The organism is Bacillus atrophaeus (assembly GCF_001584335.1).
GTDB lineage: Bacteria > Bacillota > Bacilli > Bacillales > Bacillaceae > Bacillus > Bacillus atrophaeus.
Map to the genome: position 1 here is coordinate 517,305 of NZ_LSBB01000001.1, position 230,686 is coordinate 747,990.

218 protein-coding genes, 1 tRNA gene, 1 other RNA gene, 6 pseudogenes and 1 other annotated feature (2 of these 227 only partly in view) are annotated in these 230,686 nt (G+C 43.4%); of the genes and pseudogenes, 173 read left to right on the plus strand and 53 right to left on the minus strand.

Features of this window, described 5'->3' with window-relative positions; all coding sequences use genetic code 11:
- Nucleotides 1-495 carry the 5' portion of a spore germination protein GerBA gene (locus AXI57_RS02580; protein WP_061669159.1) on the minus strand. The gene continues 957 nt to the left of window position 1, outside the view, so the window shows 495 of its 1,452 coding nt (coding positions 1-495); the start codon lies at nt 493-495; its stop codon lies beyond the left edge, outside the window.
- A 292-nt stretch (nt 496-787) separates the two neighbouring features.
- Between AXI57_RS02580 and manA the strand changes: the two genes are divergently transcribed.
- Both manA and AXI57_RS02590 read left to right on the plus strand, forming a co-directional pair.
- Nucleotides 788-1,738 carry a mannose-6-phosphate isomerase, class I gene (manA, locus tag AXI57_RS02585; protein WP_061669160.1) on the plus strand — a complete coding sequence of 317 codons (951 nt, stop codon included), beginning with the start codon at nt 788-790 and terminating at the stop codon, nt 1,736-1,738.
- Between the two features lie 145 nt (nt 1,739-1,883).
- On the plus strand, nt 1,884-4,526 hold the full coding sequence (locus tag AXI57_RS02590; protein WP_061669161.1) for a glucosaminidase domain-containing protein: 2,643 nt from the start codon (nt 1,884-1,886) through the stop codon (nt 4,524-4,526).
- 185 nt (nt 4,527-4,711) lie between these two features.
- Here the strand turns inward: AXI57_RS02590 and AXI57_RS02595 are convergent, their stop codons facing one another.
- A complete protein-coding gene (locus AXI57_RS02595; RefSeq protein ID WP_061669162.1) occupies nt 4,712-5,869 on the minus strand; it encodes a CDP-glycerol glycerophosphotransferase family protein in 1,158 nt (385 codons plus the stop codon).
- 33 nt (nt 5,870-5,902) lie between these two features.
- Nucleotides 5,903-6,673, minus strand: a complete 771-nt coding sequence (locus tag AXI57_RS02600) for a WecB/TagA/CpsF family glycosyltransferase (RefSeq protein WP_061669163.1) — start codon at nt 6,671-6,673, stop codon at nt 5,903-5,905.
- A gap of 391 nt (nt 6,674-7,064) precedes the next feature.
- Here AXI57_RS02600 and tagD point away from each other — a divergent pair, with 391 nt between their 5' ends.
- The 5 genes from tagD to tagH all read left to right on the plus strand — a co-directional run bounded on the left by tagD (nt 7,065) and on the right by tagH (nt 14,126).
- Complete coding sequence (gene tagD / locus AXI57_RS02605) at nt 7,065-7,454, plus strand: glycerol-3-phosphate cytidylyltransferase (protein WP_010790104.1); 390 nt, start codon at nt 7,065-7,067, stop codon at nt 7,452-7,454.
- Nucleotides 7,455-7,592: 138 nt separating this feature from the next.
- Nucleotides 7,593-9,131, plus strand: coding sequence for a glycosyltransferase family 2 protein (locus tag AXI57_RS02610; RefSeq protein WP_061669164.1), 1,539 nt, complete (start codon nt 7,593-7,595; stop codon nt 9,129-9,131).
- Nucleotides 9,132-9,183: 52 nt separating this feature from the next.
- On the plus strand, nt 9,184-11,361 hold the full coding sequence (locus tag AXI57_RS02615) for a CDP-glycerol glycerophosphotransferase family protein (protein ID WP_061669165.1): 2,178 nt from the start codon (nt 9,184-9,186) through the stop codon (nt 11,359-11,361).
- A 306-nt stretch (nt 11,362-11,667) separates the two neighbouring features.
- The gene (locus tag AXI57_RS02620) at nt 11,668-12,495 is read left to right on the plus strand and encodes an ABC transporter permease (RefSeq protein ID WP_010790101.1); all 828 of its coding nucleotides are present in this window, start codon (nt 11,668-11,670) and stop codon (nt 12,493-12,495) included.
- A gap of 20 nt (nt 12,496-12,515) precedes the next feature.
- Nucleotides 12,516-14,126 (plus strand): teichoic acids export ABC transporter ATP-binding subunit TagH, encoded by a 1,611-nt coding sequence (gene tagH / locus AXI57_RS02625; protein ID WP_061669166.1) that lies wholly within the window; start codon nt 12,516-12,518, stop codon nt 14,124-14,126.
- A 131-nt stretch (nt 14,127-14,257) separates the two neighbouring features.
- Here tagH and galU read toward each other — a convergent pair whose 3' ends face one another.
- Complete coding sequence (gene galU, locus AXI57_RS02630) at nt 14,258-15,139, minus strand: UTP--glucose-1-phosphate uridylyltransferase GalU (RefSeq protein ID WP_010790099.1); 882 nt, start codon at nt 15,137-15,139, stop codon at nt 14,258-14,260.
- Between the two features lie 244 nt (nt 15,140-15,383).
- On the opposite strand from galU, the gene wecB reads away from it, so the two are divergent.
- Nucleotides 15,384-16,523: a non-hydrolyzing UDP-N-acetylglucosamine 2-epimerase gene (wecB, locus tag AXI57_RS02635; protein ID WP_061570960.1), complete on the plus strand. Its 1,140-nt coding sequence runs from the start codon at nt 15,384-15,386 to the stop codon at nt 16,521-16,523.
- A 39-nt stretch (nt 16,524-16,562) separates the two neighbouring features.
- On the opposite strand, the gene tagU is transcribed toward wecB, so the two are convergent.
- On the minus strand, nt 16,563-17,480 hold the full coding sequence (gene tagU / locus AXI57_RS02640) for a polyisoprenyl-teichoic acid--peptidoglycan teichoic acid transferase TagU (protein ID WP_010790097.1): 918 nt from the start codon (nt 17,478-17,480) through the stop codon (nt 16,563-16,565).
- A 180-nt stretch (nt 17,481-17,660) separates the two neighbouring features.
- Between tagU and AXI57_RS02645 the strand changes: the two genes are divergently transcribed.
- The 13 genes from AXI57_RS02645 (at nt 17,661) to AXI57_RS02705 (ending at nt 32,751) form a co-directional block, all read left to right on the plus strand.
- Entirely contained in the window at nt 17,661-17,978 is a 318-nt protein-coding gene (locus AXI57_RS02645) for a hypothetical protein (RefSeq protein ID WP_003326698.1), read from the plus strand.
- Between the two features lie 20 nt (nt 17,979-17,998).
- Nucleotides 17,999-20,119, plus strand: a complete 2,121-nt coding sequence (locus AXI57_RS02650; protein ID WP_061669167.1) for a SpoIID/LytB domain-containing protein — start codon at nt 17,999-18,001, stop codon at nt 20,117-20,119.
- 20 nt (nt 20,120-20,139) lie between these two features.
- Entirely contained in the window at nt 20,140-21,630 is a 1,491-nt protein-coding gene (locus AXI57_RS02655; protein WP_061669168.1) for an N-acetylmuramoyl-L-alanine amidase, read from the plus strand.
- Nucleotides 21,631-21,792: 162 nt separating this feature from the next.
- Nucleotides 21,793-22,245 (plus strand): hypothetical protein, encoded by a 453-nt coding sequence (locus AXI57_RS02660; protein WP_003326701.1) that lies wholly within the window; start codon nt 21,793-21,795, stop codon nt 22,243-22,245.
- A gap of 229 nt (nt 22,246-22,474) precedes the next feature.
- Entirely contained in the window at nt 22,475-23,134 is a 660-nt protein-coding gene (locus AXI57_RS02665) for a sugar transferase (RefSeq protein ID WP_061669169.1), read from the plus strand.
- Nucleotides 23,135-23,185: 51 nt separating this feature from the next.
- Nucleotides 23,186-24,634 carry a teichuronic acid biosynthesis protein TuaB gene (gene tuaB / locus AXI57_RS02670; RefSeq protein WP_061669423.1) on the plus strand — a complete coding sequence of 483 codons (1,449 nt, stop codon included), beginning with the start codon at nt 23,186-23,188 and terminating at the stop codon, nt 24,632-24,634.
- Complete coding sequence (gene tuaC / locus AXI57_RS02675) at nt 24,631-25,836, plus strand: teichuronic acid biosynthesis protein TuaC (RefSeq protein ID WP_003326704.1); 1,206 nt, start codon at nt 24,631-24,633, stop codon at nt 25,834-25,836. Before tuaB ends, tuaC begins: the two co-directional genes overlap by 4 nt.
- 44 nt (nt 25,837-25,880) lie before the next feature.
- Nucleotides 25,881-27,266 (plus strand): UDP-glucose 6-dehydrogenase TuaD, encoded by a 1,386-nt coding sequence (tuaD, locus tag AXI57_RS02680; protein WP_061669424.1) that lies wholly within the window; start codon nt 25,881-25,883, stop codon nt 27,264-27,266.
- Nucleotides 27,267-27,353: 87 nt separating this feature from the next.
- Nucleotides 27,354-28,823: a teichuronic acid biosynthesis protein TuaE gene (tuaE, locus tag AXI57_RS02685; RefSeq protein ID WP_061669170.1), complete on the plus strand. Its 1,470-nt coding sequence runs from the start codon at nt 27,354-27,356 to the stop codon at nt 28,821-28,823.
- A 30-nt stretch (nt 28,824-28,853) separates the two neighbouring features.
- Nucleotides 28,854-29,534 (plus strand): teichuronic acid biosynthesis protein TuaF, encoded by a 681-nt coding sequence (tuaF, locus tag AXI57_RS02690; protein WP_003326708.1) that lies wholly within the window; start codon nt 28,854-28,856, stop codon nt 29,532-29,534.
- A gap of 23 nt (nt 29,535-29,557) precedes the next feature.
- Nucleotides 29,558-30,316: a teichuronic acid biosynthesis protein TuaG gene (gene tuaG, locus AXI57_RS02695; RefSeq protein ID WP_003326709.1), complete on the plus strand. Its 759-nt coding sequence runs from the start codon at nt 29,558-29,560 to the stop codon at nt 30,314-30,316.
- Between the two features lie 27 nt (nt 30,317-30,343).
- Complete coding sequence (tuaH, locus tag AXI57_RS02700) at nt 30,344-31,534, plus strand: teichuronic acid biosynthesis protein TuaH (RefSeq protein WP_141292179.1); 1,191 nt, start codon at nt 30,344-30,346, stop codon at nt 31,532-31,534.
- Between the two features lie 140 nt (nt 31,535-31,674).
- The gene (locus AXI57_RS02705) at nt 31,675-32,751 is read left to right on the plus strand and encodes an MraY family glycosyltransferase (protein WP_003326711.1); all 1,077 of its coding nucleotides are present in this window, start codon (nt 31,675-31,677) and stop codon (nt 32,749-32,751) included.
- 89 nt (nt 32,752-32,840) lie between these two features.
- On the opposite strand, the gene AXI57_RS02710 is transcribed toward AXI57_RS02705, so the two are convergent.
- Nucleotides 32,841-34,097: an LCP family protein gene (locus AXI57_RS02710; RefSeq protein ID WP_061669172.1), complete on the minus strand. Its 1,257-nt coding sequence runs from the start codon at nt 34,095-34,097 to the stop codon at nt 32,841-32,843.
- The gene (locus AXI57_RS02715) at nt 34,097-34,750 is read right to left on the minus strand and encodes a YigZ family protein (RefSeq protein ID WP_003326713.1); all 654 of its coding nucleotides are present in this window, start codon (nt 34,748-34,750) and stop codon (nt 34,097-34,099) included. The genes AXI57_RS02710 and AXI57_RS02715 overlap by 1 nt, the downstream gene beginning before the upstream one ends.
- Before the next feature lie 217 nt (nt 34,751-34,967).
- Between AXI57_RS02715 and degS the strand changes: the two genes are divergently transcribed.
- The 30 genes from degS to minJ all read left to right on the plus strand — a co-directional run bounded on the left by degS (nt 34,968) and on the right by minJ (nt 61,383).
- The gene (gene degS / locus AXI57_RS02720; RefSeq protein WP_003326714.1) at nt 34,968-36,131 is read left to right on the plus strand and encodes a two-component sensor histidine kinase DegS; all 1,164 of its coding nucleotides are present in this window, start codon (nt 34,968-34,970) and stop codon (nt 36,129-36,131) included.
- 76 nt (nt 36,132-36,207) lie between these two features.
- Nucleotides 36,208-36,897 carry a two-component system response regulator DegU gene (degU, locus tag AXI57_RS02725; RefSeq protein WP_003219701.1) on the plus strand — a complete coding sequence of 230 codons (690 nt, stop codon included), beginning with the start codon at nt 36,208-36,210 and terminating at the stop codon, nt 36,895-36,897.
- A gap of 106 nt (nt 36,898-37,003) precedes the next feature.
- Nucleotides 37,004-37,846, plus strand: coding sequence for a DegV family protein (locus AXI57_RS02730; RefSeq protein WP_061669173.1), 843 nt, complete (start codon nt 37,004-37,006; stop codon nt 37,844-37,846).
- Between the two features lie 106 nt (nt 37,847-37,952).
- The gene (gene comFA, locus AXI57_RS02735) at nt 37,953-39,350 is read left to right on the plus strand and encodes an ATP-dependent helicase ComFA (RefSeq protein WP_061669174.1); all 1,398 of its coding nucleotides are present in this window, start codon (nt 37,953-37,955) and stop codon (nt 39,348-39,350) included.
- A gap of 56 nt (nt 39,351-39,406) precedes the next feature.
- Nucleotides 39,407-39,703: a late competence protein ComFB gene (comFB, locus tag AXI57_RS02740; RefSeq protein ID WP_003326719.1), complete on the plus strand. Its 297-nt coding sequence runs from the start codon at nt 39,407-39,409 to the stop codon at nt 39,701-39,703.
- Nucleotides 39,667-40,389, plus strand: coding sequence for a double zinc ribbon domain-containing protein (locus AXI57_RS02745; RefSeq protein ID WP_155723718.1), 723 nt, complete (start codon nt 39,667-39,669; stop codon nt 40,387-40,389). The genes comFB and AXI57_RS02745 overlap by 37 nt, the downstream gene beginning before the upstream one ends.
- A 71-nt stretch (nt 40,390-40,460) precedes the next feature.
- The gene (locus AXI57_RS02750; RefSeq protein ID WP_003326721.1) at nt 40,461-40,880 is read left to right on the plus strand and encodes a TIGR03826 family flagellar region protein; all 420 of its coding nucleotides are present in this window, start codon (nt 40,461-40,463) and stop codon (nt 40,878-40,880) included.
- Nucleotides 40,881-40,959: 79 nt separating this feature from the next.
- Nucleotides 40,960-41,220, plus strand: a complete 261-nt coding sequence (gene flgM / locus AXI57_RS02755; RefSeq protein WP_003326722.1) for a flagellar biosynthesis anti-sigma factor FlgM — start codon at nt 40,960-40,962, stop codon at nt 41,218-41,220.
- A 15-nt stretch (nt 41,221-41,235) separates the two neighbouring features.
- Nucleotides 41,236-41,718 (plus strand): flagellar protein FlgN, encoded by a 483-nt coding sequence (locus AXI57_RS02760; protein ID WP_061669176.1) that lies wholly within the window; start codon nt 41,236-41,238, stop codon nt 41,716-41,718.
- A gap of 16 nt (nt 41,719-41,734) precedes the next feature.
- On the plus strand, nt 41,735-43,258 hold the full coding sequence (gene flgK, locus AXI57_RS02765; protein ID WP_061669177.1) for a flagellar hook-associated protein FlgK: 1,524 nt from the start codon (nt 41,735-41,737) through the stop codon (nt 43,256-43,258).
- 11 nt (nt 43,259-43,269) lie between these two features.
- Entirely contained in the window at nt 43,270-44,166 is an 897-nt protein-coding gene (gene flgL, locus AXI57_RS02770) for a flagellar hook-associated protein FlgL (RefSeq protein WP_061669178.1), read from the plus strand.
- A 47-nt stretch (nt 44,167-44,213) separates the two neighbouring features.
- On the plus strand, nt 44,214-44,780 hold the full coding sequence (locus AXI57_RS02775; protein WP_003326726.1) for a DUF6470 family protein: 567 nt from the start codon (nt 44,214-44,216) through the stop codon (nt 44,778-44,780).
- Between the two features lie 34 nt (nt 44,781-44,814).
- Nucleotides 44,815-45,246 (plus strand): flagellar assembly protein FliW, encoded by a 432-nt coding sequence (gene fliW, locus AXI57_RS02780; protein WP_061570800.1) that lies wholly within the window; start codon nt 44,815-44,817, stop codon nt 45,244-45,246.
- A complete protein-coding gene (csrA, locus tag AXI57_RS02785) occupies nt 45,240-45,464 on the plus strand; it encodes a carbon storage regulator CsrA (protein WP_061669179.1) in 225 nt (74 codons plus the stop codon). The genes fliW and csrA overlap by 7 nt, the downstream gene beginning before the upstream one ends.
- A 144-nt stretch (nt 45,465-45,608) precedes the next feature.
- Entirely contained in the window at nt 45,609-46,559 is a 951-nt protein-coding gene (hag, locus tag AXI57_RS02790; RefSeq protein WP_061669180.1) for a flagellin Hag, read from the plus strand.
- A gap of 285 nt (nt 46,560-46,844) precedes the next feature.
- A complete protein-coding gene (flaG, locus tag AXI57_RS02795; RefSeq protein WP_013390666.1) occupies nt 46,845-47,183 on the plus strand; it encodes a flagellar protein FlaG in 339 nt (112 codons plus the stop codon).
- Between the two features lie 18 nt (nt 47,184-47,201).
- A complete protein-coding gene (locus AXI57_RS02800) occupies nt 47,202-48,704 on the plus strand; it encodes a flagellar hook-associated protein 2 (RefSeq protein ID WP_061669181.1) in 1,503 nt (500 codons plus the stop codon).
- A gap of 15 nt (nt 48,705-48,719) precedes the next feature.
- The gene (gene fliS / locus AXI57_RS02805; protein ID WP_003326733.1) at nt 48,720-49,121 is read left to right on the plus strand and encodes a flagellar export chaperone FliS; all 402 of its coding nucleotides are present in this window, start codon (nt 48,720-48,722) and stop codon (nt 49,119-49,121) included.
- Nucleotides 49,118-49,459 (plus strand): flagellar protein FliT, encoded by a 342-nt coding sequence (gene fliT, locus AXI57_RS02810; RefSeq protein ID WP_003326734.1) that lies wholly within the window; start codon nt 49,118-49,120, stop codon nt 49,457-49,459. Before fliS ends, fliT begins: the two co-directional genes overlap by 4 nt.
- A 9-nt stretch (nt 49,460-49,468) precedes the next feature.
- On the plus strand, nt 49,469-49,846 hold the full coding sequence (locus AXI57_RS02815; protein WP_010790069.1) for a DUF8042 domain-containing protein: 378 nt from the start codon (nt 49,469-49,471) through the stop codon (nt 49,844-49,846).
- A gap of 194 nt (nt 49,847-50,040) precedes the next feature.
- Nucleotides 50,041-50,607: a ribosome hibernation-promoting factor, HPF/YfiA family gene (hpf, locus tag AXI57_RS02820; RefSeq protein WP_003326736.1), complete on the plus strand. Its 567-nt coding sequence runs from the start codon at nt 50,041-50,043 to the stop codon at nt 50,605-50,607.
- A 172-nt stretch (nt 50,608-50,779) separates the two neighbouring features.
- Complete coding sequence (secA, locus tag AXI57_RS02825; protein ID WP_061570795.1) at nt 50,780-53,305, plus strand: preprotein translocase subunit SecA; 2,526 nt, start codon at nt 50,780-50,782, stop codon at nt 53,303-53,305.
- 78 nt (nt 53,306-53,383) lie between these two features.
- Nucleotides 53,384-54,485, plus strand: a protein-coding gene (gene prfB, locus AXI57_RS02830) for a peptide chain release factor 2 (protein ID WP_100198804.1) whose coding sequence is annotated in 2 segments (ribosomal slippage) — nt 53,384-53,455 and nt 53,457-54,485 — 1,101 coding nt in all. Because the reading frame shifts where the segments join, the coding sequence is not laid out codon by codon here.
- 270 nt (nt 54,486-54,755) lie between these two features.
- Nucleotides 54,756-55,604: a YitT family protein gene (locus AXI57_RS02835; RefSeq protein ID WP_003326739.1), complete on the plus strand. Its 849-nt coding sequence runs from the start codon at nt 54,756-54,758 to the stop codon at nt 55,602-55,604.
- 47 nt (nt 55,605-55,651) lie between these two features.
- The gene (cccB, locus tag AXI57_RS02840) at nt 55,652-55,990 is read left to right on the plus strand and encodes a cytochrome c551 (RefSeq protein ID WP_061669182.1); all 339 of its coding nucleotides are present in this window, start codon (nt 55,652-55,654) and stop codon (nt 55,988-55,990) included.
- Nucleotides 55,991-56,212: 222 nt separating this feature from the next.
- Complete coding sequence (ftsE, locus tag AXI57_RS02845) at nt 56,213-56,899, plus strand: cell division ATP-binding protein FtsE (protein ID WP_003326742.1); 687 nt, start codon at nt 56,213-56,215, stop codon at nt 56,897-56,899.
- Nucleotides 56,892-57,782 (plus strand): permease-like cell division protein FtsX, encoded by an 891-nt coding sequence (gene ftsX / locus AXI57_RS02850; protein ID WP_003326743.1) that lies wholly within the window; start codon nt 56,892-56,894, stop codon nt 57,780-57,782. The genes ftsE and ftsX overlap by 8 nt, the downstream gene beginning before the upstream one ends.
- 131 nt (nt 57,783-57,913) lie before the next feature.
- Entirely contained in the window at nt 57,914-59,365 is a 1,452-nt protein-coding gene (gene ctpB, locus AXI57_RS02855) for a carboxy-terminal processing protease CtpB (RefSeq protein ID WP_061669183.1), read from the plus strand.
- A gap of 388 nt (nt 59,366-59,753) precedes the next feature.
- Nucleotides 59,754-60,107, plus strand: a complete 354-nt coding sequence (gene swrA, locus AXI57_RS02860; protein ID WP_042870672.1) for a swarming motility protein SwrAA — start codon at nt 59,754-59,756, stop codon at nt 60,105-60,107.
- Between the two features lie 76 nt (nt 60,108-60,183).
- Nucleotides 60,184-61,383, plus strand: a complete 1,200-nt coding sequence (gene minJ, locus AXI57_RS02865) for a cell division topological determinant MinJ (RefSeq protein ID WP_061669184.1) — start codon at nt 60,184-60,186, stop codon at nt 61,381-61,383.
- Between the two features lie 45 nt (nt 61,384-61,428).
- Here the strand turns inward: minJ and AXI57_RS02870 are convergent, their stop codons facing one another.
- The 5 genes from AXI57_RS02870 to AXI57_RS02890 all read right to left on the minus strand — a co-directional run bounded on the left by AXI57_RS02870 (nt 61,429) and on the right by AXI57_RS02890 (nt 67,218).
- Complete coding sequence (locus tag AXI57_RS02870) at nt 61,429-62,010, minus strand: beta-propeller fold lactonase family protein (RefSeq protein WP_081112738.1); 582 nt, start codon at nt 62,008-62,010, stop codon at nt 61,429-61,431.
- Nucleotides 62,011-62,217: 207 nt separating this feature from the next.
- Nucleotides 62,218-62,517: a BslA/BslB family hydrophobin gene (locus tag AXI57_RS02875; protein ID WP_162267639.1), complete on the minus strand. Its 300-nt coding sequence runs from the start codon at nt 62,515-62,517 to the stop codon at nt 62,218-62,220.
- Nucleotides 62,518-62,699: 182 nt separating this feature from the next.
- A complete protein-coding gene (locus AXI57_RS02880) occupies nt 62,700-64,034 on the minus strand; it encodes an MFS transporter (RefSeq protein ID WP_010790059.1) in 1,335 nt (444 codons plus the stop codon).
- A gap of 32 nt (nt 64,035-64,066) precedes the next feature.
- On the minus strand, nt 64,067-64,636 hold the full coding sequence (locus AXI57_RS02885; RefSeq protein WP_003326752.1) for a TetR/AcrR family transcriptional regulator: 570 nt from the start codon (nt 64,634-64,636) through the stop codon (nt 64,067-64,069).
- A 77-nt stretch (nt 64,637-64,713) separates the two neighbouring features.
- The gene (locus tag AXI57_RS02890) at nt 64,714-67,218 is read right to left on the minus strand and encodes a PEP/pyruvate-binding domain-containing protein (protein ID WP_061669186.1); all 2,505 of its coding nucleotides are present in this window, start codon (nt 67,216-67,218) and stop codon (nt 64,714-64,716) included.
- Between the two features lie 385 nt (nt 67,219-67,603).
- Between AXI57_RS02890 and AXI57_RS02895 the strand changes: the two genes are divergently transcribed.
- The 3 genes from AXI57_RS02895 (at nt 67,604) to uvrA (ending at nt 72,883) form a co-directional block, all read left to right on the plus strand.
- Nucleotides 67,604-67,834: a DUF2198 family protein gene (locus AXI57_RS02895; protein ID WP_003326754.1), complete on the plus strand. Its 231-nt coding sequence runs from the start codon at nt 67,604-67,606 to the stop codon at nt 67,832-67,834.
- A 182-nt stretch (nt 67,835-68,016) separates the two neighbouring features.
- On the plus strand, nt 68,017-70,002 hold the full coding sequence (uvrB, locus tag AXI57_RS02900; protein WP_010790057.1) for an excinuclease ABC subunit UvrB: 1,986 nt from the start codon (nt 68,017-68,019) through the stop codon (nt 70,000-70,002).
- Between the two features lie 7 nt (nt 70,003-70,009).
- Nucleotides 70,010-72,883, plus strand: a complete 2,874-nt coding sequence (uvrA, locus tag AXI57_RS02905) for an excinuclease ABC subunit UvrA (RefSeq protein WP_061669187.1) — start codon at nt 70,010-70,012, stop codon at nt 72,881-72,883.
- 8 nt (nt 72,884-72,891) lie between these two features.
- Here uvrA and AXI57_RS02910 read toward each other — a convergent pair whose 3' ends face one another.
- A complete protein-coding gene (locus tag AXI57_RS02910) occupies nt 72,892-73,143 on the minus strand; it encodes a hypothetical protein (protein WP_003326757.1) in 252 nt (83 codons plus the stop codon).
- Between the two features lie 217 nt (nt 73,144-73,360).
- Here AXI57_RS02910 and AXI57_RS02915 point away from each other — a divergent pair, with 217 nt between their 5' ends.
- From AXI57_RS02915 to AXI57_RS02935, 5 genes are all read left to right on the plus strand, one after another.
- Nucleotides 73,361-73,687 carry a hypothetical protein gene (locus tag AXI57_RS02915; RefSeq protein ID WP_003326758.1) on the plus strand — a complete coding sequence of 109 codons (327 nt, stop codon included), beginning with the start codon at nt 73,361-73,363 and terminating at the stop codon, nt 73,685-73,687.
- Nucleotides 73,688-73,710: 23 nt separating this feature from the next.
- Nucleotides 73,711-74,805 (plus strand): DUF4097 family beta strand repeat-containing protein, encoded by a 1,095-nt coding sequence (locus AXI57_RS02920; RefSeq protein ID WP_003326759.1) that lies wholly within the window; start codon nt 73,711-73,713, stop codon nt 74,803-74,805.
- 4 nt (nt 74,806-74,809) lie between these two features.
- On the plus strand, nt 74,810-75,004 hold the full coding sequence (locus tag AXI57_RS02925; RefSeq protein WP_003326760.1) for a PspC domain-containing protein: 195 nt from the start codon (nt 74,810-74,812) through the stop codon (nt 75,002-75,004).
- The gene (locus AXI57_RS02930) at nt 75,005-75,364 is read left to right on the plus strand and encodes a phage holin family protein (protein WP_061669188.1); all 360 of its coding nucleotides are present in this window, start codon (nt 75,005-75,007) and stop codon (nt 75,362-75,364) included. It abuts the gene before it with no gap.
- A 211-nt stretch (nt 75,365-75,575) separates the two neighbouring features.
- A complete protein-coding gene (locus AXI57_RS02935; RefSeq protein WP_238380161.1) occupies nt 75,576-79,394 on the plus strand; it encodes a metallophosphoesterase in 3,819 nt (1,272 codons plus the stop codon).
- A gap of 14 nt (nt 79,395-79,408) precedes the next feature.
- Here the strand turns inward: AXI57_RS02935 and AXI57_RS02940 are convergent, their stop codons facing one another.
- From AXI57_RS02940 to nagA, 3 genes are read right to left on the minus strand one after another with little or no spacing between them, the layout of a single operon-like run.
- Nucleotides 79,409-80,140 (minus strand): GntR family transcriptional regulator, encoded by a 732-nt coding sequence (locus tag AXI57_RS02940; RefSeq protein ID WP_003326764.1) that lies wholly within the window; start codon nt 80,138-80,140, stop codon nt 79,409-79,411.
- A 13-nt stretch (nt 80,141-80,153) separates the two neighbouring features.
- Nucleotides 80,154-80,882 carry a glucosamine-6-phosphate deaminase gene (gene nagB, locus AXI57_RS02945; RefSeq protein WP_061669189.1) on the minus strand — a complete coding sequence of 243 codons (729 nt, stop codon included), beginning with the start codon at nt 80,880-80,882 and terminating at the stop codon, nt 80,154-80,156.
- Complete coding sequence (gene nagA / locus AXI57_RS02950; protein ID WP_061669190.1) at nt 80,882-82,069, minus strand: N-acetylglucosamine-6-phosphate deacetylase; 1,188 nt, start codon at nt 82,067-82,069, stop codon at nt 80,882-80,884. The genes nagB and nagA overlap by 1 nt, the downstream gene beginning before the upstream one ends.
- A 189-nt stretch (nt 82,070-82,258) precedes the next feature.
- On the opposite strand from nagA, the gene hprK reads away from it, so the two are divergent.
- The 5 genes from hprK to AXI57_RS02975 are packed head-to-tail and all read left to right on the plus strand — an operon-like array spanning nt 82,259 to nt 86,146.
- A complete protein-coding gene (gene hprK / locus AXI57_RS02955) occupies nt 82,259-83,191 on the plus strand; it encodes an HPr(Ser) kinase/phosphatase (RefSeq protein ID WP_003326768.1) in 933 nt (310 codons plus the stop codon).
- A gap of 11 nt (nt 83,192-83,202) precedes the next feature.
- Nucleotides 83,203-84,012 (plus strand): prolipoprotein diacylglyceryl transferase, encoded by an 810-nt coding sequence (lgt, locus tag AXI57_RS02960; RefSeq protein WP_061669191.1) that lies wholly within the window; start codon nt 83,203-83,205, stop codon nt 84,010-84,012.
- 23 nt (nt 84,013-84,035) lie between these two features.
- Entirely contained in the window at nt 84,036-84,974 is a 939-nt protein-coding gene (locus AXI57_RS02965) for a nucleoside recognition domain-containing protein (protein WP_003326770.1), read from the plus strand.
- Nucleotides 84,971-85,624, plus strand: a complete 654-nt coding sequence (ppaX, locus tag AXI57_RS02970; RefSeq protein ID WP_003326772.1) for a pyrophosphatase PpaX — start codon at nt 84,971-84,973, stop codon at nt 85,622-85,624. The genes AXI57_RS02965 and ppaX overlap by 4 nt, the downstream gene beginning before the upstream one ends.
- Before the next feature lie 3 nt (nt 85,625-85,627).
- Entirely contained in the window at nt 85,628-86,146 is a 519-nt protein-coding gene (locus AXI57_RS02975; protein WP_003326773.1) for an acyltransferase, read from the plus strand.
- A gap of 19 nt (nt 86,147-86,165) precedes the next feature.
- On the opposite strand, the gene AXI57_RS02980 is transcribed toward AXI57_RS02975, so the two are convergent.
- Together AXI57_RS02980 and AXI57_RS02985 are read right to left on the minus strand one after the other, a co-directional pair.
- Nucleotides 86,166-86,831 carry a pectate lyase gene (locus tag AXI57_RS02980; RefSeq protein ID WP_061669192.1) on the minus strand — a complete coding sequence of 222 codons (666 nt, stop codon included), beginning with the start codon at nt 86,829-86,831 and terminating at the stop codon, nt 86,166-86,168.
- 271 nt (nt 86,832-87,102) lie between these two features.
- Complete coding sequence (locus AXI57_RS02985) at nt 87,103-87,819, minus strand: C39 family peptidase (RefSeq protein ID WP_003326775.1); 717 nt, start codon at nt 87,817-87,819, stop codon at nt 87,103-87,105.
- Nucleotides 87,820-88,075: 256 nt separating this feature from the next.
- On the opposite strand from AXI57_RS02985, the gene AXI57_RS02990 reads away from it, so the two are divergent.
- The 21 genes from AXI57_RS02990 to AXI57_RS03090 all read left to right on the plus strand — a co-directional run bounded on the left by AXI57_RS02990 (nt 88,076) and on the right by AXI57_RS03090 (nt 109,144).
- Nucleotides 88,076-89,251 (plus strand): ATP phosphoribosyltransferase regulatory subunit, encoded by a 1,176-nt coding sequence (locus tag AXI57_RS02990; RefSeq protein ID WP_061669193.1) that lies wholly within the window; start codon nt 88,076-88,078, stop codon nt 89,249-89,251.
- Nucleotides 89,244-89,885 (plus strand): ATP phosphoribosyltransferase, encoded by a 642-nt coding sequence (gene hisG / locus AXI57_RS02995; RefSeq protein ID WP_003326777.1) that lies wholly within the window; start codon nt 89,244-89,246, stop codon nt 89,883-89,885. The genes AXI57_RS02990 and hisG overlap by 8 nt, the downstream gene beginning before the upstream one ends.
- Nucleotides 89,882-91,165, plus strand: coding sequence for a histidinol dehydrogenase (gene hisD, locus AXI57_RS03000; RefSeq protein ID WP_061669194.1), 1,284 nt, complete (start codon nt 89,882-89,884; stop codon nt 91,163-91,165). Before hisG ends, hisD begins: the two co-directional genes overlap by 4 nt.
- Nucleotides 91,162-91,746, plus strand: a complete 585-nt coding sequence (gene hisB, locus AXI57_RS03005) for an imidazoleglycerol-phosphate dehydratase HisB (protein ID WP_003326779.1) — start codon at nt 91,162-91,164, stop codon at nt 91,744-91,746. The genes hisD and hisB overlap by 4 nt, the downstream gene beginning before the upstream one ends.
- Complete coding sequence (gene hisH, locus AXI57_RS03010; RefSeq protein WP_010790043.1) at nt 91,747-92,385, plus strand: imidazole glycerol phosphate synthase subunit HisH; 639 nt, start codon at nt 91,747-91,749, stop codon at nt 92,383-92,385.
- The gene (hisA, locus tag AXI57_RS03015) at nt 92,382-93,119 is read left to right on the plus strand and encodes a 1-(5-phosphoribosyl)-5-[(5-phosphoribosylamino)methylideneamino]imidazole-4-carboxamide isomerase (RefSeq protein ID WP_061669195.1); all 738 of its coding nucleotides are present in this window, start codon (nt 92,382-92,384) and stop codon (nt 93,117-93,119) included. The genes hisH and hisA overlap by 4 nt, the downstream gene beginning before the upstream one ends.
- On the plus strand, nt 93,116-93,874 hold the full coding sequence (gene hisF / locus AXI57_RS03020; protein WP_061669196.1) for an imidazole glycerol phosphate synthase subunit HisF: 759 nt from the start codon (nt 93,116-93,118) through the stop codon (nt 93,872-93,874). The genes hisA and hisF overlap by 4 nt, the downstream gene beginning before the upstream one ends.
- Nucleotides 93,871-94,497 carry a bifunctional phosphoribosyl-AMP cyclohydrolase/phosphoribosyl-ATP diphosphatase HisIE gene (gene hisIE / locus AXI57_RS03025; RefSeq protein ID WP_061669197.1) on the plus strand — a complete coding sequence of 209 codons (627 nt, stop codon included), beginning with the start codon at nt 93,871-93,873 and terminating at the stop codon, nt 94,495-94,497. The genes hisF and hisIE overlap by 4 nt, the downstream gene beginning before the upstream one ends.
- A 331-nt stretch (nt 94,498-94,828) precedes the next feature.
- Complete coding sequence (locus tag AXI57_RS03030) at nt 94,829-95,566, plus strand: hypothetical protein (RefSeq protein ID WP_061669198.1); 738 nt, start codon at nt 94,829-94,831, stop codon at nt 95,564-95,566.
- Nucleotides 95,556-97,445, plus strand: a complete 1,890-nt coding sequence (locus AXI57_RS03035) for a DUF6792 domain-containing protein (RefSeq protein ID WP_061669199.1) — start codon at nt 95,556-95,558, stop codon at nt 97,443-97,445. The genes AXI57_RS03030 and AXI57_RS03035 overlap by 11 nt, the downstream gene beginning before the upstream one ends.
- 14 nt (nt 97,446-97,459) lie before the next feature.
- Nucleotides 97,460-97,813: a hypothetical protein gene (locus AXI57_RS03040; protein ID WP_061669200.1), complete on the plus strand. Its 354-nt coding sequence runs from the start codon at nt 97,460-97,462 to the stop codon at nt 97,811-97,813.
- A gap of 218 nt (nt 97,814-98,031) precedes the next feature.
- The gene (locus AXI57_RS03045) at nt 98,032-99,801 is read left to right on the plus strand and encodes an ABC transporter ATP-binding protein (protein WP_003326788.1); all 1,770 of its coding nucleotides are present in this window, start codon (nt 98,032-98,034) and stop codon (nt 99,799-99,801) included.
- Between the two features lie 184 nt (nt 99,802-99,985).
- Nucleotides 99,986-101,446, plus strand: coding sequence for a tetratricopeptide repeat protein (locus AXI57_RS03050; protein ID WP_010790031.1), 1,461 nt, complete (start codon nt 99,986-99,988; stop codon nt 101,444-101,446).
- Nucleotides 101,447-101,840: 394 nt separating this feature from the next.
- Nucleotides 101,841-103,256 carry a peptidoglycan DL-endopeptidase CwlO gene (gene cwlO, locus AXI57_RS03055; protein ID WP_061669201.1) on the plus strand — a complete coding sequence of 472 codons (1,416 nt, stop codon included), beginning with the start codon at nt 101,841-101,843 and terminating at the stop codon, nt 103,254-103,256.
- Between the two features lie 224 nt (nt 103,257-103,480).
- Nucleotides 103,481-104,431, plus strand: a complete 951-nt coding sequence (trxB, locus tag AXI57_RS03060; RefSeq protein ID WP_003326791.1) for a thioredoxin-disulfide reductase — start codon at nt 103,481-103,483, stop codon at nt 104,429-104,431.
- Nucleotides 104,432-104,766: 335 nt separating this feature from the next.
- Nucleotides 104,767-105,234, plus strand: coding sequence for an 8-oxo-dGTP diphosphatase (locus tag AXI57_RS03065; RefSeq protein WP_035175302.1), 468 nt, complete (start codon nt 104,767-104,769; stop codon nt 105,232-105,234).
- A gap of 26 nt (nt 105,235-105,260) precedes the next feature.
- The gene (gene rapZ / locus AXI57_RS03070) at nt 105,261-106,148 is read left to right on the plus strand and encodes an RNase adapter RapZ (protein ID WP_010790026.1); all 888 of its coding nucleotides are present in this window, start codon (nt 105,261-105,263) and stop codon (nt 106,146-106,148) included.
- A gap of 1 nt (nt 106,149) precedes the next feature.
- Nucleotides 106,150-107,103, plus strand: a complete 954-nt coding sequence (locus tag AXI57_RS03075; protein ID WP_003326795.1) for a gluconeogenesis factor YvcK family protein — start codon at nt 106,150-106,152, stop codon at nt 107,101-107,103.
- 23 nt (nt 107,104-107,126) lie between these two features.
- Nucleotides 107,127-108,077, plus strand: a complete 951-nt coding sequence (gene whiA / locus AXI57_RS03080; RefSeq protein WP_003326796.1) for a DNA-binding protein WhiA — start codon at nt 107,127-107,129, stop codon at nt 108,075-108,077.
- Nucleotides 108,078-108,101: 24 nt separating this feature from the next.
- Entirely contained in the window at nt 108,102-108,359 is a 258-nt protein-coding gene (locus tag AXI57_RS03085) for an HPr family phosphocarrier protein (RefSeq protein ID WP_003326797.1), read from the plus strand.
- Between the two features lie 23 nt (nt 108,360-108,382).
- Entirely contained in the window at nt 108,383-109,144 is a 762-nt protein-coding gene (locus AXI57_RS03090) for an arylamine N-acetyltransferase (protein ID WP_061669202.1), read from the plus strand.
- A gap of 45 nt (nt 109,145-109,189) precedes the next feature.
- On the opposite strand, the gene AXI57_RS03095 is transcribed toward AXI57_RS03090, so the two are convergent.
- On the minus strand, nt 109,190-109,582 hold the full coding sequence (locus AXI57_RS03095) for a ribonuclease (RefSeq protein ID WP_370499865.1): 393 nt from the start codon (nt 109,580-109,582) through the stop codon (nt 109,190-109,192).
- Between the two features lie 241 nt (nt 109,583-109,823).
- Between AXI57_RS03095 and AXI57_RS03100 the strand changes: the two genes are divergently transcribed.
- The 4 genes from AXI57_RS03100 (at nt 109,824) to AXI57_RS03115 (ending at nt 114,382) form a co-directional block, all read left to right on the plus strand.
- Nucleotides 109,824-110,537: a response regulator transcription factor gene (locus AXI57_RS03100; RefSeq protein WP_061669203.1), complete on the plus strand. Its 714-nt coding sequence runs from the start codon at nt 109,824-109,826 to the stop codon at nt 110,535-110,537.
- Nucleotides 110,531-111,592: a HAMP domain-containing histidine kinase gene (locus AXI57_RS03105; RefSeq protein ID WP_003326801.1), complete on the plus strand. Its 1,062-nt coding sequence runs from the start codon at nt 110,531-110,533 to the stop codon at nt 111,590-111,592. Before AXI57_RS03100 ends, AXI57_RS03105 begins: the two co-directional genes overlap by 7 nt.
- A 95-nt stretch (nt 111,593-111,687) precedes the next feature.
- Nucleotides 111,688-112,467, plus strand: a complete 780-nt coding sequence (locus AXI57_RS03110; RefSeq protein ID WP_061669204.1) for an ABC transporter ATP-binding protein — start codon at nt 111,688-111,690, stop codon at nt 112,465-112,467.
- Nucleotides 112,442-114,382: an FtsX-like permease family protein gene (locus AXI57_RS03115; RefSeq protein ID WP_061669205.1), complete on the plus strand. Its 1,941-nt coding sequence runs from the start codon at nt 112,442-112,444 to the stop codon at nt 114,380-114,382. The genes AXI57_RS03110 and AXI57_RS03115 overlap by 26 nt, the downstream gene beginning before the upstream one ends.
- A 37-nt stretch (nt 114,383-114,419) precedes the next feature.
- Here AXI57_RS03115 and AXI57_RS03120 read toward each other — a convergent pair whose 3' ends face one another.
- Entirely contained in the window at nt 114,420-115,394 is a 975-nt protein-coding gene (locus tag AXI57_RS03120; RefSeq protein WP_061669206.1) for a 2-hydroxyacid dehydrogenase, read from the minus strand.
- 408 nt (nt 115,395-115,802) lie between these two features.
- Here AXI57_RS03120 and AXI57_RS03125 point away from each other — a divergent pair, with 408 nt between their 5' ends.
- Nucleotides 115,803-116,387 carry a beta-class carbonic anhydrase gene (locus tag AXI57_RS03125; protein ID WP_010790017.1) on the plus strand — a complete coding sequence of 195 codons (585 nt, stop codon included), beginning with the start codon at nt 115,803-115,805 and terminating at the stop codon, nt 116,385-116,387.
- A gap of 18 nt (nt 116,388-116,405) precedes the next feature.
- Entirely contained in the window at nt 116,406-118,016 is a 1,611-nt protein-coding gene (locus AXI57_RS03130) for a SulP family inorganic anion transporter (protein ID WP_003326807.1), read from the plus strand.
- A 25-nt stretch (nt 118,017-118,041) separates the two neighbouring features.
- Here the strand turns inward: AXI57_RS03130 and AXI57_RS03135 are convergent, their stop codons facing one another.
- Complete coding sequence (locus AXI57_RS03135) at nt 118,042-118,362, minus strand: MazG nucleotide pyrophosphohydrolase domain-containing protein (RefSeq protein WP_003326808.1); 321 nt, start codon at nt 118,360-118,362, stop codon at nt 118,042-118,044.
- A 114-nt stretch (nt 118,363-118,476) separates the two neighbouring features.
- Here AXI57_RS03135 and AXI57_RS03140 point away from each other — a divergent pair, with 114 nt between their 5' ends.
- Both AXI57_RS03140 and AXI57_RS03145 read left to right on the plus strand, forming a co-directional pair.
- Nucleotides 118,477-119,052, plus strand: coding sequence for a TIGR00730 family Rossman fold protein (locus AXI57_RS03140; protein ID WP_061669207.1), 576 nt, complete (start codon nt 118,477-118,479; stop codon nt 119,050-119,052).
- 85 nt (nt 119,053-119,137) lie between these two features.
- The gene (locus AXI57_RS03145) at nt 119,138-119,746 is read left to right on the plus strand and encodes a DJ-1/PfpI family protein (protein WP_061669208.1); all 609 of its coding nucleotides are present in this window, start codon (nt 119,138-119,140) and stop codon (nt 119,744-119,746) included.
- Between the two features lie 33 nt (nt 119,747-119,779).
- Here AXI57_RS03145 and clpP read toward each other — a convergent pair whose 3' ends face one another.
- On the minus strand, nt 119,780-120,376 hold the full coding sequence (gene clpP / locus AXI57_RS03150; RefSeq protein ID WP_003326811.1) for an ATP-dependent Clp endopeptidase proteolytic subunit ClpP: 597 nt from the start codon (nt 120,374-120,376) through the stop codon (nt 119,780-119,782).
- A gap of 285 nt (nt 120,377-120,661) precedes the next feature.
- Between clpP and AXI57_RS03155 the strand changes: the two genes are divergently transcribed.
- A tRNA-Arg gene (locus tag AXI57_RS03155) sits at nt 120,662-120,737 on the plus strand.
- 160 nt (nt 120,738-120,897) lie between these two features.
- Nucleotides 120,898-121,383: a DinB family protein gene (locus AXI57_RS03160; RefSeq protein WP_061570755.1), complete on the plus strand. Its 486-nt coding sequence runs from the start codon at nt 120,898-120,900 to the stop codon at nt 121,381-121,383.
- A gap of 86 nt (nt 121,384-121,469) precedes the next feature.
- Here the strand turns inward: AXI57_RS03160 and speG are convergent, their stop codons facing one another.
- From speG to AXI57_RS21905, 8 genes and pseudogenes are all read right to left on the minus strand, one after another.
- Nucleotides 121,470-121,997 carry a spermidine N1-acetyltransferase gene (speG, locus tag AXI57_RS03165; protein WP_003326814.1) on the minus strand — a complete coding sequence of 176 codons (528 nt, stop codon included), beginning with the start codon at nt 121,995-121,997 and terminating at the stop codon, nt 121,470-121,472.
- Between the two features lie 25 nt (nt 121,998-122,022).
- The gene (locus AXI57_RS03170; RefSeq protein WP_010790012.1) at nt 122,023-122,337 is read right to left on the minus strand and encodes a DMT family transporter; all 315 of its coding nucleotides are present in this window, start codon (nt 122,335-122,337) and stop codon (nt 122,023-122,025) included.
- A complete protein-coding gene (locus AXI57_RS03175; RefSeq protein ID WP_061669209.1) occupies nt 122,337-122,672 on the minus strand; it encodes a DMT family transporter in 336 nt (111 codons plus the stop codon). Before AXI57_RS03175 ends, AXI57_RS03170 begins: the two co-directional genes overlap by 1 nt.
- A gap of 81 nt (nt 122,673-122,753) precedes the next feature.
- Complete coding sequence (locus tag AXI57_RS03180) at nt 122,754-123,338, minus strand: TetR/AcrR family transcriptional regulator (RefSeq protein WP_003326817.1); 585 nt, start codon at nt 123,336-123,338, stop codon at nt 122,754-122,756.
- Between the two features lie 104 nt (nt 123,339-123,442).
- Entirely contained in the window at nt 123,443-125,005 is a 1,563-nt protein-coding gene (gene aspP, locus AXI57_RS03185) for an aspartate/proton symporter AspP (protein ID WP_003326818.1), read from the minus strand.
- A gap of 186 nt (nt 125,006-125,191) precedes the next feature.
- The gene (locus AXI57_RS03190; RefSeq protein WP_061669210.1) at nt 125,192-126,757 is read right to left on the minus strand and encodes a glycoside hydrolase family 32 protein; all 1,566 of its coding nucleotides are present in this window, start codon (nt 126,755-126,757) and stop codon (nt 125,192-125,194) included.
- A 169-nt stretch (nt 126,758-126,926) separates the two neighbouring features.
- Nucleotides 126,927-128,351, minus strand: coding sequence for a glycoside hydrolase family 68 protein (locus AXI57_RS03195; RefSeq protein ID WP_061669211.1), 1,425 nt, complete (start codon nt 128,349-128,351; stop codon nt 126,927-126,929).
- Nucleotides 128,352-128,854: 503 nt separating this feature from the next.
- Nucleotides 128,855-129,045 (minus strand): annotated as a pseudogene (locus AXI57_RS21905) (Tn3 family transposase); the annotation flags it as partial.
- Between the two features lie 2 nt (nt 129,046-129,047).
- Here AXI57_RS21905 and AXI57_RS03200 point away from each other — a divergent pair.
- A pseudogene (locus AXI57_RS03200) lies at nt 129,048-129,203 on the plus strand (recombinase family protein); the annotation flags it as partial.
- Nucleotides 129,204-129,459: 256 nt separating this feature from the next.
- Here AXI57_RS03200 and AXI57_RS03205 read toward each other — a convergent pair.
- Complete coding sequence (locus AXI57_RS03205) at nt 129,460-130,344, minus strand: LysR family transcriptional regulator (protein WP_061669213.1); 885 nt, start codon at nt 130,342-130,344, stop codon at nt 129,460-129,462.
- A 136-nt stretch (nt 130,345-130,480) separates the two neighbouring features.
- On the opposite strand from AXI57_RS03205, the gene AXI57_RS03210 reads away from it, so the two are divergent.
- On the plus strand, nt 130,481-131,500 hold the full coding sequence (locus tag AXI57_RS03210) for an alpha/beta fold hydrolase (RefSeq protein WP_061669214.1): 1,020 nt from the start codon (nt 130,481-130,483) through the stop codon (nt 131,498-131,500).
- Nucleotides 131,501-131,743: 243 nt separating this feature from the next.
- Complete coding sequence (locus AXI57_RS03215) at nt 131,744-132,100, plus strand: GNAT family N-acetyltransferase (protein ID WP_061669215.1); 357 nt, start codon at nt 131,744-131,746, stop codon at nt 132,098-132,100.
- 62 nt (nt 132,101-132,162) lie between these two features.
- Here the strand turns inward: AXI57_RS03215 and AXI57_RS03220 are convergent, their stop codons facing one another.
- Genes AXI57_RS03220 through AXI57_RS03235 form a run of 4 tightly spaced genes read right to left on the minus strand, consistent with a single transcriptional unit; the run spans nt 132,163 to nt 135,407 of the window.
- Entirely contained in the window at nt 132,163-133,152 is a 990-nt protein-coding gene (locus AXI57_RS03220) for an ABC transporter permease (protein ID WP_061669216.1), read from the minus strand.
- Nucleotides 133,146-133,892 (minus strand): ABC transporter permease, encoded by a 747-nt coding sequence (locus tag AXI57_RS03225; protein ID WP_061669217.1) that lies wholly within the window; start codon nt 133,890-133,892, stop codon nt 133,146-133,148. Before AXI57_RS03225 ends, AXI57_RS03220 begins: the two co-directional genes overlap by 7 nt.
- A gap of 10 nt (nt 133,893-133,902) precedes the next feature.
- The gene (locus AXI57_RS03230; protein WP_061669218.1) at nt 133,903-134,841 is read right to left on the minus strand and encodes an ABC transporter ATP-binding protein; all 939 of its coding nucleotides are present in this window, start codon (nt 134,839-134,841) and stop codon (nt 133,903-133,905) included.
- Nucleotides 134,838-135,407 carry a MarR family winged helix-turn-helix transcriptional regulator gene (locus AXI57_RS03235; protein WP_061669219.1) on the minus strand — a complete coding sequence of 190 codons (570 nt, stop codon included), beginning with the start codon at nt 135,405-135,407 and terminating at the stop codon, nt 134,838-134,840. The genes AXI57_RS03230 and AXI57_RS03235 overlap by 4 nt, the downstream gene beginning before the upstream one ends.
- Nucleotides 135,408-135,670: 263 nt before the next feature.
- On the opposite strand from AXI57_RS03235, the gene AXI57_RS03240 reads away from it, so the two are divergent.
- Both AXI57_RS03240 and AXI57_RS22435 read left to right on the plus strand, forming a co-directional pair.
- Nucleotides 135,671-136,228, plus strand: coding sequence for a C1q-like domain-containing protein (locus AXI57_RS03240; RefSeq protein WP_061669220.1), 558 nt, complete (start codon nt 135,671-135,673; stop codon nt 136,226-136,228).
- A gap of 134 nt (nt 136,229-136,362) precedes the next feature.
- Nucleotides 136,363-136,482, plus strand: a pseudogene (locus AXI57_RS22435) (cytochrome P450); the annotation flags it as partial.
- 236 nt (nt 136,483-136,718) lie between these two features.
- Here AXI57_RS22435 and AXI57_RS03245 read toward each other — a convergent pair.
- A pseudogene (locus AXI57_RS03245) lies at nt 136,719-138,189 on the minus strand (carboxylesterase/lipase family protein).
- A 167-nt stretch (nt 138,190-138,356) separates the two neighbouring features.
- The gene (gene slrR, locus AXI57_RS03250; protein WP_003326831.1) at nt 138,357-138,812 is read right to left on the minus strand and encodes an HTH-type transcriptional regulator SlrR; all 456 of its coding nucleotides are present in this window, start codon (nt 138,810-138,812) and stop codon (nt 138,357-138,359) included.
- A gap of 244 nt (nt 138,813-139,056) precedes the next feature.
- Between slrR and AXI57_RS03255 the strand changes: the two genes are divergently transcribed.
- The 15 genes from AXI57_RS03255 (at nt 139,057) to AXI57_RS03325 (ending at nt 154,778) form a co-directional block, all read left to right on the plus strand.
- A complete protein-coding gene (locus tag AXI57_RS03255; protein WP_061669221.1) occupies nt 139,057-139,785 on the plus strand; it encodes a YveK family protein in 729 nt (242 codons plus the stop codon).
- Nucleotides 139,775-140,455 carry a CpsD/CapB family tyrosine-protein kinase gene (locus tag AXI57_RS03260; RefSeq protein WP_003326833.1) on the plus strand — a complete coding sequence of 227 codons (681 nt, stop codon included), beginning with the start codon at nt 139,775-139,777 and terminating at the stop codon, nt 140,453-140,455. Before AXI57_RS03255 ends, AXI57_RS03260 begins: the two co-directional genes overlap by 11 nt.
- 231 nt (nt 140,456-140,686) lie before the next feature.
- On the plus strand, nt 140,687-142,507 hold the full coding sequence (locus AXI57_RS03265) for a polysaccharide biosynthesis protein (protein ID WP_174522099.1): 1,821 nt from the start codon (nt 140,687-140,689) through the stop codon (nt 142,505-142,507).
- A gap of 11 nt (nt 142,508-142,518) precedes the next feature.
- The gene (locus AXI57_RS03270; RefSeq protein WP_061669222.1) at nt 142,519-143,658 is read left to right on the plus strand and encodes a glycosyltransferase family 4 protein; all 1,140 of its coding nucleotides are present in this window, start codon (nt 142,519-142,521) and stop codon (nt 143,656-143,658) included.
- Nucleotides 143,655-144,497 (plus strand): glycosyltransferase EpsE, encoded by an 843-nt coding sequence (locus AXI57_RS03275; protein WP_061669223.1) that lies wholly within the window; start codon nt 143,655-143,657, stop codon nt 144,495-144,497. The genes AXI57_RS03270 and AXI57_RS03275 overlap by 4 nt, the downstream gene beginning before the upstream one ends.
- Complete coding sequence (locus AXI57_RS03280) at nt 144,490-145,638, plus strand: glycosyltransferase family 1 protein (protein ID WP_061669224.1); 1,149 nt, start codon at nt 144,490-144,492, stop codon at nt 145,636-145,638. The genes AXI57_RS03275 and AXI57_RS03280 overlap by 8 nt, the downstream gene beginning before the upstream one ends.
- 3 nt (nt 145,639-145,641) lie before the next feature.
- The gene (locus AXI57_RS03285) at nt 145,642-146,745 is read left to right on the plus strand and encodes an EpsG family protein (protein ID WP_061669225.1); all 1,104 of its coding nucleotides are present in this window, start codon (nt 145,642-145,644) and stop codon (nt 146,743-146,745) included.
- A gap of 23 nt (nt 146,746-146,768) precedes the next feature.
- The gene (locus AXI57_RS03290; protein ID WP_061669226.1) at nt 146,769-147,806 is read left to right on the plus strand and encodes a glycosyltransferase family 2 protein; all 1,038 of its coding nucleotides are present in this window, start codon (nt 146,769-146,771) and stop codon (nt 147,804-147,806) included.
- Between the two features lie 4 nt (nt 147,807-147,810).
- On the plus strand, nt 147,811-148,881 hold the full coding sequence (locus tag AXI57_RS03295; protein ID WP_061669227.1) for a polysaccharide pyruvyl transferase family protein: 1,071 nt from the start codon (nt 147,811-147,813) through the stop codon (nt 148,879-148,881).
- Complete coding sequence (locus tag AXI57_RS03300) at nt 148,878-149,906, plus strand: glycosyltransferase (protein WP_061669228.1); 1,029 nt, start codon at nt 148,878-148,880, stop codon at nt 149,904-149,906. Before AXI57_RS03295 ends, AXI57_RS03300 begins: the two co-directional genes overlap by 4 nt.
- Nucleotides 149,907-149,908: 2 nt before the next feature.
- A complete protein-coding gene (locus AXI57_RS03305) occupies nt 149,909-151,426 on the plus strand; it encodes an MATE family efflux transporter (RefSeq protein WP_061669229.1) in 1,518 nt (505 codons plus the stop codon).
- Nucleotides 151,423-152,031 carry a sugar transferase gene (locus tag AXI57_RS03310; RefSeq protein ID WP_003326848.1) on the plus strand — a complete coding sequence of 203 codons (609 nt, stop codon included), beginning with the start codon at nt 151,423-151,425 and terminating at the stop codon, nt 152,029-152,031. The genes AXI57_RS03305 and AXI57_RS03310 overlap by 4 nt, the downstream gene beginning before the upstream one ends.
- A complete protein-coding gene (locus AXI57_RS03315) occupies nt 152,028-152,666 on the plus strand; it encodes an acetyltransferase (RefSeq protein WP_003326849.1) in 639 nt (212 codons plus the stop codon). Before AXI57_RS03310 ends, AXI57_RS03315 begins: the two co-directional genes overlap by 4 nt.
- A gap of 16 nt (nt 152,667-152,682) precedes the next feature.
- The gene (locus tag AXI57_RS03320; protein WP_061669230.1) at nt 152,683-153,855 is read left to right on the plus strand and encodes a DegT/DnrJ/EryC1/StrS family aminotransferase; all 1,173 of its coding nucleotides are present in this window, start codon (nt 152,683-152,685) and stop codon (nt 153,853-153,855) included.
- Nucleotides 153,834-154,778 (plus strand): polysaccharide pyruvyl transferase family protein, encoded by a 945-nt coding sequence (locus AXI57_RS03325; protein WP_061669231.1) that lies wholly within the window; start codon nt 153,834-153,836, stop codon nt 154,776-154,778. Before AXI57_RS03320 ends, AXI57_RS03325 begins: the two co-directional genes overlap by 22 nt.
- Nucleotides 154,779-154,814: 36 nt before the next feature.
- Here AXI57_RS03325 and yvfG read toward each other — a convergent pair whose 3' ends face one another.
- The gene (yvfG, locus tag AXI57_RS03330) at nt 154,815-155,033 is read right to left on the minus strand and encodes a protein YvfG (protein ID WP_003326852.1); all 219 of its coding nucleotides are present in this window, start codon (nt 155,031-155,033) and stop codon (nt 154,815-154,817) included.
- A gap of 76 nt (nt 155,034-155,109) precedes the next feature.
- Between yvfG and rpoN the strand changes: the two genes are divergently transcribed.
- Nucleotides 155,110-156,420: an RNA polymerase factor sigma-54 gene (rpoN, locus tag AXI57_RS03335; protein ID WP_061669232.1), complete on the plus strand. Its 1,311-nt coding sequence runs from the start codon at nt 155,110-155,112 to the stop codon at nt 156,418-156,420.
- Between the two features lie 38 nt (nt 156,421-156,458).
- Here rpoN and lutP read toward each other — a convergent pair whose 3' ends face one another.
- Nucleotides 156,459-158,147: an L-lactate permease LutP gene (gene lutP, locus AXI57_RS03340; RefSeq protein WP_003326854.1), complete on the minus strand. Its 1,689-nt coding sequence runs from the start codon at nt 158,145-158,147 to the stop codon at nt 156,459-156,461.
- A gap of 232 nt (nt 158,148-158,379) precedes the next feature.
- Here lutP and lutR point away from each other — a divergent pair, with 232 nt between their 5' ends.
- Nucleotides 158,380-159,099: an L-lactate utilization/bacilysin biosynthesis transcriptional regulator LutR gene (lutR, locus tag AXI57_RS03345; RefSeq protein ID WP_010789983.1), complete on the plus strand. Its 720-nt coding sequence runs from the start codon at nt 158,380-158,382 to the stop codon at nt 159,097-159,099.
- A gap of 85 nt (nt 159,100-159,184) precedes the next feature.
- On the opposite strand, the gene AXI57_RS20620 is transcribed toward lutR, so the two are convergent.
- Nucleotides 159,185-159,481 carry a SpoIIE family protein phosphatase gene (locus tag AXI57_RS20620; RefSeq protein WP_255265376.1) on the minus strand — a complete coding sequence of 99 codons (297 nt, stop codon included), beginning with the start codon at nt 159,479-159,481 and terminating at the stop codon, nt 159,185-159,187.
- A 167-nt stretch (nt 159,482-159,648) separates the two neighbouring features.
- Between AXI57_RS20620 and AXI57_RS03350 the strand changes: the two genes are divergently transcribed.
- From AXI57_RS03350 to AXI57_RS03370, 5 genes are all read left to right on the plus strand, one after another.
- Nucleotides 159,649-160,365 carry a (Fe-S)-binding protein gene (locus tag AXI57_RS03350; RefSeq protein WP_061669233.1) on the plus strand — a complete coding sequence of 239 codons (717 nt, stop codon included), beginning with the start codon at nt 159,649-159,651 and terminating at the stop codon, nt 160,363-160,365.
- A 24-nt stretch (nt 160,366-160,389) separates the two neighbouring features.
- Nucleotides 160,390-161,835 carry a LutB/LldF family L-lactate oxidation iron-sulfur protein gene (locus tag AXI57_RS03355; RefSeq protein ID WP_003326858.1) on the plus strand — a complete coding sequence of 482 codons (1,446 nt, stop codon included), beginning with the start codon at nt 160,390-160,392 and terminating at the stop codon, nt 161,833-161,835.
- Nucleotides 161,832-162,554 (plus strand): LutC/YkgG family protein, encoded by a 723-nt coding sequence (locus AXI57_RS03360; protein WP_061669234.1) that lies wholly within the window; start codon nt 161,832-161,834, stop codon nt 162,552-162,554. Before AXI57_RS03355 ends, AXI57_RS03360 begins: the two co-directional genes overlap by 4 nt.
- A gap of 180 nt (nt 162,555-162,734) precedes the next feature.
- On the plus strand, nt 162,735-163,769 hold the full coding sequence (locus AXI57_RS03365; protein WP_061669235.1) for a glycosyl hydrolase family 18 protein: 1,035 nt from the start codon (nt 162,735-162,737) through the stop codon (nt 163,767-163,769).
- A 118-nt stretch (nt 163,770-163,887) separates the two neighbouring features.
- Nucleotides 163,888-164,129: a binding site (T-box leader), on the plus strand.
- 68 nt (nt 164,130-164,197) lie between these two features.
- Nucleotides 164,198-165,541 (plus strand): amino acid permease, encoded by a 1,344-nt coding sequence (locus tag AXI57_RS03370; RefSeq protein ID WP_010789979.1) that lies wholly within the window; start codon nt 164,198-164,200, stop codon nt 165,539-165,541.
- Nucleotides 165,542-165,586: 45 nt separating this feature from the next.
- Here AXI57_RS03370 and AXI57_RS03375 read toward each other — a convergent pair whose 3' ends face one another.
- Nucleotides 165,587-166,507: a DMT family transporter gene (locus AXI57_RS03375; protein WP_061669236.1), complete on the minus strand. Its 921-nt coding sequence runs from the start codon at nt 166,505-166,507 to the stop codon at nt 165,587-165,589.
- Nucleotides 166,508-166,605: 98 nt separating this feature from the next.
- Here AXI57_RS03375 and AXI57_RS03380 point away from each other — a divergent pair, with 98 nt between their 5' ends.
- Nucleotides 166,606-167,478, plus strand: coding sequence for a LysR family transcriptional regulator (locus AXI57_RS03380; protein WP_003326863.1), 873 nt, complete (start codon nt 166,606-166,608; stop codon nt 167,476-167,478).
- Nucleotides 167,479-167,747: 269 nt separating this feature from the next.
- Nucleotides 167,748-168,758, plus strand: a complete 1,011-nt coding sequence (locus AXI57_RS03385; RefSeq protein ID WP_003326864.1) for an LLM class flavin-dependent oxidoreductase — start codon at nt 167,748-167,750, stop codon at nt 168,756-168,758.
- Between the two features lie 63 nt (nt 168,759-168,821).
- Here AXI57_RS03385 and AXI57_RS03390 read toward each other — a convergent pair whose 3' ends face one another.
- A complete protein-coding gene (locus AXI57_RS03390) occupies nt 168,822-169,907 on the minus strand; it encodes an arabinose utilization transcriptional regulator AraR (protein ID WP_003326865.1) in 1,086 nt (361 codons plus the stop codon).
- A 208-nt stretch (nt 169,908-170,115) separates the two neighbouring features.
- On the opposite strand from AXI57_RS03390, the gene AXI57_RS03395 reads away from it, so the two are divergent.
- The 17 genes from AXI57_RS03395 to AXI57_RS03475 all read left to right on the plus strand — a co-directional run bounded on the left by AXI57_RS03395 (nt 170,116) and on the right by AXI57_RS03475 (nt 189,878).
- Nucleotides 170,116-171,540: an arabinose-proton symporter AraE gene (locus AXI57_RS03395; protein ID WP_061669237.1), complete on the plus strand. Its 1,425-nt coding sequence runs from the start codon at nt 170,116-170,118 to the stop codon at nt 171,538-171,540.
- 287 nt (nt 171,541-171,827) lie between these two features.
- Nucleotides 171,828-172,865 carry a gapA transcriptional regulator CggR gene (gene cggR / locus AXI57_RS03400; RefSeq protein ID WP_061669238.1) on the plus strand — a complete coding sequence of 346 codons (1,038 nt, stop codon included), beginning with the start codon at nt 171,828-171,830 and terminating at the stop codon, nt 172,863-172,865.
- Nucleotides 172,866-172,898: 33 nt separating this feature from the next.
- Entirely contained in the window at nt 172,899-173,906 is a 1,008-nt protein-coding gene (gene gap, locus AXI57_RS03405; RefSeq protein ID WP_003326869.1) for a type I glyceraldehyde-3-phosphate dehydrogenase, read from the plus strand.
- Nucleotides 173,907-174,226: 320 nt separating this feature from the next.
- Complete coding sequence (locus AXI57_RS03410) at nt 174,227-175,411, plus strand: phosphoglycerate kinase (RefSeq protein WP_010789974.1); 1,185 nt, start codon at nt 174,227-174,229, stop codon at nt 175,409-175,411.
- Between the two features lie 29 nt (nt 175,412-175,440).
- On the plus strand, nt 175,441-176,202 hold the full coding sequence (tpiA, locus tag AXI57_RS03415) for a triose-phosphate isomerase (RefSeq protein WP_003326872.1): 762 nt from the start codon (nt 175,441-175,443) through the stop codon (nt 176,200-176,202).
- Nucleotides 176,195-177,730: a 2,3-bisphosphoglycerate-independent phosphoglycerate mutase gene (gpmI, locus tag AXI57_RS03420; RefSeq protein WP_010789973.1), complete on the plus strand. Its 1,536-nt coding sequence runs from the start codon at nt 176,195-176,197 to the stop codon at nt 177,728-177,730. Before tpiA ends, gpmI begins: the two co-directional genes overlap by 8 nt.
- Before the next feature lie 27 nt (nt 177,731-177,757).
- Nucleotides 177,758-179,050 carry a phosphopyruvate hydratase gene (gene eno, locus AXI57_RS03425; protein ID WP_013390661.1) on the plus strand — a complete coding sequence of 431 codons (1,293 nt, stop codon included), beginning with the start codon at nt 177,758-177,760 and terminating at the stop codon, nt 179,048-179,050.
- Between the two features lie 227 nt (nt 179,051-179,277).
- Entirely contained in the window at nt 179,278-180,555 is a 1,278-nt protein-coding gene (locus tag AXI57_RS03430; RefSeq protein WP_003326875.1) for a M28 family peptidase, read from the plus strand.
- Nucleotides 180,556-180,815: 260 nt separating this feature from the next.
- Nucleotides 180,816-182,150, plus strand: a complete 1,335-nt coding sequence (locus tag AXI57_RS03435; RefSeq protein WP_061669239.1) for a nucleotide sugar dehydrogenase — start codon at nt 180,816-180,818, stop codon at nt 182,148-182,150.
- A 48-nt stretch (nt 182,151-182,198) separates the two neighbouring features.
- Nucleotides 182,199-183,329 (plus strand): DegT/DnrJ/EryC1/StrS family aminotransferase, encoded by a 1,131-nt coding sequence (locus AXI57_RS03440; RefSeq protein ID WP_003326878.1) that lies wholly within the window; start codon nt 182,199-182,201, stop codon nt 183,327-183,329.
- A complete protein-coding gene (locus AXI57_RS03445; RefSeq protein WP_061669240.1) occupies nt 183,326-184,255 on the plus strand; it encodes an NAD-dependent epimerase/dehydratase family protein in 930 nt (309 codons plus the stop codon). The genes AXI57_RS03440 and AXI57_RS03445 overlap by 4 nt, the downstream gene beginning before the upstream one ends.
- The gene (locus AXI57_RS03450; RefSeq protein ID WP_061669241.1) at nt 184,221-185,474 is read left to right on the plus strand and encodes an aminotransferase class V-fold PLP-dependent enzyme; all 1,254 of its coding nucleotides are present in this window, start codon (nt 184,221-184,223) and stop codon (nt 185,472-185,474) included. The genes AXI57_RS03445 and AXI57_RS03450 overlap by 35 nt, the downstream gene beginning before the upstream one ends.
- 16 nt (nt 185,475-185,490) lie before the next feature.
- Nucleotides 185,491-186,369 (plus strand): peptidoglycan bridge formation glycyltransferase FemA/FemB family protein, encoded by an 879-nt coding sequence (locus AXI57_RS03455; RefSeq protein ID WP_003326881.1) that lies wholly within the window; start codon nt 185,491-185,493, stop codon nt 186,367-186,369.
- Nucleotides 186,342-187,097 (plus strand): WbqC family protein, encoded by a 756-nt coding sequence (locus AXI57_RS03460; RefSeq protein ID WP_061669242.1) that lies wholly within the window; start codon nt 186,342-186,344, stop codon nt 187,095-187,097. The genes AXI57_RS03455 and AXI57_RS03460 overlap by 28 nt, the downstream gene beginning before the upstream one ends.
- Nucleotides 187,063-187,740 carry a PIG-L deacetylase family protein gene (locus tag AXI57_RS03465; protein ID WP_061669243.1) on the plus strand — a complete coding sequence of 226 codons (678 nt, stop codon included), beginning with the start codon at nt 187,063-187,065 and terminating at the stop codon, nt 187,738-187,740. The genes AXI57_RS03460 and AXI57_RS03465 overlap by 35 nt, the downstream gene beginning before the upstream one ends.
- A 7-nt stretch (nt 187,741-187,747) precedes the next feature.
- A complete protein-coding gene (locus tag AXI57_RS03470; RefSeq protein WP_061669244.1) occupies nt 187,748-188,668 on the plus strand; it encodes an apurinic/apyrimidinic endonuclease family protein in 921 nt (306 codons plus the stop codon).
- Nucleotides 188,643-189,878, plus strand: coding sequence for an MFS transporter (locus AXI57_RS03475; protein WP_061669245.1), 1,236 nt, complete (start codon nt 188,643-188,645; stop codon nt 189,876-189,878). Before AXI57_RS03470 ends, AXI57_RS03475 begins: the two co-directional genes overlap by 26 nt.
- A 52-nt stretch (nt 189,879-189,930) precedes the next feature.
- Here AXI57_RS03475 and AXI57_RS03480 read toward each other — a convergent pair whose 3' ends face one another.
- Nucleotides 189,931-190,395: a GNAT family N-acetyltransferase gene (locus AXI57_RS03480; RefSeq protein WP_141292181.1), complete on the minus strand. Its 465-nt coding sequence runs from the start codon at nt 190,393-190,395 to the stop codon at nt 189,931-189,933.
- A 121-nt stretch (nt 190,396-190,516) separates the two neighbouring features.
- Here AXI57_RS03480 and AXI57_RS03485 point away from each other — a divergent pair, with 121 nt between their 5' ends.
- Nucleotides 190,517-192,337, plus strand: a complete 1,821-nt coding sequence (locus tag AXI57_RS03485) for a zinc ribbon domain-containing protein (protein WP_061669247.1) — start codon at nt 190,517-190,519, stop codon at nt 192,335-192,337.
- 39 nt (nt 192,338-192,376) lie between these two features.
- On the opposite strand, the gene AXI57_RS03490 is transcribed toward AXI57_RS03485, so the two are convergent.
- Complete coding sequence (locus AXI57_RS03490; protein WP_061669248.1) at nt 192,377-193,078, minus strand: zinc ribbon domain-containing protein; 702 nt, start codon at nt 193,076-193,078, stop codon at nt 192,377-192,379.
- 116 nt (nt 193,079-193,194) lie between these two features.
- Here AXI57_RS03490 and AXI57_RS03495 point away from each other — a divergent pair.
- A pseudogene (locus tag AXI57_RS03495) lies at nt 193,195-193,437 on the plus strand (MarC family protein); the annotation flags it as partial.
- A 22-nt stretch (nt 193,438-193,459) separates the two neighbouring features.
- Here the strand turns inward: AXI57_RS03495 and AXI57_RS03500 are convergent.
- On the minus strand, nt 193,460-194,020 hold the full coding sequence (locus AXI57_RS03500; protein WP_010789958.1) for a GbsR/MarR family transcriptional regulator: 561 nt from the start codon (nt 194,018-194,020) through the stop codon (nt 193,460-193,462).
- A gap of 262 nt (nt 194,021-194,282) precedes the next feature.
- On the opposite strand from AXI57_RS03500, the gene opuCA reads away from it, so the two are divergent.
- The 4 genes from opuCA to opuCD are packed head-to-tail and all read left to right on the plus strand — an operon-like array spanning nt 194,283 to nt 197,726.
- Complete coding sequence (gene opuCA, locus AXI57_RS03505) at nt 194,283-195,422, plus strand: osmoprotectant ABC transporter ATP-binding protein OpuCA (RefSeq protein ID WP_061669250.1); 1,140 nt, start codon at nt 194,283-194,285, stop codon at nt 195,420-195,422.
- Between the two features lie 21 nt (nt 195,423-195,443).
- Complete coding sequence (locus AXI57_RS03510) at nt 195,444-196,097, plus strand: ABC transporter permease (RefSeq protein ID WP_013390660.1); 654 nt, start codon at nt 195,444-195,446, stop codon at nt 196,095-196,097.
- Nucleotides 196,098-196,110: 13 nt separating this feature from the next.
- Nucleotides 196,111-197,028 (plus strand): osmoprotectant ABC transporter substrate-binding lipoprotein OpuCC, encoded by a 918-nt coding sequence (opuCC, locus tag AXI57_RS03515; RefSeq protein WP_061669251.1) that lies wholly within the window; start codon nt 196,111-196,113, stop codon nt 197,026-197,028.
- A 17-nt stretch (nt 197,029-197,045) separates the two neighbouring features.
- Nucleotides 197,046-197,726, plus strand: coding sequence for a glycine betaine/carnitine/choline/choline sulfate ABC transporter permease OpuCD (opuCD, locus tag AXI57_RS03520; protein ID WP_061570700.1), 681 nt, complete (start codon nt 197,046-197,048; stop codon nt 197,724-197,726).
- Between the two features lie 39 nt (nt 197,727-197,765).
- On the opposite strand, the gene AXI57_RS03525 is transcribed toward opuCD, so the two are convergent.
- Nucleotides 197,766-198,299: a GbsR/MarR family transcriptional regulator gene (locus AXI57_RS03525; RefSeq protein WP_003326896.1), complete on the minus strand. Its 534-nt coding sequence runs from the start codon at nt 198,297-198,299 to the stop codon at nt 197,766-197,768.
- 285 nt (nt 198,300-198,584) lie between these two features.
- Here AXI57_RS03525 and AXI57_RS03530 point away from each other — a divergent pair, with 285 nt between their 5' ends.
- Genes AXI57_RS03530 through AXI57_RS03545 form a run of 4 tightly spaced genes read left to right on the plus strand, consistent with a single transcriptional unit; the run spans nt 198,585 to nt 202,031 of the window.
- Nucleotides 198,585-199,730 (plus strand): betaine/proline/choline family ABC transporter ATP-binding protein, encoded by a 1,146-nt coding sequence (locus tag AXI57_RS03530; protein WP_061669252.1) that lies wholly within the window; start codon nt 198,585-198,587, stop codon nt 199,728-199,730.
- 14 nt (nt 199,731-199,744) lie between these two features.
- Nucleotides 199,745-200,398, plus strand: a complete 654-nt coding sequence (locus tag AXI57_RS03535) for an ABC transporter permease (protein ID WP_010789951.1) — start codon at nt 199,745-199,747, stop codon at nt 200,396-200,398.
- Entirely contained in the window at nt 200,388-201,329 is a 942-nt protein-coding gene (gene opuBC, locus AXI57_RS03540) for a choline ABC transporter substrate-binding lipoprotein OpuBC (RefSeq protein ID WP_420796650.1), read from the plus strand. Before AXI57_RS03535 ends, opuBC begins: the two co-directional genes overlap by 11 nt.
- Nucleotides 201,330-201,347: 18 nt before the next feature.
- Entirely contained in the window at nt 201,348-202,031 is a 684-nt protein-coding gene (locus AXI57_RS03545; RefSeq protein WP_003326901.1) for an ABC transporter permease, read from the plus strand.
- Nucleotides 202,032-202,073: 42 nt separating this feature from the next.
- Here AXI57_RS03545 and AXI57_RS03550 read toward each other — a convergent pair whose 3' ends face one another.
- From AXI57_RS03550 to rghR, 4 genes are all read right to left on the minus strand, one after another.
- Entirely contained in the window at nt 202,074-203,774 is a 1,701-nt protein-coding gene (locus AXI57_RS03550; protein ID WP_061669254.1) for a methyl-accepting chemotaxis protein, read from the minus strand.
- Nucleotides 203,775-203,918: 144 nt separating this feature from the next.
- Nucleotides 203,919-204,239 (minus strand): winged helix-turn-helix transcriptional regulator, encoded by a 321-nt coding sequence (locus AXI57_RS03555; RefSeq protein ID WP_003326903.1) that lies wholly within the window; start codon nt 204,237-204,239, stop codon nt 203,919-203,921.
- A gap of 99 nt (nt 204,240-204,338) precedes the next feature.
- Entirely contained in the window at nt 204,339-204,758 is a 420-nt protein-coding gene (locus AXI57_RS03560) for a helix-turn-helix domain-containing protein (protein ID WP_003326904.1), read from the minus strand.
- 39 nt (nt 204,759-204,797) lie between these two features.
- The gene (gene rghR / locus AXI57_RS03565) at nt 204,798-205,202 is read right to left on the minus strand and encodes a transcriptional repressor RghR (protein WP_003326905.1); all 405 of its coding nucleotides are present in this window, start codon (nt 205,200-205,202) and stop codon (nt 204,798-204,800) included.
- Between the two features lie 196 nt (nt 205,203-205,398).
- Here rghR and AXI57_RS03570 point away from each other — a divergent pair, with 196 nt between their 5' ends.
- The 6 genes from AXI57_RS03570 (at nt 205,399) to ssrA (ending at nt 210,354) form a co-directional block, all read left to right on the plus strand.
- Nucleotides 205,399-205,587, plus strand: a complete 189-nt coding sequence (locus AXI57_RS03570) for a helix-turn-helix transcriptional regulator (protein WP_087941799.1) — start codon at nt 205,399-205,401, stop codon at nt 205,585-205,587.
- Nucleotides 205,588-205,750: 163 nt separating this feature from the next.
- Entirely contained in the window at nt 205,751-205,981 is a 231-nt protein-coding gene (gene secG, locus AXI57_RS03575) for a preprotein translocase subunit SecG (protein ID WP_003326907.1), read from the plus strand.
- Between the two features lie 132 nt (nt 205,982-206,113).
- Nucleotides 206,114-206,854, plus strand: a complete 741-nt coding sequence (locus AXI57_RS03580; RefSeq protein ID WP_061669255.1) for an alpha/beta hydrolase — start codon at nt 206,114-206,116, stop codon at nt 206,852-206,854.
- Between the two features lie 18 nt (nt 206,855-206,872).
- Nucleotides 206,873-209,212, plus strand: coding sequence for a ribonuclease R (gene rnr, locus AXI57_RS03585; protein WP_061669256.1), 2,340 nt, complete (start codon nt 206,873-206,875; stop codon nt 209,210-209,212).
- Between the two features lie 144 nt (nt 209,213-209,356).
- Nucleotides 209,357-209,827, plus strand: coding sequence for an SsrA-binding protein (gene smpB / locus AXI57_RS03590; RefSeq protein WP_003326910.1), 471 nt, complete (start codon nt 209,357-209,359; stop codon nt 209,825-209,827).
- Between the two features lie 165 nt (nt 209,828-209,992).
- Nucleotides 209,993-210,354, plus strand: a transfer-messenger RNA (tmRNA) gene (ssrA, locus tag AXI57_RS03595).
- Nucleotides 210,355-211,211: 857 nt separating this feature from the next.
- Here ssrA and AXI57_RS03600 read toward each other — a convergent pair.
- Complete coding sequence (locus AXI57_RS03600; RefSeq protein ID WP_035175287.1) at nt 211,212-211,559, minus strand: Ig-like domain-containing protein; 348 nt, start codon at nt 211,557-211,559, stop codon at nt 211,212-211,214.
- 703 nt (nt 211,560-212,262) lie between these two features.
- Here AXI57_RS03600 and AXI57_RS03605 point away from each other — a divergent pair.
- From AXI57_RS03605 to azoRB, 7 genes and pseudogenes are all read left to right on the plus strand, one after another.
- Nucleotides 212,263-213,056, plus strand: a pseudogene (locus AXI57_RS03605) (SDR family NAD(P)-dependent oxidoreductase).
- 134 nt (nt 213,057-213,190) lie between these two features.
- Nucleotides 213,191-213,751, plus strand: coding sequence for a TetR/AcrR family transcriptional regulator (locus AXI57_RS03610; RefSeq protein ID WP_061669257.1), 561 nt, complete (start codon nt 213,191-213,193; stop codon nt 213,749-213,751).
- Between the two features lie 14 nt (nt 213,752-213,765).
- Nucleotides 213,766-214,122 carry a DMT family transporter gene (locus tag AXI57_RS03615; RefSeq protein WP_003326913.1) on the plus strand — a complete coding sequence of 119 codons (357 nt, stop codon included), beginning with the start codon at nt 213,766-213,768 and terminating at the stop codon, nt 214,120-214,122.
- A 1-nt stretch (nt 214,123) separates the two neighbouring features.
- Nucleotides 214,124-214,525 (plus strand): Loki-CTERM sorting domain-containing protein, encoded by a 402-nt coding sequence (locus AXI57_RS21545; protein WP_061669258.1) that lies wholly within the window; start codon nt 214,124-214,126, stop codon nt 214,523-214,525.
- Between the two features lie 85 nt (nt 214,526-214,610).
- Nucleotides 214,611-215,048 (plus strand): MarR family winged helix-turn-helix transcriptional regulator, encoded by a 438-nt coding sequence (locus AXI57_RS03625; RefSeq protein ID WP_061669259.1) that lies wholly within the window; start codon nt 214,611-214,613, stop codon nt 215,046-215,048.
- Between the two features lie 16 nt (nt 215,049-215,064).
- The gene (locus AXI57_RS03630; RefSeq protein ID WP_061669260.1) at nt 215,065-217,005 is read left to right on the plus strand and encodes an FUSC family protein; all 1,941 of its coding nucleotides are present in this window, start codon (nt 215,065-215,067) and stop codon (nt 217,003-217,005) included.
- A 159-nt stretch (nt 217,006-217,164) separates the two neighbouring features.
- Complete coding sequence (azoRB, locus tag AXI57_RS03635; protein ID WP_061570692.1) at nt 217,165-217,800, plus strand: FMN-dependent NADH-azoreductase AzoRB; 636 nt, start codon at nt 217,165-217,167, stop codon at nt 217,798-217,800.
- Nucleotides 217,801-217,842: 42 nt separating this feature from the next.
- Here the strand turns inward: azoRB and AXI57_RS03640 are convergent, their stop codons facing one another.
- Nucleotides 217,843-218,943: an oxidoreductase gene (locus AXI57_RS03640; protein WP_081112741.1), complete on the minus strand. Its 1,101-nt coding sequence runs from the start codon at nt 218,941-218,943 to the stop codon at nt 217,843-217,845.
- Between the two features lie 103 nt (nt 218,944-219,046).
- On the opposite strand from AXI57_RS03640, the gene csoR reads away from it, so the two are divergent.
- From csoR to AXI57_RS03670, 6 genes are all read left to right on the plus strand, one after another.
- Nucleotides 219,047-219,352, plus strand: a complete 306-nt coding sequence (gene csoR, locus AXI57_RS03645) for a copper-sensing transcriptional repressor CsoR (RefSeq protein ID WP_003326920.1) — start codon at nt 219,047-219,049, stop codon at nt 219,350-219,352.
- Between the two features lie 77 nt (nt 219,353-219,429).
- Nucleotides 219,430-219,639, plus strand: a complete 210-nt coding sequence (copZ, locus tag AXI57_RS03650) for a copper chaperone CopZ (protein WP_010789932.1) — start codon at nt 219,430-219,432, stop codon at nt 219,637-219,639.
- A gap of 81 nt (nt 219,640-219,720) precedes the next feature.
- Nucleotides 219,721-222,132, plus strand: coding sequence for a copper-exporting P-type ATPase CopA (gene copA, locus AXI57_RS03655; protein ID WP_061669262.1), 2,412 nt, complete (start codon nt 219,721-219,723; stop codon nt 222,130-222,132).
- A 208-nt stretch (nt 222,133-222,340) separates the two neighbouring features.
- Complete coding sequence (locus AXI57_RS03660; RefSeq protein WP_061669263.1) at nt 222,341-224,452, plus strand: heavy metal translocating P-type ATPase; 2,112 nt, start codon at nt 222,341-222,343, stop codon at nt 224,450-224,452.
- Nucleotides 224,453-224,563: 111 nt separating this feature from the next.
- Complete coding sequence (locus AXI57_RS03665; protein ID WP_061669264.1) at nt 224,564-225,235, plus strand: DsbA family protein; 672 nt, start codon at nt 224,564-224,566, stop codon at nt 225,233-225,235.
- 1 nt (nt 225,236) lies between these two features.
- Complete coding sequence (locus AXI57_RS03670) at nt 225,237-225,656, plus strand: disulfide oxidoreductase (RefSeq protein WP_003326925.1); 420 nt, start codon at nt 225,237-225,239, stop codon at nt 225,654-225,656.
- Between the two features lie 31 nt (nt 225,657-225,687).
- Here the strand turns inward: AXI57_RS03670 and AXI57_RS03675 are convergent, their stop codons facing one another.
- Nucleotides 225,688-226,497, minus strand: coding sequence for a zinc-dependent metalloprotease (locus tag AXI57_RS03675; protein WP_061669265.1), 810 nt, complete (start codon nt 226,495-226,497; stop codon nt 225,688-225,690).
- 300 nt (nt 226,498-226,797) lie between these two features.
- On the opposite strand from AXI57_RS03675, the gene AXI57_RS03680 reads away from it, so the two are divergent.
- The 3 genes from AXI57_RS03680 to AXI57_RS03690 form a co-directional block, all read left to right on the plus strand.
- Entirely contained in the window at nt 226,798-227,406 is a 609-nt protein-coding gene (locus AXI57_RS03680; protein ID WP_010789927.1) for a trimeric intracellular cation channel family protein, read from the plus strand.
- Nucleotides 227,407-227,596: 190 nt separating this feature from the next.
- Nucleotides 227,597-229,918: an RNA polymerase recycling motor HelD gene (helD, locus tag AXI57_RS03685; protein ID WP_061669266.1), complete on the plus strand. Its 2,322-nt coding sequence runs from the start codon at nt 227,597-227,599 to the stop codon at nt 229,916-229,918.
- 317 nt (nt 229,919-230,235) lie between these two features.
- Nucleotides 230,236-230,686 carry the beginning of an assimilatory sulfite reductase (NADPH) flavoprotein subunit gene (locus tag AXI57_RS03690; protein WP_061669267.1) on the plus strand. It continues 1,367 nt past the right edge of the window, so only the first 451 of its 1,818 coding nucleotides appear in the window; the start codon lies at nt 230,236-230,238; its stop codon lies beyond the right edge, outside the window.

Consider the following 230,686-nt stretch of genomic DNA (forward strand, 5'->3'; position numbering starts at 1 on the left):
TTCCTTTATCACAAGGTTCGGATCATTCGCGCGTTCCCTCAAAAGCGCTGTATTTGTCCTTAATTTCTCGATAAAGCCGATTTTTGGTCCGCGCTCAAGCACTTCTGACTTCGGCTCTTCAATATCGCGTATTTTAAAGGTTTTCGTATCAAAGGCGAGTCCTTCGCTGTAATCGTCAGCCAATAAGACCGATTTTCCTGAAAAAATATTGTTCTGTACATCTTTCAATGAAGAGATGGTGATGTGATTAAAGCCGAAAAAGAAGGACGATAAATCGTCAACAAATACATCCTTTTGTTTTTTAGCCTCAGTTTGCAAAGGGGAAATAATATGCTCTGCAAGCAGTTCATTTTTTGTCAGGCCGTCAATATAAATTAAACATGCTTTCCGTCCTGTATCTCCAAAAGAAAACGTATAAAAAATGATGTCGTCATTTTGGCCGATTTTCTTTTTCAAAGCTTCTATATTTTGTGTAAGATCAGAGTTTATGGTCATGTGTTCATCTCCTTTACAAAGATGCGGACAGTCATATTAATTTGCATCAAAACAGGAGAATTATTCTTATAGTGGAAATGGCTGAGTAAGAAGGTTTTAAATGAAAGCGCTTGCTGTATTGAGACGCCGCAGCAGCGGATGAGCATTGACTAATTTATGATTCCCTTCATAATGGAAGTGGGAAGCTATACATATAAAGCCATACATAAGCAGATCAGCCATTTCTGGCGTTTGCCGGTGTGGCGCAGAGGGAATTGGATATCAGCCATTTTTAAGGGGAGGGGAACGCAACATGACGCAATCACCCATTTTTTTACGGCCCGTATATAAAGAAAAAATCTGGGGCGGCACTGCTTTACACGATACATTCGGATATGACATTCCATCAGAAAAGACCGGAGAATGCTGGGCTATATCCGCTCATCCGAAGGGAACAAGCACTGTGATAAGCGGCGAATATAAAGGGAAAACACTAGCTGAGCTTTGGGAGCATCACAGAGAGCTGTTCGGAGGAATAGAAGGTGACCGATTTCCGCTCCTTACAAAAATGATAGACGCCAATAAAGCGACGTCAATACAAGTCAATCCTGATGATTATTACGCAGGAGAAAAAGAAAACGGGGAACTCGGCAAAACACAGTGCTGGTATATTATTGACTGCAAGGATAATGCTGAAATTGTTTACGGGCACACTGCCCGGACAAAAACGGAGCTTGTTACCATGATTAATAGCGGCGACTGGGACGGTCTGCTCCGCAAAATGAAAATCAGGCCGGGAGATTTTTATTATGTGCCAAGCGGAACAATTCATGCATTAGGCGAGGGGACACTCGTATTAGAAACCGAGCAAAGTTCAGACATTTCCTATCGTGTATATGACTATGACAGGTCTGATCAAAAAGGAAACACACGCGAACTTCATCTCGGACAAGTCATCAACGTTACAACCGTTCCCCACGTGGACGGCTTTATAGACGAATCAACGGAATCCAGAAAAGGCATCACGATTAAAACGTTTGTACAGGCAGAATATTTTTCAGTATATAGATGGGAAATAAACGGCACCGCTGAGCTGTCGCAAGATGCTCCTTTCATGTTATGCAGTGTTATAGAAGGAAACGGAATACTTGCAAGTGAAGGAAGGTCAAGCGAGCTGAAAAAGGGTGACCATTTTCTCCTGCCGGATGACATGCCGGACTTTACAATAGAAGGCGCATGCACACTGATCGTGTCTCATATTTAAACAGGTCAAGAGCTTAATCTCACTGAGAGGTTAAGCTTTTTTTATTTTTCAGAAATGGAACCTATCAACCTATAAATATAGCTCGCCTTTGCCGATAAATAAACTAGTTTTATAGATGACAATTGAATATGAAAGAGGAGAAGGTATGAAAAAGAGATATTTTGCATCCATGTCATTGTCCGCCGCTGCCCTTGTCTTTTTTACGATAGCAGGCTCTGCTCAAGCATCCTATATCGATAACTCGATTTATAAAATTGACCCGGCTAAGCAATTTGCATCCGAGAGCGAGGCATCACAAGCCGTAAGCAAGCTGAAAAAGGACACCGGCTGGCAGGCTTCTTACAAAGCTTCAGGAAGCAGTTCTGCAGCCTACCAAATCTCAGCTACTGGAATAAACAGCGAAGCCGCCGCTAAATCTGCGTTGGGGCAGCTCACAAAACAGACAGGCATCACAGGCACATACAGCCCGGTCGGCAGCAAACAGCCGTATGTCACTATCACTTCGGGCGCAATAGCTGGCGAACAGCCGGCAAACAGCTTGCTGGCCAAGCTGAAAAAAGAAACAGGAATAACAGGAGCAGTAAAGGCAACAGGAGTAAAACAAAATTATATAAATGTTGTTACTTCAGAAATAGAAGGCGAGACAAAGGTCAAAGGTATTGCCCAAGGACTTGCGAAAGAGACGGGCGTCAAAAGCACATACCAGCCAGTTAAAAAAGAAATATCCTTGACACGAATCCAATCTGGCAACATTCAAGGAGACGGCAAAGCAGCGCAAATGAAAACCGCGTTCCAAAAAGAGACCGGTCTGACGGCTTCATTAAAAGAAACATCAAAAGGCGAGATTTATTATACCTTGACCACAGCTGACTTCTCCGGAGAAAGCAATGCGAAAAATCTTGTTAAGCAGCTTGAACAAAGTACGGGGATCAAAGGAAGCTACAAGGCGATCAGCCAGAAAAAAACCGTTTCCGCCTATAACGTCCAATCAGGCTACTTTAAAGGGCTGAGCACAGTGAAAAACGCGATCAGTCAAATTAAGAAAAACACGGGAGTAAGCGGGACCTATCAAAAAGTTGGAAAAAGCACATCGTATACCGTGAATATGAAAGGCATCTCAAAACAAGAATTACAAAAAGTTCAGGCATTCTTTAAGAAAAAAAAGTGGCGCTATACCTCTGCATCAGCCAAAACAACAACGTCAGCTACAGTCTATCAAATTACGACTGCACCGGTTTTAGGTGAGCAGCTTGCCAATAAAGGCACTGCCTTCTTCACACAGAAAAAAGTAAAAACAAGCAGAAAATCAACCGGGAAGAAAACTGAAAACCAATACCGGCTTGTATCGGAAGAAACATCAGATCAAGGGAAAATCACCAAGGGGCTGAGCTTTTTAAAGAAAAACAATCTCAGCGCCACAACACAAATCATCAAAAAACAAACGAACAGTCAATTCAAAATAACGACAGAGTCTTTACTTGATACAACGAAAATCAATCAGACATTGGCTTATTTTAAAGGGAAAAGCATCCCCGCCAGCAGCCAAAAAACGGGAAAAACTACAAACAGCCAATACCAAATCACTACGGCCGAATTGCTCAATCAAAAAGACATTGATCGAGTGCTCGCCTTTTTCAAACAAAACAAAGCAGCCGGTTCAAAAACATCAACGGGTAAGACAGCTTATACGCAGTATAAAATTGTCACTGCGCAACTCAGCAACAAAACGACATTGAATAAAGGGCTGAATTATTTTAAGACAAACAAGATCTCAGCAAGCTATACGAGCAAAAGCAATCCGCTTTACGAGATCACCATTACTCAACAATTCACAGGAAATGACACTGCCTCTGCGGCAGCCGCAAAATTGAAGAAATTGTACGGCTGGACATCTTCCATTGTGAAAATCAAAAACGGCCCGCAAATCATGAAAACAAATTACAACGTCTCGCTTCGTGATATGGTACAAAAACAAATGACGGTAAGCCCACAAACAGACGGAGCCGCATACGTGTCACTCGCCTATATCAACACAGCCGCCCAAACGGTCACGGCAGATGTATTAAATATCCGATCAACACCGGCGGTCAGTCCGACCAATGTGATCGGCCAATTCACAAAAGGCGATAGAGTCAAAATCATCAGCCAGGCAAACGGCTGGGCTAAAATCAACATGAATTGGAGAAACGCAAGCAGTGACGAAGTGGAACAATACGTTAATCCCGACAACTTCTCATTAGACAGCAAATACTATTTTCAATTCTTAAAGCTGTCGCAAACAGCCGGACTGACAGCGTCAGAGGTTAACCAAAAGGTGCTTTACAACAAAGGGATCCTTGCGGGGAAAGGCCAGTCCTTCATAGACGCAGCCAACAAATACGGTATTAATGAGCTTTACCTGATTTCACACGCTCTTCTGGAAACAGGCAATGGTACTTCTAATCTGGCAACAGGAACAACCTATAACGGAAAAACCGTGTACAACATGTACGGAATCGGTGCCTATGACAGCAACCCGTTATACTACGGAGCGAAATATGCCTACGAACAAGGCTGGTTTACACCGCAGGCAGCGATCATAGGAGGTGCAAAATTTATAGGCTCATCCTACATTCACAACACAGCCTACCAGCAGGACACCCTCTATAAAATGAGATGGTCGCCGACTGCTTCTCACCAATACGCCACCGATATCGGCTGGGCCTACAAACAGGTGAACCGCATGTACAGCCTGTATACATTGCTGGATGGATATACGCTTTATTATGATGTTCCGGTTTATAAGTAAGGATAAAGACGGCTGAAGCTTTTAATGCTTCAGCCTCTTATTTTTTTAAAAATCTATCACTGCTATTTCTTCCCGCCACATTCACTTCTTCTGGACTTTCCAGCGTACTTAAGTTCCGGTGGCAATAAAAAACACTTGCTCCCGAAACTGAATTTTCCAGTTTCAAGAGCAAGTGTTATTACTTGTTACCTCATATTTTTGTCAATAAAGTGCAAGAGATTATAGCTTGAAGACCCTTTAGAGTAGAGATTCCATTTCTGCGAAAATCGTTTTATTTGTTCTGTATCAGCGGAAGGATCAGCTATTTCTTCAAGCAGCGAGCCGCTGTTCATACAGGCTTTTCCGGGAATAACAGCTTTATAATCGTCAATTAACCCCCGTTTTTCATCATATTCTTTTAAGTCATATGTGAAAAACAGCATAGGTTTATTTAGAAAAGCATATTCAAAAGGTACAGAAGAATAATCAGTAATTAAAATATCCGAAGCAATAAATAAATCCTTAAGACGGAAATCAGACACATCTTTCACATACTCGCCGTCTGATAGTACGGTTATTTTATTACGTAAAGCGGGATGAAGTTTCACAAACAGAATATAATCGCCATTTAACTCATTTATCAGCTCTTCTTTTGTAAAGGGGAGGCGCAGTGAATGCATGTCGTAATCTCTAAACGTCGGTGCATACAGAATGATTTTTTTATTTGTAAAGCTTCTGAGGTGTTCCGCCTGTGTCTTTTCAGTTGTCTGATAGTATTCATCTGTTAAAGGCACACCGATTTTTAATAACTGATGATCTTTTACGCCAAAAGAATTTTTGAATATCCTGCCCATCTCTTCTGATCCTACAGTTACATAATCGAATGATCTGTAAACCTTTTTAAATCTTTTGATATCCTGTTTGGACCTCTGTTTATTGGTGACATCCTCTAAACCGAACTTTTTCAGAGATCCGTTTGCATGCCACACCTGTATACATTTTGTTTGCGGGCGATTGTTCAGCGCGCTTGTCAGTAAAAAGTAATTATCGGTAATTACAAACTTACTTTTAAAAAGTGTAAGAACGGCATGAAAAAGATGAAATGGATTTTTTTCGTTAAAATAACGTGAGTTAAGACCGGACAACTCATCTTTAAGGGAAACGGCATGCCTTGTATACAAAACGGTTAAATCATAGGAGAGTGAATCGGAATGGGCCCTGTAAGAGTTGATGACAGCTTGTGCATTTTCTTCAAAAGACACAAGCAGTGTCACTTTATCCCCGGGCTTAGTCCATCTCAGCAAGGCGCCGAGGATATATAAATAAATTGAATAAAAAGCGGTCAATAAAGATCGAATGTTCATATATTACCAGTCTCTTTTGTTATAAAATTTTATTTAAAGCTGCTTTGTTTGATCCTTAGCCTGTTCCGAATAAAAACCTTTCTGAGTTTTATTTTCTCTCAGAACGGTAAAAGCATACTTCGGAATGTTCAACATTCTTTTCCATCTCCACGGATTCTTGATAAGCCTGTAAAGCCACTCCGTATTTGTTTTAATCATCCAGCGGGGAGCTCTTTTTACTGTGCCGCTGAATACGTCAAAACTTCCTCCCAATCCGATTGCTACAGCTTGAGGAAAGAGATGTTTATATTCATAAATAAACTTTTCTTGATGCGGGTATCCTAAAGCAACAAACACGATATCAGGCTTGGCTCTGGAAATTTGTTTGGCAACAAAACGTTTATCTGCTGCATAGCCGTCACTTGATCCGACAACTTCAATTTGCGGAAATTCCGTACCGATACGTTTCAAAACCGCATCCAGCACTTCTTTTTTTGCACCATATAAAAATATTTTTTTAGATTGCTGGTTTGCAAGATTGAGCAGGGAAATAAAGACATCGAATCCCGCAATTCTTGATTTTAGTGGATGATGAGTCAAACGGGACATCAGCACTACACCAATTCCATCGGGCAAGACGAAATCAGCTGAAGAAATGACATTGTGGAAACCTTTGTCTTTCGCTGCCGCATACCCGATTTCAGGATTTACAGTCGCAATCACCGCCCCTTGGCGTTTGGCAATATAATAGGTGTTCAAATAAGACATAAACTCCTGCAAATCTCCATTTATATAAGAAAGGTTGTGTACCATTTCAGTTTGCATCTGTTCCGCCCTCCTTCTTTCCTTGGATTTTGATCTATAATGAAGCGATCAATTTTTAGGGTTATTTGGGTAAACTTTATTTTAACATAGAAACTTCACCTATACTTAACAATAGTTTTACAAAAATATAAATAAGATAACAATTTTTAAATCCTGGGCAGTATAACCAGTCTGAAACACCAAGAATACAGCATTTTTGAATTCCGTTGAAAAATTTGGAATCGGATGATCTTTACATAAGCTTAACCTTTTCTAGGCTATGTGATATAATTAGGTTCCATGAGTTACGAATTTGTTGTCGAATTTTAAAAGATTAAGGATATTGCAGCTGCTTCACTATCCGGGCAGTTACTTGTTATACGTATGAATATAGAAAGGAGCTTTTGTTTTCATGAAGAAAGTCATTACTTACGGAACGTTTGATTTACTGCATTGGGGTCATATTAAACTGCTTGAGCGTGCAAAGCAGCTTGGAGATTACTTAGTCGTCGCGATTTCAACTGACGAATTTAATCTTCAAAAACAAAAAAAAGCGTATCACAGCTATGAACACAGAAAACTGATTCTTGAAACGATCCGCTATGTTGATGAAGTTATTCCAGAGAACAGCTGGGATCAAAAAGTACGTGACGTAGCAGATCATAATATTGATGTGTTTGTCATGGGAGATGACTGGGAAGGCAAATTTGACTTTCTGAAAGATCAATGCGAAGTTGTTTACCTTCCGAGAACAGAAGGCATTTCCACTACGCAGATTAAAAAAGAAATTGCTGGGGTATAACATACATTTGGATATCTAAATATCATAGAAGTACTCCCTTATAGATGAGGGAGTACTTCTTGTAATATAAGGTTATTTTCGCTATATTTGTTATGCGCTTTTGAAAAAAAAGCTAGACAATAAGAGGAGAATTTAATTATGAATCTTAGTAACTTTTTTAAACTGAACAAAAAAGAATCCGATCAGTCTGAAAAAAAACGAGAATATACATTATTAAACAAAGAAGCTTTAACAGAAGAGAAAAAGGTAGCAGTTGTTGTACCTGTATATAATGCGGAACAGTACTTACGAAAAACCGTTGACTCAGTCATTTTGCAGAATATTGGCTTTCAGCATATTTCATTAATTCTGGTAGATGACTGTTCTACAGATGAATCAAGGAATATTTTGACTGAGTATGCCGAATTGTATGAAAATATTACTGTTGTATTTCTGAAAAACAACACGGGGACTCCGGCATTTCCGAGGAACCTGGGAATCGAGCTTGCAAATGCAAAATACATTACTTTTTTAGATGCGGATGATTGGTTTGCACCAAATGGAGTAAAGATCTTATTTGACATGCTTGAAGAAAATAATGTGAATTATGCAGTCGGAAAAACGATTGAAATGCAAGTGAACGGCCAAAAAGCAATAGGGAAACATGAGTCTTCACTTAAAAGAGAAAAAGTCTCACCTTTTTCAATTCCTCATATTTTCTATCATTTAGGCCCTCGTGCCAGAATGATGAATTTGCAGTTCTTAAAAGATAATAATATCAGATATCCGGAAATGAAATTTGCTGAAGACAAGCAGTTTTTTATGGATGTTCTGTTGTCATGCGGAGATATTGCCACGTCTACAGAACCGATTTATTATCTCAATCGAATGGATAATAATGAATCGCTTACAAAACAGACAAATATTATGGAAAAAACTGATACGAACATAGCTGTTATGAAGTATATTTTAAACAAAAAATTAGATGTTGAAAAAGAAAAGATGGCCATGAATCGTCTGATTGAATTTGATTCAATCACCCGCCTTTTTGACAGAATGCATTATTTAAAAAGTGAAAACAAACAAGCCTATTACAATAAATTTAATGAGATACTCTCTGTTTTAAAGAAAACAAATTATGATATTTCTGAAACATTTTTTCATCCGATTCATAAAACTGCGTTTCAGCTTCTAAAGCAAAAGCGTTATGCCGAGATTGAAAAGCTGTTTCGCTGGTCAAAAAAAGAACCGAATAAGAAGATTATAACGAAAGATGGTCTGGCCTTTTTAGAAAGTCCATTAACCGATGAAGAAAACAAGTTAATTGAACTTCGAATGCATGGTGAGACAGAAAATGCAGAGTTTTCGAATGGCAAATTCGTCATCACTTTTCGATTGTTTGGAAGAGCGAGAAATAATGCACAGTATGTACAATTCCAGAGCAGAAACGATATGAAGGTATACTATCAATTTAATGTTCAGCTTCAGGAAGATGGCCGTTATGTTCTTGAAATTCCGCTGGGTGATATTGAAAAAATCGGAATTGGCGGTTATATTATGTATGTCATTTATAACGATTATGAGCGTGTTACTTTATATAAAGAAGACGATCAGCAAATTTTGGCAGAAACGAGCGGACGAAAATATCAATTTTATCGGACGGTGAAGGAGAACCTATCGTTAAAAGTGATTAAATGATTGTTGTTGTGATTGGATATGTTTATTTGAAATAGAGGAGTAGACTTATTTTATGGGTATAGAAAATCCTGTCAGGTACAAATTGAAGCATCTTAGTATAGAGGAAGAGAAACTCAGTATTACTATTTCATGTGAGAATATAACATTAAAGGAAGAGCCAAATCTTCAGATTATAAATCGTAAGACAAAAGAAGATATTTCCGTACCTTTAAAAAAGATTGATGAACTAGGTCAACAATATCTTGCTGTCATGGATATTCACTTGCTTTCGGCCCATGTGCAAAACAAAGGGTGCCTGGATTTTTATGTAAACTTTTTAAGCGACGAGAGTGATATAAGCAAAAAAAGACTGAAATCAAGTCTTGAGCCCATTGAACTGTCGCATTATAAAGATGAAGTAAATAATATCATTTTTTTCCCGTATACCACCAAAAAAGGGAACTTTTCATTGAAGTTATTGGTGAAAAAATTTGTCACTCGTATTGACGACATTAAGCTTACATCTGAAGGTATCTTGAAACTGAAGGGGTTCGCTTTTCGCCTAAATGCTGCAGAGTCACTTAAAATAAAAGAAAAGTATCTGATATTGAGAATGAAAAAAGGCAATGATGAAGAACCTCTCATCATGAAATACGAACTGAAGGATCTGCCGAGATATGATCTTGCTGAATATGTAAATGAACAATCAAGTCTTGAATCGATAGGTTTTGATGTAGAACTAAACTTAAAATCTTTATATGAAGAATTAAACACGCAGCTCGTTTTTCAATTCTACATTCAATTCATTTATGAGAATACAACTGCAGGTGATGAAATCATCAGCACCAGTAAACCGATAAAAGTGATAAAAACGGAACAATTAAACCCGAATCAGTTTACTGTACTGACAACAGAAAAAGGGCCTGCCAGATTCCATGTGTTCACGAAGAAGAAAACAAAACATTTTCAATTGAGAATGAATGATTATCGTTTTAGCACACGGATAGAGTATTTTGTGAAGGGCAAACTGAAACGCGGCGCTGCCTTTATTCGCAGAAGAAAAAACAAATTGAAAAAATCGATCGAAAAAAGGATCCAAAACTCCTATAAAGCCGGATTTAAAATGGCGGGAAAACTGCCGGTTAAGCAAAAGCTTGTGATGTTTGAAAGCTTTGCTGGTAAACAATACAGCTGTAACCCAAGAGCCATTTATGAGTATATGAAAAAAGAAATGCCGGAATACCAGCTTTGCTGGAGTGTTAATTCTGCGTATACGCAAACATTTGAAGAAAAAGGAATTCCCTATATCGAACGCTTTTCTTTAAAATGGCTGTTTGCGATGGCAAGAGCAGAATACTGGGTGGTAAACAGCCGTATGCCATTGTGGATCCCGAAACCTGAACATACGACATATGTGCAAACATGGCATGGAACGCCTTTGAAACGACTGGCCGTGGATATGGATGAAGTGCACATGCCAGGGACAAACACTGAAAAATATAAAAGAAACTTTACAACAGAAGCGTCTAAGTGGGATTATTTGATATCGCCAAATGCGTATTCAACTGAAATTTTTGCAAGAGCTTTTCAGTTTAATAAAACAATGATTGAATCAGGATACCCGCGAAACGACTTTCTTCAGACAGATAATAGTGCAGCTGTAATCAAAGCACTAAAAGAAAAAATGAAACTCCCTCAAGATAAAAAGGTGATTATCTACGCGCCAACATGGCGAGATGACCAGTTTTATAAAAAGGGAAAATATAAATTTGATCTTGACTTAGACCTCCATCAATTGAGAGAAGCAATAGGGGAAGACTATGTCATTATCTTAAGAATGCACTATCTTGTAGCTGAGAACTTTGATTTAGGACCTTATGAAGGCTTTGCATATGACTTTTCAAATTATGAAGATATCCGCGAGCTCTATATGGTATCAGACTTACTGATAACAGACTACTCTTCTGTATTTTTTGATTATGCAAACTTGAAAAGACCGATGCTGTTTTATGTACCGGATATCGAGACATATCGTGATAAACTCAGAGGCTTTTACTTTGACTTTGAGAAGGAAGCTCCAGGTCCTCTTGTAAAAGAAACTGGTGACGTGGTTAAATGGGTAAAGGAAACAGAGTCAGAAGCCTATACTCTGCCGCAGTCATTTGGGCCTTTTTATGAGAAGTTTTGTTATCTAGAGACAGGGGAATCATCTGAGAAAGTTGTGGATGTCGTTTTCAGGAAAAATAAATAATAGTTATAAGGCATAATTTAACATAATGTTAATTATGCTTTTTTTGTACAGGAGTTCATTTTCAATTAATTGGGTATCGACAAGCACATTTGTCCCTATATGAGTTTCTGTGCTTTCTTAAGCAACCTTATATGCTGCTAATGGCAACAGTTTTAAGAAATGAATTTAGAGCATGATAAGAGGTACAAAACGATAAACAGGCCAACTTGTTTAGAAGTGAAAATTACATCATAATCTGTTACAATTATGAGCGGTGCTTTTGTAAGTCAAAGCTATACCCAAAACTTACGACTAAGGAAGATTAGAATGAATGCATTGGTTAAAATTCTGAAAGAGCAATTCAACTCGTTTCCGCTTATAATGCGGCTTGCAGTGTATGAAACGAAGTCAAAGTATCAAATGAACTATCTGGGTGTATTGTGGCAGTTTTTAAACCCTATGATTCAGATGCTCGCATACTGGTTCGTATTTGGGCTCGGAATACGCGGCGGGCATGATATGAAACTTGGAAATGGAGATAGCGTATCCTTCATCATTTGGATGCTGGCGGGCTTAATTCCTTGGTTCTTTATCAGTCCGACCATACTTGACGCATCTAACAGTGTCTTTAAAAGAATTAATTTGGTTTCAAAAATGAACTTTCCAATCAGTTCACTGCCTTCAGTTGTCATAGTTTCTAACTTGTTCAGCTATTTTGTCATGATGGCGATTTATTTGATTGTTCTGTTAAGTAACGGTCTTTTTCCGACGCTTCACTGGTTGCAATATATTTATTACTTGTTTTGTATGATTGCTTTTATGTTTGCCTTTGGTTTGTTTAATTCGACCATTAGCGTGTTAATCAGGGATTATCAGTTTCTGCTTCAAGCTGTTACCAGGCTGCTCTTTTTTCTTTTGCCGATCTTCTGGGATATTGCCGAGAAATTTGGAGATAAGAAAGAAGTGTTAACCTTATTAAAGTTAAATCCCCTCTTTTATATTATAGAAGGATTTAGGGACAGTTTTATGGAAGGGCAGTGGTTTTTCCAAGATATGAAGTATACGTTGTATTTCTGGCTGATTACGCTGCTTCTGTTGACAGTCGGCTCACTTCTTCATATGAAATTCAGAGATAAATTTGTTGACTTTCTTTAATATAGTAAGGAGATTATACGATGAAACTAAAGGTTTCGTTTAGAAATGTTTCAAAACAGTATTTTCTATATAAAAAACAGTCTGACAAAATAAAAGGGCTGTTTTTCCCAAACAGAAACGAAAAAGGTTTTTTTGCTGTCCGAAATGTTTCGTTTGATGTGTATGAAGGAGAAACAATCGGATTTGTAGGCATTAACGGTTCAGGTAAATCGACGATGTCGAACCTGCTGGCAAAAATCATACCGCCGACAAGCGGAGAAATTGAAATGAACGGACAGCCGTCTTTAATTGCGATATCGGCCGGGCTCAATAACCAATTAAGCGGTAAGGACAACATCCGTTTAAAGTGTTTAATGATGGGGCTTAACAATAAACAAATTGACGAGCTGTATGAAAAAATCGTTGAATTCGCAGACATTGGCGACTTTATTGATCAACCGGTTAAAAGCTATTCAAGCGGTATGAAATCGCGTCTTGGTTTTGCAATATCCGCCCACATGGATCCGGATATTCTTATTATAGATGAAGCGCTATCTGTGGGAGACCAAACATTCTACCAAAAGTGTGTAGACCGCATCACTGAATTTAAAGAGCGGGGAAAAACCATTTTCTTTGTCAGTCATTCAATCGGACAAATTGAAAAAATGTGTGACCGTGTGGCTTGGATGCATTATGGTGAGATGCGGATGTTTGATGAAACAAAGCCGGTAGTCAAAGAATATAAAGCGTTTGTTGACTGGTTCAATAAGCTTTCAAAAAAGGAAAAAAAGAAATATCAAAATGAGCAAATTGAAGGCAGAACACGTGCTTTGGAAGAGCAGGAAATTGCTCGTACTCAAAGTGAGAAAGCAAAGCCGAAATTCATTGCAAATGCGATTCAAATTACGCTCCTTGCAGTTCTCGCAGTGTGTCTGGCCGCTTCTATGTTCTCGGACAAGCCTTTACGTACCCTTGCAACCTTTGGCGCAACTAAGCAAGATGACGTAAAGCAAAATGAAAGTCTTAATCAGCAAATGCAAAAGCTAGAAAAGACGAATGAATCTGCTTTGATTAAGGCAGAAAAGGCAGATGTTTTCTCAAATCAAAATCTGAAGGGGAAAAGCTCTGCAAAATTAGATTTCGGTACAATGGTACAAATAAAAGCTGAAAATAACAAAGTGTCGGAAATCAAAATCGGAGATAAGCAGTATTTTGTGAAAAAAGCTGACCTCCATAAATTAAATGATCTGAAAGCGACATCCATAAAGCTCAGTGCTTTTCATCCGTACTTAGCCCAACAAACGGCAGCATCTCATGAGTATCTTCTTTCTTTTTTAAATAAAAGCCAAGAAAGCCTCAAAGATAAAATAAACGACCTTAAACCGGGTCAAACCGATGATGGGAGAAAAGTGCTGAAGTCTTCAAATAAACAAGCGGATTTTGTAATTGAAAATAACAAAGCTTCTGAGGCGATTTTTCATTTAACTAGTCCTGTTGATTTTTCTGCTTTATCTATTAATGATGATAACGTGCTTTCAAACCAAAATAAGAATCAGTTTATCTTCAAGAATAATCAGTACACGTTCTCAGTCGACAATGATCAAAAAACAATGACGGTTGTTTCTAATACGGATGATAAAAAAACGTCGTGAATATAAAGGTATGAGCATCTGCTGAAGAATTGATAAATAAATATGAAGATTCTCTGACCAGATAGCCGACTGTCTCCGTGTATTAAATTTCGCATAATAAAAAAGCTGCCAAACAAATGGCAGCTTTTTATTTAATTCATATCTTCTTTTGCCAATAGATCTTTCATAAACGGAATTAACTTATGACGGATATCCTCATCTTGCAAGGCGAATTCAAGAGTTGTCTCTATAAACCCGAGCTTTTCTCCGACATCATAACGTTTTCCTTCAAAATCATAAGCGAACACACGCTGAATGTCATTGAGTTTTTGAATAGCGTCTGTTAATTGGATTTCTCCGCCGGCACCGACTTCTTGCTGTTCTAAATACATAAAGATTTCAGGTGTAAATACGTATCTTCCTAGAATAGCTAAGTTTGAAGGTGCTGTTCCCGGTTCAGGCTTTTCAACGAATGTTTTCACTTGATAGCGGCGCCCTTCGTTTGTTAACGGATCGATAATACCGTATCGGTGTGTATCACCTTCTGGCACTTGCTGAACTCCGATAATGGAAGATAACGTTTTTTCATACTCGTCCATTAATTGACGAAGACCAGGTTTCTCAGCTTGTACGATGTCATCTCCGAGAAGAACGGCAAATGGTTCATCGCCGATAAAGTTGCGTGCACACCATACTGCATGACCAAGACCTTTTGGCTCTTTTTGGCGGATATAGTGGATATCCGCAATGTTTGAAGATTTTTTTACTTTTTGAAGCAGTTCTATTTTTCCTTTTTCTTCTAGGTTGCGTTCGAGCTCTGGAGCGTTGTCAAAGTGATCTTCTATCGCTCTTTTTCCTTTTCCTGTTACGATAATGATGTCTTCGATGCCAGACTCTACAGCTTCTTCAATAATATACTGAATTGTTGGCTTATCAACGATTGGAAGCATTTCCTTAGGCATTGCTTTGGTTGCCGGGAGAAACCGAGTTCCCAACCCAGCTGCCGGTATAATGGCCTTACGTACTTTTTTCAATGAATACACCATCCTTGTTTCTGAAAATCTTTTTTTGGAACAAAAAAATTCCTAGCCTTTTTCCACTTTACCACACTCGTTTGATTTTCTCACGTTTTAATATAAGGTAAACTCCCGCTTTCAGCATAATATAAATTGTTTTTGATTTGTTTATCAGGAAGCTTTAAAATATCAAAGAAATCATATAAATATGTTAACATTAAGTGCATATTCTCATACATTTAAACGAGGTGCAGATAAACCGTTGAAAAAATTAAAAGTTATGACCGTATTCGGTACAAGACCTGAAGCAATTAAAATGGCTCCGCTTGTATTGGAGCTTAAAAAACATTCAGAAATTGATTCGATGGTTACTGTAACTGCTCAGCACAGACAAATGCTTGATCAAGTGCTGAAAGCATTCAGTATAAAACCTGATTTTGATCTAAACATCATGAAAGAGCGCCAAACACTATCTGAAATAACGTCCCATGCGCTTTTGAAACTGGACCAGCTGTTTCAAGATGTGAAACCTGATATTGTTTTAGTTCACGGAGACACAACGACAACGTTCGCAGGCAGTCTTGCTGCTTTTTATCATCAAATAGCAGTCGGCCATGTTGAGGCTGGTTTGCGTACACAAAATAAGTACTCACCCTTCCCGGAGGAAATTAACAGACAAATGACGGGCGTGATTGCTGATGTGAATTTTGCCCCGACAAGTCAGGCGGAGCAGAATCTGCTCATGGAACATAAAAAATCAGACACCATTTTTGTCACTGGAAACACAGCAATTGATGCACTTAAAACAACAGTAAGTGAAAACTACCATCACCCGATATTTGATCAACTGGGTTCAAGCAGAATGATTCTTCTCACGGCACACAGGCGCGAGAATTTAGGTGAGCCGATGGAAAATATGTTTAAAGCTATCAAAAGAGTGGTTGAAGAGTTTGAGGACGTTCAGGTTGTATACCCTGTACATCTTAATCCGGCTGTTCGTGAAGCCGCACAGGCCCAATTTGCGGACCTGGACAGAGTACATTTGATTGAACCTTTAGAGGTTGTAGACTTTCATAATTTCGCTGCGAAATCACACTTTATTTTGACGGATTCGGGCGGCGTGCAGGAAGAAGCACCATCTCTTGGTAAGCCGGTTCTTGTATTAAGAGACACAACCGAACGGCCTGAGGGTGTGAAAGCAGGCACTTTGAAGCTTGCCGGCACAAATGAAGAGACGATTTATGAACTGACAAAACAGCTGTTAACAGATCCAAAGGAATATGAAAAGATGTCAAAGGCCTCAAATCCTTACGGTGATGGGTTTGCTTCAAAGCGAATTGTAGAGGAATTGCTCTACAGATATGGGCTGAAAGCAGACCGTCCGCAGCCTTTTACAGAATAAAAAAAGACTCTGCATTTTGTGTGCAGAGTCTTTTTTTATTTATTCCAAGCTTTCCTTTAATTCCTTTTTCACAGAAGCAAGGCTTGTTTCATCTAATTGATAGTAATAAATATTGTTAATTCTTGTGCCTGATCCCTTAAGCTCATGCTGAATGACTTTATTGCGTGCTTTTTTATAATCAGTCATGATTGTCCACATATCATCAAACGACATGTTTGTTTTCATGTTGTCTTCAACAACTTTGAACATATCGCCAAATTTCGTTATGGACGAAATATTTGCTCCTTTGGAAATAATCCCTTCAATAACTTGGCGCTGACGCTGCTGTCTTCCAAAGTCTCCCTTTGGATCTTCTTTTCTCATACGTGTATAGGCAAGAGCTTCTTCGCCATTCAGATTGATGTTCCCAGTGCCGAAGGAGTGCCCGTCATAGCTGAATGCAAACGTGCTGTTCACCGTAATTCCGCCGAGTTTATCAACGGTATCTTTAAAGCTTTCCATGTTTACTTTTACAAAATAATCGACTGGAACATCAAGCAGTTCTTCAACGGTATCTGCAGCCATTTGGGTGCCCCCATAAGCGTAAGAATGGTTGATTTTATCCATGGTTCCTTTGCCGACAATTTTTGTATACGTGTCACGCGGAATGCTGACCATTTCGGTCGTCTTTGTTTTTGGGTTGACTGTCATGTAAATAAGCGTATCAGCCCGCCCTTTGTCATTTTTTCGTTCATCTACGCCCATAATTAAAACAGAAATCGGGTCTTTCTTGCTGATATCTATATCTTTATCCCGTTTATCGGATTTTTTTAAATCTTCCTGAATACTTGCAACGGTTGATGCCGCCTTATTCCACAAGTAATAAGCATAACCGCCTGTTGCTAAAACAAACAGCCCAATGATCATTAAAACAATTAGAAGAACCTTCTTCTTCTTTTTCCTTCTTTCAGCTCTCATTTGACCCTCACCTTTTCTATGATCTTTAATGATTATAGATTTACTAATCTTTATAAACAAGTTATTTATTTACTGCTAACCTAGTAATAGACGAATTTCTGAAAAAAAGGTTTCAAAAAGCCTTAAAATTACCTTAAAATATTTTATTGTAAGACGATACATAATGATGAGGTGAAAAAAATGAAGAAAAATGTCGCATCGTCGTTCTTAATACTGCTTTTTTCTATAATACTGGCAGCATGCGGAACAGCCGAACAATCTAAGGAAGGAAACGGTTCTTCAAGTTCTCAGGTTCAAAATGAAACAGCATACTATGTCGGTATGGCGGATACACACACCATTGAAGTGAAAATTGATGATCAGCCGGTAAGCTTTGAGTTTACAGATGATTTTTCGGAAATTTTAAATGAGTTTGAAGAAAATGACAAAGTGAACATTTCTTATCTTACAAACGATAAAGGACAAAAAGAGTTAACAGAAATCGAGAAAGTGCAATAGAAAAGGCGGGATGAACCAAATTGAAGAAAAAGATATTGGCTGTTTGTGTCTCTGTGATATTCAGCCTGGCTTTATTACCGGAAAATACTTTAGCAGCTAGCTCTAATATTTCAGTGAAACTAACAAATTACATAGGTAATAAAACGACTCTGGATATCGAATCTTCCGGAACCTATAAGATGACAGGAAGCAATGTTTCCGCAGTCACAAGGCTGGGAGGGGCATCTAAATATGACACAGCAAACACCGCAACTTCTAACTATTGGAAAAATCCGTCAAATGTTGTTGTTGTCAATACTGATGCTTATTTTGCGGATACGCTTTCCGTTATTCCTTTAGCTTATAAGTTAAAAGCACCGATTTTATTGACTGAACAAAAAAAACTCAGCACCAGTACAGAAGCACAGATTAAAAAATATAATCCAGACAATATTCTAGTCATCGGCGGGACAAACAGCATTTCTTCTGCCGCTGAAAAAACATTGAAAAAGTATGGCCAAACAAAGCGTATAAGCGGAAAGAACAGATACGACCTATCTAAAAATATTGCGAAAGAAATGGGCAGCTATGATCAGGCAGTTGTCGTGACGGGGGATGTGTATACAGATGCCCTAGCCATTGCTCCGTACGCTGCGAAGAACGGTTATCCTATTCTATTAACGAAGAAAGATTCATTGCCAAGCTATGACCTTCCAAAAAAAGTGATTATAATGGGAGGAACTTCAAGCGTAAGTAAGACAGTAGAGAACCAAATTAAGTTGAAATCAACGGTTATGAAAAGGATTACCGGATCTAACAGATACCAGATTTCGGCTAACGTCATAACTAGCTTAGGAATGGACGCAAGCAAGGTAGTTACAGCGAACGGAACCAAATTGGCTGATATGGTAGTCGGTTCGAATATCGCCGCAAACAATAATATTCCTCTGCTTTACGTTAAAAAAGACGAAACGACGACTGATGTCAAAAATATCTTTAAAAACAAAGGCACCTATTCTTATACATTAATAGGGAGCACTAATTCAATTACTGATTCTGTCAAGAATTCATATGCAAATGAATTCTACCTTGTTAGCGGAAAGACATATCAGGTCAACGCTAGTGGCGGAAAGCTGGGCATTAAAAATATTAATAGCGGGAAATCATCCTTTAAAGCAATTCCGGAAAAATATTCTACTGCTAATTCAATTAGCATTAATGGAAAACCATACTTGGGAGATATGAATTTTTCTGTTGAATCAAGTAAATATGTAAGGCCGGTAAATGAAAACATCCCATTCGAGGATTATTTGAAGGGCGTACTGCCAAACGAAATGCCGGGGAGCTGGCCGATTGAAGCATTAAAGGCTCAGGCTGTAGCTGCTCGTACATATTCAATCAGCAGTGTTGGCAAAACGGTTGCAGATACAACTGCATTTCAAGTTTACGGAGGATATAGCTGGTATCCTAATGCTACAAAAGCAGTTGATGGAACTAAAGGCAAAGTGCTCGAATACTCGGGTAAGTTAATAACCGCCAATTACTCATCAAGCAATGGGGGTTATACAGAGGCAAGTGATGAAGTATGGGGAGCGCAAGTTCCTTATTTGACCGCTAAGAAGGATACAATGGATCCTGAAATCAGCTGGTCTGTGTCTCTTCTGAAAAATCAGATTGCCACAAACTTAAATATGAACGACCCTAATTCTTGGTGGTCTAAGACAACTGAGCAAAATGCAACACAAGTCGCTGGAATCAAAAATTGGTTGATAAAGAATAAAGAGACCAATGCAAGATCAGTCAAAATAGCGAGTATTTCTGGTCTTACTTTCAGCGGAAAGACAAAAGGGCAGCGTGCTGAAAAAGTCACGATCAAACTGACCTATCATGTTGACGATAAGTCTAAAGGTTATGTTTTGAATAAAAATGCAACAATTGATGTAAAGGCTTCAGAATTCAGAACAATGATTGGGGCTTCCTCAATTAAAAGTACGTATGCCAGTGTGAGCAGTGATTCGAAACAATTCACAATATCCGGAAAAGGATATGGCCATGGTGTCGGAATGAGCCAATACGGGGCAAAAGAAAGAGCGGAATCAGGAGACTCATATACTTCCATTCTTAAGTTTTATTATCCTGGTACAACACTTACTAACTACTAAAATATGTGGAGGAGATTATATTGAAATTTTTATTTAAATGTCTCCCTGTTTTCCTGCTGGGAGTGATTCTTTTTGTTCCTTCTGCATTGGCTGATAATTCGGTCAAGAGAGTAGGCGGAAGCACTCGATATGATACAGCGGTATTGGCAGCGAAACAGTCATGGAGTGAGGCGAGAACAGCAGTAATTGTCGGAGGAACTGCATATCCAGATGCCATTACTGCAGCACCGTTAGCATACCAAAAAAATGCGCCATTGCTGTATACAAATAAAGACCAGCTTTCTGCAGGAACAAAAAAAGGATTGATAGATCTTAAAACTAAAAATGTCATTATTGTAGGCGGAACACCTGCCGTTTCAAAAAATACTGAGAATCAAATTAAGAAATTAGGAATATCAGTTAAGAGATTGTCCGGAAGCACAAGGTATGCAACAGCTGCAAAGGTTGCAAATGAAATGGCCAGATCTACTACGGCTCTTGTAGTTAATGGTTTTGTTGATGCTGATGGAATGGCCGCTATATCCTACGCATCTTCAAAAAAATACCCGATTTTATTCACTAATGATTCCACATTAAACGGGTCTGCAGCAAATGCGATTAAAAATTTAGGGATTAAAAATACAATTGTCATTGGCGGAACGAAAAGCATCAGTAATTCGCTTTATAATAAACTTCCTAACCCTTCAAGGGTCACCGCCAAAAACAGATATGATTTATCTGTAAAGCTTTCAAAAAAAACAAGTTTAAGTACTAGCTACACATATATAACAAACGGGTTCAAAGAAGCGGACTCTATCGTCGCAGGAGCTATTAGTTCCAAACAAGGCAGAGCGCATTTGCTGACAAATGGAGATAACTTATCAAAAGAAGTAAGAACCTATATAGGCGATAAAAATATGAAAAGCTTTACAGTAATAGGAAAAGCGTCATCCTTAAGTGACAACGTCGCATCCCAGCTCAAAAATCCAGTCGTCGGAAAAACTGTCTTTATTGATCCGGGACACGGGGATCAAGACTCTGGGGCAACTGGTTATGGATTGCTTGAAAAGAATGTGAATCTAGATATCGGAAAACGCCTTAACAGTAAATTATATAGTGCAGGAGCCCTTCCTGTGATGTCCAGAACAGGCGACACATTTGATTCCCTTGAGGAACGAGTTAATAAAGGAGCAAAGGCCAAAGCTGATATTTTCATCAGTGTTCATGCCAATGCAAATGATAACAATAGTGCAAACGGAACGGAAACATATTATGATAAAACCTATCAATCAGCAAACAGCCTGAAGCTTGCGCAAAATATTCAGCCGCAAATGGTCTCTGCTCTCGGCACACGTGACCGCGGCGTGAAAACTGCCGGCTTCTACGTTATTAAATATTCTCAAATGCCGAGCGTATTGTTGGAAACCGGTTTTGTCACAAGCCCGATTGATTCAAATATTTTAAAACAGTCAGCCAAAAAGGATCGCCTGGCAACAGGCATCAGCAAAGGCGTCTCTTCATACTTTAAATAATCCGTAAAATCGGAACACGAACAAGCAACAGAAAAACAATTCTGTTGCTTTTCTTTTTAAGATACAATTATTTTAATTAGTATGTTTTTTGTTATGATTATGAGGAATTTGTTTATAAGTAACTTGCGATCTGTGTAGGATAAAGGTAAAAGAATGGAAGAGGTGAAAACGTTGAAAAAAGTATTCATGTTGCCGCTGCTTTTAGGTTTTATACTGACAGCGTGCGGAACAAATGAACAGTCTGCTGAAAAACCTGTATCAAAACAAAAAAACACAGAGGAAGCGACAAAGGATACTTCATCTGAGAAACAAAGTGAAACAAGTGAGGAGACAGTAAATCAAGAAAAAGAAGAGGACAAGCCTAATGATCAACAGAACGCTGAAAATACGGCTTCAGCCAATTCTGTTAAAGTGTACAAGAGTGAAGGAACATTTGTAGGGCTTGCTGATAACCATACAATTGCAGTCGATATTAACGGAAAAGAAATAGCAATCCAAGTAGATAACACACTGAAAAATAAAATCTCAAAACTGAAAGAAGGCGCCTCAGTAAAAGTAACATACGAAAAAGATCAAAAAGGTACACTTAGACTGAAAGAAATTGATGAAAAGTAAGAAGGGACCGCTCGCTGTTAGACACATCTTCTCCCAGATGTGTCTCTTTTTTATGGAAAAAAACAAATTCAAGCACTCGTAAAATATGCTAAATCCAATAAAAATTTTCAGAAAACAAAAGTAATTCACACTTCTTAACATACCCTTTACAACCAGTTTACATCCGTCTGCTAAACTGACTGGCATAGGTCATCATAAACATCCCCAACAAATCGTGAGGTGTGTGTCAGTGGGTGCAGAGAAAAGCATGGATGTGAGTTACGAGTTTTTAAAGCAGCAAGGGAATATTGGTGCTTTATCGGGAAAAACGGCTCGTTATTTGGCTGTTAAGCGCGTGATGGATGTATTGTTTGCGCTGATTGGGTTAGTGGCAGCGCTGCCGATGATAGCTGTGTTTTCTATATTAATCAGTCTGGAGACGCCGGGCCCTGCGATTTATACACAGGAGCGCGTGGGAAAAGGCGGGAAATCTTTCAAACTTTATAAGCTTCGTTCTATGAAAATAGATGCTGAGAAGTCGGGTGCGGTGTGGGCGCAGAAACAAGATCCCCGTGTGACAAGGATCGGGGCCTTTATAAGAAGAACGCGGATTGATGAACTGCCTCAGCTGTTCAATGTGCTTCGCGGCGAGATGAGTATGATCGGTCCGCGTCCCGAACGCCCCGTGTTTACGAAAAAATTCCAAGAGGAAATCCCGGGATTTACGCAGAGGCTGGCGGTTAAGCCCGGTTTAAGCGGATGGGCTCAGGTAAATGGGGGTTACGAAATGACACCGAAGGAAAAGCTGATATTTGACTTATATTATATCCGCAACCTGACCTTTACGCTGGAATTGAAGATTATGTTAAAAACTTGTAAAGTGGTTTGCACAGGTGATGGCGCAAGATAATAGCCTGAATGTGTCATCAAGCTGATGCTTAAAAAAGAAGTAGGGAAAACAATGCCAAGTATTACAAACCAGATTTTGAGCGGTGCAAAATGGACAAGTTTATCAACAGCATTCATCACGATTATTCAAATCGTTCAGTTTGCCTTGCTCGGAAACATGATGACCTTAACAGAATTCGGGCTTGTCGGAATGATCACAACGGTTGCCGTTTTTGCCCAAATCGTGCTTGATATGGGGTTTGGCGCCGCGCTGATTCAAAAAGATGATGCCACAAAGCGTCAGATGTCCACCTTGTATTGGCTCAATATCATGACCGGCCTTTTGCTGTTTGTGATTCTTTACTTATGCAGCCCCGTGATTGCGGGATTTTATCAGCGGGAGGAACTCACTTTCCTGATTAGAATTTTGGCGATTATGTTTGTGATTGCTCCGGTCGGACAGCAATATCAGTATATGCTTCAAAAACATCTGCAATTTAATACGTTAAGCAAAATAGAGATTGTTTCAAATGTGGCGGCTTTTGGTTATTTAGCGATATCAGTCTTTATGATGGATGCGATACTCGCCTATGTCATTTCACAAGTCATTTTGCAGTCTTGCAAAGGAATCTTATTCTGGGCTGTCTATCGAAAAAAGTGGCGTCCTTCCTTTGTTTTTGATCTGCGAGGAATGGGAGAGTTCTTTTCCTTTGGGGCATTTCAGCTTTCATCAAGGCTTGTGAACCGTTTGGGTTCCAATATTGACATGATTTTAATCGGACGTTTTATCGGAGCGGAGGCGCTGGGAATTTATAACCTAGCTTATCAAATCGTGACAATGCCTGTGTTAAAAATTAACCCGATTATAACGAGAGTGGCTTTTCCTGTGTTTGCAAAAAACAAACATGAAAACAGTGTGATCAGAGAAGGCTTTCTCAATATGACAAAGATGCTGGCACTTGTTTCATTTCCGCTGCTTATCGGCCTTGTGTCCGTATCAGACGCATTTATTGCAACAGTTTTCGGAGACAAATGGCTTGTCGCGGTTCCCGTTCTGAATGTCCTTGCCATTGTTGGCGTCCTGCGCGTGCTGATGAATCCGAATGGGTCTGTGCTTCTTGCGAAAGGAAGAGCGGATTTGGCGTTTTATTGGGACTTCGGGGTTATGCTGCTGTACGGAGTTTCGCTGTATGCGGCGGTGCAGACAGGTAATCTGCTGACGGTGGCTTGGGTCTATGCATTTATCAGCGTCTTGAATTTTATGATCGGCCGCTGGCTTTTGTCATATGTCATCAAATTACAGCTGGCTGCCTATTTTCAAGCCGTGTCTAAGCCTCTCCTCATTACGGCTGCAATGGCGGCCATCGCATTTGGCGCAAGCTACGGGGGAGGGCGCTTCAGCCTGAATGCTGAGCTGCGGCTGGCGATTTCTGTCGGTGCAGGCGCCATGTGCTATCTGTTTCTTTTAATAAAAGCGTATCCGCAAATGAAAAGCAAATTACGAAAAGGGCGTTTGTCATGAAAATATTATGGATTACAAGCGTTTATCCGAGCGCACAAAAACCGGGTGAGGGTGTTTTTCATGAAACTCAGGCACAAGAGCTTTATAAGCTTGGGATTGACATTACCGTCATATGTCCAAGGCCTTTTCACCCGGCACCGGTGCGTATGCTGAAAAAAGCATACCGTAAAAAGGATGCAAGACCGGAATATGAAATACGAAAAGGGATTCCGGTATATCGGCCGTTGTATCAAGCGCTGCCGGGCCAGTTAAAATGGGCGCAGCCGCACAGAAGAATTGCAGCTTCCGTCTTGCGCACCATCAGAAAAAACCGCTTAAATGCCGAACTGATACACGCGCACTTTGCGATGCCATCAGGCGGAACAGCGGCTATTGTCTCACAGGCGCTGGGAATTCCCTATATGCTGACCTTGCATGGCAGTGATGTCAATATCTACCCGCATTACAGCAAGGGAGCGTACAAAGCTTTCCGGACTGCGGTGCAATCTGCGGCAGATGTTCTTGCCGTCAGCCCCAAGCTGCAAGAGCAGACAAGAAAGCTGACAGGGGTAAACAGCACCGTCCTGCCAATCGGCATACAACTCGGCAGGTTCCAAGAAAACGAAATGCCAAAGCATGAAATCAGAAAAAAGCTGGGGCTGCCGCAGGATCGAATGTTACTTGTCTATATCGGCAGGCTTGTCAAAGAGAAGGGCATATTCGAATTGGCGGAAGCAACTGATTCACTGGATGAGCGATTTACCGCCGTTTTTGTCGGTGACGGGCCGGCCAAACCAATGCTTGAGCACAAGGACAAAATCATCCTAACAGGCCAAGTGCCGAATCAAAAGGTAAAGGAATATCTTCTTGCGGCTGATATGTTTGTGCTTCCTTCCTACAGTGAGGGAATGCCTACTGTTGTCATCGAAGCGCTCTCGCTTCAAGTTCCGGTCATCTGCACGGATGTAGGCGGAGCAGGGGCCTTATTCGGAGATCACAGGCATTTACTGATTGAACCGAAATCATCACTTGCTTTAACGAATGCGATTGTCTCTTATGCAGATCAAGATGGTTGGAAGCCGGATGTCTCAGCTGACTTATATCAAACCATCCGCACTGAATATGACGCGAGTAAGAATGCAATGGCCTTGCGTGACCGTTACCAGGCAGTCATTCAAGCTCAGGAGGAACAGTTTAAAGCCGAGCGACAACGTCCAAGCTAAAGAGTAAGAAAAGTTCATTTCGCAAAAGAGAGGAATGATTGGTAGTGAAAAAGATCGCTGTGATTGGAACCGGGTATGTAGGCCTTGTGTCGGGAACATGTTTTGCTGAAATTGGAAATAAGGTTGTCTGCTGTGATATTGACGAGTCAAAAATCAGAAGCCTGAAGAACGGAGTAATCCCGATATATGAGCCGGGTCTTGCTGATTTAGTCGAAAAGAACGTCCAAGAACAGCGCCTGTCTTTCACAAATGAAATACCGTCCGCTGTAAAAGAGGCCGACATTATTTATATCGCTGTGGGAACGCCTATGTCTAAAACCGGCGAGGCTGACTTAACGTATGTGAAAGCCGCAGCCAAAACGATCGGGGAACACCTCAACAGCTATAAAGTAATCGTAAACAAAAGCACGGTGCCGGTCGGGACAGGGAAACTTGTTCATTCTATTATCCAAAAGGCCTCAAAGGGAAAGTGCCCGTTTGATGTCGTGTCCAATCCTGAATTCCTTCGGGAGGGCTCGGCGATACACGACACGATGAACATGGAGCGCGCGGTCATTGGCGCAACAAGCAACAAAGCAGCGTCCATCATTGAAGATCTGCACCAGCCCTTCCATACTCCTATCGTCAAAACAAACTTGGAAAGCGCGGAAATGATTAAATACGCGGCAAACGCATTTTTAGCCACAAAGATTTCGTTTATCAATGACATTGCGAACATCTGCGAACGGGTGGGAGCGGACGTTTCAAAAGTATCGGACGGCGTCGGCCTCGACAGCCGGATCGGAAGAAAGTTTTTAAAAGCGGGCATTGGCTTCGGCGGTTCATGCTTCCCGAAAGATACAACCGCATTGCTTCAAATTGCTAAATCAGCCGGCTATCCGTTTAAGCTGATTGAAGCCGTCATAGAAACAAATGAAAAACAGCGGGTTCACATAGTAGATAAGCTGCTGAATGTTATGGGGGATTTAAAAGGAAGAACCATTTCCGTTCTCGGTTTGGCATTCAAGCCGCATACAAATGATGTTCGTTCGGCTCCCGCACTCGATGTGATTCCGCTGCTTCAGCAGCTTGGCGCCTGTGTAAAAGCATACGATCCAATTGCCATTCCGGAAGCGTCATCTATTCTAGGAGAACAGATCGAGTACAGTACAAATTTGTATGACGCGATCAGCGATACAGATGCATGTCTGATCTTAACGGATTGGCCTGAGGTGAAAGAGATGGAGCTGGTCAAAGCCAAGACGCTCTTAAAACAGCCGATCATCATTGACGGGAGAAATCTATTTTCACTTGAAGAGATGCGGGCTGCCGGCTACATCTACCATTCAATCGGCCGTCCATCGGTTCAAGGTTCTGAATCTCTTGATCACTATTTCCCTGCCTGTCCGATTGAGGAGATGGCGAAGGAATTTAGAAGCGTAAATATATAAAAAAGATAAAAGGTTTCAGCTTGAATGCTTTTCGGCTGCTGTGGCTCGGCTGCCGGTTCCTGAAACGTCAGGAAAGGGGTTGCACATGTGAGTATCAAACGTTCAGCGGTGCAAATGTTTGCCTTGCTGGCCGCTGTCATATTGGGAGTTTTTATACTGTTGGGAGCTGCCCGGGCGGAATTAGGGGTTGTCCAGACTGCCGCAGCGCTGGCGGTATTGGTTATCGGTCTGTTCGGCCTTTCGCTTGCAACGGCTTTTACAACAAGAGATCAGCTGTTTATGGCTGTTATCTATCTATTGATCGCCTGCACTTTTTTAAATAATGCATTTTTTGCGATTCATCTAGGCTTTTTCAGTTTATTTCTTTACCGCATTCTGCTGATTGCGGCAGGCTGTCTTCATTTTGCCGGAATGCTGCGGAATCGGACCCATATCCAGAGATGGAACAGGCTGAATGTAAAAGGAATTTTGCTATTTTTTGCTTTTTGGTTTATATACGGGCTTATTTCCTTGCTTTGGGCTAAATCCGTGACGGAAGGGATTAAATATTTAGCGTTATTGGCGATGGGGATATTTATGATTTATCTCATCGTTATGTATATGCAGAAGATGGAGCGCATCCTGATTTTTTATACGATCTGGCTGGTCATGACGGTAGTTCTGATGGGTATCGGAATTTACAACAACATCACCTTGCACCATCTGCCGACATCGACGCTTTATAACGGGCCGGAATACAAGCAGCATTATCCCACGTCTGTGTTTTTTAATCAAAATGATTTTGCGACGTTTTTGTCCATTAGCTTCTTTTTATACCTCACAATGGCCAAAAATATCAAGAACGGATATCTCAAGGGGATCGGGCTTCTTCTTTCCTTATGCGCACTGTATTTAATCATTTTGACTGGCTCTAGAGCAAGCTTGCTCGGCGTTTTTGCAGGTGCGGCTGTCTATATCTTTATTTTGCTGCCTTCTGTGCTTAAAAAAGCTGCGATTTGGCTCTCGGCGGTTGGTTGTGCTGCTTTTGCCATTTTGTTTGCAAATCGAATTTTCTCTGTTTTTTGGAAGTTGTTTCTTGCTCCGCAAACGGCTCATTCATTTGATGAGCCGCTGCCTTCCAATGTCGCAAGGGCGAATCTTTTGAAAAACGCCTGGCATTACGTTCTTGATACATTCGGATTCGGAGTAGGCGCGGGGAATGTTTCCTACTATTTAAAGCATTACGCTCTGTACGATACAGATCAGGTGGTAGAGGTGCATAACTGGCTTGTGGAAATTATGGCGAACTTCGGTTTGATCATGATGCTCGGATATCTTACCGTTTATCTGTATTTGATTTGGACGCTTTACAAATTGTATGAAAGAAAAATGGATAATTGGTCAAAACTGGTCATAGAAGGACTTATTACGGCTCTGGTCAGTTTCCTAGTATCCAGCATCAGCCCAAGCTCCGTTTCAAATCTATTTTTTCATTGGGTATTTCTGGCGCTTGTCATTGCAGCTGTCAATGTCATTAGGCGTTCAAAGCATGAGCAGTCTGAACCCGTATACCGCTAGACATAGACTAAGAAAAGCAGGGAGACTTATATGAAGGATATATTGATAAGAATAGCCCGGCGTTTGAAAAAGAATAGTATCTGGATCATTGCGCTGCCGCTTATTTTAGGGGTGCTGGGTTATCTATTGCCATCGCAAATGGAAGGGAAAAGCAGCTACGCGGCGCAAATCACAATAGCTTCGGGGAATTATGACAATCCGCTTTATAACAACACAGAAGAAATTCCGCTTCTTTTAAAAAGCGATTCTTTTTTAAAGGAGGCTCTTCCTGAGGAAAAAGAGGAATATCTTGCTGAGGTAAAAGAAAAGCTCGTCATCAACGCGGAGTCTGACTCGTTAATAACAATCAGCTATAGCGACCGGGAGAAGGAGCGGACGGAATCCGTTTTGGATGCCATTTCCTCTGCTTTTCTGAAAAAGGATCAAGCGCTGTTTGCAAAAAGGGAAGCAGTCATTAGCCAAAGTATAGACGCGCTTGATGGCGAGAATGTAAGCGAAGATTCTAAGGTGGATAAAGAAAGATTTTTATATGAGCTGAAAAACACAAAGCTTAATGTAAAAGCTGCCAGTATCGTAGATTCTGAAACAGTAAATGAGGCATCAGGTGAAGGAATGTCCCCAAAAAAGAAAGCGGTTCTAGGTGTGCTGATCGGTGTAACCATTGCGTTCTTTTTCATTGTCATTCCTGAATTTTTCAGAGAGTCCTTTTAAAATCATACGATGGAGATGTGATCATGACCAACTGGAAACCTTTCGTATCTGTCATTACGCCATCTTATAATGCGCGTGATTATATTGAGGACACCATTCAATCTGTATTGCAGCAAAGCCATCCGCATTGGGAAATGATCATTGCGGATGATTGCTCTACAGACGGAACTCGGGACATTCTAAAACAATATGAAATGAAAGATGAAAGAATTCATGTGATATATCTGGATGAAAACAGCGGGGCCGCTGTGGCGAGAAACAAAGCATTAGAGCGTGCAAAGGGGCGTTACGTTGCGTTTTTGGACAGCGATGACAGATGGAAGAAAGAAAAACTGCAAAAGCAGCTTCACTTTATGTCTGAGCATTCTTGCGCCTTTTCGTTTACAGGCTACGGCTTGATGACGCAAGACGGATCACTGATTGACAAAAATATTCAAGCGCCGGAACGCCTGACGTATAATGATGCTTTAAAAAATACCATTATCGGATGTCTGACGGTGATGATTGACAGGGAACAAACCGGACAGATTCAAATGCCGAACATCAGAACGCGGCAAGACTTGGCTACATGGCTTTCTTTACTGAAAAGAGGATTTACCGCATACGGAATGAATGAGTGCCTGGCCGAATACAGGCTTGTCAATAATTCAATCTCGAGCAACAAATGGAAAGCCGCCAAAAAAACGTGGTTCGTCTACAGGGAAATCGAGCGGCTGCACTTTATGAAGGCATCATGGTGTTTTGTCCAGTACGCGAAAAACGCCATGAAAAAAAGACTGTAATCGTAACAGAGAGAAAAGGTGATGAAGGTGGAAACGAAATCTATAGTTCATGTCATCGTCGCAACGGCTGAATGGGGACAGGATCATCTGAGATACAGACGGCACAGACTGGCTGAATTTTTAGCGGGCCAAAGCGCTACAAAGGAAGTCATTTGGGTGTGTCCGTCACCGGAAAATCAAGAGCCGGCGTTCAAAAATCTGGCAGGGGGCATCCGGCAATTTGCCGTAAAAGATCTCCTCCAAAAAAAGATGTTCCGCTTCGGCCGATATGCTGATTTGTTTTATAAACACAAGCTTTCTCCTTTATTGGAAGAATTGCGTTCTGCTTCAAGTAAAGGAGAGCGCTGCTGTTTATGGTATACCTTCCCTGGTTTTCCGCTGCTGTCAGAGCTTTACTCGTGGGATCAAGTCATATACGATTGCAGCGACTTATGGGCCGCGCCTATCAGCGGCCGGTCAAATTTACTTTCGGAATTCAGACGCAAGGTCATTAAAACAGCGGAATTGAGAATTATTCAGCGCGCTGATTCAATTACATGTTCATCTGACTACCTTCATCGTGAAGTAGATAAGAAGCTCTCAGGCCGCCGTGATAAGGTCCACACTGTGGAAAACGGCGTGGAATATGATTTGTTTTCCGCGCAAAAAGAAAAGCCTGATCAAGACATTTTAAAAGGAAGAAATGGGGAGGTTCTCGGTTTTATAGGGGGAATTAAACCAAAGCTTGATTTTAAGCTGATTGAGCAAACGGCTGCCATAAAACCGGATTGGACTTTCTTATTTGTCGGGCCGGACGCAACAAACGGCGATCCGGCATTCCAAGAGCTGCTGAAGCGGCCGAATGTGATTTGGACGGGACCTGCTGACCCTGACAAGGTGCCGGAATATATGGAGCTTGTTGATATCGGTATTATGCCATACAAGAAATCGCCATATAATCAAGCGGTTTTTCCGCTTAAGCTTTATGAATTTTTAGCTGCCGGCAAGGCAGTAGTCGGCTGTAATCTCCCGTCTACGTCCAAAATGCAGCAGCCTCATATTTATGAATACCTAGAGGACAGCGATCCCGAAAGTTTTATACAGGCTTGTGAGAAAGTGCTGGAAAAGGAGCGGGATGCATCATACAAAGAGCTGCGCCGGCAAATCGCCCGCCGGCAAGACTGGAATTGTTTATTTAAACAAATTATGCAATACACCGGGATTCAAAGGAATGCGTAACCCTTTTTTTGGGGATGCGCATTTTTTGATTATCCATGTTTCTTTTTGATGAAGCTTGTTATAATAACTAGTAAGAATGTATAATGGAAAGAACGGTTCAATTAATAAAGACTTCATTCAATACCAAAGGAGACTTCTTTATGCTTGACGAACGCATGGTTCGCATTGTTGTTGCGTTTTTTGTCTCTCTGCTAACGGTTTTAATCATAACCCCTATCGTAAAAAAACTTGCGATCAAAATAGGTGCAGTTGACCAGCCCAGCAATCGAAAAGTACATGATAAAATTATGCCCCGTATGGGCGGATTGGCAATCTTTATAGGTGTCATTGCAGGCGTTGCCGCAGCCGGCATATACAATGAAACGAGAATGACGGCTATCACCGTCGGCGCGTTTATGATTGTCATTTTAGGCATTATTGACGATAAGTACCAACTAAGCGCAAAAATTAAATTTTTAATTCAAATAATAGTAGCAATTATGATTGTGAGCACCGGACTGAAGATGGAATTTTTCTCAGTGCCGTTTCTAGCTGAGCGTTTCGAATTAGGATGGATGGCATATCCGCTCACCGTATTTTGGATCGTCGGCATTACAAATGCGATGAACCTTATTGACGGACTAGACGGATTGGCAGCTGGTTTATCCGTTATCGGACTGTCAACCATTGCGGTTATGGCGCTGTCCGGCGGAAAAATCCTGATTCTGTCACTTTCACTCGTCGTTATAGCGAGTACACTAGGATTTTTGTTCTATAACTTTCATCCGGCTAAAATTTTCATGGGAGATACCGGATCACTCTTTTTAGGATATGTCATTTCAATCTTATCACTGCTAGGCCTGTATAAAAGTGTAACCTTATTCAGTATTGTTATTCCGATTATTATATTAGGCGTTCCGATTTTTGACACGACATTTGCCATCATAAGACGAATCTTAAATAAACAGCCAATATCGGCGCCAGATAAATCACATATCCATCACCGGCTGATGGCCTTTGGGCTGTCCCACCGAATGACGGTTATCATCATATACCTAATCGGGTTTATCTTCAGCATCAGCGCGATATTACTGACGAGCGCCACCATCTGGCTCTCGCTGTTGATCATTTTCACCTTGATTGTATTTATGCAGATCATTGCAGAGGTAACAGGGTTGGTGAATGAACAATTTAAGCCGTTTACAAAGTTCTATAAAAGGCTTGTCAAAAGAAATTAAAAAGCTCCGGCTCTAAAGGCCGGAGCTTTTTAATGTGTAAAGGTAAATGATTTAAAAATTCCCGATCCGAAAGAGGACCGGGAATGATTTTAATAAGAAGAACCAGTTGTTGAATTTGTAGTACTATCGGAACTTGAACTGCCGGAGCTGCTATTGCTGTAGCTGTCTGGGCTTGAACTGCTTGTAGAATCATCAGTACCGGTCGTTCCGGACGTCGAGCCGCTGGAATTGCCTGTGCTTCCGGACGTCGAGCCGCTGGAGTTATCGGTGCCTGTACTCCCGGATGTCGAGCTGGCCGAATCATCAGTGCCGGTGCCGTCAGCAGTTGAACTGCTGCTTTCCGGCGTATAGTCTAAATAATCTTGAAGCTCCTTCTGAAGATTGGCAAGGTTGGTAGCATCCGGTTCAAAGTAATACGTTCCTTTGGTGCTGGTCGTGCCCCCTAAATAGAGATCAGACCCTGTGATTTTTAATGTTTCTGTGTTTTTGCTGGAAAATCCGCTGTAAATTTGCTGCAATGCTAAACCTTCAGTGATTCGAATATTTGTTTCAACGTTTTTGCTCGCTGTTTGTGCAATTTTATCAATCTTTGCAATGTTGCTTGCTTTAGACATTTGATCGATGATGGCATTCAAGATCTGCTTTTGTCTGTCATTACGTCCAAAGTCTCCGCGCTTATCTTGTTTTCTCATACGTGCATAAGCAAGTGCTTCCTCACCGTCTAAATGCATTTTGCCTTTAGTAAAATAGATCTTTTTAGACTTATCAACGTCACTTTTTTCATTGAAATCGAAAGGAACATCTACATCAATTCCCCCAACCTCATTAATTACGTCTTTAAAACCGTCAAAATCTACTGTTACATATTTATCAATCGGTATTTGTAAGAAGTCTTCAACAGTCTCAACAGTTTCTTCTTTTCCGCCTTTACTGTATGCTGCATTTATCTTCGTTTTATTTCCTGTTGTATCACCGTGCAGCTGAACCCGTGTATCACGAGGAATACTCAGCATTTTCATCGTTTTCTTTTTTGGGTCGAGAGTGACGACGATAAGAGAATCGGATCTGCCTTTTTCGCCTTTTGTCGAATAATCTTCAATTCCCATAAATAAGATGGAAAATGGTTTTTTCTTCATATCAACCACTTCGCTCCGAAGATCTGATTTATCTCCCCGTGAGAGTGCGTCGTACGAATCATCCGCGGCACTGATGGTTTTGTATAATTTATATCCGCCCAGCCCGACAACAACTAATAAGGCAAGGACAAACAGCACTAAGATTCTCTTGAAAATTATCTTTCGTTTACTCTTCTTTTTACGTACCCGTACTCTTACACGTTCAGCCATTATTCTGTCTCCTTTAGATGGTTGACGACTTTTTCAAGATACGTCAAATCTCCTTCTGTATTATCACCTTTTCCATTTGTTAAATCCGTAATCCATTCAGAGAAGGCTTGTTTCTCTTTCTCTTCTACGTATGTCTCAAATTCGACGTGTTCCGCATAATGGATTTCTTTTAGCTGATAAGGCGATTCTCTTAATTCATTTTCTACTTTTCCGAGCCATGTGTAATCGACAGAAGTATGCATGATCCTCATCAGCTTCCGCTCAACGACTCCTATATGATTTAAACCCTCAGACACTGACTTTCCATAAGCGCGAATCAGTCCGCCCGCACCAAGCTTAATTCCTCCGAAGTACCGTGTTACAACAGCGCAAGTATCCTTGAGTCCGCGTTTTTTCAATACCTCAAGCATAGGCACGCCGGCTGTGCCGCTTGGCTCTCCGTCGTCATTCGCTTTTTGGATATGATCGGTTTCGCCAATCATATAAGCAGAACAGTTATGGGTGGCATTCCAGTGCTGTTTCTTTATATCCTGAATAAATTCCTGTGCCTCTTTTTCAGAAGAAACACGGCTTAAATGGCAGATAAACCGTGATTTTTCAATCACAATTTCGTGTTCACCTGCTTCTTTCACAGTTAAATAGCTGTGCAGCATGCTTGCTGACCCTCCTGACAGGCATAAATACCTGCTTTTACAAATTCGAACAGGCTTTAGAATTTTTGTGCGTATTTTGTTATTATTAGAATAAGAAAATATATAAAAATGTTTTTTTCTAGAATATACGCATTCTTTCATTATAATTCGACACAAATTGCAGATCAATTACATTTATAATAAAAATATATGACATCACCGTTACGGAGGGAGATCTATGAATAAAACAAAGATGGATTCCAAAGTGCTGGACTCTATTCTAATGAAGATGCTAAAGACCGTTGACGGGAGCAAGGACGAGGTTTTTCAGATCGGGGAACAGTCCCGCCAGCAGTATGAGCAGCTGGTTGAAGAATTGAAACAAATCAAACAGCAGGTATATGAAGTGATTGACCTTGGTGATAAGCTAGAAGTGCATACCCGCCATGCCAGAAACCGTTTATCAGAGGTCAGCCGCAATTTTCATAGATTCAGTGAAGAGGAAATCCGCAATGCCTATGAAAAAGCACATAAACTTCAAGTCGAACTGACAATGATTCAGCAGCGTGAAAAGCAGCTGCGGGAGCGCAGGGATGATTTAGAACGCAGGCTGTTAGGCCTTCAGGAAATTATTGAACGGTCAGAATCGTTAGTCAGCCAAATTACTGTGGTGTTAAACTATCTGAATCAAGATTTGCGGCAAGTCGGGTTGCTTCTTGCAGACGCTCAGGCGAAACAGGATTTTGGATTGAGGATTATTGAAGCCCAAGAAGAAGAAAGAAAAAGAGTTTCCAGAGAAATTCATGACGGTCCCGCGCAGATGCTGGCAAATGTGATGATGAGATCTGAATTAATCGAACGAATCTTTCGCGACCGGGGGACTGAAGACGGTTTTCAGGAAATTAAAAATCTGCGGCAAAATGTGCGAAATGCCCTTTACGAAGTCAGAAGGATTATATATGATTTAAGACCGATGGCTCTAGATGATTTGGGTCTGATCCCCACGCTGAGAAAATATCTTTATACAACCGAGGAGTACAACGGAAAGGTCAAAATACATTTTCAGTGCATCGGTGATACGGAAGACAAGCGAATTGCGCCACAGTTTGAAGTCGCGCTCTTCAGGCTCGCACAGGAAGCAGTGACTAACGCGTTAAAGCATTCAGAATCAGAAGAAATAACAGTCAAAGTTGAGGTCACAAAAGATTTTGTTATCTTAATGATAAAGGATAACGGAAAAGGCTTTGATGTGAAGGATACTAAACAGAAAAAGAATAAATCATTTGGTTTGCTTGGGATGAAAGAGAGAGTAGATTTGCTTGAGGGGACTATTACGATAGACTCTAAAATAGGTCTTGGGACATTCATCATGATAAAGGTTCCGTTATCTCTTACTCTATAATTTGTAAAATAGAGCCAAAAGGCATATTGACCGAATAGCAGACTATATAGAACAATAACATAAGGAGGCGTGGCTTGTGACTAAAGTAAATATTGTTATTATCGACGACCATCAATTATTTCGTGAAGGTGTTAAGCGAATATTAGATTTTGAACCTACCTTTGAAGTGGTAGCAGAAGGTGACGATGGAGATGAGGCAGCTCGTATTGTTGAGCACTATCATCCTGACGTAGTCATTATGGATATTAATATGCCGAATGTAAATGGTGTGGAAGCTACTAAGCAGCTTGTAGAGCTGTATCCAGAATCAAAAGTAATTATCTTGTCTATTCATGATGATGAAAATTATGTGACACATGCCTTAAAAACAGGCGCAAGAGGTTATCTGCTGAAAGAAATGGACGCTGATACTTTAATCGAAGCAGTTAAAGTGGTGGCGGAAGGCGGTTCATATCTCCATCCGAAGGTCACTCACAATCTTGTAAACGAGTTTCGACGTCTTGCAACAAGCGGAGTTTCTGCCCATCCTCAGCATGAGGTTTATCCGGAAATTCGGAGACCATTACATATTCTAACCAGGCGGGAATGTGAAGTGCTGCAAATGCTTGCAGACGGTAAAAGCAACCGCGGTATAGGCGAATCACTATTTATCAGTGAAAAAACAGTCAAAAATCATGTCAGCAATATTTTGCAAAAAATGAACGTAAACGATCGGACGCAAGCAGTTGTGGTCGCGATTAAAAATGGCTGGGTAGAAATGAGATAGGATAAGCGAGACTTGCCTTTTATGGCAGGTCTTTTTTATAATGAAAAATATTTGTATTCTTATATATGAAAAAGATTAAGTAACCTATAAGGCAGGTAACAAAGACATGAAGATTGCTGTGGTAACAGACAGTACCTCGTATATTCCTAAAGAAATAAGAGAGCAGAATTATATACATATGATTCCTCTTAATGTTGTATTCGGAAACGAATCCTATCGTGAGGAAACAGAAATCGATTGGCGAAGCTTTTACAAGGAAGTAAAAAAACATGATGAGCTTCCCACAACATCACAGCCGGCCTTTGGTGAGCTGCTTGCTTTGTATGAAGAGCTTGGAAAAACGTACGATGCCGTTATTAGCATTCATCTTTCAAGCGGGATAAGCGGCACATACAACAGTGCGGCCTCTGCTAATGCAATGGTGGATAATATTGAAGTTTATCCGTTTGACTCTGAGATAAGCTGTCTTGTCCAAGGCTTTTTTGCAATTAAAGCAGCGCAGTTGATTAAAAGCGGATACGCTCCTGAAGACATTATAAAAGAGCTGGATGAAATGAAAAAAACACAGCGGGCGTATTTTATGGTCGATGATTTAGCCCATCTTCAGCGAGGCGGGCGTTTAAGCAGCGCACAGGCTTTTATTGGGGGCCTTCTAAAGGTAAAGCCTATTTTGCATTTTGACAATAAGCTAATTGTTCCTTTTGAAAAGATCCGAACACGTAAAAAAGCGATTTTGCGGATATATGAGCTTTTGGAAGAAGACGCAAGCAAAGGATTGCCGATGAAGGCGGCCGTAATCCATGCCAACAGGGAAGAAGAAGCTGATGAAATCATTAAAGAGCTTTCTGCAAAGTATCCGCACGTCGATTTTTATAAGAGTTACTTTGGCGCGGTTATCGGCACGCATCTGGGCGAAGGCGCGATCGGTATCGGCTGGTGTTTTATGTAATCAGAAATCTCCGTTTTAGAGACGGAGGTTTTTTTATATTCTGTTTTTTTAGATTGGACAGAGAATTTTCGGTCAGGCATACTTTTTCCCAAGGAGGCAGTGCGTTATGCAGACTGAGTTGGAAAAGAAACCTTTATTCTCTGCTGATCTGCAGCAGTTCCTTCATCACCGCCACTTGCTTAGAACTGAAATCCCATTCTCTGAGGAACTTATCAACTGGCATATTGAGCATGGTTTTATTTCCGCTGAAAAATCAATCATCAAAAATAAAAAGGGTTATTTGTGTAACAGGTGCGGCCAAAATGATAAGCGGTATTTTTCCTCCTACTGGTCATGCTCAGATGAAAAAAATCAAATGTATTGCCGTTCGTGTGTCATGATGGGAAGAGTAAGCGAGAACATTTTCTTATATTCATGGATAAAGGAGGTGGAAGCAAGCTGGCAGCCTATAAAGCTTACTTGGGAAGGTAAACTCTCTCTTGGACAGCAAAAAGCGGCGGATATTTTAATTGACGCGATAACTAAAAGGGAAGAGCTTCTTATTTGGGCTGTTTGCGGCGCAGGTAAAACCGAAATATTATTCCCGGGCATTGAGTTTGCGTTAAATCAGGGATTTCGCGTATGTATTGCAACACCGCGCACCGATGTCGTACTAGAGCTTACTCCAAGGCTGAAAACCGCCTTTCAGACCACAAAGGTCTCAGCCCTTTACGGAGGGAGTGAAGATAAAGGGAGCCTGTCCCCGCTGATGATTTCAACGACACATCAGCTATTACGTTACAAAGAAGCATTTGACGTCATCATCATAGACGAAGTTGATGCTTTTCCTTATTCTGCTGATCAAACTCTCCAGTTTGCTGTTCAAAAAGCAAGAAAGAAAAACAGCACCCTCATTTATTTAAGTGCAACACCTTCCAAAGAATTAAAAAAGAAAGCGCATATAGGGAAGTTAAACTCGGTTCGCATACCCGCAAGACATCACCGGAAACCATTGCCTGAACCACGTTTTTGCTGGTGCGGAAACTGGCAAAAAAAATTAGCCGGAAGCAAAATTCCGAAACAGGTGAAAATATGGGTAGAACAGCATGTGAAAGTAGGCAGACCTGTTTTTTTATTTGTGCCGTCTGTTTCCGTTTTAGAGAAAGTTACTGCCTGTTTCGCCGGCATGAGATATCGGACAGCGGGTGTGCATGCGGAAGATAAGAACCGTAAAGAGAAAGTGCAGCAATTCAGGGACGGCCGGCTTGATGTATTAATCACAACGACCATATTAGAAAGAGGAGTTACTATTCCAATGGTGCAGACTGGCGTATTGGGAGCTGAATCGCCTATATTTACTGAGAGCGCACTCGTCCAAATCGCCGGGAGGACAGGGCGGCATAAAAAACATGCTCAGGGTGACGTCATATATTTTCACTTTGGAAAAACAAAGAGTATGATAGATGCCAGAAATCATATAAACGAAATGAATAAATTGGCAAGAAAAAACGAATTAATAGACTAGTTAATTTGTAAAAATATGTTACAGTATACTCAAACATTCAACGAGGAGCTGTAAAAATGCTTGTCAATTCAAAAGAAATCGTGATGAAAGAGCTTCTTGACCGTTATATTGATCAGCTTCATATGAAATGCACATGCCCAATATGCAAGAATGATGTACTGGCACTTTCTTTAAACCAAGTGAAACCAAGCTATGTTACAGATAAAAAAAAGATTGCGTATAACAAAGCCGAACTTGTTGATAAACAGAAAAATACGGCGATGCTTGTTATATTGGCTGAATCGGCTGCTATCGTGTCAGCCGGCCCAGGCGATAATTGTGTGACGAAAAAAAGAGAGGAGCAAAAAAGCTGAACTGCTTATTGTGTGATTCGCAGTTTTCTCAATCTCTTACGTGGAGATCTTTATTTTTATTAGAGCCGGACGAAAAGGTCTGTCATCCGTGCAAAAAACAATTACAAAGGATCGCAGGAACGGTTTGCCCTTCATGCGGCAGACCTCAAAACACAAATGAAAAATGCCCCGATTGCACCGAATGGGAATCAAGGATTGATAGAGGCTTCCTTTTAAGCCGAAACCGTTCTGTTTATTTATATAATGAGATGATGAAAGAATCGCTGGCCCGTTTTAAATTCAGAGGAGACGCAAAGCTTTTGCATGTTTTTAAGACTGATTTTGTATCGGAATTTTCAACTGTCTATCCTGAAAAAAGCTATGTGCTCATTCCAATCCCGCTGAGTGAGGAACGGAAAGCAGAGCGCGGGTTTAACCAGTCAGAGCTTCTGGCGAAATGTTTAGACCGGCCCATCATTCATTCCCTAACCCGTCTGGATAATGAAAAACAATCCAAGAAAAACAAAGCGGAACGGCTCCTTTTCAAACGTGTTTTTGATACTGAAATCAATTCCGTTGGAGATATGGATGTCATATTAATCGATGATCTTTATACCACTGGCGCTACCTTACACCATGCAGCCCGCTGTTTATTGGAAAAAGGAAAAGCAGGCTCTGTGTCCTCTTTTACTTTAATCAGAAGCTAAATCATTCTGTATTTGTGCCGATATAATTTTTAGAAATATAACAGGCATATTAAAGAATAGGAGTTAAAACGATGGGTGAACTGGCGAATTGTCCAAAGTGCAATGCTTTATTTTTAAAAACAAAGCTGCAAACTGTATGTCAGGCGTGTATTAAGGAAGAAGAAAAAGCATTTGAAACTGTATATAAATTTTTAAGAAAACAAGAAAACCGGCAATCCACACTTAACCGCATTACCGAGGAAACAGGTGTGGAAGAAGAGCTGATTTTAAAATTCATCAGACAAAAAAGAATTCAAATCACTCATCTTCCGAATTTGGCATATCCTTGTGAAAGGTGCGGTACATCAATACGGGAAGGCAAATTCTGCAAGGCTTGCCAGTCAGATATTGAGGGGCAAATGGACCGTTTGAACCAAGAGATCGCTTCGAAATCAAAGGGTGGAAATGGTTCTAAAGACACATACTATGCCTATAATACCAAAAACAGCTGATTCCCTAAACTAACTGAAAACGCAGTCGATAAAAGGGTTAGATTGTTTAAAGACTGCAACGGAAAGCGAGAGGAATCCTATGAAAATCAATCAATTTGGAACACAATCCGTTAATCCATATCAAAAAAATTACGATAAACAAGCCGTGCAAAAAACATCTGCACAGCCTAAAGATAAAGTTGAAATTTCTTCACAGGCAAAAGAACTCCAAAATGCATCAGACATTAAGTCTCGTCAGGAAAAAATTGCACAGCTAAAAGCCGAGATTGAAAACGGGTCCTATAAAGTGGACGGAAACAGCATTGCGGAAAACATGGTGAATTTTTATAAAAAGCAATAAAAAAGGAGAAAGCCGATGTCAGCAAAGCCAATTATTGAACAATTAAAGCGACTTTGCGTTCTGCATGAACATTTGCTCACGCTTTCTGAAGTAAAAACCGAAGCGCTAAAGGCCGGCAAAACAAAAGAGCTTTCTAACATTTTGACAAAAGAGCAAAAATATATTCAAGCAATTGGACAAGTAGAAGAAGAACGGATGAAAGCAACTTCTGAATTTCTGGGTTTTGGTAAAAACAATACAGTTACAGCATGCATAAAAAAGGCTTCCGGTAAGGAAAAAACCGAGCTTGAACAGTTATTTCAATCGCTTTCTGAACAGCTTAACGGCTTAAAGGAAATAAATGAGCTGAATAAACAGCTTACGAAACAGGCATTGCAATTTATCTCCCTTACGTTTGATATGCTTGTTCCTCAGGAGAATAACATTAATTACGGACAATCAGTTCAAGCAAACCATCCGGCGGGAAGCCGATTAAAATTATTTGATTCACAAGCTTAGAACGGAGGATTTGAACATGTCATCGACCTTTATGGGCCTTGAAACAGCAAGGCGGGCGCTAAGTGCTCAGCAGGCTGCTTTAAGCACCACAGCTAATAATGTTGCCAACGCAAATACAGATGGCTACACAAGACAAAGGGTCTCATTAGAGGCAACAAGCTCGTTTCCTGCTGTTTCAAAAAACGCGGAAAAAGTAGCGGGCCAAATGGGAACCGGTGTAGAAGCGAAGTCAGTTGAAAGGATAAGAGACAGCTTTCTTGACTATCAATATCGGTTACAGAATAACAACTCGGGATATTATGATACTAGGGCTAACGCTCTCGGGCAAATGGAAGGTGTAATGAATGAAACCGATGACAGCGGTTTAAGCAGTGTGCTTAATTCTTTTTGGAAGTCATTACAGGAATTAACAAACAATTCAAATGAAGACAGCGCACGTTCTGTTGTTTCTCAAAAAGGACAGGATGTTGCTGGTGCATTTAATCATATTTCTGAGTCACTTACAAATGTTCAGTCAAATTTAAAAACTGAACTTGATAGCAGTGTCTTAGATGTTAACTCCCTGCTGTCTCAATTAAACAGTTTAAATCAGCAGATTGCACAGGTCGAACCATCGGGAAATCTTCCAAACGGCTTGTATGATCAAAGAGATGTGCTTCTTGATAAATTGTCATCTTTAGTTGATATAAAGGTCAGCTATAATAAATCAGGTGGAAATGCACTTGCCTCATCTGAAGGTACTGTATCAATCGAAATCCTTGATAAGAACAAACAGTCTCTTGGAACTGTTTTGGACGGGAAAGATTACAAGGCTACAGAGTTAAAAGTGAATTATGATGAAGAAACCGGTCTGGCAAAAAGTGTGTCTATCGGGGATTCCGAGATACAGGCAGATTCATTCAGCAGCAACGGCTCTTTGTTAGGTTTTATCCAATCATACGGGTATGTGACTGCAGCTGGAGAAGAAAAAGGCATTTATCCAGAAATGCTTTCTGATCTTGATAACATGGCGCTTGAATTTGCTAAAGCTTTTAATGAGGTGCACAGAAATGGCTTAACCGCCAGCGGTGAACAAGGCGGCGATTTCTTTGACTTTAGCAGCGGGGAAGCTAATCCTGCAAAAGGAGCAGCCGCTAAGATTAAAGTGACTGACAGCATTAAAAATTCAAAAGGCCAAAACATTGCTTTTTCATTAAGCGGCGAACCTAACGATAATTCAAATGCCACAAAACTAGCAAGTGTTTTAACCGGTAATATAACAATTAGCGGAAAGAAAACCACGGTTTTAGATTACTATGCAAGTTTAATAGGCGAATTAGGCATCAAAACACAAGAGGCGAACCGTTTAGCGGCTAACACAGAAACACAGCTGAATGCTGCTGATTTAAACCGCCAGCAAATGAGTGCAGTCTCATTAGACGAAGAAATGACCAACATGATTCAATTTCAGCATGCATACAATGCTGCCGCGCGAATGGTTACATTACAAGATGAAATGCTTGATAAAGTGATAAACGGCATGGGTGCCGGCGGAAGATAGGTGACGGGTAAATGAGAGTAACACAAGGTATGATTCAGCAAAACTCCTTGCGCTATATTGGTTCAAGCTATGCTAAGCTTGATAAACTTCAATCTCAAGTTTCATCAGGTAAAAAAATCTCTAAGGCTTCTGATGATCCGATTGTTGCTATGAAAAGTTTAAAATATAATACGCAGTTATCTCAGGTTAAACAATACCAAAGCAATGCTTCACAAGCCTTCACTTGGCTTGAAAATACAGAAACGAACATTACTGAAGGTATTGACGTATTGTCAAAAGTAAGGGATCTTGTCGTTAAAGCTAAAAATGGCCAAAATGGCGAGGCTGAATTAAAATCTATAGGCGTTGAAGTTAATCAACTAAAAGAGCAGCTTCTTAATATAGCCAATACACAGGTAAATGGACGCTATATATTTAATGGGACTAATTCAGATAGCCCTCCGGTAGTGGATAATGGTGATGGAACCTATACCATATCTGACGCAGATGATGTCAATGTCAATATTTCAACTAATATGACTTTAAAGGTGAACTCAGATCCGAAATCGGCCTTCGGAGGTACATCAGCAAGCGGTCAAAATGTATTTGAAATGCTTGATTCGCTTGAAAATGCATTAAATTCAGGATCGGTAGACGATCTGAAATCAACTTTATCAGACATTGATCAGTTTACTGACGGCATGAGTGCCGAACGTTCTGATATTGGTGCGCGATATAACCGATTAGAATTAATCAATACACGCTTAGAGACACAGGAAGAGACGGCTACAAAAGTATTATCTGATAATGAAGACGTAGAACTTGAAAAAGTGATAACCGATTTTATTGCTCAGGCAAGTGTTCACAGAGCAGCACTGGCTGTAAATGCGAAAATCGTTCAGCCTACATTGATTGACTTTTTAAAGTAAGCGGCTCTTAATGAGTCCGCTTTTTTTACAATTTAGGAGGCATTATGATGGAGATACCGATGTTAGCCATGCAAAGTATTCCTGCCAAAATTAGTTTGACAACAATTCCGGCAAGCGTAAAAATGGAGCAGCCTGAAGCGGATTTAAAAATCGAACAGCCCGAGGCTGAACTGGATATGTCAGTAACACCTTCAAAACTTACGATAGATCAAACAAAAGCTTGGGAAGACTTAGACAGGAAACATATATTTAAAAGGATAGAAGAAGCTGCACAAAAAGGCCGTCAAGATGTACTTGATGGAATAGCAAGAGCTGCAGATGAAGGAGACGAGCTCATGAGGATTGAAAATGGAGGAAACCCGATTGCGTCCCAGGCGAAACGAAACGCTGCCCATCATCCTATTGAATTGGGTAAAAATTTCACTCCATCTCTTTCAAGAGTAAAAGTCGATTACACCCCATCGGAGCTTCATATAAACGTAACGCCGCATAAACCGGTTATTCAGGCAGCGCCGCGTAAACCAATCATTGATTATACGCCCGGAAACGTTAAGGTTGACATGCTGCAATATCCTGATTTAAAAATAGATGTAGTATATCCTAAAAAAGCGTAAGGTTGAAAAGTAAAAATGAAAAGGATCGTGAACAATGTTCATTAAAACAAAATACCATGGCCAAACGAACGTTAAAGAAGAACAAATGATTGTTTTTGAAAGCGGGCTCCCTGGATTTTCAGAAGAAAAACAGTTTGTCATTTTGCCGCTTTCAGAAGACTCTCCGTTCGTTGTCTTGCAGTCAGTCGTAACAGAGAACCTTGCGTTTATTGTCGTAAGTCCGTTCGTCTTTTTTAAAGGTTACGAATTTGATCTTAGTGAATCCGCAGCAGAGCTTTTGGAGATTGAAAATATTGAAGATGTTGAAGTCATGACAATATTAACAATGGAAGAGCCTTTTGAGAAATCAACAGCGAATTTGCTAGCTCCAATTATTGTGAATCGTAAAAATATGCTGGCAAAGCAAGTAGTATTACACAACTCCTCATATACGACAAAGCATCCGATCGGAGGAGAATCATGTTAGTTTTATCACGGAAATTCAATGAAGCGATTCAAATCGGCGATGATATTGAAGTGAAAATTATTGCTGTTGAAGGAGATCAGGTGAAATTGGGCATCGATGCTCCAAAGCATATTGATATTCACAGAAAAGAAATCTATTTAACGATTCAAGAAGAAAATAATCGGGCAGCTTCTTTTTCCAACAATCTATTATCTGCGCTATCCTCACAAAAAAAGTGAGGATTTTTTTCTTTTTTGTATTAATAAATTTAAGCACAGTCCGATATTAAATATGTAACCGGCAGGAAGAACATTGGGCTTCAGCCGTTACATAATATAAGCACAAGGACGTGCTATAAAACATATTCAGGGAGGAACAACAAAATGAGAATTAATCACAATATTGCGGCATTAAACACGTACCGCCAGCTTTCAGCTAACAGCAACGCTTCACAGAAGAACATGGAGAAACTTTCTTCAGGTCTTCGCATTAACCGTGCAGGAGATGACGCTGCTGGTCTTGCGATTTCTGAAAAAATGAGAGGACAAATCAGAGGTCTGGACATGGCTTCTAAAAACTCTCAAGACGGAATCTCTCTTATCCAAACAGCAGAGGGTGCATTAACTGAAACTCACTCTATCCTTCAACGTGTGCGTGAACTAGCTGTTCAAGCTAACAACACAGGTACTCAAGATACTACTGATCTTGGAGCAATTCAAGATGAGATCGGTTCTTTACTAGAAGAAATCGGTGGCGTTGACGGAGCAAGTAAAGGTATCTCTGACCGTACTCAATTTAACGGCAAGAACCTACTTAATGGTGATTTCAGTTCTGCAAGCGGAAATCAGCTTCAATTCCAAATTGGCGCAAACGACCAACAAACTCTTACAGTAAACATCGAGGACATGTCTGTTAAATCTCTTGGGACAGCAGATACAAAAGACGATGCTGGGAACGCAGTAGAAGGATTTAAAATTGCTGACTTAGACGTTACAAAACTAACTGGAAAAGCAGCAGATGGAAAAGATCTATCAGACGAAGACAAAGCAAAATTCTCTTTTGAGAACCAACTTTCTGCTATTGACGCAGCTACTAAACAAGTTTCAACTCAACGTTCAAAACTTGGTGCGGTTCAAAACCGTCTAGAGCACACAATCAATAACCTTGGTGCTTCTTCTGAAAACTTAACAGCTGCTGAGTCTCGTATCCGTGACGTAGACATGGCTAAAGAAATGAGCGAGTTCACTAAGAACAACATTCTTTCTCAAGCTTCTCAAGCTATGCTTGCTCAAGCGAACCAACAGCCGCAATCAGTTCTTCAATTGTTACAATAACAGCACGTTCAAAAAGACCTTAGCTTTGCTAAGGTCTTTTTCTTTGTAGAAATAAATATCTCCTTTCATTAATCTTCTTCGTCAGCGTCTTCAATTTAAAATGATTTTTATACTGAAACCGATCCTTATGTTAAAATGAAATTTTTCATAAAATGAGTTGAACTATTTACTCTTTTACTCTTCATTTTACTATAAATCAACATGAGTTTTTTTCCAAAAAAACATGTAATTTAACTGAACTTAGTCGATATAAACGGTAGATCATCAAATGGGGGATGGTTAAAATTGAATATTGAACGTTTTACATCATTTGAATCTATCTGGGATGCTTATCATACTCGCATGGTAAGTGGTCGAGATGAAGAGGCGGTAATAAACGGAGCAGCTTCGGAGCAAGGGGTGTCTTCACAAGTTGAACAAACGATACAGAAAGCCAACAAGCTTTTGGAGCCGTCCCAAGTTCATCTTAAGTTCGAGCTTCATGAAAAGTTAGATGAATATTACGTGAAGGTCGTTGACAGCAAAACAGAAGCGGTTATCCGTGAAATCCCGCCAAAACAATGGCTTGATTTTTATGCGGCTATGGCTGAGTTTATAGGATTACTAGTTGATAAATCAATGTAAGATAGGAGTTGTTTGGGTATGGTAACAAGAATAACAGGTTTGGCTTCAGGTATGGATGTTGATGAAATCGTCAGCAATTTAATGAAAACGGAACGTGTACCGCTAGATAAACTGACACAAAAAAAGCAGCTTCTTGAATGGCAGCGTGACAGCTATCGGGAAGTCAATACAAAAATAAGTGAATTACAAAATTATATTTCGCAAAATACGTTAACTTATCCAAGTGTATATAATAGTAAAACAGTTACAAGTTCAAATGAAGCAGTTGTGACAGCTACTGCGGCCAGCAGCGCTCAAAATACATCAACATCAGTTGAAGTAGCTAAACTTGCGACTTCTTCCACATATAAATCTTCCAATTATACAAGTTACACGGCTGGTGATTACAGTTTATCATTTAATGTCACCGCGCCAGGTGAAACTGAGGCAAAAACTGTAGATATCAGCATCAGCAGTACAGACACAATTGATAAGGTGATTGCTAAGATTAACAAATCAAATTTAGGGGTTTCTGCTTTTAAAGACAAAATTTATAACGGTTCTGAATATGTTGAAACGATTGCTTTCTCATCAAAAGCGACCGGAGCAGGGGGCAGTATTCAGGCAGCAGATGATACGACTGCGGGCTTTATGTCCAATCAGCTCGGATTTACACTTGATGCTGAAAATAAACTTACTGCTGATCAAAAAGGGCAAAATGCAGAAGTGAAAATCAATGGTTTTACAATGGAAAAAACCTCTAATACCTTTGCAGTAAACGGTGTAACTTACACACTAAAGGGCACAACGGAAAAAACCGGTCCCATTACAACTTCCGTTTCTACAGATGTAGACGGTATTTATAATAAAATTAAGGATTTCGTTACTAAATATAATGAATTAATTGACGGCATCAATGAAAAGCTGCAACAGACAAAATACAGAGATTATACTCCTTTAACATCTGATCAAAAAGAGGCGATGTCAGATAAAGAGGTTGAGCTGTGGGAAGAAAAAGCAAAAAGCGGCCTTTTAAGAAATGACAGTATTTTAAGCGGCGGAACAAACCAAATGAGGACTGACTTCTATTCAAACGTCACTGTAGATGGTAAATCCTATCAATTAACCGAATTTGGCATTGCTACCTCAAGTACTTATTTAAAACGAGGACACTTAGAGATAAATGAAGAAAAGCTGAAAGCAAAAATAGAAGAAGATCCTCAAAGTGTGGTTAATTTGTTTGCGGGCGGTACGAGCAGCAGCAGTTATGGTGAAAAAGGGATTATTAACCGTTTAAATGACTCATTAAAAAATACAGTCAAAAGCATAGAAAACAAAGCCGGAAATTCAACGATGACTAACAGTAACTTCTCAATCGGCAAAAGTCTTAATACGGTCAGTACCGATATCACAAGTTTGAAGGACCGTCTCGCAAATATCGAAAACCGCTATTATACAAAATTCACTGCAATGGAGACGGCGATTCAAAAAATGAATGAGCAATCAACCTATTTAACGCAATTTCTTTCACAATCTATGTAATTCGGAGGGTAAAAAATGGCAATCCAAAATCCTTATACAGCTTATCAGCAAAATTCTATTAATACCGCAACTCCAGGTGAATTGACGCTTATGTTGTATAATGGCTGTTTGAAATTTATAAAACTTGCAAATCAGGCTATTCATTTGGGTGATATGGAAAGCAAAAATGTAAATCTCATCAAAGCACAAAACATTATTCAGGAATTAAATATTACTCTTAACCGTGACATTGAGCTTTCCGGTTCAATGGGAGCGATGTATGAATATATTCACCGTAAATTGGTAGAAGCGAATATACAAAGTGATAAGGATATTTTGGCTGAAATTGAGGGTTACATTACTGATTTTCGTGATGCGTGGAAACAGGCGATTCAAATCGAGCGCAAAGACCGGCACGGATCAGGCGGAATTGTATGAGGAAAACGGAGCTGTTATACAGTGAAACGAAGAACATGCTGACACATATACAAGGGACGTCTGAAAGTGACGAACTCGTTAAAGAAATCGAAGATTTTCTTTCGAAACGAGAAGGTTTAATCAAAGAGATATCGCTTCCTCTTTCAGATGAAGAGAAAAATCAGATCAAACTTGTATTAACGTGGGATCAGCAGATTGTTCAGGAAATGCAAAGAATTAAGCTGTCTTTAAAAAGTGAGCTGCATAAGCTGAAAAAAAAGCGTGCCGTACATACAACGTATTTAAATCCGTATAACAACATCACGGTTGACGGACGTTATTATGACAAGCGTAAATAGGTGAGTGCCTTGAACAGAATTGAAGATTATACGCTTTTATCAGCCTATTACCATCTTCTTTTTACAATCGATGAGGGACTTTGTTATTTGATTGAGGCTGACCAAAATTTGGCGAAAACAGAAGGGGATCGGATTTATCATGATCTGATCCAAGCTTTTTTCTATTTGGACTCAACGCATTCTCTTCTTCTCCGCATATTGAAGACGAAGTGCGCCGAAATATGCATTCGAGCTTTTGACGAGGTTTTCGCTGATTTTGATCACTTGGTTTCTTTCACCTTCCCATCTCGGGAATTTTGTGCTTATTTAAAAGAACATTTTCTTATACATTATAGAAAATGGATGCTTACCATCCATCAATGCATGGAGCCCTTTATTATGAATTAGATGATATGAGGACAGTTCTTTTTCTCTTTTAAACCGCATATACATATACCTCAGATCAGCTGCTATTCGGGAAAATCGCCCATAATTCGACAAAGTTCACTGAATCTTCACACAAGATTTACGTTTCAGCAGGAATTGTAAAGGGTAAAAGAGAAATAGATACATATCCTTATATAAAAGGGAGGCGTTCTTTGATGAACTATAACATCAGAGGAGAAAATATTGAGGTTACACCCGCGTTAAAGGATCATGTTGAGAAGAAGATCGGCAAGCTGGAGCGTTATTTTGAACACAGCGTGAATGCCGATGTAAACGTCAACTTGAAGTTCTATAATGATAAAGAATCTAAGGTTGAGGTTACCATTCCAATGACTGATCTGGCGCTTCGGTCTGAGGTGCATAACGAGGATATGTACAATGCAATTGATCTCGCAACGAACAAGCTGGAACGTCAAATAAGAAAGCATAAAACAAAGGTGAATCGCAAATTCCGCGAGCAAGGATCACCGAAACATTTATTCACGAACGGCAGCGCGTCTGAAACAGACGTTGCGGTTCAGGATGAAATAGACGAGGACAGCCCGGAAATTGTCCGTCAAAAACGGTTTAATTTAAAACCGATGGACAGCGAGGAAGCCATTTTACAAATGAACATGCTCGGCCATAGTTTCTTTGTTTTCACGAATGCAGAAACAAATCTGACAAACGTAGTATACCGGAGAAATGATGGGAAATATGGCTTGATTGAACCAAACGAATAATAAGCAGACCAGCCTTCCGTGATTTTCGCGGAGGGTTTTTTTCTTCATTATTAATTGCAAATTCTTTGGAAATAACAGAAGGTATGATATGATAATGAGAGGTATACATGGACCAGTAAATCATTTAAAACATGCACTGAAAAAGACATGTGAAGATAGAGGAGCGTTATAGATGCTTGGAATTTTAAATAAAGTGTTTGATCCGACAAAACGTACGCTGAATAGATACGAAAAAAAAGCGAATGAAATTGATGCGATCAGAGGAGATTATGAAAATCTTTCTGATGATGCATTGAAACATAAAACCATTGAATTTAAGGAGCGCCTTGAAAAAGGAGAGACGCCGGACGATCTTCTGGTTGAAGCGTTTGCGGTCGTACGGGAAGCTTCCCGCCGCGTAACCGGTATGTTCCCGTTTAAGGTTCAGCTTATGGGGGGCGTCGCTCTTCATGACGGGAATATTGCGGAAATGAAAACAGGGGAAGGGAAAACATTAACTTCCACGCTGCCTGTTTATTTAAACGCGTTATCAGGAAAAGGCGTACACATCGTGACGGTCAATGAATACTTGGCAAGCCGTGACGCTGAGCAGATGGGAAAAATTTATGAATTTCTTGGTTTGTCCGTCGGCTTGAATTTAAATTCCATGACGAAAGAAGAAAAACGTGAAGCATATGCGGCTGACATCACGTACTCTACAAATAATGAACTCGGTTTCGATTATTTAAGAGATAACATGGTGCTTTACAAAGAACAGATGGTGCAGCGGCCGCTTCACTTTGCCGTAATTGACGAGGTCGATTCCATTCTTGTCGATGAAGCCAGAACACCGCTTATTATTTCCGGACAAGCTGCAAAATCAACCAAGCTGTATGTGCAGGCTAATGCTTTTGTCCGTACGCTGAAAGCTGAGAAGGATTACACCTACGATGTGAAAACAAAAGGCGTACAGCTGACTGAAGAAGGAATGACCAAAGCCGAGAAAGCATTTGGCATTGACAACTTGTTTGATGTCAAAAACGTCGCGCTTAACCATCATATCAACCAAGCCTTAAAAGCGCATGCCGCCATGCAGAAGGACGTTGACTATGTGGTAGAGGACGGACAGGTTGTGATCGTCGATTCCTTTACGGGCCGTCTCATGAAAGGCCGCCGTTACAGTGAAGGTCTTCACCAGGCCATCGAAGCGAAGGAAGGGCTTGAGATCCAAAATGAAAGCATGACCTTAGCTACGATCACATTCCAAAATTACTTCCGGATGTATGCAAAGCTTGCCGGTATGACCGGTACTGCAAAAACAGAGGAAGAGGAATTCCGCAACATTTACAATATGCAGGTTGTGACGATTCCGACAAACCAGCCGGTTGTTCGTGATGACCGTCCTGATCTAATTTACCGTTCAATGGAAGGAAAGTTTAAGGCCGTTGCAGAAGATGTTGCCCAGCGTTATATGACAGGACAGCCCGTTCTGGTCGGAACTGTTGCTGTTGAAACATCTGAATTAATTTCGAAGCTTTTGAAAAACAAAGGCATTCCGCATCAAGTCTTAAATGCGAAAAACCATGAACGAGAAGCCCAAATTATTGAAGAAGCCGGACAAAAAGGCGCTGTCACTATTGCCACCAATATGGCGGGGCGCGGTACGGATATTAAACTTGGCGAAGGTGTGAAGGAACTTGGCGGACTTGCTGTCGTCGGTACGGAACGCCATGAATCGCGCCGGATTGATAACCAGCTGCGAGGACGTTCAGGCCGTCAGGGAGATCCTGGTATTACACAATTTTATCTTTCTATGGAAGATGAATTAATGCGCAGGTTCGGTGCCGAACGCACGATGGCGATGCTTGACCGCTTCGGAATGGACGACTCCACTCCGATTCAGAGCAAAATGGTGTCGCGCGCAGTGGAATCATCACAAAAACGTGTCGAAGGAAATAACTTTGATTCACGTAAACAGCTCCTGCAATACGATGATGTTCTTCGCCAGCAGCGTGAAGTTATTTATAAGCAGCGCTTCGAAGTGATTGACTCAGAAAACTTGCGCGACATCGTCGAGAATATGATTAAATCGTCTCTTGAACGGGCTATCGCCGCTTACACGCCAAAAGAAGAGCTTCCGGAGGAATGGAAGCTGGACGGGCTTGTTGAACTGGTGAACACCACTTATCTTGATGAGGGCGCGCTTGAGAAGAGCGACATTTTCGGAAAAGAGCCAGATGAGATGCATGAGCTGATTATGGATCGGATTCTGACAAAATATAATGAAAAAGAAGAGAATTTCGGCGCTGAGCAAATGCGTGAATTTGAAAAAGTAATCGTGCTTCGCGCGGTTGATTCAAAATGGATGGATCATATTGACGCTATGGATCAGCTTCGCCAAGGTATTCATTTGCGGGCATATGCGCAGACTAACCCGCTTCGTGAGTATCAAATGGAAGGCTTTACGATGTTTGAGCATATGATCGCGTCTATCGAAGATGAAGTTGCGAAGTTTGTGATGAAAGCTGAAATTGAAAGCAACCTTGAACGTGAAGAGGTTGTACAAGGCCAAACAACGGCTCACCAGCCGCAAGACGGCGACGAATCCAAACAGGCAAAAAAAGCGCCTGTTCGTAAAGTAGTGGATATCGGCCGGAATGCGCCATGCCATTGCGGAAGCGGGAAAAAATATAAAAATTGCTGCGGACGGACTGAATAAGTTCGCGCGTGAGCGTAATGACCGGGGCGCGCCGGAGGCACATCCGGCGCCCTCGGATCTTTTAATGAGGTGAATGAAATGGAATTATCTGAAATCAGGGCAGAACTTGAAAATATGGCTTCTCGTTTAGCTGACTTTAGGGGGTCTCTTTGACCTCGAAACAAAGGAAACTCGAATCGCTGAGCTAGATGAGCAAATGGCTGATCCGGAATTTTGGAACGACCAGCAAAAAGCTCAGACGGTTATTAATGAAGCAAACGGATTGAAGGATTATGTCAATTCTTATAAAAAATTGAGTGAATCGCATGAAGAGCTTCAAATGACTCACGATCTTCTGAAGGAAGAGCCAGATGAAGAGCTTCAGCTTGAGCTGGTGAAGGAATTAAAGACTTTGACGAAGGAATTCAATGAGTTTGAACTTCAGCTTCTTCTCAGCGAACCGTACGACAAAAATAACGCCATCTTGGAACTTCATCCGGGTGCCGGCGGTACAGAGTCCCAGGATTGGGGTTCTATGCTTCTGCGAATGTACACAAGATGGGCTGAGCGAAGAGGTTTTAAAGTTGAAACGCTTGATTATCTCCCTGGTGATGAAGCCGGAATTAAGTCAGTCACGCTGCTGATTAAAGGGCACAATGCTTATGGATATATAAAAGCGGAAAAAGGCGTGCACCGTCTTGTGCGTATTTCTCCGTTTGATTCATCCGGTCGCCGCCACACATCCTTTGTTTCGTGTGACGTGATGCCGGAATTCAACGAAGAAATTGATATTGATATCCGCACGGAAGATATTAAAGTCGATACGTACCGTGCAAGCGGAGCCGGCGGCCAGCACGTCAATACGACGGATTCCGCCGTTCGGATTACTCACTTGCCGACGAATGTGGTTGTCACATGTCAAACTGAGCGTTCACAAATCAAAAACCGTGACAGAGCAATGAAAATGCTAAAGTCTAAGCTGTATCAGCGAAGAATTGAAGAACAGCAGGCGGAACTTGATGAAATTCGCGGTGAACAAAAAGAAATCGGATGGGGAAGCCAAATCCGTTCTTACGTCTTCCATCCGTATTCGCTTGTAAAGGACCATCGTACGAATACAGAGATGGGTAACGTTCAAGCGGTCATGGACGGAGACATTGACGTATTTATAGATGCGTATTTACGCTCCAAGCTTTCTTAGGAAAAAACACACCTGTTAGTCGGGTGTGTTTTTTTGATGAATAAATAGACGAGCCTGCTGCACCGAAAATGAAAATAGGAAAATCTAACCAATCGCAAAATTAGCCGGAGGCTTTTTGATTGTGGGACGACAGCATTTAGAAGAATCTCGCTTCTTTTCATTTGATCCGCTGCTGCTTTAGCATATTAATACGGTATTCGGGTGTTATTTACTTCTTTCACGGGAAGGATTAAAATGCTATCGAAGCAATTGAAAGAACGGAGGATTTATATGAATGGAATGCCAAACAAGGGATTACAGATTTTTCGGGATTATATCTATATTCTTATAGGGGCAGCTATTACGGGTGTGTGTTTTAACGTATTCTTGCTTCCGAACCGGATTGCGGCAGGCGGAGTAAGCGGGATCAGTACGATTTTACAGCCATTTGGTTTTGAGGCTGCCTATGTGCAGTGGATTTTTAATATTCCTTTATTTATCGCTGGTGTAGTGATCCTTGGAGGAAAGTTTGGTCTGAAGACCTTGGCGGGTTCTATCTTTTTGCCGCTTGTGGTGTTTTTAACAAGGGATCTGCAGCCTGCCACCAATAATGAATTGTTGGCGGCTATTTTTGGAGGCGTAGGGATCGGGACGGGAATCGGCATTGTTTATCTTGGAAAAGGCTCAACAGGAGGCACGGCTCTTGCTGCACAAATCATACATAAGTATACAGGCTTGTCTTTGGGCACATGCCTCGCGACGATTGACGGTTTAATCGTTGTTGCCGCTATGCTTGTGTTTAACATCGAACAGGGTCTATTTGCAATGCTTGGCGTGTATGTATCAAGTAAAACGATTGATGTGGTGCAGGTGGGCTTCAACCGTTCGAAAATGGCGCTGATCATTACGAAGGATGAGGAAGCTGTCAGAGAAGCGGTTTTTAAGAAAATTGACAGAGGGGTCACCAAAATTTCTGCGGTCGGCGGTTATACAGATGATGAACGGCCGATTTTAATGTGTGTAGCCGGCCAAACCGAATTCACAAAACTGAAACAAGTCGTCAAACAAATTGATGAGTCTGCTTTCGTGATTGTTACAGATGCAAGCGAGGTGCTTGGAGAGGGTTTCAAACGCGCGTGAACGGGGTTATAATATGGTTGAGTTCGTAAAGGAGTTGCTTTTTACAAATGAAATCAAAATTAGCGATACTAATGATTGTGTTTGCCATGTCAGTTCTATTGGCTGCCTGCGGATCTAATGATGCAAAGGAAAAGAAGTCAGACACCGGCAGCAGCACGGAAGCCTCTGCCTCTGAAGGAGAAGAGCTTTATCAGCAAAGCTGCATAGGCTGCCACGGCAAGGATTTAGAAGGCGTTTCAGGACCTAATCTCCAAGAGGTCGGCGGAAAATACGATGAAGACAAAATTCAAAGCATTATTGAAAAAGGAAGAGGCAATATGCCGGGCGGACTAGTTGATGATGCCGAAGCCGCTTCCATCGCCAAATGGCTGTCAGAGAAAAAGTAGTGGCTAAAAATCTTTGCCGATCTTGAGGTAAAGATTTTTTATTTGGCAGATGAAAAGAAACTGTAATAGTATTATGTCTAAATTTGACGTATAATGAAGTGTGTTGAAAAAGGAAACTTTCAGATTTTTATCTTATTACATATGAACGGGTCATAAAGCTGTCAAATAATTCGAAGTGTATGACCGTATGGCATAAAAAGACATAAAAGATTAGGTGATTACATGATAGAAATGAAAGAGGTATATAAGGCGTATCGTAACGGCGTAAAAGCGATCAACGGGATAACAATCGCCATTCACCCCGGTGAATTTGTTTATGTAGTAGGGCCGAGCGGAGCAGGCAAATCTACTTTTATCAAAATGATATACAGAGAAGAAAAGCCGACAAAGGGCCAAATATTAATTAACAATAAAGATCTCGCCTCTGTAAAGGAAAAAGAGATTCCTTTCGTGCGGCGAAAAATAGGCGTAGTCTTTCAGGACTTTAAGCTTTTGCCGAAGCTGACGGTATTTGAGAACGTTGCGTTTGCTTTGGAAGTCATCGGCGAACAGCCGTCTGTGATCAAAAAGCGGGTGCTTGAGGTGCTTGATCTTGTGCAGCTGAAACATAAAGCGAGACAATTTCCGGATCAGCTCTCAGGCGGGGAGCAGCAGCGTGTTTCCATCGCAAGGTCTATCGTCAACAATCCTGACGTTGTCATTGCCGATGAACCAACGGGGAACTTGGACCCTGATACGTCTTGGGAAGTCATGAAGACGCTGGAAGAGGTCAATAACCGCGGAACAACTGTCGTAATGGCGACACATAATAAAGAAATCGTGAACACCATGAAGAAACGGGTCATTGCAATCGAAGACGGTGTCATTGTGCGTGATGAGTCAAGAGGGGAGTATGGTTCTTATGATTAAAATTCTCGGGCGGCATTTGCGTGAGAGTTTTAAATCTCTCGGCAGAAACACGTGGATGACATTTGCGTCTATCAGTGCGGTAACCGTAACGCTGATTTTAGTCGGCGTGTTTTTAGTGATTATGCTTAATCTGAACAATATGGCGTCTAACGCCGAAAAAGAAGTGGAAATCAAAGTGTTGATAGATTTGACAGCAGATAAGAAAGCGCAAGGCACGCTGGAGGATCAAATCAACGATATTTCAGGTATTCAAAGCGTCAGTTTTTCTTCTAAGGAAAAAGAACTTGATAGCTTGGTCGACAGTTTTGGAGACAGCGGACAGTCCTTAACAATGCAGGACCAGGAAAACCCGCTGAATGACGCATTTGTCGTGAAAACTTCAGATCCGCATGATACACCTAACGTGGCAAAGAAAATAGAAAAACTGGACCACGTGTACAAGGTGACGTACGGTAAAGAAGAAGTCAGCCGTTTGTTTAAAGTGGTCGGCGTCTCACGAAACATCGGGATCGCTCTTATTATCGGTCTGCTGTTTACGGCTATGTTCTTAATTTCCAATACGATTAAGATTACGATTTTCGCCAGAAGAAAAGAAATTGAAATCATGAAGCTTGTAGGCGCCACGAACTGGTTTATCCGCTGGCCGTTTTTCCTTGAAGGACTGCTGCTCGGCGTATTCGGCTCGGTGATTCCGATCGCCCTTGTGTTGAGTACGTATCAATCCTTAATCAGCTGGGTAGCTCCGAAGGTTCAAGGTTCGTTTGTTTCCCTTCTGCCGTATAATCCGTTTGTGTTTCAAGTGTCGATTGTGCTGATCTTGATTGGCGCAGTCATTGGAGTATGGGGAAGTTTGACCTCTATCCGCAAATTCTTGCGAGTATAAATATAGTAAAGTCAGTCCAATGCGGACTGGCTTTTTTGTTTTTCTCTGATTTACATGAAATGTCCATCCTTTACATATACTATCTCTAGGTTTTCATAAAGACAGTCTGGCACAACAGGAGGAGGTAAAGGATGAATCAAAAAATGATCGCTTTTATAGCAGCGGGGAGTCTGCTGTTTGGCGGAGCCGGCGTTGTCGCAGGAATGAACATGCCTCACGCAGAAAAGCCTCAAGCACAAGCGGTAACAGCAGCAGCCCAGTCAGACCGCTCCGATTCTGATAGAACCGAGGCAATGGATAAAATTGAAAAGGCGTATGATTTAATTTCGAATGAATACGTAGAGAAGGTTGATAGGCAAAAATTGATGGAAGGTGCCATACAAGGCATGCTGTCTACGTTAAATGACCCTTATTCCGTTTATATGGACAAGCAGACTGCTAAGCAGTTTTCCGATTCGCTTGATTCCTCATTTGAAGGAATCGGCGCAGAAGTAGGGATGGACGAAAACAAAATCATTATCGTTTCTCCATTTAAACAATCACCTGCTGAAAAGGCGGGGCTGAAACCGAATGATGAAATTATCAGCATTGACGGGGAAGCGATGTCGGGTAAGGATTTAAATGACGCAGTGCTGAAAATAAGAGGCAAGAAAGGTTCCAGCGTCTCTATCAAGATTCAGCGCCCGGGAACGAAGAAGCAATTGTCTTTCAACATTAAGAGAGAAGAGATTCCGCTTGAAACGGTATTTTCTTCCGTCAAAAAAACGCAGGGCCATTCGGTTGGATATATCGCGATTTCTACATTTTCTGAGCATACAGCCGAGGACTTTTCAGAGGCGCTGAAGAAGCTGGAGAAAAAAGGAATCGAAGGGCTTGTCCTCGATGTCCGCGGTAATCCGGGCGGATACTTACAGAGCGTTGAAGAGATTCTCAAACAATTTGTAACTAAAGACCAGCCCTACATCCAAATTGCGGAAAGGAACGGCGATAAGAAACGTTACTTCTCAACTTTAAAGCAAATAAAACCATATCCCGTGAATGTGATTACTGATAAAGGGAGTGCTTCCGCTTCTGAAATCTTGGCCGGCGCGTTAAAAGAAGCAGCGCACTATGATGTAGTCGGTGATACGTCATTTGGGAAAGGAACCGTTCAGCAGGCAGTACCGATGGGGGATGGCAGCAATATTAAGCTGACGCTTTATAAATGGCTGACACCAAACGGAAACTGGATTCATAAAAAGGGAATCAAGCCGACCATCGCTATCAAACAGCCTGATTACTTCGAGGCAGGCCCGCTGCAGCTAAAGCAGCCGCTCAAATTGGATATGAACAATGAAGACGTGAAGCATGCGCAAGTGCTGTTAAAAGGCCTCAGCTTTGATCCGGGCAGGGACGATGGTTATTTCAGTGAAGGAATGAAAAAGGCTGTTCTTGCTTTTCAAGATCAAAACAAGCTGAATAAATCCGGAGTGATTGATCAGAGAACGGCGGAGAAAATGAACCAGCTGATTGACGTGAAAAAAACTGATGAAAAAAATGACTTGCAGCTGCAAACGGCGCTAAAATCATTATTTGTAAAATAGAGGGAGACGGCAGATGCCGTCTCCTATTCCTATAGACTTAAAAGAAAATGATTAAAAAGTCACATATTTTTCGCATTTTTGACAGGATATTTAAAAATTTTTCACATATAAACATTTATAAAGGACAACAAATGCCCGATATCAATATATGAGAGAGACTTTCTAACGAGAAAATATGTATTTAAAATGAAACTTTTGCAAGTTGTCTATTAATGGTTTAATTCCTACAATAGAAGAAGGTTCTAAAAAGAACAGTTATTTCATGTTTTGGACAGCTGCACTAATCGTATTGAAAAGAATAACGTTAGCGAGAATGCTTGTAGCACCGCCAGTGCCGCTGTTTGTACTGGTCCGTGCTTAACTGTATGAAGAAAATGGGGGTTCACAATTGAAGAGGGCAAGTATTGTGCGTGAAAAAAAATACTATGAATTAGTGGAACAATTAAAAGACCGAACACAAGACGTAACATTTTCAGCTACAAAAGCACTAAGTCTTCTAATGCTCTTTAGCAGATATTTAGTCAATTACACAAATGTAGAATCAGTGAACGATATTAATGAGGAATGCGCCGAGCATTATTTTAATTATTTAATGAAAAATCATAAACGGTTGGGAATCAATCTGACAGACATAAAACGATCAATGCTCCTCATCGGCGGTGTGTTGGACGTCGAGGTAAACCATTATTTAAAGGATTTCTCACTGTCTAATGTGACGCTCTGGATGAATCAGGAGAGATAAACCTTTTAAGATATCCAAGCCATTTATAATTTGGTAGAATAATATTAAAATGCTTGGCTTGAGGCGGTGAACGAAAGTGTCTGTTGAATGGGCAATTGAACTGTTAAAAAGCGCGGGGCTGTTTTTTTTACACCCGCTCTTCTGGTTTTTCATGATCATAAGCCTTGCTTATGGATATGCAAGGATTAAACGGGAGCGAAAAACATTTCATACGAGAATTGCCGATATTTACGATGAGCTGAAATTTACATATACAAAAGGGCTCATCCCCGGCATTATTCTTTCAGTGATCCTGTTTGGGCTCGGGATATCGGTTCCGCTCGGCATGCTTGGGATCATTGCCGTTGTAACGGCTGTCGCAGCGCTGGTCTTACGCGCAAACTGGCTGTCTGCTGCTTATATTGTCGGTGTGAGTATGATCATTGGCTTTGGCCTCAGCTATTTTCAGGCAGAGCCTTTTTTGAATCGGTTTCCGCAAGGCTTCGAAATTAATTGGCCGGCTATAGCCGTTTTGCTGGGTCTATTGGTCATTACGGAAGGTGCGGCTGCTTATCGTTCGGCGCATGTGAAGACATCGCCGGCTCTGGTTGTAAGCAGCCGGGGCCTGCCGATCGGACAGCAGATATCTAATCGTGCTTGGCTGCTGCCGCTGTTTATCCTGGTGCCGGGTAACGGATTAGAATCACATTTGTCCTGGTGGCCTGTGTTTTCAGTTCCTGGAGGATCTTTCCACTTTATCTGGATTCCTTATATCATAGGATTTGGACAAAGGGTACAGGGATCACTTCCGGCAATCAGCATTAAGACTACTGCGAAACGGATCGCCATACTGGGTCTGGTGATTACGGCTTTTGGCGCGGCAAGTATCTGGTGGATGCCATTTGCGGGAGCGGCCGTACTGACCGCGGTGTTCGGCCGGATATTCCTGTCGCTGAAGCAGCGGGTGAACGACAATGCGGCCCCTTTTTATTTTTCCAAACGGGATCAGGGCTTAATGGTGCTCGGAATTATCCCGAATACGCCTGCGGAGGATCTGGAGCTGAAAATCGGCGAGATTATTACGAAGGTGAATGGTACACCCGTCAAGCACGTGTCTGATTTTTATGAAGCCCTCCAAAATAATAGGGCGTTCGTAAAGCTGGAAGTCATCGGGTTAAATGGGGAGATTCGTTTCGATCAGCGTGCGACTTATGAAGGAGAGCACCACGAATTGGGAATTCTTTTCGTAAAGGATAACCAAGAAGAAGAAGAAAATATAACCGCTTTGCAAGGATAAAACAGTCCGGTGTCACGTGAAAAACGTTGACACCGGACTGTTTTTTTAGATCCGCAAGGCAATGCCTGCGGGATAAATTTCTGATGTGATGGTGTTCACCACTGTATCAGAGGCGGTATCAATCACAGAAATGAGGGTGCTCAGCAGGTTTGTTACGTAGATTCTTGAGCCGTCGGGCGTACATGCGGCGCTGTATGGGTATAAACCCACCGGTATGGCCGCCGTGATTGTGTTTGTTGCTGTATTGAAAACAGACACATCACTGCCGCTTGAATTCAAGATATAAACTTTCTCACCGTTCGGAGTAACTGTCAGCCCAAGGGGATTTTGGCCTGTGCCGACATTCTGCAACTGTCCGTCAGGTGATACGTCAAGGCCTGATGGCAAAAGCCCGACGGGAATGATTTTAATGACGGCGTTAGTCTGAGTGTTGATCACATATACATTGCTGCTTTGCTGGTTTGCCACATAGGCAAAGTTTCCGTTTGGGGTAATCACAATGCTATACGGTACAGCACCCACTTGTATTTTTGTCAATTCGCTATTGTTTTCCGTTCTGATCACGGAAACGCTGTTTTCTCCCGAGTTGCAAATATAAATGAGCTTTCCGTTGGGGGTAATGGCAATGCCAAGCGGAGCCGCGCCGGCCGGAATATATTCTGAAACTGTATTAGAGGTTCGGTTTATAGCGGAGTATTATTGCTTAAAAAGTTGGTCACGTATGCGAAGGTTGCCGGTTCAATATATAATTCAGTCGTTGCCGGAAGCAATGAGCCGATGATTAAAACCGTATTTTCTGCTGAAAAGGAATAGATCCCTTCAGCCGGCAGGGTTTTATTTTTTAAGTGTCAGCGTAAATTGCGCAATTCCGAGAAGATCTAGGGTGAGAGGCAGTGTGACTTTTCTGCCGCCTTCAGAAATTTGCGAAGCTGACAGAGCGGAATTGTTGATTGTATCATTTGTTGTCGCAGTAAACCCTTCAGGCAGTCTGAATACGACACCGCCTAAAGACAGCACTGAATTAGGCGAATACGTGAGGATAAGATCGGTAGTTGTCCCTTCCGCATCATTTTGGACGGCAGTGATTGTTAAAGAAGGCGCGAGCGGCCGAAATTGGTCTTGAGGCTGAACCATATCAATTCCCCATTTCTCTTTACGTATTTGAAAGCTTGGGAATAGAGTCTGGCAGAATGCGAGTCAGATACAGTACCTTATGCAGACGGAAATCGAAAAGCAACTCTGATAGAAAAGATGAAGCAGAAAAACTATACAAAGAAAATAAAAAAGGGTCTGAGATGATCTCAGAACCCGTACGATTACGCTGAATTTTTTTGAACGCTGGCTGTTTCAGCAGGCTTAATTCCGAGAGAAACAAAAATACCGATGACTGAAACGCCGATTAAGATGATAAATAGGATATGAAATCCGGAAATCAGGCCGATAAGAGCGGAAGAAGTAATGCTTCCGAAATATCGAAAGGTTGAAAAGATACCCGAAGCTGTTCCGGACATGCCGGCATCTACTGTTGATAGAGAAGAAACCTGCATGCTTGTTAAACCGACGCCTGAAGCGAGTCCTCCTAAAATAAGTGAAACCATTAAAAATACAATGGAATGGGACTGACTCAGCAATAAGAATAAAATATTGGCTCCCGCCATCATGGCAAAGGAGAGAAAGATGACCTTTCGAGCGCCCCATTTATTATGCAGTTGAGCGCCGACCCAGTTGCTTGCCGACATGAAAATAGAAAACACGGACAGCGCCATACCGCTTTTGGAAGTTTCAAGCCCAAACTGGCTCGTCATAAATAAAGGCATGATCAGCAATACGGCATACATCATCAAATTACTTAACATAACTGATAGATTCGCATTGGTGAATGTTGAGTTTTTAAATAAGGACAAATCAATGACCGGGTGCTTCGTTCGGAGCTCCCATCTGAAAAAAAGCGGGACGAACAAGAGAATCAGCAGACCGTAAATCAGATATCCCCATGATTCAGCGTTCTTTGTGAGCAGAATAATAGAGATAATGCTTACGGCAAGCAAGGCAGAGCCAATAATGTCCAGCGGCGCGTCTGATTTTTTTTCTTTGTATTTTGGAAACATGGTCATTGCCGTAAATAATGCAATGGCCAGAAACGGGATATTAACCCAAAAGATTGAATGCCAGCTAAAGCTGTCGATCAAGATCGAACCGATAAACGGGCCGAGAGCAGCACCGAGTCCCGCGCCGAGCCCGAAAAATCCAAATACTTTCGGCAGACGCTTTTCCGAGACCACGTGCCGGATAATCGCAATGCTGTTCGGCGTCAGAAGCGCACCGCCGACAGCCTGTAATGCGCGAAATACATTCAATAATAACAGGCTTGGTGAGAGGGCGCATCCCAAGGAAGCGATGAGAAAAAGGCCGACTCCCCATAAATACATCGTTTTGTTTCCGTACATATCGCCGAGCTTTCCTGCAATCGGCTGGGTCACTGCCATGACAATCAGATAGACAGTCACCACCCACGTGATGCTGGCGAGTGATTCATCATACGTATTTGATATAGATGAAAGCGCAACTGCAATCATCGTTGAGTTAATGGGAACGAGTATGGCTCCCAGCAAAAGAGAAACGATCAGCGCCCATTCTTTCCTTGAACCCATTGGTATCCTCCTTTACTTTGTCTGCCAGAGGTTTAACGGGCTAAAATTCCTTCGATAAAAATATTGGTGCTATGTTTAATCATTTTATCCTGAGGCAGTGTAATCACTCTTTGCCCTAACTGGAGACGGTGTATAAAATAGCCGAAAATGATAGACATAAAAACATCTGCATTCGCCTCTTCATTTCCTTTGTGAATGATTCCTTTTTCCCCTAATTCCTTAAAATAGTCCATAAGCAGATGTTTCATGGCTTGGGGATATTGTGTTACATGGTTGATGACTTCTTCAAACATAGCCGGTTCCCTAAAGCTGATATGAAAAATATCCTTTTTTCGTTCAAGCTCTGCCAGCAAACAGGTTCCGATATGAAGCAAATCCTTATGCGGATCACCTGTCGTTTTTCCAATAATGCTGCTCATGCTTTGAGAATGCTGGGAAATGAGTGCTTTCATTAATCCTTGCTTGTTTTTGAAATTGCGGAAGATCGTGGCTTCACTCACATTTGCCTTCTCTGCAATTTCTTTTGTTGTGGTTGCGCGATAGCCATTTTTGACAATCAGCTGCATCGCGGCATCAAGGATTCTGCGGTTTGTCGGTCTCAATACGTTTCACCTCACGAATATACTGGCAGGACAAGTATACACCTGTCCTGCCGGTATAATAAAGAGGCAGCCGGCATTTAAGCGCGGCTGACGATGGTGATCTTGCCGCTGGTGCCGTCCACTGTGACAACATCTCCGTCCCGCAGCCTGTCAGTTGCTGCGCGCGTGCCGAGAACAGCAGGTAATCCGTACTCTCTCGCAATAATCGCCGCATGAGACAAAATTCCGCCTGTGTCTGTTATGACGGCTTTGGCATCTTGAAACAGACTGGTCCACAACGGTGTGGTCATTTTGCAAACAAGCACATCCCCCGGTGAGAAGCGGGAAAACTCATTGGCATCCCGAATCACTTTAACCGGACCGCTTACAATGCCGCTTGAAGCAGCAACGCCGTAAATATGATCCTCTGTATTTTTTTCATCTTCGGTAACCGAGCCGACGATGTCTTCTGCAGCCTTCAGCTGTTCCGCCGTCGGTGATCCGAGATAAGAAGGGGCGTGAACCAATTCATACTCTTTAAATACCTCTCTCCGTTTTGCTGTTTTAGCCTGGAGCGGAACAGGGTGTAAAAGGGCGTTTTCGATTTCGTCATCGTATAAATACCACAGGTCCTCTTTGTCATCAATAACACCGCTGTCTGCAAGCATTTCGCCGATTCTCAGCAGAAAGATTCTTGCCTTTGCATCAAGCATCGCATCAATATAAAAATGATGGTCGTCACGGATGACAGATGAATTCAGCATCCATTGATAATAACGGTCATATTCCTTTCGGAAGGCTTCATCTTCTATCTGCTGCAAGAATTCATTGTACAGCTGCTTTCTTTTTTCAATTGTTTTGTTAAACTCATTGTCAAAGTGATAGCCATTGCGAACATAATTTTGGATGTGGGACAGGGCGTAATAAGGGTTTTCAGCCCAGATCTGTTCAATAAGATCATGGCTTTTCACTGATCTCCAGCCATACTCCCGCAAAAATTCATTTACCTTATCCAAGAAAAGCTTTCCGTCGCTTGTTTGCGCCAGCGTCTCTTGCAGTTCTTCCGCTTGATGAGTTTCAAATACCTGTTTCAGCGCTGCGTTCTTTTTGACTTCATTAGAAAGCAGCCACAGATGCCGGTCTGTTTCCAAGGATTTGTTCATTTTTCCTGTCAGCATCTCATGAAAATGGGAATTCTCCGTGTCTCCCTGAACTTGCTGATACATGGTTTCCAGCTTCGTATTCAGGAGTAATTGCGGGAAGACGATATTGAAGTGTTCATCATAGGCTTCCATATAAAATGCCTTTAGTTTCTTAAAGGCGTTCAGCGCGCTTTCCGGTGTGTGTGAAGCTGCTGACAGTTCATCTAATGTTTCATAAAAAGGCAGGAAGGTTTTGTTGAGAATGCCGTACATCCGCTCAGCCAAATGAGGAAACAGTTCTTCAGCCGCTTCGGCAGCCTTTGCAGCTTCGGTCGGGTCTCCGCCTTTTTGTTTCGAATAAATATGGCCCCGATACTGTTTCACTTCTTCAATCGTTACCCCGATCGGAAATTGCTCGGAACGTTTTTTCAGCCCGTGCTCCATTGCAGGAACAATAAGAGAAGAGAATAACGGGCTGATCGGTCCTTCAATGTTTGACTCCATATTCAGCCAGAAATCGTTCATATCCTCCTTGGTGATCATGAAATCACGCTCTTCCTCAGCAGCTTCTTTATCTTGGTCAATGGTTGTAATCGGGCGGGCTTGAAGAAGATATAATGTGTTTTCGGCGATTCCAAATTCCAGATCAACCGGAAATCCATACAATGCCTCGGTCTTTTTCGTTAAGGCAGCAAGTTCCCGTATGTGCTCGTCATTAAGGCAATAGCGATTCCGCATTTCTTCGTTTGTTTCTCTTTCAGCAATGCCTTCAGATTGAGAAACCATATACAATTCCTTTAAGCCCATCTCTTTTTGAATGGCGAATGAATCTTTATTCACGATGAATGTGTCGGGTGTCACGCTGCCGGAAACAATCGCTTCACCAAGACCGTAGCTTGCGCTGATTAATAATTCGCCGTCATCGTGTGTGACCGGATTGCGGCTGAAAATGACACCTGATACTTCAGATTCGATCAGCCCTTGAACCACGACGCCCATTAACGGCTTACCATGATTATTTTTCATTTTTTCTTTATAGCGGCCGACTCTGGCAGAGAAAAAAGAAGCCCAGCATTCCTTTACTTTTCCGAGAAATTCATCTTCTGTTTTGACATTTAAGTATGTTTCATACTGGCCTGCGAAAGAAGCGCCTTCTAAATCCTCTGAAGCGGAAGAGGACCGGACGGCGACAGACGCATAGGATTCCCTGAGTTCATAAAAGGAAGCCGTAAGCTCATTCTTCAGTTCATCTGAGAATATGCCGTTAATGATGTTGTTTTCAATGTCTTCTTTTGTTTCATGAAGCTGGTTATCCTCCATAAAACGCGCCAAGGCATTGGTTTGAATGATGAAACCGTCTGGAACGGGAAGTCCGTTTTTGGTCATCTTAATCAGGTTCATGCCCTTTGCGCCAGCCAATTGACTGGATTCTTCAGCTTTGTTAAACAGTACTGAATACATGTTTCATAACCCCCTCTTTCCGTCGATATACAGGATGTTTTTCTTTTTTTATATCCTGAAAAAGTAAAAGCACTCTGGAGCCTGTCTTCAAAAATGATAGTGAGCACTATCATCCAATTGTAGAGGGTAAGGAAAATGCTGTCAAACACAATAAGTCCTAAATAAAGTTAATAATTAAGTTGGTTAGAGTGATAATAGTTTCAGGAGAAGGCGGGCTATTTGACTCACTTATACTGATGTAGAGGTTTAGAAGAATCATTGCAAAAAGATGATTGAACCATGCTAAAAACGGGTATTGTGTATAAAGAGGGAACGATTGCATCATTGTCCGATTCTTCTTTTTTTACTATAATCAGATGAGATGAAGAATCGGAGGAGGGTTTTTGTGATAACAAAAGCCGTTTTTGCATTAGTTTTTCCTTTTATGCTTGTTGTCCTTTTTACGAGAGTCACATTTAATCATTACGTGGCAATTGCTCTTACAGCCGCACTGCTATTTGCCTCCTATTTAAAAGGCTATACGGAAACGTATCTGATCGTGGGGCTAGATGTGGTGTCACTTGTTGCCGGCGGGTTATACATGGCGAAAAAAGCCGCAGAAAAAAAGGAAGAATAACACGGCCATCATATATAAAGAGATGAATTCCTGCTTTTGCCTGAAGAAAGCAGGTTTTTTATACGGAAAATCAAGATGGAAATAAATGGCCATCGAACTTTAGTTCGTATTTTTAGCGATTTTGCTCTTCATTGTGTTACTATATCAATAGGAAGATTTCGTAAAGAAACGGAGGCTTATTTGTGAAAGATCGCTTTGAGTTAGTCTCGAAATACCAGCCCCAGGGAGATCAGCCGAAAGCTATAGAAAAGCTTGTCAAAGGAATTCAAGAAGGAAAGAAACACCAGACTCTTCTGGGTGCGACGGGTACGGGTAAAACATTTACGGTGTCCAACCTGATTAAAGAAGTCAACAAACCGACACTTGTAATTGCCCATAACAAAACACTTGCGGGCCAGCTTTACAGCGAGTTCAAAGAGTTTTTTCCGAACAACGCTGTCGAGTATTTTGTCAGCTACTATGATTACTATCAGCCGGAGGCTTACGTGCCTCAAACGGATACATTTATAGAAAAAGACGCAAGCATTAATGATGAAATTGATAAGCTCAGACACTCCGCAACATCGTCTCTTTTTGAACGCAGAGACGTCATTATCATTGCGAGTGTTTCTTGTATATACGGTCTCGGTTCACCGGAAGAATACCGTGAAATGGTGCTTTCGCTCAGGACGGAAATGGAGATTGAACGCAACCAGCTGCTCAGAAAGCTTGTTGACATCCAATATGCCCGCAATGATATTGATTTCCAACGGGGAACGTTCCGGGTGCGCGGAGATGTCGTGGAAATTTTCCCGGCGTCACGCGACGAGCATTGTATACGGGTCGAATTTTTCGGAGATGAGATTGAACGGATCAGAGAAGTGGATGCACTGACCGGGGAGATCCTCGGCGACCGCGACCATGTCGCTATTTTCCCGGCTTCCCACTTCGTCACACGAGCCGAAAAAATGGAAAAAGCCATTCTTAATATTGAGAAAGAGCTTGAGGAGCAGCTGAAAGTCATGCATGAGAACGGCAAGCTCCTTGAAGCGCAGCGATTGGAGCAGCGGACAAGGTACGATCTTGAAATGATGCGGGAAATGGGATTCTGCTCAGGCATCGAGAACTATTCAAGGCACTTGACGCTTCGTCCGGCGGGTTCCACGCCATATACGCTTCTCGACTACTTCCCCGATGATTTTATGATCGTTGTCGATGAGTCGCACGTGACAATTCCCCAGGTCCGCGGAATGTTTAACGGAGACCAAGCGAGAAAGCAAGTGCTGGTGGATCATGGATTCCGTCTGCCTTCAGCGCTTGACAACCGTCCGCTCCGTTTCGAAGAATTTGAAAAGCATATGCACAATATTGTTTATGTCTCAGCAACGCCGGGCCCTTATGAAATAGAGCATACACCGGAAATGATCGAGCAGATTATCCGGCCGACCGGGCTTCTTGATCCGATTATTGAGGTGCGTCCGATTGAAGGACAGATTGATGATTTGATCGGTGAAATTCAAGCCAGGACCGAACGGAATGAAAGAGTGCTCATCACCACGTTGACGAAGAAAATGTCTGAGGATCTGACAGATTATCTGAAAGAGATCGGCATTAAGGTCAATTATCTTCATTCCGAGATTAAGACGCTGGAACGGATTGAAATCATCCGGGATCTCCGGCTCGGCAAGCATGATGTTCTTATCGGAATCAACCTGCTGAGAGAAGGGCTTGATATTCCTGAGGTATCCCTTGTCGCTATTTTGGATGCGGATAAGGAAGGTTTCCTCCGGTCAGAACGCTCACTGATCCAGACCATTGGGCGGGCGGCGAGAAACGCGGAAGGCCGCGTCATCATGTATGCCGATAAAATGACAAAATCAATGGAAATTGCCATAAACGAAACGAAACGCCGCCGTGAGCAGCAGGAGCGTTTTAATGAGGAGCACGGCATTACGCCGCAAACGATTAATAAAGAAATACGCGACGTTATCCGCGCGACAGTGGCTGCTGAAGATAAAGAAGAATATAAAACAAAAGCAGCGCCGAAACTGGCGAAAATGACGAAAAAAGAACGCCAGAAAGTCGTTGAACAAATGGAACTTGAAATGAAGGAAGCAGCCAAGGCGCTTGACTTTGAAAGAGCCGCGGAGCTTCGCGATTTACTTTTAGAGCTAAAAGCGGAAGGATGATGAAAGAATGGCTATGGATCGGATAGAGGTGAAGGGAGCAAGGGCGCATAACCTGAAAAACATAGATGTGACCATTCCGAGAGATCAGCTCGTAGTGGTGACTGGACTGTCGGGTTCCGGTAAATCCTCCCTTGCTTTTGACACCATATATGCAGAGGGGCAGCGGCGCTATGTGGAGTCGCTTTCTGCCTATGCCCGCCAATTTTTAGGCCAGATGGATAAGCCGGATGTCGACGCGATTGAGGGTTTATCCCCGGCTATCAGCATTGATCAAAAAACCACGAGCCGCAACCCGAGATCAACTGTCGGGACGGTGACAGAAATTTATGATTATCTGCGCCTGCTGTACGCAAGGGTGGGAAAACCGCACTGCCCAGAGCATGGAATTGAAATTACATCACAGACGATTGAGCAGATGGTCGACCGGATTTTGGAGTACCCGGAGCGGACGAAGCTTCAGGTGCTTGCGCCGATTGTGTCCGGCAGAAAAGGCGCCCATGTCAAAGTGCTTGAGCAAATTCGAAAACAAGGGTATGTCAGAGTTCGGATTGACGGCGAAATGGCCGAGCTTTCTGAAGAGATAGAGATTGAAAAAAATAAAAAGCACTCCATTGAAGTTGTCATTGACCGGATTGTAGTGAAAGAAGGCGTCGCCCCGCGGCTGTCAGATTCATTAGAGACAGCCCTTCGTTTAGGCGAAGGCCGTGTCATGATAGACGTAATGGGCCAGGAAGAGCTGATGTTCAGCGAGCACCACGCCTGCCCGCATTGCGGTTTTTCAATCGGCGAGCTTGAGCCGCGCTTGTTTTCGTTTAACAGTCCGTTTGGCGCTTGCCCAACTTGTGACGGGCTGGGAATGAAGCTTGAGGTCGATTCGGACCTTGTCATTCCGAATAAAGACCTGTCATTGAAGGAAAATGCGATCGCGCCATGGACGCCGATCAGCTCACAATATTATCCTCAGCTGCTTCAGGCGGTATGCAGCCACTACGGGATTGATATGGAAGTGCCGATGAAGGAATTGCCCGATCACCTGCTGGATAAAGTATTGTACGGAAGCGGCAATGAACAGATTTATTTCAAATACGAAAATGACTTCGGCCAGGTTCGTGAAAATCATATTGAATTTGAAGGTGTATTGCGCAATATTGAGCGGCGTTATAAAGAGACGAGCTCAGACTATATCCGTGAACAGATGGAGCAATACATGTCACAAAAACCTTGCCCGACGTGCAAAGGCTATCGTTTAAAGAAAGAAGCGCTTGCCGTTTTAGTAGACGGCCGGCATATCGGAAAGATTACCGAGCTGTCTATAGCAGACGCGCTGCAATTTTTCAAAGGTCTTAGCCTTTCGGAAAAAGATATGCAGATTGCGGACTTGATTCTGCGTGAAATCGTCGAACGGCTCAGTTTTCTTGATAAAGTCGGACTGGATTATCTCACGCTGAGCCGTGCTGCGGGAACGCTGTCCGGAGGAGAAGCCCAGCGAATCAGGCTCGCGACGCAAATTGGCTCGCGTTTGTCGGGAGTGCTTTATATTTTGGACGAGCCGTCAATCGGCCTTCATCAGCGAGATAATGACCGATTGATCAGCGCGCTGAAAAATATGAGAGATCTCGGAAACACGCTGATTGTCGTTGAGCACGATGAGGATACGATGATGGCTGCCGATTATTTGATTGATATCGGCCCCGGCGCCGGCGTTCATGGCGGGCAAGTGATTTCGGCAGGCACGCCGAAAGAGGTTATGGCTGATAAAGACTCATTAACCGGAAGTTATTTATCGGGGGAGAAATTTATCCCGCTGCCGCCTGAAAGAAGAAAACCGGACGGCCGCTTCATTGAAATTAAAGGCGCATCGGAAAACAACCTGAAAAAAGCGAATGCGAAATTCCCGCTTGGAACATTCACAGCGGTTACGGGGGTTTCCGGTTCAGGAAAAAGTACACTCGTAAATGAAATTCTGCACAAGGCTTTGGCGCAAAAGCTTCATAAAGCGAAAGCGAAGCCGGGAAGCCATAAAGAAATAAAGGGATTAGACCATCTTGATAAGGTCATTGATATTGACCAGGCGCCGATCGGGCGGACACCAAGATCAAACCCGGCAACATACACCGGTGTGTTTGACGATATCCGCGACGTGTTTGCGCAGACGAATGAAGCGAAAGTCCGCGGCTATAAAAAAGGGCGTTTCAGTTTTAATGTAAAAGGCGGACGCTGTGAAGCCTGCCGCGGCGACGGAATTATTAAGATTGAGATGCATTTCCTTCCGGATGTGTATGTCCCGTGCGAGGTATGCCATGGAAAACGCTACAATCGGGAAACCCTTGAGGTCACCTACAAAGGGAAAAGCATTTCCGATGTGCTGGATATGACAGTTGAATATGCTCTTTCTTTCTTTGAAAATATCCCGAAAATCAAACGCAAGCTTCAGACGCTTTTCGATGTGGGACTGGGTTATATTACACTCGGCCAGCCCGCGACTACCTTATCCGGCGGAGAAGCGCAGCGTGTGAAGCTGGCATCCGAGCTGCACAAGAGATCAACCGGCCGCACGCTGTACATTTTAGATGAGCCGACAACAGGTCTGCATGTCGATGATATCGCACGGCTTTTGATTGTGCTTCAGCGTCTCGTGGACAACGGGGATACGGTACTTGTGATCGAGCATAATCTTGATATTATCAAAACGGCTGATTACATTGTTGATCTCGGTCCGGAAGGCGGAGCGGGGGGCGGAACGATCGTAGCGTCGGGAACGCCCGAAGATGTAATGGAAGTAAAAGAATCGTATACCGGCCATTATTTGAAACCAGTTGTGGAGCGTGACAGAAAACGGATGAAGGCGCTCATTAAAGCAAAAGAAACCGTTACACCTTAACCCTCTTTTTAGAGGGTTTTTTTATGCAGATGGCGGTCTTCGTCTTTGAGCTGCCGGCTTAAGTCCATTAAATCATGAAGGATATGTGTGCTGCTGCTGTCCAGAAGCACTTTTATATATTGAATATCATGAGAGATGGGCAGAGGCGCGTTAATTTGTTCAAGCTCAGCGATCATTTCGCGGTTCATTCTTTTTTGTTCATGCATCAGTTTTAAAAGTGAATCTTGTGTTACTGTATAATCACCAGGTTTCTTTTGCATTATTTTCACCCTCCTTGATTACGATCAGCTTTTTTACATATTGTAAAGGGTACAGGTGAAAGAATCTACATTCAAAACTTGTAAAAACAAATTTGCGTAAATGGAAGCATGCCCATAGAATGAAAATGAAACCTAAACATCTTTCATACGTATAACTAAGGAAAAGGTCCCTGACCAATGGTCCCGGACAGCCAATTATTATAGGAGTGTGAATGAATTGAATCGTAATCAAGCATTGATAGCATCCCTTTGTTATTTCAGTGTGTTTATCGCACCTCTCATTGTTCCGATTGTTGCTTATTTCGTCGTTGATGAGAAAGAGACGAAGCGGCACGCCGTCCGTTCTCTGGTTTCTCATATTATCCCTTTTTTCGGATGGATCTTTCTCATTGCTGCTTTGATCGGCGGAGCGATTGTCGCCGGTGAAGAAAGTATGATGCCGGTATTTCTTTTGATCGGCGGAGCGATTGTTTATTTCTTAATTGTGATTGGCATTATCATTTGGAATGTCATCCAAGGTATTAAGGTTTTACGCCAGGCATAAGAAAATTAGGGGAGGAGATCAATATGAAACAAGAAAAAGAACGAATATTGAAGCTCGTGGAAGAAGGAAAACTGACGGCCCAGGAAGCACTCACCCTTATAGAAAAGCTGGACAGCGAATATAAAGAAAAAGAAAACAAAATCACTTCGTTATCAACGGATGTTCATGAAGCGGATGAGTCATTTGCCGCAAATAAAGAAGGACAAAAGCCATCCATCGGCGCCAAGCTGTTCGACTGGATTGATTCTGCTGTGAAAAAGGTCAAAGAGGTTGACTTGGATTTGAATTTCGGGCATGCGTTTGATGTGCAGCATATTTTTCAATTTAAAGAAACCGATTTTTCCAGCTTGGAGCTTCAAATCGCAAACGGCAGCGTCAATATCGTGCCGTGGGACGACAGCGATGTCCGAGCTGAGTGCCATGCGAAGGTGTTTCGCGCCGATAGCCAGGAAGCGGCAAGAGACGCATTTCTCCAGCATATTGAATGTGAAGCGAAAGGAAGCAAGTTTTTCATCCGGACAGAAAAGAAAACGATGAAAACGAATGTGACCTTATACATTCCGCAAAAGCAGTATGATAAGATTCGGGTGAAACTGTTTAACGGGCCGATAAGAGGGGAACATTTACATGTAAAAGAGTTCTCAGCCAAAACGACAAACGGTGTACTGTCCTTTTCCCATTTAACTGCTGAAAAAGCGTCTGCTGAAACGGCGAACGGGCAAATTAAACTGGCGAATCACAGCTGCGGCACGATAGAAGCTGAAACCATTAACGGATTGATCGACTTACGGGGAAGAAGCGAGTCGGTTGATGTTCAAAGTTTTAACGGAAATATCGCGGTCACTGTGACAGAACCTGATTGCCGTTCGATTTATACAAAAACAACGACCGGCAATGTGGAGCTTGCGATTCCAAGCGACGTTGCAGTAAAGGCTGAGCTTAAAAGCAATCTCGGCTCACTGTCCCACGAGCTGCTGGATGTTGAGATGCTGAAAGAAAAAAACGAAACGATCCAAAAAGAAATGATGTTTACTTCAAATCAAGGACATGATCAAAACATCGCCATATTCTCAGAATCATTAACAGGCGCTATTAAACTAAAGCATACACAGAGGTGATAAAATGAAAAAGCTTTATCGTTCGAAAAAGAATAAGATGATAGCCGGTGTAGTCGGAGGGCTTGCCGATTACTTAAATATGGACGCGTCACTGCTTAGAATTATTACAGTGATTTTAGCATTCGTTACAAGCGGAATCGTTCCGCTTGTTTATATCATATGGATTTTTGCCGTTCCGTCAGAAAAGGAAATCGGATAAATGGTGAAATGGGCAGTCAGCATTTTAGTTAATGCATTATTACTAATTGTAATTGCCGGATACTTTGATTCCGTTCATGTCAGCAGTATTGGAGCGGCCATTATTGCCAGCCTCATTTTGTCTGTTCTGAATGTGCTGGTCAAGCCATTTTTAATCATTTTAACATTGCCTGTCACAGTGGTGACGCTTGGCCTGTTCTTATTTATCATCAATGCGATTACCTTGATGATGACCGCGGCACTGATGGGAGACAGCTTCCAAATCGACGGCTTCGGCACGGCGATCTGGGCGTCAATTGTACTCTCGGTTTTTCATCTGCTGATTCAAAAAGGAATTTTAGAACCGCTTGGAAAAAAATAAAAAAGCCGCCGATCTGGCGGCTTTTTTGTTATGTCTTTTAAAGAAATTTCAATTTAATGGTGCATTTACATAAAAAACTACATAAGCTGCATCCTCCCGACGCAAAATACATTCAGAGGGAGGTGCTTTTGTGAAATATAAAATGCTCATTTTGGTTCTTATCAGCCTGTTCGGTTTTGTTCCCGCTGTGAGCGCCGAAGGTTTTTTGCCAATGAAAAATAACGGACCTTCATTTCCTATTCTGAAACAGGAATCTGTCCAAACGCCACATTACATACCGCTGCTTGAAAACCCTCCTCAAATTGAAGTGAAGTCTGAAATGAAGGAAAACCTGCTCATTCAGGCTCAAGTGCGTGACCCTGAGTATCAAGCTTTTTCTGCCTTTCTGTTTTATAAACAAAGTAATGAACTGGGCTATAAGATGGTGCCGATGGATGCCGGTCCCGGGGTTTTGCGGCAATTTATCGCGCGAATTCCGAAGCGGTCTATATGGAATAGCGAGATCGAATATTATATCGTGCTCTCCAACGGAAAACAGCAGGTGGAAACGGACACGAAGAAGCTGAAGCTAGAGGGCTATCGGGCTGATCTGGACCATATTCCGGAGCTATTGATCACAGAGCTTGCCATTGATACGAAAAACGCCGGGGGAGCCGATGGCTTTGAGTTTATTGAGATTTACAACACGACTGACAGGTCCATTGATTTTAAAGATTACAATATTCGGTACCGCTACCCGAAGGAAGGTCCTGAATCAGACTTGATATGGAAGCCTGAAAATGAACATATTATCATCCCATCAGGCGGGTCGCACGTTTTTTGGCTGAAAAATCAAGTAAGTGCTGAATTAACGGCGGATGATTTTAATCAGTACTATCGTACGTCTTTGATTGAAGGAAAAAACCTGACTGTTATCGAAGGCACAGAAGGGATGGCCAATTCCCGGCCGCGCGCGGTTGCCATATCAACCAATACGGGAAAAGATATAGCAGTAGCGCATTATCGGAAAAATGTCTTACAGCGGCTGTCATCGGTGCTTTACAAATACCCGCTCAACGGCACAACGGAGCTGCTGAATATCTCAATCGGAGAGAAAAAGCCTGCGCCGGGTTCGGTGTTGCAGGCGCAGGTGCCGGAGCAAAAACGGACAACAATGCCCGACAAAGAAAAGCCGGTCATCGAGGATTTAACCGACCGCAAGCCTGTCCGTCCTGCTGAAAGCATTGAATTACGGGCTGATATACACGACCGCAGCCTTGTCAAAACGGCGGCCTTTTATTATCGGACGGATGAGACAAAGCCGTTCAAGCGCATTCTTGCTGAAAAAGACCGCAACGACAATTTGTATCATTATATCGTTTATTCCCCGGAACTGATTGGAAAGGATCAGCTTGAGTATTACGTGGCCGCGGGTGACGGGACGAATGAAGCAAAAACACCGGTCAAAATGGTTGATATTAAGCAAACAAGCAAGTCGCACGGACTTAGGGTGAATCTTGAAAATCGCGATACATTATCTGGGATTCAATACCTGAAGGCAACGTCTGATGAACGAACGGACAGAATAAAGCTGTGGATTGACGGAAAAGAACAAAAGACAGAGCCATCAATGGAAAAGGAGGCGTATTTTGCGTTTGACACCCGTAAAACGAATCTCTATTTTAAAAATGCTGTGATAATGGGAGACAAGGTGCTGAAAATTTTTGATGACACCACTCACCGATACCGGACATATTCCGTGCCGCTGCCGGAGCCGCTCCTGCAAAAAGGAAAACAGCAGCAGCGTATCACAATTCGATCGGGTTCAAAGGTATCCACGTTCGATACGGCAGAAAATCGCGATGATTTCTTGGTGAAAAACGTCCGATTGGTATTATCAGACGGTACCGTCATCAGGGATTCAAGGATTTTACCGAATAAGGAACTATTTATCGGGGATAATCAGCGCGCAGATAAAAGCAGGCAGTTTCATTTTCATCTCCCGGACGAGCTGTTTACGTCGCGTTTGCTTGAGCTGGACACGGCAAAGCTGTCTGAAGGAGTCCATCTTATCGCAGCCTCCGACGGTAAGGAAGAGCTCAATCTGACAGTACGGGTGGATAATACAGGACCGGCAATTAAGCCGAACGTTACCGGCGGACAAACCTATAAAGGAAACGTCGTTCTTCAAGCCGATATTTATGATAAGTGGAGCAAGATTGAAGAGGTAAAGGCTTCACTTGATAATGAAGATATTACGCTGCCTTATCATACATCGAGTTCGGAGCTTGCTCCCGGAAAACACGTGCTGAAAATAATAGCCGTTGATTTGGCGGGAAATGAGACGGTGACAGAGCGCACGTTTACCACAGAAGAAGAGCATCCTGAGCAGCCGGAACTCGTGGAAAGCAAAGCCGGGAAGGATAAAGCACGTGTCTCTGTACGGGTAAAAGATCCGACAAAGGACGACATGGATATTTCCTTTTATCAGGGCTTTCAATATACGGCGCGTGACCGCGGCAGCATGAAAGTCTTTACACATGCTTCATTGACTGAACCGCCTAAAAGCTTTATACCGCCAAGTGAGTCGCTGCTTTCAAATAGAGAGATGGAACAGATTTCAGATGCTGACGGAAAGACGATACAAACTGAACATCAGAACCTATTTCCTTATCATCGGTTTGAAGTGGAGGTTGATCCGTCAATTGACGGAAATGATGTGACAGAAGCAGTCTGGAAGGGAAGCTCACTGCCGGGAAGAAAAGTGACCATGTATGCTTGGAATTACCGGATGCTTCAATGGCAGGCGATAGACAGCTTTGTTGCAAAAGACAAAAAACAATTTACCCTAAAGGCTTCTGTAACTGCCGCCGATTATGTCAGACATGCGAAAATGAATGTGATTGTACAGGATGAAATCCCGGCGCCAAAGGATATGTACACCTTTGTCTGGATGTCGGATACGCAATATTACGCGGAAAGCTATCCGCACATTTTTGATAAGCAAACGGCATGGATCAAAAATAATCAAAAGAAGCTCAATATTAAATATGTCTTTCATACAGGAGATATTGTTGATGATTCTGCACAGGAAAAGCAATGGAAAAACGCCGACAGGTCGATGCGTGTGCTGGATGACAGCGGCATTCCGTACGGCGTATTAGCGGGAAATCACGATGTCGGCCATAAAGACGGATCTTATAAAGCCTTTGGCAAATATTTCGGCAGCCATCGCTTTGAAGGGAAGCTGCATTACGGTGAATCGTATAAAAATAATCGCGGCCATTACGATTTAATATCGAGCAACGGCAACGATTTTATTATGTTGTATATGGGCTGGGGGATCACAGATGAAGATATTGCCTGGCTCAATCAAGTATTGAAAAAATATCCCGACCGTACGGCGATTCTCTCTTTCCATGAATATTTGCTGGTGAGCGGAAACAGAAGCCCGATCGGAGAGAAAATTTTCAAAAACGTAGTCAAACCGAATCGAAACGTTGTCGCGGTGTTAAGCGGCCATTACCATAGCGCCATGAGAAAAACGGATGCCCTTGATGATGACGGGGACGGTAAGCCTGACCGCCTTGTCCATCAAATGCTGGCTGATTATCAAGGAGGGCCTGAGGGAGGACAGGGTTATGTACGGATCATGCAATTTGATCAAGCGAATGATCAAGTGCATGTATCAACCTATTCCCCGTACCTGGATGACCAGAATTATTATGACACCGAAACATACGGCAATAAGGATGAATTCTCTATTGGAATGAAGCTGAAGCCGCGAACGAAAAAGGTAGAAACCGATTACTTTGAATTAAATGTGTATACTGACAGTCTTCTCGGTAAAAAAGAGAAGGTGAAAAGCGGAGATACGGCAGAATTCGAGTGGGAGAATCTTCAGCCGGATTCCATATATTATTGGTACACAATCGTTGAAGATGCATATAACGGCAAAACAAAATCACCGATCTGGAAATTGGCTACGAAGAAAGCAAAACAGCGCCCAGCTCCCGATCAGTTTGATTTCAGGCATGTCTCCAATCCTTAGGATTGGAGATGTTTTTATTTAAGCCGGTCCATATAATGCACAAATGTATAGCGATCGCCCCGGTAGATTGATTTTACATGCTCGAAGGCAATCCCGCTTTGCAGGTAGGTGGTTCTTTTGATCAGGAGAACGGGCGCCCCCTTCTTGATCTCCAGCAATTTTGCCTCTTCCTGAGTTGCCGCGCTCGGTTCAAGCTCCTGCTTGGCATGAGAAATAGGCGAGCTGTTGTATTGTTCGATGTGTTCATAAATGGATGTTTGGAAATGCGAGTCATGTAACTCACCGGCCATGTCAAACGGAATATAGGAAGCTTCAATCGCCATCGGAATATCATTTGCGAGCCGGACGCGAATGACTTTGTGGATTTTGGACGGGTGTTCGCAATCCAATATGCCGGCCAGCTCGGCTGTAGAATCAATAAGCTCATAGTCAACAAGCTTGCTGCTCGGCACCATTCCGCGGCTTTTCATATCTTCGGTAAAGCTTGTCAGCCCTTGGAGCGTTTGTTCCATTTTCGGCCTGCTGACAAAGGTTCCGCGTCCCTTTTGCCGGTATAGAAAGCCCTCATTCACAAGATTTGACAGAGCTTGCCGCACCGTCATTCTGCTGATGCCGAATTGTTCGGAATACTCGCGTTCAGAAGGCAGCGGCGCATCCGGCTGAAGCTCTCCGTTTTTAATTTGGCTCTTTAATTGCTCCATAATCTGATAATAAATCGGAATGGGAGATTGTTTATCAATGTGCATGTGTCAGATCCTTTCAATGTCTTAGTGAAGCGGCTTCTTTATCAATCAAGACTGAGACATGAGGATGTAAATGCAGCGCTGATGCAGGACACTCTTCACTGATTTTGCCGTCTAAAAGCGTTTTTACAGCGGCGGCTTTGCTTTTTCCTGAAGCGATTAAGACGATGCGCTTGCTGGACAAGATCGTTTCAATACCCATCGTGATCGCTTTTTTCGGTACGTCATCAATGGAAGGAAAATATCGCGCATTTGCCTGCCTTGTTTGTTCGTTCAGTTCCACGGAATGGGTGCGTGATTTGAATGATGTTCCCGGTTCATTAAATCCGATATGGCCATTTTGCCCGATACCGAGAAGCTGAATGTCCGCGCCTCCGAGCGAGTCAATAAGTCTGTCATATCGTTCGCACTCAGCTTCAACGTCCTCGGCTTTCCCATCAGGCAGAAAATGCCTGCTTTTTTCGCTGTCGATATGCTGAAACAAATGAGTATTCATATAATGATGATAGCTGTTGGGATCCTCGGAAGAAATTCCGGCGTACTCATCCAGATTAATCGTTGTAATGTTTTTAAAGGAAAGACCCTCTGTTTTATGAAGCCGAACCAGCTCACGGTACACGCCCTCCGGTGTTCCGCCAGTCGCCAGTCCGAGGACGGCATCCGGCTTTTGGCGAACTGTTTCCGCTATAATGTCGGCAGCCTTTTTGCTTAGATCTTCATAATTATGACATTCGAATATATTCATTACCAGTCAGCCTCCTTTGATTGAAAAGCGATTTCTCCGCGGCAAATGGTCAAGAGCACTTCGCATTTGCTGTTCAATATCACGGCGTCGGCGTCTTTGCCTATTGCAACGCTGCCTTTTCGGTGGAAAATACCGAGCTGCTTTGCCGCATTTGCAGATGTCATATTCGCTATATCCATCCATGTACAGTTTGTAAACCTTCGCATATGTTCGGCGCCTTCATTCATCTTTAAAATAGATCCGGCAAGCGTCCCGTCAGAAAGAAGAGCTGTTTTGTCCCGGACAGTCACATTTTGGCCGCCGAAATCATATTCACCGTCTTCAAGTCCTTTCGCGCGCATCGAATCAGTGATCATCAGAAGCTTTTTGCTGCCCTTCGCCAAGAAGGCCAGCTTTGCGGCTAACGGGTGGGAATGAATACCGTCAGTGATCAGCTCTGTGAAAAAACCGTCATGTGTAAGCGCGGTGCCCATAACTCCCGGTTCGCGGTGATGAAACGGGCTCATTGCATTATACAAGTGAGTGATGTGCTGAACTCCTGCTTCGGCGGCTTTTAATAGGAGTTCTGAGTCCGCATCGGTATGTCCCATTGAAGGGATGATTGATTGTTCCTTTAAGTAACGAATCAGTTCAAAGTCCTTATCTTCTTCAGGCGCAAGCGTTACAATTTTAATCAAACCGTCCGCCAGCTGCTGCCATTTTTGAAAAAGTGTAAGGTCCGCCGGTCTGATCCAATTTTTCGGCTGCGCTCCCGCTCTTTTCGGGGAGACGAAGGGGCCTTCTAAATGAATCCCGATCATATCTGCGCCTGGCGCCGAGGAGCCTTCAGCAGCCTTCCATTCCTTCGCATTGAGCAGCGCTTGTTCAATTTGCTCATGGTTTTGGGTAATGGTTGTGGCTAAAAAGCTTGTCGTCCCTTCCTCAGGAAGACGAGCGGATAATGTGCGGAGAGCAGAAAAGCTTGCGTCCATTGTATCAGCCCCATACCCGCCGTGAATATGAATATCAATCATCCCTGGGAGCAGGAACGATTCTTCCGGCGCGTGCATTTCGTTATCATAAGGTTCAGCAGGTTTTTCTTTTGACACGGAAGTAATGATTCCTTGTCTGATCCCGACAAAACCGTTGTTAATGATGGCATTCTCCGTGACAATATGAACATTGCTGATGAGGAGACTTTCTTCCATCGTTCATCCCGCCTTTCAGGAAACTGTTGTTACCTTTTATTCTACCCCTTTTAAGACTAGTTATCTAGACCACTGCTCACCTTGTTTCTTTGTCTTTTATAAAATGTGTTTTAGGTTCATACTTGAAAGTGATAAAATGAAATATATTGTGAGCAAGCTTGGATCAGCCCGGAACAGGAGGAACATATCGTGGCAAAAGTTCGGACAAAAGATGTGATGGAACAGTTCAATTTAGAACTAATCAGCGGTGAAGAAGGAATTAACCGCCCGATTACGATGAGCGATTTATCAAGACCCGGCATTGAAATTGCGGGATATTTTACATATTACCCGAGGGAACGTGTGCAGCTGCTGGGAAAAACAGAGCTTTCTTTCTTTGAACAGCTGCCTAAAGATGAGAAAAAACAGAGAATGAATTCACTATGCACGGATGTGACGCCTGCTATTATCCTTTCGAGAGATATGCAGATTCCGTCTGAACTCATAGAGGCGTCCGAAACAAACGGAGTGCCGGTGCTCAGGTCGCCGCTGAAAACGACAAGGCTGTCAAGCAGACTGACAAACTTCCTTGAAAGCAAGCTTGCGCCTACCACGGCGATTCACGGTGTGCTGGTTGATATATATGGCGTCGGCGTGCTGATTACCGGCAAAAGCGGTGTAGGGAAAAGCGAAACCGCCTTGGAGCTTGTGAAAAGAGGCCACCGCCTTGTTGCGGATGACTGTGTGGAAATCAGACAGGAAGATCAGGATACACTTGTCGGCAACGCGCCTGATTTAATTGAGCATTTGCTTGAAATCAGAGGGCTTGGCATTATTAATGTGATGACACTGTTTGGAGCCGGCGCCGTCAGAAGCAATAAGAGAATTACAATCGTGATGAATCTTGAGCTTTGGGAGCAGGGGAAACAATATGACCGTCTCGGCCTGGAAGAAGAAACGATGAAAATTATTGATACAGACATTACAAAACTGACGATTCCAGTACGCCCCGGCAGAAACTTGGCTGTCATCATTGAAGTGGCCGCCATGAACTTCCGATTGAAGCGGATGGGCCTGAACGCAGCTGAGCAATTCACAAGCAAGCTGGCGGATGTCATTGAAGACGGCGAACAAGACGAATAGGAGTTGGCAATATGAATGAAGCGATAAAACCACTGAATCCTATTGCTTTTGAACTGGGGCCTTTTGCCGTTCATTGGTATGGGATTATCATTGGAATAGGCGCACTACTGGGCTTATGGATAGCGATAAAGGAAAGTGAAAAACGAGGTTTGCAGAAAGATACCTTCATTGATCTCGTCCTGTTTGCGATTCCGATTGCAATTCTGTGCGCGCGGGCATATTATGTCATATTTGAATGGGATTATTATTCTGAGCACCCGGGGGAGATCATTCAGATCTGGAATGGCGGCATCGCGATTCACGGCGGTCTGATCGGTGCGATTGTGACAGGGTATGTATTCTCCAGAGTGAAGAATCTCTCTTTCTGGAAGCTTGCTGATATTGCAGCGCCAAGCATTTTGCTCGGTCAGGCGATCGGCCGCTGGGGCAACTTTGTCAATCAGGAAGCGCACGGAGGATCTGTGACTAGGGGATTTTTAGAAAGTCTGCATTTGCCGGACTTTATTATTAACCAGATGTACATAAACGGGCAATATTATCATCCTACTTTTTTATATGAGTCATTATGGAGCTTTGTCGGCGTGATCATTCTGTTATGGCTCCGCCGGGCGAATCTGCGGAGGGGCGAGCTGTTTTTAGGTTATATCATTTGGTACTCGATCGGCCGTTTCTTTATCGAAGGAATGCGGACTGACAGCTTAATGCTGACTGATACGCTGCGGATGGCGCAGGTGATTTCGATTGTTCTGATCGTATTGGCAATCGTTGTGATCATCGTCAGACGGGCTAAGGGATATTCAGCGCAAAGATACGCTGAGTAGACGATTTCAAAGGGGAGATGGGGATGAAGAAAATCTTTCGGGATGGCCTGGCGGCAGGTCTTCATACGACGTGGACACTTGGAAAAATCATTTTCCCGGTGACGCTGCTTGTTACTCTGCTGCAGCATACGCCGGTAATGGATTGGCTGATTAAGCTGATCTCCCCGGTTATGGGATTATTCGGCCTTTCCGGCGAAGCGGCGATTCCGCTTGTTCTCGGCAATATGCTGAATCTGTATGCCGGAATTGCGGGGATTCTAACCCTTGATTTATCAGTCAAAGAAGTCTTTATATTGGCTGTAATGCTTTCATTTTGTCATAACTTAATTATTGAATCGACAGTCGCCGCAAAGGTCGGCATCAAAATAGGCGTGATATTGGCTGTTCGTATCGGATTGGCGGCAGTATCGGCCGTTATCATTCATCTGGTGTGGCACGGCGGGCAGAAAACAGCGCAATATGGTTTCATCGCTCCAAAGAGTGAAGCGCCTGACGGCTGGCTCGCCATGTTTACGGAAGCGTTGACAAAAGCCGGGCTTGGCGTCTTGCAGCTGGCTGCGATCGTCATTCCGCTGATGATTGTGATTCAGTTTATGAGGGACTTGGGCTGGCTGAACACTTTTTCGAAGTGGCTGTCTCCGTTTACGCAGATGCTCGGGATGAATAAAAACACGTCAATGACAATGGTTGCGGGGCTTACAATCGGTCTTGCCTACGGAGCGGGTGTAATGATTAAAGCGGTCGAGGATGACGGTGTGAGCAGGAGGGATATGACGCTCGCGTTTATTTTCCTCGTTGCCTGCCATGCGGTGGTCGAAGATACGCTCGTCTTTATTCCGCTCGGCATACCGGTATGGCCGCTGCTTTTCATACGTGTCACCACTGCTATCTTATTGACAATGGCCATTGCCTATACGTGGAAAAAACTGAAACCGACAATGGTTGGAAAGGAAGCTGTATGACTGAGACTAAACAAGTAACGACCATTTTGTTTGATCTAGACGGTACTCTTATTAATACGAACGAATTGATTATCGCGTCATTTCTTCATACGCTTGACCACTATTATCCGGAGCGTTTTACGCGTGAGGATGTGCTTGCCTTTATCGGCCCGTCTCTTTTCGAAACGTTTTCGCGTATGGATGCTGAAAAATGTGATGAAATGATACAAATGTACAGAGCCTTTAACCATGAGAAGCATGATACGCTTGTAACTGAGTATGAGACGGTCTATGAGACGCTTGACGAACTGAAAAAAGCGGGGTATAAACTGGGGATTGTGACGACGAAAATTAGAGATACTGTCAATATGGGTCTTAAGCTGACAAATCTCGGCCAATTTTTTGAGGTCATCGTTACAATGGATGATGTCAAAATGCCAAAACCCGATCCGGAACCCGTTCTTTTAGCACTCGAGCAGATCGGCAGCAAACCGGGCGAAGCCATCATGGTCGGCGATAATTACCACGACGTACTGGCCGGCAAAAACGCGGGCACGGCTACGGCCGGAGTCGCTTGGACGATTAAAGGGGCGGAAGAGCTTGCAAAGCATCAGCCTGATTACATGCTCGAAAAAATGAGTGATCTATTACAAATCGTTGGAGTGAAGTAATCTGTGAGAAAAACTGATCGTCATCCGGTATCAGGTGCCAATTCGCTTTGGCATGTTTACCAAACGGTTCCTTTTTTTAAGGTCGTGAAGAATTTCATTGTCATCCAGACAGCAAGATATACACCGTTTATAGCAATGAAAAACTGGCTGTACCGTACATGTTTACGGATGAAGATTGGAAAGCAGACATCCTTTGCGCTGATGGTAATGCCTGACATCATGTTTCCTGAGAAAATCTCCATCGGAACCAATACGATCATCGGCTATAATACGACCATTTTGGCTCATGAGTATTTAATCAAAGAATACCGAATCGGAAACGTATCTATCGGGGATGAAGTTATGATCGGAGCAAACACCACGATTTTACCCGGTGTGGAAATCGGAAACGGCGCCATTGTGTCAGCAGGCACGCTGGTCCATAAAGATGTCCCCGCGGGTGCCTTTGTCGGCGGAAACCCGATGAAGATCATTTATACCAAGGAAGAAATGCAAGAGCGAATGAGAAAGCCCGCTGATTAAGAAATCGGCGGGCTTTCCTTTAAAATGGAGTATTATTTTTTTCAGTTACATGCTGAACGCCGATCCATTTCTGGCCGACATTGGAATAGCGTGTATTTGTCATTGTGACAGTACTTGTTTTACTGTCAGTTCGGAAAATCGCTTCCTTCATATTTGTGATGGTGCATCTGTCAATGATGACATCAGTATGGAATGTGGAGCCGCCGAGCTGGCGAATGAATTTTCCTCCATTGTCCGCTGTGAAATTTTTCACTGTAAAGGTACTGGCTTTATTGATCTGAAAAATTTTATCTGATGCTTTTTGGGCGGAACCGCCGTCAATCGTTACTTTTCCTTCTTTTTTCACCGTCAATGCATCTTCACCGACATCTTCCCACACGACATTTGTAATGTTGGCATTGCCGTATGTGTGAACGCCGTCAGCAGCAGGTGCGCCAAGAACGACATTTTTTAACGTCGCGCCGTCTTCAACTTTAAAAACTGGCTTTTGACCCTCTTTCTGGCTCCCATCCCCTAAAGCAGAACCTGCAATAAAGCGTTTTCCTTTTCCATCATACGTTGTATTTTTAGGAACTACAATTGTTTGCTGCACGACTTCGTCAGCAGCAAAAACGGTTGAAGGCTGGAATTGACATAAACCAATGAACAGACCGAGCATCAATAATATAGAAGCGATTTTTTTCAATTTTGATCCTCCCGTAATTTATATACTGTAAATGATTTGAGAAAAGCTTCACACTTTGCTCTAGCTTTTCTCAATTTAGAACAGAACAATGTGTGAATCTACTTTTTATTATAAATTTTGGGTTTATAATGTAAAGAATATTCTGACAAAAAATAAAAAATGTGTCGATGTATGTAAATGACTGACTGTCTTAATCTCTATTTTGTAAGGTTAATGGGTGAATATAGTCGGAATGCAAATTGAAAAAGCGCGGAATCCCCGCGCTTTTTGCCTAGTTCTCAATGGCGATCGCCTGACTGCCCATTTGCTTCCAAGCTTTCTCGAAATTCTTCCTGTCTGTTTTTCTGTTTTTATGGCCGTACGGATCGTTTACATATACATAATCCTCATCATATCCGGTCACTGCGACGCTATGGACGCTGTATGTGATATCCACATTGCCGTTTGAAGTTTTCCACGTCTCAATATTATCAACCGGAGCGAATTTAGATGTGGTAATGACCCAGACAGGACGTCCCTGCTCCAGCTCACGGTAAACCGCTTTTATATTTTGGCCTGTTAAATCTTTTACATCGCTGCCAGCGTATTTTTTGGCCAGCTTGTAGATCGGTTCGTGGTATACGCCGAGACCGGGGCCGTTTTCCATATCCCCGACAAAACCTTCATTAGGATCCCCTTTCAAGCCGCTGCTGTAAGTCAGAGGAACGGTTGGGATATTCTCGGCCAGCGTGTTTTTTGACACGTTGTAGCCCGCGTAATGTAACACCATGGCAAGGCTAGTTACCTCACAGCCGTTATAGAGCTTTGGCGAATCCATTTGATTATAAAGCACGACATCAAGCGGAGAAGCGCTGCCTTTTAGTGTCAACGTTTTGCTTTTATCCTGATTAAAAAAAGGGATCGTTATATCTTGTGTATACATTTTAAAGCCGACAAATAACGCGGCAGAAATCAAAATGAGCACAAATAAAGTTCGCAGTATTTTCATCTTACTCTCCTGTCTCTTCCTATCTAAAATGCTTGTTTGTATTATAGCATGCAAACTTTTCGCAATAAGACATGTTCAAGGACTTTAATGATTTGTTCATCAATTTTTCATATTTACAGAGAGGATAAAAATATGGGCGTGATGAGATTAATAGCTGTTATTGATTTTCATTCTTTTATCTGTTAGCATATTATCATATTAGCGAACTAAAGGATTCGGAATTTTCCTTCAATCGAACTCGGAGGTGCACGGATTGATGTTTATGTTTGAAAAACCGCACGGCATGAGAGATACATTGCCTGGATTATATGAAACGAAAAAAAAGGTACGCTCCTCGTTAACTGAAATCATTGAAAAATGGGGTTATCAATTTATGGAAACGCCGACGCTTGAATTTTACGATACGGTTGGCGTTCAGTCTGCGATCGAAGAGCAGCAGCTATTTAAACTGCTGGATCAAGACGGCAAAACGCTTGTGCTTCGGCCTGATATGACGGGACCGATCGCGAGAGTGGCGGCATCCAAGCTCCATAAGCAGGATCATCCGCTCAGAATCGGATATGCGGCAAATGTATTCCGTGCACAGGAACGGGAAGGCGGGCGTCCCGCGGAATTCGAACAGGTCGGTGTGGAATTGATCGGTGACGGGACGACGAGTGCGGATGCCGAAGTGATCGCACTGGTGGTCGGCGCATTGAAAAATACGGGGCTCGGTTCATTTAAAATTGCGATCGGACACGCGGGGCTTGCGGACGCGCTGTTTGTCGAGGTGCTTGGCAATGCAGAGCGGGCGGACGTATTGCGGCGATTCTTATATGAAAAGAATTATGTCGGCTATAGAGAGCATGTCAAATCACTTCCGCTTTCTTCAATAGATAAAAGCAGGCTGCTGGAATTGTTGAAATTGCGGGGCGGAACAGAAATTTGCGCCAAGGCAGAAGAAATTGTCGGCTCCGTCCAAGGGAAAAGCGTAGTGGATGAACTGAAGGCGCTTTGGGATATTCTCGAAGATTACGGCTGTACTGAAAACGTCCGGTTTGACCTGAATATGGTAAGCCATATGAGCTACTACACAGGCATTTTGTTTGAGGTCTATGCGGCAAATGTCGGCTTTGTCGTCGGAAGCGGCGGACGCTACAACAAGCTTTTGGGACACTTTGATGCACCCGCGCCGGCTACAGGCTTCGGCCTTCGAATCGACCGGATGATAGAAGCGCTGCATGTCAAAGACGAAACATGTGAAATGGATGCGGTAATTTTCAGCAAGGAACAGAGAGCGCAGGCGATTGCTTTTGCCGAAGAAGAGCGTTTGAAAGGAAGAAAAATCGTGCTTCAGGATTTATTAGGAATCGAAAATATTGATCAAATGACGAAATCATTTGCTAACATCACATACTTTATCGGTGCCAGAAAGGAAGAGCAAAATGGGTAAGGTTCTCACAATGGCGATGCCGAAAGGCCGGATATTTGAAGAAGCGGCAGGCTTGCTGCGGCAAGCGGGATATAAGCTGCCGAAAGAATTTGAAGATTCAAGAAAACTGATTATTGATGTTCCTGTGGAAAACCTGCGTTTCATTCTGGCAAAGCCGATGGATGTGACGACATACGTAGAGCATGGAGTGGCTGATGTCGGCATTGCAGGAAAAGATGTCATGCTGGAGGAAGAACGAGACGTATACGAGGTGCTCGATTTAAATATCAGCAAATGCCATCTCGCCGTTGCCGGACTTCCTAATGCAGATTGGAGCGGTGTCGCACCTAGAATTGCCACGAAATATCCGAATGTCGCATCCAGTTATTTCAGAGAACAGGGAGAGCAGGTTGAAATCATTAAGCTGAACGGGTCTATTGAACTCGCCCCTTTAATCGGTTTGGCAGACAGAATTGTGGATATCGTGTCCACAGGTCAAACATTGAAAGAAAACGGACTTATCGAAACAGAGCATATATGTGACATTACGTCACGCTTTATCGTCAATCCCGTAAGCTACCGCATGAAAGATACTGTGATTGATGAAATGGCGTCCCGGCTGTCACTTGTTGTGGAAGGAGAAACGGCAAAATGAAGATCACAACCATCAGCAGCGGCGATCGTTTTTCCTTAAAGCGCTCCATTGACGCCGGAACGGAAGAACAAAGAAAAACCGTCCGTTCCATTATTGAAGATGTCAGACGACATGGGAATCAAGCGGTCAAAGCTTATACAGAAAAATTTGACGGCATCAGTCTCGACGATACACGTGTCACAGAAGAGGAGATTAAACAAGCATACAGCTTACTGGACGACCGGCTTTTACAGGTGATTCGGCAGGCGATTAGAAACATTCAAGAATATCATGAACGACAGCTTCAGTCTTCCTGGTTTTATCATCGGAAAGACGGAACAATGCTGGGGCAGAAAATAACGGCGCTCGATTCAGCGGGTGTTTACGTCCCGGGCGGAACAGCAGCTTATCCGTCATCGGTACTGATGAATGTGATTCCCGCGCTTACGGCTGGGGTTGAGCGAATTGTACTCGTTACACCTCCGGGAAAAGACGGGCAGCTTTCTCCGGGTGTTTTGGCGGCAGCAAGTGAACTTGGTATAAAGGAAATTTACAAAATGGGCGGCGCTCAGGCCATTGCCGCGCTTGCATACGGTACCGAAACCATCGAATCAGTAGATAAAATCACTGGCCCTGGAAATATATATGTCGCGTTGGCAAAACGAGAGGTGTTCGGTGACGTGGATATTGATATGATTGCCGGACCGAGTGAGATTGTCGTGTTGGCCGATGATACGGCCGTCCCAAAAGAGATCGTTGCAGATCTGTTGTCTCAGGCTGAACATGACAAACTCAGTTCAGCTGTGCTTGTCACAGATTCCGCAGCGCTTGCACAAGCCGTTCAATCGGAAGTGAACGAGCAGCTTGACACTCTTCCGCGAAAAGCGATAGCAGAGGCGTCAATAAGAGAGTACGGTCATATTTATGTGGCGGAATCAATGGATGAAGCTGTTGAGGCAGTCAACGCACTGGCGCCGGAGCATTTGGAAATCATCACAAAATCTCCGGAAGCCTTGATTGGCGGCATCAAACACGCCGGGGCGATTTTCTTAGGACGATACAGCCCTGAGCCGGTCGGCGACTATTTTGCGGGGCCGAACCACGTCCTTCCGACCAATGGAACAGCCAGATTTTCAAGCCCATTGAATGTGACGGATTTTCAAAAGAAATCCAGCATTATTTCATATAGCCAAAAAGCCTTTGAAGAACAGGCTGAGAGCATCGCGGCCTTTGCCAGACTGGAAGGGCTTGAAGCGCACGCCAGATCAATTGAAGCGAGAGAACGGAGGAATTCAAAATGAGAAAAGCGGAACGCGCCAGAAAAACAAATGAAACGGATATTGAGCTGGCTTTCGGAATAGATGGAGAAGGGCAGTCAGATATCAAAACGGATGTGCCGTTCATGACGCATATGCTTGACTTATTCACAAAGCACGGCCAGTTCGACCTGTCAATCAACGCAAAAGGCGACGTAGATATTGATGATCACCATACGACGGAGGATATCGGCATTTGTCTGGGGCAGGCTTTGCTCGAATCACTTGGCGATAAAAAAGGAATCAAACGCTACGGCTCAGCTTTTGTACCGATGGATGAGGCGCTAGCGCAAGTGGTTGTGGATTTGAGCAACCGCCCGCACTTGGAAATGCGTGTTGATTTCCCTGCGGCGAAGGTGGGAACCTTCGATACAGAGCTGGTGCATGAATTCTTATGGAAGCTTGCGCTTGAAGCGCGGATGAACCTGCACGTCATTGTTCATTACGGAACGAACACCCATCACATGATTGAAGCCGTTTTTAAGGCATTGGGACGGGCGCTTGATGAAGCGACAACGATAGATCCCCGTGTCAAAGGGATTCCATCGACGAAAGGGATGCTGTAAATGATCGGCGTGATAGATTATGGAATGGGCAATTTATACAGCGTGTCAAAGGCGCTGGAGCGTGTCGGCGTGCCGTACCTTGTTTCTGACAAGACGGAAGAGCTGAGAAAAGCGGATGCGTATATTTTGCCCGGAGTCGGCTCTTTCCGGGATGCGATGGGCATCCTCCGAAAAACAAAGCTTGATGAATTTATTCACGAAGCTGTTCGTGAAGGAAAGCTTCTCCTCGGCATCTGCCTCGGAATGCAGCTTTTATTTGAAGAAAGTGATGAACGGGAGGAGACTGCCGGTCTTGCTTTATTGAAAGGAAAAGCGGTGCGGCTGAACGACTCTGATGCGGAAGGAAATCGCCTGAAAGTTCCTCATATGGGATGGAACCGCCTTACCTTTCACCAAGAATCGCCGCTTTTATCAGGTGTTGAGGAAGGCTGCGTCTATTTCGTGCATTCCTTCTATATGAGCGGAGTGGAAGATGAAGCATTATTAGCGAGCGCTGATTACGGCGTCTGCGTCCCCGCGGTCGTCGGCAAAAACAATGTCTACGGCGCCCAGTTCCATCCTGAAAAAAGCAGCACGGTCGGAATGTCTATCTTGGTTCAATTTACGAAAATGGCTGCGGAACAGAAGGTGAAGAAATGAGTTCTTTTACATTATATCCTGCAATCGACATGAGAAACGGCAAATGTGTACGGCTCGTCCAAGGTGATTACAATCAGGAAACCATTTATGGAGATTCGCCCTTCGATATGGCATCCCTGTTTGCAAAGGAAGGTGCAGAATGGATTCATCTCGTTGACCTTGACGGTGCGAAAGAAGGAAAGAAAGTGAATGACCGCCACGTATTAGAGATCGCGCAAAAACTTGATCTGAAAATCGAAATCGGCGGCGGCATCCGTTCAGAAGCGGATGTGTATGATTATTTATCCAAAGGAGTGGACCGTGTTATCCTCGGAAGCTCAGCTGTCTCGAATCCGCCATTCGTCAAACAAATGCTCAAAGAATATGGGCATCAGATTGCCATCGGACTTGATGCGAGAAATGGATTAGTGTCTACCGAAGGCTGGCTTGAAACGTCAAGCGTGAAAGCGACTGAACTGGGGAAGGAGCTGGCGAATGAAGGTGCGGAAGTATTCATTTTTACCGATATCGCGACAGACGGCATGCTCTCAGGCCCGAATATAGACAGCACGGTTGAGCTGGCAAAAGAAACAGGAAAGACAGTTATCGCCTCAGGCGGAGTCAGCTCTGTCCAAGATCTCGAAGCGCTCTCCCGCTGCCAGGCAGACGGCGTATCTGGTGCGATTATCGGAAAAGCGCTTTATACAAAGCAGTTTACGTTAGCGGAAGCGCTTGAAAGGGTGAAGGGCAAATGATTACGAAACGGATTATTCCATGCCTTGATGTCAAAGAGGGGCGCGTTGTAAAAGGGATTCAATTTTTGGGGCTGAAAGATGCAGGTGATCCGGTAGAGCTGGCTGAGGCGTATGACAAGGAAGGCGCCGATGAGCTGGTTTTTCTTGATATATCTGCCTCACATGAAGGACGGAAAACAATGGTTGATGTCGTGGAAAGTGTAGCCGCAAAGCTTGCGATTCCTTTCACGGTCGGCGGCGGCATCAATCAGTTAAGTGATATGAAAACCATCCTCCGTGCCGGCGCGGATAAGGTGTCAGTGAATACGGCGGCTGTTCTTCGCCCTGAGCTGATCACCGAAGGGGCGGAATTTTTCGGCTCGCAATGCATCGTTCTTGCCATTGACGCCAAGTATGACCGGGGATCAGATACGTATAAGGTGTACACGCATGGGGGCCGAAAGAAAACAGACTGGGAAGTGATCGCTTGGGCGAAGGAAGCAGTCAAACGGGGAGCGGGTGAAATTCTCCTTACAAGCATGGATTCAGACGGCGAGAAAAAAGGCTTTGATCACAGGCTGACAAAGCTGGTCTCACAAGCCGTGCCTGTTCCTGTCATCGCATCAGGCGGAGCTGGAAACGCAAAGCATATGCTTGACGCCTTTACAAAAGGAGAAGCGGATGCCGCGCTTGCCGCATCTATTTTTCACTACAAAGAAACATCTATCAAAGAAGTCAAAGCCTATATTAAAGAGCACGGGGTGAATGTGAGATGAAACGGGCAGATGAATTAACATTTAACGAGGATGGACTCATCCCTGCCATTGTGCAGGATGCTGCAAGCAAGGAAATTCTGACGCTGGCGTATATGAATCAAGAATCCTACGAAAAAACATTGGAAACGAAAGAAACATGGTTTTACAGCCGATCACGCCAAGAATTATGGCACAAGGGAGAGACGTCCGGACATACACAAGCCGTAAAGGGCATTCGCTATGACTGCGATCAGGACGCCCTTATCTTGCTTGTGGAGCCGGCCGGCCCGGCGTGCCATAAAGGAAGCTACAGTTGCTTCACTTCTGAGCAAGGCGAGGAAAAGACAGGCGGCCGCTTCAGCATTCTCAATGAACTGGAGCGCGTCATCGCGGAACGTGAAGCGGAAATGCCTGAGGGAGCGTATACAACATACCTCTTCCGTGAGGGTGTTGATAAAATATTAAAAAAAGTAGGAGAAGAAGCATCCGAAGTTATCATCGCAGCCAAAAACCGGGATCACGAGGAATTGAAATGGGAAGCGGCTGACCTGCTGTATCACCTGCTCGTTCTTCTGCGTGAACAATCACTCCCGCTGGATGATGTGCTCGAGGTTTTGCAGAAACGCCATTCGGAGTCTGAATAAAAAAGGAGCTGCAACGTTTGGTTGCAGCTTCTTTTTTTTGGAATGCACAAGAAATATAAGTAAAAATAACCTTACGTTTCGTAATACGTGTGATTTGCAAAATATTTAACAGATCCGAAAATGTTGGTACATCAAAAGGCAGAGCAACATACTGCCGTATAAAATTAAGACTAATTTCCTATTCATCTAATTTTTGCCATGATGTAACATAAAAAAGGATAAATTAATCAGTTGAAAACCGGGCCGTTAGAAGTATTTTTTCATCTGAGTAAAAAGAGCGGCAGTTTTTATACGACTTTGAATGTTATCTCAAGCCCCTTGGAGGTTCGTAATGAAAAAGATATTTTTTATTTGTTTTACCTTATTACTTGCTCTGACAGGAGGATGCAGTATGAATGACAAGCAAAACCAAAACGGCCAAGACGGCGAAAAAACAGAAGCCATAAAACCAAAAGATATGGACTCGAAAGACCTGCCGCAAGTACCGGCGTTTCAGGATGAAAAGACGAGAGAGTATATGGTGTCGGCGAAGGAAGAGGAACCCGGATATTATTTGCTTGAGTCTAAGTTAAAAGGATTTAGGATGTTGTTTCCGGAGGATGGGGAATACGAAGAAGAGCTATCTTCAAATGATGAAAAAAATATAGAGAGTATTGCTTTTAATAGTTACGATGAGAAAACAAACGTTGTGCTTAATGCTCAAGTAAAATATTATTCCCAACAAACATATATTAATAAACCTGAAACGATGTTGGAGATTGTTAGCGGGCAAAATGGATATAAGGGTGACTATGAAAAAAGCAGCGAGCATGGAAAAGATATATACTTTGCATACACGAAAGATGTATTTGATGACATTGATAGGAAATATAATTTTTCTTACAATTATTTTGGATTTATAAAATCAACTCAACAGGATTATTTAGGAATAGAATATAATTTCACTTTTGCATGTCACAAAGACGATCAGCCATGTTCTCTAACAGAACAAAAAGCGAGAGAAAAAGCCAAAAAGCTTATTCGTTCAATAACCTTCATAACAAAGAAGGAGAAGCAAGTTGATGAATAAAAATTTATTTGAAAATGAAAACGTGAAATTACGTCTTATCCAACTAGATTACAATTATAAAAATAAATTTGATACAACGAATATAAAGAAATTGGCAAAGGCTAAAAGTGATTTTGAAAAAGACGTACGAAAAATATATAAAGAAGAAACTAATAAAGAACTTCCGGTAGACATCGAGATATATACTTCTAAAGAGCTTTTAAAAAATAAAGACTCCGTTATTAAGAATTCAGGATATGATGGAACTGCTATCTACATCAACGATGATAGAAATGAAAGAAATCAACTCCACGTTATTTCTCAGGGGAGTGCTGATAATGGAGACTGGACATATAACTTCTTTGGACTCTTTTTAGGAATTGATGATAGTCAATACAAAGCAACAAAGGAATTTACTATTGAAGCAAAGAAAAAGACGCAAGGCACTGGAAATGTAAAAACTTTTGCAATGGGGCATTCTCTTGCAAATAATAATCAAGTGTTGGTTCAATTAATAGATGGCGAGTTTGATGAGGTTTATGGAATTAATGGAGCACAAATAAGCGTTGATCATGTATTAAAAGCTGACTATAAACTCACCAATTATTTAAAAAGAAAATTTAATATAATAAAAATTAATGAAATATCAAAAAACGACCTAAATAAAGCCATCACCAAATATTATAAAGACAAAGGCGTCACAGCAAACATCACCCAGCGCATCTCCAAAGATGATCCGCTCTACGGGGTGAGCGGCAAGGCTGACTTTATTACGTTTGGCGACGTGAAGATGACGGATACGAATGCTGACGTGAAAGGCATCAGAAACATCATGGATGGCATACCTGATGAAGACGTCAGATCCATTCAAAAATATTTGCAGAAATATGAGGCTGATTATAAGTCAGGCGGATTAAACGGATTTGTAAAAGCTGCCACTGGGATAGATATAGAGCTGGTAGAAAACATTATAAAAGCTGATGGTGTTAAAGCCAAATCTGGAGTCGTGTTCAATCACTATGATGAAATCTGGGACATGGTCAATCACATTAGGAAAGACATGCCTGCCTTTTTGACATTTTTTCATACCGTTTTGAATAACAGCGGATCAGTTGTGGATCAGCTTGCTGAAAATGGGTATATCGATGAAACGCAAAAAAAGAAGATTAACAAACAGTTCAGTCAAATCAATGATAGTGTGAGTGATATAGAAAGCCAATTTCAAACTCTTCTAGCCATGATGGCTACGAATAATATGCCGGGAACTATGTACATTCTCACTAAAATGTGGGGATCTGTTCAAGATATAAGGGACTCCTTAGATACCCTGAATGCAGAAACAAAAGAAGCATTAAAAATGATCATTGAAGGCCATAGCATCATTCCGATGCTGAACGCACTATCTAAAGTAAAGGGCATCAGTTATAAAGGAACGGACATTTATTTTACGGGGAAAAGCGGAAAGGGACAAAAGATTGAAGTGAACATCTCATCCGCTGTCAGAATGTATCAAGCCGGGATGAGGATTATTGAAGAAATAGAAGAAGCGATCACCCGCTATCAGCGAACCTTCACCCATGAAATTGAAGAAAGTTTCGCAGAAAAGAAACTGGCGCTAAGGACTGCAATTCACCATATGGAAGAAAATCCCTCATGCTATGCCTTTGACCTTCAATTTCGGCTTGCAGCGGGTTACGGCCACCCGTTTGACAAATTAGAGAAAATTTCAGTCCATGAATCATTTCACACGGCCGCCCTCCCAAGCAACGATGCGATCATAGCAGAGTTAAAAAAGCAAACAACCGAGAAAAGACATTTTATAAAAGATATCCGTACGAGTATTGAAAAATTATTTGAAAAAGATGAAATCATTTCTCAGTTATTTGATTTTCAGCCATAGGGGGAATTGTAAGAGTGACGTCCATATTTTCGGAAACAGAAGTCATATCAACGACATATCATTTTTTAACCAGTGATCCAATGAAGGACAAAGCTAGCCGGATTAATGAACCGATCAATGATATTCTGCACCTGACAAAGCAATTTGAATCCACATTAAAGGATGAAATCAAGGGGCAAAAAGGGTTAATTATTGACAAAATCAAAGAAGAAATTGATTCAAAAAGCGAAAAACGGCAATCTGCACTTAAAACCATAAAAGAAGAAAATATCAATAAAGTGAGTCTTTATAAAAGCATTATTGAAGATCTAAGAGTGCAAGATGTAACGCTTTATTATAAAAAAAAGAAGCCTGAAGAGGGCTTTTAGAACAGCTTCACATTCTCCTATTCGAATACCGGGTAGGAGATTTTTCTATTTATATTGTGTTGAATAACAAAAAGAAGCTGAAAAAATTTTGCTGAATTGATATGATCTAGTAAGCAGTTCTTTATACTTATGAAATTAACAAATCATTCAATTTATGATTTGTTTATATTCCGTCCTCGCCACGTATAGTCTAGGTATGAGAAACAGGAGGAAACCATATGACAAATAAACAGCCAATGCAAAAAGGAAAATTCAGCGCATTTTTTACACTGGTGAAAAAGACAAAGCCATCGTACGGAAAATTAGCGTTTGCCCTCACACTCAGTATCGTCACAACGCTGGTCAGCCTGCTTATCCCTCTATTGACAAAGCAGCTTGTCGACGGCTTTTCGATGTCTTCATTATCAGGGGGGCAAATCGGCCTCATCGTACTCGTCTTTGTCATTCAGGCCGGGCTAAGCGCGTATGCCACATATGCCCTGAACTACAGCGGTCAAAAAATCATTTCCGGACTTCGCGATTTATTATGGAAGAAATTAATTAAGCTCCCTGTGTCCTACTTTGACACAAAAGCGTCAGGGGAAACGATCAGCCGGGTGACAAATGACACCATGGTCGTAAAGGAACTGATCACAAATCACATCAGCGGCTTTATTACAGGAATCATTTCCGTCATCGGTTCTATCACCATTTTATTTATTATGAACTGGAAGCTGACATTGCTCGTTTTGATTGTGGTTCCGCTGGCAGCTCTTATTTTGGTGCCGATCGGACGCAAAATGTTTACCATTTCTCGTGAAACACAAGATGAAACGGCCCGGTTTACCGGTTTGCTGAATCAGATTTTACCTGAGATCCGCCTTGTCAAATCCTCGAATGCAGAAGATGTGGAGTACAGACGGGGAAAAGCGGGAATTTCGTCGTTATTCCGGCTTGGCCTTCGTGAAGCAAAGGTACAGTCGCTTGTCGGCCCGCTTATCACTCTTGTCTTAATGGCCGCACTTGTTGCCGTTATCGGCTATGGCGGCATGCAGGTGTCGTCAGGCGAGTTAACCGCCGGATCGCTCGTTGCCTTTATTTTATATTTGTTTCAAATCATTATGCCGATGGGGCAGATTACGGCTTTCTTTACACAACTCCAAAAATCAATCGGAGCAACAGAGCGTATGATTGAAATTTTGGCGGAGATAGAAGAAGATACCGTGACGGGAAAACAAATCGAGAATGCCCACCAGCCGATTCGGTTAGAGGATGTATCATTTGGCTATAAACAAGACCAGCTCATACTGAAAAATATCAGCGCCACAATTGAAGCCGGTAAAGTAACAGCGATTGTCGGACCGAGCGGCGGAGGAAAAACCACATTGTTTAAGCTGCTTGAACGTTTTTACGACCCGACGGAAGGTACAATCAGACTTGGAGATGATCCGATTGATAGCTATTCGCTTGAATCATGGAGGCAGCAGATCGGGTACGTATCGCAAGAAAGCCCGTTAATGTCCGGAACAATCCGCGACAATATTTGCTATGGTTTAGAACGTGAAGTGACTGACGCTGAAATCGAAAAAGCCGCGGAAATGGCATATGCTCTCAATTTTATTAAAGAGCTGCCGGATATGATTGATACAGAAGTCGGTGAACGCGGCATCATGCTGTCAGGCGGACAGCGGCAAAGAATCGCAATTGCCAGAGCGCTTCTTCGTGATCCGAGTATACTGATGCTTGATGAAGCGACTTCAAGCCTTGACAGCCAGTCTGAGAAATCAGTGCAGCAGGCGCTTGATGTACTGATGGCGGGCCGCACAACCATCGTCATCGCTCACCGCTTATCAACCGTAGTGGATGCAGATCAGCTGCTATTTATCGAACAGGGCGAAATTACGGGCCGGGGCACACACCATGAATTAATGGATTCTCATGACCTGTACCGCGACTTTGCCGAGCAGCAGCTGAAGATGAATGCCGACCTGGAAAACAAAGCCGTTTGACAGACAGAATAGGGAGTTATTATGATTCAAGCTATCATGTGAAAAGCGGCATCCAATCTAAAATTTGGTCGATTCAGCCAGAAAAAAAGCGAATGAATTTTCCCAATCCTTCCTTTTCATCTATTGAGGCACTAAGGATTTATGGTATACTACTGACGGTAATATTGATAAACGGAGGGTAGTTGTGGGAAAACACACTTCTGAACATAAAAATGACACACAAATTGTCCAGCTGTTTCAAGATGGACAATATTTTTTTCATAAAGGACTGAAGGCTTATAGAGAACGAAATCTCCAGCGGGCGAGCAAGCTGATTCAACGTGCGGTGCAGCTTGAGCCGAAAGATTCTGAAATGCTTTCGCAGCTGGCGGTTATCTATTCTGAAATGGGCCATTATCAGCAGTCAAACGAGCTTCTTGATCTTATTTTAGTGAAACTGAAAGAAGAAATGCCGGAATGCCACTATTTTAAGGCAAATAATTACGCGCATCTCGGACTCTTTCAGGAAGCCTATAAAGAAGCGTCCGCCTATTTAAACGCGGAGCCTGAAGGCGAGTTCAGTGAAGAAAATGACAGCCTGCTTGAACTGCTTGATTTAGGAGAAGGCGGGCGGGAAGATTCTCTATACGATCAGGATGATCTGCTCGTGAAACAGGACCGCGCCAAAGCGCTCCTTGAAAGCGGCCAGCTTGAGGAAGCCATTGTCATGCTGGAGGAAATCATTCAGGATTATCCGGAATTTTGGTCCGCCTATAACAATCTGGCGCTCGCTTACTTTTACTCCGGCAAGGTGGTTAAAGCCAAGGAAACGGTTTATCAAGTCTTGGAAGAAAGCACCGGGAACCTTCATGCTTTATGCAATTTGCTCGTATTTTGCTATTATGAGCGGGAAGACGAGAAAGTAAGCGAATTAAGCGGACAGCTTGCCAATGTGTATCCGATGTTATTTGAACAGCGCTATAAACTCGGGGCCACCTTGGCGCTTGTCGGCCGTTACGATCTAGGCTACAAGTGGCTGAAATCTTTATATAGAAGCGGTTTTGAAGGAGACGACACGTTTTATTACTGGCTCGCCAGCTCCGCTTACTATACAGGCAGCCGTGAATTTGCCGAAAGCGTTTGGAAGAGAGCGAGAGAAGAATATCCGGAAACTTCCCGTTTGGCTCCATGGGAAGAACGCCGCGAGGCTCTTCCTTCAAAGACTTCTATAGAAGAGCGCCTGGCAGCGTATTACCTCAGCAGCACAAAAGGTGAAACCGAGCAGCTCGAGGCTGTGATCCGCTCAAAGCGAATTACGGCACCGTTTGAGAATCAATTCGTCCAGCTTCTTCTCTCAGGAGAATCGCAAGCTCTCAATGTTTCATCAGACGCTTTATTCGCATACCGTACGGTCAAGCTGCTTGAGCAAGCAGAACAAAACGGCATGAAAACAGATGTTATGAGCTGCTGGGTATTTCATGTCATTCAGCAAATCCGCGCATCCGCCGCTAAGAAAAATGAACGCGGATGGGCAGCAGCCATCTATTATATTTGGAAAGAAGTCAATGGCGAAAAGCACTCCAAAAAAGAGACTGCGGCCAAATTTGGCATATCCGCAGCGACCTTGACGAAATATATGAAACAGATTGATGATATACTAGAATAATATATATAAATAAAGCTGACACTTTGTGATTGAAGTGTCAGCTTTATTTTTTTTGAAAAAATGATATTACAAAAATAAATTCGACAAGTTTCCTTGACTTTTAAAAAAGATGACAAACATCGCCGTTCTTGACATGTGTTTGAAACATAAATGTAATAAAATTTATCGTAAAAATGTCGAAACTTGATGGTATAATGAGTCTCGTACATAAAAAGATTAGTGTTTTTTACATATGATGACAAATGAAAAGAACACATAAAACCAGTTACAGAGATTAGTAAAATAACCATAAAATATCATCATTCCTCGTAGAGTATGAGGAACCTAATTTTGATGTGCAAAATAAAAGAATCCAAATAAGAACAGCTTTATAGTAAAAGGGAGGATACAAAAAGTGAGAAAGAGTTTATTAACACTTAGTTTGGCTTCCGTCATCGGGACAAGCAGTTTTTTGATCCCGTTTACAAGCAAAACTGCATCGGCGGAAACATTAGAAGACAAGAAACAGCAGATTGAGAGCAAGCAATCAGAAGTAGCTTCCAACATTGAAGCGAAAGAGAAAGAATTGACTGAGCTTCAGAACAATCAATCTAAAATCGAAAAAGAACTAAAAGAAATTAACGCCAAGGCGCTTGATACAAGCAACAAAGTAGAAGATAAAAAAGAAGAAAACGATAAAACGAAAAAAGAAATCAAAGCATTGAAAAAAGAAATTAAAGAAACAGAAGCCCGCATTGAAAAACGCAATGAAATCCTGAAAAAACGCGTTCGTTCATTACAGGAAAGCGGCGGATCACAAGGGTACATAGACGTGCTTTTAGGTTCAACCAGTTTCGGTGATTTCGTTTCACGCGCAACTGCTGTATCGTCTATTGTTGATGCTGACAAAGATTTGATCAAACAGCAGGAACAGGATAAAGCGAAGCTTGAAGATTCAGAAGCAGATCTGAATGATAAGCTGAAAGAAGTCCAAGCGACACTTGCTAAGCTGGAAACAATGCAAAAAAGTCTTGATAAACAGCTTGATGAAAAAGACAAGCTATTTGACGAAGCAAAGAAAAGCCAAGAAAAAGCAGCGGCTGCAATTTCTGAATTAAAATCAGAGGCTTCAAAGCTTGCTAATCAAAAAGCGAATACTGAAAAAGAGCAAGAACGCATCAAAAAGCAGCAGGAAGCAGCAGCTGCAATGATCAAAAAACAAGAAGAAGCTCAAAAAGCTTCTGCTGATGAAAACCAAACAGATGACAGCCAGACGGCATCAGCTCCGGCTAAAAAAGCAACAGTTCAATCATCTGACAATACAGCATCAAATTCATCAAACAAATCATCAGGTTCAACATCTAAGAAAAGCACAAGCTCTAATGACTCTGACAGCGGCTCAGGCGGCGGTTCTGTCATCAGTAACTCTGGCGGCATTGAAGGAGCAATCAGCGTAGGTTCAAGCCTTGTCGGTAACTCTCCGTACAAATTTGGCGGCGGCCGTACTCAGTCTGATATTAACAACCGTATTTTTGACTGCTCTTCATTCGTACGCTGGGCATACGCATCAGCAGGTGTGAATCTAGGACCTGCGAGTGGAACAAACACAGATACATTAATCGGCAGAGGAAAAGCTGTCAGTGCATCTGAAATGAAACGCGGCGACTTGGTGTTCTTTAATACTTACAAAACAAACGGCCACGTCGGCATTTACTTAGGAAACGGTACGTTCCTTAATGACAATACGTCACATGGTGTGTCTATTGACTCTATGAGCAACCCTTACTGGAAAAAAGCATTCAACGGCAACGTTAGACGTGTCGTTCAATAATAAGACTTCGGAGCCTTCTGTTGCAGAAGGCTCTTTCTTTTAAGAAAAGGGCTTCATTATATACATACCCTTTGTAAGCGTATGTAATCATTGTTTTGAAAAAGATGAGCAAAAAAATAGCGCTTCACCTGAAGATTTTATAGGATATGGGTAAGGAATACGTTTGATGGGGATTCTTATCATAAACGCCCAATCTCGAAAAGACTGGTTAAGGAGTGAACATTGTGTCTGAAGAAAAAATTTATGACGTGATAATTATCGGCGCAGGTCCCGCTGGGATGACGGCCGCGGTATACACATCAAGAGCGAATTTATCAACATTAATGATCGAAAGAGGAATACCGGGCGGCCAAATGGCCAATACCGAAGATGTTGAAAACTATCCCGGTTTCGAAAGTATCCTCGGCCCTGAGCTTTCTAATAAAATGTTTGACCATGCGAAAAAATTCGGCGCTGAATATGCGTATGGCGATATTAAAGAAATTGTTGACGGCAAAGAGTACAAAACTGTCAAAGCCGGTTCAAAAGAATACAAAGCGCGTGCCATCATTATTTCTGCCGGTGCGGAATACAAAAAAATCGGCGTTCCGGGCGAAAAAGAATTAGGCGGCCGCGGCGTGTCTTACTGCGCTGTATGTGACGGAGCTTTCTTTAAAGGCAAAGAGCTCGTTGTTGTAGGCGGCGGAGATTCCGCTGTAGAAGAAGGCGTCTATTTAACGCGCTTCGCATCAAAAGTTACGATCGTACACAGACGAGATAAACTCCGTGCTCAAAGCATTCTTCAAGCACGCGCGTTTGACAATGAAAAAATTGATTTCATTTGGAATAAGACCGTAAAAGAAATTCATGAGGAAAACGGCAAAGTGGGCAAAGTAACCCTTGTTGATACAATCAGCGGCGAAGAAGAGGAATTTGCGACAAACGGCGTATTCATTTATATCGGAATGCTGCCTCTCTCAAAACCATTTGAAAATCTGGGCATCACCAATGATGAAGGCTACATCGAAACTAATGACCGTATGGAAACAAAAGTAGACGGTATTTTTGCAGCCGGAGATATTCGCGAAAAATCTTTACGCCAAATTGTAACAGCTACAGGAGACGGCAGTATCGCTGCACAAAGCGTACAGCACTATGTCGAGGAGCTTCAGGAAACGTTAAAAGCAATGAAATAAAAAGGGCTGTCATTAGAGTTTCATAAATCGTTACTGGGTTTTAATTCCTCTGTAACACGGGTGAAATACTTCTGCGTTATGATGAAAACAGTAATTGACCCCCTTTTTATAATGAATACACTTTGGCACGGATCCTCCAGTATCCGTGCCCTTTTTTTGTCCAAACAAAGATGGACACACTTTTTTCAAGAGTTATCTAAATTCAGATGATCGAACGGAAGGATTTGCTGTAAAATAAAAGAAAAAGAATGTTAATGTCTCTGCATTGTGAGGGACCATTTGAAACGGTATAATGAAGAGACGATGACAGGGATGAAAAGGTTAGGTGACGCACTTTGCAACGAGTGACAAATTGTGTGCTTCAGACGGATGACCAAGTTCTTCTCCTTCAAAAGCCGAGACGCGGCTGGTGGGTAGCGCCCGGCGGAAAAATGGAGAGTGGAGAGTCGGTCAGAGATTCCGTCATCAGAGAGTACAGAGAAGAAACTGGGATTTATATATTAAACCCGCAGCTTAAAGGCGTTTTTACCTTTATCATAAAAGAACAGGATCAGATCATTTCTGAGTGGATGATGTTTACGTTTGTCGCCGATTCCTATACAGGGCGAAACGTCTCCGAATCGGAGGAAGGCATTTTAAAATGGCATGATGTCAAAGATATTCACAACCTGCCAATGGCACCGGGAGACGGGCATATTCTCGATTTTATGATGAAAGGACAAGGACTGCTTCATGGCACCTTTACGTATACACCGGATTTTGAGCTGCTGAGTTACCGTTTAGATCCGCAGCATATAAAATAAAAACAGATACGGCAGGGGGAGAAAAGATGAGTGTGAGTGAAACGCATGATATTCAGCTCGTCATTATAACTGGAATGTCGGGAGCGGGAAAAACTGTTGCCATTCAGAGCTTTGAGGATCTCGGCTATTTCTGTGTCGATAATCTGCCGCCTTCATTACTTCCGAAATTTTTAGAGCTGATGAAGGAATCAAACTCTAAAATGAGCAAGGTCGCGCTTGTGATGGATTTGCGCGGCCGTGAATTTTTTGACCGGCTGATCGAGGCGCTGGATGAAATGGGGGAAAGCCCCTGGATTACGCCGCGCATTTTATTTTTAGACGCGAAGGATTCCATTCTCGTGACACGATATAAAGAAACAAGGCGTTCGCATCCGCTGGCGACTACCGGCCTTCCGCTTGAAGGAATCGGAATTGAACGTGAGCTGCTTGAGGAACTGAAAGGCCGTTCCCAAATGATTTACGATACGTCTGACATGAAGCCGAAGGACCTGCGGGAAAAAATTGTAAATCACTTTGCGACAAATCAAGGTGAAACTTTTACAGTCAATATTATGTCGTTCGGATTTAAATACGGTCTTCCGATTGATGCAGATCTCGTCTTTGACGTCAGATTTTTGCCGAATCCTTATTACATTGAGAGTATGCGGCCGCTGACGGGGAAGGATGAAGAGGTGTCCTCTTACGTCATGAAATGGAATGAAACGCAAAAGTTTAATGAAAAGCTTATTGATTTGCTGAGCTTTATGCTGCCGTCTTATAAACGGGAAGGAAAGAGCCAGCTCGTCATCGCTATCGGATGTACAGGCGGACAGCACCGCTCAGTCACGCTTGTCGAATATTTGGCTGACTATTTTAAACAGGATTACTATACTCATGTCACTCACCGGGACATTGAAAAGAGAAGCCGTAAATAAAATGGGACAGAAGCCGAAAATCGCAATCTTTGGCGGCGGAACAGGCCTTTCGGTTTTACTGAGGGGCTTAAAGCATAAGCCTGTTGATATTACTGCAATTGTAACGGTTGCCGATGACGGCGGGAGCTCAGGGCGTTTAAGAGACGAACTGCAAATTCCGCCGCCAGGTGATATCAGAAACGTGCTTGCCGCTTTATCCGATGTGGAGCCATTGGTTGAAAACCTGTTCCAGCATCGCTTCAACAAAGGGAGCGATTTGACAGGCCATTCACTCGGAAACTTAATTCTTGCAGCGATGACGAATATAACCGGTGATTTTTTTCACGCTGTGACAGAAATGAGTAAGGTGTTGAATGTCCGCGGGAGAGTGCTGCCGGCTGCCAATACCAGTGTCATCCTTCACGCTGAAATGGAGGACGGCCAGGTGGTATCCGGAGAATCCACGATTCCGTCATACGGACAGCGCATTAAGCGGGTTTTCCTTACACCCGAAAAAATTGATCCGCTGCCGGAAACTCTTGAAGTGATCCGGGGAGCGGACTTGATCATTATCGGTCCAGGCAGCTTGTATACAAGCATTCTTCCGAATCTGCTCGTTCCGAAGATCGGTGAGGAAGTATTAAAGGCATCAGCGAAAAAAGTATATATATGCAATGTGATGACCCAGCCTGGCGAAACGCTGAATTACAGCGCCGCCGACCATGTAAAAGCGCTGAATGATCATATGGATCGTCCATTTATTGATACGATTTTAATAAACAATGAGGATATTCCTGACGAAATAAAACAGAAGTACGCAATGGAATTGGCGCGCCCTGTTGATTTCAATGTCGATGATCTGAAGACGATGGGGCTCGAGGTCATCAGAGACCGCATCGTAACTTATAAAAATGACGTAATTCGTCACGATACACATAAAGTGGCTTCTCTTCTCGTGGATTTATTGAAAGAATAGAAGCCTTGAAATGAGGTGGCTATATGTCATTTGCATCAGAAACAAAAAAAGAGCTGACCAATCTTGAAGTGAAGGACTGCTGTTCAAAAGCAGAGCTTTCAGCGCTCATTCGGATGAATGGGTCTTTATCGTTTTCCAACCGCCATCTTGTGCTTGATGTCCAAACCGAAAATGCGGCGATCGCCCGCCGCATTTATACATTGCTGAAAAAGCAGTATGATGTGTCGGTCGAGCTGCTCGTCAGAAAAAAAATGCGGCTTAAAAAGAATAACGTCTACATCGTGCGCTTTTCAGAAAAAGCAAAATTGATATTAGAGGACTTAAAAATACTCGGCGAGAATTTTGTGTTTGAACGAAATATTTCCGAGGAGCTTGTCAAAAAAAGATGTTGCAAGCGCTCTTATATGAGAGGAGCATTTTTAGCTGGAGGCTCTGTCAATAATCCTGAGACCTCCTCTTATCATCTGGAAATATTCTCTCTCTATAAAGAGCACAACGATTCCTTATGTGAACTGTTGAATGAGTTTCATTTGAACAGTAAAACATTGGAACGGAAAAAGGGCTATATCACATATTTAAAGGAAGCTGAGAAAATCACCGAATTCCTGAATGTCATCGGAGCCCACAATTCTCTGCTTCGATTTGAAGACGTCAGAATCGTCAGAGATATGCGTAACTCCGTGAACCGACTCGTCAATTGTGAAACGGCAAACTTAAACAAAACCATCGGGGCATCGCTCAGACAAGTGGAGAACATTAAATACATCGATGAAAGAATCGGGCTGGAAGCACTTCCTGACAAGCTCAGAGAAATTGCGCAGCTTCGGATAGATTATCAAGAAGTAACACTCAAAGAACTAGGGGAAATGGTCACAAGCGGAAAGATCAGTAAGTCCGGTATCAACCACCGTCTAAGGAAACTTGACGAAATCGCAGAACAGCTGCGAACGGGGCAAACCATCACTTTAAAATAAACCGTACAGAAAAGGGGAGATCTTATGGTTCAGCAGAAAGTGGAAGTGCGATTAAAAACGGGATTGCAAGCACGCCCGGCTGCATTGTTTGTACAAGAAGCAAACCGATATACATCAGATGTATTTCTTGAGAAGGATGGGAAAAAGGTCAACGCGAAAAGCATCATGGGGCTGATGAGCCTTGCGGTAAGCACAGGCACTGAAGTGACCTTGATTGCAGAGGGAGAAGATGAACAAGAAGCTCTTGAAAAACTTACTGCTTACGTTCAGGAAGAAGTTTAAGCGCATGCAGGGAGGTCCGGAAGATGAACGAATTTTTGAAAGAATGTTATACAAAAATAGGCTGGGATCAGGATACACTGGCTTTTGACGACCTTCCTCGTTTTTTAACAAAACTGGCTTATCAGCTTCCATTTGAAAATCGGGCCGTTTTGGAGAAACATCAATATGATATGTCCAGGGACGGCTTATGGAATCACATTGTGAAAGAGCGGCATGGAGGCCTTTGTTACGATCTGAACGGATTTCTTTACTATGTGCTCTATGAAGCGGGGTTTGATGTCAGGCTGATTAGCGGCACAGTCTATACTCAAAAGGAAGGCCAGTGGGCGTTAGAGGGAACGCACGCCGTTGTTCTGCTATCTACTGAAGAAGGCGATTATATCACCGACATCGGTTTTGGCGTTAATCTCGCTTTGCAGCCAATTCCTTTATCAGGAGAAACCGTGGAAGCCGCCACAGGCAAATACCGAATCATAGAACAACAGACAGAAATGGGCAGCCATGTGCTTGAGATGGACAAAGGAGAAGGCTGGCAGACGGGATACGCTTTCACCCTCAAAGAAATAGAGGCTGATGACCTGTCAGCTATGAGAGACATCATTTATCATCATGACCTGTCACCCTTTAATAAAAAGCCGCTCGCTTCCAAACTGACGCCTGACGGACATTTGGTTTTGACAGAGAATCATCTGACTGTGAACCGGAAGAACGGTGAATCTGCCAAAGAAAATATTCATGCCTCAGATTTTGGCCGGAAGCTGGAAGAACACTTTTTCAAGCAATAATGCAAAAACGGTTATCCCTAGGGTAACCGTTTTTTTGACGCGCATCTACCTGATCCGTGTAAATGTTTCGTAATGATCTGTTGTTTTGTAAATCAGCCAGTCGCTGGAGTACAGCAGCCGATCGGCGTTTCTGAAGCCAGATGTATAATTGATATCGGCTTCACGCCAAGTGCGGCCGCTTTTTGCCGGCAGCCTGCCTTCACGGTTGCTGAATACATCACCGCCAATGCTTTTTCCCGGCGCTACTTCTGCCAAATTGCCCTTAGAAGCCACCCAGCCAAGCGCCTGGGCTTGTGCCTTCGTGATATAATTGTCTGGAAGCTTTTTGTACGTCAGTAAATAATCAGCAACGCCGTCAAAGGTGTTAATAACCTGAGCTGATGCAGCGGCTGATTCCATTGATCTCTGTTCTGCTTTCGCATCTGGTGAAAACAGCATACTTGTCATTGAAAACAGCAGCATCATACATACAGCAATCCGTGATAAGCATTTTTTCCTCAATTAACCTTCCTCCTGTCTTTAATGAATTTCAAGAGGTATGAGGCTCTAACGATGTTTATCTATTACGTATTGTAACAGCAACGAATTGAAATAAATTAATTTTTCTGAAAAATAATTCTTTTCGACTAGCATTGGGCTAAAAATAACAGGAACACTTTGAGAAAAAAGGGGATAAAAGATGTACAGTATATTGCTTGTTGAAGATGATACACGGATAGCCTCTTTATTGTGCGGACATCTGCAAAAATACGGCTACCATGTGCAAATAGCTGAGAAGCTGAATCAGATTAAAGAAGAATTTACGGCTATGAAGCCGGATCTTGTACTGCTTGATATTAATCTTCCTTATTTTGATGGTTTTTATTGGTGCAGGCAGATCAGAACGATCTCAAACGTTCCGATCATTTTTATTTCCGCGCGCACGGACGAGCTGAATCAGGTGATGGCCATTGAACACGGCGGCGATGACTATATCACAAAGCCGTTTCATCTGGAAGTGGTGCTCGCAAAAATCAAAAGTGTGATGCGCCGGACGTATGGGGAGTACTCTCCCTCAATCTCACAAGAATCAAAAGTAGTAGAGATTGGTGAATTATATATCTATCCGGATAAGTATGAAGCGGAATGGAAAAACAATCGAATGTCATTCTCGCAAAAAGAGTTTCAGCTTCTGTCCATTTTCGTAAAAGAACATAAAAAAATTGTGACAAGGGATGAATTGCTTGAGGCATTGTGGGATGAGATTGATTTTGTGGATGACAACACATTGACGGTGAATGTCAATCGCTTGAGAAAAAAGCTGGAGAATGCGGGCTTACAAGAGGCTATCACTACGATAAGAGGAAAGGGTTATAAATTTGAAATAAACCGGAAGGATGAACAAGAGTGTTAAAGACCTATTTGCTTGACCGCATTGTCATTATTCTCTTTTCCTTTTTGAGTATAGGGGCTGCCATGCTGATCGCTTTTTTTAGCATAACGGAAAGCGGCGCAGAGCTTTCATTAGAAAACTTGATCTACCTCTGGGTTCTCCCTGGCGTGTTATTGGCTGTCGGTTTTACTGCGGATTATATCAGGCAATATTCGTTTCTCACATTTTTGAAAAGCTGCGCGGACCAAGCGGATTCGCCGGCTTATAACATGGGGGCCGCATTGTCGGCCCGAAATCCCCGCACGAGGGAGCAGGCGGTATGGACTGATATTTTGAAAGAGCTGAATCAGCAGTACGATAGGCAGATCGCACAATATATGAATAAACAAAAACAGCATCAAACATTTATTAATCAGTGGATTCACCATATGAAAACACCGGTCTCCGTCATTTCCATGATGATACAGGAAGGCAAAAGAATGGATTCGCCATCAACTGAAGTTTTCTTAGAAGAGCTTGAAGCTGAAAATGAGCGATTTCGTCACGGGCTGGAAATGATGCTGCAGACCGCCCGGCTTGATGAATTCGCCTTTGATGTAAAGCCTGAAACCTTTGATGTGGCGGGGCTCGTCCGAAGTCTGATCAATAAAGAGAAGCGGCAGTTTATAAAACGGCGTATATTTCCGGTGCTGGAAACGCCTCAAGTGCCTGTGAACATTTCCAGTGATCAAAAATGGCTGGCCTTCGTATTAGAGCAGCTTCTTTTTAACGCGTTAAAATATTCTCATCAGGGCTCGGGAGACAGCATTTTAATCAGTATTCAAGAGTGCGGGTCTGAGGTTCGTTTGTCGGTGGCTGATGAAGGAATCGGCATTCCCGACCATGACCTTCCCCGGGTGTTTGAGCCGTTTTTTACCGGTGAGAATGGAAGGAAAATGTCACAGGCGACCGGAATGGGCCTCTATTTGGCAAAGGAAGTCTGCCATCAGCTCGGACATAGGCTGACCGCCGAATCAGAGGAGGGGAAAGGAACGGTGATGACGATCGTCTTTTCCAGCGATACTCTTACTATGTGACAATATTGTAAGGTACAGCGACCGGTTTGAAAGAAAGTTCGATGGGAGGCTGCTGACTTCCTTTTTATAATAAAGAAAAAGGAGGCGCAGAACACATGAAAGTATTAGAAACAAAAAAACTGTGCAAAACGTATTATTCAAATAAAGGAACACTCAATTATCAGGCGCTCACCGATTTTGACATCAACGTCGATAAAGGAGAATTTGTCGGCATCATGGGGCCGTCGGGAAGCGGAAAAACCACGCTTTTGAATTTGCTGGCTACCATTGATAATCCGACTCAGGGTGAGATGATGATCAACGGCATTCAGCCGAAAACGTTAAAGGATCAAGAGCTGGCTCTGTTTCGCAGAAGAGAGCTGGGCTTTGTCTTTCAGGACTTTAATCTGCTTGATACGCTGACGATTCGGGAAAACATCCTGCTTCCGCTCGCATTGGACAAAGTAAAGCTGAGTGAAATGGAAAACCGCTTAGATGAACTGGCAGATACCCTGCAAATCAAACATATTTTAGACCACCGTACATACGAAGTGTCGGGCGGCCAGCAGCAGCGTGCGGCCTGCGCAAGAGCCATTATTCATAATCCGGCACTGATATTGGCGGATGAACCGACAGGCAACCTTGATTCAAAGTCTGCCAAACAGGTGATGAACACGCTGGCTCAGTTAAATGAAGAAAAGGAAGCAACGATTCTATTGGTTACGCATGATGCTACAGCGGCAAGCTTCTGTAAACGGATCGTCTTTATTAAAGACGGAAGATTTTTTTCAGAGATCCGCAGGGGAACGAATCAGCAAGTGTTTTATCAAAGTATCCTAGATACCCTGAGTGTGTTGGGAGGCGATTTTCATGAATTTGAGAACCATCGCCCGTAAGAACATTATTGGGAATCTGCAAAGATATGTTGCCTACTTTTTAAGCTGTGTGTTTGCCGTCTCGGTGTTTTTTGTCTTCACCTCTTTTATTTTTCACCCGGATGTGACGGAAGACAATGTGTATGGCGGAAGCCTTGTAAAAACGTGTTTGAGCGCGGCTCTTGTCGTCATTATCGTGTTTTGTATATTCTTTATTTCTTATTCCAATTCAGCGTTTCTGCAGGCGAGAAAGAAAGAGTTTGGCTTGTTTACGCTGTTCGGGACATCAAAGCAGCAGCTTCGAAAGATGATTTACTATGAGCAGTCGCTGATTTCTCTTGCGGCTATTGCGGCCGGTATCGGAACGGGGCTGTTATTTTCGAAACTGTTTTTTATGATCATGACATGGATGCTCAGCGTGAAGGTGCCGATCTCGTTTGCGATTGTACCGAAAGCGTTTGTGCTGACGGCTGCCGGTTTTCTTATATTATTTCAAGTCCTGCTCATTTTATCGCTGGGACAGATTCGCAAGCTTGAAATCATAGATTTGATTAAATCCGCTCAAAAACCTAAAAGTTTACCGGCCTATTCGAAATGGCTTTCTGTGCTGTCTTTGCTTTGTCTGGCGGGCGGTTATTATCTGTCTGCCACAGCCAATGCGATCGACATGATGTTTCGTGTCTTTCCGATTTTGATTTTAGTGTTAATCGGCACGTATTTCTTCTTTACACAAAGCAGTGTCGCGTTTTTCCGCATGCTGTACAGAAAGAAACACAGCTTTTACAAAGGAACCAATATCATTGTGCGTTCCAACATGATATTTAGGCTGAAGGATCATTCACGCATGCTGTTTTTAACCTCTGTCATTACGGCGGTCATTTTAACCGCTACAGGAGTCATCTATATGTTTTATGCTGATTTAGAAAGGCAGGAGGAGCAAAGTATTCCTCAATCTGTTGCCTGGGTGGAAAAAGACGCTTCCCGCTTTCAGGTTATGAAGCCTGAGACGGCTGAGAACACATTGAAAAAAGCAGATGCTGACATCAAGTATAAGGTGAATGCCACAGGAATTCCTGTCACATTTCAATCAGATTTGCCGTATGGGAACAAGAAAGCGGAAGCAGAGGCTTTGCTGATTTCAGAGAAAATCTATAATCAAGTCGCAAAGGAAAAAGGTTTCCCTGTTATTCATTTACAAGAAAATGAAGCGTTTATCAATGTCCCGTTTCAGATGATGGTAAAAGACACGTTCAGAGAAGGGGAAAAAGCAGCATTTCATATAAAATCAGGAAAATCACTTTCCTATGTCATGAAAAAGCAGCAAAACAAAGGGATATTGATGTCAGTCGGAGGAGTCAGCCGTTTATTAGTTGTCAACGAAAAAAGCTTTGACAGCCTGACACAGGAGGTGCCGCTGAAGGATCAGACGAGAGTGGTAGGCTATGAGCTTGAGCATTGGAAGGAGACGGTGGATGTCTCTGAAAAGCTTGAAAACATGGTGCCGAAAGAACATACATCTGATTTTCAAACGCGTGCCCCGAGTTTTCAAATGGTGAAGCAGGGAGTCGCATTAATGCTGTTTATCGGTCTGTTTGTCAGCGTGCTGTTTTTTATCGTGCAAGGAAGCATGCTGTATTTGCGGATGTTTACTGAAATAGAAGATACGAGAGTGCAAGTGTTAGCATTAAAGAGAATGGGGATTACGGACAAAGAGATTCACTCCATCCTTGGTAGACAAATTGGATTTTTGTTCTTCATCCCATTTATCGCGGGCACGATTCACGCAGGTTTTGCTTATGTAGCGTTAAGCAACATGCTGAATGCAAACTTATTTCTTGAGGCCGTAATTGTCATTTTCACTTATTTTGTGTTCCAGGCTGTTTATTATATCGTCACTCGTCATATTTACAAGCGTGCTGTTCTCCAGCATATGTAATATGAAATCCGGTCTGTATCAGACCGGATTTTTTGATTTACTGAAATTCTCTTGTCAGATTTCTCGGTGTATTCCCTTGGATGGCTGCGATCATGTTTTCGGCAGCCTGTTTACACATATTGAAGCGTACTTTCGCTGTTGCTGAGCCAATATGCGGCAGTAAGGTGACGTTGTCGAGCTGCAAGAGCGGATTGTCTTTTGCGACTGGTTCTTCTTCGTACACATCTAAACCCGCACCGCGAATCCATCCTTCTTGAAGGGCACGGATGAGCGCTTTTTCATCAACCGTCTTTCCCCGGGAAATATTGACGAAAATTGCGGAATCCTTCATCAGCTTAAATTCACGTTCCCCGATCATGTGATACGTTTCGTCAGTCAGCGGAGTAATCAGCAGAACAAAATCTGATTGCTCCAGCAGTGTGTCAAGCTCAGCGTATTTGACGCCGATGCTTTCTTCAGTTTCTTGTTTGCGATGGCGGTTATGATAAAGCACGTCCATATCGAAACCGAATTTGGCGCGTCTGGCCGCTTGCTCGCCGATCCTGCCCATGCCGATAATGCCTAATGTTTGATGATGGACGTCAATGCCGAAAAGTGCTTCTTCCTCAACTGTCCCCCATTTACCGGCCCGGACGAAACGGTCCAGTTCAGCAACACGTCTGGCAGATGAAAGAATTAAAGAAAAGGCCAGATCGGCCACTGTGTCATCCAGTGTATAAGGCGTATGAGTGCCGACGACGTTTCTTGCTTTCATCGCTTCTATATCAAAATTATCATAGCCTACGGATTGATTGCTGACGACCTTCAGCTTAGGAGCATGTTCAAGCAGCTCGCTGTTGATGGACGGCCCTGATGTTCCAGTAGTTAAAAGCCCTTCAGCATCTTTCATTTTCTCGAATAGCACCTCTTGTGGAAGTGTATCCTCCTGCCATATCTCATAGCGGCAATGCTCGCCGATCATCTTCTCAATATCTTCAGGAATCGGTTTTGCGATAAATACAAATGGTTTCAAAAAGGCTCCCCCTTTATATTGCTGTTGTCTATTTTATTATATCGGAAATAAATAGAAGTTAAAAATTATGACTGCGTTTATCATATTTCTGGTTCTTTTGAACTTAAAATGATTCGCGAGAATAAAAATAAGACGTTCTCTGATTAAATAAGTTTTTAAATTATCTGAATTCACCTATATTTTTTGTCAGACAATTGCTAGCAAACCTCTTAAAGCAGGATTATAGGATTGAATGAATATAAATTTTATTATCTTTGAAAGATATAAATTTTTATGATTTTTAATTTACAGTTCATTTATAGTGTCTTTTTTTGAAAGCCTTTTTGCTGTCTGTTCCTATGCTATAATTCCTTACTGTAGGCTAGGAAAGAAGGCTTGCAATATCATATGGATGGGAGATGAAATTGAATGGTTTCATTAACAACGATTTTGGAACACAATGATCAATTTGTCAGGGAGAAGAAATATGAACCTTACAAAACGACAAAATTCCCTACAAAAAAGCTTGTCATTGTCACCTGTATGGATACAAGGCTCACTGAACTTCTTCCTCAAGCAATGGGGCTTAAAAACGGCGATGCTAAAATTGTGAAAAATGCAGGAGCCATCGTTTCCCACCCATTCGGAAGTGTCATGCGCAGCATATTGGTCGCCATTTATGAATTACAGGCTGAAGAGGTTTGTATTATTGGCCACCATGAGTGCGGAATGTCAGGGCTGAATGCTTCGTCCATTCTTGAAAAAGCAAAGGAACGCGGAGTGGAAGAAAGCTGTCTGAACTTGCTGAATAGCGCCGGCTTGGATTTGGAAACTTGGCTGACGGGTTTTCACAGCGTAGAAGAAAGCGTTACCCATAGTGTGAATATGATCAAGAATCACCCGCTGTTACCAGAAAAGTTTCCAGTTCATGGACTTGTCATTCATCCCGAAACAGGCAAACTTGATGTTGTCATTAACGGTTATGAAACTGAGTTAATAAAGACTAATTCATAAGGGAGGTTATAACGTAATATGCGATTCTCAGGGAGATACAAGGGATACAATTTACAGAAATTTCAGAAAGACCTGATTGCAGGTATAGTAGTAGGAGTTGTGGCAATTCCTTTAGGGATGGCTTTTGCCATTGCCTCGGGAGTCGAGCCTGAATACGGGCTGTATACTGTTGTCGTCGCAGGGATCTGTATTTCTTTATTTGGCGGATCGAAATTTCAAATTGGCGGTCCCACAGGCGCCTTTGTGCCGATATTGTTTGGCATCGTGATGCAGTACGGACTCGAAAACCTATTGATTGCGGGGTTTATGGCAGGAGTAATGCTGGTGCTGTTCGGCCTGTTTAAACTCGGTAAAATTATGAAGTTCGTTCCGAAACCAGTCATCATCGGCTTTACGGCCGGTATCGCGGTATTAATATTCACTGAGCAAATCGCTAATTTTTTCGGATTGAGAAATGTGGAAAAACATGAGAACTTTCATCTGAATATGTTTGAAATTGCACAGAAGATCGGCACATTTAATTGGTATGCTATTTTGATTGCGGTTATTGCACTCGCCATTTTGCTTGTGTCTGCCAAATTGATGCCGAAAATTCCAGGTGCTCTGCTGGCTTTGCTTATTTCAACGATGGTTGCAGTTGTGTTTTTCCCTGATCACATGGCAACTATTGGCTCCACATATGGGGAAATCCCGCGTCATTTGCCAGAGTTTCAATTCCCGGAGTTTACACTGGATAAAATGGTGATGCTGTTTCCGGCCGCGCTTGTCATCGCTCTTCTCGGAGGTCTTGAGTCGATCTTGTCTGCAATGGTAGCTGATAACATGAAGGGGTCGAAACATGACAGCAACAAAGAGCTGGTCGGCCAGGGAATTGCCAATATGGCTGCGCCTCTGTTTGGCGGAATTCCGGCTACCGGAGCTATCGCAAGAACGGCAACCAATATTAAAAATGGGGCGGTTTCGCCGGTGTCGGGAGTCGTTCATGGCGTCGTTGTGCTGCTCGTGCTGCTTGTATTCGCACCATATGCTTCCCATGTGCCGCTTGCGAGCATGGCGCCGGTTCTGATGGTCGTGGCGTGGAATATGAGTGAACGGAAGGAAGTCGCGAATGTGCTGAAGCTAAGAAACGCCGATTCCTTCATTTTAGCAGCAACCTTTATCTTAACGGTTCTTTTTGATTTAATTATTGGTGTGGCAACGGGATTACTGCTGGCTTTTGTGTTCTTTATCAGAAGAATGAGCGAGGCGACCCGCATTCACAATCAGGAATCGCATCCCGTCATGGCCAAAGCCGCAAACAAACAGCAGGGAGCCGATGCTTCTGTCAGCATGTATTCTATTGAAGGACCGCTGTTTTTCGGATCGATTGATTCACTGGAATCATCCCTGTTAGAGCGTGTCCAAGAGAAACCGAAGACCATGATTTTACTTATGAATAAAGTGCATTATATGGACACGTCCGCCGAAGCGGTCTTGGTGAATATTATGAACAGAATGAAACGGAATAACGGTAAACTGATGATCGTCGGCCTGCAATCCCAGCCTAAAGAGCTTCTGCATAAAACAGGCCTCTTCCACAAAATAGGCAAGCAGCATTTCTTTGATCATCAGGATGAGATCACAGGTTAAAAAAACGGCCATTGCGGCCGTTTTTTCATGCGTTTTCAAATCGTTTTGTCAGTTTATCTTGATGGGCTTTCATCACGTCTTCTAAAGACACATCGTACATATCGGCGAGAATGGCGATATTCCCGATGACGTCGCCCATTTCTTCAATCAGCTCTTGCTTTTGCTCAGCACGAGTCGATTGTTTTTCATCCGGACGGTCTCTGCCGATTTCATAGGCTCTTACAGCCCTCGCCAGCTCTCCAGCTTCCTCCATTAAAAACCCCACCCGTATGAAAGGACCGTACTCTGTCCAGCCTCTTTTTTCATAAAAATCCTTCATCCATTTTTCAGCTTCAGCCAACTGCAAAAAAATCACTCCTGTAACTTTTATAAATGATGTTGATATTATCTCATACGCATGGGACAATATATAGTGTAGTTTTTATGTTTTTATACAATATATTGATTTGGAGATGGCGGGATGAAAACAATTTGTGTATTTGCAGGATCGAACCCGGGAGTCAATGAAGAGTACAAAAGAAAAGCGGCGGAACTGGGAGCGTATATGGCGGAGCAAGAGATAGGCCTTGTTTACGGCGGTTCCAGAGTCGGTCTTATGGGCACGATAGCCGATACGCTGATGGAACATGGGGGAAAGGCGATTGGAGTTATGCCGAGCGGTCTTTTTTCCGGGGAGGTTGTCCATCAAAAGCTGACAGAACTGATTGAAGTGAACGGAATGCATGAGCGAAAAGCGAAGATGAGCGAACTTGCCGATGGATATATCGCCATGCCGGGCGGTTTCGGTACATATGAAGAATTATTTGAAGTGCTTTGCTGGTCGCAAATCGGGATTCACCAAAAACCAATCGGGCTTTATAATGTCAACGGGTATTTTGAGCCAATGATGAAAATGATTAAATACAGCATTCAGGAAGGTTTTTCAAACGAGTCACATTTAAAACTCATCCACAGCTCCTCCCGTCCGGCTGAATTATTACAGCAGATGAGAGACTACGCTTACCCGATTTTAGAGAAAAAGTGGACAGAGATTTAAAAGACTGATATGAACTTGTTTTCATTGCCCGCGGTGGTTTTTTCTGAACTGGCGGGCTGAAACATTCATGAAAAGAGGCGGGGGTATGAAAGGGAGCTGGAGTGTCGGTATTTTGCTTTTCGATGATGTTGAGGTGCTTGATTTTGCCGGCCCGTTTGAGGTTTTTTCAGTCACGGCTGTTACTGATCAAAAAGGGGATGAGCGCAAACCGTTTTCCGTCAAAACAATTTCAGAAACAGGGGAACCGGTAAAGGCGAGAAACGGCTTGACTGTCAGTCCTGATTATTCCATTGAGCAGGCACCGGCATTTGATATTCTGATTGTGCCGGGCGGACCGGGAGCTAGAAATACAGAAATACATAATGATCGTCTGATTGATTGGATCAAGGAACGGTCTGCGTCTGTTGAATTATTGCTGTCCGTTTGTACGGGAGCGCTTCTTTTAGCAAAAGCCGGGCTGCTGGACGGTAAAAAAGCAACCACACACTGGGCAAGCTATGACAGGCTGGAACAGGAATTTCCGGAAGTTGAGGTTGTCAGAGAAGTAAAGTATACGGATGGAGGGCATATCGTCACCTCAGGCGGAATATCGGCGGGGATCAACATGTCTTTTCATATTGTAAGGAGGCTTCTCGGAGAACAAACCGCAAAGCAGACCGCGAAACGAATGGAATACGATCATCCGTTTGGATAAAGAAGAGCTGCCTGTTAAGGCAGCTCTTTCATCTTATTTCTGTTCTTCAGTGTTGCGTGTCAAAACCTTATCAATCAAGCCGTATTCCATTGCTTCTTCGGCTGATTTGAAGTTATCGCGGTCAGTATCGCGCTCAATGACTTCAAGCGGCTGGCCTGTGCGTTCAGCAAGCACTTTGTTTAATTTGTCGCGAAGCAAGAGAATGCGTTTCGCAGCAATCTCGATTTCCGTTGCCTGACCTTGCGCTCCGCCAAGCGGTTGGTGAATCATAACTTCACTGTTAGGAAGCGCATAGCGTTTGCCTTTTTCTCCGGCAGCAAGCAGGAACGCACCCATTGATGCAGCCATACCGATACAAATTGTAGACACCTTTGGCTTAATAAACTGCATGGTATCATAAATCGCCATACCGGCAGTGATGGAACCGCCCGGGCTGTTGATGTAAATAGAAATATCTTTTTCAGGGTCTTCTGCTTCTAGGAATAAAAGCTGTGACACGATGGAGTTCGCAACGTTGTCATCAATCGCAGATCCAAGCATGATGATACGGTCCTTCAATAGACGAGAGTAAATGTCATATGCTCTTTCCCCGCGGTTCGTTTGTTCAATGACTGTAGGTATTAAATTCATAATGCTCCTCCTTCACCTTTTAGGTAAGTATGTAGTTACATGATACATTTTTGGTCAATAAAGGTCAAACAAAAAGCTGACTAAAAACAAAAAGAAGTATCTTTTCACCATTTTTCCCAAAATAAAAGGCGTTCAAACCATTGTATTATGGTTTATGAAGAGAAGTGAATCTTTATGTGAGCAAGTTTGTGAAAAGGCAAAGGACCAGAAATTATAGGGTTGTCATCCGCCGTAAAATCCCGTATAATAAGTTGTGCTGACGTTGTAAGAAATTTTTATTTATATGCGCTCGTAGCTCAGTTGGATAGAGCGGTGGTTTCCGGTACCACGTCTGCCGGGGGTTCGAATCCCTCCGAGCGCGTCCAATAGAACAACAGGAAAGACAAGGATTTTGGCGATTTGCCGTCCTTGTCTTTTTTTATGTAAAAAGAAATCGCGAACCTTTCGTTAGATGTACGAGCAGGGATTACTTACTGAGTCATCGAATAATGCTTGTTAGTTACACATAAGGAGGATCACTTATGACTGACAAAACAATATTTATCGACCAGCTGGCTGCCTGTTATGATCAAAATACTTGGTTTGTTTCATTAAAGCATGCAATTGAAGGTTTGTCCGAAGAACAGGCACAATGGAAAAGTGTCAGCGGAACAAACTCTATACAAGAAATCATGAATCATCTTAATTTTTATAATGAGCGTTATTTACTTCGTTTTAAAGGAGAAGAAGTATTGTCTTCTAAAGGTGATAATAACACAACATTTCATGCGGGAAAAACGTCTTGGCATGACACCGTTGAAAACATGGAGAGCATTTTCCTCAGCTGGCGGGAGGAATTACATCAGAGTGAGGACGAAAAATTCACTTCTGTTGCTTATATAAACGATGACGAACCATGGTCCTCTGTTCTGACCCATCTATTTCTTCACAATACCTATCATATCGGACAGATTCTTCATATCCGCAAAGAACAGGGCAGTTGGGATTCTGCTAGGGGTGTACACTGAATGTCATGCGTCTCATTGCCGCATGATTCTTCAGAACAGCATAAAAATACCAAGAGCGCTGGCCCTTGGTATTTTACTGATTATTGTTATGATCTATTCTGCTTCATTGTCAAAAACTCTTTCTGAAAAATGCACATTCTGATGGCATTATGGTAAAATCCGTCGACGAAAAATTCGTCTTGCAGCTCGCTTTCCATAGAAAAACCGGATTTCTTATAAAGGTGAATGGCTTTTGTATTTTCTTCGTCCACGATTAAATAAAGTTTGTGCAGATTCAATACTGAAAACGCGTAATTCATCGCCAAATAGGTCGCGATGACTGAGTAGCCATTGCCTTGATAACGCGGATCAATAATGATTTGAAACTCTGCTCTGCGGTGGATATAATCAATCTCGACTAATTCAACCAGTCCGACCATTTCTGTGTCTTTTTCCACAATAAAGCGCCGTTCACTTTGGTCATGAATGTGCTTGTCATATAAATCCTGCAACTCTACAAACGCTTCATAAGGCTCTTCAAACCAATAAGACATGATTTTCGCATCATTATTAAGACGGTGGACAAATGCCAAGTCTTCTCGTTCTAACGGACGCAATTTAAGCTGGTTATGCATGGGAATATCCTCCAATGTGTATAAGTTATGATGTAAGTCTTAAGCCGATGACGCCGACGAGTATGAGACTAAGGGAGATCAGCTGTGAAAGGGTAAACCGTTCTTTAAACCATAAAAACCCGACTGCTGTAACTCCGATGCTGCCCACTCCGGTCCATACGGCATAAGCAACTCCTGCTGGCAAGACCTGCATGGCTTTTGAAAGGCAGTAAAATGATAGAATAAAGCCGAAACACATCACGATGATGGGCCATTTTTTTCTTGTGCCGTCTATATATTTCATTGCAATTGCAGCTATAATTTCCTCTATGCCGGCAATGAATAATAACAACCACGCCATTACTGTTCACCTCTTGATTGATTGTTTTGCTCTTTGGTAAAGAGTTTCATTCCTAAAATTCCGAATAACAGCAAGGCTAAAAAGAATAATTGGCCTGCGGAAAAGGGTTCGCCTAAAAAGATTCCCGTTACGTAAGTGCCGACTGTCCCAATTCCGACAAAAACGGTATAAGCGGCTGTCATAGGTATTTTTTTGTAAGAACGAATTAACAAAATAAAGCTTACTGCAATCAACAAAAAGATAATAATCCAATCGAATAGCGAATCCGCGTATTTAAGGCCCGAGGCCCATACGACTTCTAAGAAACCGGCGATGAAAACAAGTAACCAATACATTTGAAACACCTCTGTAGTTTATGAATGAACGTCAGTCATTTTATAGGAAGCAAAAAATAAGCAGGACAACCCGCTCAATTTTTATGCGGTAAGTAAGCTTCTTTTTAAGAATGTAAAGATCTCCTTCTTAAACACTTCGATATTTTCCTCTTGTTCAAAACCGATATAAAACCGTTCAGCTGTATTTTCAACCAGGTTTATAATCGTTCTGGCCGTCCATCTCACATTAATATCGCTAATAATTTCGTTGTTTTCAACAGCTTTCTTAATGATACCCTCAAGCCAAGAATAATACGGCTGATAGATGGCTTCCCATTTTTCCATGGAATGGTCAATAGCAAGACCGGAGTAACAAAGAACAATAATATCTTTATGAAGGTTCGTAATATTGAATGTCTCGTCGATTAAGATATCTAAGACAGACCAGAAATTTTCGTTTCCGTTCATTTTTTCTTTGATCTGATCTAAAGAGTGTGTCAGAAGATTCTCTGCGATAGCCGGTATAAGAGCATTTTTAGATGAGAAATACAAATAAAATGTACCCTGTGCAGTCCCGGCTCTTTTCACAATATCTGAAATGGAAGCCTTATCTAATCCTTTTTCAGAAATGACTTCAATGGCCGCGTGCAGTATTTTTTCATATTTCCCTGACGTGTGTTTTGGCATAGTGAAGATCCTCCTAAAATGAATGACTATCATTCATTTTATCTTAAAGCTGTTTTTTTGTAAACAAAAGAAGTAAGATTTCACTCTTACTTCTTCTGTACCAATTATTTATCATAATCAATGGCCGCTTTCGGAAGGCCCGTATACTTCGCCCAGTAATAAATTCCGAGCGAGCCGATGCCGACTAAGATGAGATCAACAGGATTGCTGATGATGCCTAAACCGTGTCCAAAGGAGCCGATATAAGAAAAGATCAGCATCATGATGTAAAAGCCGACAAGCCACCAGGCCGATTTAAGCTGCTGCGCTAAGCTGACATCTTCCTTCGGCGCATACTTGTTGAAGCAGAGATAAATCAAAAACATGACAAGCTGTGAGCCAAGAAGCCAAGAAACGGTATTCCATCCGGACCAATACACGATATAGGCTGTGAAAATAAATGAGAGCGGCCCGATGATACTCATTCCTTTTAAATAAAACGGCCTGTTTAAGTCTTTTGCGTTTACTCTCAATGCAGCAGAAGAAATTGGTGCGATGGCATATGAAAGAATTAACGCAACAGAGCAAACATTGACGAGTGCATTCCAGGAAGGGAAGGGAAGCGTCCAGAAAATAGCCAAGCCGAACGACAGCCATAGTGAGGCCCGGGGTGTTCCCGTCTCCTTATTCACCTTCGAAAACACATGAAATAACGTGCCGTTCCGCGCCCAGGCGTAAACGAGACGCGAGGTTGTATTCATAAAAATATTTCCGTTGCCTCCCGGCGATAAAATGGCATCTAAGATGACTAATGTAGCAAGCCAACCTAATCCGAGCATGACCGCGATATCTTTAAACGGCAATGAGAACTCCCGTCCGATCGCCGGCCAGCCGTGTTTTAACGTCTCAGTCGGAATCGCTCCGATAAAAGTAATCTGAAGGATGGTGTAAATGATTGTTGAGACGATGATACAGATAATTAAAGCGATCGGGATGTTGCGCTTTGGATTTTTCACTTCACCTGCAACAGCCACAATCGGGTGCAGCCCGAGGTACGCAAACATGACGCCGCCGGTGGAAATGGCTGCCTGAATGCCGGTAAAACCAAATGGAGCAAACCCGCCGGCTGACATATTGCCCGGTTGAAAATGAAAGATTAACACAATGATGATGGTGACCGGAACAATGTATTTAAAAATAGAAATAATGAAGTTCGCTTTTGCAAAGGTTTTGACGCTCCAATAATTCAACAGAAAAAACAAGCAAAGTAAGGCGAATTGCAAGATCCAGCCGGCGATGGTCGGAGAGTCAGACCCTTTCACTGTCAGGCCGGGAAACCAATAAGCCACATACTGGCGGACTGCCGTTACTTCAATTGAAATCAGGCTTGTATAAGCTACAATCGTTACGAAGGAAATTAAATAGCCTACAAGGTGGCCGTGTGAATAGACAGGATATCTGATAATTCCTCCGGTACGGGGCAAGGCAGCACCAAGCTCTGCATAAACCAAACCGATTAACAGGATGATGGCACCCCCGAGGACCCAGGAAAAAGCGCCTGACGGACCTGCTTTGGAAGCGACATTACTGACAGCGAACAGCCACGCTGAACCAAAGATGGCCCCCATTCCAATCAGAATAAGATCAAATAGCGACATGGATTTTTGGAAATTTCCTTGTTTAGACATCCGCTTCCTCCTTAAGATCAAGCCGTTTTTAACACTTCAAATGAATGATCGCTTTACTTACAATACCCATTCTTAAGCCGATCATACACGATCTGTTGATTGATATTTGATTAGCCGAAAGCACTCAAACAAGCAGTAAGATAAAAACAGGTGCTAGACCATGCTGCACCTGTTTTCTTGAGTCTGTTATTTATAGATAGACTCTAAATGTTTGATCTCGACATTTTTAAAGACAGAAGTGCCGCCTTCAGCAAAAAGGGTGATTCCTTTATCGTGTGCACGGGGAAATACTTCACTTGAAAAAACGGTTTTCCCATCGTCAATAAATACTTCAATACTTGTCTTATCAATCAATACTTTGAGATGGACTTTCTTGTTATGTGCCTCAAACGGCGCTTTGCTTTCAAGATATGTTTTCTTTTTGTCGGGCTGTCGTACAGAAGCTCTGCTGACATAAGAGTAGGAGCCTTCTGCAAAAACGCCAACATCAATATGGCGCTTTTTATCTGCTGATTCACGAAGCCGTATACCTGTATTTTTGATATCGGACCAAAGGATATCGGTGTCAAGCTGATACGTGTCACCTGTGACATTCAGTGTTTTTTCACCAGTCACCTCAAGATGTTCAATAGTATCCGTTGAACTGATTAAGCTGTTCAAGGCTTCGATTGGTTCTGATTTCAGAGTGTATCCATTATCTCCTTCATGTGCCAGCTTGATTTGGCGAACAATAGAATCTGTTCCGTTAAAGCCATCCCGCAGCGTGGGTGTATTGTCCGGATAATCCCAATTGTTCATCCAAGCCAGCGCATAACGTTTTTGGTATTTATCACTGCTTGTCCCGTCTTCAAACGTCACGCCGCCATACCAATCAAATCCATAGTCAAGCCATTGGGGCTCCTTGTCCTCGGCCGTAAATTCCTTGCCATTATAGTCGCCGATCCAATAGGCGTAGGTGTTCGGATTGCCCTCGGATTTGCCATTCGCGCTGGCGCCCAGCACCCATTTATACGTCCCGTCATCTGCACGCAGTTTGAAAAGGTCGGGACATTCAATTAGACCGGTATGTTGAGTGAGGAATCCTCCTGTATAGTGCCAGTCCTTTAGATTATGGGACTCATAAAACCCAATCTTTGTTCCTTCGGCCATCACCATCACCCATTTACCAGCTTGATCATCCCAGATTACCTTAGGGTCTCTGAAATCCTTTGTTCCCGGGTTGGCCATAACCGGATCTTCACTGTATGATGTGAACGTTTGTCCTTTGTCAGTGCTGTACCACAGATATTGTTCCTGCTTGCCGCCGTTGGCAGAGGGCTGTGTCATAATCGCGACAATGGCATTCTTTCCGAAGCCCGCCGTATTTTCTGTATCAACAACGACTGAGCCTGACCAGATATCACCATTTTTATTTGTGTATTTAGGAATGGCGACTCCTTCGTCTGTCCAATGCACCAAATCTTCAGATATTGCATGGCGCCATTCTGTCCCGTTGCCGCTTGGATAATCACCATTATAGAGATAATAGTAATGATACTTTCCGTCAAAATAGATAGGCTTCTGCGGATCATTTTTCCATTTATCCGGTGTTGTAAAATGGTACGCTGCCCGATAAGAGGGGGGATCGGTTGTTTTCTTCTTCTCCTCCTTATGGTGGACCGCTAACCCAATGCCGATGAATAGGCCTAAACAACACACAATGAAAACACTTAACCGCTTATATACTTTTTTGTTAAAGACTCTTTTTATCAAATAGATTTCCCGCTTTCATTATTTTACATCTTGGAATGTATGCAATTGAATTTGATTTGGAGAAGAATCTGTACACCTGGAAAATAAATGAATAACGAAAAGAAAAATGCCAACGGTTCATCGGCATTTTCTTTTCGTTATTATACAGGAGCTTATTCAGTACTTCTTCTTATTTATTAACTGTTAGTTGTCCTTGATCAAGGATGCTGTTTTTAACAACAGATGTTTTCTTGCCTTTAATGTTTAGTAAAAAGCTTGGCGCAAACGTAGCCTGTTTGTCTGAATAGAAGCCTCTGTTTGTCATGTAGCTTGTGATTACGACATTATTTCCTTCAGCTTGCGGTACGGCAAAGTGAGAGTACGTAAAGGTGATATCGCTAGGATCTTGGTCCATTTGTAAAACAAGTCCGGTTTTGTTCAACGGTTTGTATGGGCCTGTTAAGGAGTCGGATACATAACCTAACATATAAATATCGTTAGACGAAATGCCATCGATTGTCATTTTTGATCCTCTTGAATCAGTGAACAGATACCATTTGCCATTCATTTTAAAGACATTCGCACGTTCAATTTCATCTGTTACAGTATTAGACGTAATCAGCGGTTTCATGACTTTTTTCAGCGTGTAGTCATCGTTTAATTCAACAATGCCGAGTGCGCCGTTAGCTAATTCAGCTGTGCGTTTTTTATCGCTTTGCAGAAGTTTTTGACTTTCTTTACGGAAGAATGATGTGCTTTTGCCATAGTATGCTTTGTTAAATAAAGATTCTTCGCCTTGGTAGCCAACTTCAGTTCCCGTATTGGCTTCGAACACAAGGTATTTATGGCCGTTTTCTTCTACATAGTGAGGATCTCTTAGCGTATGGTTATCGCCGGAGCTATAGTTGCCCTCATCAATAAATTGCTGCACATTTTGATAGGTTGTGCCGTCGCCGTCAAAAATAGATTTATAATCTTCAATACCGTCAATTTTGAGAGAGTTCTGATCAGGCTGAGACACATTAACCTGAGCTGTTGTTAAGGTTTGTTTGCCGTAATTCTTACCAGAGAAATCTGTGTAAAATAAACGAACCTTTCCATCAGATGTTAATGTCGCCGAACCGGACCATTCTTGCGTTTGATCTTTTAGAATCGGATCGTTTGCTGCAAATTTATCGCCATCCTTAAACACTCTTCCTGCATTTTTCCAGCTGTCGATTGAAGTCTCGCCTGCTTTTTGGTAGAACACGTAAATAGAAGTGTCGTCCGCGTTTTTAGGATCTCCAGCTAAAGCGAATACAATGTGGTAGCCATGATAATTTGCAACGGTGCCGTCAGCATTTTGCAAAGGCCAGCTGTCCCATACGTCGAGCCCTTTTGCAGAAGAGATGTTTTTAATTGTTGATTGATCGAATTGAGGCACTTGATATTTCTCACTTTTTTGCTGTTCAGGGATTTGCAGCATGTCATGGCGGGTAATATGGGAAACGCCATATGTTTCTTTATACGGTTTGTTATCCGCTTCTTTCGCAAATGCTTGAGTCGCGCCTCCTGCCAGCAGTGCAGTTGTAAAGGTTAATACTGTTGCTTGTTTTGCAAACTTTTTGATGTTCATCATTCGTGTCTCCTTTTTTTATGTACTGTGTTAGCGGTCTGCTTCTTCCAGCCCTCCTGTTTGATAAATGGCAAGTCAGTTACGCACAATAAAAAAAGACCTAAAATATGTAAAGGGATGACGCCAAAGAATACACTTTGCCCTTAACACATTTTAGGTCTTGCCTGCTTTATCAGTAACAAACCTGCGTTATTTTCTTTTCACCATTACTCTAATTGATTGGTTATTTGATTTCAACCGGACTTTTTTCCTCTTTTAGAATCGTCTTTTAATAGTTTTTTTCATTTTATATAGGCTAAAAGACTGGTAACCGCCGCATATTATGAGTCATCATATTTCCGTGAATTCTTTGTTAAACTCTCTCTTGCCATCTTGGGGTACCGTCAGGAAAATGCGGATTTACAACGCTAAGCATATTTTCATGACGATTACCCTGATTTTAACAACGTTAAGCAACTCTTAATGGTCTTAAAGTATCTAAAGAGATACTTGTTTCCGAATAACATATGATGCAACAAATCCTCATTTAGATCAGCTAATCCTTTTTATGTTCTATCGCTATAGACAAATATAGAGTATTCCAGATACTGAGGGTATTGATAATTATATTTAAAGCACTGGCTCTTTTAAGCTGATGTTGTATGGTTCGTTCCCTAAGCTCTCCTTGTTTTCCAAAGAAAATAGCACTTGCCAGTTCCATACAGCCAAATCTTAATTACGGTAATGGCTGGTGTTAACCAATTAGAGCGAGATCTTATTCGTATGCGCCAATGTGAAGGGATTGAGCTGGCTAAGAAAGAAGGCAAGTTTAAAGGCCGGTTAAAGAAATATCATAAAAATCACGCAGGAATAGTAACTGGCAGTATAGTTTAAGTGAGACTCTTCGCGAAACCTTAGTGAATAGGTGTTAGCATCTTTTATTAAAATAAAACTGCAAAAATACCTCATTATTTATAGAAAAGCATAAGTAAGGCATCTTATTTATCACACCAAGATGTCTTACTGCTGTATGTAAGTATTAAATTTCCTGATAGAAAGTACCAATTAGATAACCAACAGAAGTTAGGAAAATATCGCTGATTAGGCTAAATCGTTTTTTTCTCATCCTCTATGGTATAACTTCCCTTGCTGCTTCTATGAAAGATAATATGATTGGTGAAAGCCACTTGTCTTTATGCCATGCCATATGTGTATATACGTGCAAGTCCGGAATTTGCCATGGAAGAGCAACAAGTTCACCCCGTTCAACTTCGGCATCCACTGTTATTTCAGGAAGAAAGGCAATACCAATTCCCGTAATTGCACATTGTTTAATGGCTTCGGCATTTTGAAACTCTAAATAAGTAATATCATCAATGCCCTTCTTCTCAAATGACCGGTCAAACATGGTTCGATAGGTACATCCCTTTTCATTTACCAGGAACATTTCTCCGTGAAAATCTTCCTGCTGCAGTACAGTTAGTTTCGCAAGAGGATGGTCAGGAGCGACGAACAAGCGGAAAGTTTCTTCCAGTAACGGTTCTACTGCAAGTCTCGTTGAGAAAATGGTTTCGTCCAGCATAAAGACGACATCCGCGGTTCCATCAAAGAGCGTTTGCTTGAGTTTTTGATTTGGAACAGATTGGAAGATGAGACGAACTCCGGGGTGACGCAAACGAAATAGCTGAAAGACAACTGGAAGCCGATAGGCGCAAAGAACCTCGTTGGCACTAATCGTTAGGGTGCCGCTTAGATTTTCATTGTCATGAACGACACTGCGAGCTTCGTCCAATTTGTCTAGAACGCTTTGGATATGAGTTAAAAAGCGTTTCCCCGCAGTTGTTAGCACGAGTTGCCTGCCTAAGCGGTCAAAGAGACGAACACCAAGCTCATCCTCCAATGCTTTTATTTGCATCGTGACGTTGGAGGGGACGTAGTTTAGCACTTCCGCAGCCCGACTGAAGTTTAAAGTAGTAGCAACCGTGCGGAATGTAATCAGTTGGCGCAATTCCATCACACTACCTCCTTTTTGCTTTCAATATTTTTGAATACTACTTTGAATTTTATTCACTTTTCTTGAAATTACCACAGGCTTATACTAGCAACAAGAAATACATTTTGGATTTCACTTTGAAGGGAGCAATCATACAATGGATTATGAAATTTTTGATTTAGGTGACATAACATTGCAATCAGGAGTGACTTTACCTAACGCTTTTCTTGCTTATAAAACTTATGGTGAATTGAATGAAAAGAAAGATAATGTCATCGTCTATCCAACTGCTTTTGGAGACCAGCATGGTCAGAATGAATGGCTGATTGGAAGCGGCATGGCACTAGATCCGCAGAAATATTTCATTATTGTTCCAAATCTGCTGGGAAACGGATTATCTTCGTCTCCTAGTAACACGCCTCCTCCATTCGACAAGGCTAATTTTCCGCAGGTAACCATCTATGACAACGTTAAATTCCAAAATCGGCTGGTGACCGAGAAATTCGGCATTCAAAAGATTGCACTCGTAGTTGGATGGTCAATGGGGGGCATTCAATCATACCAATGGGGGGCAAGTTATCCCGACATGGTAGAACGAATTGCACCTTTCTGCGGAGGTGCAAAGACTTGGCCGCAAACGTATGTGGTTCTGGACGGAATGAAAGCTGCGCTCATGGCTGCAGTTGGCTACGATTCAAGTAAACTAAACCAGTTGACTTCAGCAGACATGCGCACCGTTGCCCGTGTCTATGCAGGATGGGGCCTATCACAGGCGTATTACAGAGAGGAACTTTATCGTGATATGGGATTTGACTCATTAGAAGATTTTGTGGCTGGCGTCTGGGAAGATAGCTTTATGAAGATGGATCCGCACAATGTCCTCGCCATGTTATGGGCAGGCCAAAATGCAGATATTAGTGCAAATCCTGTCTATAATGGAGATTTCGATGAGGCGCTTAAAAACATTAAAGCGCTAGCCTGCGTCATGCCAGGGAGTACGGATCTCTTCTGCACTGCAGACGATAACGAATACGAGGCTAAGCTTATACCTAATGCTGTTTTTAATCCTATCGAATCTATCTGGGGCCATTTTGCTGGTCGCGGAATCAACAGTGTCGATAATAAATTTATAGATGACAATCTGAAACGCTTGTTGTGGCTTAATCCAAACGGATAAATAATCATTAGTAATTGTTTCGGAAGAAAATGTCAGAGTATACAACAAAAAAATAGGTCTACATTTCATCAAAAGCCTAATTTCTCTGCATTTAATTGAGAAATTAGGCTTTTTTAATATTGAGAATCCCTTAACGTTGTAAATCCGCATTTTCCTGACGCTACCCCATCTTTAAGGGAAGTAACATTGAATTTTCTTGAAATATTGACTTAATTAGAATATGTCTAATGGGGAGGGAGACAAATGGTGCATATACGAAGAGCAAAGGAAGAAGACCTTATCGCTATTTTAGACATCTATAATCAAGGTATACGGGATCGCATTGCTACCCTGGAAACAGAAGAGAAAGACTTGAAGTATATGTCTGACTGGTTTCTCCAGCGTTCCGATAAATATGCGGTTTTGACAGCTGCAATTGAACATGAGGTGGCGGGGTGGGCTTCTCTTAATCCTTATTCTCATCGCTGCGCTTACCGGGGGGTGGCTGGTCTATCTCTAAAGGGGGGAGAGGGTCTGAGACTTATTTTTGTTAATATTCAGCCAAGGAATCAGCCGCTGAGGGGCGGTTTCATTGCAGGAATGGGATTCTACAGTCAATAGAATCCCTAAGCAGAATTTATCATCCCTTCAAGGATCGAATACTCGCCAGCCGTCTTTGCCGTTTAATAAATTCCTTTGTTTGTTCTGCTTTTTGTGATAAATCCTCCCAGCAGCCAAAGGGCTGCAGACCAAATAAGCAGATAGATAAGCTGGTTATTGAAACCCCACATATTTTGTCCCATTTCCAAACCATGAACAAGTGTCATAAATGCCTTTTGCGGAAGAATGGAACAGATGACGTCTAACGTTTTATTGTTTGGTGTAAAGGAGATGAAACACCCTCCTAATACACTCGTAACCACACTGATTCCACTCGTTACTAAACTTGTATTTTGTTCCATCACTGAGGCCATAAATAAAGAGAATGCGGTTGCCAGCACTGTAAGAATAGCCAGCAATAAAGCCAGCATGCCAAAACCAAAGCCGATCTCAACGCCAAAAGATACTTTAGTAATCACAATGGCTAAATAGGACGGAATGTATAAACATAAAAACGTAAAGATAGATTGTACCAATAAATATTTTTTTTCGCTTACTGGTGATGTTAAGATTCTTCTGAAGGTTTTTAGCATCCGGTCTTCCGGATAAAGGGCAGTCAATGCAACACCCTGCATTAAAATTAACATCACAATGAAACCTAAAATATTTGTGCCTGCGCCCCGTTCAGCTCTAAGTTCATCCTCTCCCTGATAGTTATCTGGAAGTCGTCCCGTCTCAAAAAACTGTTCAATTACTTTTTTATCCTCTTCGCTTTTCAAGGTAGTTACCGAATAACTATTATTTTTTTTCTCTACAACAGCTGTATATTTTCCTGTCACAAGATCAGAAAACTTTGGCTTTTTATGTACCACAACCACTCTGAATGTGGGATCGTTTGGTATGTTCTGCGTATTGCCTTTGTCGGTCACCAATGCGATCGTCTCTTTTATAACTGGTTCACCGGAAAAAAAGATAGCCACTCCAATCATAAGGGGGACAATGACCACCGCAATAATAATAATTGCTTTTTTAGTTAACATACGTTCCCATCTGTTTTTGAATAAATTCAGCATACATATTCCTCCGGTTTAAACACGATCTGACTTACAATAATACAGACAATTGAAGCTAAAAGCAGGGAGGACAGCACTGGGAGAAAGATGCTGAAATCATTATCATAAATGATGCGAAAGGCACATTCCGAAACCCATTTAACTGGTGACAAATTGGAGATTTTATTTACGGTGACCCCAAGTCTATGAATCCCGAAAAATACGCCGCCAAAAAAGACAAAGAAGGCTACCGGAATTTGCATGATGCTATTTGCCTGCTCTTCATTTTTGCAAATACAGCAGAACATCGTACCGAAACAGCAGCCAAATAACAAAAAGATATTGATTAACAACATAACGTAGGGAAGGTTGCGACCGCCAAAATTCAGCTGAAAAAGGGTTTGGGCCAAAAATAAAATAAAGCTGTAGGAAATAGTGCCAAAAAGATAAGTAGATATTAATTTAGAAAGATAAATGTCCATTTTCGAAACCGGGGCATATAAAATCCTTATATTTCCTTTCTTTACCTTTTCCTCCATGAATGTATTGGCAGCTGTCATGGCGATGAGAGCCACCGCAAAAATCGTCATATTGACTCCATAATAATCGTATGAACTAACACTGCTTGCACCAAAATTGCTTTTTGTCACAAAGCCCATGGTCGCAATCAAAATAAAAGGAAAAACCGTATTTACTAATAATAGGGCGGGTGTTCTTAATATATTCATAAAATCAAATTTGAGGATTCGTATAAAGTTCATATGTTCACTCCTAATCTCTTAGGTTTCTACCTGTTAATTCTAGAAAAACTGTTTCTAAAGAAGCCTCTTTGCTGGTCATGCTTTGAATTTTACAGCCTTCAGCAGTCAAAACGGCGATCATTTTATCAAGATGAAATTTTGACTTTTGAGCTATTACTTCCAAAATATTTTCTGTTACATTCACTCTTATAATCCCATCCATTTCACTGATCAACGCTCTGTTTAATTGGTCAAAATGGGTTAACTGGAAGGAGTACGCGGTTTCATTATGTATTTTTTGATTTAATTCCTCTTTTGTTCCATGGGCAATAATGTTGCCATCGTTCATAATAATAATCCGATCAGAAATGGCCTCAACTTCTTCCATGTAGTGTGTTGAATAAATAATTGTTGCACCTTTATTTTTCAGCACTTTAATAGATTCTAAAATGTGGTTTCTGGATTGAGGATCAATTCCCACTGTAGGTTCATCCATGATAATCAGCTTCGGCTGATGGGCAATGGCACATGCAATATTTAATCTCCTTTTCATCCCGCCTGAAAAGGTTTTAGGTTTATCATCTTTCCGATCATATAGCTGTACTATCTCTAATGCTTCCTTTACTTGGGTTTCCAACTCTTTTCCTTTAATATTATAAAGGCCGGCAAAAAAACGAACATTTTTTTCAGCTGAAATTTCTTCATAAATGGCGATGTCCTGAGGAACAACTCCGATACCCTGCTTGATCAGCTTTACATCTTTTTTTAAATCGCGGCCAAATATAGTTACTTTTCCGGAGGTAGCTGATAAAACTGTGGCTAAAATATTAATAGTTGTGCTTTTACCTGCCCCGTTTGGACCAAGCAAGCCGAGAATTTCCCCCTCTCTCACTTCAAAAGTAATACCATCAACCGCAACTTTATTTGGGTAATGTTTCTTCAAATTTTCTACTGCGACAATGTTGTTCATTCGCTATCTCCTTTTTGCAAACGGCGTTTTGCAAATTCCTGTAACGCTCGGGTTTGTAATGCTCCCCGGTCTTGTTCAATTTCAAAATCAGGCGCTGTTTCTTCAAAACCATCCTGCTCTTCTCCGTCAAAGCTATACAATTTCTTTAATAAATTCCATAGTGTCTCTAGCTCTTCCGTTGTAAATTCTTTAAAAAGGTCTGCCATAAAATATATTGCTTTTTCACCGCATTCCGCCATAATCTGATTTCCTGATTCAGTAATTTTCACATTCACCGCGCGTTTGTCTCGTTTGCTCGGTTCTGTGCGCAAATATCCTCTTTTTTCAATACTGCCAATCAGTTTGTTGGCATTCTGTTTCGAAGTGCCTAATTTTTTAGCAATATTATTGATTGTTGTTTCCTCCTCAGGTAAGTGGAGGATGGCTACCATAGTCATAAATTGCCTTGAAGTCAAACTCTCAAAATACACATCCCCTCGAAATTGAATTTTGTTAAGGACGGAAAAAAGTGTAGCGTATGCTTGCTGCATAAAAAATAAATCTTTTAGTTCTTTTGAAAAATCCATTGTATGCCTCCTAAAGACAATATGTTGTCTATTATGATAGCATCTTTTGGAAAAATGTCAACTTATTGTCTATTTTTTCACCTCTTTGTTTCAAAACTCGGACAGAGCCGAGGGATCCTCGCTTTTTTTGCACATAAGCGTTCCATTTTAATTTATTTCAGCTTTTCCGGGCAGATACCGTTTCTATTTCTGTATCTATCAATATGATAGTGTATCGCTATAAATCTAATAGAAGAGAAAGTGACTATAAGGAGGAACAAGCAATGCCGCCACGGCCGACTAAATGGATTAAGAGGAGCGTTCGTCCGGAACCTCTTTTATCACCTAGTGTCATGCAAGGGAGAAATGGGAATACCCCAGCCGCTCAACAAAACCAGCTCTTCGGACCTGCCAAGAACCAGCCTATTTCAGCGTTCAGAGCTGTCAACAGTACTGCTCAGTCTTTGCCTGCAAATGCAGCCAGCGGAGTCTTATTTCAAAATGAACAATTTGATTTAGCGAATGAATATAATCCCGATACGTCTACATTTACGCCAAGAACAGACGGAGTCTATTCCCTTACCGCATCCGTTGAGTTTCAAACAAATGCCATCGTTGACTTTACCTTCGAAGTTGTTTTTCTTGTCAATCAAGATGTTGTAGGAGGAGATAACGAATTTCGGGGAGGGGCTCTTCCGGTAATCGTAACTATTAATGATATTCTGCAGTTAAATGCCGGGGATACGGTGACAGTTGCGATGAGAAGCACTGCCGCAGGCGCCGTCCAAGTAAGCACAAGCACACATTTTGCAGCCGCCAGACTTCCATCTCCGACTGCATAAATATGTTGATTCAATTTAGCGGAGCCAATCATGAAAGTTGGTTTTTCCTGTTTTTCTAAGGAATGATCGACTTTTTTCTTGTTTGTTATGGTTTTGCTTCGCAGGTCGATTGAAAAATCTTTGATAAATGTTCCGGCAAAGTACCGCATTTTTGTTTAGGCGCGCCTCTTGCAAAATTGGAGGCTGAAATTGCGTTGACCTCTTTCGTCAATAAGTTTTCTCATATTGAAAAAGACCCGGTATTTGATTTTTGATGTACAAGTGCAGTACTTGAAGAGTTGTCCTATGGTGATCAGATGAAATATGAAATAAGGACCTCACAAGTGAAGTAGAAAAGACAAGGCTAGCCGGCCTTGTCTATTTGTATAGTATTTTCCTTCATTCTATGTGATGTAAAGCTTAGGAAATAACTTGGCGTTGCATGATAGCATGTATGGTCTCGGTGATTAATTTTTCAAATGAAACAGCAGGAATAGGGCCTGCTAAACGCTCATATTTTTTTTCGCTCAAGCTGTTTTCTTTTATCTGCATCCGGGTCTTGTTCGATAGAAATCGAGCTGTTAAAGATCAAGGTTTTCCGTGTTTCTTCATTATAATTAGGTCATTCGACAGTGCTGTGGTTTGGGTAGCCTGTACGGGCAAATGTGATCCAGGCGGTTTGAATGTGTGTGGAAAGCTGTTTTATGTCTTCGCTGATCTTCGTTTGCAGTGCCGCTTCAAGGGATTCAAAATTACCGAAAACAAACGGTATTTCTAAGGCATGAATCGCCTTGTCAAGCGGCGGCCGCCCTAGATGCCAGTCGAATCGGTACATCCAGACAGGTGCGATGTTGGATTGTGCTGATGCATAAGTAATAGACGGACGCCAAAAGAGCAGATCGGTCATCATATGAATTTGGCTTTCCAAAGATGGAGGATATAAGCCAGCGGCTCTTCTCGCAAACTCCTGTCCTCCAAATTGTTCTAACGCCTGATTGTTTTCTGCTTGAGACATCACTTCTGAATCAGGTGTAAAAAATAAGTAGCCTTCATCCTTGTTGGTTCCGATTAAAAGAGGAATCCTTTCTGCCGCTCCTTGTGCAATCGCTTTTTCCGGTTCAACCGGAAGTGTGTCCGGGTCTGCTGTCGGCTGGAAAAGGAGTGAGAAGATATTTTCATTATTCGTATTCCTGATCTTGTCAGCCGCGTTTAGAATATCCTCAGACGTTTTGGAATGGAGAATATCTGATTGATCAGGCTCAATGTCGAGCGTTTCCAGAAATGCCGCAGCAATATCAGCCGCTTTTTCGCTTGGCATGGTTTGAGAAGCGCCGCTTTCCATAATCGCTTTTTGGAATAAGCCCTTAGCCTTTGGCATTGTAAGAAGAGCGGCAATACACATTCCGCCTGCTGATTCTCCGAATATCGTCACGTTTTCCGGATTCCCGCCAAAGGCAGAAATGTTATCTTTTACCCATTGTAAAGCCGCGATTTGGTCAAGAAGACCGAGGTTATTTGTGTATGATTTATCAATAGAAGATAAATGTAAAAAACCGAAAGGCCCTAAACGATAGGTCAGTGTGACCACAATGACGTCGCCCGCCGCCGCGAGCGCAGACCCGTCATACAGAGGCTCGCTTCCCGCTCCGAGGTAAAATGCTCCGCCATGAATCCAAACCATTACCGGCAGATCCTTTTCGGGCGTGTCAGGTGCATAGACATTTAAATAAAGGCAATCCTCCGACTGAACGGGCATTTCCGCTCCTGCAAACGACATGGACAGCAAATCAGACGGCTGGGGGCACACAGGGCCAAATTCTGCAGCATTCCGCACCCCGCTCCAAGGCTTTGGAGCTTGAGGCTCTTTGAATCTGAATTCTCCTGTGGGAGGCTGTGCAAATGGGACGCCTTTCCATGTATGCACACTATTTTGTGCGGTGCCTTTCAGCTCCGTACCGGGTTTGGACAGTAAGATCAGCCATTCCTATCACTCCTCTTTTTACCCTTCATTATAAACAGCCAGCATGGTTTAGGCTAACAAAGGACTCCTGCTATGCGCCAGGCGGGCTGTGCAAAATATGCTGATCTATAAAAGAAGGGCGGAGTAATGACAAACGCTTCAGCGTCAGTCAAACTCTTGCCCTCTGGTTTATCTTCCCATCGTTTTTAAAAATGTCTGCACTTCATCAACCGAAAGACCCATTTCTTTTGCTTCCAGCATTAAAGCTTTCCATTCCTCTATGTTCGATTCGGTTAATTTTCTGTTTCTATATGAGGCCGATTCAGTTCTTTCTGATTTCAGCCTGTTCGTAAAGGTGAACAGTTCTTCTTTTTCCATTCCGGCTTGGACGGCTTGGACGAGAAGGAGGCGCCATTCCTCTTCACCGCCTGTTTTTTGGTGCAAAATCGTTTCCGCGTCAAATAATTCAGTTAATTCAACCTCCAGCGTTTCTGATACTTTTTTCAAAAATTGGATTGACGGATTGGTGTGCACGCCTCTCTCAATCTTACTCAAATAGGATTTAGAGACACCGGCCTCGACTGCCAGCTGGTTGATAGAGTAGCCTTTTCTTTTACGATATAAACGAATTATTCTTCCAATCATTATGCTGTATTCTCCTCATTTCACTGTCGTTATTTCGTTCATTATAAGAAATAAATCGTTCTTTATAAAATTTGAAATAGTAAGGGAAGTGCAGTAAATAAGAGGAAAATAATGATAATGTTCTCTAAAAAGAACTAAATAGCCTATTTTGCAATTTTCCAATTGTTGTGTTTTCTTTTATAATCCAATCATTAACAGAAGGGGGCGTAAAGCCTGCGGTGATAGGGCTGAAGGCTATTAAAACATGAATGAGAATATGAGTTTTAAAGAATTATTCGCGATTGTCAAACGCAGATTCGTACTGATTTTGATGATCACAATAGGAGTCACTCTGCTCGCCGGTTTTGTACAGTATAAGATCATTTCTCCAATTTACCAGGCGTCGGCTCAGGTGCTGATTCATGAATCAGACGGTGAAGAAAACTCGAATCTCAGTGACATCCAGCTAAATCTCCAATACAGCAACACATTCCAAACGATTATGAAAAGCCCGGCGGTGCTGGAAAAGGTCAAAGCAGAACTGCATCTTTCTGAAACGGCTGCCTCGCTGAAGCAACAAGTGATCACAAGCAGTGAAAAAGAATCAGAAATCATTACGGTTGCGGTTCAGGATGAAAGCCCGAAAGAAGCGGCTGATATTGCGAACACCCTGATCAAGGTGTTCAAAGCCGAAGTGAACGACAGAATGAATGTCAAAGGCGTACATATCATTTCCGAGGCAAAGGCTTCCGACAGTCCGATGGTGAAGCCTTCTCGTGTTCGAAACATGGTCATGGCTTTTGGAGCAGCCGTTCTGGGCGGTATCACGCTGGCGTTTTTTCTTCATTTTCTCGATGACACATGCAAAAGCGCGAGACAGCTTAATGAGAAGACGGGCTTGCCCTGCCTAGGGACTGTTCCCGACATAAAAACGGGCAGACGGGGACGGGGACAAACGAAAAAAAATTCTAGGAGTGAGGCGAGTGGGCTTTAGAAAAAAGAAAGCAAAACGAGGCTTGGCTCAAATATCCGTTTTACAGAACAAATCGTTAGTCGCTGAACAGTATCGTACGATTCGGACAAACATTGCGTTTTCTTCTGTCCAGACCAATTTGCGGTCGATTCTCGTTACCTCCTCTGTGCCTGGCGAAGGAAAATCATTCAGCGCCGCGAATCTTGCCGCAGTATTTGCCCAGCAAGAGAAAAAGGTGCTCCTTGTTGATGCGGATCTGAGAAAGCCGACCATCCATGAAACCTTTCAGCTTGAAAATGTAACGGGTCTGACTAACGTGTTGGTGGGAACCTGTTCTCTCAGCGAAACAGTCCAACAAACACCGATCGACAATCTGTATATCCTGACGAGCGGGCCGACGCCGCCGAATCCGGCCGAGCTGTTATCTTCAAAAGCGATGGGAGATCTGATACTGGACATCTACGATCAATACAGTCTTGTTATCTTTGATTCTCCGCCGCTTTTGGCTGTGGCAGACGGTCAGATTTTAGCCAATCAAACAGATGGCAGCGTGCTGGTCGTCCTCAGCGGAAAAACAAAAATCGACACGGTTCAAAAAGCAAAAGATGCTCTGGAGCAATCAAAGGCGAAACTCTTGGGCGCTCTATTAAATAAAAAGAAACTGAAAAAACCGGATCTTTATTCATATTAGTTTTGTTTAGGTGATGTCTCCTGACCTTTATCAACGGAGGCACTCGGCTCTGCTGTGGGCATGTTACTTGCTGCCTTAGATGCTGGTCGTCGCTGGCGGGGTGTGAGGGCGGGTTAAATGCCCACTTTTATTTCAGATATTAGAAAATGTTGTCGGTTTAGCTGTTATGTATGTTTTTGACAAACGAAAGCCGTCACAGCTAAACCGATAAATATTATAGGAGGGAAAAGTTTGAGTTACCGGAGAAGACTGTCTATGATTATCGCGCTGGATACTTATCTCGTCTTACTTTCAGTTATTATAGGATACCAATTTTTTGAGGATTCTTATCAATTTTATGACTCCGGAGCATTATTGCTTACTGCGGTCAGCTTGCTCGTCAGCCACCATGTGTGTGCCATGTTGTTTCATCAATATAAGCAGATGTGGAGCTATACCGGCATCGGTGAATTGATTGCCCTCCTTAAGGGAATTACGCTGTCTGCCGTAATGGCCGGCATTGTTCAGTATGCAGTGTTTCATACGGTTTTGTTCCGCCTGCTGGCCGTGAGCTGGATGCTGCAGCTTCTTCTTATCGGCGGAACACGTGTGGTATCAAGGGTGTTAAAAGAACGTATGGGAAGAAAACGGAGCTCTTCGTCCCGGGCGTTAATCATCGGAGCGGGATCAGGAGGAACGCTGATGGTCAGACAGTTGCTCCAGCAAAATGACTTTGACATCACGCCTGTCGCCTTTATAGATGATGATCAGACGAAGCACAAGCTTGAGATTATGGGAGTACCCGTCATCGGGGGAAAAGAAAGCATCATGCCGGCGGTGCAAAAATTAAGAATTAATAACATCATTATCGCGATTCCGTCTCTTCGGACACATGAACTTCAGATTTTATATAAAGAATGTGTGCGTACCGGGGTGAGCATCAAGATCATGCCTGATTTCGATGAAATGCTGCTCGGCACGCGGACGGCCAGCCAAATCAGAGATGTAAAGGCTGAGGATTTGCTCGGCAGAAAGCCGGTAACGCTTGATACAAGCGAGATTTCTAACAGTGTGAAAGGAAAAACAATTGTCGTCACAGGGGCGGGCGGTTCCATTGGCTCGGAAATCTGCCGGCAGATCAGCGGTTTTCAGCCAAAAAATGTGGTGCTTCTCGGGCACGGGGAAAACAGTATTCATTCAACTCATTCAGAGCTGATCGGACGCTTCGGTAAACATGTCACTTTTCATACGGAGATCGCTGATGTGCAGGATCGGGACAAAATGTTTACAGTGATGAAAAAATATGAACCGCATGTAGTGTACCATGCCGCGGCCCATAAGCATGTGCCGTTAATGGAGCACAATCCTGAAGAGGCTGTAAAAAATAATATTATCGGAACACGAAATGTGGCAGAAGCCGCCGATATGTGCGGAACAGAGACGTTTGTACTGATTTCATCGGATAAGGCGGTTAATCCCGCCAATGTGATGGGGGCGACAAAACGTTTCGCGGAAATGATTATAATGAACCTCGGAAAAGTCAGCCGGACAAAATTTGTCGCCGTTCGCTTCGGCAACGTGCTTGGGAGCCGCGGGAGCGTCATTCCCGTTTTCAAAAAGCAAATTGAAAAGGGCGGGCCCGTCACAGTGACACACCCGGCGATGACACGCTATTTTATGACCATCCCGGAGGCTTCGAAGCTGGTGATACAAGCAGGGGCGCTCGCAAAAGGACGGCAGATTTTTGTGCTTGATATGGGTGAGCCTGTCAAAATTGTGGATCTTGCCAAAAACCTGATTCATTTATCAGGCTATACAACCGAACAAATTCCCATTGAGTTCACCGGTATCCGTCCGGGCGAAAAAATGTACGAGGAATTGCTGAATCAGAATGAAGTTCATGCGGAGCAGGTTTTCCCGAAAATTCATATCGGCAAAGCGGTTGACGGTGATTGGCCAATGTTAATGGAGTTTATGGAAGATTTCAAGGACCTCTCGGAAGCAGAACTGAGAAAGAGGCTGTTCGCGGCGATTGGATCAACGAAAGAAATGGCGGCCGCGGGCGCTCATTAGGAGGGGTGAAGATGACAAAAACGATATTATTTTGCGCTACTGTCGACTATCATTTTAAAGCTTTTCACCTTCCTTATTTTAAATGGTTTAAACAAATGGGCTGGAAGGTGCATGTTGCTGCAAGCGGCCAGCTCCGGCTTCCGTATGTGGATGAGAAATTTTCCATGCCGATTCAGCGGTCTCCCTTTCACTCCCAAAATCTCGCAGTCTATCAGAAGCTGAAGCAATTAATTGAAACAAACGAATATGATATCATTCACTGCCACACGCCGGTCGGAGGCGTGCTTGCCCGCCTTGCGGCGAGGCAAGCGCGGCGAAAAGGAACGAAGGTGCTGTACACGGCTCACGGCTTTCACTTTTGCAGCGGAGCGCCGGTGAAAAACTGGCTTCTGTATTATCCGATTGAGAAAATGCTTTCTTCCTATACTGATTGCCTGATCACGATTAATGAAGAGGATTATGCCCGGGCGAAAGGGCTCCGTAAAAAGTACGGCATGACGGAAAAGATACACGGGATCGGCGTGGATACAGAGAGATTTCAGCCTGTCAGCCAGGAAGAAAAACAGCGGCTGAGGGAAAAGCACGGTTTCAATGCCGGCGATTTTATTTTAATATATCCGGCTGAACTGAATGCGAATAAAAACCAGCAGCTGTTAATTGAAGCAGCCGCTTTATTGAAAGATCGGATTCCGGAGCTGCGGCTCGTTTTTGCGGGAGAAGGGGCAATGGAAGAAACATACCGATCCAGGGCTGAACAGCTCGGCATTTCCAGGCAAGTACAATTTCTGGGGTTTTGCCGCGATATCCACGAGGTGATTCAGCTTAGTGATGTGTCTGTGGCATCGAGCATCAGGGAAGGGCTTGGCATGAATGTGCTGGAGAGCATGTCTGCGGAGAAGCCGGCAATCGCCACAAACAATCGCGGACATAGAGAAATCATTCGCGACGGAGAAAATGGCTTCTTAGTCAATATTGGGGATAGCGCCGCTTTTGCCGACCGCATTGACCGGCTTTACCAAGAGCCGGCGCTCCGAAGAACATTAGGGCTTGAAGGCCGTAAAACCGCCGAGCATTACTCAGAAAAACGCACAGTTGAGGAAATGGCGGAGATCTATTCCGTTTATATGGGAAAAAAGGAGAAAAGCGTATGAAATCAGGTGTAAAACCGAAAATTTCCGTCATTATGGGTATTTACAATTGTGAAAGCACGTTGGCAGAAAGCATTGAATCTATCCTCAGCCAATCCTATAAAAATTGGGAGCTGATTATGTGCGACGATGCTTCAACCGACGGAACGCTTCAGATTGCGAAGCGGTATGCCGCCCATTACAGAGATCGGATCAAGCTCATTCAGAATAAAACCAATCAGAGGCTGGCAGCTTCTCTGAATCATTGCCTTTCCTACGCTACAGGAGACTATATCGCACGTCAGGACGGTGATGATCTGTCTTACTCCCGTAGGCTGGAAAAGCAGGCCGCGTTTTTAGAAAAACATTCCCATTATCAAGTGGTCGGCACAGGCATGCTTGCCTTTGATGAGTTTGGCGTAAGAGGCGTGAGAATGCTCCCGGCAACACCGGACAAGAGAATCATGGCAAAAGGAACGCCTTTTTGCCACGGTACGATCATGATGCGGGCCAGCGCCTACCGAACGCTTGAGGGCTACCGCTCCGAACGGCGAACACGGCGGATGGAAGATATTGATTTATGGATGCGTTTCTTTGAAGCTGGATTTACGGGTTACAATCTTCAGGAAGCCTTGTATAAGGTAAGAGAAGACAGCGACGCTTTCAAAAGGAGGTCGTTCACCTATTCCATTGACAACGCAGTGGTTGTGTATCAGGCATGCCGCCGCCTGAAGCTCCCCATTTCTGATTACATATATATCGCAAAGCCTTTAATCCGCGCGTTTACGCCTCCGTTTGTGATGAACCGATATCACAAAAAAAGAGTGATGAATCAAAAAGAAGGGCTTGTGAAACATGAATAATGGAAAACAGCGCGTCCTCCACATCTTAAGCGGGATGAACAGGGGCGGCGCGGAAACCATGGTGATGAATTTATACAGAAAGACTGACAGAACCAAGGTGCAATTTGACTTTTTAACCCATAGAGATGATCCGTGCGCTTTTGATGAAGAGATTTTATCTTTAGGCGGACGGCTTTTTTATGTGCCGAGCATCGGCCAGACCAATCCGGTTACATTTGTACGGAATGTCAGACGGGTGATGGAAGACAATGGGCCGTTTGACGCCGTTCATGCCCATACGGATTTTCAGTCAGGGTTCATCGCGCTCAGCGCCAAGCTTGCGGGTGTTCCGGTCAGGGTCTGCCATTCCCACAGCACATCATGGAAGGTGCGTTCCAATTGGATCAGCCGTATGCAGCTGTTTGTGTTCAGACGGCTGATATTAGCCAGCGCGACATCGCTATGCGCCTGCGGGGAAGAAGCGGGCCGCTTTTTATTCGGCCGTTCAAAAATGGAACAACAAAAGGTGCATTTGCTTCCGAATGGGATTGACCTCGATTTGTTTTCCGGCGGCGAAACGAATGCCGACGAGGAAAAACAAGCGCGCGGAATTGCATTAAACCGGCTTATCATCGGTCATATCGGCCGTTTTACAGAGGAGAAAAACCATGCGTTTCTCTTGACTCTCGCTTCCTATCTGCGGGATCAGGGATGTCATTTCCAAATGGTGCTTGCGGGTGATGGCCCGCTCCGACAGCAATTGGAGGAGGAGGCCGATCGGAAGGGGCTTCGTTCTCACGTGCTTTTTTTGGGCACGGCCGAACGTATCCACCAGCTTATGCGCGCCTTTGATGTCTTTGTGATGCCGTCTTTATATGAAGGGCTGCCTGTTGTGCTGGTCGAAGCGCAGGCGTCCGGCCTTCCGTGTGTGATTTCTGATGGCATCACAGAAGAAGCGGACGCGGGTCTGGGGCTGATGACGAGGCTCAGTCTCTCAAAGCCGCCGGAGATCTGGGCGGAAGCTGTGTCAAGGGCTGCCGCCTCCGCCAGGCCGAATCGGGAGCTGGTAAAAGCCGCTCTTGCCAAACGCGGCTATGACGCGCAAGAAAATGTCGGCTATTTAATGAATCTTTACAATCTTACCTGCGAAAAAGGACAGTAAGCCATGGTTGTGTATGTCGTGAATATGGGGATTGTATATATTTGGTCTTGGTTTGCGAAAATGTGCGGAGGATATGACGAGCGGCTCGCGACCGGCTACCGGCCGAATAAGCTCGTGATGTTTATCCCGCTTGCCTCGCTTGTCCTTGTATCCGGTCTGAGATACAGAGTCGGCACTGATTTTCAGACCTATGGGCTCATGTATCAGCTGGCGGGAGACTACCAAAACATTTGGGAGATATTTGGATTCGGCGCGGGAAAAGCCGCCGTTGATCCCGGCTTTACCGCCTTCATATGGCTTTTGAATTTTATCACACCTGATCCGCAAATCATGTATGTGACAGTGGCGGCCGTGACGTACAGCTTTATCTTGAAGGCGCTTGCCGATTACGGAAGACCGTTTGAATTGAGCGTATTCTTATTTCTAGGTACATTCCATTATTACGCCTCCTTTAACGGAATCAGACAATACATGGTGGCGGGTGTTTTATTTTGGGCGATCAAGTATATCATCAGCGGGAACTGGAAGCGGTATTTCTTCATTGTGCTGATCAGTTCGGCCTTTCATTCCTCCGCGCTGATTATGATTCCGGTTTATTTTATCGTACGAAGAAAAGCATGGTCGCCGGCGATTTTCTGCCTGTCGGCTGTTTTTCTCGGAATGACATTTTTATATCAAAAATTTCTTTCCGTCTTTGTCGTTGTACTTGAAAACAGCTCATACAGCCATTATGAAAAGTGGCTGATGACCAATACAAACGGCATGAACATCACAAAGATTGCCGTTTTGATATTGCCTCTTTTTCTGGCCTTTTGCTATCGGGAGCGGCTGCGGAAACTATGGCCTCACATTGATATTGTCGTCAATTTGTGCCTGCTCGGTTTTTTGTTCGGATTATTGGCGACAAAGGATGTGATCTTTGCCAGATTTAATATTTATTTCGGACTGTACCAAATGATCCTGATTCCGTACTTTGTCAGAATTTTTGATGAAAAATCGAATGCGCTGATCTATATCGCTATTGTTGCTTGTTATTTCTTATATAGTTATTTGCTCATGCCGGTTGATTCTTCTGTGCTTCCGTACAGAACGATTTTTTCCCGGTAATTTATGCAGAGGAGCCGGTCGAAATGGAAACACCTGCGGTTAGTCTGTTAGTCGCTGTCTATAATACAGAAGCTTATTTGCCGAAGTGTCTGTCATCGTTACTCAATCAGACGCTGGACAATATCGAAATCATAATCGTCAATGACGGGTCAACAGACGCCAGCCCGCGTATCATTCAAGAATTCGTTCAAAAAGATGCCAGAATTCGCGTCATTGATCAAAAAAACCAAGGGCTGGGAGCGGTCCGGAACAAAGGCCTCAAGGAAGCCCGGGGTGAATTTGTGGCTTTTATCGACTCGGATGATTGGGTCGAGCCGGATTATTGCTTGCAAATGTACGAAAAAGCGAAAACCGACAAGGCTGACCTTGTCATTTGTAATTATGCCGCGGAGTTTGAAGAGACGGGAAAAACCGTATATTCAACGATTGCTGAGGCGTATCAGGAAAAAACGAAGGAACACTATATGAAGTCGCTGTTTGAAGGAAAAGTCAGCGGGTTTTCGTGGAATAAGCTGTACAGAAGAACCATGATTGAAGCGCATCAGCTTTCCTTCCCGCTAAGGGGAGAGCTGGAGCATATTGAAGATCAATTTTTCAGCTTCAGGGCCCATTTTTTCTCTGAAAGAGTGTCCTATATTGAAGATCCTCTGTATCACTATAGAATTCACATGACTTCCATCGTGCAAAGTTATCAGAAGAAGCTGTTCGATTACGGTGTGGCGCTTTATGAGGCGAATGTGCAGTTTTTAATGGAGCACGGCAAGCTGGAGGATTATCAGAAGGAGCTTGATTTTTTTATCGTTCAGCATGGCAGCGTTTGTCTGCTGAATGAATGGAAACGAAGCAATAACAGACTTCTTGGGGAGAAATTCAAAAATGTCAGCCGGATATGCGGAGATCCTGTCTTCCGGTTAAGCCTGTCGAAAACGGGCACGGCGCCTTTTGATGCGAAACGGTCTTGCCTGCTTGTTTTGGCGAGGCTTAAAATGGTTCCGTTTGTCTCCTTGGCGTCGGCATTATATCAAAGAGCAATTGAGCATAAAATGAAAATCAGAGGGTGAAGACATGTCGATACATTCGTGGAAAATCAATCTGGCAGAATGGCTGCTGCTTAAGGTCAAATACCCGTCACAGTTTGTCATGGGAACGAACCGGATACAGGCGGCTGCCCATAAGAAAAAAATCATTTTAACCTTGCTGCCGTCTCACGACAATCTTGGCGATCATGCCATCGCCTATGCCAGCAAAGCATTTATCGAAAGAGAGTATCCTGAATTTGACGTCATTGAGGTTGATATGAGGGATATCTATAAATCTGCGAAAGCTTTAATGCGGCTGCGCCATCCGGAAGATATGGTCTTTATGATCGGCGGCGGAAACATGGGAGATTTATACCGTTATGAGGAATGGACACGCCGCTTTGTCATTAAGGCATTTCGCGACTATAAAATCGTACAGCTCCCAGCGACAAGCCATTTTTCTGATACGAAAAAAGGACGCAAGGAGCTGAAGCGCGCCAAAAAAATTTACAACGCGCATCCGGACCTGCTGCTCATGGCGAGAGACGAAACGACATACCAGTTTATGAAGCGCCATTTTACAGATAAACCGGTTCTGAAGCAGCCTGATATGGTTTTATACTTAGACAAAAGCGAACACCGCGCTGAACGTGAAGGTGTTTATATTTGTTTGCGGGAGGACCAGGAGAGCGCGCTCGGCGAAGAACAGCGGCACCGGCTGAAGGATGCGCTGGCTGGAGAATTCGGAGACATAAAATCCTTTACGACCACCATCGGGCGGAGGGTTGACCGCACTTCTCGCGAAGAGGAGCTCGAATCGCTATGGAGTAAGCTGCAGGGCGCAGAAGCGGTTGTCACTGATCGGCTGCATGGCATGATTTTCTGCGCACTGACAGGAACACCTTGTGTCGTCATCCGTTCCTTTGATCATAAAGTGATGGAAGGTTATGACTGGCTGAAAAGCATTCCGGCGATGAAGCTGATTGAACATCCGGAACCGGAAATGGTGACCGCCGCCGTCAAAGACCTGCTCACAAAAGGAACGCATGATTCAGGGTTTCCGCGTGACCAATATTTCAAAGGACTGCGAAACAAAATCAGCGGTGAAGGGAAATGACCCCGCTCGTCAGCATCATCGTCCCTATGTATAACGTCGAGTCCTTCATCGAAGAATGCGCTGAATCTCTGCTGAGACAAACGCTTTCTTCGATTGAAATCATTTTTGTCAATGACGGTTCGCCGGATCGTTCCGGCGACATTGCAGAGGCGTATGCCAAACGGGATGCAAGGATTCAAGTGATCCATAAACCAAACGGCGGGTTAAGTTCAGCGAGAAACGCCGGAATGAAGATTGCGCGCGGCACGTATATCGGTTTTGTGGACGGTGATGATTATGTGGCGGAAACCATGTTTCAGCGGCTTGCTGAAGAGGCGGAGAAGGACCGTCTTGATATTGCCGGCTGCGGATTTTACAAGCAAACCTCCCAACAGCGGACCTACGTGCCGCCTCAGCTTGAGACAGCGCGTGTTTTGACAAGGGAGGACATTGTTGAACGGCTGAAACAGGCGCACGAATCGAGGTTCATCTGGTATGTCTGGCGGTACTTATATCGCCGGGAGATGTTGGAAAGAGTGAACCTGTCCTTCGATGAGGAGATTCGCTTTGCTGAAGACTCTCCGTTCAATTTGTCCGCGTTTTTTGCAGCGAAGCGCGTCAAAATGCTGGATGAAGGCTTGTACATGTACCGGGAAAATCCAGAAAGCCTTACGGAAGCTCCCTATAAACCTCTTATGGATGAAAACTTACAAAAACAGTACAAGGCAAAAACCGCATTTTACGAGAATCACGGTCTAACGGACATATGCAAGGAAGACTTAGAGACATATATCTGCAAGCACCAGATTCCGATGCTTCTGGCAAACGCCTGTGCTTCGTCTCAGTCTTCACGGGAGATCAAGACACGCATCCGGCATGTTTTGTCCTATGCGATGGTGCAAGAAGCCGTACGAAACACGTCGTGGGGGCATAAAAAACTATTAAAAGGCGAACGCGTTGTCTTGGGCCTGTGCAAATTGCGGCAGCCATTTCTTCTGAAACTGTTTTTTGAGCGGCGGGGGAAACCGAAAGGCAGTGCGGGCTGATTATGAAATTTACCATCAATTTCAGCGCCAATGTTGTTGCTTTTTTACTGTCGGTTTTTTTGTCGGTCTGGATGACGCCCTTTATTGTGAAAACGCTGGGTGTTGAAGCGTTCGGATTTGTTCATCTTACGCAGAATGTCATTAATTATTTCTCAATTATTACGGTTGCGCTCAGTTCCGTAGTGGTGCGGTTCTTCTCTGTCGCCGCCCATAGAGGAAAACTGGAAGAGGCCAATGGGTATTTGAGCAATTACTTGGCAGCCTCCGTCATCTTGTCGCTGCTGCTGTTTTTGCCGCTTACCGGAGCGGCTTTTTTTATTGAGACATTCATCAATGTTCCGGCGGCGCTGCTGGCTGATGTGCGGCTGTCGATCCTGATCGGCAGTTTGCTGTTTGTCTTAACCTTTTTCATGGCGGGATTTGCCACCGGCCCGTTTTATGCCAACCGGCTTTACATTTCAAGCTCGATACAGGCGGTGCAAATGCTTGTCCGTGTGATTTGTGTGCTGGTTCTGTTTACATGCTTCACCCCGGAAATTTGGCAGATTCAGCTCGCGGCTTTAGTCGGTGCTGGGGCAGCTGCTGTATTATCGGTGTATTTTTTCAAAAAGCTGATTCCGTGGTTTTCCTTTCGAATGAAGGATTTGTCGTTCCAAACGAGTAAGAAGCTGTTTCAGGCGGGGGCATGGAGTTCAGTTAATCAGATCGGGGTGCTCCTGTTTTTGCAGATTGACTTATTGACGGCCAATATGATGCTCGGCGCCTCGGAAGCCGGAAAGTATGCGGCAATCATTCAGTTTCCTTTGCTTTTACGCAGCCTGGCGGGAACGCTTGCTTCTCTTTTTGCGCCGGTCATTACCTCCTATTACTCAAAAGGAGATATGGAAGGGCTGGTCAAGTATGCCAACCAGGCAGTCAGGCTGAATGGATTGCTTCTTGCACTGCCGGCCGCCCTCTTGGGAGGATTGGCAGGGCCTTTTCTGACGATCTGGCTCGGCCCCGCGTTTGCGCAATTAGCGCCGCTCTTATATATCCATGCCGGATATTTGGCTGTCAGTCTCGCGGTCATGCCGCTTTTTTATATATGGACCGCCTATAACAAGCAAAAAACACCTGCGCTTGTCACCTTGCTATTAGGAGGGCTCAACGTCTTGCTCGCCGTCACGCTGAGCGGGCCGGCTCATCTCGGGCTGTACGGCATCACCATTGCGGGAGCGGCAGCGCTTATATTAAAAAATGTCGTGTTTACGCCGCTATATGTCTCTTATATTACCAATCATAAAAAACATGTGTTTTATAAAGGAGCGCTCGCGCCGCTTTCAGCAGCCGTGTTTGCCTGGGCTGTTTGTAAGGCGCTTCAGCTTTTCTATACGGTTGACAGCTGGACATCCCTGATCGCGACCGGTCTTGGTGTAAGCTGCTGCTATGCCGTTTTCGCTTTTGGTGTGATTTGTACGAAAGAAGAAAGACAAATGGCAATCAAACGGTTGAGAAAACAGAAAGGAGCTGTGAATATTTGATCGCAAAACGAGTGTTTGATCTGACGGCCGCCATTCTTTTATTGTGCTGTGCAAGTCTTATTATCGTGTTCGCCATGTGTATCATCAGGCTGAAAATAGGGTCCCCGGTCTTCTTTACACAAGTGCGGCCGGGACTGAACGGGAAGCCGTTTACACTTTATAAATTCAGGACGATGACGGATGAACGGGACAAAGAAGGCAATCTTCTTCCTGATGAAGTCCGTCTCACAAAAACAGGCAAGCTGATCAGAAAGCTGAGTATTGATGAGCTGCCCCAGCTGTGGAATGTGATCAAGGGAGACTTGAGCTTAGTCGGCCCGCGTCCGCTGTTAATGGAGTACTTGCCGTTATATACAAATAAACAATCAAGGCGCCATGAAGTAAAACCCGGCATAACGGGATGGGCGCAAGTCAACGGAAGGAACGCCATCTCGTGGGAGAAAAAATTTGAGCTGGACGTGTGGTACGTGGATCATCGTTCCTTTTTCCTTGATTTGAAAATCCTGTTCCTTACCATGCGCAAAGTTCTTATATCCGAAGGTATTCACCAATCCGATCATGCAACCTCGGAGCGATTCAGAGGAAGCGGTGACGTGTCTTTATGATCAAGGTGGCAGTGATTGGAGACGGCGGACATGGAAAGGTTGTCAAAGAGATTGTAAGCGCCCGGACTGACACCCGGTTAATCGGAGTTCTGGACGATACGTTCAGTGCGCTTCAATACAGCGGTGAGCTGTACACGGGTCCCGCTGACTCTATTCAGGAACTGCGCAGGCTTATCCCTGACATTGTATTTGTGCTGGCCATCGGCAGCAACATTGTGAGAAAGCAATTGGCAGAGAGGCTGGGACTTGAACAGAAAGATTTCGTTTCGCTGATCCACCCTTCGGCAATGATCAGCAAGTCTGCCAAAGTCGGACATGGAACGGTTGTCATGGCGGGCGCGGTCATTCAGGCCGGGGCTATAATCGGCGCCCACAGCATTATTAACACGGGCGCTGTCGTAGAGCATGACAACAGAATCGGGGATTTTGTCCATCTTTCTCCGCGTGTCACCCTTACCGGCGCGGTTGCCGTTTCAGAGGGGGCGCATCTGGGCGCCGGCGCGGTGGTGATTCCAGAGATGTCAATCGGCCGCTGGAGTGTAGTCGGCGCAGGTGCGGCCGTCATCAGCCCCATTCCGGATCGGGTAACGGCAGTCGGCACTCCGGCTCGCGTTATTTCTCATTTTCAAACATAAAACAAAGGATGATTCCATGCATGCAAACAAAAGAATTTACTTGTCCGCTCCGCATATGAGCGGCCGGGAACAGCACTATATCGCAGAAGCCTTCCAGTCGAACTGGATCGCTCCGCTTGGCCCGCTCGTGAATACATTTGAAGAAAAAGTGGCTGGCTTCGCCGGCGTAAAAGCGGCAGCGGCGCTCAGTTCCGGAACGGCGGCGATTCATCTCGCCCTGCGTTTACTCGGTGTGGCAAAAGGGGATACGGTGTTTTGCTCTTCCTTTACCTTCGTCGCCTCAGCAAATCCTATTTTATACGAACAAGCGGAACCGGTCTTTATTGATTCAGAACGGGAAACGTGGAATATGTCGCCGGCGGCGCTTGAAAGAGCGCTTGTTGAAGCGAAACGCGCAGGAAAGCTGCCGAAAGCGGTGATTGTGGTTAACCTTTACGGCCAAAGCGCGAAAATGGATGAAATCATAAGTTTGTGTGATGCCTACGGGATTCCTGTGATTGAAGACGCCGCCGAATCTCTTGGCACGACCTATAAAGGAAAGCAGAGCGGCACATTCGGACGTTTCGGCATCTATTCCTTTAACGGAAACAAGATTATCACGACATCCGGCGGCGGCATGCTGATTTCAGATGACGAAGCCGCTATCGAGAAAGCAAGATTTCTCGCGTCCCAAGCCCGTGACCCCGCCGTTCACTACCAGCATAGCGAGGTCGGACATAATTACAGGCTGAGCAATATCCTCGCAGGTGTCGGCATTTCTCAGATGGAGGTGCTCGGGGAGCGTGTGAAAGCGAGGAGAGCCGTATTTGACAGATATGAAAAAGCACTTGGGGACGTAGACGGCGTCAGCTTTTTGCCTGAGCTCTGCGAAAGCGTCTCAAATCGCTGGCTGACCGCCATCACGCTTGATAATGGGGTGAGCCCGCATGATGTGATCAATTGTCTTGCCGAAGAAAATATTGAAGCGAGGCCGCTGTGGAAACCGCTGCATACGCAGCCGCTTTTTGCATCATCTTTATACTATCCTCATCAAGAAAACGAAAGCGTATGTGAAGACTTATTCAGCCGCGGCGTTTGTCTTCCTTCCGGTTCTAATATGACAGAAGATGAGCAGGGGCGTGTTATTGATCTGCTGATCAAGCTTTTCCAAACAAATGAGGTGAATACATGGACAACAAGCATTCAATGATCAGCTTAAAGGAGAAATTGGCTGAGCTGCTTGAGATCATTCCTAAGCAATCTCACATTGTGTATGCCGACTATCCTCTATATGGGAATGTAGGGGATTTATTTATTATGAAAGGAACAGAATCCTTTTTTAAAGAACACGGCATTCGCGTTAAAAACCGCTGGAATCCTGACAATTTTCCTTTTGGCAGAAAGCTTAGCAAAGATACAATTATCGTCTGCCAAGGCGGCGGGAATTTCGGGGATTTATATCCGTATTATCAGAATTTCAGAGAAAAAGTGGTTCAAGCGTATCCGCATAATAGAATTGTCATCCTGCCGCAATCCATTTACTATCAAAACGAGGAGAACTTAAAACAGACTGCCGATATATTTTCAGGCCACCCTGACTTGTACATCGTCACAAGGGAAAAGGCATCGTATCAAATTGCCGGCAATGCTTTTAAAAGAAACCACATCAGGCTTCTGCCCGACATGGCGCATCAGCTGTTTCCCATTTTGCCGACAAGAGCTTCTTCATCTCGCAAACTGCGTTTCATCAGAACTGACCATGAAGCGAATGAAGATTTACAGAAACATATGCACACAAAAAGTTATGATTGGAATACCGTGCTGTCAACGGGTGACCGCCGGATGATCGCCTGTTTTCAAACGCTCAATGTTTTGAATAAAAAAGCGGGAAATCTTCTGCCTATGGCGTATATGTGGGAAAAATATTCCGCATACATCGTCAGAAAAGCCATCCGTTTCTTCAGTGCTTATGAATTTGTAGAAACCTCAAGGCTCCACGGGCATATCTTATCCTCTCTTCTTGAAAAAGAGAACACCGTCATCGACAACTCTTACGGAAAGAATGCCAATTACTATCACACTTGGATGGAGGGGCTGCCATATGCCCGCATCCTTCAGGAAAGCGCCCGGTAAAAGGAAAACCTTCCTGCTCATTTATGAGCGGAAGGTTTATTTTGATTCGCCTCGTTTTACCTTGTTATAAGCCTCGTCCAAATGCTGAATCCGTTTTAAAACCACCGAGTTTTTTGTCAGCTGATCCTGCACAAGGGTGGATACGACCGAACGATAGTAGCTGTTCATCGCGTGAATTTTATCCTCGGATTGGTTCATTTCTATATGCTGTTTAAAATTTTCGATAAAGTAAGGAACAGAAAAAAGTTCAGACATCTATAAAGCATCTCCTTTTCATAAGTATATACGGTGTGAAGCCAATCATGTACAATGAAAAAAGGGGAGTGAGCATATGGATATGAAACTTCAGCAGGTACAAGTGTTAAAACCTCAATTAACCCAGGAGCTTCGGCAGGCCATCACGTTACTCGGCTATAACTCGGCTGAATTGACTGAATATATTGACGAGCTCTCACTGGAAAACCCTCTGATTGAACGAAAGGAAACAGACACGCCGCCACTATCTTATCATAAATCAAACAAAAAGATGATGAATGGGCAGGAAGCGGGAATCCAATTAAGTGATCCTCAAAAGACATTGCAAGACGTACTGACACATCAGGCGTTAGATCTGAAGCTGTCAAATTCCGAAAAAAGAATTTTTAATTATCTGATTCATTCACTTGATTCAAATGGCTATTTAGAAGAAGACCTGAGTATTGCGGCCCAAAATATATCAGCATCGGCTGCTGAAATAGAAGCGGTACTGTCCCAGCTTCAATCATTAGAGCCGGCCGGCGTCGGAGCAAGATCGCTTCAGGAATGCATCCTTATTCAGCTGCAGCGTCTGACGGTGCGGAACAGCCAGGCGGAAATGATCATAGCGGACCATTTCGAACTATTTGCAAAAAAGAACTGGAAAGCGCTTTCAATGAAGGCAGGCTTGCCTCTTCAGACCATTCAGGAAGTTTTTGATCTGATTGCGGCACTTAATCCAAGGCCGGGCCTTTTGCACGGAAAAACAGAGCCGGACCTTTATATTGAACCGGATATTTTTATCACGGTGAAAAACGGGCACATTAAAGCGAAACTCAACAGCCGCTCTTTCCCCGATATTCAGATGCATGCTCATTATCAGCCGCTGTTAACAGGGGGAACCTGCCAAGATACAGCTTCCTATTTGTCGTCTAAGTATCAGGAATGGCGCTGGCTGAGCCGCGCGCTCGCACAAAGAAAGCGAACCATTACCAGAATTATCGGCGAGCTGACCGTCCGGCAGAAACCCTTCTTCACTGAAGGGCGCGGCCGAATGAAACCGCTGACACTGCGTGAGGTCGCCGATGCGCTTGACCTTCATGAATCAACCATAAGCAGAGCGATTAAAGGAAAAACAGTGCAAACGCCTTACGGATTGTTTGAGATGAAAACATTTTTCTCGGGAAAAGCGGAGGCGTCAGGAGACGGGGAAACTTCAAATTACGCTGTCAAAACACAGCTCCAGTCATTGATCACAAATGAGAATAAAACAAAGCCGCTCTCCGATCAAAAGCTGGCTGATTTATTATACGAGCAATGCAATATTCGAATTTCCAGACGAACAGTGGCAAAATACCGCGACCAGATGAACATTCCATCTTCAGCGGCCAGGAAAAGATATGAATAACATCCTCCCATGCCGGACACGGGAGGATGTTTTTCTTTCTATGGAATCATCCAGGCAAAAAAATGATGCTGCAAAAAGGTAATGATACAGACAAGCAATAACAAAAACAGGCTGTGTTTAATCGTAAATCTGAAAAGCTCTGATTCTTTTCCGGCCAAGCCGACCGCCGCGCAAGCGACCGCGATCGACTGCGGAGAAATCATTTTTCCGGTGACGCCGCCTGAAGAGTTTGCCGCTACGGAAAGAATGGGGTCCATCCCGACAGAAAGCGCGGTTATCTTTTGCAGGTTGCCGAACAAAAGGTTAGCTGAGGTATCAGAACCTGTGATGAAGACGCCGAGCCAGCCGAGAACCGGTGAAAAAAAGGTAAACATCGCGCCTGTCATGGCAAGCGTCAGACCAAGCGTCGTGCTCATTCCGGAAGAGTTGGTGACATAAGCAAAGCCGACCACCGACGCAATGGTAAGAAGGGGAAACTTTAATTCCCGCAAGGTTTCTCCAAATACGGCCCCCCACTTTTTCCATGAAAGCGCGGTAATAAACTTTGAAAGCACGGCTGCAATCAGGATAGCCGTTCCCGCCGATCCCAGCACTTCGAGTTTATAAACCGCTTCAATCGGCGTCCCGTCCGCATGTAGGATCTGGTTATTCAAAAAAGGTACGCCAGGCGCAAAGGTAAGCTTTTCACCTGCTGCATTCAGCCATTTAAGCCAAACAGCAGTGCCTTCGTAATGGCCGGTAAGCGCCGATTTCACTGAAGGAATTCCCCAAATCGAGATCATCAATGTCAGTAACAGAAACGGAGACCAAGCCTTGAAAATCTCGCCGCCGCTGTATGTTGGTTCAGATTCGCTTTTTTGCTTTTCAAGTGAGGCTGCCGCTTCTTGCTCGGCGGGAAATCTGAAAGTCGTTTTCGGCTTCCAAAACTTTAAAAACACGGCAAGCGCGGCCATGGAAGCAAGCGCCGACAGCACATCCGGCAGTTCGGGTCCTAAAAAGTTGGAACTGACATACTGCACAGCCGCAAAGGAAACCCCCGAAACAAGAATCGCCGGCCATATTTCCAGCGCTTTTCTGAATCCGCTCATGATAATAATTAAGTATAAAGGGATAAATAAAGATAAAAACGGAAGCTGCCGCCCCACCATTTTTGAAATGTCCATCGCCGGAATTCCGGTCGGGCCTTCAACGGCGGTAATCGGAATGCCAATCGCTCCAAAGGCAACCGGTGCTGTATTGGCAATCAGACAGATGCCGGCCGCATAAAGCGGATTGAACCCGAGTCCGACTAGCAAAGCGGCGGAAATTGCGACCGGCGCTCCGAACCCGGCGGCTCCTTCTAAAAAAGCCCCGAAAGAAAATGCTATCAGCAAAGCCTGCAGCCGCCGGTCATCTGTAATCGACAGAACAGAACTGCGGATAATATCAAATTGTCCGGTTTTCACGGTGATTTTATACAAAAAAACAGATGTAACAATGATCCAGCCGATCGGCAATATGCCGTAAACCGCTCCTTGTGTAGCGGACATAAGCGCTTTTTCCGCAGGCATCCCATAAATAAATACAGCAACCCCTAATGCAATCCCCAAAGTTGCCAGGCCTGCTGTATACCCCTTCATTCTTTTAATCGCAAGCGCCCAGAAAAAGAAAATAATCGGTATAAGCGCGGCAATGGCAGATAAAAGCAGGTGATCCCCCAAAGGCGTGTACATCTGTGTCCATTGCATCCCCAAACCCCTCCTATAAAAAATGTCAGCCGGCCTATATGTAAGCGATTACTAAATATGATATGATCATCAGATGACTGGGTAATAGGACCAGCTAACTAGCATTATATTTTGAAAAAAATGAAAGCACAATACTTTTTTGCGGAAATTGTCTAAATCTTTTGAAGGAGACTAAAAGAGAGTATAATAGAGCAGAAACAGCCAGACCTTACAATTTACGAGGTGACAAGCATTGAAATACAAACAAATAAAAACAAAAAAAATATACGAAGAAGTGGCAGATGCCTTATTGGATATGGTGAAAAGCGGCGAACTGAAGCCGGGTGACAAGCTCGACTCCGTTCAGGCGCTTGCCGAAAGCTTTCAAGTCAGCCGGTCGGCGGTCCGTGAGGCGCTCTCTGCCTTAAAAGCAATGGGGCTGGTCGAAATGAAGCAGGGGGAAGGAACCTATCTGAAGGAATTCGAACCGAATCAAATCTCTCAGCCGCTGTCATCCGCCCTTTTGATGAAAAAAGAAGACGTGAAACAGCTCCTTGAGGTCAGAAAATTGCTTGAAATCGGTGTTGCTTCCTTAGCTGCCGAAAAGCGGACGGAAGAGGACTTACAGCAAATTCATGCGGCCTTAAAGGAAATGGGAGAAATAGAAACGGACGAAGAACTGGGCGAGAAAGCCGATTTTGCTTTCCACCTGGCGCTTGCAGAGGCTTCAAAAAATGACCTGCTGAAACATCTGATGAACAACGTCTCATCACTATTGCTGGAAACGATGAGAGAAACGCGGAAAATCTGGCTGTTCTCCAAGGAGACAACGGTTCAGCGGCTTTATGAAGAGCATGAACGAATTTACAAAGCCGTTCATGCACAAGATGGGGCAAAGGCGGAAGAAGCGATGCTTACGCACTTAACGAATGTGGAGAGTGTGCTTTCTGGATATTTTGAGGGAAATGCATAACCTATTCAGGAGTGTATATGGATTGAGTATCTAGACGAAATAACCCATGTGATGTTGAGTCTCATGGGTTATTTCATGTTTGAATTTATTTCAAATCAACTAAAATAAAGCATTCATCATCGCTTTTGTGATAGACACTTTTTTGACGATTCAGCGATTGTATAACCTTGTCTTTTAGTTTTGTTATAGGGATATTGCGATGATCCTTTAATATGGGTGATAAGTAGTCTGAATCTGCAGGGTCCATTACACCGTTTGTATAAAGGAGCAGCCTGCCTCCCCGCGTGTATGTGAAAGTGTTTGTTTGAAACAAAGCACGTTCAAACATACCGATGGGGATGCTTGTGGAATGTAACGGATTTTTAACATGAAATAGGATCACAAATTATTAGAAGGAGCCGAAAGAACGTTAGTAACCCGCTGATTTTAAGACTTTTGGAAGAAAATCCTTTCAATTTTGTGTCCAAATAGTGTACGATATTTGTAAAGAGGTAAATTCAGGTCATCAGATGACCGGATCTTATATTGAGGGTGAAAGAGGGGTTCATCATGAAAGTCTCACTATTTGTCACTTGTCTTGTCGATATGTTTCAAACGAATGTTGGAAAAGCGACGGTCGAGCTGCTTGAACGGCTGGGGTGTGAGGTTGATTTTCCGGAAGGCCAGATCTGCTGCGGGCAGCCCGCATACAACAGCGGCTATGTAAATGACGCCAAAAAAGCGATGAAGCGTATGATCAAGTCGTTTCAGGAGTCAGATTATGTCGTCAGCCCATCGGGATCTTGCACAACGATGTTCAGGGAATATCCGCATTTATTCAAAGACGATCCGAAGTGGGCCGAGGAAGCGCAGCGGCTTGCGGATAAAACGTATGAGTTAACCGACTTTATCGTGAATGTGCTGGGGGTAGAGGATGTAGGCGCAACACTTCATAAAAAAGCGACCTTACATACATCGTGCCATATGACGAGGCTGCTCGGTGTGTCAGAGGAGCCGATGAAGCTGCTGAGCCATGTGAAGGGGCTTGAGTTCAAGGCACTTCCCGGAAAGCACAACTGCTGCGGCTTTGGAGGAACGTTTTCCGTCAAAATGGCGCAGATTTCTGAACAGATGGTGGATGAAAAAGTCGCGTGTGTGGAAGAGACAGAAGCTGAAGTGCTCATCGGCGCGGACTGCGGCTGTCTGATGAATATCGGGGGAAGGCTTGGCCGAAAAGACAAGAATGTCAAAGTGATGCACATCGCCGAAGTGCTCAACAGCAGATAACTAGATACAGAGGGGGAAAAGGTCATGGCGATGAAAATCGGTACTGACGCTTTTAAAGAGCGGGTATCACAGGGGCTTGACAACCAATTTATGAGAGGCGCCGTCTCAGGCGCACAAGAACGTCTGCGGACGAGGCGCCTTGAAGCCGCGGAAGAATTGGGGAATTGGGAAGAGTGGCGCTCTTTATCAGAAGAGATCAGGCAGCATGTCCTTGAAAATCTTGATTTCTACTTAGAACAGCTTGCGTCAAATGTGGCGAATAGAGGTGGACATGTTTATTTTGCCGAAACAGCGGAACAAGCGTCCTCTTATATTCGGAATGTCATTCAAAAGAAGAATGGCAAAAAAATCGTAAAATCAAAATCAATGGTCACAGAAGAAATCAATTTAAATGAAGTGCTGGAGAAGGAAGGCTGCGAAGTCGTTGAAACCGATCTTGGGGAATACATTTTGCAGATTGATGATCATGACCCGCCGTCACACATTGTCGCGCCGGCCCTTCACAAAAACAAGGAGCAAATCCGTGATGTGTTTAAAGAAAGGCTCTCCTATGAAAATACTGAAAAACCGGAAGAGCTGGTCATGCACGCGCGCGGCATTTTGCGAAAAAAATTCCTTGAAGCCGACATCGGCATTACCGGCTGCAACTTTGCCATTGCCGATACCGGTTCGGTCAGCCTTGTCACAAATGAAGGAAACGGCCGGCTTGTCACCTCGTTGCCGAAAACACAGATTACAGTGATGGGCATGGAGCGGATTGTCCCGTCTTTTTCTGAGTTTGAAGTGTTGGTCGGCATGCTGACAAGAAGCGCTGTCGGACAGCGGCTGACAAGCTACATTACCGCGCTTACAGGGCCTAAACTGGAAGGGGAAGCGGATGGCCCGGAAGAATTTCATCTTGTGATTGTCGATAATGGGCGCTCCGGCATCCTGGGCACAGAATTCCAGTCTGTGCTTCAGTGTATCCGCTGCGCGGCATGTATTAACGTATGCCCGGTGTACCGGCATGTCGGCGGGCATTCATACGGATCCATTTATTCAGGGCCGATCGGAGCGGTCTTATCGCCGCTGCTTGGCGGCTACGACGATTTTAAGGAACTTCCTTACGCATCCACATTATGTGCTGCGTGCTCGGAAGCGTGTCCGGTTAAAATCCCGCTGCATGAGCTGCTTCTCAAGCACCGGCAGAATATTGTCGAAAAAGAAGGCAAAGCGCCGATCAGTGAAAAGCTTGCGATGAAAGCATTTGGTCTCGGTTCGTCCTCCAAGTCGCTTTACAAATTGGGGTCTAAATGGGCGCCTGCTGCGATGACACCTTTTACAGAAGATGAAAAAATCTCGAAAGGCCCAGGCCCGTTAAAAGAATGGACACAAATCCGCGATTTCCCTGCACCGCATAAATCTAGATTCAGAGACTGGTTTGCAGATCGGGAAAAGAGCGAAAGCAAGGAGGAGGAGAAGAAACGATGACAAAGGGAACCATACAGCATCAGGACAGCTTTCTAAATCGGATTGCATCCAGCCTCGGCCGGGACAGAAGAACGGAAGGAGTCATCGTTCCTGATTGGACGTATCAGCCCCAGCATAAAGTGTATGAAGGATATTCAACGGATGACTTGGTCGGCGTGCTGAAAAATCAGTGTGTCAAAATCCATACGGAATTAATCGAGACTGATTCGGCGGGGCTTTATGATGCGCTTCGCGAGCAAGTGAGCCGATTCTCCGGAGGCCCTGTGATCATACCGAAAGATCCGCGATTTGAAGCGTATGGATTAGGAAGTCTGCTTCAGCAGGATTGGCCTGCTGAAGACATTCCGGTGTGGGAATGGGATGCAAAACAAGGCGAAGACAATATCGTCAAGGCCGAACAAGCTAATGTGGGGATTACATTCAGCGAAATCACGCTTGCGGAATCAGGAACGGTCGTTTTATTCTCTTCCAAAGATAAAGGAAGGTCCGTCAGTCTCCTGCCTACCACCTATATCGCCATTGTCCCTAAATCAAGCATTGTGCCGCGGATGACGCAGGCAAGCGACATTATCAAGAAGAATATCGCCGAGGGCGTCACCATTCCTTCATGTATTAACTACGTGACAGGACCGAGCAACTCGGCTGATATTGAAATGGATTTGGTCGTCGGTGTGCACGGGCCGGTAAAAGCCGCCTATATCCTTGTGCATGATAGATAAAAAGGAACCCTGGCAAATGCCGGGGTTCCTTTATTTGCTGATTGTCAAGGCCTCCTCCTTTAACGTAAACATATACTATTGTGATATAGCATGTCTCTGATTTGGAAAACTTATTTTTTTATTGAATCTAAGAGACCCATAGCCGATCATATTAATATACATATAAGAGGAGGCACCATCTTGAAAAAAACGTTTCTGGCCGTTATTTCACTGGCCATCGCTTTGGCTCTATTTACATATTCAAACACAGAAGCAAAAGCAGTGAAAATGACCCTGGGTTATACAACAGGGGACACGGCTTCTTATAACTCGCTGACGAAATTTCACAAATACCTCAATTCAATCGCAACAGATACGTTTGCCTTTGATAAAAGCGGAAATCTGATTGGGGAGGCTCCCAATAAACAGCTTACATTCGCGAAAAAAAATAAAATCAAAACATGGGCAGTCATTTCCAATTATAATGATGCGATTTCTGATTTTGACGGGGACTTAGCCAATCGCGTCATGACCAATAAAACAGCCAGAAAACACTTTATCGAGCAGCTGGTCAAGCTTGCGAAAAAACATTCATTTTACGGCGTTAATATCGACTTTGAAGCGGTGCATCCAAAAGATCGATCAAAGTATTCCAGCCTCATCCAAGATGTCTCGGCTGCTTTAAAAAAGAAAAAAATCAAAACAATGGTTTCAGTTCCTGCCAAAAGTGCAGATGATAAAGGCGACGACTGGAGCTGGCCATACGATTATGCGAAAATCGGAAAATATGCCGATTACGTACAAGTCATGACCTATGACGAACATGGCATTTGGGGCGAGCCAGGTTCTGTTGCAAGTACAAACTGGATCAAAAGCTCTTTACAATTTGCAGTGAAAAAAATCAAACCGAATAAAGTCGTCATGGGAATTCCTTCATACGGGAATGACTGGGATCTGACAGACCAAACAAACAGCACAGTAAAACAGTGGACTGAGATCAATGCCCTCAAAAAGAAGCTAAAAGCCAAGCCTGCTTACAATAAGAAAACAGGGTCGATGACGTTCTCTTATGTTGATAAAAACAAACATAAACATGTCGTTTGGTATGAAAATGAAAAAACCATTCAAACAAAAAGCCATCTGGTAAAGCAATATAAAATTGCCGGTGTCTCTGTCTATGCTTTAGGGCATGAATCGGCGTCGTTTTGGAAAGCCATTCAAGCAGGAATAAAATAATGTGAAAAAATGGATCATATGATTCGAAAGAAATATATTTTTTAGTATTGACATACAAAAGTTAAGAACGTATATTATGTTAATATATTCAGAAAATAAAGTTTCATCTAACAGAAAATAAAACACATAGATCGGGAGCAGTAAAAGAGCCAAATCAGTAACAGAGAGCTGCGGGGTGGTGCGACGCAGTCTGATTCTTCTTTGAACTCGCCCGGGAGTGGTAAGACAAAACGGAATAGAAAGAATATTCCCTATGTTTTAACGGGTAACCTACGTTATGAGGTTCAAAAGCAGGATTCTGTCACAAAAAGAATCAACAAGAGTGGTACCGCGGTCAGCCAAAGGCTCGCCGTCTCTTTATCTCATCGTATGATAAAGAGGCGGCGGGCCTTTTTTATTAAAGAAAAGAAAGCAGAGGGCGTGTATAAATGGAAAAGGACAAACAGACTTTAAAGCGGACGATGACGTCGCGGCATATTATGATGATGGCATTGGGCGGAGCGATCGGTGCAGGCTTATTTAAAGGAAGCAGCACCGCGATTGATGTAGCAGGCCCATCTGTTATTATCGCTTATCTTATCGGAGGTATTATTTTACTTTTTATTATGCAGGGATTAGCCGAAATGGCTGTTCGGAATAGTAATGCCAGAACATTCCGTGACCTTGTGCAATCTGTTTTAGGGAATTACGCGGCTTATTTTTTAGATTGGATTTACTGGAAAATGTGGGTGTTGAATATTGCGGCAGAGGCTGTAGTTGCCGCGATTTTTCTCCAGTATTGGCTGCCGGATTGTCCGATTTGGGCATTGGCGCTGGGGATTTCTCTATTGGTCACGGTTGTGAATCTGCTTTCCGTGAAAATATTTGCTGAGACGGAGTATTGGCTTGCGCTGATTAAAATTGCAGTGATTGTCATTTTTATCATATTAGGTTTACTGCTATTATTTTTTACATTCGGCAATCATTCAGCTGTAGGCTTATCTAATTTAACGGAGCACGGCGGATTTTTCCCGCATGGGCCAAGCGGGCTGATCACAGCTATGCTGGTTGTCATCTATTCTTATGGCGGCACTGAGATTATCGGTGTAACCTTGGCGGAGACAAAAAACCCTGAGAAGGTTGTACCAAAGGCTGTTCGCAGCACATTAACACGTATCGTGGCGTTTTATTTGCTGCCGTTTTTCATCATTGTCAGCCTGATTCCGTGGAATCAAGTAAATTCCGTTCCGGAAAGCCCGTTTGTCATGGTGTTTAAAATGGTTGGAGTTCCCGGTGCGGATCATATCATGAACGCAGTCATCTTGTTAGCGATTATCTCATCCATGAATTCCGGCTTATACGGTTCCTCCCGCATTTTATATACGCAGGCAATGGATGGGCGGGTTCCGAAGATGTTTTCCAAGCTTTCAAAGAAAAAAGTTCCCGTCTATGCGATTTTAATGTGTACGTCGTTTCTGTATGTAGGCGTACTGATTTCTCTATTTGCGGGCAGCCAAACCTTTACCTATTTAATGGGCTCTCTTGGCTATACGGTCTTATTTATTTGGCTGATTATCGGATTCGCCCATTTGAAATCAAGGAAAAACCAAACGGAAATGCCGAGCTATTATGTGAAATGGTTTCCTTACACCACATGGTTCGCGATCCTTTCATTAATTGCCATTCTGATAGGCGTCATCTTGACAACATCCATTGTGATTACCTGCATTACCGCAGCGATTTATCTTTTAATTACAGCGGCGTATGTGTGGAAAGGAAGACGTCATCAATAGAAAAAAACTCTTGTCTCAAGCAGACAAGAGTTTTTTATGTTCCGTTTACTGTGCAGCTTTTCCTTTGATGCCAAGCGGATTAGCGGCTTTAAGCTTTTTCGGTTTTGAGTTCACAAAACAAATACTGATGACAATGAAAAGCAGGCCAGCTAAGAGATTGAAGGTGAGCGGCTCATGAAGGAACAGCGCGCTGACCGTAATTGAAATAAGCGGAATCAAAAAAGTATAGGATGCGACCTTGCTCGCTTCTCCGGATCCGACAAGCATAAAGAACACAAGCCAGCCGAGCGCAATGACAAACACGGAGATGAACAAAAGGCTGATGACAAAAGGTGCCGTCCATTGGATCGCGGACCAGCTTTCTGTCGAAAATCCTGATATAAGTAAAAACACACTGCCGATAGTCAGCTGCAGGGCAACCATCCAAATGGAATCAACACGGCTTCCTGTTTTTTTCATAAAGACTGTCCCAAGCGCCCAGCTAATGGCTGAACCGAGCGCAAGCAGAATGCCGGTCACCGAGATGTGTCCGCTGAAGCCGGCCGCACTGATGACGGCGACACCCGCGAAACCGACTGCCAGCCCGACCAGCTTCAAAGCAAACATGGATTCGCCGAGCCACATCCAAGAGAAAATGCCCATTAATACAGGCTGAAAGAAAACGATAGCGGAAAACAAGCCGGCCGGCAGATAATTCAGCCCGATGGTTTGCAGTCCGTAAAATAATGAAATATTTAAAATGGCAGAAATAAGATAGATATGCCACGTCTGTTTAAAACGGAGCTTCTGCAGACGCGGTAAAGCAACCAATAGCAATAACAGCCCGCCGATCAGCGTCCTGATACCCGCAAATAATAAAGGCGGCGAGTAAGCGAGCGCGGCTTTTGACAGCGGCCAGTTGACTCCCCACATGACAACCAGAAACGCAAGAAAGAATGCTGTCTGCGCCTTAGAGAGCTGTTTCAATTTCAATCACTCCTTGTAGAACATTTCCATCATATGATACGGTATTAAACAAGATAAATAAAATGAATCTTTTTTATGAGGAGCATAAGTAAATAGTTATGACTATTACCCAATTGCAAGTTTTCGTAAAAATAGCTGAAACGGGAAGCTTTACAAAAGCCGGGCAGGCGCTTAATATGACGCAGCCGGCCGTCAGCCACGCGATTTCCGCGATCGAGGCCGAGCTTGGTGTGAAGCTGATCATTCGCGACCGCCGGAACGGACTGATGCTGACGGATACAGGGAAGAACATTTTGGTTCATATCAGAGAAGTATTAAAAGGGATTGAAAAAGTCGAGCAGGTCGCTGCCGCGGAAAAAGGGCTCGAGCTTGGAACGATTCATATCGGCACCTTTCCTTCCGCGTCCGCTCATTTTATGCCAAAGCTGATCAGTGTGTTTAAACAAAAGTATCCGAAGCTTGAGCTGATTTTGCATGAAGGAACAGTAGATGAGGTGAGAGAATGGCTTCAATCACGGATTATTGATGCAGGCATTCTGCTTTTCCCCGCTCGGGATATGGAATATATTCCGCTCAAAAAAGACAAGATGGTTGTGGTGCTTCGCGATGACCACCCGCTGTGCAGCCGTTCAGCCATTACGCTGAACGATTTAGACCAAGAACCGATGGTTGTATGTTATGGAGGCTATGAATCTCCCTTTATTGAATTATTTAAGCAGGCCGGTTCCACGCTCAACACAGCGTATACCGTTTATAACGTCAATACCTCCATCAATATGATCCGAGAAGGCTTAGGGCTTGCGATTATATCCGAGCTTTCCATGTCCGGAATGCCGCTGCCCGAGCATGTGGTGACGCGTGATCTTGACCCGCAGGTGTTCAGAGAGATCCAGCTCGCTGTTCCTTCATTAAAGGAAGCCTCGCTTGCGGCCAAGCTTTTTATTCAGACCGCTCAGGAACTGTTTACGTAACACCCATCTCCCGTCTCATCTTCAGAAGCATCGGTATAAGCAATCAATGCGGAGCGCATATGGCGCTGCGCATTTTTTATGCTTGTGTATTTCCTTGGATTTATCATTGTTCGAATTTCATCGAATCAATTTCTTTAAATGGGTAGTACGGGTGTGGTATGGTGGTTCTTAGATGCCCTTCGGTAAAGAAAGGCTCAAGATATTTTTAAATTGCACACGCAAACGGCATCAGGCCGTTCACTTACATCACATCTTAAAAGGAGAGAAAAATGTCAAACAAACAACTGAAAGATACAAGGTTTTCCGTATTGAATTTATCTCCTATCGTCAAAGGAGGAACTGTTGAAGAAGCCTTTAAAAACAGCATGGATTTAGCCCGCCGCGCGGAAGAATGGGGTTATAACCGCTACTGGCTTGCCGAGCATCACAATATTGAAGGTGTCGCAAGCTCGGCGACGTCCGTATTAATCGGCCATATAGCCGGCGGAACAAAAAAAATCCGCGTCGGTTCCGGCGGAATTATGCTGCCGAACCATTCCTCGCTGGTCATTGCGGAACAATTCGGAACCCTTGAAACTCTCTATCCCGGCCGAATTGATTTAGGGCTGGGCCGGGCGCCGGGTACCGATCAATTAACGGCAAGAGCATTAAGAAGAAATGTAAACAGCGGTGAAGATTTTCCCGAACAGCTGGACGAATTGCGCAATTACTTTAAGCCGTCAGGAAACGTACGCAATCAAGTCCGCGCCATCCCTGGAGAAGGCTTGGATGTGCCGATCTGGCTGCTTGGTTCAAGCGGCTTCAGCGCCCGTCTTGCCGGTGAGCTCGGGCTTCCGTTCGCATTTGCGGCTCATTTCTCACCGGCGAATACCGTTCCTGCATTAGAGCTGTACCGCAATTCCTTTACGCCGTCAGATGTATTGGACGAACCGTATGCAATGGTCGGTGTAACAGTTATTGCCGCCGATAAGAATGAAAAAGCGCAGCGTCTCGCGACCTCGCATTATCAGAAATTTTTAGACCTTGTCCGCGGCACACCGAACCAGCTTAAACCGCCTGTCGAAGATATGGACCAAATCTGGAGTCCGTATGAAAAAGCGATGGTCAATGAGCAGCTCAGTTCCACGATTATCGGCGGTCCGAAAGAGGTAAAGGCGAAGCTTGAAGACTTTATCCGGACGACCGGGGCTGACGAAATCATGGTGAATTCTGAAACCTTTGAGCACAGCGACAGACTGCGCTCCTTTGAAATCATCGCCGATATTATGAAAAACAGCTGAGTTCTTTCAATATATTCATACACAAAAAAGCAATGTAATGGGAATTCCATCACATTGCTTTTTTTATTCCCCAATTTTCTTCACCGAATGGCGGATGATTAATTCCGGTTCGAAAATCACATCATCCTGCTTTGGCTTTTTATGTTCCAGACAGTCAATCACATATTTCGCTGCGGCTTTTCCCATCGCGGATTTCGGATGCTTGACCGAAGTCAGCTTCACCTCGGAAATCTGGGCGAAATGAGAATCATCATAACCGACGATCGAAATATCGTCAGGCACCTTCAGACCGATGTCACGGATCGTATTGATAACCTTCAAAGCGATTTCATCATTGTAGCAAAGGATCGCCGTTGGCCTGCTGCTGTTCTTTTCAAGAATGTGTTTCACTTTTTCCAGCAAAATCAATTCCTTTTCCTCTGTTGTAAACGTAACAATCATGTCAGGGGAAGGAAATAGCTGGCGGTCGCGGTGTGCCTGAATATAACCGTTCATTCGTTTGACGCCCTGCGTGTCATCAGCTTTAAAAATCCCCATAATCTGAGTGTGCCCGAGAGAAAACAGATGCTCGGCTGCCATCATGCCGCCTTTTATGTCATCTACGCGAAAGCTTGGCGCCGCCAGCTCAGTATACGATGCGTTCATCATCGCAAACGGGATTCCGTTTTTTTCGAGGTTAAGATAATACCCTATATTCGGGGTTTGCATTGCGCTTTTCGTCGGTTCGACAATGAGCCCGTCAATATTTTTAGACAGCAGGTTCTCTAGGCCTCTTCTTTCGTTTTCTGTCTGATTGTTTGTGCTTGTAAGCAGCATGGAATAGCCCTTCTCACTTAAATAAGACTCAATCCCCCTGATAATGCTCGGAAAAATATAGTCTGATATGTATGTTGTCAGAACACCGATCGTTTTGTTGGAATGGATGGCCGACTTTGAGGAGCGGGAGGCGACAAAAGTGCCCCCGCCTTGCACGCTGTAAAGCAGTCCTTGTGACACGAGGTCTCCGATTGCTTTACGTATCGTATGGCGGCTAACACCGAATTGCTGCATTAATTCACTTTCTGTCGGCAGTTTTTGATCAGGCAGAATTTTGCCTTGATTAATCCATGAACAAATTTCTTCTTTTACTTGAACATATTTCGGTAACATGTGAATTCCTCCAAAATGTATACGCACAAATTTTAGTATAACACAGCCATCTGTACAATAAAATGTAATAAACTCATGATCAGATTTATTTGTACGTTCAAATGAAGGATTAACGCAGATTATGTTGAATATAAGTACGTACAATATGTGTATTCACACAGAAATGAAAACGCTTTTATTAACGCATTTCTATAGGAGGGTGTATAACATGAAGAATAATCCGGCACAAACTGAACCGAATGTCCCTGTAACGAGAGGCCATTCAATGGGTTTTGTGATTCTCATTTCTTGTGCGGCCGGGCTGGGCGGATTGCTGTACGGCTATGACACGGCGGTGATTTCTGGAGCGATCGGCTTCCTGAAGGATTTATATCGCCTGACCCCCTTTATGGAGGGGCTTGTGATTTCCAGCATTATGATCGGCGGTGTATTTGGCGCCGGTATTTCCGGATTTTTGAGTGACAGGTTCGGGCGAAAAAAAATCTTGATGACCGCGGCTCTTCTATTCGCCATTTCCGCCGTGGTTTCAGCAATTTCCCGCGATGTTTCTACATTAATTATTGCGCGGGTGATCGGCGGCTTGGGTATCGGCATGGCTTCCTCGCTGTCCGTAACCTATATTACGGAAGCCGCTCCGCCGGCGATACGCGGCAGTTTGTCTTCTCTGTACCAGCTTTTTACGATCCTAGGCATCTCGGCAACGTATTTTATTAATCTGGCGGTTCAAAGGTCAGGCACATACGAATGGGGCGTGCATACCGGATGGAGATGGATGCTTGCCTATGGGATGATTCCGTCAGTGATCTTCTTTCTTGTTCTGCTGGTTGTGCCTGAGAGTCCGCGTTGGCTGGCAAAAGCGGGCAGGACCAAAGAAGCTTTGGCTGTTCTTCAGCGAATAAACGGGGAAGCCGCAGCTAAAGAAGAAATCAAAAATATCGAAAAATCCTTGCAAATTGAAAAGATGGGGTCATTATCCCAGCTTTTCAAACCTGGTCTTAGAAAGGCGCTTGTCATCGGTATTTTGTTAGCCCTTTTTAATCAGGTGATCGGCATGAACGCGATTACATATTATGGGCCGGAAATTTTCAAAATGATTGGTTTTGGCCAGAACGCAGGGTTTGTCACGACTTGTATTGTCGGGGTTGTGGAAGTGATTTTTACGGTCATTGCCGTGTTGCTCATTGATAAAGTCGGCCGGAAAAAATTAATGTCCATCGGATCTGCATTTATGGCTGTTTTTATGATCTTAATCGGAACATCATTTTATTTTCATCTGACAAGCGGTCTTATGCTGATCTTTTTCATTTTAGGCTTTGTCGCTGCGTTCTGCGTATCGGTCGGACCGATCACATGGATCATGATTTCAGAAATATTCCCGAATCATCTCCGCGCAAGAGCAGCAGGAATCGCCACTATATTTTTATGGGGCGCCAACTGGGCGATCGGGCAATTTGTGCCGATGATGATCAGCTCATTCGGCCTTGCGTATACATTCTGGATCTTCGCCGTCATCAACATTCTTTGTTTTCTGTTTGTATTCACGATTTGCCCGGAAACGAAAAACAAATCCCTTGAAGAGATCGAACAGCTTTGGATAAAAGATAAAAATGAAAGCGTTTCAAATTTTAATTGAAAACCGGAGTCCTTTCATTCGAGAGGACTTTTTTTAATTCATCTGCACGCATGTCAAGCAGCCTGTATATAATGAATCTATATCCCCCATACTAAAATAAGAGGCAAGCCGGGCTGCCGGCAGTGCGAATATTGTCGATAATTAACCTTTAACAGTTGAATAAACAATTACACCCTGTTAAAATAATTAAAGAAAGCAGAAATAATTTTTTTTGGCTATGATGGGACGTTTTTTGTCATAGTGGGACGTTTTAAGTCCAGGTGTGAATAGAAAGGAACGTTTAAACCATGAACCAATTAATACAAGCACAAAAAAAATTATTGCCTGATCTTCTGGTTGTGATGCAAAAAAGATTCGAAATCTTGCAGTATATCAGGCTGACAGAACCCATTGGGCGAAGAAGCCTGTCTGCCAGTCTCGGAATCAGCGAGCGTGTGTTGAGAGGTGAGGTTCAGTTTCTTAAAGAACAGAACCTGGTCGAAGTTAAAACAAACGGCATGACATTGACGGAAGAAGGCTACTCACTGCTTTCTATTCTGGAAGATACGATGAAAGATGTTTTAGGTTTGACTGTTTTGGAAAAGACATTAAAGGAACGTTTAAATCTAAGTGATGCCATCATCGTATCCGGAGACAGCGATCAATCCCCTTGGGTCAAAAAAGAATTAGGGAGAGCGGCTGTCGCATGTATGAAAAAAAGATTTTCTGGAAAAAATATCGTCGCTGTTACTGGCGGTACGACAATTGAGGCTGTCGCTGAGATGATGACGCCGGATTCAAAGAACCGTGAGCTTTTGTTTGTGCCTGCAAGAGGCGGTTTAGGCGAGAATGTCAAAAATCAGGCGAACACCATATGTGCGCATATGGCAGAAAAGGCTTCAGGCACTTACCGGCTTTTGTTTGTTCCGGGACAGCTTTCTCAAGGCGCATACTCATCTATTATTGAAGAGCCTTCGGTTAAAGAGGTGCTGACCACGATTAAATCCGCAAGTATGCTGGTTCACGGAATCGGCGAAGCTAAAACAATGGCGGAGCGGCGAAACACCCCTCTGGAAGACTTAAAGAAAATTGATGAAAACCACGCCGTGACAGAAGCTTTCGGCTACTACTTTAATTCTGACGGTGAAGTTGTCCATAAGGTGCATTCGGTCGGAATGCAGCTGGATGACCTTGACGCGATTCCGGATATTATTGCGGTAGCGGGCGGATCATCAAAAGCCGGGGCGATCGAGGCTTACTTTAAAAAGCCCCGCAATACGGTCCTCGTCACTGACGAAGGAGCGGCAAAGAAGTTATTAAGGGATATAAACAGTCCCTCAATATAAATATCTCTCACTTATTTAAAGGAGGAAACAATCATGGCAGTAAAAGTCGGTATTAACGGATTTGGTCGTATTGGACGTAACGTATTCCGCGCAGCGTTAAAAAATTCTGAAGTTGAGGTAGTAGCAGTTAACGATTTAACAGACGCTAATATGCTTGCTCATCTTTTACAATATGATTCTGTACACGGAAAATTGGACGCAGAAGTTTCTGTTGACGGAAACAACCTAGTGGTAAACGGCAAAACAATCGAGGTTTCTGCTGAACGCGATCCTGCTAAACTTAGCTGGGGCAAACAAGGCGTTGAAATCGTAGTTGAATCTACTGGTTTCTTCACAAAACGCGCAGACGCTGCAAAACACTTAGAAGCTGGCGCGAAAAAAGTAATCATCTCTGCACCTGCTAACGAAGAAGATATCACAATCGTAATGGGTGTTAACGAAGACAAATACGATGCGGCTAACCATGACGTTATCTCTAATGCTTCATGTACAACAAACTGCTTAGCTCCATTCGCAAAAGTACTTAACGATAAATTCGGCATCAAACGCGGTATGATGACAACTGTTCACTCTTACACGAATGATCAGCAAATCCTTGATCTTCCGCACAAAGACTACCGTCGTGCGCGTGCAGCAGCTGAAAACATCATCCCAACATCAACTGGCGCTGCAAAAGCTGTTTCTCTAGTTCTTCCTGAACTAAAAGGAAAACTAAACGGCGGAGCAATGCGTGTTCCAACTCCAAACGTATCTCTAGTTGACTTGGTTGCTGAACTTAACCAAGACGTAACGGCTGAAGATGTAAATGCAGCTCTTAAAGAAGCGGCTGAAGGAGATCTTAAAGGAATCCTTGGCTACAGCGAAGAGCCATTAGTTTCTGGTGACTACAATGGTAACCAAAACTCTTCTACAATCGATGCTCTTTCTACAATGGTAATGGAAGGCAGCATGGTAAAAGTAATCTCTTGGTACGATAACGAAAGCGGATATTCTAACCGCGTTGTTGACCTTGCAGCTTACATCGCGAAACAAGGTCTTTAATTCATAGCTGATAAAGGGCCGGACTTGGTTCTTTTGTATAGAAACGCTATAATGAAAGCGGACAAGGGAAGGGGACGGACTCCCTTTCCCTTTTTCCATGAAGACCGGCTTTCAGAAAACGCCGGATAAGTGCTTACCCCGCGTTTTGCTTGCGTTGGCGGCGCCTTCATGTTTTTGGCCGACTGCCCTGGCTAAAACCATGATCTGCCCTGTGCCGGCTTTCGTTTGCAATCTGCCCCGCGGTTTAAGAGTGCTTGATCAGGCGGTTTCACGTTTTTCGTGCTGTTTGTAAACCATTTTGAAGGAGGATCTCCTAAAGCATGAATAAGAAAACTTTAAAAGACATCGACGTAAAAGGTAAGGTTGTATTCTGCCGCGTTGACTTTAACGTTCCAATGAAAGACGGGGAAGTAACAGACGATACTCGTATCCGCGCTGCGCTTCCAACAATCAAACACCTTGCAGACCAAGGCGCGAAAGTCCTTCTAGCGAGCCATTTAGGCCGCCCGAAAGGCGAAGTCGTTGAGGAGCTTCGTTTAACTCCTGTGGCAGCGCGTTTAGGAGAACTGCTTGGCAAAGAAGTGAAAAAAGCGGATGAAGCTTACGGCGATGCTGTTCAAGCGCAAATTTCCGACATGAAGGACGGAGACGTTCTTGTGTTAGAAAACGTACGTTTCTATCCTGGCGAAGAAAAAAATGATCCTGAACTTTCAAAAGCATTCGCAGCGCTTGCTGACGTATACGTGAATGACGCATTCGGCGCCGCTCACCGCGCGCACGCATCAACTGCGGGAATCGCTGAGCATCTGCCGGCTGTTGCAGGTTTCTTAATGGAGAAAGAGCTTGACGTTCTCGGAAAAGCGGTCTCCAATCCTGAGCGCCCGTTCACAGCAATCATCGGCGGAGCGAAAGTAAAAGACAAAATCGGCGTCATCGAAAGTCTTCTTGATAAAGTGGACAACCTGATTATCGGCGGCGGTCTTGCTTACACATTTGTAAAAGCATTAGGCTACGAAGTCGGAAAATCTCTTCTTGAAGAAGATAAAATTGAGCTTGCGAAAACCTTTATGGACCGCGCAAAAGAAAAAGGCGTTAATTTCTACATGCCTGAAGATGTATTGGTAGCAGATGATTTCTCTAACGATGCAAACACAAAAATCGTGCCGATCTCTGAAATCCCTAGCGATTTAGAAGCGATTGACATCGGAACGAAAACACGTGAAACGTACGCTGATGTTATCAAAAACAGCAAGCTTGTCGTATGGAACGGACCTATGGGTGTATTCGAAATCGACTTGTTCGCACAAGGAACAAAAGCGGTTGCTGAAGCTTTGGCAGAGGCAAAAGATACATACTCTGTCATCGGCGGAGGAGATTCTGCGGCAGCGGTTGAGAAATTCGGCCTTGCTGATAAAATGAGCCACATTTCAACAGGCGGCGGCGCTTCTCTTGAATTCATGGAAGGCAAAGAGCTTCCTGGAGTCAGCGCGTTAAACGATAAGTAAGACAAAACTGCTATAAGGAAGTGGAACAGATGAGAAAACCAATTATAGCCGGTAACTGGAAAATGAACAAAACACTCGGCGAAGCTGTCAGCTTTGTTGAAGAAGTGAAATCTTCCATCCCAGCAGCAGACAAAGCTGAAGCTGTAGTTTGCGCACCAGCGCTTTTCTTAGAAAAACTGGCTACAGCTGTGAAAGGCACTGACCTTAAAGTCGGCGCCCAAAACATGCACTTTGAAGAAAACGGCGCGTTCACAGGCGAAATCAGCCCGGTAGCATTGAAAGACCTTGGCGTTGAATACTGCGTCATCGGCCACTCAGAGCGCCGCGAAATGTTCGCTGAAACGGACGAAACGGTTAACAAAAAAGCACACGCTGCTTTCAAACACGGCATTGTGCCGATTATCTGTGTAGGCGAAACGCTTGAAGAGCGTGAAGCAGGCAAAACAAACGATCTTGTTGCAGATCAAGTGAAAAAAGGCCTTGCCGGACTTTCTCAAGATCAAGTCGCAGAATCTGTTATTGCTTACGAGCCTATTTGGGCAATCGGAACAGGCAAATCTTCTACATCTCAAGATGCAAATGACGTGTGCGCGCACATCCGTCAAACAGTTGCTGGCGAATTCGGCCAAGAAACTGCTGACAAACTGCGCATTCAATACGGCGGAAGCGTAAAGCCTGCCAACATTAAAGAATATATGGCCCAGTCCGATATTGACGGTGCTTTGGTTGGCGGCGCAAGCTTAGAGCCACAGTCATTCGTTCAATTATTGGAGGAAGGTCAATATGAGTAAAAAACCAGCTGCACTCATCATTCTTGATGGGTTCGGATTACGCAATGAAACAGTAGGTAACGCAGTAGCCCAAGCGAATAAACCGAATTTTGACCGCTATTGGAACCAGTATCCTCATCAGACATTAACTGCTTCAGGTGAAGCTGTCGGCCTCCCTGAGGGTCAAATGGGGAACTCCGAAGTAGGCCACTTAAATATCGGTGCCGGGCGCATCGTGTACCAAAGCTTAACACGCGTGAATGTTGCCATCCGTGAAGGAGAATTTGAACGCAATCAAACATTCCTTGACGCGATCAGCCACGCGAAAGAAAACAACAAAGCCTTGCACCTGTTCGGCCTTCTGTCTGACGGAGGCGTACACAGCCATATTAATCATTTGTTCGCACTGTTAAAGCTTGCGAAAAATGAAGGGCTGACAAAGGTATACATCCACGGTTTCTTGGACGGCCGCGATGTAGGTCCGCAAACAGCGAAAACTTACATTAAGCAGCTGAATGACCAAATCGAAGAAATCGGTATCGGCGAGATTGCCAGCATTTCCGGACGCTATTACTCCATGGACCGCGACAAACGCTGGGACCGTGTAGAAAAAGCGTACCGCGCAATGGCATACGGCGAAGGTCCGACATACCGCAGCGCGATGGATGTTGTTGAAGATTCTTATGCGAACGGAATTTATGATGAATTCGTCATTCCGTCCGTCATCACAAAAGAAAACGGTGAGCCTGTTGCGAAGATTCAGGACGGCGATTCTGTGATTTTCTATAATTTCAGACCGGACCGCGCTATCCAGATTTCCAACACGTTTACAAATAAAGATTTCCGCGATTTCGACCGCGGTGAAAATCATCCGAAGAACCTGCATTTCGTCTGCCTGACACATTTCAGTGAAACAGTTGACGGATATGTCGCGTTTAAACCGATGAATCTTGATAATACTGTCGGGGAAGTATTGGCACAGCATGGATTAAAACAGCTTCGCATTGCCGAAACTGAAAAGTATCCGCACGTCACGTTCTTTATGAGCGGCGGACGTGAAGCTGAATTCCCTGGTGAAGAACGCATCCTCATCAATTCGCCGAAAGTCGCAACGTACGACTTAAAGCCTGAGATGAGCGCGTATGAAGTAAAGGATGCGCTTGTGAAGGATATCGCTGATGACAAGCATGACGCGATTATCTTAAACTTTGCGAATCCGGATATGGTCGGACACTCCGGAATGGTGGAACCGACAATTAAAGCAATTGAAGCAGTGGATGAATGCTTAGGCGAAGTGGTCGATGCCATCATCGCTAAAGGCGGACACGCCATCATTACCGCTGATCACGGTAATGCTGACATTCTGATTACAGAATCAGGCGAACCGCACACTGCGCATACGACAAACCCTGTCCCTGTTATTGTGACAAAAGAAGGCGTGACATTACGCGAGGGCGGAATCCTAGGCGACCTTGCACCAACGCTTCTTGACCTTCTGAACGTTGAAAAACCGAAAGAAATGACGGGAACTTCTTTAATTCAAAAATAATTGCAAACAAAAAGGAGAGACAAACACATGCCATACATTGTTGATGTTTATGCACGTGAAGTATTAGACTCACGCGGCAACCCAACAGTTGAAGTTGAAGTATATACAGAATCAGGAGCATTCGGCCGCGCATTAGTTCCAAGCGGAGCTTCTACAGGTGAATACGAAGCAGTTGAGCTTCGTGACGGCGACAAAGACCGTTACCTTGGAAAAGGCGTGTTAACAGCTGTTAACAACGTAAACGAAATTATTTCTCCAGAGCTTCTTGGCTTTGATGTAACAGAACAAAACGCAATTGACCAGCTTTTAATCGAGCTTGACGGAACTGAAAACAAAGGCAAGCTTGGCGCTAACGCAATCCTTGGTGTATCTATGGCTGTTGCACGCGCTGCTGCTGATTTCTTACAGATTCCTCTTTATCAATATCTTGGAGGATTCAACTCAAAAACGCTTCCTGTACCGATGATGAACATCGTCAACGGCGGAGAGCATGCTGATAACAACGTTGACATTCAAGAATTCATGATTATGCCTGTAGGTGCTGAGAACTTCCGTGAAGCGCTTCGCATGGGCGCTCAAATCTTCCACAGCTTGAAATCAGTTCTTGCTGCTAAAGGCATGAACACAGCTGTAGGTGACGAAGGCGGATTCGCTCCAAACCTAGGTTCTAACGAAGAAGCTCTTCAAACAATCGTTGAAGCGATTGAAAAAGCCGGCTTCAAACCTGGTGAAGAAGTGAAATTGGCAATGGATGCTGCATCTTCTGAGTTCTACAACAAAGAAGACGGCAAATACCATCTTTCTGGCGAAGGCGTTGTTAAAACTTCTGCTGAAATGGTTGACTGGTACGAAGAAATGGCTTCTAAATACCCAATCATCTCAATCGAAGACGGCCTTGACGAAAACGACTGGGAAGGTCACAAACTTCTTACAGAACGCCTTGGCAAAAAAGTACAGCTTGTGGGTGACGATCTATTCGTTACAAACACGAAAAAATTGGCTGAAGGCATCAAAAACGGCGTAGGCAACTCTATTCTGATCAAAGTAAACCAAATCGGTACATTGACTGAAACATTCGATGCAATCGAAATGGCGAAACGCGCAGGATACACAGCTGTTATCTCTCACCGTTCTGGTGAAACAGAAGACAGCACAATCGCTGACATCGCTGTGGCAACAAACGCAGGCCAAATCAAAACAGGTGCTCCGTCTCGTACGGACCGTGTTGCGAAATACAACCAATTGCTTCGCATCGAAGACCAATTGGCTGAAACGGCTCAATACCACGGCATTAACACTTTCTATAACTTGAACAAGTAATAATAAAAGACCGCCGAGAATTTCTCGGCGGCTTTTTTATATTCAATATGAACTCAATACCTCTTTGAGACTTTTTTACATCTCCATGTCTTTTCACTCAGCGAAAAACCAACAGTTCCCTCCTTTTATATTAGATTAATTTGGTAATTAATATTCATTTTTCTCATTTTTAAAGGAATCATTACGATTGAACCGAAGAGAAGAAGTTTAATAAGAGGAGGGATTTGATGAAATATGTATTTATGTCAGCAGCACTTGCCGCAAGCTTTATATGGGGAGTGCCTGCTGATCTGGTAAAGGAGAAGCAGATTCAATCAGCCTCGGTGATTGAGTCAAAGTTTGATGCGGACGGCGCGTTTGAAACCATTCATGATTTGAGTGAGACAATAGGGCCTAGGGAAACAGGAACAGACAAAGAGAAGGAAGCGGCAGAGTATTTATCAAATCGGCTGCGGGCTGAAGGCGTATCGGTTCGTATACAGCCGTTTGAATTAAAAAACTACTTTTCCGGCTCTATCACGGCGGGCGATCACGAATTTCCGATTCGGTCAGCAGATGATGCTGCTGTAAAGGATGAAGTGAAAATAGACGCTCCCATTTACGATGGAGGTTATGGTTTAAGCCGTGATTTAAAAGGTGCCGAGGGCAGAATAGCAGTCATAAGGGAGGGGAAAATCCCGGTATCTCAAAAAATAAAACATGCGGAAAAAGCAAACGCAGCCGCTGTCATTATTTATAATCATAAGACAAAACCGCTTGCCATACGCCCCAATAAGGAAAAGAATATAACCATACCGACAGCGGGTATGAAGAAAGAAGACGGGGAAGCCTTATTGAAAGAGAAGCAGGCTGTGATTCAGTTTAAGAACTATCAACACCGCATCTCGCGAAACGTAATAGGGACCCGCAAAGCGAAAAGCTCGAAGCATCCTGATATTATTTACGTCACCGCCCATTATGACAGTGTACAAGGAGCACCGGGAGCAGATGATAATGCATCAGGTACGTCTGCTGTACTGGAAATGAGCAAGATGTTTAAGAACCTGCCAGATAATAAAGAGATTCGGTTTATTTTATTTGGCTCAGAAGAATTGTGGTCCGCCGGTTCATCCTATTATGTCAGTAAACTGACAAAGGATGAGATCAAACAAAGCCAGGTGAACTTTAATGCAGATATGATTGCGACTGACTGGAAAGAAGCCAGTCAACTATTCGTGACCACTCCTGACGGTAAGACCAATCAAAGTATCAGATATGCTGTAAATGCCGCTGAAAAGCAGCATATCAAGAAACCAAGTCTTATTCAACTCGGCTATTCTGATCATGTCTCTTTTTATGAGGCGGGTATTGCTTCTGCCAATTGGATTTGGCTTAGCCCTGAAACGAATGAGCCGGGCCCTTGGTATCACACAAGCAATGACAATATGGAACACATTAACAAGGATAGATTAAAGAGTGCAGGGGAGCTTATTTCTGCTTCCGTATCAGAAGCTATTCAAGATTGATTAAGCAGGCTCCGGCCTGTTTTTTATTTTTCAGTATATTCTTTTAATTAGGGGGAAAGTTCTTAATGATTCCCTGATTTATTCCTTATTATGGGTAATTTAATTCTGCAAAAAAGAAAAAGTATTATATATTGCCCAACACTAAAAAAGGATATATAACCCATTTATCATATTTATCCTTTTGTTATAATTACGATATCGATCGATATTTGTTTTAATTTGTAAAAATATATCCTTTTCTATCAATTAGGGGGTAAAAAATGAATACTGTCACTAAAGAAATACATAACCTCGGCCAAGAACGGCTTTTGAAGCTTATTGAAACAAAACAGGCGGTAGTAGGCGTTCTGGGAATGGGGTATGTAGGATTTCCTCTTGCCTTGGAATGTGTCAATAAAGGATACCATGTCATCGGCTTTGACAAGAACAGTGAAAAAGTATCCTTATTAGCCGCCGGGCATAGCCACATCAATGATATAGATGAAAATAAACTGAAGGAAGCTTTACATACAAAGCGATTTCAAGTAAGTGACAACATGGCCTCTATCCAGGATTGCGACATTATTGTGATATGTGTGCCGACACCCCTAGACAAAAAAGAAAAGATCCCCGATTTAACCTACATCGACAGTGCAGTTGACAGCATGATCGCTTATGGAAAGACAAATCAGCTCTTAATTTTAGAAAGCACGACCTATCCGGGAACAACGAAAAAAAAGATTGCGGAAAGAATGGAAGCCAGCCGGCAAATGAACATAGGCACCGACTTTTTTACAGCATACTCTCCAGAAAGAATTGACCCGGGGAATATTCAGTATGAAGTATCTGATATTCCGAAAGTGGTCGGGGGAATAACAAAGACTTGTACAGAACTTGCCTCAGCGTTTTACAGCACGATCGTGAACAGCATCCATCCCGTCACCTCAGCTGAAGTAGCAGAAACAGCCAAACTCCTAGAGAATACCTACCGTTATGTAAATATTGCTTTAATCAATGAAATGGCACTAAACTGCCGGGAACTCGATATTGATATTTGGGAAGTCATAGATGCTGCGGACACGAAGCCGTTCGGTTTCCAAAAGTTCAATCCAGGCCCCGGTGTAGGCGGACATTGTATACCGATAGACCCCTTTTATTTTAAATGGGTAGCCAATCAAAAAGGATTGAAGACAAAATTGATTGATTTGGCGGATGAAATTAATTCGGAAATGCCGATTTCTGTATCTGATTATGCCATAAAGTTAGTCAATAAAGAAAAACGCAGCATTTTATTAGTTGGTGCAGCTTATAAAAAAAATACGAATGATCCTCGGGAATCCTCGGCGCTTACAATTATGGGAGACTTGATGAAAAAGGGCTGCGAGACAGACTATCACGATCCTTTTATCGGGAAAATCCGCTTGGACGAGGGCAGTGTGAAGTATTCTGTCCCTTTTACAAAAGAACAGATCAATCAATATGATGTGGTGATTATTCATACCGATCATGATGATATTGACTACAGCATCTTGCAGGATACATCTCCGGTTATTTTTGATACAAGAAATGTTTGCAGTGATAAATTAGCTGACAATTTAAAGCTTGTCACACTATAGGAGGGAAAGACCATCAGTAACCGATATATCCCCTTTCATAAACCAGATATGACAAATGAAGAAATAGCAAGTGTAACTGAAACACTGCAATCAGGCTGGATTTCAAAAGGTCCAAAGGTGATTGAATTCGAAAAACAATTAGGTGAATTTACAGGAGCCGAACACGTGATCAGCTGTAATTCAGGAACCGCTGCCTTACATATGGCCTTACTTGCGCTAGGCGTAGGAGAAGGCGACGAAGTCATTGTGCCGAGCTTTACATTTTGTTCGAGTGTCAATGTTATCTTGCATGTCGGGGCAACCCCGGTTTTTGCAGACATTCGGGAGGCTGATTTATGCATAGACCCGGAGGATGTAAGACAAAAATTATCTCCGCGCACCAAAGCGGTAATCGCCGTCCATTTTGCGGGCTATCCGGCAGATTTGGATGAACTAGATGCAATATGCAAAGAAAATCAGCTGTATTTAATTGAAGATGCCGCCCACGCGCTTGGGACTCAATATAACGGAACAATGATCGGCACTCATGGCGACGCGGTTTGCTTCAGCTTTTACGCTACAAAAAATATTACAACCGGAGAAGGCGGAGCTCTCATTGTGAAAGACGGCGAAGCGGCAGAGAGGGCCAGACTGTACGGCTGGCACGGCATTACGAAGAATGCATGGAACCGCTACGGTGAAAAAGGCAGCTGGAGATATGACGTTTTATTGCCCGGTTTTAAATACAATATGACAGATATACAGGCGGCGCTGGGACTGGTACAGCTAAGCAGGGCTATCGACATTCAAGAAAAGCGGGAGCGTATTGCTCATTACTATGCTGCCGAGCTTGCCGATTTAACTGACTCGTCACGGCTTCCTCTCGTTGATATACCTACCGGAATTACGCACTCATGGCATTTATTTATTTTAAGAATTAAAGAACGCAGCGGGATGGACAGAGACCTGTTTATCGAGGAAATGAAAGCGAAAAATATCGGTCTCAGCGTCCACTTTATCCCTGTGCATATGCATCCGTATTATAAAGAACATTTTCCCGCAAAACTGCCGATAACGGAGAAAATTTTTACCGAAATTGTGTCACTTCCTTTGTATAGTCAATTATCTGAGGAAGATTGTGAATATATCATTCAGTCTATTAAAGAAACTTTAACTATTGAGAAGGGGGTTCGACAATGAAACACATTGCAATCATCGGAGGCGCGGGTTTTATCGGAAGTGAATTAGCAGCATTACTGCAAGATAAGGGTTTTCACACGATCATTGTAGATCAAAAAAAGCCGAATTCTGATGCACCGTTCCGTTATGCGGATATTTTAGATCAACAAACACTTCGTGAATCATTGCAGGGAGCGGATGCCGTCGTTCATTTGGCGGCAATGGTCGGTGTAGACAGCTGCCGCAGTAATGGTGAGGACGTCATCCGGGTCAACTTTGAGGGAACGAAAAATGTAACCGAGGTGTGCAAAGAATTAGGGATCAGCACTCTTCTGTTTTCATCAAGTTCAGAGGTTTTTGGGGATTCACCTGACTTTCCTTTTACTGAGAGCAGCCAAAAGCTTCCGAAATCTGCATATGGAAAAGCGAAGCTGAAATCAGAAGAATATCTGAGGGAACAAGCGTCAGAACAGTTACATATCCGTGTTGTCCGGTACTTTAATGTGTATGGCGCGAAGCAGCGGGAAGATTTTGTCATGAACAAATTTTTCAGCCTGACCGAGTCCGGCCGGGACCTTCCGCTTTATGGAGACGGCGGGCAAATCAGGTGCTTCAGCTATATCAGCGACATTGTCAATGGAACGTACCTTGCTCTCGTACATCAGGGCAATGAATTTGAAGACTTTAATATTGGGAATGACCAGCCGATCACCATAAAAGAACTGGCTGAGAAAATCAATGAAATCTCCGGCCGAAGCAAAGAACATTACATATTCAAAAAGCTGGGAGAAGACGGTGTCAGGGGTAAAGACATTGAAATCTTTAAACGGGCTCCGTCCATTGATAAGGCAAAACGTCTGCTTGGATATGTTCCCAAAGTCAGCCTTGATGAAGGATTGAGGATTATTAAAGATGAAAGAAAAAAACACAAGCTATCATTATCCTAAACATCCGGAGGAGATCAAGTTCCCCATTTATCCAGGGCAGCTTTCAGGCATAAGCCGTTTACATGCAGCCAAATCCTTGTTTACGGCTACAAAAAGCCGGTTAGCTGAAAAACTGGAGAAACGATATGAAAAAGGCGTTGTATTAACATCAAGCGGCAGTGCGGCTTTGGTGCTGGCCTTGACCTATTCGGGAGCCGGACCGGGGAAAGAAGTTATTCTGTCATCCTTTAATTGTCCAAATGTGATTGATGCGGTCCTTCAGTGTGGAGCGACACCGGTTTTTGCCCAATTGGAGTTTGATTTGTCCCTGTCCGTTTCGGATGCCAGAAAAAAAGCGACTCGGCATACATGTGCCATTATTTTGACGCATGTATATGGCCGAAGTGAAAATCCGGAGATAATAGATTGGGCAAGAGCGAATGGCATTTATATCATTGACGATGCTGCCCAAGCGATGTTTACGAAGCAAGCCGGAGTATATGCGGGCGGATTGGGGGATTTCGGCATCTTAAGCTTTGGGCCGTCCAAGCCTCTTGCCAGCATTGGAGGAGGAGCTTTAATTGCGACCAAAGATTTTCTCTGCCAACAAGACAGGCCGCCAATGGAACAGCGCAGGCAAGTGATAGCTGATTATAAACATTATATGAAAAATCAAAGAATGCAAGCTTTGATGAAACGAAAACATCCTCAGCCCATTCCATATGTAATGAAGAAAACTGGTTTGGTGCCTTCTATGAAAGTAAGCAAGCTTGAGGTACTGCCGCAATCTCCGTCTGTCGTCTCTGTTTTACGGATGCATCCCTCAAGAGAAGCTATTATTGAATATCAGCTGTCAAAAATAGATCAATTGATAAAAGCTTCAGCCAAAAATATAGAAACAGCCAGAGAACGATTTGAACAGGAGGAAACGACTTACGGCGTACAGATGATTCAGCCTAAAGAGGGAGAGTGTTTGAATTACTTGACGATTGTATTTCCGCAAGAAGAGGAGCGGTATGCCTGCTCCGTTTATTTAGCCGAAAAAGGAATTCAAACTTGCTGGAATTACCTCCCTCTCGATCTCATTCCGATTTATCAAACATATGCAACGCAGGCTGATGAAAATCCGCTTTGGAAAAGAGTCCTTTCATTGCCGTTCAAACCGCCGTTGACAGAAGAACAGACAAGGCAAATTGCCGAAACCGTTTTAAAGTATGCAGAGCATCAGAATAAAAACTGAATGTTGGTGATAAAACATGCAAAATACCGTATGCAATAGTCAGCAAGTATGGGATCAGGCCGCTGCCGCACACGAGGCGATACTATTTCAAAGCTATGAGTGGGGAAAGCTTATGGAAGAGCTTCCCGATACTTCATTTCACCCAGTCATACTGAAAACGGATAACGGACAAGCGGTCTATGTGCCTGTTTTTGAGCAGAATGGCAATATCAGCGGCAATATGATTGGGTACGGCGGACCTTTCTTAGAGGGGCCGATCTCGTTTGAATGGCTGCAGGGAGAGATCAAGGCTTTATTTGGCCGGGAGATGTCCAGGATGCTGCTGCCTTACGATCAAGCCACATTTATTGAAGAATTTGGACCAGGATGGGAAGTCAAAACGACACATATGTTAACGCTGCCGGACACATTTGAAGAGCTATGGACGAGCTGTTCAGGAAAAGCCCGTACAGCTGTCAGATACGCAGAAAAGGAAAGTGTAACCATTCGGCAAATCGGGCAAAAAGAGCTGAATGAATTTTATGACCTGTACAAAGCGCATTCAGCAGCAATTGGCGCTCAATACGTATTACGGTTATCTTTTTTTCAGAGGCTGCTTGAGAATCTTAGCAGCCGAGTCTTTTGGGTGGGGGCGTTTCTAGAACAAAAACTGATTAGCAGCAGTATTTTTCTCTATGACCGCTCTCATTTTTATTACTGGCAAAATGTAAACAGTCTCGACGGTAAAAAAGCACAGGCATCCTATTTATTAATGCGGGACGCATTACAGTTTGCCATTAATGCCAAGCTTCGATGGGCTGATTTTGGCTACTCTCACAGTAAAGAGATTGCGAGACCGAAACGATATTGGGGAGCTGAAGAGAAACGATGTCTACAATTTACGGCAGCGGAGTAAAAGTGGTGAGCGGTCATCAATCCAGCTACATTCCGTGGCATGGTTTTTTTGAAAAAATTCATAAATCAGATCTATTTGCCATTCATGACACGGCCCAATTTGAGAAAAAAGGATTTCTTAACAGAAACCGAATTAAAACGCCCCAAGGTCCCAGATGGCTGACCGTTCCTTTACAGATGAAGAACTACAAGGAAATCGAGCTGCGTCATATGAAAATCGACCAGACACAGGACTGGCAAAGAAAACACTGGATGGCGATCCAAATGAACTACGCAAAAGCGCCTTACTTTGAACAATATCGAGCCTTTTTTGAAGATATATATCAAAGGGATTGGGAGTATCTCCATGAATTGAACATGTATATCATTCAGTTTTTTCTAAAAGAGCTGCGCATCTCAACGCCTATTTGTTATGTTTCAGAGCTTGAGTGCCGTAATGAGAAAAAAAGTGATTTTGTTCTTGCTCTTTGTCAAGAACTGGGAGCCGGCCGATATTATTCAGGGAGCCAAGGATCGGACTATTTAATAGAAAGCGATTTTGAAAGAGATGGAATTGCTATTGAATATCAGACCATTAGAGCGATTGAGTATCCGCAGTTATTTGGAGAGCATATTCCTCATCTTTCCATGATCGATATGCTGATGAACTGCGGAGCCGATATGGCGGAAACGCTAGTCAAAGGAGGGCAATATGATGAAAGTAATGGTGTTTGCGGCACATCCAGATGATGAGATTATCGGAGTCGGCGGAGCGCTGGCTAAACATGTGCGCCAAGGGGACAATGTATCAGCGGTCATCATGGCAGAGGGGAAATCGTCAAGAAAAGCTGATTATGTAAAACCTGAGGATTCAATTATGCAAGATTCAAACAATGAAACGAAACAGGCGCTCAGCACTCTTGGTATTGAAGATTTTGTCCGCTTAAACCTGCCTGATAACAGACTTGATTCTATGGATTTATTAGATGTTGTGAAAGAAGCAGAAAAACAAATCGAGCGGTTTCAGCCCGATATTGTGTATACCCAGTACGGAGGAGATATTAACATTGATCACACCGTCGTATTCAGAGCGGTGATGACGGCAACCCGCCCGCTCCCCGGTCATTCTGTTAAACAGGTGCTGGCTTATGAAACTTTATCTTCGACAGAATGGAATTATCTTCAGAAGGATCAATTTCATGCCAATTACTTCATCAATATTGAGGAAGAGCTTGATATGAAGCTGAAGGCCATGGCGTGCTACGGGTCTGAGCTTAGAGACTTTCCCCATCCCCGCTCTCTGCAAGCGATAGAAAATAATGCGTATGTATGGGGCGCAAAATCCGGTTTTAAAGCGGCAGAAGCGTTTATGCTTGTGAGAGGAACATGGTGAGGGCCTTATGATTGCTCAAATTCCTTTTTTCGGACTTGATCCGAAACAAATCGATGGCCGATGGGTCGAAGAAGGGTACGGGCTTGAAGCTAATATTTTTGACGGCCGCTCTTTTGAACAAAAAGATTATGTGAAAAAGATCAATCAAACACTCGCATACGCACAACAGTTGCTTCCGTCTCTGTTAACGCTTCATTTTCCCACGGACAATGCAGATTATATTCATGAAAAACACATCAAAGATCAGCTCCTCCATTTTGCGGAGCTCGCTGTGAAATACGATGCAAAGGGCATAACTGTTCATGCCAATCAATTTATGAATGTAGAAGAATTTCAACAATATGATCTGCAAGGAAACCGCAAAAAAATAATTGAATTTTTTGCAGAGTTTGATGAGGATTTGAAAGGCACGGATATTTGGATCGGTGTCGAAAACCTTCCGATCATCGGAAACCTGGGTGAAGATTTTGATCCGATTTTTATCTATCCTGAGGATTTTGAAGAGCTGGTTCAATTGAAATTGAGGCATGTCGGCATTACGTGGGATATATGCCACTGGGCGATCACCTACCAGACGCACTTATCATCCTCTCTTATGTTTCGAAATGAAACATTGAAGTATCCCGATTTTTTTCAGTTTCTTTCGTTAGAAGAAGCCATTAAACATTATCATTTCAGCTCCTTTCGACAGCTTGCTTTTCCGCATGGGGATGTCCGCTGTTTTGAGGGGCAGCATCCCAAAACAGGAACCATTGATGAACGTCTGCTCCGACAAGCGGCAGAGGAGTTAAAAACGCGTCATCAGGATGATGAAATGGGTATTGTATTTGAAGTGATGGAAACGGACTATACACAAAGGCAAGAATCATGGAGAACTCTAGAATGGTTCGGCGGTGCTTCTGATGAAAAGGATAAAAAACAGGCGTAATCAGACATATCGAACACCGAGTTATGCAAAACTTTGGGCTGCGCAGGTGTTTTCTTCGGCGGCGGATGGTGTATGGCTGATTGCGCTTCCTCTCCTTGTTTTGGATTTAACCGGCAGCAAAATTCTTGTCGGCGTTATTTCTTTTATTGAACTTGTGCCCTTAACATTTGGAGTGTTTACGGGGCCATTGATAGACTCTTTTCGTAAAAAATCTATTTTATATATATGCAACACGGGAAGAGCCGCCATTATGGTGCTTCTGGCGGTGCTTAGCGCAAACCATTTGTTATCCGTGTGGATAGCGGGAGCGTGCGCTTTTTTTCTTTCTCTGCAATCGATGCTCTTTGCGCCTGCGAAAGTTGCGCTCATTCCGCTGCTTGTCCGCCAAAAACATCTGGATCAGGCGACTTCTTTAATGAATACAAGTGATTTAATCGGATTGATCGTCGGAAAACTGATTTGCGGTGTGTTACTGGCCACGATCCCGTTTAGCTTTCTGTTTACGATAAATGGGGCGGCTTTTTTTATCTCTGCCGTGCTGATTCTGCTCATTCGCACATCAGAACCTATTGTGCAAAAAAGCAAAGGAACAGAAGATATGAAGGCCGGTTATAGGATGCTGAAAGGAAATAAGACATGGCTGACATCTGTCGGGTATTTTTTCATTGTCAACCTTGTAATCGCCGGTCTGATTTCGGTTATGGGGCCGATTCTTGCGGTTGAACGTTTTGGTAAGGACTATTCGGTCTGGTTTGCCGTTATGTATGCAATGTTCCAGGCGGGTATGCTGTTAGGAAATCTGGCTGTATTTTTTAAGTGGAATACGAAACATCTAGTCCGCTTATATCCGCGGACTTTAACGGGGGCGGGGGCACTTATTATGATCTTGTTCTTTCCGCTTCACGGATTTGAATGCGTGATCTTTCTTGTGCTTGGCATCATCATTTCATATATCGATGTGCAAACGGTGCTGTATTTTCAAAAAACAGTTCCGACCGCTTATTTTGGGAGGATCTTTGCTCTTATTTTTTCTATCGTAAAGATGGGAGAGCCGCTTTCTGCTGCTTTATATACGGCACTTCTGTTATTATTGACAGCAAACTACATTTTTCTGAGTATAGGACTATCTCTCATTTTGATCTTCTTCACTCTGTCAGTAATGCAGATTGTTCAAAGAACATCACATGAAAAAGCAGATCGGTCTGTCTGACAGGACATCAAAAAGAAGCGGCAGCCGAATTTTTCGCGGCAGCCGCTTCTTTTTATAAATCAAGATAAAGCCTCACCATATCCCGGCACTGAATGCCGTTTTCAAAAATCTCCTCCTCATAATGTCTGATAAAAAAATCATGGTCAATAGCCTGCAGCCGGAATCCGCATTTTTGATAGAGAGAAAGCTGATGAATGCTGGAATTTCCGGTACCGATCTCGATTGTGTCAGCTCCCCATCCCCTCGCCTTTTCAATGGCATCCTGCACAAGCTGTTTACCAATGCCTTTGTTCTGCATAGATTCTTTCACAGCGATATTGACGATTTCAACCGTTTGCGGTCTGGTTTTTAAGAGTACATAGACTCCTGCCAGTTCGCTGCCGATCCAAGCTTCGTAACATTCGCCTCTTACCAGGTATTCATCAACAATTTCCTTTGAAGGATCCGCGAGCAGCAGAAGTTCATATAGCGCCTGATTCGCTTCTGTTGCTTTTTGAATGCTGAGTTGCATATTCACTCCACCTTTTTGTTATAGTTATATATTTTACTAATTTGCTCCAATTTCAATCCATTCTATTATAAGATATATAAGATAGGAAATGTTATACAAGTTAGTAGAATTGAATAGGAGGAAAGTCATGTTTTTTTGTAAGGAATGCGGCCAAAAGAATAATGAAGGGGCAAAGTTTTGTAAAGAATGCGGCACCCCGATCGGAGGAAGCAGCATACAGGCAAATAAAGAAACAGCAAGCACTGCTGAAACGAGGCAGGCTCCGCGAAAACCAATCCCTAAGAAAACCATCATTTTATGGAGCAGCATTGCCGCAGCGTGCGTCATATTATTCGCCGCATATAAAACCGGAGCGTACCTTAATTCTAAGGACAGGTTAGTCGACAAATTTGAGCAGGCTGTAAATAATGAGGATAAAGACCAAATCGCTTCTCTCCTTACGCCTGTAAATGACAAGCTTAAGCTTACTAAAAATAATGTAAAACCGTTTCTTGCATATTTAAAGGATTATCCTGACAAAAAAAATGAGCTTTTAGCATCGCTGCGTGATGAAACAGCCCAAAAGGAAATTGTATACGCGGAGAAAGACGGGAAAAGCTTGCTAGTATTTGACCATTATGATTTAAAGATAGCACCTGTTTATTTTGAAGTAACCAGCAATTATAAAAATACGGATCTACATGTGAATAAAGAGGATGCCGGACCTGTAAAAAAAGCAGATCAAGCACAAACCCTCGGCCCGTACATTCCCGGCGAATATACAGTCTCAGCCAAACTGAAAAACGATGTAGTCGATCTTGTGAAAAAGGAAGAAATTCAGGCGGTTGGTGATAACAGTTTTCGTGTTGATCTCTCATTGGAAGCAGACGATGTGACATTCAGCTTAGCGGATGACATTAAGGACGGAAAGGGAGAATTGCTGATTAACGGTAAATCCATCCATAAGGATCCGTTCAAATCTGTCACATACGGCCCGCTTCTGACAGACGGATCAATGACTGCTGCTGTTGAAGCGGAGTTCCCATGGGGAAAAACAAAAACAGCGGGTGTGCCGATTGATAGCAAAGAAATGGAGTTAACGTTAATTCCTGACCAAGACACACAAGAAACAATCATGAATACGATTGTCAAAACGACAAAGCAATATTCCAAAGCGCTTTCTGATGGAAATACAGCTCAGATGACAGAGGCAAGTGCCAGTTGGAAAGCCGAAGTAAAAGATAACGTGGACTCGATGAAAAACACGGATTCTTACTTAAAAGATAAATATCTGGAAACAGACTTTGATTTGGATACCTTTGCTCTATCCCAGAAAAATGACGGTACATGGCAGGCGGCAGTAACAGGAAAAGAACTTCACCAGTCGGCTAATTATAATGACTATACTAAACCTGAAATGTCGGATGAGAGCCCGAGCTATGAATATCTGCTTTCATATGATAAAAAACAGAAAAAGTGGATTTTCGAAGATGCAGAATCAACTTTTGATTCTGCCGGAACAAATATAAAGAAAATAAAAAATGATAATGCAGAGACGTACACGTCAGCCTGGGCAGACTCAAAAGGCAAGAAACCAAGCGTAAGCCCATCGACCGACGATGTCACGGATGAACAAGTTACATCATTTATGGTTGATTATCTGACAAATCAATCAACCGCAGTGAATTTAAATGAATTTGCGGTCATGGAAGGCAATTTGGAAAAAGGAAGTTCATTATATAATGATCAGCAGAAATTGGTTAAGAAGTTGAACAGCGAGGGGACGACTGAAGTATTTATTGATGTAGAGGTAAAAAGCTTTAGTCAAAGCGGCTCGAATATCATAATTAAAACATATGAAGAATTTGATATTACAAAATCAGGCGGCAGTACAAAGCGCAGAACGTACAACTGGACCTACACAGGCACAGTAAAGGACGGAAGAATTTATTTAACGTCTATTCAATAAAAACAAACCCCCATACCAGCAGGCGATGGGGGTTTGTTTTTAAAAGAAGATATAATGGAAAATCTCTTTGATATAATGTTCGATGATTAACCGAAACGCAACGCACGTGATCAGATAAATCACAATGGTTGAGTAAATGATATCAGCCTTTCCTTTATACGAATGCTGGTAACTTCCCAGCATCGCAGGGGGAATAGCGAAGAATGCGCCGATTAAACCAATCGCTAACACGGTGAAACAAAGATCTGTATGTAATAAAAACAATAGGAGTGCAAGAATCAAAATAGCCGTATAGGGAATAAGAAACGCACCAAATCTGGAGAGTGAATCTTTAAATGACACTTGGTTTCCCGCGATTTTTAAGGAAAAAAAGATCAATGCATGCAACCCGAAAATAAAAAGGGCAAAGTAAATGGTTGGCTTTAAAAAGATTTCTGTAAAGCTCGCACTGCCGGGACCGTCTGAAAAAAGAATATAAAACATCAGCGGAGTTAGTAAACTGAAAAGCACCATTGTAATCATTCCGCTGATCAGCTGTTCTCCGCCTGTTGTTTTGCATTCCTGATAAGGTCGTTTCAGAACGGCCAGGACAAATGAACCGAACTGCTTTGCTGCTTGTTTTGCAGCTTCAGCTCCCGGCTGTGCTCCTTGATTTTCGCCCGCTTGGCGTGGAAGAGGCGATCCGCATTTCTCACAAAACTTTCCGCCATCCGTTTGATGGCCGCATTGAGGACAATACATACTTTGACTCCTTTTCTTTGTAATATAGGGATATTGTACTAATTACCATTATAAAAGAAAAAAATTGAAAAGGAACCGTATTTCTAAAATATAACTTTGTCTTCTTTGGCCGGCTAACCAATATGAGCTTATCAGCCGGACATATCGGAGTCGTCCATTACATCAGTGTGATCATAGGTATAGCGGCTGTCATAGCACTCACGTTTGTTTTGTTTCACTATTCATCTTTTATCAGCAATAAGCTTGGCAAGACGGAGATGAATGTCATTACCCGGCTGATGGGTTTGATTCTGGCGGTGACAGCAGTCGGAATGATCGGAGCAGGTCTGAAAGGAATGTTTCCTGTACTTGTTTCTTAACGATAAAAAAAGCAGTTCCCTTTTATTCACTGAGGGAGCTGCTTTTTATTGTTTTTGGGACATATTGAAAAACTTCTTCGCTTTCAAAAAAATCAATTAAGCGGCTCAGCCAATCATAATAATTAAGCCATTCTTTTAATTCAATTAAAAGCTGGTCAACCTTCGCTTCTGCCTCAGGGCTCAGGTTTTCCTCTTTTAATAGATCAGTCAGCTCGCGGCTGAGTTTTTTGTGGAGCATTTTATTTTTGCTTACGACTTTTGTCCAATTCGCTGTAAATAAAGAAATGAAGGTTTGATAGTAGTCCTGTTCGACGTCATAGAGATCCTTTCTGACCCCTCTTTCAAACACTTTTTCCGCAAGGTTGGCATCTATCATTTCCCGGACAACTTGGCTCATCCGTGTTTTGCTCATTCCGGTAGCTTCAGAAAGCTCGCTTAACGTCATCGGCTTGCGGTTCATATAAATGATGCCGAGCACACGCCCGACAGTAGCGGGCATTCCAAACGTATGCATATTTTCCGCAATCTTCTCAATGAGGTGCTCCTCAGCATGTTCGATGATTTCAAGAGCATTTTTTTCCACAGATGATCATCCCTTCACTGACAATTCATGTTGTCAATATATCATATTTTTGGCAGTTGTTGAAAACGTTTATATGCTGAGGATAAGGGAGGAAATGAGAGAGATTGTAAGAACACTGCCGCTGGTTATGTCATAACAATAAATAATATGTGTATTACATGTAATATCAACACATTGTAAACTTTTTATTTTATAAAGTTTATAATATAATAAAGGTTATACTTTTCAGAAAAATAACGGAAACCTGTTGGAGGTGCACGGATTGCTGAAATTAGAAAATGTTTCAAAAATATATAAAGGCGGAAAAAAAGCTGTCAACAGCATCAATTTAGATATCGCTAAAGGCGAGTTCATCTGTTTTATCGGGCCGAGCGGCTGCGGAAAAACGACGACGATGAAAATGATTAACCGTTTGATTGAGCCTTCGTCAGGCAAGATTTTTATCGACGGCGAAAACATCATGGAGCAGGACCCGGTTGAGCTGAGAAGAAAAATCGGCTATGTGATCCAGCAGATTGGTTTATTTCCCCACATGACCATCCAGCAAAACATTTCACTCGTTCCGAAACTGCTGAAATGGCCGGAAGATAAACGGAAAGAACGGGCAAGAGAGCTGTTAAAGCTTGTTGATATGGGACCTGAATATTTAGAGCGTTATCCCCATGAGCTGAGCGGCGGCCAGCAGCAAAGAATCGGCGTGCTAAGGGCGCTGGCAGCGGAACCTCCCCTTATTTTAATGGATGAACCGTTCGGAGCGCTTGATCCGATTACACGTGATTCTCTTCAAGAAGAATTCAAAAAACTGCAAAGAACATTAAACAAAACCATTGTCTTTGTGACCCACGATATGGATGAGGCCATTAAGCTTGCCGATCGTATCGTCATTTTAAAGGGAGGAGAGATCGTCCAAGTCGGATCGCCTGATGACATTCTCCGAAATCCGGTCAATGAATTCGTAGAGGAATTTATCGGAAAAGAAAGGCTGCTTCAATCCCGGCCTGATATCGAGCGGGTTGAACAAATGATGAATAAAAAGCCAGTTACCATTACGGCGGATAAAACACTTTCTCAAGCCATTCAATTGATGAGAGAACAACGTGTGGATTCACTGCTGGTTGTTGATGAGCAAAATGTGCTTCAGGGCTATGTCGATGTCGAAATCATAGATGAAAAACGGAAAAAAGCAAGCCTTGTCGGCGATGTGTTCCGTTCTGATATTTATACGGTGCAAAGCGGAACCCTCCTTCGCGATACGGTCCGGAAGATTTTAAAACGGGGAATCAAATATGTTCCGGTAGTTGATGAAGAGAATCATCTGGTCGGCATTGTGACGAGAGCGAGCCTTGTAGATATTGTGTACGATTCAATTTGGGGAGAAGAAGACCAATTAGTGACGACATAATGTGAGGAGGTGCTCTTTAGAATGAGTCAGTTTATTGATTTTTTGCAAACGAACGGCGGAGAAATGCTTTATAAAACATGGGAGCATTTATATATTTCTATTATTGCCGTTATATTAGGCATTCTTGTTGCCGTGCCGCTTGGTGTCGTTCTGGCGAGAATGAAGAAAGGGGCCGGCACGATCATCGGTATCGTCAATATTGTGCAAACATTGCCGAGCCTTGCCATTTTAGCCTTTTTTATTCCTTTGCTCGGCGTAGGAAAAGTACCGGCTATCGTCGCGTTATTTTTCTACTCCGTACTGCCGATTCTCAGAAATACCTATACAGGCATTCAAGGGGTAAACAAGAACCTGCTGGAGTCAGGGAAAGGAATCGGAATGACCGGCTGGGAGCAGATCCGGTTAGTCGAGCTTCCGCTTGCGGTGCCGATTATTATGGCGGGAATCCGAACATCTACAATCTATTTGATCGGCTGGGCGACACTCGCGTCCTTTATAGGAGGCGGCGGACTGGGTGATTATATTTTTATCGGATTGAACCTGTATCAGCCTGAATATATCATCGGAGGCGCGGTGCCGGTCACGATTTTAGCAATTATAATTGATTATCTGCTGGCTGTAACGGAACGGAAAGTGACACCGAAAGGACTGCAAGGGATGAAGGAAGTTTCATAAGGAGTTGGCTGTCTTGAAAAATAAACGAATCAGATGGTTTGGCGCGTTAGCTCTCGTTTCAGCTCTGCTGTTAGGCGGCTGTTCACTGCCGGGGCTCAGCGGAGCTTCAGATCAAACGATTAAAATTGGCGCGCAGAGCATTACAGAGTCGGAAATATTAGCGAACATAATCGCTCAGCTTATCGAACATAACACGGACTTGAATACAGCATTAATTAAAAATCTCGGCTCCAACTATGTGCAGCAGCAGGCGATGGTCGGCGGTGATATTGATATTTCCGCCACCCGTTATTCCGGGACGGACTTAACGAGCACCCTCGGAATGGAGGCGGAGAAAGACCCGAAAAAAGCGCTGGACATTGTGCAAAAAGAGTTTGAGAAGCGTTTTAAATATAGATGGTTTGATTCTTATGGGTTTGAAAACACATACGCGTTTACTGTGTCAAAAGAGCTTGCTGAGAAAGACCATTTGAATACCGTTTCAGATATTAAGAAAAACGCAGACAAATACAAGCTGGGAGTCGACAATGCGTGGCTGAAGCGGAAAGGCGACGGCTACAAAGGGTTTGTCAGCACGTATGGGTTTGAGTTCGGAACAACCTATCCGATGCAGATCGGTCTTGTGTATGACGCAGTAAAAAACGGAAAGATGGACGCCGTTCTTGCCTATTCTACAGACGGACGGATTAAGGCGTATGATTTGAAAATCTTAAAAGACGACAAGCAATTTTTCCCGCCCTATGACTGTTCGCCGGTTGTTCCCGAGAAAGTGCTGAAACAGCATCCGGAGCTTGAAGGCCTTTTGAATAAGCTGATCGGACAAATTGATACAGAAACAATGCAGGAGCTGAACTACGAAGTGGACGGAAAGCTGAAAGAACCGTCAGTCGTGGCGAAAGAATTTTTGGAGAAACACGATTACTTTGAGTAAGAAACGAGGTGGAGCAGATGGAAGTGTTACAGCAGCTTGGCACTTATTATTCACAAAACGGCGGTTACGTGCTGCATGAGTTTTCCCGCCATTTTCTGATGTCAGTGTATGGCGTTTTATTCGCGGCTGTTATCGGCATTCCCACAGGGATTTTCATCGCCAGATACAGAGCATTAAGCGGCTGGATTTTCGCGATTACAAATGTGATTCAGACAGTTCCCGCGCTCGCCATGCTCGCCGTCTTGATGCTTGTGATGGGGCTTGGCGCCAATACGGTAATCTTGTCTTTATTTCTGTATTCGCTTTTGCCGATTATCAGAAACACGTATACAGGCATTGTCAGCATTGAGCATGCGTACTTGGAATCAGGTAAAGCGATGGGTATGACGAAATTTCAGGTGCTCCGCATGGTGGAACTGCCGCTGGCGCTTTCGGTCATCATGGCAGGCCTCCGCACGGCGCTTGTCATTGCCATCGGCATTACGGCGATCGGAACATTCGTCGGCGCGGGCGGACTCGGCGATATCATCGTCAGAGGCTCAAACGCGACAAACGGCACCGCGATTATTTTAGCCGGCGCGATTCCGACCGCTCTCATGGCGGTTATCGCCGATTTGGTGATGGGCTGGCTTGAACGAGCGTTAAGCCCGGTGAAAAAGAAAAAAGGAAAACAGCTGAAACCGACTGCTGTATCTTGATGGTAAAAAAAAAAACGCCTAGTAGCTAAGGCGTTTTTTTTACGGTTTCGGGACATGCTTAAAAACCTCTTCACTCTCAAAAAATTCAATCAAACGGCTGATCCAGTTATAGTAATCGAGCCATTCCTTTAATTCTTTGAGCAATTCATTTATTTTTACTTCGGCCTCAGGGGAAAGGTCGCCCTCAAGAGCAGTCAGCAGCTCGCGGTTCAGCTTTTTATGCATCATTTTATTTTTGCTGACCACCTTGCTCCAGTTTGCCGAAAATAATGTGATAAAGGTTTGATAGTAATCCTGCTCTACATCGTATAGATCCTTACGCACGCCTTTTTCAAATACTTTTTCGGCTATATTCACATCAAGCATTTCCCGGACGACCTGGCTCATTCTTGTTTTGCTCATGCCGGTTTCTTCTGATAATTCGTTTAACGTCATGGGTTTGCGATTCATATAAATAATGCCCAAAATTCGCCCCACAGTCGAAGGCATTCCGAACGTGTGCATATTTTCCGCGATTCTGTCTATTAAATGGTCCTCTGCTTGTTCGATGATTGTTAAGGGATCCTTCTCCAACAGTTTCAATCCTTTCAGATGGCAATTCCGATGTCAATATACCACATTTTTAATATAACGAAAATGCTGTAAATAGAGAATTTGGCAGGAAATTGGAGCAAATATAAGAACATCGGTGATGCATAGGGATAAATCAAGGCTTACACATACTTTATATATAATATGAACATATTGTAAACTTTTTATTTTATAAAGTTTAATTTATAATGGTTAAAGCTCAATTTTCTGAAAAATTAAATACGAATTTAACAAATTGAATCAATTTAATCACGGAGGTGTTCATGTTTGCTGACATTAGAAAATGTCTCGAAGAACTATAAAGGCGGGAAAAAAGCCGTCAACAGCATTAACTTGAAGATCGAAAAGGGCGAATTTATTTGTTTTATCGGACCGAGCGGCTGCGGAAAAACGACAACGATGAAAATGATCAACAGGCTGATTGAGCCGTCATCTGGCACCATTTCTATTGACGGTGAAAACATTATGGAGCAGGACCCGGTAGAACTGAGAAGAAAAATCGGCTATGTGATCCAGCAGATTGGTTTATTTCCCCACATGACCATCCAGCAAAACATTGCGCTTGTGCCGAAGCTTTTGAAATGGCCGGAAGAAAAACGAAAAGAACGGGCGCGTGAGCTTTTAAAATTGGTCGATATGGGACCGGAATATTTAGACCGTTATCCACACGAACTAAGCGGAGGACAGCAGCAGAGAATAGGTGTGTTACGGGCACTTGCAGCAGAACCGCCGCTTATCTTAATGGATGAACCGTTTGGGGCGCTTGACCCGATTACGAGGGATTCCCTTCAGGAAGAATTTAAAAAACTGCAAAAAACCTTACATAAAACCATCGTATTTGTTACCCATGATATGGATGAAGCGATTAAACTGGCAGACCGGATCGTCATTTTGAAAGCAGGAGAAATCGTACAGGTCGGAACGCCAGATGAGATTTTGAGAAATCCTGCAGACGAATTTGTAGAGGAGTTTATCGGCAAGGAACGGCTGATTCAGTCGTCAAGCCCCGATATGGAGCGTGTTGACCAGATCATGAACAAGCAGCCTGTTACCATTACGGCAAATAAAACCCTCTCAGAAGCCATTCAAGTGATGCGGGAGCACCGTGTAGACTCCTTGCTTGTCGTTGACAGCCGAAACGTCCTGCAAGGCTTTGTGGACGTGGAGATGATTGATCAGCATCGTCGAAAGGCAAAGCTTGTGGCGGAAGTGCTGAATCCTGATATTTACACTGTGTTAAGCAGCACCTTATTGCGTGATACGGTTCATAAGATCTTGAAACGGGGCGTGAAATATGTGCCGGTAGTTGACGAAGATCATCACCTGGTCGGCATTGTGACCAGAGCGAGTCTCGTGGACATCGTCTATGAGTCGATATGGGGAGAAGAAAATCAGCTCGCGGTTATGTCATGAGGAGGTGGTAAAACATGAATCAGACCGTTCAATTTTTACAAACCAATGGCGGAGAAATGCTTTATAAAACATGGGAGCATTTATATATTTCTATCATCGCCGTCATATTAGGCATACTTGTCGCTGTGCCGCTTGGTATTGCCTTAACGAGAATGAAAAAAGGCGCCGGTTTGGTCATCGGCATTGTCAATATCATTCAGACCTTGCCGAGTTTGGCGATTCTCGCTTTTTTTATCCCGCTGTTAGGAGTGGGAAAGGTTCCGGCTATCGTGGCTCTATTTTTCTATTCCGTTTTGCCGATTCTCAGAAACACGTATACAGGCATTCTCGGTGTGAACAAAAATCTGCTTGAGTCAGGAAAGGGAATCGGCATGACCGCAGGCGAACAAATCCGCCTTGTTGAGCTGCCGCTCGCTGTGCCCGTCATTATGGCGGGTGTCAGAACATCAACGATTTATTTAATCGGCTGGGCGACACTCGCGTCCTTTATCGGGGGCGGCGGACTGGGTGATTATATTTTTATCGGCCTGAATTTGTATCAGCCTGAATATATCATCGGCGGAGCGGTGCCGGTCACGATTTTGGCGATTCTCATAGATTATTTGCTTGCGGTGACGGAACGAAAAGTCACACCTGATGGATTGCAAGGATTGAAGAATGTTTCATAAGGAGGTGGCTGTTGTGAAAAAGAAACACATCAAGCGGCTCGCGGGGCTTGCGTGTTTGTTTGTATTGCTGTTGAGCGGATGCTCGCTTCCGGGACTCAGCGCGGCGTCCGATCAGACGATTAAAATCGGCGCGCAAAGCATGAGCGAGTCGGAAATCATCGCCAGCATGCTTGGACAGCTGATCGAACATAACACAGATCTGAAAACAACAACGATAAAAAATCTCGGCTCCAATGCGGTTCAGCAGCAGGCGCTGATGAGCGGAGAAATCGATATTGCTGCGACCCGTTACACTGGGGACGCTTTGACAGGCACACTCAGAATGGATGCTGAAAAGGACCCTGAGAAAGCATTAAAGCTTACACAGCGGGAATTTAAAAAAAGGTACAATCTCAAATGGTATGATTCGTATGGCTTTGATAATACATATGCCTTTACCGTCTCAAAGGAGCTTGCAGACCGATACCATCTTGAAACGGTTTCAGATGTGAAAAAACAGGCGGCTGATCTAAAGCTTGGCGTCGACAACTATTGGATGAAGCGTAAAGGAGACGGGTATGAGGATTTCACGAAAACCTACGGAATGAAGTTCGGCGGAACATTCCCGATGCAAATCGGCCTCGTGTACGATGCGGTGAAAAACGGCAAAATGGACATCGTTTTAGCGTACTCAACCGATGGGAGAATTAAATCCTACGGCCTGAAAATCTTAAAGGATGACAAGCGCTTCTTTCCGCCGTATGACTGCTCTCCGGTCGTTCCCGAAAAAGTTTTGAAAGAGCATCCTGAGCTTGAAGGCATCATTCAAAAGATGCTCGGTCAAATTGATACGGAAACAATGCAGGAGCTGAACTACGAAGTGGACGGAAAGCTGAAAGAACCGTCAGTCGTGGCAAAAGAATACTTGCAAAAACACAATTACTTTGAATAAAGAAAGGGGATGCATCAAGTGAATGTGCTAGAACAGCTGATGGCGTACTATTCACAAAATGGAAGCTACGTCATGTATGAATTTTACCGGCACTTTCTGATGTCGGCGTACGGCGTGTTGTTTGCGGCGATCGTCGGCATTCCAGTCGGAATTTTCATCGCCCGGTATCGGCGCGTCTCAGGCTGGGTGTTTGCCGTAACGAATGTGATCCAGACAGTTCCGGCGCTCGCCATGCTCGCCGTCTTGATGCTTGTCATGGGGCTTGGCGCCAATACGGTGATCTTGTCTTTATTCCTGTATTCGCTTTTGCCGATTATCCGAAACACGTACACAGGCATTGTCAGCATTGAGCACGCGTACCTGGAATCAGGAAAAGCGATGGGCATGACGAAATTTCAGGTGCTCCGCATGGTGGAGCTTCCTCTGGCGCTTTCGGTCATCATGGCGGGCCTCCGCACGGCTCTTGTCATCGCCATCGGCATTACGGCGATCGGAACATTCGTCGGCGCGGGCGGTCTCGGCGATATGATCGTCAGGGGCTCAAACGCGACAAACGGAACCGCGATTATTCTGGCAGGCGCGATACCGACAGCCGTGATGGCGGTGGCTGCCGATCTGTTAATGGCATGGCTGGAACGCGCGCTCAGCCCTGTGAAAAAGAAAAAAAGGGTGCAGCCGAAAGGTGCGCAGCCGGCTGCATAAAAAAATGCCCCTCACGACATGAGGGGCATTTTTTGATCTTTATTAAATTGTAAACCGATTCATCCGTTCATTCAGCTCCTCGGCCAGCTTTTCCAGCTCTTCTGCATTCGATAAGATGTGGTCCATCGAATGGCTGGATTGCTCTGTAACCGAGAATGTTTCTTCAATGCCGGCTGCTGATTCTTCGGACACGGAAGCGATATTTTCAATTGACTGGTTGATCGTAATGGATTGGTCAGTTAAGTGCTTCAATCCGTCTGTTACTTCTTTTATACTGCCGGCCACAAGTGTGATGGATTGCTTGATATTATGCATGGCCTGGCCGGTTTCAGATAAATGCTGAGTTCCTTTTTCTACTTCGGTATAACTGCTCTCCAAGTATTGGATCGCACCGTGGATATCCTTCTGGGTTCCGTTGACAATCCGGGTGATGTCCTGAACCGAGCCAGAAACGCCGTCTGCCAGCTTCCTCACTTCCTCGGCCACCACGGCGAAGCCCTTGCCGCTTTCTCCTGCGCGGGCGGCTTCAATCGCGGCGTTTAACGATAATAAGTTCGTCTGCTCCGCGATGCCGTTGATCACTTGAACAAGCTTGTTTATATCTTGGGAGTGCTGTTCAAGTGCCCTTACTTTATGAACGGCTTCTTGGACAATGTGATGAATGGACTGCATTTGTTTTAATGATGTATCCATATTTTCATTTCCGCTGACCGCCAGTTCAAGAACATTTTGCGAGGTGCTGCTGATGGTCATTCCGTGATGATAAGCCTGATCAATGCTATCTGTGAATTCATTCATCGACTCGGCGATGGTAACGGCGTCCTGAGCCTGCTGCTCGGAGCCCTCCGCCATTTCATTCATCGTTTCTGTAATATGCTGGCTGCCTGATCTTGATTCATTTGTTGCCGCGGTTAAGACTTGTGAAGATGTGAGAACACGAGTTGAGATGTCTTTGGAGTATCCGACAATATCTCTTAGATTTCCCACCATTTTTTGAAGGGCTTCATTCAAATCCCCGATTTCATCTTTGGAGGTTAATCCCTCAATATCATTCGAAAGATCTCCTCCGGCAATTTCATTTGCCGCCTGCCTCATGTGAATGATTGGTTTTGCGATTTTTCGATTAATATAGACCCAAAACAGGACGCTGATCACAATGGCGGCCGCCAGAAGCAGTGCCGTTAATATCAGCCCTTTATGATAAATGTCGTCGGTTTCCTTCACTGCAGAATTGCTGCCCTCTTTATTCAAATTGACCAGCTGGCTGATTGATTTTTTCATATCCTCAAAGTTGGCTTCAGTTTGAACCAGTAATCCTCTTGCTTTGTCTATATCATTTGTCCGCCCGCTCTCAATGATTTGCGAGTGGATGTCAGAATAGGTTTTGACCTCGTTTGTCAGCTTTTCATAGATTTCCCGTTCTTTGGAGCTTGAGATGGTTTTTTCATACAGCTCAAGCTTATCATTGACCTCATTAAGCGTTGTTCCCATTTTCTTTTCAAGGGAGTCCATTTTATCTTTATCCTTATAGATCAGAAAATCCTTCTCTTGGGCTGAAAGGTGTTCGGTCAGGTAGTTAATCGTCGTAATCTCTTTGATTCCATCTATCCATTTTGTATTGATTTCATCTGTTTTTTTGATGATATGCTGCATGTTTAAGGCTCCCAAACCGCCAACAAGCAGCATAATGACCATCAGGGATATAAAAACAAGACTGAATTTGCGAGAAATCGTTAACCGCATCTAGGTGATCTCCTTTAAAAGTAATTTGATTAATGTATATATCGGCTGACGCTCGCATTTTTCACAGGACATTATCAATAAAAGATGAAAAAAGAAAAACGGCATATCCTCTGAAGGCAGAAGATTGCCGTTTTTCGTAAATGGTTATAAGGAGGGGTCAATCCATTCAGAAGACCATTTAGAAATTTCACTAAGAATGGGAGCTAACGCGTTTCCCTTTTCTGTTAAAGAATATTCTATACGAACAGGAGTTACCGGAATGACATCCCGTTTGACCACTCCTTCAAGCTCAAGTTCTTTCAGCCTTTCTGATAGAACTCTGCCGCTTAGATTTGGCAGTGCTGCTTCAATTTCACTAAACCGCTGCTGTCCATTTAATAGTTGAAAGACGATTAAGGCGACCCAGCGTTTACTCAAGATGTCGACGGCTTTCTCAAATCTAGGGCACATTTCTGATTGGTTCATACTTTTCACCTCGTCTAAAGCTATTATAACGCAAATAACGAGGGAACGTACGTATGGCGCTTGTTAAAATGAAGGGAATAAGCGGGAAAAACTGAATGATTAAGAAGAAGAGATGCGGTTTTTTGCTTCAGCGGCTAAAAAATCAAAGTATTTACTCAGGTTTTCAAGATCTTGTCTGGAGAAATACTGCCATTTTTTACAGTCGAAAAGGGAGAGGTGCTCAGCTTTATGGGCAACAGCTGTCTGGTATATGGAATAGATGGATTGATAGCCTTCAGGCGCTTCGCGGATTTCATCCGGAAAGGGAGTGATATGCCCTGCGGCCGCCATCAGGTTTTCGTATGGCATCTTTAGCGTATCCGCCAGTTTTCTGATTGTCGCAGGCTTAGGAATTCCCCGTTTGCCGTTTTCGATTCTCGAAATCGTCGCCGAGCTGACACCGGAGTAAATAGCCAGCTGGTTGACTGTTAAATGGCGTGCCTTACGAAGCGCTCTTAATTGCTCTCCGAACGCGGTCACTATTCTCACCTCGCTTTTTCTGTGTGGGATGGTTTGCGTTTACTCGTTATCAGTGCGTTTTTTCGCTTCATCTGATAAAAAGGCGAAATAATTATCCAGCATCACCAAGTCCTCTTTAGATAAATAATTCCATTTCTCCTTTTTGAGAAGTGACAGGTCTTCTAATTGATAGCTCTGAGCTTTTTCAATCAGCTTGCAGCTTGTGCTGTACGTTTCCCGGGCTTCGCGGATTTCCTCGATATACCCCGCTTTTTTCATGAGATCCTCATAAGGGATCTTTAAGGCTTCGGCCAGCTTTTTAATAGTAGCGGGTTTCGGCACACCGCGTTTGCCATTTTCAATTCTGGATATACCTGCGGCACTGACACCGGAATAGATGGCCAATTGATTGACTGTTAACTTTCTCTCTTCGCGCAGCGTTCTTAATTGTTCTCCAAATTCCATTTCGTTCACCCCGTCTCTCACTGTTACTCATATTTTAGTATGTTTGTTGACTAAAGGGAATAGCTGGACTGGAAATGTATTGACAAAAGTTAACAAAAGCCGTATGTTAAATATATAGAAAAAAGTTACTGAAGAACGGTAGGTGAGGAAAGTGGTAGAAAAGATACAGATTAGAAGAGATTATGTGCTGCAATATATGGTCAATAAAGACCTTTCGCTAAACCAGCTTGCTCTGGAGATCGGAATTTCCCCCGCCACACTAAGCCGCGTATTGAATGGAGAAAGACGGCCGGGACAGCTGGTCATCGGAAAAATGCTGTATTATTTTGATATGCGGTTTGAAGACCTTTTTTACTATGATTTTGTTGACAAAAGTCAACGGTAGATGAATACAGGACTGCCGGCTGTTATTTTTTTATGATGGGGATCGTGCGTGCGTTTTTTCCGGCTGAGGACAGGAAGCATACGTATGAATACAGCGTGACATGCCCAAGCTTTTCATGTAAAATAGAACATAATGTAGGCCAGTCAGTCTGGAGGTGTATGGAATGCACGCAGTTTTGATTACCTTGTTGGTTATCGTCAGTATTGCACTTATTATTGTCGTATTGCTTCAATCCAGTAAAAGCGCCGGTTTGTCAGGTGCTATTTCAGGCGGAGCGGAGCAGCTGTTCGGAAAACAAAAAGCAAGAGGGCTTGATTTAATACTACACCGCATAACCGTTGTGCTGTCAGCCTTGTTTTTCGTTTTAACGATTTCGCTAGCTTATATATTATAGGGCAATTCTTGTATAAGGTCTGATGTGAAGTCAGGCCTTTTTTCTCGTTTCGGGCAATTCGTTCCGGGCGTTTGTTTCTTATGATATTGTGGAAAACTAAAATGATCGTGCAGAAGAAAAGGAGTTATGAGCATGAAAGTTGTGACACCAAAACCATTTACATTTAAAGGCGGAGACAAAGCGGTGCTTTTGCTGCATGGCTTTACAGGGAATACGGCGGATGTCAGAATGCTTGGCCGTTTTCTCAATGAAAGGGGCTATACATGCCACGCCCCTCAATATGACGGACACGGCGTTCCTCCCGAAGAACTGGTCCATACAGGTCCTGAAAACTGGTGGAAGAATGTCATGGATGGATATGAATATTTGAAATCGGAAGGATATGAAAGCATTGCCGCTTGCGGGCTGTCGCTTGGAGGGGTTTTTTCGCTGAAATTGGGTTACACTGTACCCATAAAGGGAATTGTTCCTATGTGCGCGCCAATGCATATTAAGAGTGAGGAAGTCATGTATCAAGGAGTCCTTTCGTACGCGCGCAATTATAAAAAATTTGAAGGAAAAAAACCGGACCAAATTGAGCTGGAAATGAAAGAATTCGAAAAAACGCCAATGAATACGCTGCAAGCGCTGCAAGAACTGATTGCCGATGTGCGTAAAAATGTCGATATGATTTATTCTCCTACCTTTGTTGTTCAGGCACGGCATGACCATATGATTAATACTGAAAGTGCCAATATCATTTACAACGAGGTTGAAACAGACGATAAGCAGCTGAAATGGTACGAAAATTCCGGCCATGTGATTACTCTGGATAAAGAACGGGATATCGTGCATCAAGACGTGTATGAATTTTTAGAAAAGCTGAATTGGTAACAAACAGGAGGTTGGATAATGGAAAAAGAAGCATTTATGGATAAACTTCTCTCCTTCATGAAGGAAGAGGCATATAAGCCGCTTACCGTTCAAGAATTGGAAGAGATGATGAATATTACGGATGCCGATGAGTATAAAGAGCTGGTAAAAGCTTTAGTCGCGCTTGAGGAAAAAGGGCTTGTCGTAAGGACAAGAAGCGACCGCTACGGTCTTCCGGAAAAAATGAATTTAATAAAAGGAAAGCTTTCAGCGCATGCGAAAGGGTTCGGCTTTTTGCTGCCGGAGGATACATCTTTAAGTGATGTGTTTATACCGCCGACTGAACTGAACACAGCGATGAACGGCGATATTGTCATGGTCCGTCTCAATTCGCAATCAAGCGGTTCAAGGCAAGAAGGAACCGTCATCCGTATTTTGGAGCGGAGCATTCAGCGGGTCGTCGGAACCTACACAGAAACAAAGAGCTTCGGCTTTGTCATTCCGGACGATAAAAAAATCACAAGTGACATTTTTATTCCCAAGCATGCCAATCATGGAGCGGTGGAAGGACATAAAGTGGTTGTCACACTGACGAGCTATCCTGAAGGGCGGATGAGCGCTGAAGGAGAAGTCACAGAAATCCTCGGCCACAAAAATGATCCGGGCATTGATATTCTGTCTATTATCCATAAACACGGCCTGCCGGGCGAATTCCCGGGAGAAGCGATGGAGCAGGCAAACAATACGCCTGATACAATTGATGAAAAGGATCTGAAGGACCGCCGTGACCTGCGCGATCAAATCATTGTCACCATTGACGGCGCGGATGCGAAGGATTTAGATGACGCCGTGACAGTGACTAAGCTTGAGAACGGTAACTATAAGCTTGGTGTCCACATTGCCGACGTCAGCCATTATGTGACGGAGAACTCTCCGATAGATAAAGAGGCGCTGGAAAGAGGAACGAGCGTTTACTTAGTCGACCGGGTGATTCCGATGATTCCGCACAGATTGTCAAACGGCATCTGCTCATTAAATCCGAAGGTGGACCGCCTGACACTATCCTGTGAAATGACAATCAACAAGCAGGGACAAGTCGTCGAGCACGAGATCTTCCAGAGCGTCATCAAAACGACAGAGAGAATGACATATTCAGACGTGAAGAAGATCCTTGTTGATGACGATGAAGAGCTGAAAACAAAATATGAGCAGCTTGTTCCTATGTTTAAAGACATGGAAAAACTCGCCGAAATTCTTCGCGGCAAGCGAATGGAGCGCGGAGCTGTAGATTTTGATTTTAAAGAAGCCAAGGTGCTGGTTGATGAAGACGGAGCCGCAAAAGATGTCGTAATCAGAGAGCGGTCGGTTGCTGAAAAACTGATCGAAGAATTTATGCTGGTTGCGAATGAAACGGTCGCCGAGCATTTTCATTGGATGAACGTTCCGTTTATTTACCGGATCCACGAAGAGCCGAATGCTGAAAAACTGCAAAAGTTTTTGGAATTTGTCACTACATTCGGTTATGTTGTGAAAGGAACGGCGGGCAATATTCATCCGCGGGCGCTGCAAAGCATTCTTGACGCAGTTCGTGACAGACCTGAAGAAACCGTTGTATCAACTGTTATGCTTCGTTCGATGAAACAGGCGAAATATGATCCGGAAAGCCTTGGGCACTTCGGGCTGTCTACGGAATTTTACACTCATTTCACCTCGCCGATCCGCCGCTATCCGGATTTGATCGTGCATAGATTGATCAGAACGTATTTGATCAATGGAAAAGTCGATGAAGCAACGAGAGAAAAATGGGCTGAGCGCCTGCCGGAAATCGCCGACCATACGTCGACAATGGAACGCAGAGCTGTGGATGCAGAACGTGAAACAGATGATCTGAAAAAAGCGGAATTTATGCTTGATAAGATCGGTGAAGAATTTGACGGGATGATCAGCTCCGTAACCAATTTCGGAATGTTCGTCGAGCTTCCGAATACAATTGAAGGGCTCATTCATGTCAGCTTTATGACGGACGATTACTATCGTTTTGATGAACAGCATTTTGCCATGATCGGCGAACGGACGGGTAATGTCTACCGCATCGGCGACGAGATTACAGTAAAGGTTGTCGATGTCAATAAAGAAGAGCGGAATATCGACTTTGAAATCGTCGGTATGAAGGGAACGCCGCGCCGTCCGAAAGATACGGATAACCGGAAAAAACGCGGAAAACCGGCCAGAAAGCGCGTATTAAACACCAATACACCTGTATCCCCGCCCGCATCGGAGGAAAAAGGGGAATGGTTTACAAAGCCAAAGCCGAAAAAGAAAAAGAAAAAACGAGGCTTGCAAAACGCGCCTAAGCAAAAACGCAAAAAGAAGAAATAAAACGAAGAAGCAAATAGGGCCGGCGGCTCTGTTTGCTTTCTTTCGCAAACTGCATTTTCATTGTCGATAAGCGTCTCATTTGTTAGAATAGAGCGTATCGCACAATGGACAGTTTTTCCTTTAGAGAGAGGGGGTTCTAGGGGCATGCCAAAAGGATCTGGAAAGGTATTATCTCAGAACAAAAAAGCAAATCACGATTATTTTATAGAAGAAACATATGAAACCGGCATTGTTCTGCAAGGAACGGAAATTAAATCCATCCGCGCCGGCCGTGTCAACTTAAAGGATTCCTTCGCAAAAATCGAAGGGGGCGAAGTGTTTCTTCATAATATGCACATCAGCCCATACGAACAGGGAAACCGTTATAACCACGATCCTCTGCGGACAAGAAAGTTATTAATGCACCGAAAGGAAATTAATAAACTGATCGGTCTGACGAAGGAAAAGGGATATTCGCTTGTCCCGCTGAAGCTGTACTTGAAAAACGGCTTTGCCAAAGTGCTGCTTGGCCTTGGAAAAGGGAAGAAAAATTATGATAAGCGTGAAGACCTGAAACGTAAGGACGCTAAGAGAGAAATTGAAAGAGCGTTCAGAGACAGCCAAAAAGGCTTCTAAAGCGCAAAGCTTGATCCGAAAATCGGCCTTGTGTTATACTAATTTCACATCATGATAGCAAGTTCTTTTTGGAATAATTGCCAATTGAATTAGGCTGAGATCATGATATAATATGAATGTAGCCAGTGAGCAAAAGTTTGATATTTTTCCCGTATTCCCTTACAAGGGGACGTTACGGATTCGACAGGGATGGATCGAGCTTGAGTCGCGAGCCGAGAGGCGATCTCGTTAACACGCACCTAAATATAACTGGCAAAACTAAAAGTTTTAACCAAAACTTAGCACTAGCTGCCTAATAAGCGCAGCGAGCTCTTCCTGACATTGCCTATGTGTCTGTGAAGAGCACATCCAAGTAGGCTACGCTTGCGTTCCCGTCTGAGAACGTAAGAAGAGACTGACAGACTAGCTCTCGGAAGGCCCGCCCGCAGGCACGAAGATGAGTGAAATCCTAATATGCAGGCTACGCTCGTAGACGCTTAAGTAATCGATGTTTCTGGACGTGGGTTCGACTCCCACCGTCTCCATACATAAGACCTAGACCGCAGTGTTATCAAAGCTTTCAAAGCTTTCGACGGCACTGCGGTAACTTTTTTGTAATAAAATTCTTCAATCTCCTTCTGTGCTGATGGGGAAAGGTGGCTGTATGTATTTAATGTTTCATCCACTTTTCTGTGTCCCATTCTTTGAGATGAAGCGTGAATAAAAATCATCCAAATCCCCAATAATCATGATTAAACTGACGCAATTTTTTGGCGTTTTTTTTATGCCTATATGATGTTTTCAAAATCTCCATCATCCCACGTTATGCGAGTAATTCGCATTTTCTCGCGCCTTTGTGCAGAGATGATCTCTTTAAATTCCTCAAACTTTCAAAAAACCCATAGCATGATGTTCTTGGTCTTGTGAAATCTCAGCGGAAAATTAAATACAGCTGGTAACGTGGTGTGAATTTTTTAATGAAATCATTTGCATACTTATCTAGAATTTTATGTTGATATATCATGACTTTTTTATGAGTGATGGATTCAAGCTTAGATCACCAAACTTGGATGAGATGATTAAAGAGGATGTTCTGGATAATAATAAACAGCCGACTTTTTTCGACGTGCTCTATACCAAGTGAAATCACTGTCAACTGGTTCTTTAAAAGTTATATCAGAGAAATTTCTCTTCTTAAATAAAAATTTAAATTTTACCTCAAATGGGCACATTGTGGGTGTTGGGAGAACATAGTGTGACAGGATTATCGTACCATGCCGGAGACACAAGAGGAGTTGTGAAAGATGGAGGGAATCTCTGTAAGAGTACTATTCTATATATAGCTCAAGCCACAAGAAGAAAGCGCTGATTTTCAACTCTTCTTGCGGCGTTAAACATTTAAAGATTATTGTACTGTGACATATACCTTACCAAGAACAGACCTATCTTGCTTTAATAAAGTAATTGTAGCCTTACCCTTACTTACACCTTTCACTACTCCTCCCTGTGTTACAGACGCCACACCGCTGGAATCAGATGAATAGTAATATGCTACTGGGTTAGAAATGTCTTGTGTCTCTCCAACCTTTAATGTTATCGAATAGTCTTGAACCTTGATTGGGCTAGAGACAACAATAGGTTTAGCTTTCGGGACCGGAGATGAGTTCATTTCTTTTGCAGATGCTGCTCCGCTAACCGACAAAGCTAATGCGGAAATAGAAAGTGCCGAAATTACAGTTTTTTTGAAATTCATGTTAAAACACTCCTTAAAAATTTTTTGGTGTTGCATAGTATATATTAGACGTTTGTAATTATTTTCCTTGTAAATATTTGTTAATCTTCTGTGAACAAATTAAAAAGTGCTAATTGGCAGGCTTGAGCTTCATGAAAAAACGATACTATTCTATCTATGGTACCTATGGGGCTGCTGGTGTTCACTATGATGCAGCGCGGTTATTTCACAACCTCAATAAATAAGTCCAAGATGGAGAAGTCTTCGGACACTAACCACTGCACAGTGGTTAGTGTCCGTTTTTTTGAAGCAGAAGAAAAAAGCCCGCTGAGAAGCAATAGGAATGCTCTAAACACTTTTGGAGAGAGCTCATGGGAAGTTGACAGGAAGTACGGAGGATTTAAACGGAAAATTAAACATTTTCATTCATCAATTGAAGAATCCGATAATCGCTGTTTGGATGTTAAAGATGACTGTAATTATTTCTGTTGTAGAGCTTAACGATTCCGCTGGAGTTATGCTTTCTTGAAAAAGCTGATAATAAAATAATTCAGGCACCAAAAGGTACCTATATCACTTTAAAGTGCGTACTTTTCATTGCTGTGCGGTTCTCTCATAATAATGATAAACCTCAAATATTTTTCAATGTTTCACTCTTCTTGTTTTTGTAAATAAATAAAACGAGTGAAACATGAAAGTGAGACTAAAAACGGAGGGATTGTCAATGGATCTTCATGTAAAGGGAAAAACAGCTCTGGTTACAGGTTCCACCTCTGGAATCGGAAAAGCCATTGCCGCTTCATTAATTGCAGAAGGGGCAGTTGTCATTGTAAATGGACGCCGTGAGGAAAAAGTGAATGAAACGATAAATGATATAAAAGAACAATATCCCGCTGCCGTCCTTCACCCGGCAGCATTCGATTTGGGGACCGAAAAAGGATGTCGTGATATTTTTGAGAAATTTCCGCACGTTGATATTCTTGTGAATAACCTGGGTATTTTTGAACCGAAAGAATACTTTGATATTACAGATGAAGAGTGGTTTCGATTTTCGAAGTAAACATGATGAGCGGGGTCCGCCTCACAAGGCAATATCTCAAACAAATGATTGAGCAAAAGGAAGGCAGAGTCATTTTTATTGCCAGCGAAGCAGCGGTGATGCCTTCTCAGGAAATGCCTCATTATAGCGCAACAAAAACTATGCAGCTTTCGCTTTCCCGCAGTTTGGCAGAACTGACAGAAGGAACAAATGTCACTGTTAATACCGTTATGCCGGGGTCTACGTTAACAGAAGGTGTGGAAACCATGCTGCAATCGCTTTATCCGAATGAGAATCTGACTATTGAAGAAGCGGAAAAACGCTTTATGAAAGAAAACCGGCCGACTTCTATCATTCAAAGACTGATCCGCCCGGAAGAAATCGCACACTTTGTCACCTATTTAAGCAGTCCGCTTTCCTCGGCGATAAATGGATCGGCCCTGCGGATAGATGGCGGCTTAGTCCGGAGTGTTTTTTAAACAGAAGATAAACATCCTTTCTCTTAAAAGAGAAGGGTTTTTTTTATGTAATAAAATTGAATATCACCTAAAAATGGGTTATAATTTCGGTACTGAAATAGTTTTTAAAGTACCAATGAGCGAGGTGATTCTCTCTGGAGAAAAGAATGATAGCCGAAACCGTACGGCTGATTCAGCAAAAAGGTTTTACATTTACAATGGATGACTTGGCAAAAAGCCTGGCGGTGAGCAAGAGGACGCTTTATGAGTTTTATCCGTCGAAGAATAAACTAGTTGAAGCGGTCATTGCGCAATTCATAGCTGAAATGAAGAAAAGTGAAGCAGAGATTTATGGAAATGAGGAACTCGACGCGCTGGAAAAAGTGAAAAGGATACTTATCGGGCTTCCAAAGGAAATGGAACTGCTGAATATGGGGCTTCTGAACGAACTGAAGAAATATTATTATGATGCATGGCTCACGTTAGATACTTTCATGAAAGACGAATGGACGATTATTTTAGAGTTATTAGATAACTGCCATAAGCAAAACATGATCAGGGAGGTGAATACATCTCTCTTTATCCAAATGTATTTGGGTAGCATTAATCAAGTATACGATCCTGATTATCCGCTCAAAAACCAAATGACAACCGGGGAAACCCTAGAGTCGATTGTCGATATTTTGTTTGAGGGCATATGCCGAAAAGAGAAATAGAGAGGCGGAAAGGTATGCATTGGATTTATTTATGTTTGGCGATTTTGTTTGAAGTCGCAGGAACGGTAAGTATGAAATTTTCGGTGGGATTTTCCAAGCTCTTGCCTAGCATGTTATTAGTATGCTTCTACGGGGGAAGTCTTTTTTTCCTGACTCTTACTTTAAAATCAATTGAGGTCTCGGTGGCGTATGCTGTATGGTCCGGGATGGGAATTGTTTTGATATCAATGATCGGTTTCTTGTATTTTAATGAACAGATGAGCGTGATCAAAATGGTTTCTATAGGGCTCATTATCGTTGGGGTTGTATCTCTAAACTTAACGCATAATGATAGTGACCATCCACAATCAATGAGTATAAGCGGGGAGTAAGATGAAATATATAAAATCGTTTTTTCTTATTACGGATATTGGTTTTATTTTATACTGGTTTGTTTCATGTTTTCATTTTATTCCAAAAAGTTGGGCCTTTAAACATTATGATGATGCTTTCATGATAGCTTGGAATTGGTCCTTTTTTCCCTTGGATATTTTGATTTCAATAACCGGTTTGACCAGCTTCTATCTTTATCGGAGAAAGATTGCTGCTTGGCGGCAGTTGGCGCTCATTTCTCTTGTCCTTACATTTTGTTCAGGTCTTCAGGCGCTTGCGTTTTGGATTTTTATAAAGGATTTTGACCTTATTTGGTGGGGGGTTAATCTATATCTTTTAATCTATCCTTTATGTGTCATGAAGGTGCTGTTCACCGGAAAATATGCTGAAAAGCAGTACTGATAAGTGCTGTTTTTTTAAACATATAATTTGTACACAAACTATATGCCTACTACATAAAATAATAATATAAGCGAAAGGATCAGCTATGCTATCTCATGCGGAAGAATTGATTGGATACAATATTAAAACAAGCCGGCGGATCATTCGATTTTTAGCCATTCATTTAAAAGAAGACGGGATTACTCCTGAACAGTGGACAGTCTTGAAACGTGTCGGCGAATCCAGGGGCATCAGCCAAAAGGAGCTGTCAGCACGGGCGGATAAAGACCAGGCGACCTTGACGAAAATTTTGGATCTGTTAGAAAAGAAGAACTTCATTCGGCGAGAAGCAAATCCGAGGGATCGGCGCTCTTTTTTAGTGGTGCTCACTGAAGCGGGTGAAGAGCTAAAGCAGAGTCTCATTGATAAAGTGGAGATTCTATTCGCAGGTTTGCTTGAGAATACGTCTGATGAGGATCTGGCAGTGTTTCTGGGCATACTAGATCGCATAAACGGGAACATAGCCAATAATACGACGAGTTAAGAAAAGGATTTTGTAAATGAATAAGTACTCAGAAAAGGATAATGAAACAAAACAAAGAGTCGCCCCTGCACAGCCGGTGCCAAGCGGAATAAAGGATGTCTTCCTTATAAATGCGAATCCTCTGCCTTGGAAACGGGCGGTTGGGTCGGGCATTGCTTCAGGTTTTCCGATTTTCATCGTCGCTTTGCTCGGCCATGTTGATTATGGTCTTGCGGCAAGCATTGGCGGTTTTGCTTATTTATACACCGGGGGGGAACCGTATACAAAGCGTGCGGTGAAATTGCTGCTCGTCGCGATCGGTCTTGCGGTTTCCTTTGGATTGGGGACGCTGTTAGCAGGCACGTTTTGGAGTATGGCAATAGTGCTGGGACTGATTGGCGCGGCGGCGGTTTTTACCTTCGGCGCATTTGGGATACAGGGGCCGGCTCCGATGTTTTTTGTGCTTGCGTTTTTGGTGAGTTCCGGCTTGCCTGTCGATCCTTCAGAAGCGCCGTTAAGAGCGGGCCTCGCGTTTTTAGGGGGGCTTTTTGCGTGGATAATAGCAATGCTCGGCTGGCTGTTTGACAGACATGGACCGGAAACCGCGGTATTGCAAAAAACATATCGGCAGCTTGCAGCCTGCCTTTCAGCAGTGGGCACGCCGAATTTTCACTCCGCGCAGCACCAGACGGTTCTGATGCTGAGAACAGCCCGCCTGACCGTGTTGGGAAGAGGAAACAAACGCAAATATTCCCGGCATACGGAGCGCTTGATTCGCCTGCTCCAAAAAGCGGAGGACATGTTTATGGCGATTATTCACTTTTCCGCTGAGGCGCCTAAAGCCGATACTGAAGAAATGGTTACCGCCATTCGCAATGTGGCAGATCTTCTGGGATATTCAAAGGTGGCTGCGGAAATCAAGCTGCAGCCATCAAAACATGAAACAGAAGCACATGAAAAGCTCTATGGAGAAATCAATGCGGTATTGCTTGCCGCCTCAGAACAGCTTGATGATCCGTTAAGCGCAGAGCCAAGCCGTGTGCAATCGGCGGGTTTCTTTCTCCGCAACGCTTTTGACTGGCACTCACCTGTATTGATCCGAGCGTTAAAGTACGGAATCGTGCTTGCGGCGGCAGCGCTGTTTGCCAATGCGCTCGGTTTTCACCGCTCCTATTGGATTCCGCTTTCCTCAGCGGCGGTTATGCTTGGCACGACAGTCGTATTTACGTTGCATAGGGCGATTCAGCGCTCAATAGGTACGGTGCTTGGCATCATGTTAGCCAGCGTGATTTTGTTTTTGAAACCGGAGGGCATGTATATCGCTTTATGTGTGACCGTACTGCAATTTCTTTTGGAAATGTTCATCGTCCGCAACTACGTGTTGGCGGTGCCTTTTTTGACGGCAAACGCCTTGATCATTACTGAGAGCATGCATGCGGATATCGCTGTCTCATATTTTATAACGGCTCGGCTGACGGATGTCGTTTTAGGAAGTGTAATTGGATTTTTAGGAGCCATGCTTTTGTGGAGGCGTTTTTCTTCAAATCGGCTGCAGGAATTGTTAAGTGATGTCATTCAGCAAGAGGGCCGGTATTTGCAAAAGCTCCTTTCTTTTGAAGAGGCAGGACAGGAAGCGGATGGTCATAAACTGAGAGTGAGTTTGGTGAAGCTGAGGGATTTGTTTGATACATCTCTCGGAGAATATCCGAAAACAAATATAGATAATCTGTGGCCGGCGGTTGCGGGAGCGCAGCATTTAGGGTATTTCTTAATCTCGGCGTCAAACCATCGGCGGCACAAACCCGTTTCAAAAGAAGAACTGAATCGCCTGAAAGAACTGTTTGACAGCATGGCGCAAGCTGCTCTGAAAAGAGAGAAGCCGATAGATACAGAGGTGCCGCGCGTCGAGAGCTATCCGCGAATCAGTGAGGAATTATCGGCGATGTATCAAGGGTTAAGAACCGCTTATGAGCGTTAAGCTCAATGCGGTTCAAATAAATATACTAATTTCGAGGTATTATTCTTGCAAAAGCCTTTCGGTGTAACTATAATAATTACAAGATAAAGAAGTATAAAAATACATACATATTTCATACTAATCTTGTGTGTAATTTGAAAATGAAAGGGCTGTTAAAACATGGCAAAAGTACTTTATATCACCGCTCATCCGCATGATGAAGCAACATCATACAGCATGGCAACAGGTAAAGCATTTATCGATTCTTATAAAGAAGCGAATCCGAATGATGAGGTTGTACATATTGACCTGTACAAAGAAAACATTCCTCATATTGATGCTGACGTATTCAGCGGATGGGGCAAGCTTCAATCAGGTTCAGGCTTTGAAGAGCTTCCGGAGAACGAAAAAGCGAAAGTCGGACGTCTTGCGGAGCTTAGCGATCAATTTGCCGCAGCTGATAAATACGTGTTTGTAACACCGTTATGGAACTTCTCATTCCCGCCGGTTATGAAAGCGTACCTTGATTCAGTAGCAGTAGCAGGCAAATCATTTAGATACACAGAACAAGGTCCGGTCGGTTTATTAACTGATAAAAAAGCGCTCCACATTCAAGCACGCGGAGGCTATTATTCAGAAGGCCCTGCGGCTGACATGGAAATGGGCCATCGCTACATCGGCATCATGATGAACTTCTTCGGCGTTCCTTCTTTTGACGGCTTGATTGTCGAAGGTCATAATGCTGAGCCTGATAAAGCGCAGCAAATCAAAGAAGATGCAATCGCCCGCGCGAAAGAAGCAGGTAAAACATTCTAATATACAGAAAATCCTCCTCACGTCATGTGAGGAGGATTTATTTTATTGTTCAATTGTAATGGTGCGCTTCTCTTCACTGCTCTTTATCGCCGCATCAATGATACGAATCACGTTAATGCCTTCTTCCGCTGTAACCGGAAGCGCATTGCCTTCCCGTATGCTATCCGCTATTTTTTCATAGTAGTTCAAATAAGAGCCATTAACTGATGGGATCGTTTCTGTTTTCCGGTCATCTCCGTGAACGGTTGTTAATTCTCCGTAAAACGCCGGGTCATCCGCTCCCCAGTTGTCATCAACCGGTTTTTCGCCTGCTCTGAGCGCGTCCTCCTGCCCGTCAATACCGTATTTAATAAAGCTTGAGCGCTGGCCGTGGATTTGATAGCGCGGACCGTTTGCCGCAGCGATCGAACCTGCATGAAGGATAACTTGAAGCTTGCCGTAATGCAATGTCATATGAAAATAATCAACTGTTTCGGCGTTTTCCCTTTGTGCCGTTACGTTTGCAGTCACAGCCTGCGGCATGCCGAATAAGTGGAGTGCCTGGTCGATAATATGAGAGCCAAGGTCATATAGGGTGCCTGTGCCGGCTCCTTGTTTTTCTCGCCATCTTTCTTGAACTTTGGGTTTATAACGATCATACGAAACCTGATATGTATTAATGTCTTCAAGCTTTCCCTCGTGAATCAGCTTTTGAATCGTCAGAAAGTCATTATCCCAGCGTCTGTTGTGATAGACGCTCAGCAATACGCCTTGTTCCTCTGCGATCTGTTTCAGCTCTTCTCCTTCTTCCGCTGTTGCCGTCATTGGTTTTTCAATCACAACATGCTTTCCTGCGCGAAGACATGCCTTTGCGTGTTCGTAGTGAAGCCCGCTCGGAGTAGTGACGATGACAAGCTCAATGGCAGGATCACCCGTAATGTCTCCAATATCATGGACCACCTCAGCTTCCGGCAAATCCCGTTTCACTTCTTCTGTCCGCGATGTCATGACTTTACTGATATGAAACTGATCGAGAACAGTAAGAAGCGGTGCGTGAAACACTGAGCCTGAAAGCCCGTACCCCAAGATTCCAACCTGAATTGTATTCACATTTGTTCCTCCCCTATAGAGCACTTGAATAATGATATATACCCTTTTTGCCATTTGGTAAAACCTAGCACCGGAATTTTTTTAATTTCACAAATTTAGACATAGGGTTCAACAGTAAGTATAATGGGAACTAATCAAAAAAATCAGAGGTGTACGCATGGAAAAACATACTGACCATAAAACATTAAATCATAAAAGTTCAAACGATAAAGAACAAATCACAAACCGCTTAAAACGGATTGAAGGGCAAGTAAGAGGCATTCAAAACATGATCGAAAACGATCGTTACTGTGTAGACATTCTGGTTCAAATTTCAGCCGTTCAGGCGGCGATGCAAAAAGTTGCCCTTCATTTGCTTGAAGATCATACGCATCATTGCGTGTCAGATGCAATCAAAAGCGGTGACGGAGAGCAAGCCATTACTGAGCTTCTTGATGTGTTTAAAAAATTCGCGAAAGCTTAATGAGTGTGCCTATTGATATACCCTACAGGGGTATGGTAGACTGAAATCGGAATAAGAAAACAGGGAGGAATATAATCATGGAACAAACAACAATAAAGGTAGAAGGAATGTCCTGTCAGCACTGCGTCAAAGCAGTTGAAAGCAGTGTGGGGGAGCTGAACGGCGTAAGCGCGGTTCATGTCAACCTTGAAGCGGGGGAAGTCGATGTGTCCTTTCATGCCGATCAAGTTTCATTGAAAGAGATCACCGATGCCATTGAAGACCAAGGCTATGACGTAGCCGGCTGATCCGCCTATCGCGCTTTTTATTCTGGCGCGATTTTCTTTCATTTTCATATACCCCCTGGGTGTATCTGAGGAGTGAGTATGTTGAGTGAACAAAAAGAGATTGCGCTCCAAGTATCAGGCATGACCTGTGCGGCGTGTGCTTCAAGAATTGAAAAAGGGCTGAAACGGATGGATGGAGTTGCGGACGCCCATGTCAATCTGGCACTCGAAACATCAAACATCACGTATAACCCTTCTGAAACAGGAGCGGCCGCCATTAAAGAAAAAATTGAAAAGCTTGGCTACGGAGTAGTGACGGAAAAAGCAGAGTTTCAAATAGCCGGCATGACATGCGCTGCATGTGCGAACCGAATTGAAAAACGGCTGAACAAAACAGAAGGAGTCAGCAGCGCCCAGGTGAACTTTGCTTTAGAAACAGTGGCTGTAGAATATAATCCCAAAGAGGTTACCATCACTGATTTGAAAGAAACCGTCGCAAAGCTCGGTTATCAGCTTGAGCAAAAAGGGGAAGCAGACGGCAAAACCGAAAGTCCGCTAAAAAAGGAACAGCGGAAGCAGACGGTAAGGCTCATCTTTTCAGCGATCCTATCGTTTCCTTTACTATGGGCGATGGTAAGCCATTTTTCTTTCACATCATTTATTTGGGTGCCGGATATCTTCATGAATCCATGGATGCAGTTTGCCCTTGCGACTCCTGTGCAGTTCGTCATCGGCTGGCCGTTTTATACGGGAGCGTACAAAGCGCTTAGAAACAAAAGCGCCAATATGGATGTCTTAGTTGCGCTTGGCACCACAGCCGCTTATGTATACAGTCTTTATCTTACCATTCAAAGCCTGGGCGCTCACGGCCATACCGACGGTCTCTATTATGAAACAAGCGCCATATTGCTGACGCTTATTTTATTAGGCAAACGGTTTGAAGCGAAAGCGAAGGGCCGATCATCCGATGCAATCAAGAAACTCATGAAGCTTCAAGCAAAGACAGCGACTGTTGTCAGAGATGGGCAGGAGCAAGTCATCCCGATTGAAGACGTCATGACGGGCGACTTGGTCTATGTGAAGCCCGGCGAAAGAATTCCTGTTGACGGAGAGGTAACCGAAGGCCGCTCAGCAGTGGACGAATCAATGATTACAGGCGAGAGTATTCCTGTCGATAAGTCTCCGGGAGACAGTGTGACAGGTGCGACGATGAATGCTAACGGTTTTTTGAAAATCAAGGCTGTCAATGTAGGTAAAGACACCGCTCTCTCGCAAATTATCAGGGTAGTCGAAGAGGCGCAAGGTTCAAAAGCGCCGATTCAGCGACTCGCAGACCAGATTTCCGGTATCTTTGTGCCGATTGTGTTAGGCATTGCGGTTATCACGTTCCTTATATGGTATTTCTGGGCGGCTCCCGGTGATGTTGGTGAAGCGATCAGCAAGCTCATCGCTGTTCTTGTGATCGCCTGTCCTTGCGCTCTTGGCTTAGCCACCCCGACAAGTATTATGGCAGGCTCAGGACGTTCAGCCGAATTTGGCATCCTTTTTAAAGGTGGAGAGCACCTTGAAAAAACACATCGCCTCGATACGATTGTCCTTGATAAAACAGGGACGGTCACAAACGGGAAGCCGGTGCTGACGGACGCTGTTGCAGCTGACGGGTTCGAAGAAACAGAGCTGCTGCGGCTGGCGGCGGCCGCCGAAACAGGCTCAGAGCATCCGCTTGGCGAAGCGATTGCTGCCGGGGTGAAAGAAAAAGGAATCGACATTCCGAAGCTGACCCGTTTTGAAGCGAAAATCGGTGCTGGCGTCTCGGCTGAAGCGGCAGGCAAAACGATTCTTGTCGGCTCAAGGCGATTGATGGAAAGTGAAGGGGTTCAGCATGAGGCTCTTCTTTCTCAAATGTCAGCTCTTGAAGGTGAAGGGAAGACCGTCATGCTCGTATCTGTTGACGGGGAACCGGCCGGGCTGATTGCAGTAGCCGATACCATTAAAGAGACGTCGCGGGAAGCTGTGAAACGCTTGATGTCTATGGGACTTGAGGTCATTATGATGACGGGAGACAATCGCAAAACGGCGGAAGCCATTGCGAAAGAAGCGGGCATCACCCGTGTGATTGCCGAGGTGCGCCCAGAAGAAAAGGCGGAAGAAATCTCCAGATTACAGCAAACGGGAAGTCGGGTGGCGATGGTCGGAGACGGCATAAACGACGCGCCCGCTCTTGCAACGGCTGATATCGGCATGGCAATCGGAACCGGGACAGATATCGCGATGGAAACAGCGGACATTACATTGATCCGCGGTGATCTAAACAGCATTGCAGATGCCATTAGAATGAGCCGTCTGACGATGAAAAACATTAAACAAAATTTATTTTGGGCGCTCGGTTATAATACACTCGGCATTCCGATCGCAGCCTTCGGTTTCTTAGCACCGTGGGTAGCGGGAGCGGCAATGGCGTTTAGCTCAGTGTCAGTTGTTTTAAATGCCTTACGTTTGCAGAGGGCAAAATGATTGTTTCCAAAAGCCGTTTTCTCAGCAGTTGAGAAAACGGTTTTTTTGTAAAAAAATTGGACAGTTATTCGTTGACAATTTTTCCGAAACCGCCATATAATATAAGTAATCAATATATGATTATATGCTCATATATATAAATGTGTTAAACAATGCTCATTCATAAGTGTAAAGCGGGAACCCTAATTCGGAAGGTAAGGTGAGACAGATGGAAAAAGGCAAGCAGGAATTTATGCTGAACGGTTTGGATTGCAGCAACTGTGCGAAAAAAATTGAAAATGGCGTCAGGGGCATTGACGGAATTGACTCGTGCGCAGTCAATTTTGCGGCAAGCACGTTAACTGTCTCATCTAGCGAAAAAGATGAACAATGGCTGCTGAATGAGGTGGCGAAAAAGGTAAAATCAATTGAATCCCATGTGACTGTCCGCCCGAAACATGAGAAAAAACCAGCAGATGACGGCTATAAAAAACGATTGCAGCACATGCTGTTAAGACTTGCGGCGGGAGCGGTTCTGGGAGCGATTGCGCTTTTGGCCCATCCCGGCGCGGCAATGGAATTTTTACTATACTTCGCGGCTTACCTCATCATCGGCGGCGACATTGTCGCAAGGGCAATCAAAAATATTTTCCGGGGACAAGTGTTTGATGAGCATTTTCTGATGGCTCTGGCCACAATCGGCGCTTTTATCATTCATCAATACCCTGAAGGCGTTGCGGTTATGCTGTTTTATCAAATCGGCGAACTGTTTCAGGGAGCAGCCGTCAGCCGGTCTAGAAAATCAATTAGTGAATTAATGGACATCAGGCCGGATTATGCGAACCTCAAAACCGGCGAGGGCATTCGTCTTGTCTCACCCGAGGAAGTAAAGATCGGAGACATTATCATTGTAAATCCGGGAGAAAATGTTCCGCTGGACGGGCGTGTTGCAGCCGGAGCGTCAATGGTTGACACATCAGCATTGACAGGTGAATCCGTTCCGAAAAAAGCGGAAAAAGGAAAAGACGTGATGGCGGGCTTTATCAATCAAAACGGCGTGCTGCACATAGAAGTTACAAAAGGTTATGAGGATTCCGCTGTTTCGAAAATATTGGATTTAGTCCAAAACGCAAGCAGCCGGAAAGCGCAGACGGAAAACTTTATTACGAAGTTTGCCAAGTATTATACGCCGGCGGTTGTCATCATTGCCATGCTTCTGGCATTTTTGCCGCCGCTTCTTATCTCCGGTGCCGTGCTGTCTGACTGGGTGTACCGCGCGCTTATATTCTTAGTTATTTCTTGTCCGTGCGCCTTGGTCGTCTCTATTCCGCTCGGTTTTTTTGGCGGTATCGGAGCAGCGTCTAAAGCGGGCGTACTCGTGAAGGGAAGCAATTATTTAGAAGCGCTGAACCAGGTGAAGTACGCAGTCTTTGATAAAACAGGAACATTAACAAAAGGAAGCTTTGAAGTGACTGAATTGAATCCGGCGGGGGAATTTACAAAAGAAGAGCTGCTCGAGGCTGCTGCTTTAGCTGAGATACATTCACAGCATCCGATTGCCGAATCAATCAGAAAAGCTTATGGGAAAACGCTATCTGCTGAAACAATTAAGTCCTACGAGGAAATTCCCGGACACGGCATTAAAGCAACGGTAAACGGAAAAGCCATATTGGCGGGTAATATGAAGCTGATGGATAAGAAGCAAATTGATCACGGTCAAACCGGGATGACGGGAACCGTCGTTCACATCGCGATTGATCATCGGTATGCCGGCTCAATTGTGATTGCCGATGAAATCAAAGAAGACGCCAAACAGGCCGTCACTGCATTAAAAGCACTCGGAGTCAAACGCACCATCATGCTGACAGGTGATACGAAACAGACTGGAGAAGCTGTCGGAAAGTCAGTGGGGATCGACGACATTTATGCAGATCTGCTGCCGCAGGGTAAAGTGGAGCAGATAGAGGCACTGGAAGCCAAACTCCTGCCCAATGAAAAACTGATTTTTGTAGGTGACGGCATCAATGACACGCCTGTACTAGCACGGGCTGATATCGGAGCCGCAATGGGCGGACTTGGATCAGATGCCGCAGTAGAAGCCGCGGATATCGTCCTTATGACAGATCAGCCTTCCAAAATAGCAGAAGCGATTCGTGTTGCGAGACGGACACGGCGCATTGTATGGCAAAACATCGGCTTCGCATTAGGTGTTAAAGCGATTTTCCTTTTGCTCGGAGCGCTTGGTTTTGCGACAATGTGGGAGGCTGTTTTTTCAGATGTCGGTGTTACGCTGCTTGCGGTGGGGAACGCTATGCGGATTATGAGACTGAAAAATGAGTAATTGTCGGAGAGTATTCATTTTTTCAGGCTTTTCTATAACAGGTTGTCTTGGTAAAATGAAGAAGCGGCCATAGCCGCTTCTTTTTTAAATTTTAAACGATGAGGTGTCTGAGTGAAAAAGAAACAGCAGTCTTCTGCGAAATTCGCGGTTATCCTTACGGTTATCGTCGTTGTGTTATTGGCAGGGATCGTTTTGATTAACAATAGTACACAGCAAAGCAGCGAAACGGTTTCGAGTCAGCCGTCCATTAAAGGACAGCCTGTGCTCGGCAAGAATGATGCGCCTGTAACGGTAGTGGAATTCGGAGATTACAAATGTCCTTCCTGCAAAGTATTTAACAACGACATTTTTCCAAAAATCCAGAAAGACTTTATTGACAAGGGCGATGTGAAATTTTCTTTTGTAAATGTTATGTTCCACGGTAAGGGGTCAAGGCTGGCGGCTCTTGCGTCAGAGGAAGTATGGAAAGAAGATCCTGACTCCTTCTGGTCATTTCATGAAAAGCTGTTTGAAGAACAGCCGAATACAGAGCAAGAGTGGGTAACACCTGTGTTACTGGGAAATGTCGCAAAGAGTACAACGAAGGTCAATCCTGCTACGCTGAAGGAAAATCTCGATAAAGAAACGTTTTCTTCGGAAGTGGAAAAGGACTCTGAGCTAAATAATAAATTAAACATTCAAGCGACCCCAACCATTTATGTGAATGATAAAGTCATTGAGAATTTTGCCGATTATGGTGAGATTAAAAAAGCGATAGAAAAAGAGCTGAAAGGAAAGCAGTAGCATGAAAAATAGAATTGTATTTTTATATGCTTCCTGGGTCGTCGCTCTTATCGCCATGCTGGGCAGCCTGTATTTCAGCGAAATTAAAAAGTTCATCCCGTGTGAACTGTGCTGGTACCAGCGAATTCTCATGTATCCGCTTGTCCTTATTTTAGGGATCGCAACGTTTCAAGGTGATGTCCGCGTAAAGAAATATGTGCTTCCGATGTCGATTATCGGAGCATGTATTTCGATCATGCATTATCTGGAACAAAAAGTGCCGGGATTTAGCGGGATAAAGCCGTGCGTAAGCGGTGTGCCTTGCTCTGGCCAATATATTAACTGGTTCGGTTTTATTACAATTCCTTTTTTGGCGCTGATTGCCTTTATCCTCATCATCATTTTTATGTGCTTTGTCAAAGGAGAAAAATCTGAACAATAGAAAAAAGCATCCGCATAAGCGGGTGCTTTTTTTAACGGTACCAAGCTTTGTTTGTTGTAATCTGCCTGTTGTGGGCACTGTCCCACGTATCGACGGTATAAGAATAATCATAGTTCATAATGCAGCGGATGCCGCTTCCTTGTGCGTCATGAGAAAGTCCGAAGTTATGGGAGAACTCATGCTGGGCCGCTTTTGCCGTATTCGCTGTTCCTTGATCAAGGTTGACGCTGAATGCCGGACCGCTCGGCTTTCCGTTGTATACGTAAGCAATGCCGCCTGCGTCAAAACTTGATTTTGCAGTAAAACCGGCAACAAATTTATAGTTTTGGGACCTGAAGCTGTTTTGGAGATTAGAGAGAATTTGAGAGCTGTTTGAGCCGGAAGAAGTCCACGGCTGGACGGCCTGCACGACAAAATCAATGTCATGATCCCGGTTAAAAGCCACATCGGCCTGTTCGATAATTTGGACAATTCTTGTCTGCCAGTCACTGTACTTTGCGCGGTATTCAGCATCCGCTACAGCGAGTACGCTCACCTTTTGTCTTCCGGTGCCTGCTTTAGTTGAAGCTTTGTCTTCCCTAACATTTGCTTTATACCGTTTTTTGCCGACCTGCTTGCCGTTTTCGTCCAGAATCTTTGTGTCGACTGTTTGTTCGATTTGAACCTTTCCGTTATAATCTTTAAAATCTTTTGCCTTCGGAAGCGAATCCGCATAGGTTGTTTTCGCCTTCTCCGCATGATGGTGATGATCGTGGCCGGCCTCAAGATTTCCCGCAGATGTCAGACCCGGAATAATACCCGCTGTAAGCAAAACTGAAAAAGCAATTGAACGCATCTTCATCCATAATTCCTCCTTTTTTTTACAGTAGATGTATTCACTGCACATAATGAAATACCTTCTTCTATAGTTAAAAACAGGAAAAATGTTCTGGGTTTTTTTAGTTTCCAGAGGGCAATGTGACTGTTTATAAAATGGAATGATGCCGAAAAATAAGCTATGGTCCCGGCTGCTTCAGCATTATTATCTGATCTTTCTAAATTTATCTTTTTTTCTGTGTAAATGAGGTTGATTTTAGAGCGAAGCGATTATAAAATCTAGAGGTCGTCAGAAAATTTCATAAAAATAAAGGGAGTCAGAGGAATGGCTTGGGAACTGCTCAGTGTAATTGGTATCATTGCGTTTGCGGTCAGCGGCGCGATTGTTGCGATGGAAGAAGAGTATGATATTTTAGGAGTTTATATATTGGGAATTGTCACAGCGTTCGGAGGGGGCGCGATTCGCAATGTGCTGATTGGAGTGCCCGTTTCGGCTTTATGGGAGCAGGGCGCATTCTTTCAAATCGCTTTAGCGTCGATTACGATTGTTTTCTTGTTTCCGAAACTGTTGCTGAAGCATTGGAACAAATGGGGAAATTTATCAGATGCGATCGGCCTCGCTGCCTTCACGATTCAGGGCGCGCTGTATGCCGTTAAAATGGGGCATCCGCTTAGTGCGGTCATTGTCGCGGCTGTACTGACGGGAAGCGGGGGCGGAATTGTTCGCGATTTACTTGCCGGAAGAAAGCCGATGGTGCTGAAAGCAGAAATTTATGCCGTTTGGGCGGCGCTGGGCGGTTTAATTGTCGGTCTTGGCTGGATGGGAAACTCGGTCGGGCTATACGTGCTGTTCATTATGCTGGTGGCATGCCGCGTCTGTTCATATATGTTTAAATGGAAGCTGCCAAACCGTTCCTTTTATGTGAATAACTAATATACAAAAAACCGATATCCAATAGGAATCGGTTTTTTTCATTATAAATAACCCAAACCTTGAACTCAGGTGGGCAAATATGTTAAGATAAACTGTATTTAGTATTTTTTTGTATATATTAAATTTATATCCAATTTAATTATACCGTATTTTGTCTTCGCTTGTCAAATACTTTCCGGAGGTGCCGTTCATGGAAAAAGAGAAAAAGGAATGGGAACAGGAGCAGTCAAGAGTCGAAGCTGTACTGACAGAGCTGGACAAAAAACAGAAGAAGCTCGAAACATCAGCCGGCGGGTTAAAGCATGATATTATCGGCATCAGAAAAAACTTCTGGGAGGACGTCACCGTTAACATGGATGACGCTCATGAAGCTGCCGAAACGTTTTCCAGCATCAAGCAGCAGGCTGAAATTCTGTCTGAAAGGGAACGGAGCCATCGGCACATATATCGGCAGATTCAAAATATAAAAAAATTAAGGGCATCTCCTTATTTCGGGCGGGTTGATTTTATTGAACAAGGAGATCAGAAACCGGAACAAGTATACATTGGCTTGACCTCATGCATGGATGAGAATGAGGAACGCTTTCTCGTCTACGATTGGAGGGCGCCGATTTCAAGTCTCTACTATAATTATTCCCCAGGAAAAGCTGAGTACGAGGTGCCGGGTGAAACGATAGAAGGAGAGATTGTTCTGAAGCGCCAGTTTATCATTAAAAACGGCATGCTTAAGGCAATGTTTAACACAGATATGACAATCGGGGATGAGATGCTGCAAGAAGTGTTAAGCAGCCATTCGAACACCCAAATGAAAAACATCGTGTCTACAATTCAAAAAGAGCAAAATCAAATTATCCGTAATGAAACAAGCAAATATTTAATCGTTCAGGGAGCTGCGGGAAGCGGAAAAACATCCGCGGCGCTTCAGCGAGTTGCCTATTTGCTCTATCGGTGGCGCGGGGTGATTGATGCCCGGCAAATTGTGCTGTTTTCCCCAAACTTTTTGTTTAACAGCTATGTGTCCGCCGTGCTGCCTGAGCTTGGAGAAGATAACATGGAACAGACAACGTTTCAGGAGTATATCGAGCATCGGCTTGGGAGGAAGTTTCAATGTGAAAGCCCTTTTGAGCAGTTGGAATATTGTCTGTCAGAAACAGAAGAGAAAATCGCTGCCACAAGGCTGGCCGGTATTCAGTTTAAATCGGACTTGGCTTTTCAAGGATTGATTGACCGTTATGTCAACTGGCTTTCTTCCGAAGGGATTTTATTCAAAAATGTTGTTTTCCGGGAAGAAAAGCTGATCACAAAAGAGCAAATACGAACCTATTTTTATTCGCTGGAACAAAGCATTTCCATCCCGAACCGTATGGAGCTGACCGCGGAATGGCTGCTGTTGGAAATCGGCAAGATGGAAAAGAAGGAACGGCGTAAAGACTGGGTTATTCAAGACATCGAGCTTTTCGACAAGGAAGAATTTTTAGAAGCCTATAAAAAGCTTCAAACCCGTGAGCAATTCAGCGAGCATACCTTTAACGATCATCAAAGAGAGCAGCAGCTGCTGGCGGCCATGATCGTAAAGAAGGCGTTCAAACCGATTAAACATGCGATTAAACAGCTTGCTTTTATTGATGTAAAACAATTGTATCTCCAGATGTTTTCTGATTGGGGCGATAATGCCGCAACTGGGCAGTGGGAAGCGATTGGCAAGCTGACTCGCGCGAGTTTTGCGCAGCACTTGCTGCATTATGAAGATGCGGCGCCTTTTCTATATATGCAGGATAGTATTGAAGGCAGGAAACAAAATACACAGATCAAACACTTGTTTATCGACGAAGCTCAAGATTATTCGGCGTTTCAGCTTGTGTATTTGCGAAGCTTGTTTCCCGCAGCAAGAATGACCATTCTTGGCGATATCAATCAGTCCATCTACGCGCATGCAATGAACGGCGCTCAGCGTATGGATGCCTGTTTTGAAGAAAATGCCGCAGAATATATCCGTTTAATGAGAACCTACAGATCAACAAGGCAGATCGTTGAGTTTACAAAAGGGCTGCTCGTCGACGGGGCGGAAATTGAACCTTTTAACCGGAATGGAGAAAAGCCCCTCCTACAAAAGACGGAAGGACGGGCAGAACTGCACGCAAAGATCAAAGACACGATACAGCACTTCAAGAAAAATGGGCACGAAACCATCGCGGTTATTTGCAAAACTGTTCAGGAATGCAGACAGGCGCACAATGAGATCAGCAAGTATACGGACATCCGGCTGATTGATAAAGAAAATCAAACGTTCCAAAAGGGAGTCTGTTTGATTCCGGTTTATTTGGCAAAAGGAATCGAATTTGACGCGGTGATTGTCTATAATGCATCAGGCGAACAATACAAAACCGAGTACGACCGCAGGCTGTTATATACTGCTTGCACGCGCGCTATGCACGCTGTAACGATATTTTATCTAGGTGAAGCAAGTCCGTTTTTGCAGGCTGTTCCATCTCATTTGTATGAGGGCAAATAAAAGAGTGCCTGGAACATTACAGTAATATAATGCCGAGGGAGAAGGGGAACCTTCTCTTTTTTTTGTGAGGATATTCTGAGTCTTTTAATAGCATTTTAAGCCCGGCTTATTGGAGAAGTGTACTGGAAACAATTCATTCAAAGGAATAAAATTATTTCCAGTCTATCATTAGTAATCTTAATCGTTATCATCATGTTTATCTATTTTACTTAATTCTCATCTTCCGGTAAAGTTCAATAAGAAGCTTTTTTTAAAAAGACCAACTATTTAAAAAAATGACGTACGATGAGTTAATATTCTTTGTGAGGTGGATTTCGTTGCAACTTCAGGTAATGAACAGTCCGTTTAATCAGGAGCAGGCAGAGCTCCTTAACCGCCTTCTGCCGACCTTGACCGAATCTCAAAAAATCTGGCTGAGCGGTTATCTTGCCGCAGCCCAGTCTGGTTCTGTCCAAGGAACAGCGGAAGCGCCGGCGGCGCTTCCTGCCGGGGATACGGCGCAGACGATTTCAAAAGAAGTGACCATTCTTTACGGATCACAGACGGGCAACGCGCAGGGGCTTGCGGAAAATACGGGCAAGACGCTTGAAGGCCGCGGCTATCAAGTAAACGTTTCGTCCATGAGCGATTTTAAGCCGAACAATTTAAAGAAAATAAAAAATCTTCTTATTGTGGTGAGTACACATGGAGAGGGCGACCCGCCGGATAATGCATTGTCATTCCATGAGTTTCTTCATGGCAGACGGGCGCCGAAGCTTGATGATCTCC

Bases quoted from the DNA above. Each gene is read 5' to 3' on its own strand.
- AXI57_RS02620 (WP_010790101.1), top strand. From the start codon at position 11,668: ATGAATGCATTGGTTAAAATTCTGAAAGAGCAATTCAACTCGTTTCCG.
- AXI57_RS02835 (WP_003326739.1), top strand. From the start codon at position 54,756: ATGAATGGAATGCCAAACAAGGGATTACAGATTTTTCGGGATTATATC.
- AXI57_RS03570 (WP_087941799.1), top strand. From the start codon at position 205,399: ATGGTCAATAAAGACCTTTCGCTAAACCAGCTTGCTCTGGAGATCGGA.
- AXI57_RS03455 (WP_003326881.1), top strand. From the start codon at position 185,491: ATGCAAAATACCGTATGCAATAGTCAGCAAGTATGGGATCAGGCCGCT.
- AXI57_RS02705 (WP_003326711.1), top strand. From the start codon at position 31,675: ATGCTTGACGAACGCATGGTTCGCATTGTTGTTGCGTTTTTTGTCTCT.
- uvrA (WP_061669187.1), top strand. From the start codon at position 70,010: ATGGCTATGGATCGGATAGAGGTGAAGGGAGCAAGGGCGCATAACCTG.
- AXI57_RS03550 (WP_061669254.1), bottom strand. From the start codon at position 203,774: ATGCGGTTAACGATTTCTCGCAAATTCAGTCTTGTTTTTATATCCCTG.
- yvfG (WP_003326852.1), bottom strand. From the start codon at position 155,033: ATGTCTGAACTTTTTTCTGTTCCTTACTTTATCGAAAATTTTAAACAG.
- AXI57_RS03300 (WP_061669228.1), top strand. From the start codon at position 148,878: ATGACCCCGCTCGTCAGCATCATCGTCCCTATGTATAACGTCGAGTCC.
- AXI57_RS02600 (WP_061669163.1), bottom strand. From the start codon at position 6,673: ATGCAAACTGAAATGGTACACAACCTTTCTTATATAAATGGAGATTTG.
- rapZ (WP_010790026.1), top strand. From the start codon at position 105,261: ATGAGTGTGAGTGAAACGCATGATATTCAGCTCGTCATTATAACTGGA.
- AXI57_RS03180 (WP_003326817.1), bottom strand. From the start codon at position 123,338: ATGCCAAAACACACGTCAGGGAAATATGAAAAAATACTGCACGCGGCC.
- AXI57_RS02760 (WP_061669176.1), top strand. From the start codon at position 41,236: ATGTCAGCAAAGCCAATTATTGAACAATTAAAGCGACTTTGCGTTCTG.
- AXI57_RS03090 (WP_061669202.1), top strand. From the start codon at position 108,383: ATGAACGAATTTTTGAAAGAATGTTATACAAAAATAGGCTGGGATCAG.
- cccB (WP_061669182.1), top strand. From the start codon at position 55,652: ATGAAATCAAAATTAGCGATACTAATGATTGTGTTTGCCATGTCAGTT.
- AXI57_RS03675 (WP_061669265.1), bottom strand. From the start codon at position 226,497: ATGAAGATGCGTTCAATTGCTTTTTCAGTTTTGCTTACAGCGGGTATT.
- AXI57_RS03100 (WP_061669203.1), top strand. From the start codon at position 109,824: ATGTACAGTATATTGCTTGTTGAAGATGATACACGGATAGCCTCTTTA.
- AXI57_RS02990 (WP_061669193.1), top strand. From the start codon at position 88,076: ATGTTTATGTTTGAAAAACCGCACGGCATGAGAGATACATTGCCTGGA.
- AXI57_RS03280 (WP_061669224.1), top strand. From the start codon at position 144,490: ATGAATAATGGAAAACAGCGCGTCCTCCACATCTTAAGCGGGATGAAC.
- hisG (WP_003326777.1), top strand. From the start codon at position 89,244: ATGGGTAAGGTTCTCACAATGGCGATGCCGAAAGGCCGGATATTTGAA.
- csoR (WP_003326920.1), top strand. From the start codon at position 219,047: ATGGAAAAACATACTGACCATAAAACATTAAATCATAAAAGTTCAAAC.
- cggR (WP_061669238.1), top strand. From the start codon at position 171,828: ATGAACCAATTAATACAAGCACAAAAAAAATTATTGCCTGATCTTCTG.
- AXI57_RS03410 (WP_010789974.1), top strand. From the start codon at position 174,227: ATGAATAAGAAAACTTTAAAAGACATCGACGTAAAAGGTAAGGTTGTA.
- AXI57_RS03175 (WP_061669209.1), bottom strand. From the start codon at position 122,672: ATGTATTGGTTACTTGTTTTCATCGCCGGTTTCTTAGAAGTCGTATGG.
- AXI57_RS02910 (WP_003326757.1), bottom strand. From the start codon at position 73,143: ATGCAAAAGAAACCTGGTGATTATACAGTAACACAAGATTCACTTTTA.
- AXI57_RS03325 (WP_061669231.1), top strand. From the start codon at position 153,834: ATGGACAACAAGCATTCAATGATCAGCTTAAAGGAGAAATTGGCTGAG.
- AXI57_RS02645 (WP_003326698.1), top strand. From the start codon at position 17,661: ATGAAGAAAAATGTCGCATCGTCGTTCTTAATACTGCTTTTTTCTATA.
- AXI57_RS02935 (WP_238380161.1), top strand. From the start codon at position 75,576: ATGAAAAATAACGGACCTTCATTTCCTATTCTGAAACAGGAATCTGTC.
- AXI57_RS03285 (WP_061669225.1), top strand. From the start codon at position 145,642: ATGGTTGTGTATGTCGTGAATATGGGGATTGTATATATTTGGTCTTGG.
- tuaF (WP_003326708.1), top strand. From the start codon at position 28,854: ATGAAGGATATATTGATAAGAATAGCCCGGCGTTTGAAAAAGAATAGT.
- hisD (WP_061669194.1), top strand. From the start codon at position 89,882: ATGAAGATCACAACCATCAGCAGCGGCGATCGTTTTTCCTTAAAGCGC.
- AXI57_RS03255 (WP_061669221.1), top strand. From the start codon at position 139,057: ATGAATGAGAATATGAGTTTTAAAGAATTATTCGCGATTGTCAAACGC.
- AXI57_RS03205 (WP_061669213.1), bottom strand. From the start codon at position 130,344: ATGGAATTGCGCCAACTGATTACATTCCGCACGGTTGCTACTACTTTA.
- AXI57_RS03630 (WP_061669260.1), top strand. From the start codon at position 215,065: ATGAATAAGTACTCAGAAAAGGATAATGAAACAAAACAAAGAGTCGCC.
- tagD (WP_010790104.1), top strand. From the start codon at position 7,065: ATGAAGAAAGTCATTACTTACGGAACGTTTGATTTACTGCATTGGGGT.
- fliT (WP_003326734.1), top strand. From the start codon at position 49,118: ATGAGGAAAACGGAGCTGTTATACAGTGAAACGAAGAACATGCTGACA.
- tuaB (WP_061669423.1), top strand. From the start codon at position 23,186: ATGCCAAGTATTACAAACCAGATTTTGAGCGGTGCAAAATGGACAAGT.
- speG (WP_003326814.1), bottom strand. From the start codon at position 121,997: ATGCATAACCAGCTTAAATTGCGTCCGTTAGAACGAGAAGACTTGGCA.
- flgK (WP_061669177.1), top strand. From the start codon at position 41,735: ATGTCATCGACCTTTATGGGCCTTGAAACAGCAAGGCGGGCGCTAAGT.
- AXI57_RS03445 (WP_061669240.1), top strand. From the start codon at position 183,326: ATGAAACACATTGCAATCATCGGAGGCGCGGGTTTTATCGGAAGTGAA.
- AXI57_RS03670 (WP_003326925.1), top strand. From the start codon at position 225,237: ATGAAAAATAGAATTGTATTTTTATATGCTTCCTGGGTCGTCGCTCTT.
- AXI57_RS03240 (WP_061669220.1), top strand. From the start codon at position 135,671: ATGCCGCCACGGCCGACTAAATGGATTAAGAGGAGCGTTCGTCCGGAA.
- AXI57_RS02800 (WP_061669181.1), top strand. From the start codon at position 47,202: ATGGTAACAAGAATAACAGGTTTGGCTTCAGGTATGGATGTTGATGAA.
- AXI57_RS02775 (WP_003326726.1), top strand. From the start codon at position 44,214: ATGGAGATACCGATGTTAGCCATGCAAAGTATTCCTGCCAAAATTAGT.
- AXI57_RS03350 (WP_061669233.1), top strand. From the start codon at position 159,649: ATGAAAGTCTCACTATTTGTCACTTGTCTTGTCGATATGTTTCAAACG.
- AXI57_RS03600 (WP_035175287.1), bottom strand. From the start codon at position 211,559: ATGAATTTCAAAAAAACTGTAATTTCGGCACTTTCTATTTCCGCATTA.
- AXI57_RS03355 (WP_003326858.1), top strand. From the start codon at position 160,390: ATGGCGATGAAAATCGGTACTGACGCTTTTAAAGAGCGGGTATCACAG.
- lgt (WP_061669191.1), top strand. From the start codon at position 83,203: ATGAATGAAGCGATAAAACCACTGAATCCTATTGCTTTTGAACTGGGG.
- AXI57_RS03195 (WP_061669211.1), bottom strand. From the start codon at position 128,351: ATGAACATCAAAAAGTTTGCAAAACAAGCAACAGTATTAACCTTTACA.
- copZ (WP_010789932.1), top strand. From the start codon at position 219,430: ATGGAACAAACAACAATAAAGGTAGAAGGAATGTCCTGTCAGCACTGC.
- AXI57_RS03580 (WP_061669255.1), top strand. From the start codon at position 206,114: ATGAAAGTTGTGACACCAAAACCATTTACATTTAAAGGCGGAGACAAA.
- AXI57_RS03230 (WP_061669218.1), bottom strand. From the start codon at position 134,841: ATGAACAACATTGTCGCAGTAGAAAATTTGAAGAAACATTACCCAAAT.
- AXI57_RS03490 (WP_061669248.1), bottom strand. From the start codon at position 193,078: ATGTATTGTCCTCAATGCGGCCATCAAACGGATGGCGGAAAGTTTTGT.
- tuaC (WP_003326704.1), top strand. From the start codon at position 24,631: ATGAAAATATTATGGATTACAAGCGTTTATCCGAGCGCACAAAAACCG.
- eno (WP_013390661.1), top strand. From the start codon at position 177,758: ATGCCATACATTGTTGATGTTTATGCACGTGAAGTATTAGACTCACGC.
- AXI57_RS02710 (WP_061669172.1), bottom strand. From the start codon at position 34,097: ATGGCTGAACGTGTAAGAGTACGGGTACGTAAAAAGAAGAGTAAACGA.
- AXI57_RS03465 (WP_061669243.1), top strand. From the start codon at position 187,063: ATGAAAGTAATGGTGTTTGCGGCACATCCAGATGATGAGATTATCGGA.
- rpoN (WP_061669232.1), top strand. From the start codon at position 155,110: ATGGATATGAAACTTCAGCAGGTACAAGTGTTAAAACCTCAATTAACC.
- opuBC (WP_420796650.1), top strand. From the start codon at position 200,388: ATGTTTCATAAGGAGGTGGCTGTTGTGAAAAAGAAACACATCAAGCGG.
- flgL (WP_061669178.1), top strand. From the start codon at position 43,270: ATGAGAGTAACACAAGGTATGATTCAGCAAAACTCCTTGCGCTATATT.
- AXI57_RS21545 (WP_061669258.1), top strand. From the start codon at position 214,124: ATGAAATATATAAAATCGTTTTTTCTTATTACGGATATTGGTTTTATT.
- AXI57_RS03430 (WP_003326875.1), top strand. From the start codon at position 179,278: ATGAAATATGTATTTATGTCAGCAGCACTTGCCGCAAGCTTTATATGG.
- AXI57_RS03680 (WP_010789927.1), top strand. From the start codon at position 226,798: ATGGCTTGGGAACTGCTCAGTGTAATTGGTATCATTGCGTTTGCGGTC.
- AXI57_RS02615 (WP_061669165.1), top strand. From the start codon at position 9,184: ATGGGTATAGAAAATCCTGTCAGGTACAAATTGAAGCATCTTAGTATA.
- AXI57_RS03315 (WP_003326849.1), top strand. From the start codon at position 152,028: ATGATCAAGGTGGCAGTGATTGGAGACGGCGGACATGGAAAGGTTGTC.
- nagA (WP_061669190.1), bottom strand. From the start codon at position 82,069: ATGGAAGAAAGTCTCCTCATCAGCAATGTTCATATTGTCACGGAGAAT.
- AXI57_RS03275 (WP_061669223.1), top strand. From the start codon at position 143,655: ATGAAATCAGGTGTAAAACCGAAAATTTCCGTCATTATGGGTATTTAC.
- AXI57_RS03385 (WP_003326864.1), top strand. From the start codon at position 167,748: ATGTCAAACAAACAACTGAAAGATACAAGGTTTTCCGTATTGAATTTA.
- smpB (WP_003326910.1), top strand. From the start codon at position 209,357: ATGCCAAAAGGATCTGGAAAGGTATTATCTCAGAACAAAAAAGCAAAT.
- AXI57_RS02985 (WP_003326775.1), bottom strand. From the start codon at position 87,819: ATGAAAATACTGCGAACTTTATTTGTGCTCATTTTGATTTCTGCCGCG.
- AXI57_RS03115 (WP_061669205.1), top strand. From the start codon at position 112,442: ATGAATTTGAGAACCATCGCCCGTAAGAACATTATTGGGAATCTGCAA.
- gpmI (WP_010789973.1), top strand. From the start codon at position 176,195: ATGAGTAAAAAACCAGCTGCACTCATCATTCTTGATGGGTTCGGATTA.
- AXI57_RS02940 (WP_003326764.1), bottom strand. From the start codon at position 80,140: ATGCACATTGATAAACAATCTCCCATTCCGATTTATTATCAGATTATG.
- AXI57_RS03145 (WP_061669208.1), top strand. From the start codon at position 119,138: ATGAAAGGGAGCTGGAGTGTCGGTATTTTGCTTTTCGATGATGTTGAG.
- AXI57_RS02730 (WP_061669173.1), top strand. From the start codon at position 37,004: ATGAAGATTGCTGTGGTAACAGACAGTACCTCGTATATTCCTAAAGAA.
- hag (WP_061669180.1), top strand. From the start codon at position 45,609: ATGAGAATTAATCACAATATTGCGGCATTAAACACGTACCGCCAGCTT.
- AXI57_RS03220 (WP_061669216.1), bottom strand. From the start codon at position 133,152: ATGCTGAATTTATTCAAAAACAGATGGGAACGTATGTTAACTAAAAAA.
- AXI57_RS03450 (WP_061669241.1), top strand. From the start codon at position 184,221: ATGAAAGAAAAAAACACAAGCTATCATTATCCTAAACATCCGGAGGAG.
- AXI57_RS02750 (WP_003326721.1), top strand. From the start codon at position 40,461: ATGGGTGAACTGGCGAATTGTCCAAAGTGCAATGCTTTATTTTTAAAA.
- AXI57_RS02595 (WP_061669162.1), bottom strand. From the start codon at position 5,869: ATGAACATTCGATCTTTATTGACCGCTTTTTATTCAATTTATTTATAT.
- AXI57_RS03470 (WP_061669244.1), top strand. From the start codon at position 187,748: ATGATTGCTCAAATTCCTTTTTTCGGACTTGATCCGAAACAAATCGAT.
- AXI57_RS03615 (WP_003326913.1), top strand. From the start codon at position 213,766: ATGCATTGGATTTATTTATGTTTGGCGATTTTGTTTGAAGTCGCAGGA.
- csrA (WP_061669179.1), top strand. From the start codon at position 45,240: ATGTTAGTTTTATCACGGAAATTCAATGAAGCGATTCAAATCGGCGAT.
- clpP (WP_003326811.1), bottom strand. From the start codon at position 120,376: ATGAATTTAATACCTACAGTCATTGAACAAACGAACCGCGGGGAAAGA.
- helD (WP_061669266.1), top strand. From the start codon at position 227,597: ATGGAAAAAGAGAAAAAGGAATGGGAACAGGAGCAGTCAAGAGTCGAA.
- AXI57_RS02875 (WP_162267639.1), bottom strand. From the start codon at position 62,517: ATGGTTCAGCCTCAAGACCAATTTCGGCCGCTCGCGCCTTCTTTAACA.
- AXI57_RS03555 (WP_003326903.1), bottom strand. From the start codon at position 204,239: ATGAACCAATCAGAAATGTGCCCTAGATTTGAGAAAGCCGTCGACATC.
- AXI57_RS02930 (WP_061669188.1), top strand. From the start codon at position 75,005: ATGGTGAAATGGGCAGTCAGCATTTTAGTTAATGCATTATTACTAATT.
- AXI57_RS03130 (WP_003326807.1), top strand. From the start codon at position 116,406: ATGCGATTCTCAGGGAGATACAAGGGATACAATTTACAGAAATTTCAG.
- AXI57_RS03125 (WP_010790017.1), top strand. From the start codon at position 115,803: ATGGTTTCATTAACAACGATTTTGGAACACAATGATCAATTTGTCAGG.
- tagU (WP_010790097.1), bottom strand. From the start codon at position 17,480: ATGAGAGCTGAAAGAAGGAAAAAGAAGAAGAAGGTTCTTCTAATTGTT.
- AXI57_RS02880 (WP_010790059.1), bottom strand. From the start codon at position 64,034: ATGGGTTCAAGGAAAGAATGGGCGCTGATCGTTTCTCTTTTGCTGGGA.
- tpiA (WP_003326872.1), top strand. From the start codon at position 175,441: ATGAGAAAACCAATTATAGCCGGTAACTGGAAAATGAACAAAACACTC.
- AXI57_RS03510 (WP_013390660.1), top strand. From the start codon at position 195,444: ATGAGTCAGTTTATTGATTTTTTGCAAACGAACGGCGGAGAAATGCTT.
- lutP (WP_003326854.1), bottom strand. From the start codon at position 158,147: ATGCAATGGACACAGATGTACACGCCTTTGGGGGATCACCTGCTTTTA.
- azoRB (WP_061570692.1), top strand. From the start codon at position 217,165: ATGGCAAAAGTACTTTATATCACCGCTCATCCGCATGATGAAGCAACA.
- ftsX (WP_003326743.1), top strand. From the start codon at position 56,892: ATGATTAAAATTCTCGGGCGGCATTTGCGTGAGAGTTTTAAATCTCTC.
- rnr (WP_061669256.1), top strand. From the start codon at position 206,873: ATGGAAAAAGAAGCATTTATGGATAAACTTCTCTCCTTCATGAAGGAA.
- opuCD (WP_061570700.1), top strand. From the start codon at position 197,046: ATGGAAGTGTTACAGCAGCTTGGCACTTATTATTCACAAAACGGCGGT.
- hpf (WP_003326736.1), top strand. From the start codon at position 50,041: ATGAACTATAACATCAGAGGAGAAAATATTGAGGTTACACCCGCGTTA.
- AXI57_RS02610 (WP_061669164.1), top strand. From the start codon at position 7,593: ATGAATCTTAGTAACTTTTTTAAACTGAACAAAAAAGAATCCGATCAG.
- AXI57_RS03075 (WP_003326795.1), top strand. From the start codon at position 106,150: ATGGGACAGAAGCCGAAAATCGCAATCTTTGGCGGCGGAACAGGCCTT.
- secA (WP_061570795.1), top strand. From the start codon at position 50,780: ATGCTTGGAATTTTAAATAAAGTGTTTGATCCGACAAAACGTACGCTG.
- AXI57_RS03085 (WP_003326797.1), top strand. From the start codon at position 108,102: ATGGTTCAGCAGAAAGTGGAAGTGCGATTAAAAACGGGATTGCAAGCA.
- fliS (WP_003326733.1), top strand. From the start codon at position 48,720: ATGGCAATCCAAAATCCTTATACAGCTTATCAGCAAAATTCTATTAAT.
- AXI57_RS03390 (WP_003326865.1), bottom strand. From the start codon at position 169,907: ATGTTACCGAAATATGTTCAAGTAAAAGAAGAAATTTGTTCATGGATT.
- hisB (WP_003326779.1), top strand. From the start codon at position 91,162: ATGAGAAAAGCGGAACGCGCCAGAAAAACAAATGAAACGGATATTGAG.
- AXI57_RS02715 (WP_003326713.1), bottom strand. From the start codon at position 34,750: ATGCTGCACAGCTATTTAACTGTGAAAGAAGCAGGTGAACACGAAATT.
- hisA (WP_061669195.1), top strand. From the start codon at position 92,382: ATGAGTTCTTTTACATTATATCCTGCAATCGACATGAGAAACGGCAAA.
- AXI57_RS03160 (WP_061570755.1), top strand. From the start codon at position 120,898: ATGACTGACAAAACAATATTTATCGACCAGCTGGCTGCCTGTTATGAT.
- fliW (WP_061570800.1), top strand. From the start codon at position 44,815: ATGTTCATTAAAACAAAATACCATGGCCAAACGAACGTTAAAGAAGAA.
- AXI57_RS03305 (WP_061669229.1), top strand. From the start codon at position 149,909: ATGAAATTTACCATCAATTTCAGCGCCAATGTTGTTGCTTTTTTACTG.
- comFB (WP_003326719.1), top strand. From the start codon at position 39,407: ATGCTTGTCAATTCAAAAGAAATCGTGATGAAAGAGCTTCTTGACCGT.
- comFA (WP_061669174.1), top strand. From the start codon at position 37,953: ATGCAGACTGAGTTGGAAAAGAAACCTTTATTCTCTGCTGATCTGCAG.
- ftsE (WP_003326742.1), top strand. From the start codon at position 56,213: ATGATAGAAATGAAAGAGGTATATAAGGCGTATCGTAACGGCGTAAAA.
- hisH (WP_010790043.1), top strand. From the start codon at position 91,747: ATGATCGGCGTGATAGATTATGGAATGGGCAATTTATACAGCGTGTCA.
- AXI57_RS03535 (WP_010789951.1), top strand. From the start codon at position 199,745: ATGAATCAGACCGTTCAATTTTTACAAACCAATGGCGGAGAAATGCTT.
- AXI57_RS02590 (WP_061669161.1), top strand. From the start codon at position 1,884: ATGAAAAAGAGATATTTTGCATCCATGTCATTGTCCGCCGCTGCCCTT.
- AXI57_RS02965 (WP_003326770.1), top strand. From the start codon at position 84,036: ATGAAGAAAATCTTTCGGGATGGCCTGGCGGCAGGTCTTCATACGACG.
- AXI57_RS03170 (WP_010790012.1), bottom strand. From the start codon at position 122,337: ATGGCGTGGTTGTTATTATTCATTGCCGGCATAGAGGAAATTATAGCT.
- AXI57_RS03270 (WP_061669222.1), top strand. From the start codon at position 142,519: ATGACAAAAACGATATTATTTTGCGCTACTGTCGACTATCATTTTAAA.
- AXI57_RS03095 (WP_370499865.1), bottom strand. From the start codon at position 109,582: ATGCTGTTTTCACCAGATGCGAAAGCAGAACAGAGATCAATGGAATCA.
- AXI57_RS03440 (WP_003326878.1), top strand. From the start codon at position 182,199: ATGACAAATGAAGAAATAGCAAGTGTAACTGAAACACTGCAATCAGGC.
- AXI57_RS03625 (WP_061669259.1), top strand. From the start codon at position 214,611: ATGCTATCTCATGCGGAAGAATTGATTGGATACAATATTAAAACAAGC.
- flgM (WP_003326722.1), top strand. From the start codon at position 40,960: ATGAAAATCAATCAATTTGGAACACAATCCGTTAATCCATATCAAAAA.
- AXI57_RS03030 (WP_061669198.1), top strand. From the start codon at position 94,829: ATGAAAAAGATATTTTTTATTTGTTTTACCTTATTACTTGCTCTGACA.
- AXI57_RS03210 (WP_061669214.1), top strand. From the start codon at position 130,481: ATGGATTATGAAATTTTTGATTTAGGTGACATAACATTGCAATCAGGA.
- AXI57_RS03360 (WP_061669234.1), top strand. From the start codon at position 161,832: ATGACAAAGGGAACCATACAGCATCAGGACAGCTTTCTAAATCGGATT.
- AXI57_RS03235 (WP_061669219.1), bottom strand. From the start codon at position 135,407: ATGGATTTTTCAAAAGAACTAAAAGATTTATTTTTTATGCAGCAAGCA.
- AXI57_RS03475 (WP_061669245.1), top strand. From the start codon at position 188,643: ATGAAAAGGATAAAAAACAGGCGTAATCAGACATATCGAACACCGAGT.
- AXI57_RS03660 (WP_061669263.1), top strand. From the start codon at position 222,341: ATGGAAAAAGGCAAGCAGGAATTTATGCTGAACGGTTTGGATTGCAGC.
- hisF (WP_061669196.1), top strand. From the start codon at position 93,116: ATGATTACGAAACGGATTATTCCATGCCTTGATGTCAAAGAGGGGCGC.
- ppaX (WP_003326772.1), top strand. From the start codon at position 84,971: ATGACTGAGACTAAACAAGTAACGACCATTTTGTTTGATCTAGACGGT.
- AXI57_RS02890 (WP_061669186.1), bottom strand. From the start codon at position 67,218: ATGTATTCAGTACTGTTTAACAAAGCTGAAGAATCCAGTCAATTGGCT.
- AXI57_RS03045 (WP_003326788.1), top strand. From the start codon at position 98,032: ATGACAAATAAACAGCCAATGCAAAAAGGAAAATTCAGCGCATTTTTT.
- tuaG (WP_003326709.1), top strand. From the start codon at position 29,558: ATGACCAACTGGAAACCTTTCGTATCTGTCATTACGCCATCTTATAAT.
- AXI57_RS03215 (WP_061669215.1), top strand. From the start codon at position 131,744: ATGGTGCATATACGAAGAGCAAAGGAAGAAGACCTTATCGCTATTTTA.
- degS (WP_003326714.1), top strand. From the start codon at position 34,968: ATGAATAAAACAAAGATGGATTCCAAAGTGCTGGACTCTATTCTAATG.
- gap (WP_003326869.1), top strand. From the start codon at position 172,899: ATGGCAGTAAAAGTCGGTATTAACGGATTTGGTCGTATTGGACGTAAC.
- tagH (WP_061669166.1), top strand. From the start codon at position 12,516: ATGAAACTAAAGGTTTCGTTTAGAAATGTTTCAAAACAGTATTTTCTA.
- ctpB (WP_061669183.1), top strand. From the start codon at position 57,914: ATGAATCAAAAAATGATCGCTTTTATAGCAGCGGGGAGTCTGCTGTTT.
- hisIE (WP_061669197.1), top strand. From the start codon at position 93,871: ATGAAACGGGCAGATGAATTAACATTTAACGAGGATGGACTCATCCCT.
- AXI57_RS03225 (WP_061669217.1), bottom strand. From the start codon at position 133,892: ATGAACTTTATACGAATCCTCAAATTTGATTTTATGAATATATTAAGA.
- whiA (WP_003326796.1), top strand. From the start codon at position 107,127: ATGTCATTTGCATCAGAAACAAAAAAAGAGCTGACCAATCTTGAAGTG.
- AXI57_RS03485 (WP_061669247.1), top strand. From the start codon at position 190,517: ATGTTTTTTTGTAAGGAATGCGGCCAAAAGAATAATGAAGGGGCAAAG.
- AXI57_RS03395 (WP_061669237.1), top strand. From the start codon at position 170,116: ATGAAGAATAATCCGGCACAAACTGAACCGAATGTCCCTGTAACGAGA.
- AXI57_RS02925 (WP_003326760.1), top strand. From the start codon at position 74,810: ATGAAAAAGCTTTATCGTTCGAAAAAGAATAAGATGATAGCCGGTGTA.
- AXI57_RS03290 (WP_061669226.1), top strand. From the start codon at position 146,769: ATGGAAACACCTGCGGTTAGTCTGTTAGTCGCTGTCTATAATACAGAA.
- nagB (WP_061669189.1), bottom strand. From the start codon at position 80,882: ATGAATATATTCGAATGTCATAATTATGAAGATCTAAGCAAAAAGGCT.
- slrR (WP_003326831.1), bottom strand. From the start codon at position 138,812: ATGATTGGAAGAATAATTCGTTTATATCGTAAAAGAAAAGGCTACTCT.
- AXI57_RS03295 (WP_061669227.1), top strand. From the start codon at position 147,811: ATGTCGATACATTCGTGGAAAATCAATCTGGCAGAATGGCTGCTGCTT.
- AXI57_RS03140 (WP_061669207.1), top strand. From the start codon at position 118,477: ATGAAAACAATTTGTGTATTTGCAGGATCGAACCCGGGAGTCAATGAA.
- AXI57_RS03320 (WP_061669230.1), top strand. From the start codon at position 152,683: ATGCATGCAAACAAAAGAATTTACTTGTCCGCTCCGCATATGAGCGGC.
- rghR (WP_003326905.1), bottom strand. From the start codon at position 205,202: ATGGAATTTGGAGAACAATTAAGAACGCTGCGCGAAGAGAGAAAGTTA.
- aspP (WP_003326818.1), bottom strand. From the start codon at position 125,005: ATGTCTAAACAAGGAAATTTCCAAAAATCCATGTCGCTATTTGATCTT.
- AXI57_RS03380 (WP_003326863.1), top strand. From the start codon at position 166,606: ATGACTATTACCCAATTGCAAGTTTTCGTAAAAATAGCTGAAACGGGA.
- AXI57_RS03460 (WP_061669242.1), top strand. From the start codon at position 186,342: ATGTCTACAATTTACGGCAGCGGAGTAAAAGTGGTGAGCGGTCATCAA.
- AXI57_RS02920 (WP_003326759.1), top strand. From the start codon at position 73,711: ATGAAACAAGAAAAAGAACGAATATTGAAGCTCGTGGAAGAAGGAAAA.
- AXI57_RS03435 (WP_061669239.1), top strand. From the start codon at position 180,816: ATGAATACTGTCACTAAAGAAATACATAACCTCGGCCAAGAACGGCTT.
- AXI57_RS03110 (WP_061669204.1), top strand. From the start codon at position 111,688: ATGAAAGTATTAGAAACAAAAAAACTGTGCAAAACGTATTATTCAAAT.
- manA (WP_061669160.1), top strand. From the start codon at position 788: ATGACGCAATCACCCATTTTTTTACGGCCCGTATATAAAGAAAAAATC.
- AXI57_RS03640 (WP_081112741.1), bottom strand. From the start codon at position 218,943: ATGGCAAAAAGGGTATATATCATTATTCAAGTGCTCTATAGGGGAGGA.
- secG (WP_003326907.1), top strand. From the start codon at position 205,751: ATGCACGCAGTTTTGATTACCTTGTTGGTTATCGTCAGTATTGCACTT.
- AXI57_RS03370 (WP_010789979.1), top strand. From the start codon at position 164,198: ATGGAAAAGGACAAACAGACTTTAAAGCGGACGATGACGTCGCGGCAT.